The following is a 230686-nucleotide window of genomic DNA, read 5'->3' on the forward strand; positions in this document are numbered from 1 at the left end:
GTACGAGAGGACCGGGGTGGACGGACCGCTGGTGTATCAGCTGCATCGCCAGATGCATAAGGCTGGGTAGCCACGTCCGGAAGGGATAAACGCTGAAGGCATCTAAGCGTGAAGCCCCCCTCAAGATGAGATATCCCATGCGCAAGCAGTAAGACCCCTTAGAGAGTATGAGGTTAGATAGGCACAAGGTGTAAGCACGGTAACGTGTTCAGCTGATGTGTACTAATAGGTCGAGGGCTTATCCAACGATAGTTGGTATAGGAACAAGGGAAATGGATTAAGATATTCAGTGTTCGGTTTTGAAGGTACAAAAACGAAATAAAATTCATAAAATACTTATAAATGAAATCTTAAAAGACGGTCAAATGGCCGTCTTTTTTGTTTTTTTATATTTATTTTCAGGAAAACGTGCTATACTTAAAAAGGAAATTTAATCAATTTTCAATCGGTTTTATGTTAATAATTTTTTCTTTTTAAGGCGCGAGGTGAACGAATGGAATCAAAAATCCTGCTTGAAAGTGGTAATAACGAACTTGAAGTCCTTGAATTTAAAATCGATGACCATTGCTATGGTATTAACGTAGCAAAGATTAAAGAAATTATTGTATATCAGGAGGTCACACCTGTACCTAATGCTCATCCCAGCATTGAAGGTATATTTATGCCTCGTGATACAATGATCACAGCCATTGACCTGAGAAACTGTTTGCAGCGTGGTGCATCCAAGGCCGGTGGACTTTTTATTATCACAAACTTTAACAAGCTTGATATTGCGTTCCATGTGGACTCCGTTGTAGGTATACACAGAGTTTCCTGGGCAGATATCATCAAGCCCAATGCTACTATTTCAAAGGCCGAGGAAAGTATTTCCACCGGTATTATCAAGTTTGAAAATCAGCTTATCATCATTCTCGACTTTGAGAAGATTGTTTCTGATATCAATCCTAATACAGGTCTTAATATGGATGCTCTTTCAGACATCGGACCTAGACCCAGAAATGAAGTGCCGATCGTTCTCGCTGAGGACTCACAGCTTCTTAATAAGCTTATTGTAGATTCTCTCAATAAAGCGGGCTATAATAACGTAAGACACTTTGAGAATGGTAAGCTTGCATACGATTATATTAAGGCTTGCAAGGACAGAAATGAGCTTTCGAATATCAAATGTATCATTACCGATATTGAGATGCCTATTATGGATGGTCACAGACTTACAAAGCTTGTAAAGAGTGACGATGCCACCAAGGATATTCCGCTTATTATTTTCTCATCACTGGTTAATGAAGAAATGAGAAGAAAAGGCGAATCTCTTGGAGCCGACAGGCAGTTGTCCAAGCCGGAAATCGGAAATCTTGTATCTGTAATAGATGAACTTGTAAATGCTTCAAGTGCAGGCTAATACTAACTGACTGAAACTCCCTTTGTTGGCTCAGTTATGAAACACGTTTTCAGTGACTGTCTCAATGAAGGGAGATTTTTAAATTTAAGGAGCAGTGATGTGTAATGGCACAGAAGCTAAGTGAAATAATGAATAATTCCGATCTGTGTATTATCGGTATCGGAGATGAATGGAACTGGGTTAAAAGGGGAATAAGATCCGATTCCAGATATAATCAGATTTTAGAGTATTGTAGTAAAGAGGGTAATCATTGGCTTCTACCGGTCGTAGAGTATGAATACGCTTATTATAATATTAATAACAAAATTGCAGATGCTTACAGAGCGCTGAGAAAACTGGTGGGTGATAAAAAGCATTTTGTCATTAGTGACACATTTCTACAGGATGCTCTTTTGTATGGTTTTGACTATGAAAGAGCGGTATTCCCCTGCGGAAATTATATGTTTCTTCAGACCAATGATGAATCTGACGGACTTTTAAGTGCTGACAAGACTGAAGAGTTCATGGAAGTTGTAAATGCTATTCACAAGCTTATTACAGAATCCGACGGAAGGCTTGAAAATACTGCAGCTTTCGCCAAGCCCTTCAGGGATGGCAAGGAATGGCATCTCAACCAGAAGAGAAATGAGTATCGCGGCATTAAATATAACGAAGCTGCTTACAGAGACGGCTGGGATAAATACATGAAATATCTCACAGGAACCATCAATACCAACCTGCTTCTTCTGGAACTGGGTGTGGGCCTGGATTATCCTACGGTTATCAGGTGGCCCTTTGAAAAGGTTACCTTTGTAAATGAAAAAGCTCATCTGTTGAGAGTTCATGAAAAGCTCTATCATCATACTCCGGAAATTGCGGCTAGGACCGATTCAATACAAATGAATTCAGTTGACTATATTTTGCAGGAGTGTAACCCGAATGAGTGATGAAGAATATTTAGATAGTCTCCTGAACAATGTCAAATCAAATAATAATGATCCAAAATCTGCCCTTAGCAGAATGTCGGCTAAGGGTTCTTCTGCTGCAGGCGTTTCCGGATCCGACGAGGCCATGAATGACCTTGTAAATAATTCAAATGGCAATGAGGATCTGAATGAAATAGGAAATCTTTTAAACAAGCTTGATACAGGAGAATTTGTCGATAATAAGATGGCAAATCTTTTGGATAATATCGAATCTGCGGCCAAGCCCGGGATTCCTAAGTTTACTGTGGGAAATGAACCGTCACAGCTGGATGTAAGGGATCCTGAGGAAATCGCTCTGGATGAAGCTATAGCTGATGCTGAAAGAATGGATGCTGAGATACAAAGCGGAAAGTTTTCAGATCAGTCTTTTTCTGATGCCGCTGAGAGCGCACCTTCCGAGGAAAATGATATTCCTATGGAAGAAACAGTTCCTCCGGCGGCTAAACCAATTGTAGATCTGGAAGACGGTGATGATGCACTTATGGAGATGGCTCCGGAAGTTATTTTACCGGAGGATAACATCATTTCAATAAATAAAGACGGCGAATCTGATGCCGGTCAGACCCCTGAGGAAATTCTTACGGATCTTCTGGATGATATGCCGGGAGACAGCCTTTCTGATCCTGATGCAGCTATGGGGCAGGACAGTTTAAGTGATGTACTTGATAATATACAGCAGGATGAACCTTTAGCTGAGGGAGAAGGCTTGGGAGATCTTGCTTCTCTTGCTGATCTCGATATCAATGATCTTAGTCCTGAATCTCTCGAGGAGACTATGGATGCAGGAATCATTCCGGAATCTGAGCAGAGCGATATGGCTCTTACAGAAGAAATTCCCGGAGCAGATGCTATGGCAGAGGAAGCCATAACCGAAGAGGTACCGGAAGAGATGCCTCCGGAGGCACCGGATGCTCATGTAACCGAGGATCAGGTGGAAAGTCTTGATGACATTATGGCCGGAATGGCTGATCTTGGACTTGATATGGGCGAAGAAGGAAGTAGTGAAGCTCCTGCTGAGGAGATTCCTGAAGCAGCCATTGAGGAGGCTGCTATTGAAGAATCTGCAATTGAAGAATTAGCAATAGAAGAGCCTGCATCAGAGGAACCTGCTGTAGAAGAACCCAGCCTTGAGGAAGCTTTGGATTCCGAGGATATAGGATTTACCTTTGACGGTGGAAATCCCACCGATAATACGCCGGAAGGAAATGAGGAAGGCGGCGAAGGGGCAGCTGAAGGAGCTTCGGCAGAGGATGAAGAGTTTAACCTGGAATCCATGGAGATGGAGCTTAATGAGATGGATGCGGGATCTGCAAAGGCTTCTGATTCGGGTGACGGAGATGCTCTTTCCCTGGATGAAATGTCTGATGATTTTAACCTCAATGATCTTGAGGCGAGTCTTGATGATCTTCTTGGTGGTGATGAGGGAAGCGGCTCCGCTGAAGGAGAAGTAGCTGAAACAGCGGCTCCGGAAGAGGATATCAGTCAGGCTGCAGAAGAGGGCTCAGGAGATGTTTCAATGCCTGATCTGGATGCTCTTATGAACAGTCTTGCCAGTGATGAACTGGAGGACCTTGAAGCAGAGGCAAACAGAGCAGCTGAATCTGAGGGAGGCGCTGAAGAAGCCGAGATTCCCAAGGAAGAAATACTTGATGCCCTTACAGAGGACGGATTTGATGATCTTGGAGTAGAGCCTTCACTGGAAGATCTTGCTGCAATTCCTGAGAGAGCAGGGGGCACAGGATCCAATGATGGCCATGAAGAAGATAAAAAGGGTAAAAAAGGAAAGAAGGGCGGAGGACTTAAGGCACTTCTTGCAAAGCTTTTCACAGCTTTGACAAGAGAAGACGAGGAAACAGCTCCCAATGGCGAGTTGGCCAGCCTTACCGACGAAAATCAGCAGGTTTTGAACGAACTTGGTGATGAAAAGCCCAAAAAAGAGAAGAAGAAAAAAGAAAAGAAGCCAAAGAAAGAGAAACCAAAGAAGGAGCCAAAGCCAAAGAAGGAGAAGCCTCCGAAACCAAAGAAGGAGAAGAAGCCAAAGCCTCCAAAGGATCCGGATGTTCCGGAAAAGGCTATTTCTCCAAAGAAGGTTGCAATATCATTTATTTTTGCGGCGAGCCTTGGACTTCTTGTTTCTATACCGGCACTGGTACTTCCTGATAGAATCGCAGCAGAACGAGTACAGGCTGCTTTTGATCATAAGGATTATACTACCACATATATGCTGCTGTACGGCAAGGAGCTGGATGAAACTCAGACCTTGATGTATGAGCAGTCCAGAGTAATTGCCTGGGCCGAAAGATATGTAAATGCCCATGAGAATTATAATGCCATGAATATGAAGGAAGAAGCCCTGGATATGCTTCTCATGGCAATGCGGAACAAAAAGGATATTCTGGATCAGGCGGCTAAATTCAATGTTGAAATTCAGATTGAGAGTGTGTATTCTAAAATAGAATCGTTGCTTTTAGAGGAGTATGGTCTTACAGAAGAAGATGTGAAAGACATCAATTCAATCAAGAAGGACAGGAATTACACACTTAGGCTGATGGAGATTGTTGGTACTTTGGATCCCATAGGGTAAAGGCATCGATAAAATAATCAAGGGGGCCTTTTCCAGATGGTTGCAATAATCGATTATGATGCCGGTAATATCAAGAGTGTAGAAAAAGCTTTTCAATATCTTGGTGCGGACACCAGGGTTACCAGAGACCCTAAGGAGATTTTTAAGGCGGACAGAGTCGTACTTCCGGGGGTAGGTGCCTTCGGTGACGCCATGAACAAATTAAAGGAATATGATCTGATCCCTACGATCAGAGAGGTGGTTTCCAAGGAACTTCCATTTATAGGAATATGCCTGGGCCTGCAGCTTTTATTCGATTCAAGTGAGGAAGCGGATGGAGTTAGCGGCCTGGGCATTTTGCGTGGAAACTTACGTAAAATACCTGAGTCTGATACCCAGGGAAACACCTATAAGATACCTCAGATAGGATGGAATAACCTCAGTTTTCCCAATAAGGGACGACTTTTTAAAGGGATAGATGAGGGCGCATACGTATATTTTGTCCATTCCTATTATCTGAAGGCTGAGGACAGCGGAATTGTGACAGCAACTACTGATTACAATGTTCATATAGATGCTTCCGTAGAATCCGGAAATGTCTTTGCCTGTCAGTTCCATCCTGAAAAGAGCGCAGAAGTGGGAATGCAGATACTTAAGAACTTCCTTGAGGTATAAGGACAACACAGATATCGGAGAGTGCTATGCTGACTAAGAGAATTATTCCCTGCCTTGATGTAAATAACGGCAGAGTTGTAAAAGGTATAAATTTTGTTAATCTTGTGGATGCCGGTGACCCGGTGCTGGTAGGAGAAGCCTATTCCAAAGCCGGAGCCGATGAGCTTGTGTTTTTGGACATAACAGCATCCAATGAGCGCCGTGCCACGGTTGCGGATATGGTCAGAGAAGTGGCCAAAAAAGTTTTTATTCCCTTCACAGTTGGAGGCGGTATCAGAACAGTTGAGGATGTGAGAGCTATTCTGAGGGAAGGTGCCGATAAGGTGGCAATGAACTCAGCAGCTATTGAGAGACCGGAACTTATCGCTGAGGCTGCTGATAAGTTCGGAAGCCAGTGCGTAGTTCTCGCCATTGATGCTAAGAGAAGAGATGACGGAAGCGGCTGGAATATTTTCAAATTTGGTGGAAGAATAGATATGGGAATTGATGCTGTAGAGTGGGCCAAAAGGGCTGTTGATCTGGGAGCAGGAGAGATCCTTCTTACCAGCATGGACTGCGACGGCACCAAGGCAGGTTATGACCTGGAACTGACCAGGGCTATTGCGGAAGCAGTTTCTGTTCCTGTCATTGCTTCAGGTGGAGCTGGGACCTGCGAACATTTTTATGAGGCTCTTACGGAGGGAAAGGCAGATGCAGCCCTTGCGGCTTCATTGTTCCATTTTAAAGAGCTTGAAATTTCAGAGGTTAAGAAATATCTCAGGGACAAGGGTGTTCCCGTCAGATTGTGATAAATAATGAATAAGGAGATTTCAGAGAGCCGTAAGGTTTAAGAGAACATGCGGCTTTTTGATTGTAAAAAGATATGTCGATGATAACAGGCGACTGGTATGAGGCAGTGGGGGAGGAGTTCAAGAAGCCCTATTATGCCAAGCTTTATAATTTTGTAAAAGAGGAATACAGCTCACATGTGATCTATCCCCCTTCAGAGGATATTTTTAATGCGTTGCATCTTACTCCCCTTAAGAATGTAAAGGTTCTTATTCTGGGACAGGATCCTTATCATGAGCCGGGACAGGCCCACGGGCTTTCTTTTTCTGTACTTCCCGGGAAGGCAGATACTCCGCCGTCTCTTGTAAATATCTACAAGGAGCTTAATGACGATCTGGGCTGCAATATTCCCAATAACGGCTATCTTAAGAAATGGGCGGACCAGGGAGTTCTTCTTTTAAACACTGTGCTCACAGTCCGTGCCCACGCGGCCAATTCCCATAAGGGAAGAGGCTGGGAGCAGTTCACAGATGCCATAATCCAGGCAGTAAATAAAGAGGACAGACCTGTAGTTTACATGCTCTGGGGCAAGCCTGCACAGATGAAAAAGACCATGCTCAATAACCCCAAGCATCTGGTGCTGGAAGCACCTCATCCAAGTCCCTTGTCAGCCTACAGAGGATTTTTTGGCTGTAAGCACTTCAGTAAATGCAATGAGTTTCTTAAGGCAAACGGGATTGAGCCCATTGACTGGCAGATTGACGATATTTGAGACTATCTTTTTTGTTAGCATATGCAAATTGTCTCTTGCCTTCTAATGCGTTAACATGTTAAAGTATAGTATATTTTTCGTATAAATATGCATTGTCTTGGAGGATATTATGAAAAAGCCATTTGTAACTAAAGAGCAGATAGAAGAGATCGTTAAGAAATATCCCACACCCTTTCACATCTATGATGAGAAGGGAATAATCGAAAATGCGAAGGCTGTTTATGAGGCATTTTCCTGGAACAAGGGATTTAAAGAGTACTTTGCGGTTAAGGCAACTCCCAATCCGGTTCTGATGGATATCCTTAAGAACTGCGGCTGCGGTTTTGACTGCTCATCTAAGACGGAGCTTATGCTCAGCAGTGCCGTAGGAGCAGAGGGCTCTGATATCATGTTTTCATCCAACGATACACCTGCTGAAGAGTACGTTTACGCTGACAAGCTGGGTGCTATCATCAACCTTGACGACTTCACACATATTGATTTCCTTGAGAAGACCATAGGACATATTCCTGAGACTATTTCATGCAGATACAATCCCGGCGGAGTATTCAAGATGAGTAACGGCATTATGGATAACCCGGGAGATTCCAAGTACGGAATGACCAAGGATCAGCTTTTTGAGGCCTTTAAGATCCTTAAGGAAAAGGGTGCCAAGAGATTTGGAATTCATGCATTTCTTGCCAGCAATACCGTGACCAATGAGTATTATCCTACACTGGCAGGACAGCTCTTTGAACTGGCTGTGGAGCTTGAGAAGCAGACAGGGGCTGATGTTGCATTTATCAACCTTTCAGGCGGTGTTGGAATCCCTTATCAGCCGGATGCCACAGGCAATGATATAGCAGCCATCGGAGCAGGGGTTAAGGAGCAGTTTGAGAAGATTCTTGTTCCTGCCGGAATGGGTGATGTTTCTATCTTTACCGAGATGGGAAGATTCATGATGGCTCCTTATGGCGCACTTGTTACCAAGGCTATCCATGAGAAACACATTTACAAGGAATATATCGGTGTTGACGCCTGTGCGGTTAATCTTATGAGACCCGCCATGTATGGCGCTTACCATCATATTACTGTTCTTGGAAAAGAGAATGCGCCTTTAGATCATGTATATGATGTAACAGGATCTCTTTGCGAGAACAATGATAAGTTTGCGATCGAGAGAAAGCTTCCTAAGATTGACAAGGGAGATTACCTTTTTATCCATGATACAGGTGCGCATGGCTTTGCAATGGGATATAATTATAACGGCAAGCTTAAAAGTGCGGAGCTTCTTTTAAAGGAAGACGGAAGAGTGGAGATGATCAGAAGACCCGAGACTGCAAGAGATTATTTTGCAACCTTTGACTGCCTTTCTGTATCCGCCAAGCTTTCCAAAATTATGGATGAAGAGGGAGTTTGATCTCGCAGCTCCCTGTGGGGAGCATCTTGATGAAGGAAAACACCTTGAAAAAACTTATATTTGACCTGGGAGCGTTTTTTAGCTGCTTTGCCATCACTTTGATATTTGAGATTACTGTCAGGAACCCTCTGACAGTAGTCTTTTTTGTGCTTATTTTTGCTGAACTTATGAGGCTGGAGGATAGAGGCGCATTTGAGAGTATAGGTAAAAAACGGCTTATTCTTGTGGGGATTATATCTGCTATGGCGGGAATTATTGCAGATCTCACCATTGGAAGAAGGCTTATGCTGAACTTTGACAGCGGTATATTTAAGCTGCTTACGCTGGCAATACTATTTCTTGGCTGTTCCTTCCTTTTGTTCATTGGAGTTGTACATTTTTATTCCAGATGTTTTTCCGGGCGAAAAACTACACGGAAGACGGTTATAAATGAAGATGAGAAGCAAAATGCTTTACTTAATATGACAGGCCCGAAGCTCTTTGCCTTTTCGGCCATCTTATGCTTTTTATGTTATCTTCCCTATTTTCTTTATGAATTTCCCGGGATAATGACCGCGGATTCACTGGTACAGTATGAACAGATCATTGGGGTAAGACCCTGGTCCAATCATCATCCTGTGGTCCATACGTTGCTTATAAAGCTCTTTTATACAATCGGATTAGGGATAACAGGAGATGCTATAGCAGCCATCAGCTTTTATACAGTATTTCAGATGATCCTGGTTTCCCTCAGCTGCGCAGCAGTTGTATGTATGGTAGATAAGAGAAAACTTCTTGTTCTTGCATTTTATGCGCTGCTTCCCTTTAATGCGGTTTTTGCTGTGACCATTTGGAAGGACATTCCTTTTGCCTGCATAGCGACCCTGCTTTTGTGTCAGGTTGTGAGGATGACCGAGACAGATGATAAGATTAGGATTACTGACTGGATCATCTTTTCGATATTATCAATCGCTTTTTGTCTTTTCAGATCCAATGCATGGTTTGCGTTTATTGTCTGGAGTGTTTTTGTCCTGATACGATTCAGAAAACAGTGGGTGAAAGCGGCAGTGGCGGTTCTTGCTGTAATTCTTTGCGTATCGGTTATAAAAGGCCCTGTATTCGATGCTTTTAAAGTTGAGAGCCCTGATTTTACTGAGTCCTTATCGGTCCCCCTTCAGCAGGTGGCAGCTGTGCTTGTTAACGATAGGGATATTCCGGATGAGGATATGAAGCTTATTGAGGATGTCATTGATACGACGTATATTCATGAGCTCTATGCGCCTGATTTTGCCGACAACATCAAAGAACTGGTGAGAGCAGGTCACCCTGAAGTGATCGAGAATAATAAGGGCGTATATCTTGGACTGTGGCTCAGACTTTTGAAGAGATATCCCGGAGATTATATAAAAGCCTGGTTTGACCTGGTGGGAGGATATATATATCCTGATATTCCCTATAAAGTAGGAGATATGGACGGTATCATGGGTAATGACCTGGGGCTTTACTGGAAGCCTGTCATAGGCGGGAAAGCAGTTGTCAAAGCCAAGGAAATACTGATCAAGATGTCTGATTTCGTGCCTTTATACGGCATGCTGTGGTGCATCGGGGCATATTCCTGGATGCTCATGATCTGCTTTGTGCATGGAATTGTCAGGAAAAAGGAGATTCTTGGAATCGGGCTTTTGCTGCTTCTTACAGGAACGCTTCTTATAGCTTCTCCGGTGGTGGATTTCAGATATGCCTATGCAGTGATTTTCTCAAGCCCTTTGTGGCTTTCCGGGACATTTAAAGATGTGAAAAATGCGACTTGAATAAGCTAACGCGGTGTAGTATTATAACGTCAGTGTATTAAGGAGCAGGGTATGAAGCAACAGATAGACGAGTTTGTGGGATATTTGAAGAATGTAAAGAAGACCTCGGAGAACACACTTCTTTCTTATAAAAGGGATCTTGTCAGGATGGCGGGGTACATGAGTGAGAATGGAGTTACAGAGGCCGGAGACGTGACCCAGGATAAGCTTTCGGCTTATGGCGCCAGTCTTAGAGAGGAGCACTTTGCTCCATCGTCGATTATCAGGCACTATACTTCCATCAAGGCATTTTTCAGATATCTTGTGGAGAATGGCAATATTACAGATGACCCCTCTGAGATTCTTAAGGCCCCCAAGGTTGAGAAGACCGCACCCAGGATTCTTTCTACTGTTGAGATAGAGGATCTTTTGTCTCAGGATTTCAAGGATGATGCCAAGGGCAAAAGAGACCGGGCAATCCTGGAACTGTTATATGCCACAGGATTAAAGGCTTCAGAAGTAATCGGACTGAAGCTTGATAATATAGATCTCAGCATCAGCTGTCTGAGACTTAATAACGGAAATAATACAAGGCTTATACCTTACGGAAGAAAGGCGAAGGATGCACTGAGTGCATATCTTCTGGATGCAAGGACTGAGCTTTTGTGTGAGAACGAGGATGATGAGACTGTCTTTCTTAACTGCAGCGGGACCCCTATGAGCAGGCAGGGACTTTGGAAGCTGATCAAGACCTACGTCAAGAGAGCGGGTATAAGGCAGGATATAACACCTTTTTCTTTGAGACATTCCTTTGCCGTGCATCTTGTCGAGAACGGAGCTGATCTTGATTCCGTACAGGAGATGATGGGATTCACTGACAGTAACACGATTTTAAAATATTTATCCAGAAAGCATAAGAGTAAAGACCCCTTTGAATGGGCAAGAATAAGGAATTAAAAAGGAGCAATAAGACCGGATCTTATCGCTCCTATATTTATTTGCGGGTTATCAAACCAGATCAGCCATCTCCAGGAGAAGTCTCTCTGTATCGGCCCATCCAAGACAAGGATCTGTAATGGACTTGCCGTAGATGCCTTCGCCGATCTTCTGAGCGCCTTCCTCGATGTAGCTCTCAATCATAACGCCCTTAACAAGACCGCGGATGTCGCTGTCGAGCTGACGTGAATGAAGAACTTCTTTGACAATACGGATCTGTTCCTTGAACTGCTTGTTGGAGTTGTTGTGGTTGGCATCGATGATAGCAGCAGGGTTCATGATCTCTCTCTGGTTATAAAGAGCAAGGAGAAGTCTTAAATCCTCATAGTGGTAATTGGGGATGGACTGTCCGTGCTTGTTGCTGGAACCTCTGAGTACGCAGTGAGCGAGAGGATTGCCGTTGGTTCTGACCTCATAACCTCTGTAAATAAAGGAGTGAGACTGCTGAGCTGCGTAAACGGAATTGAGCATTACGCTGAAGGTTCCACTTGTGGGATTCTTCATGCCGGCAGGGGTATCGAAGCCGCTGGCTGTCATTCTGTGCTCCTGATCCTCAACGGAGCGGGCACCGATGGCAACATAGGAGAGAATGTCTGAAACATAGCCCCAGTTCTCGGGATAGAGCATCTCATCAGCAGCAGTAAGGCCGGATTCCTCAATGGCCTTGAGCTGCATATGTCTCATGGCAACAAGACCTGCGTGGAAATCGGTTTTTCCCTCAGGATCAGGCTGAGAAGTCATGCCCTTGTAGCCCTCACCGGTGGTTCTGGGCTTGTTGGTGTAGATTCTGGGAATAATGATAAGCTTATCCTTGACCTTCTCGTTGACCTTGCCAAGTCTGCATACGTAGTCGATCACAGCATCCTCATTGTCAGCAGAGCAGGGGCCTACTATAACAAGGAACTTGTCGCTCTTGCCGGTAAAAACGTCGGAAATCATTGCGTCACGAGTTTTCTTGATAGCAGCCAGTTCCTTGGTTAACGGAAACTCATCCTTGATCTCATCAGGTGTAGGGAGTTTCTGAATGTATTCAAAAGACATAAATATATTACCTCCAAATATAAGTCACTTTAACACTATAGCAAGTTGAATTGCAAAAGTAAATGCAACAATTGCACAAAATTATGCCCCTATTATATCAGCTATCTTGCGATATTGCTGTAATTTCTTCTGCTGTGAGGCCAAATAGTGCGGCTATTTTGAGATCAGCCTCGTCAGGGCTTATCGTTCCTTCTGCTACAGCCTTTGCCATTTCTGATATTTCTTCCATTACAGAAGGGGTACATATGGGGATAGGGAGCTGCTCCAATCTGTTTCTCAATACCTTCATGTTGCGGCAGGTGTGCCTGTAGAAAAAGCTTATACAGGAGGAGTTCAGAACAGCCATTATATAGTATGAGGAGTAGCCTTCCTTCTTTGGGATAATGATGTTGGCACTGTTTAATGAAAGGTATCCCGAACTGTCATGGGCTATAACGGGCTCTCTTGCTATGAAACGGTAAAAGAGTTTATCTCTGTTTCGATAGTATTTCTCGGGAGCTACCTGCTGGAAGGCATCTTCCCTGAACTGAACAAAGCAAGAGGGCTGCTTTAATACATATTTTCCGATATCTGTGCCCTTTACTATACCTTCAAGACCCGGGGCCTTACTGCTGCGAAGCAGAGAAGTGTTACTTCCTGATACGATTCCAAGGGCAAATTCTGCGTTACCTTTCAGTGTAAAGTGAGGGCAGCTTTCCATCTTTTTGATTATGCTGCTTTGCAAATCATCCGCAATCAGCTGAAAAGACAGAGGAGTAAGCCTGTTTTTTTGAGTAGTAAAGCTCTTTTGCATGATAAGTGCCTTCTTGTTTCGCTTATAAAAAGAAACACTTACAGCCCCTTCGGAATCAGATGCCGAGGTTCCCAGAATAATGCATGGACATTGCACTTTATCAAAAATCTCTCCAAGATAGACAAGGCTGCTAACCGAGCCTTTTTCCAGGATGAGTTCCCTTATACGGGTATGGGCTCCGGATTCAAGGATAGTTTCGGGAACCAGAAAGGTAACGGAGTCCGACATGGAGAGGGCCTTTTCTATGAAAAGTGAGAAGGACTCAGGCTTTCCTACGCCGGAAGCGGAGCTGTAGGCTTTTTTCAGCCTTTTGGATTCCTCCGAAGAAAAGTTCACGCCCCAGGGAGGGTTTCCGATAATATAGTTAAATCTGCGGTTTGATGACAGTGATAGATAGTCTTTGCAGATAATATTTCTGAATAAAATATCTATAGATCCGGCATCATCCAGGTGGTGGCGGATAGCAAGATTGATCCTGGCTATTGCTACGGCCAGAGAATCAATATCCACACCATAGATATTGGCAGGACTGATGCCCATGGGCAGCCTTATAAGGAAGTTACCGGTGCCGCAGGCAGGGTCGCAGATTGTGACATCATCTGCTTCCAGGTCAGCGGGAAAGGCTGTTTCACAAAGCTTATCAGCGGCGAAAAAAGGAGTGTAGTATGAGCCGGTGGCTTTTTTATCCCGAAGTCCCCTAAGAGACAGATAGAGCATTCCCAGAGTATCTTCCTGGCTGACAGGAACAAGGCTGTAAGAAAAAACAGGGTCACTTTGAAGGCTTTTGGAAAAAGAGAAAGCCTCTGTCAGTCTTTTTACAGATTCAGCTGAAATCCCTTCGGCAGAGAGAAGAGCGCAGGCGTAAAACATCAGAATATCCCTGGTTTGAGCCCTTGATCCTTCTGCTGAGTGAACTATATCCAATATTGTTTTGTAATTCGGGGATGAAGAATCTATATAAGATTTCGGAATGAAGTTTGAATCGGACAGGCTCTTGTTTCGCCTCTTTCTGAGGGTGCCTGAGGATTCGAGACCTCTTAAGTGAGTGAGGACATCACCTTCATCAAGAATAAAGGAACGTCCTTTTTTGTGAGCATTTATCTTGCCGAGCTTGATCCAGTTTTTTAGGGTGGCAGGGCATATTCCCAGAATTTCTGCGGCTTTCGTCACTGAAAGTATACGGTTATCGGTTGCCTTGTTTATTGCCACTGTATCAGTTCCTTAATCGTGAAATATGTCGGAAAGATAACCACTGCCGACAAAATATATTATCTTAAGTTCAAGTATAAAAGTAAAGAACAAAAATAGAGCTGGCATTTTGTGCAAAACTCCTAAAAACCATCGGTATTAAACAAAAATTTGTCAAAGTTGCGCAATATTTGGGAAGAATTGCAAAATATCTGTGTAGTGCTATCGGAGACAGAATACTATCATTATTCCTAGACTAATAAATGTGTTGGAGGGATTTTACACAATGGACAATTTGATTTATGCAGTATACTTTATTCTGCCTGTTCTCCTTTTGTATGGGGCTAAGGTTTCAGGCTTGAAAAAGTGGAATGAAGAGTTTCTTACTCTTGATCAGAGTAAGGCAATCCAGGGATTTCTTGCGGTTTGCATCATGCTTCACCATATAGCACAGAAGACATGTGCTTCCTGGATTCACCCCGCAACAAGAATTCAGAAGGGACTTGGTTTCTTTGTTTCTCTTGGATTTTTGTTTGTATCTGTTTTCCTCTTCTTTAACGGCTATGGTATCTATAAGAGCTTCCATGCTAAGAATAATTATCTGAAGGGCTTCATCGGTAAGAGAATTCTTCCTGTGGTTCTTGCCCTTTACACAACAACAGTTATCTTCTTTATTGCAAGACTTATTGTAGGACAGAAGATGGATGCGAAGGAGATGGTGCTTTATCTTACAAGCATTAAGCTCTGCAACCCCAATACCTGGTACGTAATCGTACTTCCTTTCTTCTACCTTGCATTTTACCTTGCATTTAAGTTCATCAAAAAAGACGGCATCGCAGTTGCTGCTGTAACAGCATTTGTTGTTGCATATATTCTTTTCGGTACAACAATCAATCACAACGATCTCTGGATCAGAGGCGAGTGGTGGTACAACTGTGTTATCCTTTTCCCTGTTGGAATCATCTTTGCAAAGTTTGAGAAGTACATAATCGCATTTTTCAAGAAGACATATGCGGTTCTTCTTCCTCTTTGCGCAGCTTCCATCTATCCTGTATGGCTCTGGTCAAGAAATATCTGCAATATGTTTGGCTACTACGGAGAGAACTGGGGAGCTCCCGACACTGTTCTCAGAAGAAGAATCAGTGTTGGTGCTGAGTCACTTATGTGCATCGATTTCGTTCTTCTTGTACTTCTTCTTGGACTTAAGATCAACATCGGCAACAAGTTCCTTAAGTTCATGAGCAAGATCACACTGGAGTTCTACCTTATCCACGGACTTTACGTTGAGCTTTGCGCTTACACCTTTGACGGTGGTGTTAAGTCACCTTTCCGTATCCACAACCTGCTTCTCTATGTTGCTGTAGTATTTGTACTTGGTGTTCCTTCAGCCTTGCTGCTTAAGAAGCTCCATTCAATAATTCTTAGAAAAGACAGCAAGAAGGTTCAGGCAAAAGCAGCCGCTTGAAAGTAAGGCGTAAATTCGCAAAATAATACTATGTAATCAAAAAATCATATTTTTATTCGTCTGAATAAAAATATGATTTTTTTGTCTCCCGACCCGGCTTATGTAGTATGATTAAAGAAGTTTATTATAAGGGGAAGAGTATGCGGGGAAGAAAGTATTACAAAAAAAGAATATTGGCTTCATTACTGCTTTTACCGCTTCTGACGGGATGTGCCGAGGCATACGCGGAGGAACCTGCGGAAGAGGTTGTATTTGAGCCTGCCAGTATAGAGGATCTTGAGTTTGAAGAGCCTGAGGAAGAGGTGCCGGAAATCCCTGAGATTGAGAAAGCCCTTCCTTCCGATGTGGGAATACATGATGAATGTCTGGCTCTTATTGAGGACATCATTGAAACGGATATCGAGTATGGCTTTACAAGTGCCCAGCTGTCAATTATCAAGGATGACAAGCTGGTATATGAGAATGCCTGGGGAAAGCTTTGCAGCTATGAAAAGGACGGCTCTGTCAAGGAGGATTCCCCCCTTGTTACCACTGATACGTTATATGATCTTGCATCAGTCAGCAAGATGTTTGGTGTGAATTATGCTCTGCAAAAGATGGCAACGGAGGGGTTGGTGGATGTCGACGCAAGGATAGTGGATGTTCTGGGGACTGAGTTTGCTGATGATACCATAGAGATTGATTATTATAAGGGCCCTGACGCTGATCTGGAGACCCAGAAGGAATGGAAGAGGAAACTGACCATAGCCGATCTTCTCAAGCACCAGGGAGGATTTCCCGCAGATCCCAGGTATTGCAATCCCCATGTGGATCAGGCTAAGCAGGAATACGACCCCACCTATGAAAATGTGCTTTTTTCCTCCTATGATGCCAACGAGGAGGCCAAGGCCCTTACCTTTAAGTCCATATGCATGACTCCGCTTATTTACGAACCCGGGTCAAAAACAGTTTATTCCGATGTGGACTATATGATTCTTGGATATATTGTTGAGAAGATTTCAGGAACCGACCTGGATACGTATATTAAAGAGAACTTCTGTGAGCCCCTGGGACTTACTCATGTGACCTACAATCCTCTGAAAAACGGTTTTACAAAAGAGGATTGTGCTGCTACAGAGCTCAACGGAAATACCCGAGACGGATACATCTATTATGACGGAGTCCGTACAGAGACCATCTGGGGAGAGGTTCATGACGAGAAGGCATATTATTGTATGGGCGGTGTATCCGGCCATGCAGGGCTGTTCTCCAACGCTACGGATATAGCAAGACTTGCCAATGTGATGCTTTCCGGAAAGATTGGCGAGAATCAGGTATTTTCACAGGAAGTAATTGACCGGTTTACCGCTGCCAAATCCGAGAATGCCAAGAACTGGGGTCTTGGCTGGTGGAGGCAGGGAGATATGCAGAGAACCAAGTATTTCGGAAACAAAGCTACATCCGAGACCTTCGGACATCAGGGCTGGACCGGAACCCTGGTGATGATCGATCCCAATGAAAAGCTTGTTATCGCAATTCTTACTAATAAGATAAATTCACCGGTGACTAATAAAAACAGCAATCCAAATAAGTTCAACGGCAACTGGTATACCACAGCCAACCTTGGCTTTGTGGCGGAGATCCTTTACATAGGCCTGAATGAAGACAGGGATGTGAAGGATGAACTGGTGGAATGTATGGAAATAATGGTGGAGGACAGCAAAGGGGCCATAAAAAAGAAAATGTCTGAAGGCCACCCTGCCAGAAAGAATCTGGCCAGCAAACAAAAGGTTTTGAATGACCTAAAGGGAGAGTGAGAGTATGAATTTCAGAAGAGCACAAAATAAGGATATTCCAAGGATCCATGAGCTTCTTGCCCAGGTGGACATGGTGCATCATCTTGGAAGGCCGGATATTTTCAAGGTTGGAAATAAATATAACGATCAGCAGCTTGAGGAGATCATAGCTGATGGCAAGAGGCCGATTTTTGTGGCTACAGGTGATAATGATGAGGTTTTGGGCTATGCTTTTTGTGTTTATAAGCAGGCTTTGAATGACAATATCCTGACCGATATCAAGACTCTTTATATCGACGATCTCTGCGTCTATGAGGATCTCAGAGGCCAGCATATAGGCAGACAGCTTTATGAATATGTTAAGTCTTTTGCCAAAGAAAATGGTTTTTATAATCTTACGTTAAATGTCTGGAGCCTTAACAAAGGTGCTCAGAAATTCTATGAATCCGTTGGCATGGTTCCCCAGAAGATCGGCATGGAGACTATTCTGTAAATGATTGATAAGATAAAAGAAAAAAAGAAGGCCAAAGAAAAGGCCAAAGAGAAGAAAAAGCCCTATGGCGGTATCAGCAATATTTCCCAATATCTTCTGGAACAGTATGGGAAAAAGGGCGTCATGATAAAGAGGGGCAAGGGCGTGGTTATGAACCAGCAGTCCATGGAGCAGATAAGCGGACGAAAAACCAGGAACTGCTCTGTGGTGGCGGTAACCAGAGTCCTTGACTATTACAGGAAGACAAAGCATATAGAAGGAATTCCTGAGGATATCAGAGAGACCTACAAAGTGGTTGAGGAGATAGCTGAGAGCTACGGATATACTGACAAAAACGGAACATTTCCGCTTTTTATCTCCGGCATAACAAAAGAAGCCTTTAAAATGTACGGCGTAAAGGCTAAATGCAAGGGAGTGTACATCTGGAGTTTTGAAAATCAGGTGGTAAAAGAGATCACAGCGGGAAGACCTGTGATCATGAATATCGCCAGAGGCTTCTACAAGGATCACACCATAGTTGTGGCGGGCTTCAGCATCTGGAAGGTGGGAGATAAGATTTATCCCATGCTTCGCGTGATAGACGGCTGGAAAAGCGGCTATCACTACATTGATTATGAAGCCTTTGCCAAGGATATTTCCCAGTCAGTGTTTGGATCCTTTAATACTATTGAGATTAAGGATTGATACAATAATAAAAGACATGACCTTTTGCTACAGGCATTAGATCATGTCTTTTTTGTTCAACCTGATTATATGGCACCAAGCTGCATGCGATAATATTTTTCGTAAAGGCCGCCCTGCTTGATAAGTTCTTTGTGGGTGCCCCGTTCCTTTATGCCGTCACCGTCAAGAACGATGATCTCGTCAGCACCAAGGATAGTGGAAAGTCGATGGGCAATGGTGATGGTGGTTCGGCCGGTGGACAGCTTATCAAGGCTCTCCTGGATGTAACGCTCACTTTCATTATCAAGAGCACTGGTGGCTTCATCCAGGATAAGGATGGGAGGGTTCTTAAGGAATACTCTGGCTATGGCAATTCGCTGTTTCTGACCTCCGGAGAGCCTTGTTCCTCGCTCGCCGACCTCGGTCTCAAAGCCCTTGGGAAGGGATTCTATGAACTCCAGAAGGTCAGCTTTTCTGGCGGCTTCGGTTATTTCTTCAAGGCTTGCGTCGGGTTTTCCATAAGCGATGTTTTCTCTGACGGTTCCGTTGAATAGATATACATCCTGCTGAACGATTCCGATGTAGGAGCGAAGGGACTTCTGTGTCACAGTGCGGATATCTGTTCCGTCTATGGTAATCTGTCCTCCGGTCACATCATAGAATCTTGGAAGAAGAGAGCAAAGGGTGGTCTTTCCGCCCCCTGAAGGTCCCACAATGGCTACAGATTTTCCTGCCTCTATATGAAGGTTTATATCACTGAGAACGGTCTCTTCCTGCTCATAGGAAAAGGATACATTTTTATAGTCGATAACACCTTTGACATCCTTTAATTCTGATGCATCGGGACGGTCGTTTATCTCAGGAATTGTCTCCATGACTTCCATGAATCTCTCAAATCCTGCCAGACCCTTCTGAAGCTGCTCGGTAAATTCCACAAGAACATTTACCGGGCCTATGAAAATATTGATGTAAAGAGCGTAGATTGCCAGGTCTTCTCCGGTGAGCTGGCCCTTGGCAATGAAAAATCCGCCCGCCACTAGGACTGTAACATACATAAGGCCGTCGAAGAGGTTATTTCCTGAAAAGAATTTAGCCATCTGACGGTAGTTGGCCTGTTTGGAATCCAGGAAAGCCAGATTACTCTTATCAAACTTGCGCTGTTCGATTTCCTCTCCGGTGAAGGACTTTACAACCCTTATTCCGCCTAAGGTGTCCTGAAGAGAGGAGTTGATACCGGCGATCTTTTTTCTGTTATCGGAGAAGGTGGCTCTCATTTTGCCGTTCTGCCTTATGGCGAATATGGCCATGCAGAAGACAACAAAGACAAGGCATAAAGTCATGGGAACATTTATGCGCATAAGGAGAATGAAGGAGCCGATGATCTTTACAACGGAGATAAAGATATTTTCCGGGCCGTGGTGGGCCAGCTCTGATATGTCGAAGAGATCGGAGATGAGCTTACTCATCATTTCTCCGGTGTTATGGGTGTCATAGTAGGAAAAAGAGAAGGCTTCAAATCTTTCGAAGAGCTCCCTTCTCATGCCTGATTCCATCCTGGCGCCCATCATATGTCCCTGATAGGTTACGTAGTATCTGCATAGGCTTCTGACGATGTACATGACTATCAAAAGAGCTGCTATTATACCCAGTCTCGAAAGGATGACAGAGGGCTCTTCCAGAAAAAGTGTGCTGCGAAGAAATCTCAAAAACTGAGGAAAGGCCAGATCAATGACTGATAAAACTGTTGCACAAAAAAGATCAAAAAGAAATACGCCCATATATGGTTTGTAATATGGAATGAATTTTTTAATAAGCTTCATGAAACACCTCGAAGTATATAGATTTGAAAACTAAAATTTATTGTACTGTATATTTATGAATAAATCACGTTAAAAATAGCTGTGCTATAATATGGATGTAAACATATTTGTTTTTATGAGGGGAAAACGTGAAAAATAAAGCTATTATCGCTGCGATCATTGCCATAATGATCGGAGTTCTTATTTTTGTTGTTATCAGATACAACACTTCTATGAAATCAGAGGATGCCGCTCCTGAACTTTCTTCGCAAGCGGAAAGTACAGAGCCTATGGCAGATATTGAAACTGGTATTTCTTCACCTGAAAGTATTCCTGATTACGATGACACTGATGACATTGTAACCAGGGAAGTTCAAAGTGTCAGCACCGTAATTCTAAATGAAGCCATAAAGATCAATGATGGAAACATCGGTGAATTCTACAGTAAAGAGAGCTATGAAGATGTAATACCGGTGGACATCAGGACTTTTTCCAAAAGTGAAATCCCTGCAAAATATGATTCCAGGGACGTTAACGGGAAAAGATATATCACAGAAATAGAGGATCAGGGATATACCAGCCTTTGTTGGTCTTATTCCGCAATTGCCTCAGTGGAAGCCGATATATTATCTCATCATAGTGATATTGATTATTCCGATCTGAATCTGTCCGAAAAACATCTTGCTTATTACAATCTGCACAAGGCGGAAGGCTCTGTTAACGGCTACATTGACAATGATTACCGCAAAATTGAAAATGCAGAAAATGAAGATGATGACTGGATATTTGATTATGACACCAACTATGTTTCTGTGGGGGGCGTTTCAAATTTTGTCATCAGCCTTCTGACTGCATGGAAGGGGCCGGTTACGGAAACGGGAGAGGATGCTTTTAAGAGTCTTTACGGTCAGAAATATATTTATGAAGATAATTATGACGAGCCCTCAGATGCTTTTAACAGTGAATATCATGTTCAGGCTGTCAGTGAGATTCTGGCTTCGGAAGAAAACAGAGACATGGTGAAGCAGATGATCATGGAACACGGAGCTGTTACAGCTTCTGTGAATGCTGACAATCAGTACTGGAGGAATCATAACAGGACTCTTTATTCTGCCTTCGGAGGAGAGCCGGTTCCCACAGCCAATCACGAAGTGGTGATCGTGGGATGGGATGATGATTACAGCGGGTCCAATTTTGTGACCAGCCCCAAGAAGGACGGAGCCTGGCTTTGCAGGAACAGCTGGGGGAATTTTTCCGGAGAAGGCGGATATTTTTATCTGTCATATTATGATGAGACCACCTGCAATAACAATGTGGCAGGATATTCGGTTGTCCTTAAGGGGGAAAAGGACTGGTATGACAACAACTATCAGCTATGCGGCTTTTTAGACAATGTGGTAAGTGCTTTGGATGATTCGCAGAATTATGTTACTGCCTACACGGAGTCTCAGAATCCCTATGCTGTATTGTATGAGGCTTCTTCAGATGAGAGCCTTATGGCTGTTGGACTGATGGGAATCGATACCTATCAGCAATATGACATCGAGATATATGTGAATCCGGAGATGACAGATGATCAATTCATAGGTTTTAATAAGCTGATGGAGCCCGAGAATACAACTAAGGTATCGGCCATAAGCGGCGGCTATCATACCTATGAATTATCAAAGCCGGTAAAGCTGAATAAAGGGGATAATTTTCTTGTACTGGTGAATCCTGCCAGCAGCGGAATACTGATCTATGAAAATACCGCAGACAATGTGGGAGATGCCAACTATGATGAGTGGAACAACCTTACCGGAAATATTCGTAACAATTATGAGGCCAGTCGTAGGAGCTATTATATAGCAGATGACGGAACAGGACTTTTGCGCCAGGATGACAAGGATTTCTTTGTTAAGGCCTATACCAATAATAACTGATGAAATTTAAAGATTCGCAACGAAAAAGAGACGTTACTAACGTCTCTTTTTCGTTTCACAAGATTTTTTGGGAGGAGGGCTGTGCAATGGGGAGTTACACAGCCCAGGTATGAAAAAAGTTTTGTTGGGGGAGTGAGAATTTTTATTCTCAATAAATATATCGGTGAGATAATTAAAAACTTAACTGTAAATCGTATATTTTTATTGCGAAATAATATACAAAAAATACTATTCTGAATTGTGCAATTATTTTACAGAACGGGTGTTTGAAATTTCAACGGTTTTGTGATATATTGTGTTTATTAAAGAGAAAGGCACAATATATATGGGAAAGAACGATAAAGAATTAGAGCAGATCAGCACAACAGATAAATTGAAGGCTCTTAAGACACTTAAGGAAGCCGGCTACAGAGTGGAATTAAACGGAAGCGGTGTTCCTACAGTTATCTGCCAGAAACCTGAGGATATCGATAAGGAGCTTAAGAATGTACGTAAGCTTCTCAAGGAGCTTCGCTACAGCGGAAGCTTTGGCGTAAGGGCAGTGAGAAAGACAGATATGATCTCAACCGAAGAGTCTGAGGAGAGAACAGAGACAGCAGAGCCTATCTCAGCATAATACAGAACATAAAAAGAAGCACCTCATCGAGGTGCTTTAATTTTTGGGAGGAGGGGTCGATCAGTGGGGAGCCGATCGACCCGGTATGAAAAAAGTTTTGTTGGGGGAGTCAGAAGTTTTGTACTTCTGATATTGTATATATTAAAGGCTAAATTTGGACAAAATATGGACGATTTATAAACAAAACATAAAGTAAGTCGAAATAATAAATAACATAGACACGATATTTAGTTTATTTTTTTTAATTTATTTTTGATTCATACGAAATATTGTATAATATTATTGTGATAATTCTATACACAACTTAGGAGAAATCAGTTCTTTTACTTATTCGGAGAGGGGCTATATGAATATGATCCCGTCAGCAACACCCATAAAAGAACCCAATATGGCCATCAGTCAAATTTCATCCGGGGATTGTGCGGCTGCCGCAGCAAGAGCGGCTACAGCCAATTTACTTTTCAGAATTGAGAGTGATACTGCTACAATTTTTCATGAGAAAGGTAGCAGAACTTATATTGTTCATAAAAATGAGATCAATTGCAATGACAATGCTTCGGAGTATTTTGTGGTCATGGAAGGCGGAATGGCGCCGGACATAAGAGAAAGAGCCCAGATCACAGTTAATGTGTCCAGGATCAAAGATCTGAGAACCCTCAGCGACAAAGTGTATATAGATACAAGATATAGGAACCTCTTTTTGCAGGGAGGCGAGGGAATAGGAACTGCCGTAAGTAATCTTCCGGATATAAAAATGGGAGAATATCTTATCGAGAATAACGCCAGGAGACTGATTTTTGATGCGGTTGCAGGCGTTGTAGACATATCCGACGGAGCGCAGCTTCTTTTGATAACCGTCAGCTGCCCCGAGGGAATGATGATAGCTGCCAAACAGCCCATGGTACAGACCGGATTTTCAGGCGGAATAACCATTATGGGAGACTACGGCGAATTGGCGAGTATCCACCAAAGAGACATCACCGAATCTATAGATGCTCAGCTCAAGAGGCAGGTGGATATTGGAGTTAAGAGTATTCTTGTAAGTCCCGGATCCTATTGTTCATCCAGTATAAAACAGCAGCTTCATGTGAGCCTTGATACTGCCATAAGATGTTACAATTTCCCGGGGTATACCATAGATGCGGCTGTGGCCGCGGGAATTGAGAATATGCTTCTTGTGGGCAATGTGGGAAAACTGGTCAAGCTGGCTGCAGGTATCATGAATACCAATTCCTATGCATCGGACGGTCGCAGAGAGATATTTGCCGCTCATACAGCACTGGTGGGAGGAACAGCCATACAGGTCAGAACCGTTATGGGGTGCATCACCTGCGACGAGATACTTTCCCTTTTGGATAACTGGGGACTTCGTGACAGAGTCATGAACAGCATTATGATGGCTATCTCAAATTGCGTCAGAGCCCGCAGCCAGGGCAAGCTTCGGTTCGGTGTGGCACTTTTTTCAGAGGAGTATGGTTTGCTGGGGCAGACAATGGATACAAAAAATGTAATTGTTAAGGTTTCACAGGAACAATTTGCATTGTCACTGAAGCTAAAATAAGGTATTCTATTGTAAGTATGTTTTTTTGCATTTAAAAAGATTTGTTAGGAGAGAATTGGGGAAATGAGTAAGATAATTTTGACCGGAGACCGTCCTACCGGCAAACTTCATGTAGGACACTATGTCGGATCGCTCAAGAGAAGGGTGGAGCTTCAGAATTCCGGTGAGTTTGATAAGATTTTTATCATGATTGCCGATGCACAGGCCCTTACAGATAACGCAGACAACCCGGAGAAGGTAAGACAGAACATCATCGAGGTTGCCCTGGACTATTTGGCTGCAGGACTTGATCCAGCCAAGTCTACACTTTTTATCCAGTCACAGATTCCGGAGCTTACAGAGCTTTCATTTTATTATATGAATCTTGTTACTGTATCCAGACTTCAGAGGAATCCTACCGTTAAGTCTGAGATTCAGATGAGAAATTTTGAGACCAGCATCCCTGTTGGTTTCTTCACTTATCCTATCAGCCAGGCGGCTGATATCACTGCATTCAAGGCTACTACCGTTCCGGTTGGAGAGGATCAGGAGCCTATGATCGAGCAGACAAGAGAAATTGTCAGAAAATTCAATTCTGTATATGGTGATACACTGGTTGAGCCTGACATCCTTTTACCTGATAATGCAGCATGTCTGCGTCTGCCCGGTACTGACGGCAAGGCCAAGATGAGTAAGTCACTGGGTAACTGCATCTACCTTTCCGAGGAGCCTGACGAGATCAAGAAGAAGGTTATGTCCATGTTTACAGATCCTAATCACCTCAGGGTCGAGGATCCCGGACAGGTTGAGGGCAATCCTGTATTTATCTATCTTGATGCTTTTGCAAAGGATGAGCACTTTGCAGAGTTTGCTCCTGATTATGCTAATCTTCAGGAGATGAAGGATCATTACTCAAGAGGCGGTCTCGGAGACGTTAAGGTCAAGAGATTCCTCAACGAGGTTATTCAGGCTGAACTTGAGCCTATCCGCAAGAGAAGAAAGGAATTCCAGAAGGATATTCCTTATGTTTACGAAGTACTTAAGAAAGGCAGCGAGGTAGCTGAGGCTGTAGCCGCACAAACTTTGGCAGATGTTAAGAATGCTATGAAGATCAACTACTTTGATGATAAAGAACTTATCGCAATGCAATCTGCAAAGTACGAGGAGATGGGTGACTGATGAAAAACATTCTGTTTGTAGCTTCTGAAGGAGTACCTTTTATCAAAACCGGTGGACTGGCTGACGTAGTTGGTTCACTTCCCAAGAACATTGATAAGAGATATTTCGATGTCCGGGTTATACTTCCGCTTTATAAATGCATCAATCAGAAAATGAAGGACAAGATGGAGTATGTAACCAACTTCTACATGGACTTTCATTGGAAGAATGAGTATGTAGGCATTTTTAAGGCCGAGGTTGATGGAATCAAGTATTATTTTATTGATAATGAGTTCTATTTCAACGGCATGAAGCCTTATGGGGATGATGTTCTTTTCGAGATAGAGAAGTATGCATACTTCTCTAAGGCAGCGCTTTCTGTACTGCCTGTGCTTGATTTCAGACCTGACATTATTCACTGCCATGACTGGCAGACAGGTCTTGTACCTGTGTATCTCAAGGAGAGATTCCAGGGAAGCGAGTTCTATCGCGGAATCAAGGCGATCATGACCATACACAATCTGAAGTTCCAGGGAAAATGGGACATCAGAGCTGTACAGGATATTACAGGACTTCCTGATTATTACTTTACACCGGACAAGCTTGGGCTTTATAAGGATGCCAACCTTCTTAAGGGCGGTATCGTATTCTCAGATGCCATTACTACTGTAAGTAAGGCCTATGCAGAAGAGATCAAAACAGAGTTTTACGGCGAGAATCTGGACGGACTTCTCAGAGCCAGAGCCCACGACCTCAGAGGTATTGTAAACGGCATTGACTATGATGAGTTCAATCCCGAGACTGATAAATATATTCCTTATCAGTACAATGCCATCAACTTCCGCAAGGAGAAGATCAAGAACAAGAGAGCTCTTCAGAAGGAGCTTGGGCTTAAGGAAGATGATAAGTGCATGATGATCGGTATTGTCTCCAGACTTACCGACCAGAAGGGATTTGACCTTATCAACTATGTTCTTGATGAACTTTGCCAGGATGCCATTCAGCTTGTTGTTCTGGGAACAGGCGAAGAGCAGTATGAGAATTCCTTCCGTCACTTTGACTGGAAGTACAATGACAAGGTTTCTGCCAATATCTATTATTCAGAGCCTATGTCACACAAGATTTATGCTGCAGCCGATGTTTTCCTGATGCCGTCACTGTTTGAGCCCTGCGGACTTTCACAGCTCATGGCCCTCAGATACGGAACTATTCCGATCGTTAGACAGACCGGCGGACTTATCGATACTGTTGAGCCTTACAACAAGTTTGAGAGCACAGGAACAGGTTTCGGTTTCCTTAATTACAACGCTCATGAGATGCTTGGTACCATCAGAGAGGCTGAGCATGTATTCTATGATCAGAAGCGCGAATGGAACAAGATGATCGACCGTGCAATGGCAGTTGATTTCTCCTGGAAGGTATCTGCTGAGAAGTATCAGGAGATGTACGACTGGCTCAGACCATAACCTATTATTTCAAATTATTTGTGGAATACTTCCTTTATGGGAGGTATTCCTTTTTTATTTGAAAAAACTCTTAAGAGTATATTAAATCTGCGGCTGTTTGTGGTTTTTGATGTGCGATAAATAGTATAGTAATATTGTGTAATTGTGTGAACGGAGGTGTGGCTATGCGAGGTTTAAACAAACATTTCAGACATAATTGTGCAAGATTATTTGCAGCAGTGCTTGTTACTATCATGGTATTTAACTGCTTGCCTTTTGCGGCGCCGGATGGGGCTGTGGCTTATGCCATGGAACTTTCAGGTTCCTACAGCCTGAATGGCACTGACTATTCAGGAACACTCAGCGACGCATTTGATGCACTTACCGCTGAGGGTACCAATACCCTTGTGCTCAAATCTGATTTCCTTGTGGACAAAAGGCTTATTCTTCCCAGGGAGTATAAGCTGGTAATAAATCTTGATGGGCATACTATCAGTGGTGACATAACTAAACGCAACGGTTTCATCACTGTTTTGGATAATGCAAGTCTGAGGATTCTTGGAAACGGCGGAAAACTCAGCAATTTTGCCGAAACAGAAGGGAACGGAGGCGTTATTTTTGCCGGGGATTACAGTAATATCGAACTGGAGAAGCTGACCATAAGTGGAAATAATGCCAAAAACGGCGGAGCAATTTATCTTGAGAATCAGACCGTTTTGAGGATGGCAGGAGTTGAACTTACCGGCAACACCAGCAGTGAAAACGGCGGTGCCATATATATCAATGGATCTCTTTCCTGCGTTGAAATGGATAACGCTGTTAAGATCGTGAGAAATATTGCCGCTAATTCCGGCGGTGCTATCTACATAGATGGAAATAACGTTGAAATCTCCGGATCCGGTGCTACGATCTCCGGGAATTATACAATCGGCGGAAATGGCAGTGGTATCTATGCCGCAGGAGATGTTGAGATCGGTAAAAGCAGCGGCATTTCCATCAGAGATCTGAAGCTTAACGACAATAAGTCCATGAACTGCGGCGGAGGAATCTGCTTAAAAACCGGCGGCTGCACACTTAACAATATCACACTTACCGGCAATTCTGCCTCCGATAAAGGCGGCGGAATATGTGACCTTGGCTACGGCGTTAAAAATGAAGCTGGCAACAGGTTTATAAATATCACAGCAACAGAAAATACAGTCAGCTCCGCAACAGGTCAGGGCGGTGGTATATATGTGGCACCTGACCGTACTCTTAATATTACCGGGAAGATCATTGTCAGCGGAAATAAGGTAAGCAAAAATGCTGACAATATTTATCTTGATGACAGCGATAAAGGCTCTCATGCATATCTGAGTATCGCAAACCTTGCAACTGATTCTGAAGTAGGTATTGTCAGAAAAGACAGCAGCTATAATCTTATAACCAATGATCCCTGTGATGCTAAACTGCGTCTTTTTACCTATGACAACAGTGGATATCACCTGGATACAGATGAAGATCCGCAAAGTGTAACCTATAAGTATCTGATGGTAAAGAGCGGTGCCCCGGATTCCGGAGCCACTGCTGTTGCCCTGGATATTACCAAGTGGAAAACCGGTACAGCGGACGCCGGATTTACTTATCTTTCCACAGATGGTGCGGAATATCCGGTTATATACGGCTATGCCTCATCGCCGGATAACAACGTCTCAAAAGATATAGTAAATAAGTATTTCTGGTCAGAGGGATACTTTATGAGTGATCCTTCTGTTTATGATGTGCATCTTTCAACTATGTCCATGAATATGGCCATGGCAGGTGGCGATTCCAACCTGTTTGAACATTCCGATTACAGATACAAGTTTGATAACATCAAGAGTCTTCTTAAAGGCATAGGTTGTACAGCAGATGATATTTACATTAATGACTGGTATATCCAGAAGCCCACAGACGACAGTATCGGTGTGGCTATTGGCAAAAGGAAGATAACTTCTCTTGCAGAGGGAAATGCTGAGTATACTCTTATACCGATTGTTGTAAGAAGTTCTAACTATGAGAGCGAGTGGGCTTCCAACATGACTATGAACGGCGCCAATACCGAAGGTGAAGAAAATGCAGAGTCTTCGGGCTTTAGGTCTGCCAGAACCCATGTCATAGAGTCCCTTGAATACTATTTGGACCATTACAATGTGAGACCTCTTTTGAAAGAAGGTAAGGTAAAATTCTGGGTTACAGGCTACTCCAGAGGAGCTGCTACAGCCAATCTGGTGGCAAAGTATCTGGTGGATAACTATGGAAACTATTCTCTTCAGTATGTCGATAATCCAAATCAGGTATTTGCATATTGTATGGCAGCGCCTCAAGGTGGTACGGATTCAGCAGAATCTGTGCTGGCAAAAGATGATGATTCAAAGGGCTATTACTGCATACACAATGTACTAAACAAGGCCGATCAGATACCACTTATGGCTCCCGGACTTATGGGATTTAAGAGATATGGTGTTGATCATTATGTTCCGGGATCTGAGAAAGGGGAAGTAACCGCCACAGTTAATAAGGCTTCTGATGAGAACGGCAGCTACGCAGTAACCACTTATAAAGACAATGAGCCCTGGAAAACGAAGACCACAGAGTACAACATGTGGCGTCCAAATATGATTGACCAACTGGCTGTAGTTAATTCAGGGGTAAAATTCAATGATAACTTCAAAGTGACGGATTTTTCCGTTTTACCTCCGAATTTAAAGCCTACCCAGGACCCTGCCCTTAGTAATGTATGCCTTGAGGACTGGTCTGAAAATTTATATACCGATTTGCAGTCTTGGGAAGTTCTTGGTGAGGGTAAAAAGCTTACCAGAGCAAATTACAGTGGCTACACCATGCGGGAGGGCACTCCCGAAGGAAGCTGGTATAATAACGGAACCACTGTTCAGAACGCACTCAGGGAGCTTATTATCCTCATGAAGTCAAAATCTTCCCAGGAAAATGAAAAGCTCATGAATGCCATAAAGAGCGTTTACAACAAGCTTGGAACCTCCGGGAATATTTTCAGCTCCAAGCCCTCAGTTCTGACTATTTATACCAAGCTGATATCCAATTATGGGTGGAAGGACCCTGCTAACCAGCAGTACTGGCTCGATCAGTTCTGGTCAATGCTCATAGATAACAGCGACGGTCAGCCCAGTATTCTGGATCCCGGAGTATTGACTCAGACTGAGCTTGCGTCCTTTAAGCAGTATTATCCCGTAATTCTTGGACTGTGCTTCAGGGTAATGCCAATCGACTACAAGAATAATGATTTTCACTATGTTGCTACGTTTGCAAATAATGCAAGCGTTATAACTCAGACACATGTGCCTGAAATAAACCTTGCATGGTTAAGAAGCTTTGATAGTTTCTATGATGCAGAGAAGGATAAATCCTATAGATTCGCAGGTGGAGAAGCTGCTCCCGCTGTACCTTCCCCTGCAAATCTGACTGACGGAAGTTCCTACAACGGAGCCCGGATTTTGAAGCTTACAGGGGATGCTGACAGTGAAATATACTACATGCTCACAAAAACAGTTGGCTCTGAGAATATTCAGTCTCCGCTAATGTTGTACAGAAGTGGTGAGGGCATTGATCTTTTTCCTTCAAAGGACGGAGATGTTCTTTACACTGTAGAGACTTATGCCCTTAGAAACTACGTTGATGTTGACGGTAAAGTGGGAATCTATAGCAGCGCATCCAAGGCTTACAGCTTTTACATAAGTGATGGAAGAACGCTCTTTGTAAAGAATAAGCCTGAAATGACAGATTATGACAGCATTTCTTATGCTGGTGGCAGTCAGGTCAGCCTTGATGCTAAGCTTACAAAAGATCAAGAGAGTAGTTATAGATTTAAAGAGTGGAAGATTGAGATAAAAGACGGTGATACATGGAGCGACTGGGATGGAATCACAACTAATGCCAGGAAAAAAGCTGTATGTACTTTCAGTATGCCTGACAGTGAACTTCGGGCAGAGGCGGTCTTTGCTCCTGTTGTGACCCTTAAAGGACTTACAGATATAGGCATCAACCTTAGTACTTTTAGTGCGGTTGCAGGAGAAAAACTTCTTTCAAAAACCGAAAGCGCACCGGTATTTACGGATGGTAACTCAGAAGTAGCTTATTCCGGCACTGTAAGGCTCAGATGGGAATCTAATGACAGTGTTGTAACTGATATGATAAAACCTGAAATGCAGTACAGGTTTATTTATGAGCTTGAGGACTGGATAAGTGCTGACGGAGCTACTGCTTACAGATTTGACAAGGCAGCTGAGAACTGGACTGTTCCAGAAGATGCCGGCTATGCAATTGAGACCACAGAAAAGGGAATCAAGGTGGTTTCAAAATGGTTCGCCGCTGTGGGAGATCAGCAGCCTTTGGAACAGAGCAGCTTTACTCTTAAGATAGATTTCCATTCTCTTGCAGATGAGATAAGCCCGGCATCTAAATCATTTACTGTAGAAAAAGGCTCAGAATTTACGCTGGATGCAGCCTCACTTTTGTACGAGGCAGTTTCCGGAGCTGCAGATGATGAAAATGCCTCCACTTATGATTTTGTTTATATGACCCAGACCGGTATCCCGGAGGAAGACAGCAAATTATTTGAGGATTATTTCTGGTTCGATATGCCGGAGAATGATGTGAATATCGACATCTACTTTGGTAAAGCCATCGAGGAGATCCATCTGCAAACAGAATATGCTCCTGAACCGAACACCGGAAATCTTCTGGAAGCCGGCATCAGCAGCTGCACGATCACTATCGGAAATATTGATTATTATTTGAGCTCGGATGATATCAAGGAAAGCTGGACACCGGACAGTGTGACAGCAAGAGGAAATACGGTTTATACCGTCACATATACCATCGACATGTCCAAACTGAAGGATTCTGAAGGCAAAGATATAAGTGGCAGCTATATCATATATGATGACAGCATGGCTTTCATTAATGAATCAGATGCTGATGAGATGAAACACTACAGCAGCCACATTATCCCCGGAGAAAATGAAGGGGAAGCCGATGAGAACGGACTGTATAACAGACTCAGTTTCAGTCATATCTTTGAGGTCACCGAGAATCCCACGGTTACCGGTATTTATAATCCTGAGGATGTAACAATTGTCTGGGACAGCGCTGTAACTGACAGAGAATTTGCGGATCTTATAGCTCCGCAGCTTCCTGCTACTGTAAATGCTATTACCGATGACAGCAGCCTTGACTGTCTATCTGTTTCATGGAATCAGATAAACACAGGCTATGATCCTTCGTCGCTGGCGGCCCAGAACATTACTGTATCCGGAACTGTTACAATACCTGAGGGCTACAGGCTTTCCGAGGATGAAGAAACAGCAGTAACGGTTAAAGTCTCTTTGGAGGGCGCTCCATATACTTCTATGGCAATTCCTTATCCCGACAGCGAAGTTATAGAATGCGACATGCCATCGGGAGAAGGCAGCATCGAAGTAGAGCTTAGCTGCGAGAGTCAGGATGCCAAGGTATATTATACACTGGACGGCTCAAGTCCCGTGGATGCAAAGGGCCGGATTTCCGAAAACGCCATCAGTTATACGGAAGGGGATAAGATCCTTATTAGCGGCAATGCTCTTGTAGACGGCAAACAGATTGTTTCCCTTAAGACTACTGCTATTAAGGATGGAATGCAAGCTGCTGAGGTCTATACTTCAGGCTATGAGTTTATTAAGCCGATGGCTGATGTCAGCCAGGATGATCTTGAGATGATCTACATGTTTGAACTGGAAAAGGGACACAAGCTTGACAGTATAGCAGCAGGCCTTTTGCCGGAGGGATGGTCCTGGGATGCAGAGATCAACGATCCTTCCAAATATCCTGCGGATAACGCTGTTCAGATCGGAGACTTTGTAGATGCGGTCATTAGCTACAATCCCGATAGCAACGTATATTCCGATACAAAACTTGTGCTCAGCATTCCTGTAGTTGCAGAGCAATATTTGATCGAGTCGGAAATAAGTAATGCTATGGCATATAAGCTTCTTGGTTCCGAGGATATACCTGAGGGAGAAGAGGATGAGTATGTCAAATATGATGACACTCATTATCTTAGTAAGAGAATTCTCAGTGCTGAATCAGGTACAGAAATTGTACTTATCTACGATAAAAAGGACGAATTCGGAAACAACCTTGAATATATCCGTATAAACACCGCTTCGGGAAAAGAAATAGTACCGTCGGCCCAGAATGTTGACTTTTCTGAGGAAATGTACAGCTGCATATTTACCATGCCTGCAGAAAATGTACAGATCGTTCCTGTTTACGCCGGCCCTGAGGAAGCAGATGTCTCAGCGGTTCTTTTGAACGGCAATATGTCGGCCAAAGAGCTGACGCTTGTAACGGGAATGAAGACAGCCCTTTATCCTTCTGTATATCCGTTTAATACATTGGACAAGATTTCTTCTGTATCCTGGAAGGTTGATAAGGCCGGCAAGGGCGTTATTTCTCTGAAAAAGGGACTGATCACTGCCAAGAAGGCAGGAGAAGCCACCGTGACCGCCAGGGTTAAGATACTTAAAAACGGCTCTGCCACAGTAACGACCCAGGATATCACCTGTAAGATACATGTGACCGCAGCTGAGGCAAAGCCGGCAAATAAGCAGGCTGACAAGCGCTACAAGCTTACACTGGCTAAAAATACCATAAAAATGGATGTGAAGGCTCAGGAAAATGCAACAATCACTGCAAAATTGTCTTCGCCTAAGAAGCCCCTTAAGCAGGAGGACCTTGAGAAGGCCATTATTGAGGCAGGTTCAACCAATGAAAGAGTTGTAAGAATCGGAGAATATGACGGAGTATGGGCAAAGAACCTGACAGGAACCCAGCTCACATCGGATATTCCGATAATTGTTGTGGAACCCGGAACTGCCTATGTTTACGTAAAAACTAAGCTTGAGGATTCATCTTCTTACAATATCAGAGTTTGCAAGGTCACTGTTACCGCCAAGGCTTCAGAAGTGGAGATAACCGGCGATTCAGCCAATAAGATGACCGGTTATACCGAGGATGAACTTAAGAAGATGAATATCTCCGTTAAGAGCACCGATCCTGTGGATAAGAATAATATCGGATTAATCGAGCTTAAGCAGGGAGAGTGCGACAGGCTGTTCACTAGCCTGACCCCGGCCAATACCACAGATATTGTAAATATGAAGTGGACGGTATCCGGAGGAGTTACGATCAAGAACGGAGTAGTTTACGCCAAGAAGGCTTCGGCGGTTAAGAAGGGAATAACTACTCCCGCAAAGGTAACACTTACCTGCGGTAAGAAGAAATACATGATCTATATAGTGGTTAAATAACACCATTTCATTGACAAGGTTTTGCGGGTAAATCATAATACTATCTGTGATTTGTTATTACAGAAAGTAGGATTTATTTACATGCCAATGGATTTAGAAGAGAAGAGTAAAAAGAAAGGGCTTCTGTATCAGGCGGGAATACTGGCTATAGCCGGAATGATCTCCCGAGTGATAGGCCTTTTGTACAGAAGCCCTCTTACCGCTGTCATCGGTGATGAAGGTAATGGCTATTATACGGCTGCTTATGCCATATATACCATTATTCTCCTTATATCTTCATATAGTATTCCTTCTGCTATGTCCAAGATCATTTCAGGCAAACTTGCGGTTAAGGAATACAGGAACGCGCACAGGATCTTTAAGTGCGCTCTTGTTTATGTTTCCATAGTCGGGGGCATAGGAAGTCTGGTTCTTTTCTTTGGGGCAGATTTTCTTGTGGCCGGCAGAAGTGCCACGGTTCTCAGGTTCTTTGCTCCCACCATATTTGTTTTCGGATTTCTTGGGGTTTTAAGAGGTTATTTTCAGGCTCACAGAACCATGGTTCCCACCTCGGTTTCACAGCTTATTGAGCAGATCCTCAACGCTATTGTCAGCATCAGTGCTGCACTTATCCTTACCGGAATAGCAGGAAATGAGGATCCATCCAAAAGGGCGGTTTACGGCGCCATCGGAAGCGCACTGGGAACAGGCTCCGGAGTAGTGATAGCTCTTTTATTCATGCTCTTTGTTTATCATGTGAACAGGAAATCTATCCATAAGAGAGTAAACAACGATACCCACGAGGATATGACTGACAAAGAGATTTTTAAGCTCATCATCCTCATTGTTACTCCCTTTCTTCTCAGCACCTTTATCTACAACTTATCCACGTCCCTGAATTATACTCTGTTCAGCAGGATTCTTTTGAATGTAAAAAATGTGGAAGAAAGCGCCATGGCTGCTCAGTACGGTATTTTTAACGGAAAAGCCATTGCCATTACCAATCTTCCCATAGCCCTGGCCAGTGCGACAGCAGCTGCCATGATCCCTGAGGTTTCAACTCTCTATGCAAAAGGAGATAAGGCAGGAGCAGGAGCTACTGTATCAAGAGTTTTAAGGGTTATACTTATGATCTCCATTCCCTGCGCAGTGGGCCTTTGCTCACTGGCAAAGCCGGTGATGATGATCCTTTTCCCTCAGAGAGCTTCTCTTGATGAGGCATCAATGCTTCTTATGATCCTGTCGGTAACGGTTATCTTTTATTCACAGTCCACTGTTACCAACGCTGTTCTTCAGGGAATCGGAAGAGTCAATGCACCTGTACTTAATGCGAGCATCGCCCTGATAATTCAGACCGTGGTTCTCAGTCTGCTTCTTTTGTACACAGACCTGGGGGATGTGGCGCTTTGTATCGTTACAATAGTTTATTCACTGATGATGTGCATTCTGAACAACGTGATAATGAGAAAGCACATTCCTGTGGCCAACGATATCAAAAAGGCCTATATTCTGCCGGTAATTTCGGCAGTTGTAATGGGAGGGGCGGCATATTTGGTGCATTTCCTTTTCTCACTTCTTTTCAGCAAGTTCATCGGCAGCGATTACTTTGTAAACCTGTTGGCAACTCTGATTGCTGTACTTATTGCAATATTTGTTTATTTCGTTGTACTTATAAAGTCGGGTGGAGCTTCGGAAGAAGATATCAGAAGATTTCCGAAGGGAGGAAGCATAGCTTCGCTTCTTAAAAAACTTAGGATCTTATAAATTATGAATGCGATTAATGGGGAAAAATCGATAGAAAAAAGTATAAGAAGGCAGTACATACTGCTGGTTGTCACTCTGATCTTTGTTATGGTTACGCTTATTCTGGGCACGCTGCTGTTCAGGTTTTACATGTCAAATTTCAAGACAAAGCAGGTAAGCAATGAATATGACAAGTACTACGTGATGATCACAGATAATTATAAGTCTGATTTCTGGCAGGCCATTTACCGTGGAGCATTGGAGGCCGCCAGGGAGGAGGGCATATTTGTCGAGCTCCTGGGACAGAATATCTCGGGGGAATACTCCTGCGAAGAGCTCATGAGAATCGCAATTGCTTCAAGAGTTGACGGAATAATCGTTTATGCCAACGAGAGCGATGAGATGACTGAGCTTATTAACGAAGCCACAGAGAAGGAAATTCCTGTTGTCACTCTCTACAACGACAATACCAGGTCCTCCAGAATGAGCTTTGTTGGTGTGGGAAGCTACAACATTGGTCGTGAATACGGCAAACAGATCAACAATATCGTCAGGGAAAAAAGAAGGGACAGCATCGAATCTGACAGAATCGGTCAGAGATCACCTCTGAAAATTGCTGTTCTTGTCAATGCAGACGCCGCGGATACAGGACAGAACATCATTATTTCCGCTATCCAGGACTGTCTGCGTCAAGTTAACATCACTGATTCAGAATATAATATTTCCACTGTAACAATAGACAATACCAATGCCTTTTCTGTGGAGGAGTCCATCAGAGATATTTTCCTTATGGAAAATGTTCCTGATGTAATTCTGTGCCTAAATGAGCTGGATACAGTCTGCGCTTATCAGGCTGTAGTTGACTTCAATAAGGTTGGAGAGGTAAATATCCTCGGATACTATGACTCGGATGCTATAGTCAATGCCGTTGACAGAGGTGTTCTCTATGCTACGGTTTCAATTGACACAAGGCAGTTGGGAGAATACTCCGTAAAAGCTCTTAACGATTATTACGAATATGGCAATACCAGCCAGTATTATTCTGCTGACATTACACTTATCAGTCAGGACAATGTGGCTGATTTTCTGAACAAGGAGGAAGGCGATGAATAAATTCCTTAACAAGCCCCTCCAGTTTAAGATAATAAGTGTCTGCGTATTCGTTAATGTCCTTATTTTTACAGTAAATCTGCTTCTGATGCTTGGGATGAATGCCATGGCTGTGGAGATGGAGAAGGTTTATGAAGGAAACAGGGCTCTTAATGAGATAGCAGAGGCAATTTCCGATGTTCAGGGATCCATGACGGACTACTTGAGTTCCAAGACCAGTGATTCCCTGGAGGAGTACTTCATAAGCGCCCAGAGACTTCAGGACAGGGCCGGTAATCTTGATAACAGAGTTACAGACCATGCCCTTACCAGGATGGAGAGAAACATCAGGAATATGACAGGAGATTATCTTGATGTTGTGAGCAGGACCATTGAATCCAAGCGCGGAAGAAATGTAGAAAAATACAGAAAGGACTATGAGGAAGCCACGCAGCTTTACGGCTTTCTTAATGAGTACTTAAGAAGTCTGAACCAGGAGCTTTTTGTCTCCAATTCAGAGAGCTACAGCATAATGGCCAGGGCCTTCAGAAGGTTTGAATTTATCAGCTTTATCGTTATGACTCTTGTTATGATCGGTAATGTTATCATTGTAACCAGCTTTGTCCGTGCCATGATGCTTCCTCTGAAAAAGCTTTCCGACTCGGCCAATGAGGTTGCAGCAGGCGACTTTGATGTGACCCTGCCGGAGGTCTCATATCAGGATGAGATCGGTATTGTTAACAATGCTTTCAGTAAGATGCTTGTTAGTATTAAACAGTATATCCAGAGGCTTACAGAGAGTATGGAAAAAGAAAGGGATATGCAGGAAAAGGAGCTCATGATGGAATCCCATCTGAAGGATGCCCAGCTTAAGTATCTGCGTGCCCAGATCAACCCCCATTTTCTTTTTAACACCCTAAATGCCGGAGCGCAGCTAGCCATGATGGAAGGAGCTGACAGGACCTATGAATATGTTCAGACCGTGGCGGACTTTTTCAGATATAATATAAAAAATCAGCAGACGGAGGTCCGGATTCGGGATGAGGTTACCCTGGTAGATAACTATATTCAGATCCTCAACGTAAGATTTTCCGGGGATATCGGCTATGAAAAGCAGGTTGATGAGAGGCTTCTTGATATGGTAATGCCGGCCATGATACTGCAGCCTATTGTTGAGAATGCAGTCAACCATGGAATAAGAGAGATGGGAAGTGAAGGAGTTATTACTCTCAGAGTCTATCGTGAAGATGATAATGTCTGCATAGGCATAGGCGATAACGGAAAGGGAATCAGTCAGGAGAATATCAGGAAGATTCTCAGCGGCAACTGGCACAATGATGAGAACAGCTATGACAACAACGGAATCGGAATGGACAATGTGATCTCAAGACTTCGTCTTTTTTCGGGAAATGAAGATGTAATAGATATAAAGAGCGCAGGACAGGGCAAGGGAGCGGAAGTTCTCATCAGGATCCCCTTCAGCCGCGCAGCACAATAAATTTTTTAGGGGTAAAACATGTACAGAGTAATGCTGGCCGATGATGAAGGTATCGTTATTGATTCAATGAAATTCATCATCGAAAAGGAATTTGGAAATCAGTGCGAAATAGAATTCGCCAAGACAGGAAGAAGTGTTATTGAGCTTGCAGAGCGCTTCAGACCTGATATTGCCGTAATCGATATTCATATGCCCGGAATCAATGGCATTGATGCCATCAGGGAAATGAAGCAGTTTTGTACCAATACGATTTTTATCGTTATGTCAGCCTATGATAAGTTTGATTATGCCAAGGAAGCCATAAAGCTTGGGGTAATGGAATATATCATGAAGCCCATGGACAGATACAAGGTTGTAAAAGTCCTGAAAAAGGCCATGGAACAGATTGATGAGGACAGGGAGAAGCGCAGCAATGAGCTGATGATCAAAGAAAAGCTTGAAACTGTGGAGCCCATCATCGAGAGCGGCCTTATCTACGACATTCTTTTGCAGGAACATTTTGAGGAGGATGTGGAGAGCTACAGAAGCATCCTTGGAATCAAAGAAAATTACGGATACATGATGGCTATCGTCTGCGGTGACTCCCAGGAGGGTAACCACATGACCAACGCTGTAGGAAGCTCGGTGAAGCTCTCAGGCAAGTATCAGGAGATACGAGAGGGGGTCAAGGACTTTTTTGCCTGCAAGGTAGGAAGTGTAATGGCCAATAAGATTGCGGTTCTTATTCCCTTTGAGAAGTCCGGGATGGAATACGGCGAGAGAACAGAACTCATAGAAAGGGCCAGAGACCTTACAAGATACCTGAGGAAAAAGACAGATATCAGCTATCGAATAGGAATTGGCGGTGTAAAGCCTCTTAAGGAGCTGGGAGACTCATACAGACAGGCACTGAATGCACTGGTGGCAACAACAGGGACTGTAGCTCATGTTGATGATCTTACCATTAGCTGCAATTATGAGGAGGACTACCCGATTCAGCTGGAGAAGCCGTTATTTGAAGCTGTATCCAAGGGCGACCTCAACGGAATGAAGGTAATAGCCGACAAATATGCGGACTGGATGTGCGCCAGGGCTGCAGACGGAGATATAATGTCTATGAGACTGAAGGTCCTGGAGTTTTCTCTTTACGCAGAGCATCTGGCTTATCAGAACGGCGGCCAGACCTACAGATATTCGGGAAGATGCGATTATCTTCCGGAGATCATGAACCTTAATACCACAGAAGAACTCAGGGACTGGTTCATGGAAAAGCTCACCGGAGCCTGCCAGAATGTTATCAGCAAGCGTGAGGAGCGCTCCAATGATATTATCAAGACTGCAAGGCTCTATATAGAGGAGAACTACAGCAAGGACATTTCTCTTGATGAAGTTTCGAGAAAGGTTAACATTTCGCCATATTACTTCAGCAAGATATTTAAGGAGGACAGCGGTCTTAACTTTATTGAATATCTCACCAACCTGAGGATCGATAAGGCTAAAAGACTTCTCTCCGACACGGATATGTCCATAAAGGAGATCTGCGTTTCCTGCGGATATACGGATCCTAACTACTTCAGCAGAAGCTTTAAGAAGAATGTAGGGGTTACACCTACCGAATTTAAGGACGGCAAGACAGTGGAGGAGTTTTAACAACAGTTGTTTTAAGTTTCAGAAGGTATCAGGGGATGAAAAAAGTTTTTGTCAGAAAAATAGCGGTACTTTTGGCGATGTGCATCATGATGGCGGGCCTTGCAGCCTGCGGTACAGAGATACAAAGCGGTCAGGGATCTTCCAAAAATGAAGATGACAAGCTGCAGATAGGCATGTGCTTTGACTCTTTTGTAATTGAGAGATGGCAAAGGGACAGGGATATTTTTGTGTCTATGGCTAAAGAACTGGGGGCTGAGGTCAATGTTCAGAACGCCAACGGTGATGTGGAGCAGCAAAAGAAACAGATCGATTACTTTATTAAAGAAGGAATGGATGTTATTGTTATCATCTCCATTGATTCCGAAGCTCTGAAGGACTCTGTCAAAAGGGCCAAGGATGCCGGGATCAAGATAATTGCCTATGACAGGCTGATTTCCAATGCCAATGTGGATCTCTACATATCCTTTGACAATGAGAAGGTTGGAGAGCTCATGGCTGAGACCATAGCAAAGGAATGCGGTGATGCCGGTAAGGTCATAAAGATCTGCGGATCACCCACTGACAGCAATGTGCATATGGTGGAAGCCGGTTTTGACAAGGTTATAACTGAAAAAGGCTATGAGATTCTTGATACATTTTATGCAGAAGGCTGGAGAGCAGAGCTGGCAAGCGACTATGTCTATAACAACATGGAGCTTATTATGGAGGCTGACGCAATAATGTGCGGTAATGATGACCTGGCCAGTAAGGTGGTTCATGCCCTATCTGAGAAGAGACTTGCCGGCAAAAAGCTGGTGGTTGGACAGGATGCTGATCTGGAAGCCTGCCAGAGAATAGTGGAGGGAACTCAGCTTTCCACGGTGTACAAGCCCATAGAAAAGCTGGCGCAGCAGGCGGCGGAATGTGCCGTGAAGCTGGCAAAGGGAGATGAACTGGATTCTGAGAATCTGTCGACATACTTTGACGGCACCTATGATGTTCCTTTTTTCAGGATTGAGCCTTCAATCGTAACGGAAAAGAATATGAATGAGATAATCATTGGTACAGGTTTTCATCTGAAAGAGGATGTTTATCTAAATGTTCCTGCCAAAATGCCCGATTAACCGATAATTATTAGACATAATAGCACAATTTTAATATATAGCAGACATGACAGCAAAAAAATGCTAGCATGTCTGTTTTTTATTGTCTGAATATTATAAAAAAATGAAGAACATCGTAAATCATTGCTAATGCTTTTATGATAATTTTATAAATGTAGAGAGCAGGACATGGTGTTCTGCAATAAAATTACAACCAAAATTTTGGGAGGTTTAATTATGAAGAAAAAACTGTTAAGCGTATTTCTTTGTGCAGCTATGGCTGCATCACTCCTCGTAGGATGCGGAAACGCAGCTTCTACAGGATCTCAGTCTGCAGGCGGTAATGCAGGCGGCGGAAGCGGCAAGGTTGGTGTTGCAATGCCTACCAAGGACCTTCAGAGATGGAACCAGGACGGTGCCAACATGGAGCAGCAGCTTAAGGCAGCCGGATATGATGTAGACCTTCAGTATGCATCAAATGATATTGCAACTCAGGTTTCACAGATTGAGAACATGATCAGCTCAGGCGCAAAGGTTCTTGTAATCGCATCTATCGATGGTGATTCCCTTGGAACAGTTCTTGCACAGGCTAAGGAGCAGGGCATTAAGGTTATCGCATATGACCGTCTTATCATGAACTCAGATGCTGTAACATATTATGCAACCTTCGATAACTACATGGTTGGAACAAAGCAGGGCGAGTATATCAGAGATCAGCTTGATCTTGATAACGCTGCAGGTCCTTTCAATCTTGAAATCTTCACAGGTGACCCCGGTGATAACAATGCAAGATTCTTCTATGGCGGTGCTATTGACGTTCTTAAGCCTTACATCGATGCCGGCAAGCTTGTAGTTCAGTCAGGACAGGTTGAGTTTGATAACGTTGCTACAGCTAACTGGTCAACAGAGAATGCTCAGTCAAGAATGGATGCTATCATTTCTGCTAACTATGCTGACGGAACCAAGATCGACGCTGTTCTTTGCTCAAACGACTCAACAGCACTCGGTGTTACAAACTCTCTTGAAGCTAACTACACAGGTGAGTGGCCTATTATCACAGGTCAGGACTGTGACGTTGCTAACGTTAAGAACATGATCGCCGGCAAGCAGTCAATGTCTATCTTCAAGGATACACGTACTCTTGCAGCTAAGACTGTAGAGATGGTTGACGCTATCATGAAGGGAACAGAGGCTCCTGTAAATGATACAAAGACCTATGATAATGGCACAGGCGTTATTCCTTCATTCCTTTGCGAGCCTGTATTTGCTGATGTTAACAACTACAAAGAGCTTCTTATTGATTCCGGTTACTACACAGAGGATCAGCTTAAGTAATCAAGTTCATACGCAGTTATTACTGCTAAACGGCTGCAGGCGGGTCTTAGCACCCGCCTCAGTCTATGAAAAAGACTAAAATCACCGAATGAAAAAAGTTAAAGTTTAGAATAATTGGGAAAAGGAGGGGTTGAATTGGCGAAGATATTACTGGAAATGAAGAATATCACCAAAACCTTCCCTGGTGTCAAAGCCTTGGATAATGTAAATCTCCAGGTTGAAGAGGGAGAAATTCATGCGCTTGTAGGAGAAAACGGAGCAGGAAAGTCCACACTTATGAACGTTCTGAGTGGTATCTATCCTTTTGGTTCCTACGAAGGCGATATTGTATATGATTCCGAAGTTTGTAAATTCAATGATATCAAGGATAGTGAAGGTAAGGGGATTGTTATTATCCACCAGGAGCTTGCGCTCATTCCCTATATGACAATTGCGGAAAACATGTTCCTCGGAAATGAGAGAGGAAGTAAATTCAGGATTAACTGGAACGAAACCTCCGGGCTTGCACGTAAGTATCTTGATATTGTAGGACTTAATGAAAGCACGGAAACACTGATCAAGGATATTGGTGTTGGTAAACAGCAGCTCGTTGAGATTGCAAAGGCTCTTTCAAAAAATGCCAGACTTCTTATTCTGGATGAGCCCACATCTTCACTTAACGAGACTGATTCAAGAGCTCTTTTGGACCTTATGCTCAAACTTAAGAAAGAGCAGGGGCTCACATCCATCATTATTTCTCATAAGCTGAATGAGGTATCCTATGTTGCCGACAAGATTACGGTAATCCGTGACGGAGCAACCATCGAAACTCTGACTAAGGGTGTGGATGATTTTTCGGAGTCACGTATCATCAAGGGCATGGTAGGAAGAGAACTTTCCGACCGATTCCCCAAGAGAGAGCCTCATATCGGCGAGGTTATGATGGAGGTAAAAAACTGGAATGTTTACCATCCTTTATATAGCGAAAGAAAGATTGTAAATAACGTAAATATTAACGTTAGAAAAGGTGAAGTTCTCGGTATTTCCGGACTTATGGGAGCAGGAAGAACAGAGCTTGCCATGAGTATCTTCGGAAAGAGCTATGGCGAGAACATCTCCGGACAGCTTTTTATAAAAGGTAAGGAAGTTCATCTTAATAACGTTCAGCAGGCCATTAAACATAAACTGGCATATGTTACCGAGGACAGAAAGGGCAACGGACTTATCCTTTCAAATCCTATCAAGATAAATACCACATTGGCTAATCTTGATGAGGTCAGCAATAAGTCAGTTATCGATAAGGACAAAGAGTACTCGGTAGCTGTTGACTATAAAGAGAAGCTTAAGACAAAATGTCCTACGGTAGAACAGAATGTAGGAAACCTCTCCGGAGGAAATCAGCAGAAAGTCCTTCTTGCAAAGTGGATGTTCGCTGATCCGGATATCCTTATTCTGGACGAGCCTACAAGAGGTATTGACGTAGGTGCAAAATATGAGATCTACTGCATCATCAACCAGCTGGTATCTGAAGGAAAATCAGTAATCATGATTTCCTCCGAGCTTCCGGAAATTCTGGGAATGTGCGACAGAATATATGTAATGAACGAAGGCAGAATGGTTGGAGAGCTGGATGGCAAAGAAGCTACCCAGGAAAAGATTATGACTTATATCTTACAATCATCCGGAAAAGGGGAGGAATAAATTATGAATAAGAATCAGGTTTTGGGTTTCCTTAAGAAAAACACCATGATAATTGTACTTTTGATAGTTCTTGGTTTCTTTGCATGGAGAACCGGGGGAGCGATCCTTCTTCCCATGAACGTAAGTAACCTTATTTCACAGAACGCATACGTATTCGTTCTTGCAACAGGTATGCTGCTCTGTATCCTGACCGGTGGTAACATCGATCTTTCAGTTGGATCTGTTGTATGTTTCGTTGGAGCGGTTGGAGCAACTCTGATGGTTAACTTAAACGTTCCCATTTGGCTTTCAATCATTATCATGATCCTCATCGGTACTGCAATCGGTGCTTTCCAGGGATTCTGGATCGCCTTTGTAAGAATTCCGCCTTTCATCGTAACTCTGGCTGGAATGCTTGCTTTCAGAGGACTTTCAAACGTAGTGCTTAACGGTCTTACAGTTTCCATCAAGGACAAGACCACATTCGTTAACCTCTTCGGCGGCGGTGCTGACTGCTACGTTCGCGATTTCTTCGGCGGATCAGACCTGAACCTTACATGTCTCTTTGGCGGTATGGTTGCAGCAGGTATCTTCGTTCTTCTTCAGGTTACAAGCCGTGTTAAGAGAGTGAAGAAAAACTATGAGGTTGAACCCTTCCTTACATTCATTGTAAAGCTGGTAGCAATTTCCGCTGTTCTTCTTATTTTTGCTTACAAGCTTTCACAGCATAAGGGTATTCCTACAGTTCTTATCTGGGTTATGGTAGTAGTTCTTGTTTATGGCTACATAACCAACAACACCACAGTAGGTCGTTATTTCTACGCAGTAGGTGGTAACGAGAAGGCAACAAAGCTTTCCGGTATCAATACCAACAAGGTTTACTTCCTTGCATACACAAACATGGGCTTCCTTGCAGCTCTTGCAGGAATGATCACCATCGCAAGACTTACATCAGCTCAGCCTACTTATGGTCAGAACTATGAGATGGACGCCATCGGATCCTGCTTCATCGGTGGAGCATCAGCTTACGGTGGAATCGGAACAGTTCCCGGAGTTATCGTAGGTGCGGTACTCATGGGTGTTATCAACCTTGGTATGTCACTGATGGGCGTAGATGCCAACATGCAGAAGGTGGTAAAGGGTGTAGTTCTTCTTGCAGCCGTTATCTTCGACGTAGTATCCAAGAGAGGCGGAAAGCTCTTTGCCAAGAACTGATCTGTTTATTTTGAAAGGATAATGCATCCCATATGCAATTCCCTTTATTGGGCCACAGATTATATCTGTGGCTCAATTTTTTGTTGCCATAAAGGCGGAAAATAGGTAAGATATTAGCCGTGACTGTTTAAGATTTCGAAGAAAGAGATTATTATGAGTATTTTAAATGTTGAGAATTTAACCCATGGCTTTGGTGACAGAGCCATTTTTGAGGATGTATCCTTCAGACTTCTTAAGGGAGAGCATATCGGCCTTGTGGGAGCCAACGGAGAAGGAAAGTCCACATTTATGAATATAATCACAGGCAAACTCATGCCTGATGCCGGCAAAATCGAGTGGTCCAAGAATGTTAAGGTTGGCTATCTTGATCAGCATGCTGTGTTAAAAGAGGGAATGACCATCAGAGACGTTCTTGCTTCAGCCTATGAGCCTCTTTATGAGATGGAGCGCAGAATGAACGAGATCTGTGATGCCATGGGAGAGGCTGACGAAGCAACCCTGGAGTCTCTTATGGAGGAGCTTGGAACCATTCAGGACCTTCTTACCAACAGAGATTTTTACCTTATCGATTCCAAGATAGAAGAGGTTTCAAGAGCCCTGGGCTTTTTGGAGCTTGGCCTTGACCGCGATGTTACAGAGCTTTCCGGAGGACAGAGAACCAAGATTCTTCTGGCTAAGCTTCTTTTGGAGAAGCCTGATATCCTTCTTCTGGACGAGCCTACCAACTATCTGGATGCAGAGCATATTGTATGGCTCACCAGATATCTTCAGGACTACGACAACGCTTTTATCCTGATTTCCCATGATATTCCTTTCCTTAACAGCGTGGTGAATATCATTTATCACATGGACGGTCAGTATCACAGTCTCGACAGATATGTTGGCGACTATGACAAGTTTATGGAAGTTTACGAGGCTAAAAAGGCTCAGAGAGAGGCTGCATACAATCGTCAGCAGCAGGAGATCGCAGAGCTCAAGGACTTCGTTGCAAGAAATAAATCCAGAGTTGCCACAAGAAATATGGCTATGTCCAGACAGAAGAAGCTGGATAACATGGATATCATTGAGAAGATTCAGGAAAAGCCAAAGCCGGAGTTTAACTTTAAGACAGCCCGCACTCCCGGAAAGATGATCTTTGAGACCAAGGATCTTGTTATCGGCTATGACAGTCCTCTTTCAACACCTCTCAATATCTCAATGGAGAGAAACTCCAAGATCGTTCTCACCGGTGCCAACGGTATCGGAAAGACAACCCTTCTTAAGAGCATTCTGGGACTTATTCCTTCTCTTGGCGGTTCTGTAGAACTTGGAGAAAATGTTGAGATCGGATATTTTGAGCAGGAGATGTCTCCTGATATTGAGACCACCTGCATGCAGGAGATCTGGAATGAATTCCCGGGCTTTTCTCAGTATGAGGTAAGATCCGCCCTTGCAAAGTGCGGCCTTACAACCAAGCATATCGAGAGTAAGTGCAAGGTTTTATCCGGAGGAGAGCAGGCTAAGGTAAGACTTTGCAAGCTTATCAACAGGGAGTCCAATGTTCTTGTTCTGGACGAGCCTACCAACCATCTTGATGTGGATGCCAAGGATGAGCTTCACAGAGCTCTTAAGGAATATAAGGGCAGTATCCTTATGGTTTGCCATGAGCCTGACTTCTATCAGGACTTCGCAACCCAGATCATGGACTGCTCAAAGTGGACCACCAGGGTATAAGGCTATCAGTCACTTATTAGCTTAAGTCCTGAAATGTCAGGAGAAATAGCCATTGAATAATTGGTATAGTACACTACAAAGCCCGGTTTAGCACCTCCGGGTTTTTTTACGTCCTTTCTTCTGAGGTAGTCTATCTCAACTTTTTCCTGATTCTTTCCTTTGGAATAAAAAGCGGCAAGAGCAGCAGCTTCCTCGAAGGCTCTGTCGGGAACTTCCTTTCCTCCGGTCAAAAGAACTACGTGGGATCCTGGGATCTTCTTGGCGTGAAACCACCAGTCACCGCCGTTGGCTGTCTTGAAGGTGAGTTCATCGTTCTGAATATTATTTTTTCCTACAAAAATATCAAAGCCATCACTGGAAAGATAGTGGAATGGCTTGGAGGTGATCTTTTCCTTGCGACCGTTCTTTCCCTGAGGGTGAGCCTTGACGTAGCCGGAGAGGGCAAGCTCCTGACGGATCTGAGCAAGGTCAGCTTCCTTCTGGGCGATATCCAGGGCTGTGGAAATGGACTCCAGCTGCTCAATGGCCTGGGCTACCTCTGCCATCTGCTCGGTGAGGGCCTCCTGGGTTCTTTTGAGCTTGGTGTATTTATCAAAATACTTCTTGGCGTTCTGACTTACGGTAAGAGTAGGATCAAGAGGAATTGTCACATCCTCACCGGTGTTGTAATCATTTACTGTAATGTTCTTATCGCCTTCCTTGGCGCTGTAGCCGTAAACGGTGAGAAGTTCACCGAAAACTCTGTACTTGTCTTTTTTCTCGGAATCCTGAAGCTGCTTGGTCTGAAGATCATACTTTCTTACATTTCTCTCAAGAGCTGTCTGGACGATCTTACGAAGGTCCACGGATTTCTGCCTGATTCTTGTAACAACATTCTTTTCAGCATAATATTGCTCAATGAGAGCGGAGATGCTGTCGAAAGGCTTGGATGAATAGCCCTGAGACTCTTCGATGTGGCTATCGTTATCATAGATAGTGAGCGGAATAGAAGCATATTCTTTGGGAGTGCCATTCTCGTAGATGATTACAGGAGAGAAGCTTCCGTCCTTTATCTGGCTTACAACATCATCGAAGGCTCTGTAGAGAGCTATTGATTCCTGAGGATCCAGGGAGAGGGCGGATTTATCGGCATCAAGTCCTGCTCGGTAGCAGATTTCCTGGGATACAACAGGTGAAAAACCTGTGTAGCAGGAATAAATTGCCTTGAAAGCGGGCATGCCCTTGCTGAGAACGCTGGAAGAGAACTCATCGGCAGTGGTGGTGAGAGGATTGAGCTTGTCCTGGGAAGGAATGAAATACTTTCTTCCGGGAAGAACCTCTCTTACTGAGCTGACAGAAGCCGGGATATGCTTGATGCTGTCGATTATCATATCCTCTTCATCGGTGAAGATGATATTGCTGTACTTGCCCATGATCTCTATAAGAAGCACCTTGTGGCGAAGATCACCCATTTCATCAAGGTGTTCAATCTCAAATCTGATGATTCTTTCAAGGCCTCCCGGCTGGGATACAGAGATGATGCGGCCGTTCTGAATGTGCTTACGAAGAAGCATGCAGAAATTGGGCGCTGTCATCGGTGAGGGCTTGTTATCATCTGTCATATAAACCAGCGGAAGAGAAGCGTCCGCTGACATAACAACTCTGGCCTGCTTGATCTGATATTTTTCAATGTTCTCATAGGAGAGCTTTACCGTAATAAGAAGCTCATCGCTTTCTGTCTGAGCAATTTTATAGATACGACCTCCTGTTAAAAGGTCCCTGAAATCTTTAGTTAAATTCGCAACTGTAATTCCGTCAAATGCCATATTCTAATTTACCTTCCGTAGTAGAAATATTGTAAATGCAGGCTTAATTGTACCATGTATCAGGGCAGCATTCAAAGTTTAAGAATATTCATACAAATTCCATATTATGTGGGAATTAAATATTCACTTTGCTTATTTTGCGGTGTACATTGAAAAAGTTGCACATTTTGATTTTTTTGCTATAAAAGTGCACGGAAATAGCAATATGTGAGTAACAGTTGCAATATATGATAGGTGCAATATGACAACAAAAAATATAATGTACTTGAATTTAATTGTGCAATTCGCATAAAAAACGGGAGGAATTAAATGGGGAAGAGTTCTAAAACGAGTGTGGGAAGCTCGAAATCTTTTGTCGTGTATATGAAACGCTACTGGCAGCTTTATGCCATGTTATTTTTACCTCTTTTATACCTGGTGGTATTTAAGTATGCACCAATGGTCTATGTACAGATCGCATTCAAGAAGTACAGTCTGGTCAAGAGTATCTGGGAGCTGCCCCTGGCAGACAACCATGGATTTGAGTTCTTTATCAAGGCATTTAAGAACAACGATTTCAAATATGCTCTTAGAAACACACTGACACTTAATTTACTGGATCTGTTCTTTGGATTCCCGGCACCAATTATTTTCGCATTGATACTTAATGAGCTGTGTTTCAAGCATTACAAGAAGGTGGTTCAGACAATAGCTTATATGCCACACTTCCTGTCATGGGTTATCATCTACAGCTTGGCACTGCAGCTTCTTGCGCCTACAGATGGTCTTGTAAACATGGTCATCAGTAAGATGGGCTTTGATCCGATTCCTTTCCTGAATGATGGAAAACACTGGATCGGAAGCTATATCGGATTTGGTATCTGGCAGAACTTCGGCTGGGGCTCCATTGTATATTTGGCAGCTATTGCCGGCATCAATCCTGAGCTGTATGAAGCTGCTTCCGTAGACGGAGCAGGAAGATTCCGCAAGATGTGGCATATCACACTTCCCGGAATCAAGCCTACCATCGTAGTGCTTCTTATCATGAGCCTTGGTAACATCTTAGGCGGTGGCTTTGATCGTCCTTTCGCATTCCAGAACAACCTGGTTATGCGTGTGGCAGACGTTATCGCAACCTTCGTGTACAGAGTCGGTATCAAGGGACTTCAGTTCTCACTTACAACCGCGGTTGGTTTGTTCCAGTCTGTAGTAGGTATTTTCTTCCTGCTGATGGCAAACTTCATCTCACGTAAGCTTGGTGAGAGAGGAATCTGGTAAGGAGGTGCGAATAAATGAAAATTAAATCTGGCGCAGATAAAGCCTGGGATATTGTATTCGTGATCTTCTGCCTTTTGATCAGTCTGATGTGCATTATTCCTATGATAAATCTTCTTGCCAAGTCCCTCAGCGGAACAGACTACCTGGTAAGAAACGAAGTATATCTTTTGCCCAAGGGGCTCAACTTTAACGCATATGCAACAGTACTTAAGGATCCCAAGTACATTAGAGCATTTATATGGACTGTTTTCCTTACAGTCGTTTGTACGATCCTTTCTCTTACAATGACAACACTGTGCGCATTCCCGCTTATTTTTGAGAACCTTCGCGGAAGAAAGGCAATCAATATCTTCATTACAATTACAATGTTTTTTAACGCAGGAACAATTCCGAACTACCTGCTTATGCAGAAGCTGAACCTTCTCAGTAACCCGCTGGTACTGATCCTTCCGGGTGTAATGAGTGTTTACAACATGATCATCATGAGAAGTTTCTTCTATGGAATACCTGACAGCTTGCGTGAGTCTGCTGAGATCGACGGAGCAACATTCTTTGAGATTCTTACAAAGATTTATATACCGCTTTCCAAGCCTGTTTTGGCTACACTGGCTCTGTTTTATGCGGTAGGAAGATGGAATGGTTATTCCGATGCACTCATGTACATGAGAGAAGCCAAGTACTATACACTGCAGCTTCTTTTGTACAACATCATCAACAACATCAACCAGGTTGAGGTTGCCACACAGGAAGGCTTCTCAACACCGGGCCTTTCAGCATCACTTAAGGCAGCCATAGTAATGTTTTCAACTATTCCTATTTTGTGCATTTATCCGTTCCTCCAGAAGTACTTCATCCACGGAGTAACAATGGGTGCGGTTAAAGAATGAGCACTTAATGAGGTGTTTTCGAATTTGTGCGAATTCTTGTTCTGGCGAGCACAACGTGCGAGATCAGAACTACCTTGAACTTAATCCTTATTGGATTAAATAAATATTAATTGACATATTAGAAGGGAGGTCAATATGAAAAACAAAGTATTATCAGTTTTACTTGCATCTGCAATGGTATTCTCTGTAGCAGCTTGCGGATCTTCACAGGGAGGATCTACAGCAACAACAGATACACCTAAGGCAGAGACACAGACAGCTACTCAGGAGACTGCTACAACTACAGAAACAGCAGCAGAGCCTGCAGCTGAGTCAACCTCAGAACTTACAGACGGTAAGTTTGCTGAGACAAGACAGATTACTGTAGAGATCTACGACAGAGGTAACGACGGTGGTTCAGATCCTGAGAACAACATGTACACAGAGTTCATCAAAAAGGGAATGCTCGAGGAGCACAACGTAGAAGTTACCTTTAAGAAGGTTCCCAGATGGACAGAGGTTGATGATATCAACAACCTTCTTGCAGCTCAGGAAGCTCCTGATATCTGCGTAACCTACAGTTATCCTACAGTACTTACCTACGCTCAGATGGGCGGCGTTATCGATCTCAGCGAGATGATCGAGACCTACAAGGCTGATACTCCAAATCTTTGGGCATGGCTCGGCGACACAAACATGCTTTGGGACAAGGATCCTAAGACCGGCACAGTTTGGGCTATTGAGGGTAAGAGAGCAGAGCAGCAGAGAATAGTTACTTTCGTTCGTAAGGACTGGCTTGATAAGCTTGGACTCCAGGTTCCTACAACAACTCAGGAATTTGAAGACATGCTTATCGCATTCAGAGACAATGCAGATACTCTTCTTGGAGCAGATGCTTCCAAGATGGTTCCTTTCTCAGCAAGCTATGATATCGGATGGAGAGCATCCAACATTATCACATCATTCATGGATCCTGCTATCACAGACAAGGAGTACTACATCAACGGATTCGATGACAGAATGGTTACACAGGCTTCAACCAAGGAAGCTGTAAGACTTCTTAACAAGTGGTACAACGCAGACCTTATGTGGAAAGACTTCGTTCTTTACGGAAGTGGCGACACAACTGAGGACGATATGATCAAGGCCGGCTATGTTGGCGCATTCCAGCACAACTGGGATTATGTATTCAGAAACGGCGAGGACAGCATCAATTCTAACCTTAAGAGAAACGTAGGCGAGGACGCTGTATTTATTCCTGTTGACTGCTTCCAGAACTCAGCCGGCAAGTATTCCAAGTGGCTCTACAGCTCAGCAGGCGACAGAAAGATCTTCTTCCCTTCAACCAATGATGAGCCTTTAGCATCACTTCTTTACCTTGACTTCATTTCAAAGCCTGAGACAATCAAGTACCTCCAGGCAGGTGATGAGGGTGTTACACACGAAGTTCTTGACAGCGGCGCTATCCAGATCATTGCTGCAACTGGCGATGCAATCCAGAACTCAGGAAAGAACATCGACTACACAATCACATGTAACGGAACATACTTCGGTGACGAGGCTCTTGCAGCTCTTTCCCTGGCATACGGCTACGCTGAGGCTGATCCTGAGCTTGTAGATCAGGCTAACAAGATCGCTATGGCAGATGGTCTTGAGCCTAAGAACGTTAACGTTGGTGAGATCACTGCAGAGGCAGGTGTTGGCGATACTCTTTCAGCTAAGAGAGATCAGATCTATGATAACGCTGTAGTAGCTTCTGAGGCTGATTTCGATTCTGTTTGGGACAGCTATGTAGCAGATTACCTTTCATCAGGCGGACAGGCTATCATCGACGAGCGTACAGAGAAGTGGACAGAGTACTTTGGCGATGCTGACATGCTTCCATAATCGCAATTGAAAATTTTGAATTAAGTCATAAAAATGGCGCGGCTCCGATTTGGAGTCGCGCCATGATTTTTTTGTTCTTATTTATCAAAGGCAGCTAGCGTATGCTTTCTCAGCGCCTTCTGTGTGGATCTTCTTGAGGTCTGCGATAACAGCATCTGTAAGTCCTGCGATCTTGTTGAGATCCTGATCCCACATCTTCTCATTTCCAAGAACAGCCTTAACAAGGTCTTCCTCGGAATCATTTCTGTGCTCGTAGAAGAACTCAAGAGCCCATCTGTCATCACTTACTGTGTAGGTATTGCCAGCAGGTCTCTTGTTAACAAGACCGGCATCTGTAAGCTCCTGAACATCATTTGAATAGAATGCAATATATGCAGCCAGTGACATTGTAAGGCAAACAGGAAGCTTGCCGTTCTTTTCAATGTACTGAAGGAATGAAGGCATATTTCTTGCTTTCCACTTACTTGTTGAGTTAAGTGAGATAGACATAAGCTCGTGGTTAACGAAAGGATTGTTGAAACGATCCTTAACAGCAGCAGCGAACTCGTTGAGGTCATTCTCGTCAAGGTGATCAACAAGAGTAGGGATAACCTCCTCGCTGAGCATCTTGTTCATGAAACCTGCAATGTTCTCGTTCTGCATGCAATCACGAACGATATCCTGGCCTGAAAGATAAGCGCCAAGTACGAAACCTGTGTGAGCTCCGTTAAGGATACGAACCTTGCGGTGCTTGTAAGGCATAACATCGGGAACAACATGTACGTTAACGCCTGCCTTCTTGAAAGGAAGTCTCTCTTCAAGCTCTGCAGGTCCTTCGATGATCCAAACACCGAAGATCTCACCTACATCGATGAGCTCGTCGTGGTAACCGTTAACTTCCTCAAGCTTCTCAACTTCCTTGGGATCACGGATTCTTCCGGGAACGATTCTGTCTACAAGAGTAGAGCAGAAGATGTTGTCATTGTTAACCCATGACTTGAAGCCATCCTCAAGCTTCCACTGATCGATATACTGGTTTACACACTTAAGAAGCTCTTTACCGTTGTTATCGATAAGCTCGCAGGAGAGAACAACAACGCCCTTCTTGCCTGCCTTATATCTTCTGTAAAGAACCTGTGTGAGCTTGCCGGGGAAGCTTGCAGCGGGAACATCCTCGAAGTTGCAAGCGGGATCATAAGCGATACCTGCTTCTGTTGTGTTGGAAGCAATGATATCAAGATCATCGCTCTCGGCGATAGCCATCATCTTATCGTAATCTGCCTGGTTGTATGGATTCAGGCAGCAATCAACTGCTGAAATAACTCTCTTTGCATCTACCTTCTGGCCGTTCTCGCTGCCACGAAGATAAAGAGTGTAGAGACCTTCCTGCTTGTTAACAAGATCTGTAAGACCCTGGGCGATAGGCTGAACAAGAGCAACCTTGCCGTTCCAGCCGGCCTTCTCATTACTGATATCAAAGAAATAATCTACGAATGCTCTCATGAAGTTTCCTTCACCAAACTGAAGAACTCTTACAGGTGCATCCTTAAGAACGTAACCTTCATAGCCTGACTTGGCCAATACATCATAATTTAATAAATCCATATAACCCTTCCTCCTAAAATGTAAACGCTTACAAAACGTTTTTGATACATCTTTTATCCAATAATGTTATAACAAATTATGTAAGCGTTTACAATACTAAATTTCTAATTTTTTTATGAATGCAAAAGAGGCCAGCATTGACCTTGAAATAGCGCTGTATTATAATGGTTTATGTAAAATTTTGCCCTAAAATAAAGGAGATTCTACTTATGGTCTGCAGTATGACTGGTTTTGGCAGAAGTGAAGTTACAGAAGGACAGCGTAAATATATTGTTGAACTTAAGTCTGTTAATAATCGTTATCTTGATATCAACATCAAGATGCCCAAGAAATTCAATTCATTTGAATCAGCAATCCGTACAGAATTAAAGAGCTATATGAAGCGTGGCAAGGTAGACGTTTTCATTAGTTACGAAGATTTTTCAGAATCAGATTCCCGAGTAAAATATAATAAGGCAATTGCAGAGGAATATTTTACATATCTCAAGCAGATGGCTGATGATTTCGGTCTTGATAATGATATCAGGATCTCAGCTCTTTCCAAATTCCCTGAAGTTTTCACCATGGAGGAAGAGGAGCTGGACGAAGAGGAAGTATGGAGCGGTCTTAGCAAGGCTATCAACGAAGCCGGCAAGCAGTTCCTTGAATCCAGAATTAAAGAAGGAGAGTTCTTATCCGCAGATCTTACACAAAAACTTGACGGAATGTATGAAAATGTGGAATATATTACAGAACGTTCGCCTGAGATCATACAGGAATATAAGACCAAGCTTCGCGAGAAGATTGCTGATCTTTTAGAGGATAAGCAGGTTGATGAGAACCGTCTTGCCATGGAAGTCACCATTTTCGCCGATAAGGTTTGCGTGGATGAGGAGCTTACAAGACTTCGCAGCCACATCCTGGCTACCAAGGACACCCTTAAGGTGGGAGATGACAAGGATGGCATCGGAAGAAAGCTTGACTTCCTTGCACAGGAGATGAACAGAGAGGCTAATACTATATTGTCCAAATCTACAGATCTTAAGATTTCCGACAGAGGAATTGCTCTTAAGACCGATATAGAAAAAGTAAGGGAGCAGATTCAGAACATTGAGTAACGAAGTATTGCAGAAGAAACATAAAGGTATTATAATCGTTGTCTCCGGTTTTTCGGGAGTAGGCAAGGGAACAATAATGAAGGAGCTCATCAAGAAGTATGACAACTACGCTCTTTCTATATCAGCCACCACAAGAGATCCCAGACCCGGGGAAGAGAACGGCAGAGAATATTTCTTTGTAAGTAATGAAGAATTTGAGAAACTTATAAGTGAAAATGGTCTTATAGAGCATGCCGGTTATGTCAATCATTATTACGGAACCCCCAGGAAATATGTGGAGGACAAGCTTGCTGAAGGAATAGATGTTATCCTTGAGATAGAAATTCAGGGTGCACTTCAGATTAAAAAGCAGTATAATGATGCGGTGCTTTTATTCGTAATGCCCCCCTCAGCAGAGGTTCTCAGAAACAGACTCTGCGGCAGAGGCACAGAGACAGAGGACGTTATCAAGGGAAGACTTGACAGAGCCAAGGAGGAATCCCAGGGTATCGAGAACTACGATTACATTGTTATAAATGATGATCTTGACAGGTGCGTGGAGCAGGTCAATGAGATTATTACATCAGCCCACATGACACCCTCAAGGAATCAGGAATTTATAGATACTATCAGAAAAGAGCTTAATGAGTTATAATCATTATAAGCGGATGTGCGGTAATACGCAGGAAAGGAATACAATATTATGATACATCCTTCATATGTGGATCTTATGAAAGTAGTTAACAAGGGAGTTGAAGAGGGTGAGGAGCCTGTAATCAGCTCAAGATACTCAGTAGTTATGGCTACTGCCAAGAGAGCCAGACAGATCATCGCAGGTGATGAGCCTATGGTAAGAGTTAAGGACAAGCAGAAGCCTCTTTCAATCGCTGTTGACGAGATGAACCAGGATATGCTCAGAATCCTTACTGATGAAGAGAGAGATGCTCTTACAACAGAAAATGCTCAGGACAGTGTTCAGGATTCAGTAGAAGAGTGATATATGAAGATTCTATTTGTGTCACTTGGTTGTGACAAAAACAGAGTAGATACCGAGGTTATGCTTGGAATGCTTGCTGACCGCGGCTACGAATTTACAGATGACGAGGATGAAGCAGAAGCAGCAGTTGTTAACACCTGCTGCTTTATCAATGATGCGAAGGAAGAGAGCATAAATACTATTTTAGAGCTCTCCGAGAGAAGAAAGGATGGGCAGCTGAAGGCACTTATTGTCACCGGTTGCCTTGCTCAGCGTTATCAGGAAGAAATTCAGACAGAGATCCCAGAGGTTGATGAGATCCTTGGTATTTCTTCCACCGACAAGATCCTGGATGCTCTTGAAGAAACCCTCCAGAGAAATAAGCTTTTTTCTCATAAGAATTATTTCGATGATATCAACAGAAAGCCTGTGGGTGGCCTAAAGAGAGTCATCACCACAGGAGGTCTTTTTAATTATCTTAAGATTGCTGAAGGCTGCGATAAACATTGCACCTATTGCATAATTCCCAAGGTAAGAGGTAATTACAGAAGTGTTCCTATGGAGCAGCTTTTGGAGGATGCAAGAAACCTTGCTGCCCAGGGAGTTACAGAGCTTCTCATTGTTGCCCAGGAGACAACTTTATACGGTACCGATCTTTATGGAGAGAAGAAACTGCCGGAGCTTTTGCACAAGCTCTGTGAGATCGATGGCTTTAGATGGATCAGGGTTCTTTACTGTTATCCGGAGGAGATCACTGAAGAACTTATTCAGACTATTAAGAATGAGCCTAAGATCTGTCATTACCTGGATATTCCTATCCAGTCAGGCTCCGACTGGGTTCTTAAGAAGATGGGAAGAAGAACCAACAACGCTGAGATCAGAGCGCTGGTACAGCATCTTCGTGAGGAGATTCCTGATATCTGCATAAGAACAACTCTTATAAGCGGATTCCCCGGAGAGACACCGGAGGACCACGACCAGACTATGGAGCTTGTTCGTGACCTTCAGTTTGACAGACTTGGAGTATTTACCTATTCACAGGAAGAAGACACTCCCGCTGCTACAATGCCGGGGCAGGTCACAGAGAGAACCAAGGTGATGCGTAGGAACAAGCTGATGAAGCTTCAGCAGAAGATTGCCTTTGAGGCTGCCGAGAAGATGGTTGGCAGGGTTGTGGATGCCGTAATAGAGGGCAGGATCATGGATTCTGAGTATGATGACGGCCTTTCCTATGTGGCAAGAACCTACAAGGATGCGCCGGATATCGACGGATATCTTTTCATCAGCGGTGTTCAGAGGGAACTGATGACAGGAGACTATGTTAAGGTCCGCATTACCGGATCTAACGAATATGACTTAATAGGGGAGATGGAAGAATGAATTTACCTAACAAATTAACCGTAGCCAGAGTAGTAATGATTCCGTTTTTTGTATTTTTTCTGTTGTTTAGTCCTGCAGACGAATCCCTGAAGGAAATTTTCAAATGGATCGCCTTGGCAATTTTCATCATTGCCAGCCTTACAGATATGCTTGATGGAAAGATCGCCAGAAAGTATAATCTCATAACGGATTTTGGTAAATTCATGGATCCTCTTGCGGATAAGCTGTTGGTGTGCAGCGCCATGATAGCTCTTATTGAGCTTGGTCGTATCCCTTCATGGATCGTTATCATCATCATCGCAAGAGAGTTTGTTATCAGCGGTTTCAGACTTATTGCCGCAGATAACGGCAGAGTAATAGCTGCCAGCTATTGGGGAAAGTTCAAGACCACCTTCCAGATGATCATGGTAATCCTTATGATCGCCAATCTGGACATTCCCGCAGTGCAGATCCTTACACAGGTCATCATGTGGATCGCGCTTGCATTAACAATTATTTCGCTTATTGATTACCTTGTAAAAAATAAGGATGTTATGAGCGGAGAGATGTGAGCGATATAAGGCATGAGCAAAATGATTTTTGTGCTTGCACATAAAATTATGTTTATGAAATATCGCGGAGTAAATTATAGTTATTGTTTTAGAAGTAAGAGAGTTTTATGAGTAAAGATTTAGAATTAAATGAATTAGAAGTAAAAAAAGAAACAAAGAAGAAAGAAGATGAAGTAAAGATCAGATATGACGAGTCCGGACTGGATGAGCGCATCATAAGAGCGGTTACAGAGATGGGCTTTGAATATATGTCGCCTATTCAGAAGGCGGCTATTCCTGTAATGATGGAGGGCAAGGACCTTATTGGTCAGGCCCAGACAGGAACCGGTAAGACAGCAGCATTCGGAATCCCGCTTCTTCAGAGTATTGATTCCGAGAACAAGCACCTTCAGGCAGTGGTGCTTTGTCCCACAAGAGAGCTTGCCATGCAGGCTGCTGACGATATCAGAGATTTTGCAAAATACATGCATGGAATCAAGGTTCTGGCCGTATACGGAGGTCAGGACATTTCAAGACAGATAAGAGCATTATCTGCCGGAGTTCAGATCGTAGTAGGAACACCGGGACGTGTTATGGACCACATGAGACGTCACACCATGAAGATGAAGGATGTCAAGGTTCTCGTTCTTGATGAAGCGGATGAGATGCTTGACATGGGCTTTAGAGAGGATATTGAGACCATTCTCCAGGGAATGCCGCAGGAGAGACAGACAGCTCTTTTCTCAGCTACAATGCCTGAGCCTATTCTTAAGATCACAAGAACCTATCAGAAGGATGCTGAGTACATCAAGATGACTCCAAGAGAGATCACTGTAGCTGCCATCGAGCAGGCTTACTACAGAGTTCCTCAGAAGATGAAGGAAGAAGTACTCTGCAGACTTATGGATTATCACAATCCTTCAAGAAGCCTTATTTTCTGCAACACCAAGAAGATGGTTGATCAGCTCACAGAGAGCCTTAAGGGCAAGGGCTATCTTGCTGACGGTCTTCACGGTGATCTTTCACAGAATCAGAGAGATACCGTAATGAATCTTTTCAGAAGCGGCAGGATCAATATTCTTATCGCTACTGATGTGGCCGCAAGAGGTATCGATGTAAGCGGCGTTGAGGCAGTATTTAACTTCGATATTCCTGAGGATATCGAGTATTATGTTCACAGAATCGGAAGAACAGGACGTGCCGGAAGAAGCGGCAGATCCTTCACTCTTGTGGGCGGCAGAGAGATGCACAAGCTTCGTGACATCGAGAGAATCTGTCATACCAGGATTGAGGAAAGAAGGGTTCCTTCAGCAAAAGAGATCACAAGAGCCAAGTCTCAGAAGATCTTTGCTGAGGTTATCGATATCATTGAGAATGATGACATCACATCCGTGCTTGAGTTTGTTAATCAGAAGGTTGAAGAGGGCGAGTACACTGCAGAACAGCTTGCAGCCGGATTCATGAAGCTCAAGATGGGTGCTGATATAGAAGATCTTGTTCTGTTCGAAAAGAGCGACAGAAGAAGACGAGACTTTAAGGACGGTTCCGGAAGAGGAAGAGACGGACGTCGTAGCTACGGCGATGGCAAGAGAAATTCCGATGGTCGCAAGGGCCGTGACGGCAAGAAAAATTCCGAAGGCCGCAAGGACCGCGATGGAAGAAGATCTGAAGAGGGCAAAGGCCGCAGAGACAGGAAGGATCGCGATACAAGATTCAAAAAGGACGGAAAGCCCGGCGATAGAAACAAGACAAAGTCCGAGGAGGTCTTTGAGAAGCCCCGCAGAAAGAAAAAGCCTGTGGAGGAGCAGAAGCCTGATAACGGTATTGATGTAAGTCTTATCGAGAGTATCAAGGCTGACAGAAAGAAGGCTGAAGGCTCCAAGAAGACTCAGGATAAAGCAAGTTCAGATTCACCAAGAAAAAACAGACATTCAGAGGGCAAAAAGTCTGAGGGGTTTGAAAATGTGGGACGTATCAATATCAAGGGCGAAGGCAAGACCAAGGCCTGGTATGTGGGTGAAGATACTGACACAATGAATGTAAGTAAGGCCGAGAAGAAGGCTATTAAAGCAGAAAATAAAAAGAGAAGTCTTGATTATCTTCAGGACGTAAGCGATCTTGTTATGGAGAGCTTCGGCAGAAGAAAGCACAAGGAGAAATAATGACCAAATCAAAGGGGAATGATTCTGGGAAACACAAACTGTATGTTTTAAGTGATCAGCTTCGTGCTAAGATTTTTAACATGGTTAGTGTGGGCGTCATAGACGAGCCTGTTAACAGGCTCTATGACGGCATCAGTATCATTGCCCTTTTACTCAATCTTTTCTGCGCGTTTGCGGTGACTTTTGAAGATATGATGGAGCGTTATGGTGCGCTCCTTCTTAGTATCGAAGCTGTCACCACATTTTTCTTTGCTGTGGACTATGTGCTGCGCCTGGTTTCATCCAAGGAGCTTTTTCCCAATGAAACAGATGGAAAAGCAGCTATCAAATATATTCTTTCATTTTCCGGAATAATAGATCTTTTATCATTTTTACCCTATTATCTTCCGGTATTTTTTCCGGCGGGAACGGCAGTTTTCAGGATGTTCAGGATTGCCAGGATCCTCCGCCTGTTCAGAATCAATTCCTATTATGATCAATTAAATGTTATCACTGAGATCCTCAGTCGCAAGAAACAGCAGCTTATGGCTTCTGTTTTTATCATTGTTATTCTGATGATGGCAGCCAGCCTTTGTATGTATAGTGTTGAGCATGACGCACAGCCGGAAGTCTTTCAGAATGCTTTTTCCGGAATCTGGTGGTCTGCCTCTACACTTCTGACTGTGGGCTACGGTGATATTTATCCGGTTACGACTCTCGGTAAGATTCTTGGAATTGTGATAGCGTTCCTGGGAGTTGGAATGGTTGCCATTCCTACAGGTATTATTTCCGCCGGATTCGTGGAACAATACCAGAGACTTAAGTCCATCGGAGATTTTGCGGAAGAGGAGAATATTCATTTTATCAGGATCAAGATCTCTGCAAATGATAGGTGGAACGGGAAAAAGATCGTGGAACTGGGGCTACCCAAGGATATCATGATAGTTGCCATTCAAAGGGAAAAGGAAACCATTATTCCCAGAGGCCAGACTGTTCTTGAAGCAGGGGACCTTATCGTAATGTGCTCTGAGAAGACCAAGGACATTCAGCCTATTGAGATAAAAGAAATAGTGATAAACCAGGGCCACTCCTGGAATGGAACTGCCATCAAAGATATTGATATTTCAAGGCAGAGCTTTATCTTTATGGTCCGCAGGAACGGAAAAGCCATGGCTCCCAGGGGGAGTCTTGTTATGAGAGCCGGAGATACAGTGCTTCTTTATGGCAAGCATGTCCACAATGAAAACGTGTGATTAAGGAAAATTCAGTAATGGAAAAATATTTTGATAATGCAACAAAACAGGAAATATTAGACAGAGCAGAACTTTTTGTCCTGGATATGGATGGGACATTTTATCTTGAAAATGATATTTTGGACGGTGCTTTGGATTTCCTTGAAAGTGTTAAAAGAGCAGGGAAGGAATACATGTTTTTTACCAATAATTCCTCCCAGTCTCCCAAGGCCTATATTGATAAGCTGGCAAGGATGAACTGCCATATCACAAGAGATATGATCATGACCTCCGGGGATGTTATGATTCGTTATCTCAACAACTTTTATAAGGGAAAGTCAGTGTATCTTCTTGGAACAGAGTCCCTTATCGAGAGCTTTGAGGAGGGCGGCATTAATCTTTTTTGGCCTGAAAAGGAAAAAGAAGGAACTAGGCCTGATATCGTAGTTGTGGGCTTTGACAAGACCCTGACTTATGAGAAGCTTACAAATGCCTGCAATTATATAAGAGAAGGGTCTGTTTTCCTGGCTACACATCTTGATATAAACTGTCCTGTGAAGGGAGGCTTTATTCCGGATTGCGGAGCCATGTGCGCTGCAATAGAGCTTTCCACCGGGGTTAAGCCTAAGTTTGTTGGAAAGCCCTTTGGAGAAACTGTTGAAATGATAGTTGATGCCACAGGCAAAAACAAGGAGAATATTGCCTTCGTTGGAGACAGAATCTACACTGATGTGGCTACGGGAGTAAATAACGGAGCAATAGGAGTGCTGGTACTTACAGGAGAGACTCTTCTTAGCGATATTCCTGCCTCCAAGGTTAAGCCTGATGTGGTTTATGAGTCCATAAAAGAGATGGGAATTCTTCTTGATAAAGCGTTGTGACTAAAATCTTGAAAAAATAATACAAAGCATTTAAAGCCATGGACACTTCTTTATATTGTTAATAAAATAGTCGTATATGAAAACAAAACTTATATCAAATGGAGGTTATTTGAGATGAAGATAGCACTTATCAATGAGAACAGTCAGGCTGCCAAGAACGAGATGATCTATGGCGCACTTAAGAAAGTTGCTGATAAGCACGGCTTTGAGGTATTCAACTACGGAATGTATTCTGCTGAGGACAAGGCTCAGCTTACATATGTACAGAACGGTATTCTGGCATGTGTACTTCTTAATTCCGGAGCAGTAGATTATGTTATCACAGGCTGCGGCACAGGTGAGGGCGCAATGCTTGCCTGCAACAGCTTCCCCGGAGTTATCTGCGGTCACGTTACAGATCCTCTTGATGCTTATACTTTTGCTCAGATCAATGACGGCAACGCTATTTCAATGAACTTTGCTCTTAAGTCAGGCTGGGGCGCAGAGCTTAACCTTGAGTATACTTTCGAGAAGCTTTTCTCTGAGGAGAGCGGACAGGGATATCCAAGAGAGAGAGCAGTTCCTGAGCAGCGCAACAAGAAGATCCTGGATGAGGTTAAAAAGGTTACTTACAACACTGATGTTGTGGACATTCTCAACAAGCTCGACAGAGACCTGGTTAAGGGAGCACTTTCAGGAGAGCACTTCCTTGAGTACTTCGATGCCAATGCCAAGGATGAGCGTATTAAAGAGGCTGTACACGAGCTTTTGAAATAATTTTTTGGTAAATAAATAATCGATGAAACGTGCGAAACATTTTTTGTGTTTCGCACGTTTTTTTCTCTTTTTCTATAGGAATTTTCATGGTATACTTTCATTTGTGCGACCTTTTTTTCGCATGGAACTATTTTGTGAATAAGGGCTTTGCCCATGTTTTTTAGAGGGATGGTTTTGAGTTTTGGGTTACAGAAATAAAAACGTTTACAGTTCTGCAAAAAGAAGAAAAAAGAAGACCTTGGATATAAGGAGAGCCGGTATAATTACAGCTGCTTCAGCTGTAGTTGTGGCTGCAGGTCTTGCCATATACAGTCATTTACCTTTTGTTAAGGTCAACAATGCAATCGCAGCAGGTAATAAATATACAGAATCAGCCAATTATGAAGCAGCTATAGAATCCTATGAGAAGGCTATCGCCATTGATCCCAAGTCAGTTGCGGCATATTCCAATCTGGCAGGGGCATATCTCAGCCTTGACAATAAAGAGGATGCTAAAAAGGCTCTTTATGAAGGCTTTCAGAATACAGACAATGAGCTTTTACTCAGAGATTATCATACTGTTATCATGAATGAAGCGGTTAGCGATATGAATTCTGCTCATACCAGCTTTGATACAGTTGACAAGCTGGTGGAGGTACTGGAAGAAAGCAGTGATAATGCGGATGCCATCGAACTTCTTGATGCTGCCTATGAGAGATGCTTTAATGACTCTTACAATGGAGATCACAACACACTTTTCAGAGCAGGCAATGACAATTTCTCCAGATACTCTGATCTCGTAAGACGTATGGCAGCTGTATATGCAGAGAGTTCTTCCGATGCACTTAAGAACGTTATTCTCAAATATGCCGTACCCAATCTTGATTCATTTACCATGAACCTTGAGGATGCTTATGCATACAGAAGTCTTCTTGAGGAGATCACAGCTTCTGTAGGCTCTTCCCAGGATATTGATTCTGTTAAAAACTGCATTTCCGACGCGGAGAATGTTCAGGGTATATTTGCTGACATTTTTGTCCAGTTGGATGTTGGAAATGTGGATGAACTCAGAGATTTTGTTGTTTCTGACGAATATATTGCTCTCAGAAACGTTTTCCTTAATAATCTTGAGACACCTCAGGAGAATACAACATATGTTTCCATCAGCAGAGAGGCTATCATTCTTAACAGAAATGAGAACGGCTTCAGCTACAGATTTTTGAACTTTGAGGAGAATCCAGAGACCAGCGGAGTCATCACATTGTGGGCGAACTTCTTTGAGGATGACGGAGTTCAGAGAAACTCAATCTCATATGAACCAGGTGCTATCAACGGAAATCTTTACCCTCATACCAAGTATTCCGTAACATATCTGCTGAGCTACATCACTTCCGGCAAATCAACCAAGGTTGCCAAGATGAATTACAGACTTGATACCACCATAACATATGAGGATGGCACCACAGACGAGACTATAGTGGGTGACTGGGGCGGTCCTAATGAGTGGATCATGGATATCGACACCATAGAATCAAGGATACGAGCTTAAAGGAACATTACATGAATCTTGAGAAATCTGAGCCCAAATGCATAATTATCTCTGCGGGACATTTCGTTCCCATGGAGATCCCCATTGGGGAAGAGGATATGGTAATTGCCTGTGATGCAGGATTTATCTATGCTGAGCAGCTTGGGATTCTGCCGGATCTCATAGTGGGTGATTTTGATTCCATGAGTGAAGCAGGCGCTTTAGCCATGAGAAGTCTTCGGGAAATCAGCGAAAGTGATCCCGACCGTATAGTAAAACTCAATGTAAAAAAAGATGATACAGATACCCTTATGGCTGTAAAGATCGCTCTTTCCAAGGGATACAGAAAATTCATGCTGTACGGAAGCCTTGGCGGTCAAAGGATGGACCACAGCATTGCCAATTTACAGACACTTTTATTTATCAAGCATAACGGCGGAACAGGGTATATAATTGAAGAAAATAGGATAGTACTGATAGCAGAGAATGAGACTGTAAGATTCCACAGGGGTAACAGCGGGATGATCTCAATTTTCTCTGTTTCAGAGGTTTCAAAAGGCGTTACTATAAGAGGACTTATGTATTCCCTGGAAGACGGGGAACTTAGGAATGATTTTCCTCTTGGGGTAAGCAATGAATTCATTATCGACGAGGAGGCAGAGATTACAGTCAGGGAAGGAACACTTCTGATCACAGCGGACATGTAACTCTGAGGGGGATATGATCTGTTTTCTTGCAAGATTCTTTGTAATAGATTATGAGCAGGTTAAGCTTCCGAAAGTCAGGCAAGGCTATGGCGTCCTTAGCGGTGTCACAGGCATTGCCTTTAATATTATTTTGTTTATTTTCAAGCTGATTGCGGGATTTGTCAGCGGTTCCATCTCCATTATGGGTGATGCGTTCAATAACTTGTCAGACGCGGCATCATCTGTGGTGACACTGGTGGGCTTCAAGCTTGCAGGTCAGGAGGCTGACGAGGAACATCCCTTCGGGCATGGTCGTATAGAGTATGTTTCGGGGCTTATTGTTTCACTTTTTATCATTATCATGGGTGTGGAGCTGATTCACAGCTCTTTTACAAGGATTCTTAATCCCGAACCTATAGAGTTCAGCCCGGCAATCGCTTTGATCCTTGTTTTTTCTATAGTTATCAAACTAATAATGTTTCAGGGAAATCTTCAGGCTGCCCGCAGGATAGACAGTGCGGCCCTTAAGAATACCGCAATAGACAGTATTTCTGATGTTTTTACAACTTCTGTGGTACTAGTTTCCGCTATTATAGCTTATAATTGGGGAGTCAGCATAGACGGTTATGTGGGTGTCCTGGTGGGACTTCTTATTATAAAAGGCGGAGTCGGAGCTGCCAGGGACACAATCAACCCACTGCTGGGAGAGCCTCCGAGCAGGGAATTTACTGATGAGATTGAGAAGCTTGTACTGGCACACGATTATATTATCGGTGTTCACGATCTCATTATTCATAACTATGGACCCAGCAGAATATTTATGTCACTTCATGTGGAAGTACCTTCCAATAAAGACATTGTGACTATCCACGATATTATCGATGATATAGAAAATGAACTTCGGACAAGATATCATTGCACAGCGGTCATTCATATGGATCCTGTTATAGAGAATGATGACGAAGTCAATGAAGTGAGACATTATGTCAAGCACGCCTTTAAGGAGCTTGATCCTGAGCTGAAGATCCATGATTTCAGGATCATCAGGACAAGAGGAAAGGGCGAGAGAATAGCTTTTGATGTGGAGGTTCCCTATCACTATAATCTTAAGGACTCCGACATTATTGATTTTATGGTAAAAAAAATTGAGAGTATCAGGCCTAATGCGGACCTTGATATTACAATAGATAAGGCTACCAAGGCCAAGGAGGAATGAAAAATGTTAAAACAGATTTCTATTTACGCTGAAAACAAGAAAGGATGCCTTCAGACCATCACAGGCATTCTTGGGGAAAACGACATCAACATCTTGGGTTCTGTAACCAATGATTCTGCTGAATACGGCATTATCCGTATGGTTGTTTCAGATCCTGACAAGTGCCTTAGTGTACTTAAGGAAAAAGAGTATATCTGCAAGACCACACCTGTACTTGCCATTGAATGTCCCGATGAAGTCGGTGCCCTTGATAAGATCCTTAAGACACTTTACGGAAGCAATATCAACGTAAACTATACATATCTTTCTTTTAACAGAGAATCAGGTCTTCCTATTATGGTTATGCATACCGATGATACCAAGCAGGTTGAGAATATTCTTATAAACAAAGGCTATAAGTGCCTTTGATTAAACCTTTTTAATAAATATAAAGGTTTTGTTAAATACTTGTCATATTAACCTTTTATTGTGTATACTATGCAAGGACGAATATAAAACGCCCTGTAATTTCGGGCTTTATAAAATGGAGGATATAAATAATGAGAGGTTCTAAACCTACACTTCTTTTGATTCTTGATGGATACGGACTTAACGCCAATCCGGAAGGTAATGCTATTGCGATGGCTAACACTCCTGTAATGGACGGACTTATGAAGGATTATCCTTTTGTTAAGGGATATGCCAGCGGACTGGCAGTAGGTCTTCCTGACGGCCAGATGGGTAACTCCGAGGTTGGTCATATGAACATGGGTGCCGGCAGAATCGTATATCAGGAACTTACAAGAATTACCAAGTCTATTGAGGATGGCGATTTCTTCACCAATGAGGGTCTTATGGCTGCCATCAACAATTGCAAAGAGAAGAATTCAGCTCTTCATATGTATGGTCTTGTTTCTGATGGTGGTGTACACAGCCACATTACACATATCTATGGACTTTTAGAGATGGCCAAGAAGAACGGACTTGATAAGGTTTACGTTCACTGCTTCCTTGACGGAAGAGATACTCCTCCGGAGAGCGGAATCGACTTCGTTCAGCAGCTTGAGGACAAGATGAAAGAGCTTGGCGTAGGTCAGATTGCTTCAATTTCAGGCCGTTACTACGCTATGGACAGAGATAACAACTACGACAGAGTAGAGTACGCATACAATGCACTTACCAAGGGTGAGGGCAACAAGGCTAACAGCGCTCACGAGTGCATGGAGCAGAGCTACAAGGATGGCAAGACAGACGAGTTCGTTATTCCTACAGTTATCATGAAGAATGGCGCACCTGTAGCCACAATCAAGGATGGAGATTCAATCATTTTCTACAACTTCCGTCCTGACAGAGCAAGAGAGATCACACATTGCTTCTGCGATGATGAGTTTGATAAGTTCAACAGAGGCAAGCGTCTTGATGTAACTTATGTTTGCTTCACAGATTATGATCCACTTATCCCTAACAAGGAGGTCGCCTTCAAGAAGGTTCTTCTTAACAACACCTTCGGTGAGTGGCTTGCAGCTAAGGGGATGAAGCAGGCAAGAATCGCTGAGACAGAGAAATATGCTCATGTAACATTCTTCTTTAACGGTGGTGTTGAGCAGCCTAACGAGGGCGAGGACAGAGTTCTGGTTAACAGCCCTAAGGATGTTCCTACCTATGACCTTAAGCCTCAGATGAGCGCTCCTGAAGTATGTGAGAAGATTCTTGATGCTATCAACTCACAGAAGTACGACGTTATCGTAGCTAACTTCGCTAACCCTGATATGGTTGGTCACACTGGTGTTATTCCTGCAGCTGTTAAGGCTATCGAGACCGTTGATGAGTGCGTAGGCAAGATCGTTGACGCCATTAAGGCAGTTAACGGAACAATGTTCATCTGCGCTGACCACGGTAATGCAGATATGATGATCGACTATGAGACAGGAGAGCCTTGGACAGCTCACACAACCAACCCTGTTCCTTTCATCCTTGTTAACTATGATCCTGCATATACCCTTAAGGAAGGCGGATGCCTTGCAGACATCATTCCTACACTTATCGAGTGCATGGGAGAAGAGCAGCCTGCAGAAATGACCGGAAAGAGTCTTCTTATCAAAAAATAATACGGGATTCTTATCGAAAATTGACTAAGAGCGTCATATATGTTATGATGATTTAGTTAGAGAATACGATAATAATCTGGGAGGTTAATTTCGTGAAAGTATTGTTAATCGTTATCGGAGTAGTATTCATGTTAGTTTGTGCTGCTTTAGTTGTTCTTGTGCTTGCACAGGAAGGCAAGAGCCAGGGACTTGGAGCAATCCAGGGAACAGTTGAGAATACATATTGGGGCAAGAACAAGGGCCGTTCAAGAGAAGGCGTTCTCAAGACAGTTACAATTGTTTTGTCATTCCTTTTCGTTATCCTTGCGATCTTACTTAATATGATGGCTTAATCATAAGCGGCAGGATAAATATGTATTTTTAAGGCACTCTTTTTACAGAGTGCCTTTTCTTTTACGAGGTAATAATGAGTAAAGGCAAACGTTTAAAACGTATGGAAGAAAGCCTTAACGGCGGAAAAATAAAGAAAAAAGACATGCTTGTGGGCACTTTCATTGGAAATGCCAGAGGCTTTGGCTTTGTACAGGTTGAGGGCCGTGAAGAGGACATCTATATTCCTGAGGAGTATGTGCATGGTGCTTTTCATTCCGATACTGTAGAAGTGGAGCTGCTTCCTGATTACGGCGGGAAAAGACAGGAAGGCAGGATCAGAAATATACTTGTAAGAGGCCTTGAAGAAGTTGTGGGAACCTACCAGGCAGAGAAGAATTTTGGCTTTGTGGTTCCTGATAATAACAAGCTTCAGGATGATATTTTTATACCCATCGAGCATCATGGCGCCGCTGTTACAGGCGATAAGGTTGTAGTTAAGCTCACCTATTATGGCAGCGCAGCTGAGAGGCGTAAGCCTGAGGGTAAAGTTCTGAGGGTTATCGGAAATATCAATGATCCCGGAGTGGACATTTTATCTATAGTTGAGAATTATGGTATTCCCAGTGAGTTTCCTGAGAAGGTCATCAATCAGGCCAACAGATGTCCTGATTTTATCAGTGAAGCTGATATGTACGGCAGAACTGATCTAAGGGATGTTCAGATGGTAACCATAGACGGAGAGGATGCCAAGGATCTGGATGATGCGGTAAGCCTTCATATTGATGAACAGGGCTTTTATCATCTGGGAGTTCATATAGCGGATGTGACCAACTATGTTCAGGAGAGTTCAGCCCTGGACAGAGAGGCTCTTAAGAGAGGCACCAGTGTTTATCTTGTGGACAGGGTTATTCCCATGCTACCCCACAGGCTTTCTAACGGTATCTGTTCCCTTAATCATGGAGAGGACAGACTGGCTCTCAGCTGCCTTATGAAGATTGATAAGAACGGCGCTGTTGTGGACCATGATATTGTGGAATCAGTTATCAATGTCAATGAAAGAATGTCTTATACCAGTGTTGCCAAGATCCTTCGTGATAAGGATGAGGAAGAGATAGAGAAGTACCGCGTTCTGGTGCCTATGTTTGAAGAAATGGCTGAGCTTTCCACGATACTTCGTAAAAAGCGTGAGGCCAAGGGTGCTATTGACTTTGACTTCGCTGAGACCAAGATCATCCTTGATCCTGAGGGTAATCCGATAGATATCGTTCCTCATGAGAGAAATGTGGCAACCAAGCTTATCGAGGACTTTATGCTGGCGGCCAATGAGACCGTGGCTGAGCATTTTTACTATATGCAGAGTCCCTTTGTATATCGTGTTCATGAGCAGCCTGATCCTGAGAAGATTGCTTCTCTGGCGGCCTTTGTGAATAATCTTGGTCATCATATCAGAACCAGGAAGGATGAGGGAGTAAGACCCAAAGAACTCCAGAAGCTCCTTAAGGGTATTGAAGGAACCAAGGAAGAAGCAGTTATCAGCAGGATGACACTTCGAAGCATGATGCAGGCTAAGTACAGCACGGAATGTACAGGACACTTCGGTCTTGCATTTGATTTTTACTGCCACTTTACATCACCTATAAGACGTTATCCTGATCTTCAGATCCACAGAATCATCAAGGATCACTTAAGGGGCAGAATGACAGAGGCCAAGGCTTCTCATTATGAAGAAATTCTGGATGAAGTGGCTAAGCACTCCTCTGAGACTGAGAGAAGAGCTGAAGAAGCTGAGAGAGAAACCGATAAACTCAAGAAGGCTCAGTATATGGAGAATCATATCGGCGAGCGCTTTGAGGGTGTTGTGTCCGGTGTAACAGCCTGGGGACTTTTTGTGGAGCTTGATAATTCCTGTGAGGGAATGGTGAGAGCTGCGGACATGAACGATGATTTTTATGTTTATGACGAGACTCATATGAAACTTGTTGGCGAGAGCACTCACAAGGAGTATACTCTTGGACAGAAGGTCTGGGTCAAGGTCACCGGAGCAGACAGGCTGACCAAATCCATTGATTTCAGGCTTATCAGCGATGAAGATTCGGATGATGAGGATGATTTTGACTATGACGGCTTTGAGGATTACAGCAGAGTTCCTGCTGCAAGAAAGGTAGCCAATGAGAGAGCCAATAAGCTCAGAAAACTCAGGGATATTGCGGCTTCTGAATCCTCAGAGGAAGAGGTAGAAGAGCCTGTAGCCAAGAATCATAAAGACAAGGCAGAAAAGGCATCCAAGGATAAGAAAACTAAGGATAAGATTTCTAAGGATAAGGCTTCAAAGGAGAGAAAATCAGGCAGCAAGAAGAAGGAAGGTCGTCTTGTTGAGTTTGAAGGCGAGATGATCGACCTCAGCGAATATGAGCCTGATTCCAAGACCGGCAAGTTCAGAAAAAAGAAGTCTTCCAAGTCCGGCGACGAAAAGAAGAGTACCCGCAAGGTGTACAAGGTTCATAAGTATAAGAAATCTGCCACCAGCAAGGCCGCCAGAAGCGCTCAGGGCAAGGGCAGAAAGAGAAAATAAAGAAGTCAGGTAACAGAAATGGCAGAAGATAAGGCAAGAAAGCTGATAGCCAATAATAAAAAGGCTTATCACGACTATTTTATCGAAGAGAAATACGAGGCTGGAATTGAGCTGTTTGGCACTGAGGTTAAGTCTATGCGCCAGGGTAAATGCAGTATCAAGGAGTCCTGGATCAGCATCGACAAGGGAGAGGCCTTTATCATGGGCATGAATATCAGTCCCTATGAAAAAGGCAATATTTTCAACAAGGATCCTTTGCGTGTTAAAAAGCTCCTTCTTCATAAGGCTGAGATCAGGAAGCTGGATCAGCAGAAGATGGTTCAGGGCTACACACTGGTTCCTCTTGAAGTATATTTCAAAAACGGCAGAGTTAAAGTGGAGATCGGTGTTGCACGTGGTAAAAAGCTCTATGACAAGCGTGCTGATATGGCCAAGAAGGACCAGCAGAGAGAGGCTCTCAGAGATTACAAGGTTAGTTTGAGATAATGAAAAACTAAACCTGAAGTATATTGAAATTTGCTCACTTAGGTTATATACTAAGTGAGCAATAAAACTTAATAAGGGTTAGTAAAGGTTTCGACAGGGATTTTGAAGCTGGAGAAGCTATCCGCAGGACGGTGCGTCAAACCTCAAATTAAAATTAAACGCTAACGATAATTTAGCATTTGCTGCCTAATGGCGGCTCGTCGACCTGAGTACACCTACATATTCAGCAATCGGCGTCAAAACTTGTAGGAAACGACATGGCTTAAGCTTTGCGGCTATGGTCGTATCATGAAGCTACTGATCTGTGTTGGTTGTTAATTTCCGGGGCAGTGAGGGAACAGGGGCTTAGAACCTCAGAATAATTAACTATGATAGTAGAAGGACAGGGGATGAATTTTTGGACGCGGGTTCGACTCCCGCCTAATCCAGCAGCGCTCAATCGCATGGTTGGGCGCTTTTTGTTTATAACGAGTCATGACTGTGTCATGTTAACTGTTAAATGGTCTTGCTAAAAGTAATAATCTGTTTTAAACTTTAATAATGCAGTTTATTAGATTAAAGTGAGAAAGTGAGCTTGTGAAGAATATGAGCGTCAGCAAAAAGAGAATTGTTGTTAAGGTAGGAACATCCACTATAACCAATGACAGTGGAAATATTGATATCAGAGCAATTGATCATTTATGCAGGGCTATAGCCGGAGTGGAGAACAAGGGTTATGATCTTGTGCTGGTTTCCTCAGGAGCCATTGCTGTGGGAGCCAACAAGATGAGACTTCCCCAGAAACCCCAGGAGATCAAGCTCAAGCAGGCTGCCGCAGCTGTGGGACAGACAGAGCTGATGCACCTGTATGACAAGCTTTTCGGAGAGTATAACAGAATGGTTGGTCAGATCCTTCTTGATAATGAGGATTTATCTGATCCTGCCAGAAGCGAGAACCTGAAAAATACCTTTGATGCGCTTTTGGAGAATCATATCATTCCAATTGTTAATGAGAACGACTCTGTAAGCCATACTGAGATCGAATCCGAGACCAAGCTCTTTTCTGATAATGATATGTTGTCTGCCTTGGTGGCGGTATTCTGCAATGCGAGTAAACTGATTATTTTCTCTGATATAGATGGACTCTATGATGGCAATCCCAACCAGGATCCCAATGCGAAGCTTATCAGTAGGGTAGAGGAGATTACAGATGAACTCAGGTCGGTGGCTTCAGGCTCCGGATCCAACAGAGGAACCGGCGGTATGATAACCAAGCTTCAGGCCGCAGAGCTTGCCACAAATCACGGCATAGATGTGCTTATAACCAATGGCAAGAATCCTGAGAAATTATATGACATCATAGAAAAGAAAAAAGTCGGAACATTATTTGTTGCCAGAAAAAACTAATCATAAAAGAAAAGGATGAATACATCGGTCTGATGTATTCATCCAATTTTTTAATTGAAAATATTTACGTCTTCTTTTTTCTCGTGATACTTATCATAGATCTGTGAGAGATAAGTCTTAACGATCTGGATATTGGCCATCTTGCGAAGGTCTGCATTGCCCATAAGTACGGCAATTTCATCTGCCAGAAGGAGCATGTTGTAGATCTTGAGCTTGAACTGATCTCTTGTGAGCTCCTCGATGTTGATTTCCATAAGAGGTGAGCCCAGCTTCATGGTAACATTCTCATCGGCGATGCCTGTCATGGCAATGTGTGTGTTGGCATCATAGTTAACGTAGATAATGAGCTTTTCCTTCTCGTGCTTCTTGAGAGTGATAGGAGTCTGGTGTGATGTCTCCATCCATTCATAAAGATCTGCCTCATCGGGGTTCATAAGGTACTTGGTAAGCTCTTCCTTATTCTTCTCGATGTACTGCATGTATTTGCTGGCGTTGGGGCCTGTGTAGGTCATCTCAACCTTGATGCCGTGCTCTGTCTTGACAAGACGGCACTTCTCGGCAACTTCTCTGATCTTTAAAGAAGTCTCTGTATTCCCGATCATCTTAAAAAGACCGGTATCTAATTCCTGTGTGAATTCCATTTTGCCTCCTTAATATAATAAACATGAAATGTTATATATCGAAAACTGTTTCAAAATCAGTTGATAGTATAGCATAAAGGGGGCAAAAATGATATACTATATTGAGTTTTGGATAGCATTTTTAAGTAAAAAATAAGTTTTGTTAACGGGGAAAACATGGCTTCAAATAGTAATAAAAGGGGTACCAAACCACGCAAAAGATCTTCATCATCAGGGAGGACTTCAAGGGCTAAGGCCGAGAGAGCAAGAATGGTGGATGAAGAATTCGATTATTCTTTAAAGAGCGAGATCATTACTATTGCGATGATCGCGCTTACTATTTTTCTGTTTTTATGCAATTTCAGAATCTGCGGCAAATTCGGCAATTTCCTAAGTGATATTTTATTCGGACTTTTTGGATTCACGGCTTATGCAGCACCGCTTGTGGCGCTGGGAGGCGTGCTTATCGGCATTGCCAATTTTGGATCCAGTGCTTCCGTCAGGAAAATAGCTTCCGGTGTTATTCTGTTCTTCTTGATAGGAATCATACTGGAACTCTTGACCGGCAGACCACAGAATGCTGAGAGCTACGATATCGCCGGTATTTACGGTGCTGCCAGAATGGCACACAACGGAGGAGGCTTTTTCTCCGGATCCCTGGCATATTTCTGTTACAAGTATCTTTCTCTGGCTGGAAGCCTTCTTCTGATTTTCCTGCTGGGTGTTGCCAGCCTTGTGGTGTTTACACAGCATTCCTTTGTGGGAGGAATCAAGAAACACGGAAGACGCATCATTGACAGAACAAGAGAAGAGGCTGATAACTACCGCGATTTTGCCCAGCGTCACAGAGAGAAGATGGAGGAGAGACGTGCTCAGATAGAAGAGGAGAGGCGCCTTGCCATCGAGCAGAAAGAGGATGAGAAGATCCTCCGCATGGAGAAGAAAGTCAGCGGAGTTATGATCGATACAGCTCTTGATAAAGAAGACAAGGAAGATTTCGAGGATGATGAGTTCGAGAAATGGGAAAAGGAAAGAGCTTCCAAGTCCTCTGATAAGACTAAGAGCGTATTTATTCCTGATGAGGAGATCCACGATGATATACACGAGATAGTGCTTAATAAGGGCATTGAAACAGATGTTGAGCCTGACGGACAGAGAGTACTTCGTACCGGGCCGGTTATTCACGGCATTGGCTATGATGACGACTACGCTGATGACACTGAGGATGATGAGACAGCAGATGAGGTCTTTGATGACTTCGAAGAGCCTCAGGAAGTACCGTCTAAGCCCCAGATCAAGGCAGTAAAGCCTGTAGCATCCCTTAAGACTGATTTTGAACAGGATATTCTTCCTGATGTTCCGATCCATGCTGAGGATATCGGTAACGGCATGAACGGAGATTATGTGATCCACGCTCAGGACCACATTTCAAGGAATCCCAATGCATCCTCCAAGATAGACGGAAGTGCACCTTCTTCCGCAACCCAGACAGCTCTTGCGGGAACCGCTGGGCCTCATACCACCAGCCCCGGAATGGAAGCGGAGATTGAGGAGCACAAGAGGAAGATTCCCAAGAAATATGTATTCCCGCCCATTTCTCTTCTCGAGAAGGGCACCAAGAATAAAAATTCTGACTCAGCAAGACAGCTCAAAGAAACAGCTCTGAAGCTCCAGGAGACCCTGAAGACCTTCGGTGTCAATGTTACAGTGACAGACATCAGTCAGGGACCTGCTGTTACAAGATTTGAACTTCAGCCTGAGGCCGGTGTCAGAGTCAACAAGATCGTGGGTCTGGCAGATGATATCAAGATGAACCTTGCAGCCAAGGATATTCGTATCGAGGCACCTATTCCCGGCAAGGCCGCCGTTGGAATCGAGGTTCCCAACAAGGAAAATACTGCAGTTGCCTTCAGAGACCTTATAGAATCACCGGAATTCAAAAACTTCGATTCAAGGCTTGCATTTGCAGTAGGCAAGGATATTGCGGGGAAGACCGTTGTTACAGATATTGCCAAGATGCCCCACCTGCTTATTGCCGGTGCCACAGGTTCCGGTAAATCTGTTTGTATCAACACTATCATCATGAGCCTTATCTACAAGGCCAAGCCTGAAGAGGTTCAGATGATCATGATTGATCCTAAGATTGTAGAGCTTTCTGTATATAACGGAATCCCTCATCTTATGATTCCTGTTGTGACAGATCCCAAGAAGGCTGCTGCAGCGCTGAACTGGGCTGTTGCCGAGATGACCAACAGATATAAGAAATTCGCAGATTGCGGCGTAAGAGATCTTAAGGGCTATAACAAGATAGCTGAGAGCAGTGATGATCCCAATATGACTGTTCTTCCTCAGATTGTTGTCATTGTTGACGAGTTGGCGGATCTTATGATGGTATCAGCCAATGAAGTTGAGGATGCTATCTGCAGACTTACCCAGCTGGCAAGAGCAGCGGGCATCCATCTTATCATTGCTACCCAGAGACCTTCAGTTGACGTTATTACAGGTCTTATTAAGGCCAATATGCCAAGCCGTGTTGCTTTTGCGGTTTCCAGCGGTGTTGATTCAAGAACAATTCTCGATATCAATGGAGCTGAGAAGCTTCTCGGTAAGGGTGATATGCTCTTTTACCCACAGGGTTATACCAAACCTGCCCGTGTACAGGGCGCTTTTGTTTCAGATAAAGAGGTTCAGGCAGTCACTGATTTCCTTAGAAATCAGAAACTTGATGTCTCCTATGGTGAGGACGTTGAAAAGCAGATCAACAGTATGCAGATCTCATCCGGATCTTCCTCCTCATCCTCTCAGGATTCAGGCTCAGAGCTTGACGAATATTTCGTTCAGGCAGCAAATATAATCATTGAAAAAGACAAGGCTTCAATCGGAATGCTTCAGAGAGTCTTCAAGATTGGCTTTAACAGAGCGGCGAGAATCATGGATCAGCTCTGTGAGGCCGGAGTCGTGGGGGACGAGGAAGGTACCAAGCCAAGGAAGATTCTTATGACTAAGGCAGAATTCGATGCTTATATGAATGGCACTGAGTCAGATGTAGTTTAAATTTTTGGGAGAGTAAAAGCGGCTTACTGGCTGCGGAAATGGAGAGACCTATGGCTGTAAAAAGTGATATCGAGATCGCTCAGGAAGCGAAAATGCTGCACATCAGAGATGTTGCCGCAAAGGTTGGAATCGTTGAGGATGACCTTGAGTATTATGGCAGGTATAAGGCCAAACTTACAGAAGAATACCTTGCTAAAGCTGAAGGCAGTAAGAAAGGCAAGCTGATTCTTGTTACTGCAATTAACCCCACTCCCGCGGGAGAAGGAAAAACTACCACCAGTATAGGACTGGGAGATGCCATGAACAGACTTGGTTATAAGACTGTTCTTGCTCTCAGAGAGCCATCTCTGGGACCTTGTTTTGGAATTAAGGGAGGTGCCTGCGGCGGCGGATATGCCCAGGTTGTTCCCATGGAAGATATCAATCTTCATTTTACAGGTGATTTTCACGCTATCACTTCAGCTACTAACTTACTGGCTGCTCTTTTGGACAATCATATCCAGCAGGGAAATGAGTTGGAAATTGATACAAGACAGGTTATCTGGAAGAGAGCTGAGGATATGAATGACAGAGCTCTCAGAAATATCGTTGTAGGTCTTGGAGCCAAGGCTGACGGTGTTCCCAGAGAGGACCATTTTGTTATTACTGTAGCAACAGAGACCATGGCTATCTTATGTCTCGCCAAGGATATGAAGGATCTCAAGGAGAGACTTGGTAAGATTATCGTAGCTTATACAAGAGACGGAAAGCCTGTTACAGCCAAGGATCTTAACGCTGTTGGAGCTATGGCGGCTCTTCTCAAGGACGCCATCAAGCCCAATCTTGTTCAGACTCTTGAGAACAACCCTGTTCTTATTCACGGCGGTCCTTTTGCCAATATTGCCCATGGCTGCAACTCAGTCAGAGCAACCAGGCTTGCCATGGGAATGGGTGACTATTGTGTTACTGAGGCCGGCTTCGGTGCAGACCTTGGTGCAGAGAAGTTCTTTGATATCAAATGCAGAATGGCAGGACTTAAGCCTGACGCAGTTGTTCTTGTGGCTACCATCAGAGCTCTTAAATATAACGGCGGTGTGCCTAAGAATGATCTTGGAACCGAGAATCTTGATGCTCTCAAGAAGGGTATCGTCAACCTTGAGAAGCACATTGAAAATATTCAGAAATACGGTGTTCCCGTTGTGGTTACACTTAACTCCTTCCTTACAGATACAGAGGCAGAAACTGAGTATGTAAGACAGTTCTGCGAAGAGAGAGACTGCAAGTTCGCACTTTCCGAAGTATGGGCTAAGGGCGGCGAAGGCGGAGAAGCCCTTGCAAAAGAGGTTATCGCAACCCTTGAGACCAAGGAGAGCCATTTTGCTCCTATCTATCCCGATGATCTTTCTCTTAAGGATAAGATCACCACAGTTGCCAAGGAGATTTATGGTGCTGACGGCGTTCAGTTCGCAGGATCAGCTATTAAGCAGTTGGCCAAGATAGAAGAGATGGGCTTTGGCAATCTTCCTGTATGTATGGCCAAGACCCAGTACTCACTTTCTGATGATCCCACACTTCTTGGAAGACCAAGAGATTATAATATTCAGGTTCGTGAGGTTTATGTTTCTGCAGGTGCAGGCTTTGTAGTTGCACTTACAGGCGCCATTATGACTATGCCCGGACTTCCGAAGACACCTGCCGCATTCGGAATTGACGTAAATGATGAAGGCAAAATAACAGGTTTGTTCTAAATGGAGGAAAAATGAGCGCACAGTTAATTGACGGAAAAGCTATTTCACAGCAGATCAAGGATGAACTTAAGGAGAAAACAGCTCTTTTAAAGGAGCAGGGTACAGAAGTAACTCTCGCTGTTATCCTGGTGGGAGAGGATCCTGCTTCACAGGTTTATGTACGCAATAAGAAAAGAGCCTGCGAATATATCGGATTTAACTCTCTTTCCTATGAACTTCCTGCTGAGACCACACAGGAAGAACTGCTTAAACTTATAGATGAACTTAATCACAAGGAAGACGTGGACGGAATTCTTGTTCAGATGCCTCTTCCAAAGCATATTGATGAAAAGACTGTCATCGATGCCATTGACCCCACCAAGGATGTGGACGGTTTCCATCCTATGAATGTAGGTGCTCTTTGCATTGGGGAGGAGGGCTTTGTTTCCTGTACTCCCGCCGGTGTTATCCAGCTTCTTAAGCGCGGATGCAAGGATCTTGATATCTCCGGAAAAGAGTGTGTCATTGTGGGAAGATCCAATATCGTAGGAAAGCCCATGGCGCTTCTTATGCTCAGAGAGAATGCAACAGTTACCGTGGCACATTCAAGAACCGCAGATCTCAAGGAGGTTTGCAAGAGAGCGGATATTCTTATAGCCGCTGTAGGTAAGGCCAAGATGATAAAGGGCGATTACATCAAAGAAGGCGCTGTTGTAATCGATGTAGGAATCAATAGAAACGAAGAAGGTAAGCTCTGCGGAGACGTGGATTTTGAAGCTGCAAAAGAGGTTGCCGGCTATATAACACCGGTTCCCGGCGGCGTAGGACCCATGACTATCGCTATGCTTATGAATAACTGCTATGAAGCTGCCATTATGCATTCTAAGAGGAAATGATATCAGATGAAATGTCCTAATTGCGGACTGGAAATCCCTGAAGGGCACATGTACTGCGACAGCTGTGGTACGGAGATTAACTTTGTCCCGGATTTCGAGCCGGAAGTTGAAAATGAAATAAATGCCACACTCTCGGGAGTTGCAGAGGAGCTTAACAAGGAAGAGCGTTTAAAGAAAGAGAAGCAGGAAAAGAAAGAAGCTTTTCTGAAGAATCTTTTGGACAAACGGGCTTACTTTTATGTGGTTATCTGCGTTGTTGTCCTTATAATTGCAGGTGTGTTCGCATATGGATTCTTTAATCAGGGATCTTCGGCGAAATATCTCAAGGCTGCTGAAAATGCCAGGAATTCAGGCAATCTTGATACAGCCATAGATTATCTGACACAGGGGAATGCTGAGAACCCAACCAATTCAGATATTATCTTCAGATTATCAGATTATTATCTTGAGAAGCAGGATGTTGAGAAAGCAGTTGGGACCTTGGAACTTATTACCAATTCAGCTCTTTTTCCTGAAGATAAGATAGTAAATGCCTACGAGAGCATCATTTCCATCTATAAGGAAAATGGCATGGCCGCTAAGATCACTGAACTCTTTGAGGGCAATGAGGATCCTCTTGTTCAGCAGCTCAAGGATAAGTATATTCCTCATTCTCCGGTAATGACTCCGGCAGGAGGCAGCTTTGACGACAGTGTGTCCATATCTGTGTTTATGAATGACGGATCCGCCAATAGGATCTATTACACCGTAAACGGACAGAATCCCGACGCCGACAGTATTCTCTATGAAAATGAGATCATTCTTGATATCGAGGGTGAATATACTATCAAGACTGTGTCTGTCAATGATTATGGCATTGCCAGTGCTGTTATCGAGAATAAATACGTTATCCAGAGAGGAAAGCCCAGAGATCCCGATATCATGGAGCCCAGCGGCGAGTACAATCAGAACACCATGATCGTTGCGGTGTGCGATGCGGGACTGACTATTTTTTATACTACTGACGGCTCCGATCCTACCATGGAAGAGGGAATACAGTATGTTTCTCCTATTACCATGCCTGTAGGCACCTCACATTTCAGGTTTGCAGCCTTTGATGCGGAGGGCAACAGCAGTGATATAGTCGACAGGGATTATCATCTTGTATATACAAGACTTGTTTCCACTGAACAGGCTGTAAATATGCTGGTAAATACTCTTGTAAGGCTTGATATTCTGCTTGATACAAGCGGCAAGGTAAGAGGTCAGGAAGGCCACAACGAGTATATTTATACATCCGACATTGAGATAGAGGGTGCCGGTGAATACTATATGGTAGTGGAGAATCATGTTTTGAATGACGGAGCTACCATTCCTACCGGACTTATCTACGCGGTAAACACCCATGACGGAACCGTAAACAGGCTTGGATATGACTCCAGCGGGAAGTATACACTGATAACTATTTCAAATAGATAAATGGGAATCTATTTGATCAGTGTTTACTATAAAAAATATAATAAGAGGGAAGAAAAAGTATGTGGAAAAAGTTAATTGCGGTCTTTTTATGCATGTGCATGCTATCTGAGGCATGCACTATTTCCGTGTCTGCATCTAACGACATGGAAGTCTTATCGGAAAGTCAGATATCTTCTGATTCCGATGTTCAGGAATCAGAATGGTCGCAGGCTTCTCTGCAAGATCAGCTCTATGATGAACAAACTGAGATTGAACCTGAAATTGAGGGAAGTGCTGATGCAATCTCAGAAGATGAGAGTTTAACAGAAAATGATGTGAATCAGCCTTCCGGAGATGGAAATTCTTCAAATGATCCTGATGGTCAGCATGAAGAAGCTCTTGTTTCAGAAGGAGATGTAGCTAACAGTGAAAAGGACGTTTACACATTATCATTTGATGCTAATACAGCTACAAATGAAGTTGTGTCTGTTCCTGATGCATTAACTGCAAAATCCGGGGAATATTTCTATATACCTGATGAGTCCCCATCTCTTTCAGGCTATACATTTTATTCCTGGAATACTGATAAGGATGAAAAAGGCTATTACTATTATCCGGGAGATGCTATAAAGGCTAATAGTGATATTACTCTTTATGCTATCTGGTTTGATAATAGTTTGATCATTGAAGATTATCAGGCGACTGATGATATGGATGATTGCTGTGATGAATCTGACGCAGAATATTTTGACGAATTTGAGGACTTAAGTCCTGCCAGAAAACAAGCTTTAAAACAGGAAGTCAATTGGGGAAATACTATAATCGATAAGCGATTAAAATTACTTATTGATAGACTTGATAATAAATACTTTAGTTATAATGAATTTGGCTGCACCAAGCATAATCAGTATATCAATGGAAAATGGAATGGAAATGGGTGTACTGATTGTACTATTAAAAGGGTTTTGCAGGCAGAATGGTTCCAAAACCTTATGGGTAAGTTGAACTGTAATAATTGTCCTAATAATCAAAGTTGTTATGCGTTTGCCAATTTTGCACAATGGTATCTCTTTAGTGAGTGTCAATCTTATGATTTGAAGACTGATAAAAGTTATATTCATGTTAATTATAATGATTTTTCTAAATACGTTAAAAGAGGGGATCGAATACTAGAATATAAAGACGGTGGTAAACATCAATATGTTGTTGTAGAAGTTAGGAAAAACGATATTGTGATACTTCATGCAAATGTTGATGAGAAAAGTGGTATTCGTTTCGGAACAAGAAAATATAATGGTAGATACGCGGAATTATACCATGCCAAAAATTATGACGAATATAACAAACCTGCTTGTAAGCATGAAGGAACTGAATATTACAGTAAGGGATATTGCAGTGAATGTGGAACTTTAATGCCAAACAGGAATAATAACCCCTCATTCAGGACGGGATATTATAGAAAAAAGATTCTTGCCAATGCGGATATGTTTTCAATTCCTGCTGAGGTTGGCAGCCATAGAATTCTGACAATTGGAACTTTGCTCCCAACAATTGAAGTGATTGGGGCTGTAGAAAATGGTGTTGGTCAGCTTTGGTATAGAGTGCGTTTTGAGAATCAGGAAGGCTATGTTCAAGCGGATAAGTTTGCTTTTGTAATTGAACTTCCCAGAACAGTAGTCGGCGGTGTTTATATGCAGAGTGCATCTATCAATCAGGGACAAAGCTGTAATGTTCTTGGTGAGCTTAGAGCAATCAACTGTAATATCAGCAAGATAAACTATTGTTTTGTTGATGCTAACGGCGCTACTCTTCAGAACGGAAGTGTAAGTGTAAATGCAAAAACTTATTCTATAAAAAGAAGTAAGGTAGATAATAATCTCGTATGCAACAGGTTATCTCCGGGAAGTTATAAAGTAAGGCTTGTTGTTTACAATGACAGTGGTAATTCATACAAATTTGAGTCCGGCACATTTACCGTTAACAGTAAAAGCAAGCCGATTACTGTAGCACAGCCTACTATAAGCGATGGTGCTATTTCTGCTTATATCGGAGGTGCCAGATATAGAATTTCACAGAATTCCGGAGGCGCAGTTTTATACTATAGTACTGATAATGGTAAAAACTATGCCCAGACAGGTGCTTCTTACGTCGATTTTGATGTAAATCAGACTTGTACAGTATATGCATACTCAAAGATTGGAAATGTTGTTTCAGGTACTGTTTCCAAGACAATTTATGTTAATAAAATTCCGGCACCGTCAATAAATGTAGATCAGAATGCGGATGGAAGCCTTATTTCCATTGGCTCTGAGAATGGCGCTGAGATTTATTACCGAATAGATAATGGCGCATTGACTCGTTACTATGGTGCATTCAGTGTAACATCCAATTGCAGCATTTCTTCTTATGCTCAGAAAAATGGATGCATAACCAGTGATGTAGCTACTCGCAGCGTAACAGTAAGTGCTCCGGAAGCTCCACGAATCTACTTAAATACAAAAAGTGATATTGCGAAGGAAGATGCTGTTTCTCTTTATTGGGGAAAAGATAATAAAGCAGGTTCCTATGAAGTCTTTGTTTATTACGAAAATGAATTATATAAGACAGAGACCTGTACAAAGAACCAGTATTCTTTCATTGCTGATAAGAGTGGAAAATACAAAATTGAAGTAAAAGCGAAGAATAAGATCGGCGAAAGTCCGGTTTCCAATTATGTTGAGGCGACAGCTCATGAGCCTCTTACTGTAAGATTTGTTGATCATGATGATACTCTGATCTCAGAACAGATCGTAAAGTATGGCCGTGATGCAGTAAGGCCAATGACCCCTCATAGAAGAGGCTATACTTTCTCAGGATGGAACGGTGGTTATACCAACGTTATAAAAGATGAGACTATAAAAGCTGAGTATGACATCAATATCTATACTGTTAAATTCTATGATATTGATGGTATGACTTTGCTTGGTACACAGAGCATAACCTTTAATGAACCCATTGATTCTGAACCGATGGAGCAGAAGGTTAACCTTGTAAATGGCGGAAGAGGATTTGCCGGTTGGAATATCTTCTACACCAAAGAAGATGACAGTGTTCAGGACCTTGAGCACGTTGATTCCGACATGAAGGTAAGAGCATCTACTGCATGGAGAAATCAGGATCTTCCTGTATTTATCGAGAATGTTGATGCTACCATAAGCTATGCAGCTGTTAGCAATGTTTTCAATGGTTACCATGTAAGCTGCAAGTTTAGTACTACTGATGTTAAAGATATTAAAGCTAAAGTTATAGTCAGCCTTCTTGCAAAGACAGAAGACGGAACCTATAAAATGGTTACTGCTAAGGCAGACAGCGTTCATTTTAATGCTGATTCCAGCTACTATACATGGAATACCGATATCACCTATGACGGTGTTAATAAAGCTGACAGAGTAGAAGTATCGCTTATGTCAATCGAAGGAACTGACAGGACCGGTGGCCTTATTGCAGAAACTAAGAGTGCAGCGATCTCTGACAGTGCATCCAAGTTTTGGAGTGAGTGGATGACCCTTGACGAGCTTAAAAAAGCAGGTCATTCAGCAAATGATGCAAACGTAGAGTCTAAGAAGCAGTACAGAGCCAGAACAAATACTAAAGTTACTGTTCAGACAAATTCTAAGACTCCTCCACAGGGATATACATTCCTCAGTGATGATTCTTACTGGACAGCATGGTCTTCCTGGAGCCCAACTGCAGTTAGCGGTTCTGCTACAAGAGAGGTTAAGACTACAACTGAAAGAGTATCCAGTGGTTATAACCAGTACAGATACGGTAAGTGGGTTTCCGGTAGTAATGCGCATTTCTGTCCTAATGAAGGAAAGAGCAGATACGGTGGAAGCTGGTCATTAAAGTATACAGACTGGAGCACAACCAGATATACAGCTGATAAGAGTGCAAATTGGGGCTATTGTTCTAATTTCTCTCATAATCATGTTGGTGGAAGAAGAGAAGGAAATAGAGATTATTGGACCCATTACACGATAAATGGCAGATCCTATTATTGGGAAGAGGCCCAGTGGATCGATACAAGCTATAATAGGACTCTTTATAGCTATAGAGATTATATTGCAAGATATACTCATTATAAGTGGAACGAAGGCCAATGGTCAGCGTGGGATGATGAAGTTCTTGCTGATAATGACTTGAATGATCGCAGCTATGAGGTTGAAAACAGAGATCTTTACAGATATGTGATCTATGATGCAAGCTCATTAGCTACTGATACAAAGGGAGTTAAGAGAACAGTAAGTGGCTCCCTCAATGAAAGTGCATTGGCTAATAAGAGTGCAAATATCATCGTTTACAAGTCCAAGAATACTGATCCTACCGAATCTCAATTAGAGTTTGTCGGATCAACGGTGCTTGGTGACAACGGAGATTATTCCTTCAGCTTTATTTCAAAAGAGGAACCGACAGCCAACACAGAAGATTTCATTGTAGCTCTTGCAGTAGAAGGAACAGACAATCTTATCAATGTAGACATGATAAGATATGACAGACCAAAGCATTCTGTAAGCTTTGAGGTTGATGGTAAGTTAATTGATAAACAGGAAGTGGCAGATGGTGAATCTGCGCAGATACCTGAGATGCCATCCAAGGAAGGCTATGTATTTACTGGATGGAACAGAAATACTACCTGCGTAGAGAATGATACAATCGCAGTTGCAAGATTCGTTCCTGAAACCAAGTGTGTTGCTTTTGTAGATTATCTGAATCAGAAGTGTACACTTGTAAGAACAAACTATGGTTCAAACCTTGTGATCCCTGAAGAGATCAGCAACCTTGAGTACGAAGGCTATGTATTCAAAGGATGGAACCTTCCTGAGGGTGAAATAACCGAAGACATTATTGTTGAAGCTAATTGGGAAGCCAAGAAATTCAAAGTTAATTTCTTCAATGATCAGGATGAGATCATTGAAACACAGGAAGTTGAAGCAGGAAAGAGCGCTACACTGCCTGATGCATTTGAGTGTTCAGATGGCCTCAAATTTATTGCATGGTCAAATGAATCAACATGGTGGAACGTTGACTCAGATATGGATGTATTCCCTATCCTTGCATATACAAACACCATTACAGCACCATCTGTTTCTGTATCTGATGCTGCAGAAAAAGAAAGATTGGTAGAATTAAAAGCTGAAGATGGAGTGACCATCTATTATACTTTGGATGGAAGTGATCCGGTTATTCCTGATACAGATGCGGAAGGTTCAGATCCTTTTGCAGGCAAACATTTAACTTCTTCCGAAGATAGTGATAACGCTACAGAATTCTGGACCGGAACAACATATAAGTATACTGAGCCACTTGACGCTGATACTTCACTTAATATCAGAGCTATTGCAGTTTCTGAGGATGGACAGGTCAGTGATATCTCAGAATTGTATTATGAATTCGAAGATGGTGAAGACGCCGTTTCCGAAGATGACATAATGGAAGTCTCAAGAAAGTACGTCAATGTTCCAAACGGTACGATCTTTAATGCTTCTGTATCTCTTGATGATATTCGAAATATCAGAAGCGCCGTATTTACCATTGCTCTTGATACTGAAGTTATGACTATGATCACTACAGACGAAGCAGAAGTAGGTATTGAAACCGGTGATGCTATTGGTGATAATGGCGAATTCTTTGTGGATTATTCAGATATTACCAAAGGAATCATTAAGGTTAAGTGGATCGGAAAAGAAAGCCTTGATACTACCGGCTGTCTGTTTAAGGTTAAATTGTATTCCGAAGGAGGAGCCGAGGATACTAATTATCCAATTACTCTGGGCTATATTCCTTTGCTTACCTTTAACGAAAATGGTGAGCCTGTATCCTTGAATGATGTACTTTCTTTAAGCATTGAAGGTAGCGGTGCAGAAGTTGAAGAGAAAGAAGATGATGTTCCTTTGGGAATAACTGTAGAGGATGTTTCCGAGCAGTTATATTCCGGAAGCGCTATTCAGCCTAAGCCTGTTATCAGAGATAATAAAAAGCTCCTTGTTGAAGGTCAGGATTATATACTTAGCTATATGAACAATGTAAGTGTATCAAGCTCTAATGATGATAATCCTCCAACAATTGTCATCAAGGGAATAGGAAATTATTCAGATACATTTACGGTAGAATTCGATATAATTCCTGCTTATATTTCAGGAATTGATGTAGAGTGCGAGGATTATGTCGTTACCGGCTACAACAAGAAGGTTCAGAAAGTAGTTCCTGTGCTTAAGTACAACGGAACTAAACTGAAGGCTAATAAGGACTTCGATGTAAGTTATCGAGATTCTTTTGGAAACGAAGTAACACCTAAAGAGGCAGGTGACTATATCATCGTTCTTACAGGTAAAGGAAACTTTGTTGGAGAAAGAACGGTAGACTTTAAGATCCATGCCGGTACCAACATCAGTAAAGCCAAGGTTGATCCTATTGCTAAGCAGGAGTATGCTGGATCTGCTATTGAGCCTGATGTAGTAGTTAAAGTAGGAAAACAGATACTCGAAAGAAATAAGGACTATACTCTTGAATATGTAAACAACATAAATGCCGGAGAAGCTTCTGTAATAATTACAGGTACCGGAAACTATTATGGCAAAGTGACTAAGAAGTTCAGCATTACCGGAATCCAAATGTCCAAGGCCTTAATAACTTACGATGGTACATACAGCTTTACAGGAAAGAACATCATGCCCAAGCCGGTTGTAAAGATCGGGGAGACAGTTCTTGAGGAAGGTGAAGACTATAAATTAAGCTATAGCAAGAATCGAGACTGTGGAACTGCTAAGTTTACTGTTGAGGGCATTGGAAAATACTATGGAAAGGTTACAAAAACCTTTAAGATAACCCCTGTAGTTATTGACCAGGATAGGATTTCCGTTGTTCTTTACGATTCAAAGGGCAATATTATGAGTTCCGATGCTGCCTTTGAATATGTAAAAGATGGAAATACACCTGCTGTTGATGTTATTGATCTTGATACCAACTATGTTCTTTCTAAGAATGTTGATTACACAATAAGCTATCAGAATAATGCCAATGTGACTAATTCTGATAAAAAAGCTATGGTAAACATCAAGGGAAAGAATAACTATAAAGGCAAATTATCAGTTGCATTTGTTATAGTTTCAAAGAGTATCAATAATACTAATATCGAATTAAGCGACAGACCTTATCAGACAAAGGTAAATGCTTATAAGTCTACACCTGTGATCAGAGATAGCAACAACAAGAAACTCGTTGCAGGTAAGGACTATGATAAGAATATTGTTTATACCTACAAGAATGATACTGTTATAAACGGCAATGTGACCAGACTGGCAGGAGCACCTGTAGAAAAGAACGATATTCTGCCTGTTGGAACTGTAGTTGAAGCAACAATCACCGGATTAGGCAATTATGCTAATTCCACAGCAACAAGAGAGTACAGGATTTCCAAATGCAATCTTAGTGTAGCGTCTGTTGCAGCTAAAAACATGACATACACAGGTAAGGAAATAACTCTTGATCCTACCAAGGATGAGCTCAGGGTAGTTGTTAAAGGTAAGAAATTAACCTACGGTACTGATTATGAAATCGTTGGATATACCAACAATATTAATAAGGGAACAGCAACCGTGACTATCAGAGGAATTGGTGCCTACGGTGGACAAAAGACCGCTGAGTTTAAGATTGGTACAAGAAAATTCCTGTGGTGGATAGTGTAATGATGAATGACTATTTATTCATTCCTCACAATTTCCAACAGTCAATTTTGTGCAAAAGTTTAGCGCTGTAATGATTTAAAGAAATAAAGATTGAATTTTTATAAGCCATCATTTAATATGAAAAAAGTATAAATATTTAGGAGGATGACTATGTTCAAGATTTTAGAGGCAAACGAGCTTACTACGAACATTTTCCAGATGATCGTTGAAGCTCCGCGTGTGGCAAGTGCGTGTTTACCCGGACAGTTCCTTATTATCCGTGTAGACGAGGATGGGGAGAGGATTCCACTTACTATTTGCGACTATGACAGGGAAAAAGGAACTGTAGAAATCGTTGTTCAGGCCATCGGCGCTGAGACTTATGAGCTGTCCAAGCTCAAGGCCGGCGATGAGATTGCAGATGTTGTTGGACCTTTGGGTAAGCCATCAGACCTCTGCGAAGAGAGCATAGAAGATCTCAAGAAAAAGAAGATCGTATTTATCGCAGGTGGTGTTGGAACAGCACCAGTATATCCTCAGGCTAAATGGCTTAAAGAGCACGGAGTTGACTGTGACGTTATCATCGGTGCCAAGACAAAGGATCTCGTAATCATGGAGGACAGATTTAAATCAGTTTGTAACCTTCATATCACAACAGACGATGGTTCCTATGGCAGAAGCGGTATGGTAACCAAGGCTCTCCAGGATCTCTGGGATGAGGGCAACAAGTATGATCACTGCGTAGCGATCGGACCTATGATCATGATGAAATTTGTATGCAAGCTTACACAGGAGCTTGGCATCCACACAATCGTTAGTATGAACCCTATAATGGTAGACGGAACCGGAATGTGCGGTGCTTGCCGTCTTACAGTTGACGGACAGGTAAAATTTGCCTGCGTAGACGGACCTGAGTTCGACGGACACAAGGTTGACTTTGATCAGGCTATGAACCGTATGAAGCTGTACAAGACAGAAGAAGGAAGACTCTATCTCAAGGCACAGGAAGGCAAGACACACCACGGCGGCTGTGGCAATTGCAATGATTAATCGGTAACGTCAATAATACTATAGAAATAGGAGATCATATAGATGGATGGATTTGTAAGAGTTCCTGTTCGTGAGCAGGATGCCAAAGTGCGTGCTACCAACTTCAAGGAAGTATGCCTTGGCTATAACAAAGAAGAAGCTGAAAACGAAGCTACAAGATGTCTCAACTGCAAGAATCCCAAGTGCGTTCAGGGATGCCCTGTATCAATCGATATTCCTGCATTCATTCAGCAGGTAAAAGAGGGTGATGTTGCAGGAGCATATCAGACAATCAGTAAGTCCAGCGCACTTCCTGCTGTTTGCGGACGTGTATGTCCTCAGGAGAGCCAGTGCGAAGGCAAGTGCGTAAGAGGAATCAAGGGCGATGCCGTTTCAATCGGTAAGCTTGAGAGATATGTTGCAGATACTGCAAGAGAAATGGGAATTGTTCCTGAGGGAGCAAAGGAGAAGAAGAACAAGAAGGTTGCCATTATCGGTTCAGGCCCTTCAGGTCTTACCGCTGCAGGAGACCTTGCAAAGATGGGATATGATGTTACTATCTTTGAGGCTCTTCATGAGGCAGGCGGAGTACTTGTTTATGGTATTCCTGAGTTCCGTCTTCCTAAGGATGCAGTTGTTAAGAAGGAAATCGAGAACGTTAAGAAGCTCGGCGTTAAGCTTGAGACAGACGTTGTTATCGGTAAGAGTGTTACAATCGATGAACTTATGGAGAAGGAAGGTTTTGAGGCTGTATTCGTAGGCTCAGGTGCCGGACTTCCCAGATTCATGAATATCCCCGGCGAGCAGGCTATGGGTGTATTCTCAGCAAATGAGTTCCTTACAAGAAGCAATCTTATGAAGGCCTTTGATGAGAATTCAAGAACTCCTATCATGAGACCCAAGAAGTGCGTAGTTGTAGGCGGCGGTAACGTAGCTATGGATGCTGCAAGAACAGCACTTCGTCTCGGAGCAGAGGTTCATGTAGTATACAGAAGAGGCGAGGAAGAGCTTCCTGCACGTAAGGAAGAAGTAGGACATGCTAAGGAAGAGGGAATCATTTTCGACCTTCTTACAAACCCTGTTGAGATCCATGAGGATGAGAACGGATGGGTTAAGAGCATTACCTGCATCAGAATGGAGCTTGGTGAGCCTGATGAGTCAGGTAGAAGAAGCCCTGTAGAGGTTCCCGGATCTGAGTTTGAGATTGAGTGTGATGCAGTAATCATGTCCCTTGGAACATCACCTAATCCTCTTATCTCCAGCACAACAGCAGGACTTGAGGTTAACAGAAGAAAGTGCATCGTTGCAGATGAAGCTACAGGCCAGACCTCCAAGAAGGGTGTCTTCGCCGGCGGTGATGCTGTAACAGGCGCTGCTACTGTTATCCTTGCTATGGGAGCAGGTAAGGCTGCTGCCAAGGGAATTGACGAATACCTTTCAAATAAGTAATTTGATTTATACATGAACAAAGAGCACATTATCTGTGGAAAACCTATGGATAATGTGCTTTTTTTAATTCCTCAGGCCTCATCTATGATATAATGATGAAGATTGACCAGGAGGAATTATGGAAAAAGAAGAACAGATAAAAGTTGCTATTACAGCGGGCATTGTAGCCCTTATTTTACTTATTTTGATTTTGTTTTTGGCCTTATCCGGAGGGAAAAAGGGCGGTGATGATAAGAAGCTTGCGGATAATATTGCAGAGTACGCTTCATTGGAACTGACCAATGCCCAGAGCTCAGCAGATATTTCATCGAGCGGTGATGCTTCGGGTGAGGCTTCAAGTACTGATGCCGGTGCATCTGCATCCACAGATAAGGCTTCCGAGGGAAAATCCTCTGTGGCATATTCGGAATATCTCCAGACAGCAAAGGGAGATGTTTCAGGCAATAGCTTCTATGCCACAACAGGTCCTCTTCTTAAGGATGTTTACAAGGTTGTTACCTTTGACCTGGAATCCCAACTCAAGGAGATGGCCACATATTGGTCAGAGGGAAATACCGAAGCAGTAAGGGATCTGGCTCATCTTGAGCGATTTGAGGCCATGAGCTATAGTCTTAAGGGAAAAACGGATTTTTACTATTACGGAGATTTAGATGCGAAGGGACTTCCAAGCGGCAAGGGCCTTGCAGTCTATGCGGATGATCAGTATTATTACGGCGACTGGTCAGAGGGCGTAAGAAGCGGCGAGGGATCATGGTTTGCTTTTTATCCTCTTTACAGCACCTATGTGGTTACAGAGCATATGTACGCCGGTTCCTGGGCCAATGATAAGCCAAACGGCCAGGGCCAGGAGCATTATGATTACAATCCCGAATATATGAATAATGATGACGTGTATCTGCAGAATGCCATCGGAGGCTTTAAGGACGGGTTGTTTGACGGTGATATGTACATTATCAACGTGGATAAGAACGGCGAATGTGACGAATGGCTGGGCAAATGCGCTTCCGGAAGTTTTCTTCGAATTGACGGAGTTGATAACGATAAAAAGGGCAATGTTCCTGTGTTGAAGATGCGTCTTAATGAAAAAACTGTCTTTTACATGTCAGAGAAAAAGAATAAAAACCTTGGAGTTAACGGTATCATAACCGGCGGAACAATCAGAAGATGAATATTACAATAATCACTGTTGGAAAAATCAAAGAAAAATACTGGAATGATGCAATCTCTGAATACTCCAAGAGGCTTTCCAGGTATTGCAAGCTCAATATCATTGAGGTGGCAGACGAGAAGACTCCGGATAATGCTCCGGCTGCCATTGAGGAGCAGATCAAGAAAAAAGAGGCAGAGAGGATCCTTAAGAATGTGGATGATCATGCCTTTGTCTGTGCCCTTGCTATTGATGGCAAGAAGTATTCCTCTGAGGGCCTATCTGATTTTATCAACAATAAGGCTATCAGTGGCGTGAGTCATATTCAGTTTATTATCGGCGGGTCTCTGGGGCTCCATGACAGCGTTCTTTCCAGGGCTGATGGCAAGATCAGCTTTTCGGATATGACTTTCCCTCATCAGATGATGAGAGTAATACTCCTGGAGCAGATCTACAGAGCTTATAAGATTATAAGTGGTGAACCATACCACAAGTAATAAAAAGTTTTACGGGGAAAAAGATTATATGAGTGAAATTACAGAGCGTAGACTTTCCTTATCCGCAGAGGATGAGAGAAATATTTTTGGGGAAAACGATAATTATATTCGAAAGATCGAAAAGAGCCTTCATGTGGAGATCATTGACAGAAACGGTGAGCTTCGCATTATCGGAGACAAGGAAGGTGCCAATAAGGCATCGGGAATTCTCAGAGAGCTGGTACAGCTTTCAAGACGCGGCTCCAGTATTGAGGAGCAGAGCGTTGATTATGCCATTTCATTGAAGGAAGATGATTCCAAGGAAGATCCTTCATACAAGAACAATGACAATATTCTGGTTGATATCGACAGAGATGTTATCTGTCATACTATCTCAGGAAAACCCATTAAGCCCAAGACCCTTGGACAGAAAAAGTATATTGATGCCATCAGAAATAAGATGATAGTTTTCGGCCTGGGCCCTGCGGGTACCGGTAAGACCTATCTTGCCATGGCTATGGCAATCACTGCTTTTCAGAGAGAAGAGGTCAGCAGGATCATTCTTACAAGACCAGCCATAGAAGCCGGAGAGAAGCTGGGCTTTTTGCCCGGAGACCTTCAGAGCAAGGTAGACCCATACCTTAGGCCTCTCTATGATGCCCTTTATCAAATCATGGGAACCGAGAACTTTATTAAGAACATGGAGAAGGGACTTATCGAGGTTGCACCCCTTGCATATATGAGAGGACGAACCCTTGATAATGCCTTTATCATCCTGGATGAGGCTCAGAATACCACTCCGGCCCAGATGAAGATGTTCCTTACCAGAATCGGTTTTGGTTCCAAGGTTATCATTACCGGTGACGCTACCCAGAAGGATCTGTCCCCTGATGTGAAGTCAGGACTTGATATAGCTCAGAGTGTACTTAAGAATATCGATGATATCGGATTCTGCACACTGACCAGTAATGATGTTGTGAGACATCCTCTGGTTCAGAAGATTGTTAAGGCCTATGAGGACTATGAAAAAAAGGCCGCCAATAAGCAAAAGACTAAGAATATCAAGAAACTGGAGCGTCATTAAGCTATGGATGGGGAGAAAAATCAGAGCATTTTAGATAAAAAGTATAAGTGGATCTATGGGGGAATGTTCTTTTTAACAGGGATACTGGTACTGATCGTATCAGCTATTCATGGAAGAAGCTATGAGATAATCCTGAGAAATACTGTCAGTGCCTTTATCATCGGCGGAACAGTGGTGTTTATGCTGGTGGATGCCATTTCAAGAGGTAAGGAGGCGTTGTCCTACGACAATTATAATTACAAGCTTCCTTTTGTTATCTGTTATCTGGCGGCCCTTATATTATCAGTGGCCTTTTCCTTTGTGCCGAATCTGTTTTGGCCCTATATGGCAATTTTCGTTATGCTTGCTCTTTTTTCTAATTCGGAAATCGGACTTATCAGCGGCACAGGGCTTCTGCTTATCTCTGTAATGCTGGAGGAGAGCGGAAGCTATGGCGAGGTTTTCATGTATTTGCTGGCAGGTGCGGTGGCAATTGCCATGTTCAGAGATCTGAAGGAGACCACGGCAATAGGGGCTCCCATGTCCATTTCACTGATGATGCAGGCTGTATTACTTATTGCCTACAATGTACTTTTTCAGAACAGAACCCTTTCCTTTAATCTTTTGGCGATTCCGGTTCTGAATCTGATGTTAAATGTAATCATCTTATTGATCTTTCTTAATATGTTTGGTGTCTATGTCATCAGAAAGACCAACGACAGATATATGGATATCAACGATCCTGAGTTTCCGCTTCTTGTAAGTCTCAAGGAAAAGGACAAGGACGAGTACTACAGAGCAATTCACACAGCATATCTTTCCGAGAGAGTTGCTCATGAGCTGGGGCTTAATTCCAGAGCGGTTAAGACCTGCGCATATTATCACAGGATTGGAATTCTTGAGGATAAGACCAAGTGGAAAGATGTGGAGCATTTATACACTGAAAATAATTTCCCTCTGGAGGCTGTTGAATACCTGCACGAGTATATCCAGCCTGAAAAAGGAAAGCCCAGGTCCAAGGAAGCTCTAACGGTGCAGCTTTGTGAGACAGTAATTGCCTCCATAATGCTTCTGATAAAAAAGAACAAAAATGCTACAATAAATTATGAGGACCTTATAGAGGGAATCTTTAAAAAGAAAACCGATGCCGGTGAACTTAAGGACTATGACGTTACCTTCAGGGAATACGAAACAATTCGCAGGATCCTGAAGAGGGAGAAACTTTATTATGATTTTTTACGTTGAAAATGAGGTAGAAGCCAAGTTTGATTTTGACATAGAAGAGGTAGCCAAGACTGTGGCTGCCAAGGTTCTGGAGGAAGAAGGCTGTGATCATGAGGTTGAAATAAGCCTTATCATCACAGATGACGAGGGCATAAGAGTCATGAACAATGAGTTCAGAGAAATCGACAAGCCCACAGATGTCCTTTCTTTTCCCAATGTCAGCTATGAAGAAGCAGGGGACTTCTCGGTCATAGACGGGGAGCAGCAGGTGGATCTGCTGAATCCTGACACGGGCAATATCATGTTTGGGGATATTGTAGTTAATGAGAACAGGGTGAGATCCCAGGCCCAGGAGTATGGACATAGCGAAAAAAGAGAATTTGCCTTCCTTATTGCTCACAGCATGCTTCATTTGTGCGGCTATGATCACATGGAACCGGATGAAGCGGCTGTCATGGAAGACAAGCAGGAGAATGTATTAAATCTTTTGGGGATTACAAGAGACTAACGAATATAGATTTTGGGAGAGTAGTGTATGAAAAGCTACACTGAGGAAAAACGCATCAGACCTGATATTCTGACATCTGTAGTACTTGGGGCAGTTATCATAATGATGATCTATAAAATAACCGGAAACAGGATCTATGGTGATCTTGGATCCGGCTTTACTGCTGCACCTTTTGCACTTTTTTATATGTTCTATGCGGGAATCGTTCTGGCTGTACAAAAGGCAGTATGGCTGATGGTCCGTATCAGAGCAAGAAGAAGCCAGTATTTAAACGCTGAGGCCAATATGAAAAGGTCCTTCAGGCTGTTTCTTTTTGTCAGTGTGGTTATAGGTATACTGTTGGCTTCCTTTAGTTTTATCCTTGCCAAGAATCTTTTTGTATCAGGAAGAGGATATCTTCAGTTTGTCATTGTTGCTGTAAGTGTGCTTCTGCTGGGAGCACAGGGTGTCTGCAGAGGTTATCTGCAGGGGCTTGGCTATACGAAGCCCATAGTCATAGCCGATATGCTATTTGCTGTGACTTCCATTATCACCGGTACTGTTGCTTCGCTTTTTATGTATTCCTACGGACTTAAGGTCAATGAGCTTTTCCATGTAAAGGAATACAGCGCTATTTATGGAGCTTACGGTTCAATGATTGGACTGCTTGTCGCATCAGTGGTTTGTCTTGTTCAGATCCTTATCAGCTATTCCATGAGAAAGATAGAAATAGCAGAGATAATTAAAAACGGGGCGCCCAGATATCTTGATAATAAAAATGATGTTTTTTCAAGCATAAGGATCATACTGTATCTGTATGTGACCCCCGCCATGATGAGCCTTGCGGGTGAGATAATCTTTATGACCATTCATAAGAAGGATGTAACAGGTACGGAGCTTCTTTTGGAATACGGAACCTTATCAGGCAAGATTTATCCTCTGATCATCATCCTTGCATTATTGTGCTGTCTGCCCTTTATAAAGACCTGGAACAGGGTAATGGCCCGCATTGAGAGAGATGAATACGAGGTTGCCAGGGACCGCCTTAAAAAACTGATAAGATATTCGTCTGTAATGTTTGTTCCTTTTTCTGTTCTTGTATTGACACTTTCCGGGACCATAAACGTGGCGGTATTCGGCAAATCAACAAGTACAACGGATTCGCTTCTTACTCTGGCCTCTCCGCTGGTTTTACTTATCTGCATTGCTGTATTTGGGTCATGGCTGATGAACCATATGGGAAAATCACTGCTCTTGGTGATCAACCTTTCGATTTGCTGGGCAGTATATATCATTGGATGCATCGTGTTTATGATGGTATTCAAGCTGGGCTTATACGGAATTTTGCTGGCAGATATTGTGACTTTTTCGATTTATGATATTATTAGTTTCTCGATGATTTTTAAGATGTTGAAGTACAGACAGGAATTTTTGAGAACTTTTCTTATTCCTCTGGCAGCATCGGCAGGCGCAGGGCTTGTGGTTTATGTGATAAACATGATATTTGTTAACCTTATAGGAGATGCACTTACTCTTATTATCTGCATTCTGGTATTCTGGATTATCTATATGCTGATTATCATTGTGCTTAAGCGCATCAAGACCTATGAGCTGAGGTATATCCCCCTTGGAAATATCTTTTCCGGAATATCCCGGAGGCTTCAGAGGGATGAATTTGAGGAATAAAATTGGGTAAAAAGATAATTGTAGTGGGCGGAGGCGCCGCCGGAATGTGCGCAGCTATCTATGCTGCCAGAAACGGTGCTGAAGTAACCATATTGGAAAAAAATGACAGACTGGGTAAAAAGCTTTCCATGACCGGAAACGGCAGGTGCAATCTTACCAATCTGGATATGAAAGAGGAATATTACAACCTTTCTGCCAGAGGCAGGATGAAGGAATGGCTGGGGATTTACGGTGTTGAAGATGTTATCAGCTTCATGAAGTCCCTGGGAGTTGTGGTAAGAAGTGAGGACGGATATATTTATCCTGCTTCCGGACAGGCCCAGACAGTTGTAAATGCTCTTACCAATGAATTGGACAGACTGGGAGTAAAGGTCATATACAATCAGCAGTTTAAGGCGGTCAACTCTTCCGAGGATGAGAGAGGACGTCTTTTGATCAAAACCTCTACAGATGAGTGTTTTGCTGACGACTGCATTATATGCTCAGGCTCTTTATCCGGAGCCAAGAGCACTTTATCCACCGGAGACGGCTATTATATCTGTTCCAAGCTTGGTATGACAATCAAAAATACTTATCCTGCGCTGGTGGGCTTTAAGGTGGATCCTGAGGAGGTTATGCCCCAGGGCGGAGTCAGATGTATGGCAGAGATAGCCTTTAGCCTTGGAAATGAGATCATAACATCGGAGTACGGCGAGCTTCAGTTCACCAAGGATGGAATCTCAGGTATTCCTGTAATGCAGGCCAGCAGAGAGATTGTGAAATTCATTGAGGAAAAGAAGCCTGTTTTTGCAATTATCAACTTCTTTCCGGATTATGATGAAGTGGATTTCACAGCCCTCAAGAATGATATGCTGAGACTTAAGGATGAAAGAACTCTGTCTGAATTCTTAAACGGCTTTGCCAACAGCAATATCAATGACATGATTCTCAGCAAAATGAAGCTAAGTCCATCCATGAGGATGAAGAATATTTCTGTCAGCATGGCAACCTGTATTCTTGACAATTACAGGAACTACAAGCTGAAGCTTTCAGAGAGCTATGGATATCAGGCATCTCAGGTAACAACAGGAGGTGTCAGCCTCGGAGATATCGGAAGCGATATGTCCTATAAGAAAATGCCCGGAGTTTATCTGGCAGGTGAGCTTCTTGATGTGGACGGAAGATGCGGCGGTTACAATCTTCAGTGGGCCTGGACCAGTGGCAGTATTGCCGGTACAGCTGCTTCAATTTAAGGATAAGTAATGATCAGAATAAATCAGATTAAAGTTTTTCATGATATAAATGCAGAAATAAGCCATGATGAGCTTAGCAGAGTTCTTAAAAAGAAAGCTGCTAAGCTTTTGCGTGTCTCTGAGAATGAAATAAAGGATTTCGAGATAATAAGACATTCCATCGATGCCAGAAAAAAGCCTGAGATCTACGATATTTTCATGGTGGATCTAAAGCTCAAGGGCGGCAATGAAGAGCAGGTTGTAAAGAAATCCAGAGATAAAAATGCTTCTGTGATCGCTGAGAAGAGATATGACTTCTGGAAGCTTGCTCTTGGAAATCAGAGTACAACCGGATTAAAGGAAAAGGCAGAAAACTCAGGGAAAAGAATCGTGGTAATAGGAGCAGGTCCCGCTGGACTATTCTGTGCCTATGAGCTTGCAAGAAACGGTTTTAAGCCTCTTTTACTTGAAAGAGGAGCCTCTGTTGAGAAGAGAATGGAACTTGTAAATAAGTTCTGGGAGACCGGAGTTCTTGATACAAGGACCAACGTCCAGTTCGGAGAAGGCGGAGCAGGCACATTTTCTGACGGAAAGCTCAATACCATGGTGAAGGATAAGGACGGAAGAGGAAGATATGCTCTTTCTGTCTTTACTGAAAACGGTGCGAATAAAAATATTATGTACGAGGCCAAGCCTCATATCGGGACAGATATTCTCTGTGATGTGGTTAAAAATATGAGAAATCGCATCACAAAGCTGGGAGGAGAGGTTAGATTTGAGACTCAGGTGACAGATATAGTCCTTGAAAAGGGCAGAGTCACTGCAGTTAAGGCAGGAGATGAACTTATTCCCGCCGATGCTGTTGTACTTGCCATCGGACACAGCGCCAGAGATACCTTCTATATGCTGAAGGACAGAGCTGTTGATATGCAGCCCAAGCCCTTTGCTGTGGGATACAGAGTTGAGCACAGGCAGAAGCTCATCAATCTTTCCCAGTACGGAGTTGAGAACCCCGGAAGCCTGGGAGCAGCTCCCTACAAGCTGGTTGCCAATGCATCTGACGGCAGAGGTGTATACTCATTTTGTATGTGCCCCGGAGGGTATGTTGTCAATGCCTCATCAGAAGAAGGCCGCCTTGCTGTTAACGGAATGAGTTATAATAAACGTGATGGTTTAAATGCCAATTCAGCCATTATCATAACAGTGGATCCCAAGGACTTTGGCTCCGAGGATGTACTTTCGGGAGTGGAGTTCCAGAGGAAACTGGAGGAAAAAGCCTATCAGCTTGGAAAAGGCAAGATTCCTGTGGAATACTATGTTGATTTCAGGGAAGCTGTGACAGGAGAAAAGGCAGCTTCCTCAGAAAGAAAAGCTGACAGAAGCTCCTATAACCTTCCTCAGATGAGGGGAGATTATGTATTTGCGAAGGTTCATGAGATCCTTCCGCAGGAGCTTAATCAGGCTTTTGTTGAAGGAATGGCTAAATTCGGGCATACTATAAAGGGCTATGACAATGATGATGCACTTATTTCAGGAGTTGAGAGCAGAACTTCTTCTCCTGTAAGAATAAACAGAGATGAAAACGGTGAATCCATTAATGTAAAGGGGCTGTACCCCTGCGGCGAAGGCGCCGGCTACGCGGGAGGAATAATGTCTGCTGCCATGGACGGAATTAAGACTGCTGAGCTTATTGCGCGAAACATGTTGAGCTGACAAAGTTGAGGGATTATGAACAAAGCAGAAATACGAAATAATATACTAGGGAGGAGAGACGCCCAGGCATCCTTCGAAATAGCAGAAAAGAGCAGGATCATTTTTGACAAACTGACTGGTCTTGAGGACTATAAGGAGGCAGAAAACCTTCTTGTCTATGCATCCATGAGATCTGAAGTCAGGACTGATGAGATCATTCTTGATGCTCTTGCTGACGGCAAAAAGGTCTTTTGTCCGAAGGTTACGGATAAAAACAACGGAAAGATGTCTTTTGTCCGCATTTTTGCCCTTGAGGATCTGAAAGAGGGTTACTATGGTATCAGAGAGCCTGAGCTGAATGATTTATCCGAGACATATTTCAGCGAAGCCGATAGGAATTCAATGAATGGGAATACACTGGCAATAGTGCCGGGAGTGGCCTTTGACAAAAATAAAAACAGAATCGGCTATAACGGTGGTTTCTACGACAGGTTTCTCTCATCCCACAAGAATGTAAAGAGTGTTGGGTTATGCTACCGTCTTCAGGTGGTGGATGATAATCTGCCGGTTGAGTCACATGATATGCCCTTAGACCGTATCATTACTGATTAAAAAAGGCTAAAACATTCTAAAATATAAAAGCAGGTGATTTCTCACCTGCTTTTTATGTGCTATTATTTCATCATAAAAAGATTGTTTTATTGATAATAGGAAAGGAATCTCCCTATGGATATAAACGATTATGTTGCTGAGGAAATAGCGAAGTATCAAGGAATTGCTTTCCCTGTAAAATCAAGCCTTATCAGAAGGTTTTTTTGGGACCAAACTGAAATGGCAGAAGATGCATCCAAATATAAAGATATCCGGCGGTTCAAATGATTTCATAGATAGAGAAATAGAATCAGCTAATGCTTCCTGGTCTGATGAAGTCATGAAAATTGTAAAGGAATTAGATGAAGAAGGGTGACATGTAAAAAATTAGGAATTTTCAAAAATTACAAAAACAATTTTGAATTCTTCATTTTTTTGTATCCTTCCTTTCCCTATAATGAGTACTGTACTCAATATTACAGTTTCCGATTTATTCGGAGACAGCATAAAGGGAAGGGAAGGGTATTTTTATGAAAAAGAAAATTATAAGTGCTCTCGCATGCATGACAGTAGCAGCTACATCACTTGTTGGCTGCACAGGTTCTTCAGCTCCTGCTGATACACCGGCTCCTGCAGAGGCGCAGACAGAGACTCCTGCTGCTGAGACCAAGACAGAGGAGACTAAGACTGAGACAACAACTTCAGGCGATAAGGTAACTCTTAGCATCTACACACAGTATGCAGATGATGATACAAAGGTTCCTTACGATTACGCTGTTGAGCAGCTTAAAGAGGCTTATCCAAATGTTGAGCTTAACCTTATTGTTCAGGCTCAGGATGATGGACAGACACTTAAGACTCTTGCAGCAACAGGTCAGCTTCCTGATATTTACCAAGCTAGTACAGATCTTATAAACACATTCCGTGAATCAAATCAGATCATGGTTCTTAATGATGTTGCACAGTCAACAGGATTCCTTGATAAGCTCTATGACGCAAATAAGGATCTTGCTTATGCAGAGGATGGCAATATCTATGCATTCCCATTCTCAGGTCAGGAATATGTACTTTGGTACTACAACAAGGCTCTCTTTGAGGAGAACGGACTTGAAGTTCCAAAGACTTATGACGATCTTTTAAACTGTATCGAAGTATTCAAGGGTAAGGGAATTACTCCTCTTGCACTTTTTGGACAGGAAGGCTGGAACACAGCTGCAGCATTTGACGTAATCGCTACAAGATATGCTACAGGCGGAATCAAGGCTCTTGATGAGGGCAGCGCTTCTGTAACAGATGAAGGATACGTTGAGGCAGCTAAGATGATGGAGAAGCTCGTTGCAGCCGGACTTTATCAGGATGATGCTACAACAACCAACTATGATCAGGCTTCTGAGAAGTTCCTTTCAGGTGAAGCAGCAATGTTCATCAACGGTCAGTGGTACATCGAGGATGCTACAAAGGCTCTTGGCGACAATGTTGACTGGATGTTCTATCCTGCAGCTGATGAGACTTCATACGAAGCTGGTAAGGCAGCATTCTCAGGCGGTGGATCAGCTTCAGGTTTTGCTGTAAATCCTGATTCAGAGAACGCAGCTCTCGCAGCAGAAGTAGCAGAGTTCATCACAGAGAAGTACTGCGAAGCTAAGGTTATGTACAGACACAATCCTCTTGTTGCACTTGATACAGGAAAAGAGCCTGACTCTGAGTATCCTGCAATGATGAAGAAGCTTTCAGACACACTTCCAACCATCACATCAACAACAAAGTTCACATGGGGACTTACCAATTCAACATTCAACGATGCAATCCAGTCTGAGTCACAGGGACTTGTTTCAGGACAGTTCACAGCAGATGAGTTTGTAGAGAATGTTGCTGATGCACAGTAATTTGTCTATATAGTTTAGTCATCGATGGAGTGGCCGGAAGCTTCCTGCCACTCCATTACCTTGAAAGATAAAAAATAATCGTTACGTTTCCACCACTAAATAGGAGAACACCATGAAAAAATACATGGGAAACAAGCTGGCAATCTTTCTTTTTATTGTGCCGGCCCTTGCAATTTTCATAGCATTTGACTTTGTTCCGATCATACAGGTATTTGCATACAGCTTCACTGATTGGAACGGACTTACGATTCCGAATTTTACAGGACTTGAGAATTACATAGAACTGTTTTCAGATAGAGTATTCTTTACATCCAACAGAAACCAGTTGATATTCGCAATAATCATCACTGTTTATCAGATGTTTTTTGCTACAGTATTTGCCATCACAATATCCGATAAAAAGATGAAGGGAAGAAAGTTTCTTAGAGTAGCGTATTTTATCCCGGTTATTCTTTCAGTAACTGTAGTTTGTCAGTTATGGGCAGCAATACTTAGCGGAGATGGACTTCTTAATAAGCTGGTTCAGCTTTTCAACAGTGATTTCAAGCAGAACTGGCTTGGTGACAGATATAAAGCCATATATGTAATTGCCTTTGTTAACGCATGGCAGTGGATGGGATATCAGTTCGCACTTATTGTGGCAGGTATCAAATCAATTCCTTCAGATTATTATGAAGCAGCACGTATTGATGGCTGTTCCAATGTTAAAGCACATACGAAGATAACAATTCCGCTTCTTGCAGAGACCTATAAGTTTTGCCTTATCATTTCACTTACAGGTGGTATCAAAGCATTTACTGAGATGAATATCCTCACAGGTGGCGGTCCCAATAAATCAACATTTACACTGACTTATATGATGTATAATGCAGCCTTTAAGAAATCCGACTATGGTTATGGTCTTGCTGCAGCATCGATCATGGTATTGGAATGTATGCTTGTTATGCTGGTGATCAATTTTATTTTCAGAGACAAGGACCAGCGCAAGGAAGAAGAGAAATCAAGGAGGAAGCGCGGTGCATAAAGAAGGTAATAAATCAATATCCCATTATGTCTTTGTGGTTTTCTGCTGGATATATGCAGCATTCTCGCTTTATCCATTGGTTTGGATGCTGTTTTATTCCTTTAAGACCAATCAGGAAATCTTTGTGACCAATCCCTTTGGTTTCCCCTGGCCGCTTCATTATGAAAACTATATTACAGCCTGGACCAAGTATGATGTTCCGCTTTATTTCCTGAACAGCTTGCTTGTTTCCGTTGGAACTGTTGCAATCACCATATTCTGTGCACTTTTGTTTTCCTATGCAACCAGCAGAATGGTGTGGAAAGGAAGAACCTTCACAAGACTGTTCCTTGGTCTTGGAATGTTTATTCCTGTTCAGGCTATCATGATTCCTGTTGTTAAGGTGGTACAGAATTTTCATCTGATGGGAACAAGATGGTCCCTGATTTTTCCTTATATTGCCATCAACCTGGCATTTTCCTGTATGGTATATTATGGCTTCTTTAAGGGAATACCCATGGAGCTTGAGGAAGCAGCCTGCATGGACGGAGCTACAATATATCAAACATTCTTCATGATAATTGAGCCCCTTGTAAGACCGGCTACAGTAACTCTTATTATTTACATATTCCTCAATGCATGGAATGAGTTCATTCTTGCAAACGTTGTTGTGGGCAGCATACCACAGCTTAAAACACTTCCTCTGGGAGTACTTTTCTTCCAGGGTGAATTTACCACCGACTGGGGCGGCATGGGCGCTACAATGGTAATTGCGTCATTCCCTGCAATCATCGTATATTCAATTTTCTCAGAGCAGGTTGAGAGTGCAATGACAATAGGTGGAGCAGTAAAAGGTTAAATTATTCTTAAATATGGAGCAGGTGTGCGCTACACCTGCTTTTTTATGATAATATTGCATCATAAAAGGGACGTTATTGCATAAATTAGACAAGGAGGTCTATTATGAATAATATTGTCGATCATGTTGCTGAGGAAATTAAAAAGTATAACGGAATTGCTTTCCCGGTAAAGTCCAGCCTTCTCAGAAGAGTTTTTGTGAAAAAACAAAAAAAGGCAAAATCTTCATCCAAACCCTGATGATGAGTTTTCAGATCCCAAAATCGGTCCAAGTCAGCGTATTATACGTGAATATGAGGAAAAATTCAGAAGAAACCAGATAAACCAAGGGCTGAGAAGAGAAGATCAGATCGAACCCATCATTGTTGAAAGAATGCATCCGGATGGCTATATGATCATCAACGGCCATCACAGATGGGCAGCCTGTGCCATGATGGATATGAAATGTAATGTAAGCATTGTCAATCTGACACAGAAAAATGATATCATTAACCTGATAGAAAACAGTACCCATGATAAAAGGGTTTCACTGGATCTTGATGAAGTGGTATTTTGCCCAAGTAAAGAAGGTTATGAGAAATCACTTGGCTTTCCTCATTCCATGTTTTTTAAGCAGAATATCAGAACGGGAATTCCTGCTCTTTTTCACTACTTAAAGATACATGGCTATGATATTTGGGTATATTCTTCAAATTATTATTCCTATGACACTATAAGCAGGCTGCTGAGGCTCTATCATGCCGATGTGGACGGTGTTGTTACGGGAACCAAGATGCTTAACAAGCGTGAAGGCAGTAGTAATATCAGAAAGGCAGTTGCAGAGAAGTATAAATTCACATTGAACATCAATGACAGCTCAGTTATAAAAATATACAGTAATTCAGATGATTTCGAGGAAAGAGAAATGAATTTGGAGGAATCAACCTGGGCAAAGGAAGTCATGGAAATAGTGAAGGAACTGGATGAAAACGAGTGATTCTGAACTGAAAATGAGGGTCTCCTTTGACCTTGATGAGGTTTTATTTGTAAGCCCCATGACCCATAAAACCGAGCCAAAGTTACATTTTCCTTTTGACAGGATATATAAGGAGAGACTGCGCCTTGGGGCTCCCGATCTTATTAGATCCTTGCAAAAGATGGGATATGAGGTATGGATCTATACATCCTCTTTCAGATCAGAAAGCTACATAACGAATCTGTTCAAGCACTATAAGGTAAAACTTGACGGTATAGTGAATGGAAATCGCCACCTCAGGGAGGTGCAGAAGGACAAAAAGGAAATCCTTCCCCAGAAAATACCCAGCAGATACAGAATTTCACTTCATGTGGACGATGAAGAGGTTATCTGTTCCTGGGGAAGGGAATACGGATTTAATACTTTTTTGCTGGAAGCCGATGACGATGAATGGAAGGACAAGATAATAGGCAGGGCGGAAGAAATTCGTAATGCCAGTAAGAAATATGAAAAGGCATAATGATCAAAACAAAAATATAGTAGATATGACTCTCCGGGATATGGAGGCATATAAGTCCGACAGAATCAGCAGCAGTAAAGAAAGAGCAAGGAACATATCCATAAAATATAAAATTGCATTCATGACTGTTTTAGTGGCGCTTATCCCAATGACGGTACTGACGGTTATGATGCTGTTTTTTTATAACAGAGCAATCATGGAACGCGGAAACAAGCACATCGAGGAAAATATCAGGATCATGGCTGACAGGATAACCTCTGTGCTTAATAATGGTGAGCTCTGTTCAAACAATCTTACTATAGAATTCAGCTCTTATTACAATGATAAGTCAATGAAGCAGGTAACCAGAGACTCAAAGGTCGCATCTTTGATGTCCCAGTCCCTGCTTATTTATCATGGCATTTCATCTATTGTTTTTATTGATACAGAGGGCCGTTTTTACAGTACTGACCCAAAGCTTCTGGACATACAGGACGAAATAGTGAACTCCGACTATGTTCAGGAATTAAAAGAGGCCAGTGGAAAGACCTATCTGCTTGATCCCACCAAGAACCTAATGAACAGGAATGACAAGGAAATAATCACCATGGGAAAGCATGGAATTAATGTTCTTACGGGCTCAACCTTTGGCTATCTTTTTATAAATATGAATAAAGATTACCTGATAGAATCTTCAGAAAGTGATATAAGCTATTATTTTTTGTATGACCCAAACGGCTTTTGCATATCGACTTCTGATGTTAAGGATCAGATATACGGCGATGAAAAACTGATAAATTCTTTGTTTTCCGAGGAACGTACCAGAATAAGGTATAAAAAAGAAAACTATCTAATTGCAAGAGGTGATATAGAACGATACCATTGGACAATTGTGGGAGTTACAAATCTAAACAGATTTAATGTGACCGGAAAAGACCTGCAGTTTATCCTTTTTACGACCTTCGGAGTTACTGCGGTTCTTCTTTTGTTGTCCATGACAGTATCTGTAAATATGATCACGAAACCGCTAAAAATGCTTCATGACGGCGCCCAACAGATAGCGGAAGGTGATATGAGCTTCAGATTCCGTTTCAAATACAAGGATGAGATAGGCAGGCTTGGAAGAATTTTTAATTATATGACTCAGAAGAATCTTGAGCTCATAAAGCAGGTGAATGACGAGGCCAAGAAAAAGAGAGAGTACGAGCTGGCTCTTATTCAGGAACAGGTAAAGCCGCATTTTTTGTATAATACTCTGGACATCATTATAATGCTTATTGAGATGAACAGGTCCAAAGAGGCGGCCAGGGTAACTCAGAAGCTTGCAAATTATTATAAGAATTCACTTTCCGGAAGCGAGGATATAGTCACAATAGAAAGGGAATCCCAGATCATCAGAGATTATCTTGATCTACAGACCATGCGCTATGGTGATAAATTTAACTATGACATTGATATAGATGAAAGCATCGATGACTGTCAGATTCCTAAGATGACGCTGCAGCCTCTGGTGGAAAATGCAATATATCACGGCATAAAAAACAAAGCGGAATGGGGTAAAATTCTTGTCTCGGGACATAAGCTTAGCTTAAACGGCAATGATATTTGCGAGCTTATAGTTCAGGATGACGGCGTTGGCATGGACGAAGAAGAGCTGACCAAGCTAAATGAGATCCTTACAGAGGATGTAAAGCATACAGAATCTGAAGATTTGGATGAAAAAGAAGCGGAGATATCCAATCATGACAGAACCAAAGGCGGCAGTCATTTTGGTCTGTACAGTGTGTCCCATAGGATAAAGCTGTATTTTGGAAATGAATACGGAGCAAGGATAGAGAGCAAAAAAGGTGAAGGTACCAAGGTTGTTATAACCCTTCCATACAAAAAATAAAAACCGGAGATTTTTTAACATGATAAAAATATTGATTGTAGATGATATGCCGATCTTTCTTGAATATTTAAGAGGCTGTATAGACTGGAAGTCTTATGGTTTTGAGATATGCTGTGAAGCCCGTGACGGAAAAGAGGCACTTCAGAAAATAGAAGAATTCTATCCGGACGTAGTGCTTACCGATATTACAATGCCCTATATAAACGGCCTTGAACTTGCGGAGCGCATTACCAAGGATTATCCTGATATTTCCGTGATACTGATCACCGGTAACAATGAGTTTGAATATGCTCGTAAGGCTGTAAAAATCGGGGTTTGCGACTATATTGTAAAGCCCTTTGAAAAAGAAGAGCTTATCCTTAGTCTTCTTAAGCTCCAGGACAATATAGGCAAGGCTGTAGAAAATACTGATGTATCCCCAAGAAGAAAGAATCGTGATGAGAGGCTGAGAGCTCTTATCTATGCAGGAACAGGAAGCAATAAAGATACGGAGATTGAAGCACTTTCTTTTTTCTATGATGCGGCAGATAAAGAAAGGGCGCAGCTTGAAATTGAGAACAAAGGACTGCTTGTAGCTCTCTTTAAGTTTGATATCACAGATGCCGGAAACGGTGCGGATTCTGTTGAGAGCCTTATGAACTGGGAGCGTCTTATCGCAAAAATGCTTGAGGATAAACTGGAAATAACAGGTAAGTTCAGGGTTTTTCATGACTATGAGAACAATATTGTTGTGATCATGAGGTTTGATGATGATAAGGAGCTGGAAAGCTTCAAGGGATATGAGTTTACGGATATAATACAGATCGTTAAGAGCCAGCTTGAAATTGACAGCGCCATAGCGCTTACCAAAGCGGCCAATATCTCATCTGTGAAGGGAGCCTATGAGAAGGCGCTAAACTTTTTAGCAGGTAAGGGATATGGCAGATTTTTTGATATAAGGAACAATCAGGAAAATGTGTCCTATACTTCTTTGGATGCCATTTTCAGACTTAACAGGGATATAGAAAGCCTTCAGGCAGATGATGCGGAGGCTGTTATAAATGAGCTATGGAGCAAGATAAAAGAGAAGAATAATGCGGGTAATACGGATGCTGCTCCGGGATTTACTGAAATGAACCTTCTTAGCAGCGCAGTCAGCATCCTTATGACGAATATCATAAGCTCAGGTTTTTCCGTGGATAAAATCTTTGGAGAGGATTTTGTACCGGAGAAATTCTTTGCTATGGCTGAAACAAGTGAGAAAATGCGTGAAAACGTTATCTTTCTCTACAAAAAGAGGATTGAGTTTGAAAAGGGAAAAAAGGACAGCAGAGAGCACGATATTGCCCAAGCTGCCAAAGAATATATAGAGGCCAACTATACCAACAGTGAACTTTCGATTTCCGATATTTCCGAAGCTCTTTGCGTAAACCAGACCTATCTTAGAAAAATGTTTAAAAGCGAGATGAATATGACTCTCACTGAGTATATTACACAGCTTCGTATGCAGGAGGCCAAGAGACTTATAACAACCACAGAGGAAAAACTTTCTTCCGTTGCTGAACAGGTGGGTTACAGTGATGTGAGCTATTTTTCCAATGTTTTCAAGAAATACTACGGCACCTCTCCGAGAAGCATGAAAGGGTAAATTTGAGCTTTGATGTTATTTTGTACAATTAAAGCCTGATAATTTGCGGCTATGACTAATGAAAAACAGGCTTCATAGATATAACCTTTAAGTATAAAAAGTATTAAGGGGGGGATATCTATGAAGCCTGAATTTTTATGTCTTTTCAAACCAAGTAAAATTAACGACAGAAATTATTATACTTTCAGCAGTTTTCGAAAACGTTATAAGTGGTACTATCCCATATTGACCGCTTCTCTTGCTCTTGTTTTTTTTATTGTTTTCCTTATCATGATTGTTTTATTGTCCGGTGGAATTTCATTACTAACTACTGGAAATTTCTTTGCTGCCCTTGATACACCTTCAGGATATGAAGGTATGGATTTTTATACTCCTGAAGGTGTGATACTTTCATTTGGTGGCATTGCCGTAATTTATCCTGCAATATTATTGGCGGCTTTGGTAACAAGGGAAAGGCCTCTTCACACTTTTATATCTTCAAGGGGAGGGTGGAACTGGCATATATTCTTCGTTGGATTGTTTGCAGCATTCCTGGCCAATGGCCTTCCTCAGATAATCCTGTGGGCAGTACAAGGCGGACTAAAGGATCTTACCTTTGGTTATACTTTTTGGGGCTTTATTTGCTTCCTGATCTTACTTCCGTTCCAATGTCTTGCTGAAGAGTACATGTTCAGGGCCTTTCTGGGACAGACCCTTGGAGCATGGTTAAAAATTCCTGCTTTGGCCATAATATTGCAGTCAATAGTCTTCACCTTACTGCATGGTTATGATATACGAGGGCAAATTACAATCTTTAACTGCGGTATTATATTCGGATTGATCGCCTGGTATACAGAGGGAATAGAAGTGGCTGTTGCTGCGCATCTGATCAACAACTTCTTTTCTTTTATGATCTGCGGGCTTGAAGGCTCAGTTGCTTCAAGTGAGGTCAGTGTTGCAGAGATGATATTCGGCATGGCTCTTGACATAGCACTTCTTGTAATTGTCATTTTTATCAATAAAAAAACAGACTGGTTCAAAGTCAAAAAACCCGAATCCGTCGAACCAAACGAAGCAGCCGGTGTTGAATATGGGGATTTTGTTAGGTATAATCAAATATAAGTGCGTTTTTGGTTTAGTTTCAAGGAGGAGCGGTATGGAATTATTAGAGATCTGCCAGAGAGCGAAAGCTTCAAAGTATAAGATTCAGAACCTGTCAACCGATCAGAAGAACAAAGCGCTTCTGGTTGTAGCTGATAAGCTTGTTGAGAATGCAGCTGATATTATTGCAGCCAACCAAAAAGACTATGAGCGCGGTGAAAAGAACGGTATGCATCAGGGAATGCTGGACCGCCTTAAACTTGATGAAAAACGTATTCAGGCCATGGCTGAGGGACTTAAGCAGGTTGCGGACCTGGAGGATCCCATCGGCACAGAGATAGAACATTTCGACAGACCCAACGGTCTTCATATAAAGAAGGTGAGAGTGCCTCTTGGAGTTATTGGTATCATCTATGAATCAAGGCCCAATGTTACGGCGGACGCCTTCAGTCTTACTTTTAAATCCGGTAATTCAGTTATATTAAAAGGCGGAAGTGATGCCATCGACAGCAATATCGCCATTACAAAAGTTATAAGAGATGCGCTTTCAGAGGAGGGCATTGATCCCGATGCTGTTCAGCTCATTGAGGATACAGACAGAAGCGTTACAACCAAGTTCATGCAGATGAATGACTACGTTGACGTTCTGATTCCAAGAGGCAGCGCTAGGCTTATCAAGGCGGTGGTTGAGAATTCAACTATTCCTGTGATCGAGACAGGAACCGGTAATTGCCACATCTATGTGGACAAGGATGCTGATTTTGAGAAGGCTATTCCCATCATAATCAATGCCAAGACCCAGAGAATCGGTGTCTGCAATGCCGCAGAGTCCCTTGTGGTTCATGAGGCGGTGAAGGATGCCTTTTTACCTCTTTTTGCAAAAGCAATGAAGGAACATAATGTTGAGGTCAGAGCTGACAAGGACAGCAAGGCTATCCTTACAGATGCTGTGGATGCCACAGAAGAGGACTTCGGAAAAGAGTATCTTGACTACATTATTTCCGTTAAGACAGTAAAAGATGTTGATGAAGCCATTGAGCACATCAACAAATATAATACAGGTCATTCTGAGTCTATCATCACTGAGAATCAGGAGACTGCTGACAAGTTCCTTAGCAGAGTGGATGCTGCCTGCGTTTATCACAATGTATCCACAAGATTTACAGATGGTTTCGAATTCGGTTTCGGGGCAGAGATCGGTATCAGCACACAGAAGCTCCATGCCAGAGGCCCTATGGGACTTAAAGAACTTACATCTTACAAGTATCAGATTTTTGGGAATGGTCAGGTAAGATAATACTTTTGGGGATTTGGGAGGTTATTTATGGCATTGACCAAAGAGGAACTTCTTGGTGCCAAGGAGCACATAATAGAGGTTTCAAGAGAACTACATGATATTGGATTGTTGGTAAGGACCTGGGGAAACATCAGCTGCAGAATAGATGCAGACCATTTTCTGATAACACCCAGCGGAATCAGATACGAGGATCTTACTCCGGATATGATCGTTGCTGTCAATATCAATGATCTTACCTATGAGAGCAAATACAAGCCCTCCAGCGAGAAGGCTGTTCATGCCGCCTGCTACAAGGTGAGAAAGGATATTAGATTCATTGTCCACACCCATCAGGTGTATGCATCCTGCGCCGGAACTCTCGGACTTAAGAAGATAGTAACTTATTCCGAGGATCAGGATCTGGTGATTCCGGTGGCACCTTATGCGCTTCCGGGAACTGAGAAGCTGGCCATGAATGTTTATCACACAGTAAAAAAGTACAATGATTCCAATGGCATAATAATGGCTAATCACGGGACCATATGTATGGGCAAGAATTCCAGGGAGGCCATCTACGAGGCAGAAAGGCTTGAGGTTGCCTGCAACAATTTCCTTATAGATGTCTGCAAGACCGACATGCACCACGGTGTTGAGGTGGGCTTTAACTCCCACAAGGAAGAGGGCATGATCATCTATGATATAGCCGATACTCCCGAGAGAGTTAAACAGATTCATCAGGAAATCTACAGAAGAAGACCGGATGTTAAATACATTATTCATAATAAATCAGAGGCTGTAATGACTGTTTCAAGAAGAGCCAGTCACATGAGGCCGCTTCTTGACGATTTTGCCCAGCTCATAGGATACAGTGTGAAGATTCCCAGCAATGAGCATGGCAAGGACGGACAGAATTATCATAATATCAAGAAAAATGTCAATGCTGTATTTTCTCTTAATGACGGAGCTTATTGTGTGGGGCCCACTGAGGATGACGCCATGGCTGTGGCCATAGTGCTTGATAAGGGATGCATAGCTTATAACGCTGTAATGAGGCATGGTGAGGGGCATTATCTTTCACTTATGGAATGTTATAAGATGAACCGCCACTACAGAAAATCTTATTCCAAGCTGGCTGATATTAAATCATCCGGTAAATAATCAATTCATTTTTTATGAGGGAAAAATATGATCAAAAGACCTGTTTCTATTGGTAAGGGAGATACCATCGGAATAACAGCTCCATCCTTTGCGCCTTCAGTGGAACCCTACAGCCTTATGTACGGAGTTGCCCTTAAAAAGCTCAGGGAGAGGGGCTATAACATTGTTGAAGGCTATACCGTTCATACAGGAGACGGAATCGGCATCAGTACAGATCCAAAGGTTTGCGCAAAAGAACTTATGGAGTTTTACCTTCGGGATGATGTGGATGCCATTATTTCCGCAGGGGGCGGTGAGCTTATGAATGAAACCATAACCCACGTGGATTTCAAGGCTCTTAAGGCCGGCAAGCCCAAGTGGTTTCTTGGTTATTCGGACAACACCAACTTCATCTTTCCACTGGTGACAATTACAGGTGTCATGGGAATATACGGCCCCTGTGTGTGCCATTATGCAAAAGAGTGGGAGAAGCCTGAGGAAGATGTTTTTGCGCTCCTTGAGGGAACTTCCAAGAGCTTTACAGGATATGAGAGATTCTGCAGACCTGCTCCCAGGACCCAGGCTCCGGAAGATGAACAGCCTAGGGATGAAAAAAGTCTTGAGGAGATCTTCAGTATTCCCTACGCTTACGATGCCGACAAGGTGCTTGCATCTTACGAGTGTGCCGGAGGAAAAGCTGTAAAGGCTGACGCATCAAAGACTCTTGGCATGAGGGGCGTAGTCCTTGGCGGTTGTCTTGATGTCCTAGCCAATCTTGTGGGAACACGTTTTGACAATATGAAAAAGTTCAATCAGGAAAATCCTGATGCTATCTGGATGCTCGAAGCCTGTGATCTTACTCCCATGAGCATAAGAAGGTCAATATGGAATCTCAGGGAAGCCGGATGGTTTGATAATGCCAGAGGATTTCTTATCGGTAGGCCTCTGACTGCCTTTGAGAGCGAGATGATGGGAGTAGATCAATATAATGCTGTTACTTCTATGCTGGAGGGATTTGGTGTGCCGATTATCCTTGATGCGGATTTCGGACATCTTGATCCGCAGCTTCCTCTCGTTATGGGAGCTGATGCAAAAGTTACAGTATGCGGTAATGATTTGAGGGTAGAGTATTTAGATGATTAAAACAATGCAGAAAGTTCTCCTGGCATTTTCGGGGGCCCTGGTCATCGGAGTTGTAATAGGACTCCTTTTTCTGGGGAAAGACAGTGAGAACGTAGATATTGCAACAACTGAAGAAACAACAATTTTCGAAGAAGTTACGGCTCTTGAGGCTTTGGATGCCGGGGCCATAGACGGAGATACATTAAGAGCGGAGCACGGCGTGGTGACTGCTGCCGAAGATTCCTCGGAAGAGCATAAAGACGTGACCGTGAATATTTCCCTCAGATCCATTCAAAAGGATCTTAAGATCAAGTTTTCCGATAATGAGACCGGAAGACTTATTGATAAAGTACCATTTACGGTTTCTGTAAAAAGCGGGGACGGCACTTCTATCTATGATGATACCGACAGGGACGGAATGATATATCTGCCTGCGGTTCCGGCAGGTGATATAACGGTTTTCATGTCTGATATCACAGAGGGAAATGTCACCTATAAGGCAGCCAAGACCCAGACAATAACTGTGGCTGAGAAGATTGAGTATGCCAAGATCGATGTCTCTGATGAGATTAAGACCGAGGATCAGGTTAATGTAGCCGAAGAGGATACCAAGGTTCAGGATGAGGACCAGACCACAGGAGGAACTCCGGAAAAAGATGAGTCCTCTGAAGACTCAGAACAGGCATCTGAGCCACAGGAATCCTATGACGAAGATATTTCAGATGATGCGGAAGATCTTATTGCACAGATCGAGGATGAGACCGCTGCTGCGGAGATAAGCAGACAGGCAGCTTCAGGCACTATTGAAAGACCTACGGAGCCGGATCAGCCCAGTAGCGAAGAAGTTGCTGCAGCCCATGCGGGAACCAAAGGCATTGATGTCTCCAAACATAACGGAAATATTGATTGGGGAGCAGTTAAAGCATCGGGAATTGATTTTGCCATTATCAGATGTGGATACAGAGGCTCCAGCTCCGGAGCACTTATTGTGGATCCTATGTACACCGCCAATATTAATGGGGCCAAGAGTGCAGGCCTTAATGTTGGAGTTTATTTCTTTTCCCAGGCTGTCAATGAAGCGGAAGCTGTGGAAGAGGCTTCTATGGTTCTTGATCTCATAAGCCCATACAGTCTCCAGTATCCTGTTTATATCGATGTTGAAAAGAGTAACGGAAGAGGAGATGCCATCAGTGCTGATGAAAGAACAGCTGTGACAAGAGCTTTCCTTTCAACCATACAGAATGCCGGTTATTCTTGCGGAGTTTATTCCAATAAGATCTGGTTTGAGAACCGTATCAATACCGGAAGCCTTCTTGATTTTCACATCTGGCTTGCCCAGTATGTGGATATCCCGACCTATACAGCAACCCGTTACGATATGTGGCAGTATACCTCTAAGGGACAGGTTACCGGTATTGGCGGAAATGTTGATATGAATGTGATCAGGTAAACTTTTACTTATTTAAAGTTTTCCGGGGTTGTGATATTATTATGATAAATGCAAGATTATTCATAAGGCTTAGGAGGCATGTTTTACAATGGCTGGAAAAGACAAGTATGTAGCTTATGTTTCAAGCTATACTTCCGGACTTGGCACCAAGTACGGAATCAGAATCTATGATGTAGACCTCAAGAACGGCAGACTTACCGAGAAACAGAAGGTAGAGATAACCAATTCATCATATATAGGCATTTCTCACGACAATAAGACTCTTTACTCCATCACCGATTCCGGGGTTGAGTCATATCATATTTTACCTGACGGAGGTCTTGAGTTCCTCAATGAAGCTTCCATCAATGGTATGAGAGGATGCTATCTTAACGAAGATCAGACTGATAACTTCCTTATCACCGCCGGATATCATGACGGCAAGGTTACCATTCTTAGGCTCAATAAGGACGGTTCCATCGGAGAGATCACCGATGAGAGATTCCACAAGGGCCTTGGCACAGCAGCCGGCAGAAACCATGTGCCTCATGTTCAGTGCATTAAGGTTTCCAAGGACAACAAGTATCTTCTTGCTGCAGACCTTGGAATGGACAGGGTTAATATTTATTCCCTTAATCATGAGACAGGCAAGATAAAAGAGGCTGATGTGATCCACTGCGATCAGGAATCATCACCAAGACATATGCAGTTCTCCAAGGATGGCAAGTTCCTCTATGTATGCCTTGAGCAGAAGTGCGGAATCGATGTATATCAGTATGAGGAGATTGACGGCGAGCCTGAGTTCAACAAGATCCAGTCAGTATCCAACTCAGATGAGTCAGATACCCTGGGCGTTGCAAGTTCAGCCCTGACCTTCTCTGAGGATTACAATTATCTCGTAAGTTCCACAGCAGGCGAGAACAATGTAGTTGTTTACAAGGTTGACAAGGAGACAGGACTTCTCACCAAGAAGATCCAGCTTCCCGTAGCGGGAGAGTATCCCAAGGATGCAGCTCTTTTCCCTGACAACAAGCATCTTGTTTCACTTAATCATGAGTCTGATTCACTTACATTCTTTACAGTGGATATGGATAAGGGAACAATGGTCATGAACGGACCTGAGCTTTCTGTTTCAAGACCTAACTGCATTGTGTTCCACAAGCTGGATAATGTAAAAGAGAAGAAATAAGTTATTTGAACAGATTATTAAAGCCATGTATCGGAAAATACCGGTACATGGCTTTTTTGCTTGATTATTTATTGTTGTAAAAGTCTTTGATGTAGTCGGCCCTACTGGACATATTTGAGATCATCAGATCAAGAAGAACAATGGCACACATTGCTTCGACCACGACAACAGCTCTTGGAACCACCACGGGATCGTGACGACCGTGGATATTGATATCAATATTCTCACCGGATTTGTTCACGGTCTGTTGGGTTCTGGCGATGCTGGGGGTGGGTTTTACGTGAGCTCTGACCACTATCTCTGAGCCGTCGCTGATGCCTCCGATGATACCGCCGCTATGGTTGGTCTTTTTGATAACCTTGCCATCTGACATTTCGAAGCTGTCGTTGCTCTGAGATCCTCGAAGAGAGGATACACTGCAGCCGTCCCCAAATTCAACGGCCTTTACAGCGCCGATACTGACAATGGCCTGGGAAAGGAGAGCATCAAGTTTGTCAAAAACAGGTTCTCCAATGCCTGCAGGTACACCATTAATCCTACATTCTATAACTCCTCCGATGGAGTCCTCCTCCTCACGACACTTGCGGATAAGTTCCATGGCTCTTTCGCTGGCTTTTACATCCGGCATTGATGTGGGAGTCCTGGTGATGGCATCCTTATCAAAAGAGGAGTAGTCGATCACCACATCTCCTATGGATCTGGTATATGCCATGACCTCAATACCCATCCGGGAGAGGAGCTTTTTGCAAAGGGCACCTGCAGCTACGCGGCCCACAGTTTCTCTTCCTGAGCTTCTTCCGCCGCCTCTGTAATCTCTGAAACCATATTTGGAGTCGAAGCCGAAATCAGCGTGTCCCGGGCGATAGTAGGTGGCAATCTCACTGTAATCGGCAGATCTCTGGGAAGTGTTGCGGATCATCAGCGCTATTGGAGTGCCTGTGGTCCTGCCTTCAAAGACCCCTGACAGGATCTCTACAAGATCGTCTTCCTTACGCTGGGTAGTAGCTTCACTGGTTCCGGGTTTTCTTCTGTCCAGCAGCTGCTGAATATCATTGTTATCCAATTCCATACCTGCCGGGAAACCGTCTATAACAACCCCAAGAGCAGGACCGTGGGATTCACCGAAGGTTGATATTCTGATATTTTTTCCGAAGCTTGAGCCTGACATAGGCACCTCTTTCCGCAAAAATCTGCATTTAATATATAAAATTTATTATAATCTACAAATCCGATAAATGAAACAGCAATGTCTGCCAACGTGCATGGTTGACACATTTTTGATATAATTTGAACAAAAAAGAATAATAAAAAAAGCATTTTTGGTGCATTTCTTCGGAAAAAATAGTGAAATTTTGCTGCATTAGAGCTATAATGTAAAGCGTAATTTTATTTTGAAAAAGTATATCCGAAATAGAGGGGATTTCTGATATGAACGCGGGGAATTTGCAGAAGAAACTTACCTATAAGCAAAAGGTGGTTTCTCGGGTTGAAAAGTTTAACAGAAAGCATAAAAAGCTTTCTTTTGTGGGGGTGACATATGCTATATCAGCAATAATTTGTTACAATGTTCTTTTTTATTTCTACAGAAATACTAAAAGGTTTACTTGTCTTGCATGCATACTGTTGTTTTTTGTTACCAGCAGCAGTTTTGCATATCCAACAATGTCTGTAGGCATCAGCTTTGCAACTCAGGTTAATACGACGGATATAGACGGAATGACATCGGAGGGAAGTATAGAGGCTGTAGATACTGCCGTTTCTGAATCTGATGTTGAGCTGGCTGCAATTGAGAATGTTGATTCATCTATCATTGAAGAGGCTTATGAGAGCGAGAATCCCGATGTGGCTGAGGCTGAACATCTGGATCCTGAGAAGCAGGTTTCTCTTGATGATATTCTCGGAGCCAGAAGAGAAAGCGACTATGAAGAGGGAGAAACTGAAGACACACCTTCAGAAGCCTCTGACACTCCTGAGTTTAGAAGTGACGATTGGAAGCTTATTCTTGTAAATAAGCAGCATCCCATTCCTGATGATTATGACTTCCATCTTGGAACTATCAGCGGCACCATGAGATGCGATGAGAGGATCATAACTCCGCTTCTTGATATGATGAAGGCTGCAAGAAAAGACGGAGTTACACTGATTATCTGTTCACCCTACAGAGATATGGACAGACAGACCATGCTCTTTAACAACAAGGTCCAGAAGTACATGGCAGGCGGAATGTCCTACATGGATGCCTTCAATCTGGCATCACAGGCTGTTACCGTTCCCGGATCTTCTGAGCATCAGATCGGTCTTGCCATTGATATTATCAGTGACGGCTATTCAAGCCTGGACGAGGGCTTTGGAAAGACAGCGGCAGGTAAGTGGCTTAAGGCCAACAGCTACAAATATGGCTTTATCCTCAGATATCCTGAGGGAAAAGAGGACATAACCAGCATAGAATTCGAACCCTGGCACTTTAGATATGTTGGGGTTGACGCAGCAACATTTATATCGGAAAATGATATCTGCCTGGAGGAATTCTGGAGTATTTACGTAAAATAATAAGAGGTTTAAATGTATAAAATATTAAAAAAGGACGGAAATGCCAAGAGGGCTGAGTTTACCACGGTTCACGGTAAGATTCAGACTCCTGTATTCATGAATGTAGCCACGGTTGCTGCCATTAAGGGCGGTGTTTCCACACAGGATCTTGAGGGGATAGGAACTCAGGTTGTCCTGTCCAATACCTATCATTTGCACTTGAGACCGGGAGACGACGTGGTCTACAGAATGGGGGGACTTCATAAGTTTATGTCCTGCAATAAACCCATTCTTACAGATTCGGGCGGATTTCAGGTCTTTTCTCTTGCCAAAACAAGAAAGATCAAGGAAGAGGGAGTTTACTTCCATTCTCATATCGATGGTCATAAGCTGTTTATGGGGCCTGAGGAGAGCATGAGAATACAGTCTCACCTTGGTTCCACCATTGCCATGGCCTTTGATGAGTGTCCCTCTGCCAAGGCTGAACACGAATATGTTCAGATGTCTGTGGACAGGACCACCAGATGGCTTAAGCGCTGCAAGGCAGAGATGGACAGACTCAATGGTCTGGAATATACGGTGAATCCCCATCAGATGCTTTTTGGAATCAATCAGGGTGCGATCTTTGATGACATCCGAATCGAGCATGCGAAGGTCATAAGTGATCTTGACCTGGACGGATATGCTGTAGGCGGTCTTGCGGTGGGAGAGTCCCATGAAGAAATGTATCATGTGCTTGAAACGGTTGTGCCTTACCTTCCGGAGAATAAGCCAACATATCTTATGGGCGTTGGAACTCCTGCCAATATCCTGGAGGCTGTGGACAGGGGAGTGGATTTCTTTGACTGTGTATATCCCAGCAGAAACGGCCGTCACGGACATCTTTATACCAACAGAGGTCATATCAATCTTCTGAATGCAAGATATGAACTGGATGACACTCCTATTGAGGAAGGCTGCAAATGTCCTGCCTGTCAGAGATACTCCAAGGGATATATCAGACATCTTCTGAAATCCGGAGAGATGCTTGGTCTGAGGCTTTGCGTTCTTCATAATCTCTATTTCTATAATCATATGATGGAAGAGATAAGAGATGCGATCGAGGCCGGTAACTACGCAGAATACAAGCGTAAGAAGCTGGAGGGTATGCAGGAATTTGATGGCAATGCTGTGGATGACGGTTATAACATTGCCAGAAATTGGCGAAAAGGCTGATGCACATTAATTTCGTCATGGAAAATTGATTAAATATTGCATACTTGAATTATCACATTATTTTTAGTATTATTTATTGGTGTATTATTAAACAAAAAGTTTTTTGGAGGATACTATGGGATTATTACTTACAGCTGATGCTGCACAGGGAGCTACAGCAGGCGGCACATTTATGATGATTGCAGTTTATGTTGTATTCATCGGATTCTTATATTTCATCATGATTCGCCCTCAGAGGAAGGAGCAGAAGCAGAAGGCTCAGGTTCTTTCAGCTCTTGCAGTAGGCGATAGCGTACGTACAACAGGCGGTTTCTTTGGAACTGTTATTGATATCGATGATGACACAGTAATCGTTGAGTTTGGTAACAACAAGAATTGCCGTATCCCTATGGCTAAGGAAGCAATCGTTGAGGTTGAGAAGCCTGAGGACGCTGTTGTAACATCTGAAGATTCTAGCGATACCAAGAAGAAGTAAGTCAAAAAAATGACTCTTATGAAAGCCTGGTTGGGGTCACCCAATCGGGCTTTTTAAAAAATATGCACATGGAGGAGCGAAAATGAGTAATATACCTTACAAGATTTATCTTGAAGAAAATGAATTACCCAAGGATTGGTACAACGTAAGGGCCGACATGAAGAAAAAGCCCGCACCTATCCTTAATCCTGCAACACTTAAGCCGGTTACAGTTGATGAGCTTTCACATATTTTTTGTCATGAGCTTGCACTTCAGGAACTGAACGATACAGATCCATACATCCCGATTCCTGATGAAATCAGGGAATTCTACAAGATGTACAGACCATCACCTCTTGTAAGAGCTTATTTCCTTGAGAAGAAGCTTGGAACTCCCGCTCATATTTATTACAAGTTTGAAGGAAACAATACTTCAGGCTCACACAAGCTCAATTCTGCTATTGCTCAGGCTTATTACGCCAAGAAACAGGGACTTAAGGGTGTTACCACAGAGACCGGTGCAGGTCAGTGGGGAACAGCTCTTTCAATGGCATGTGCATATTTTGATCTTGCTTGTCACGTATATATGGTTAAGGTTTCTTATGAACAGAAGCCTTTCAGACGTGAAGTAATGCGTACCTTTGGCGCCAGCGTTACACCTTCACCTTCTATGGATACAGAGATCGGTAGAAAGATCAACGCTGAGTTCCCGGGAACTAACGGATCCCTGGGATGCGCTATTTCAGAGGCTGTAGAGGCAGCTACCTCCAAGGAAGGTTACAGATATGTTCTTGGATCTGTTCTTTCTCAGGTACTTCTTCATCAGTCAGTTATCGGTCTTGAGACCAAGGCAGCCCTTGATAAATACGGTATCAAGGCTGACACCATCATTGGATGTGCCGGTGGCGGATCCAATCTGGGCGGTCTTATTTCTCCTTTTGTGGGCGAGATGTTAAGAGGAGAGGCAAACTACGATATTATCGCTGTTGAGCCTGCTTCCTGTCCTTCACTTACCAGAGGTAAGTATGCTTATGATTTCTGTGATACCGGTAAGGTATGTCCTCTTGCCAAGATGTATACTCTCGGAAGCGGATTTATGCCTTCAGCCAACCATGCCGGCGGACTTCGTTATCACGGCATGAGCTCAGTTGTTTCTGAGCTTTATGATCAGGGCTATCTTAAGGCAAGAGCTGTTGAACAGACCAGCGTATTCGAGGCAGCTGAGATGTTCTCCAGAGTAGAGGGAATTCTTCCTGCTCCTGAGAGCAGCCACGCCATCAGAGTTGCCATCGATGAAGCTCTCAAGTGCAAGGAGACCGGTGAAGAGAAGAACATTGTATTCGGTCTTACAGGAACCGGATATTTTGATATGGTTGCTTATCAGAAATTCAATGACGGTGATATGTCAGACTATATCCCTTCAGATGCTGAACTTGAGAAAGCACTCTCACAGCTTCCAAAGGTTGAGCAGTAAATAGTAGTGTATCAGGAGGAGAATATGAAGAAAAATATCACCTGTATCCCGGGAGACGGAATCGGTCCCGAGATTGTTACAGAAGCTAAGAAAGTATTAGATAAAGTTGCAGAAGTATTCGGTCATGAGTTTGTCTACAAGGACATTCTCATGGGCGGATGCTCTATAGATGCCTGCGGTGTGCCTCTTACAGATGAGGCCATAGCTGATGCCAAGGCTGCAGATGCTGTACTTATGGGTTCAATTGGCGGCAATACTTCCACATCACCATGGTACAAGCTTGAGCCTTCCCTCAGGCCTGAAGCAGGTCTTTTAAAGCTTAGAAAGAGCCTTAATCTATTTGCAAACTTAAGACCTGCCTATCTATATCCGCAGCTTAAGGATGCCTGCCCTCTCAAGGAAGCAACAGGAGAGAAGGGCTTTGATATGCTTATTATGCGTGAGCTCACAGGCGGACTCTACTTCGGAGACAGAAAAACCGAGGAAGTAGACGGAGAGCTTGTGGCTACCGATATTCTTGTTTACAGAGAGAGCGAGATCAGAAGGATTGCTGTTCGCGGCTTTGATGTTGCAAGAAAGCGCAGAAAGAGCGTTATCAGTGTAGACAAGGCCAACGTCCTTGATTCATCCAGACTTTGGAGAAAAGTTGTAGAGGAAGTTGCCAAGGATTATCCGGATGTTACTCTTGAGCACATGCTTGTAGATAACTGTGCTATGCAGCTTGTTAAGGACCCTTCACAGTTTGATGTGGTTCTTACCGAGAATATGTTTGGAGACATCCTTTCCGATGAGGCCAGCATGATCACAGGCTCTATCGGAATGCTTCCAAGTGCTTCTCTTAATGACACTTCCTTTGGACTCTACGAGCCCAGCCACGGAAGTGCTCCTGACATTGCGGGACAGAACATTGCCAATCCTATTGCTACTATTCTTTCCGCAGCAATGATGCTCAGATACAGCTTCAACCTTGATAAAGAAGGTGATGCGATTGAAAACGCAGTGAGAAAGGTTCTCGAAGAGGGCTATCGCACTGTGGATATTCTTCCCAAGACAGAAGAAAATAAATTTACCAGAACTGCTTGCAGTGAAATGGGAGACCTGATTGCTGAACGAATCGTTAATAGCTAAAACTGAAAAGAAGGTTTATGATTTTTTGCCCCATGAACCTGAAACAATATCGGTTACACTTTTTATCATAGGAATGACAGTTTATTATCTTTGGAGAATGTTTGCTATAACTCCGATATATGATGAACTGTATACATATTACAATTTTATCAGCAGAGGCCCATTATATGCGGCGCTTCACTGGACTATGCCGGACGATCATATAGGCTATGCTGTTATTGCTTCGCTTCTGAATCTGTTTGGGAATCCCTTTATAGGGCTTCGGGGACTTTCATTTATTTGTGCTATAACTAATCTTATTCTTGTTTATAAGATTGCCGGAAGATATTATTCCCATGGACTTCCTTTGGCGGCTACCATTCTTTATGCTTCCATGAAGATGGTGAATGACTTCAGTGTACAGGGAAGAGGTTATACTCTTTCTATTACCTGTTTTCTCGCCAGCATTTATCTTCTGGGGGATGTTTGCAGGGCCGGAGAGGATAAAAAGCCTCATTTTAAACTGCTGGGCTTTTTCATGATCCTTGGTATATATACAGTGCCGGTGAGTGTGCTGTGGGTAATTCCTACCTGTGTTGCGGCTGTTTTCTTTCTTCTTGTTAACGGAATGAGAAGCAGCACGGTATATAAGGATAGTTCCGATAATGTTTATTATAAGAAGCTCAGAGGACTTCTTGGTGTAACGATTTCATCTGTTTTGATCACGACATTTTTGTATTCTGCTTTATGGTTGTCAATCGGCTCCAATGTGCTTCTTGCAGGCGACAGATCCTTCGAAATGTATGACGGCCTTAAGACCTCGGTTCTTCTCAGAACCCCGGGAAAGGCCTGGTATACAGGGGCTGATATGATGATGTCCCAGGCTTATGTTCAGAGATTTAACGCTGAATCCTTCAGCAGGCAGTTCGGCAACTGGATATTTGATGTGCTTGAGAGAATAACCCCGGGTGTGAGCATGCTTGTTGTAATCTTTATTATCATTGGCATCACGGTTTTATTGGTGGAATGTGTAAGGCATTTTGAATATAGCAGAACAGTCATTAATCTTATTGTTATCTTTAATTTTTTGCTGGTGGGAGTGCTGCTTATAGTAAGGCATGAGCTTCCCTATGCGGAGAGTTTTTCTTTTGGCGGTGTACTGATATCGTTGTGTATCTGCGGTGTCCTTGAGAAGATCATCAATTTTGGCATACGCATACATAACAGTATTACCGGACATACCGAAGTGGAAAACCTTGCCCACAGAGAAATAGAAGTGATGGGCAAAAATGAAAAGTGGTATCATTCAATGCTGGTCTATGTGCCGGTTTTCCTGATTTTTGTATATTTTCTTTTCAGAGCCTCAAGCCCTGAGTTTAATATGCAGATGGGAGATAGGGAGAATGATCTTTTTAACTCCATGTATGTGGCAAATATAGACAGCAGAGAGAATATTGCTGCCATAGACTGCGATGAAAGATATCTTCTTAAGTTCGGATGGGATATAGATTGCCTCAATACTACCGTTACGGGGTGTGATCTTGTTATCCTGGATAAGGTTCTTCTGGAAGATGAATATGCAGGTGAAAATCATTGGAAATTCTATGTGTTTCATGATGATATCGATTGGGATTATCTTGAGACAATGCATGTAAAATATGAAAATGAAAACTTTTTGGTTTATACAAAGTAAAGGAGAGAGAATATGGCTATGAATAGCGACAGAGTTATGGAAGGCCTTCAGCAGGCCCCTCACAGAAGTTTATTTAATGCCCTTGGTTTTACCGAAGAAGAGAGAAGAAAGCCTCTTATCGGTATTGTTAGCTCATATAATGAGATCGTTCCGGGACATATGAACCTTGATAAGATCACTGAGGCTGTTAAGCTTGCCGTTGCAGAGGCAGGAGGTATGCCTGTTGTTGTTCCTGCAATCGCAGTTTGTGACGGTATTGCCATGGGACATATCGGAATGAAGTATTCACTGGTTACCAGAGATCTTATTGCTGACTCAACAGAGTGTCTTGCAAAGGCCCATGCTTTTGATGGTATGGTCTGCATTCCTAACTGCGATAAGAATGTACCCGGTCTTCTTATGGCTGCGGCTCGTGTTAATATTCCTACCGTATTTGTTTCTGGCGGTCCTATGATGGCAGGCAGAGTTGATGGTCACAAGACTTCACTTTCTTCAATGTTTGAGGCTGTAGGATCTGTATCCGCAGGCAAGATGACCAATGCAAAGCTCTGCGAATATGAAGAAAAAGCTTGTCCTACCTGTGGTTCATGTTCAGGTATGTACACAGCCAATTCCATGAACTGCCTTACAGAGACCATCGGTATGGGACTTCCCGGAAACGGAACAATCCCTGCTGTATATTCAGCCCGCATCAGACTTGCAAAGCGTGCAGGATACGCTGTTATGAATCTTATCGAGAAGAATATCAGACCAAGAGATATCATGACAAAAGAAGCATTTATGAATGCCCTTGCTCTTGATATGGCTCTCGGATGCTCTACAAATACAATGCTTCATCTTCCTGCAATTGCCCATGAGGCAGGAGTTGAGCTCAATATGGAGATTGCTAACGAAGTTTCCAGCAAAACTCCTAATCTTTGCCATCTTGCACCTGCAGGCCCTACATACATGGAGGATCTCAATGAGGCAGGCGGCGTTCTTGCTGTTATGGCAGAGCTTAATAAGAAGAACCTTATAAATACAGATCTTATTACTGTTACAGGTAAGACTATCAAGGAGAATATTGAGGGTGTTACAAATCTCAATCCTGAAGTAATCAGACCTATCGAGAATCCATATATGCAGACCGGCGGTATTGCAGTGCTTAAGGGCAACCTTGCTCCTGATACCGGAATTGTCAAGAAGTCTGCTGTTGCTCCTGAGATGATGACCCACGAAGGTCCTGCAAGAGTATTTGACTGCGAAGAGGATGCTATCGCAGCTATTCTCGGCGGCAAGATCGTTGAAGGTGACGTAGTTGTTATCAGATATGAAGGACCTAAGGGCGGCCCGGGAATGAGAGAAATGCTCAATCCTACTTCTGCCATTGCCGGAATGGGACTTGGATCAACAGTTGCGCTTATCACTGATGGAAGATTTTCCGGTGCCAGCAGAGGAGCTTCCATCGGACATGTTTCTCCTGAGGCTGCTGTGGGCGGACCTATCGCTCTTGTGGAAGAGGGAGATATCATCAGCATTGATATTCCTAACAATGCTCTCAATGTTAAAGTATCTGATGAAGAACTGGCTGCAAGAAAGGCTAAATGGCAGCCCAGAGAGCCTAAGGTTACTACCGGTTACCTTGCAAGATACAGAGAACTTGTTACCAGCGGAAACAGAGGAGCAATCCTTGAGATTCCCGGTACATCCAAATAATTATTGCCAAACGAGGAGTGTGAAAAAATGCAGCTTACTGGAGCACAGATTGTTCTTGAGTGCCTGAAGGAACAGAGTGTTGATACTGTTTTCGGTTATCCCGGCGGAACAATCCTTAATATCTACGATGAACTTTACAAACAGCAGGACAATTTCCTGCATATAAGAACTTCCCACGAGCAGGGAGCTGCTCATGCGGCTGACGGCTATGCAAGGTCCACCGGCAAGGTAGGTGTCTGCATGGCTACATCAGGCCCCGGTTCCACCAATCTGGTAACCGGTATTGCCTCAGCCTATATGGACTCAGTGCCCATGGTGGCTATCACCTGTAACGTTAACCTGCCTCTTCTTGGCAAGGACACTTTCCAGGAGGTTGATATTGCCGGCATTACAATGCCTATTACCAAGCATGGTTACATTGTCAAGGATGTTAAGGATCTTGCTGATACCCTGAGAAAGGCCTTCAAGATCGCCAAGACCGGTCGTCCGGGCCCTGTGCTTGTGGATATTACCAAGGATGTTACAGCTGCAAAATGTGACTATCACAAGGTACAGATCACTGATGAAGAGCCTGAGAAGAAATATACCCAGGATGAGATTGCCAATGCGGTTAAGATGATCAAGGCTGCCAAGAGACCCTTCATTTATGTGGGCGGCGGTGCTGTTATTTCAGGAGCTTCCAAGGAACTTAAAAAGTTTGCTGAGCTTATCGATGCTCCCGTATGCGATACTCTGATGGGTAAAGGAGCATTTGACGGAACTCACAAGCTCTATACCGGAATGATTGGCATGCATGGAACAAAGACTTCTAATTTCGGAGTTTCTGAGTGCGACCTTCTTATTACACTTGGTGCCAGATTCTCAGACAGAGTTACGGGAAATGCCAAGACCTTTGCTTCAAAGGCTAAGATTTTGCAGATAGATATCGATGCAGCAGAGATCAACAAGAATGTTCGTGTTAATTATGCCATTGTTGGAGATCTCAAACAGGTTCTTGCAGATATTAACAGTAAGCTTGATAAACTTGACCACAAGGAATGGATCGAAAAGATCAACGATTATAAGAAAAAGTTCCCGCTTTCATACGAGACTGACAAGCTTACCTGCCCTTATATCATCGAGGAACTTGATAAACTTACAAAGGGAAATGCTATTATTTCCACCGATGTAGGCCAGCACCAGATGTGGGCTGCTCAATACTATAAGTTCAAAAATCCCAGAACCTTCCTTACATCCGGCGGTTTGGGTACCATGGGCTACGGACTTGGAGCCTGCATAGGCGCACAGGTCGGTAATCCTGATAAGCTTTGCGTAAACATTGCAGGCGACGGATGCTTCAGAATGAACATGAACGAGATGGCTACTGCATCACGATACAACCTTCCGATAATTGAGATCGTCATTAACAACAACGTTCTTGGAATGGTAAGACAGTGGCAGACCCTGTTTTATTCAAAGCATTATTCTCAGACTATTTTTGAGGATAAGGTTGATTACTGCAAGGTGGCTGAGGGCTTGGGATGTGAAGCTATTCGCATTACCAAGAAATCCGAGGTGGTACCTGCCCTTAAGAAGGCTATTGCTTCCAAGAGCCCTGTGCTTCTTGATTGCATTATAGAAGAGGATGACAAGGTATTCCCGATGGTATCTCCGGGAGCATCCTTAAGTGAGACCTTCGATGCTAAAGACCTTGAGCAGAAGACCAAAGCTGATAAGTAAGTATTTGACATATATGGATGCACAGCTATATAAATAGCGGTGCATCCTATGTTGCCGTTATGGGGAGTATATGAAAAAAGGTATTAAGATATTCGGATTATTCCTGGCAATTGGCCTGGTAATACTGGCTGGCCTGTACGTTTTGCTGGGATATTATTATACTGACGGATTTCCTTGTTTTACCTGGATAAATGGAATTTATTGCACCGGTAAGACTGTGGAGGAACTCAATAAGGAACTGGTGGCCCAGTTTGAACTGCAGGACTTTACTATTAAAGCTGCAGAGGGAAAAAAGCTGGTGATAACACCTTCCGATGTTGATCTCAAGGTCGATTATACCGCATCTCTTGACAGATTCCTTGAGGAATCCAATCCCTATGCCTGGGGAATCAATGTTTTCAAAAATCTGATAATCCAATACGAACCTGATATAACTTATGACAGGGCGAAGCTCCTTGATAAGGTGGCTGCCTGGGATATTTTCGAAGAAAAGGAAATTAGGAGTGTCACCATCGTAAGGGGTGAGGGCTACGAACTGGTTAATGAACTGAATAAGGTGCCGAATAAAGAGAATATTCTCGAAGCGGTGAATCTTTCTTTTGACAGCGGGAAAAAGATACTTGATCTCACTGAAAAAGATGGCTGCTATGTGGATCTTCCCCTTTCCGAAAAAGATAAGAATACCCTTAAGATATTTGAGAAGCTTGATGATGTACAGACCTGCGGAATTACTTATTCTGTTCTGGGGACAGAGATAGCGGCGGATAAATCCGTTGTTTCCGACTGGATACTTACGGATAGAGACCTTTCTGATGCTGTTTTGGAGGAAGTGGATAAAAAAACTCCCGGTGTAGGGCTTTTTATCGCCGGAGACAGGGAGATCATCAATCTTTCGGAAGAGAGCATATTCAATGAGGACGGATTTTTGTTTGACAGCGACGGAAATCTTCTGATCAGCGAAAGAAAGATGTATGAGTTTCTTAAGAATATAGAGGATACTTACGATACCTCATGGTGCATGGAAAATTACAGAAACGGCACCGGCACTGAGATTGTTCTTCGCGATAATTCCAAGGGAAAAGGCAATCTTATTGAAATTGATGATGAGTTTGATTATCTCAAGGCTGCTTTTATGGGAAATACTCATAAAAAGCCTGTTACCAGAGACCTGGCTGTGGTGGACGGAATAATATCCTTTGACGCGGCTGAGAAGCTTGGAAATACCTATATCGAAGTGGATATGGGCAAGCAGGAGCTCCACTACTATGTGGATGGCGAGATCAATATGGAATTTCCCGTTGTTACAGGTAATATCAATAGAGGCAGAGGTACACCTGCCGGGATCTACAATGTCTACAATAAGCGCTATCACACATATTTGCGAGGTGTAGACTATGTTTCCTATGTTAATTACTGGCTTGGTGTTAACAAGGGGGTAGGCATCCATGATGCCAATTGGAGAAGCAAATTTGGTGAGGAAATTTATAAAAGGGACGGCTCCCATGGCTGCATAAACTGTCCTGAATCTCAAGTCAGTCAGTTGTGGGAAGTTGTTGATGTAGGAACGCCGGTTGTGTTGTATTATTAATATAACCATTTGTCTGTTTTCAATAGTGAGGCGTATCCATGAGACTTGTTGATACTTTTCCTACCAACAAGATAAAAGGGCTTGAATACTGTATTGGACGTATTCTGCCCTTTGGAGCAACCGTAATTGACGGCGGAGTTAATTTCAGTATTTATTCTACGGAAGCAAAGAGCTGCACTTTGCTTCTTTTCCATCATGGCGCCAAGAAGCCCTTTGTGGAAATTCCATTTCCCGAAGAGTTCAGGATCGGCGATGTCTATACCATGATGGTATTTGGTTTTAACATAGAGACCACTGAGTATGGCTATAGATTTGACGGTGAATATGCACCGGAAAAGGGACTTAGATATGATAAGACCAAAGTCCTTTTGGATCCTTACGCCAAGTCTGTTTCCGGACGTTCTGTCTGGGGAAAAACTCCTAAAGATGATGATTTTCAGCATAGAGGGCAGTTTGTCCGCGAGGACTTCGACTGGGCAGGAGATAAGCCTCTGGAGCTGCTTCAGCAGGAACTTATTATCTATGAGATGCATGTCAGGTCTTTTACAAAGCACTCATCAAGCGGCGTTAAGTACAAAGGAACTTACACCGGTATTATCGAGAAAATTCCCTATTTGAAAGAGCTGGGTATAAACTGTATCGAGCTTATGCCTATATTTGAATTTGACGAATTTGAAAACTCCAGGCAGTTTGGCGATAAAAAGCTTATGAACTACTGGGGCTATTCAACTGTGGCCTTTTTTGCTCCCAAGGCGGGATATGCTGCTTCGGCCCCTTTTGGTATGGAGGCTGATGAACTTAAGAATATGATCAAGCATCTCCATAAAAATGGAATAGAAGTGATACTTGATGTGGTGTTTAACCATACTGCAGAGGGAAATGAGAATGGGCCATATATATCCTTCAGGGGCATCGACAACAGGAACTATTACCTGCTTACTCCTGACGGATTCTATTACAATTTCAGCGGCTGCGGAAATACCATGAACTGTAATAACCCTGTGGTGAGGAATTTTATACTTGATTGCCTAAGATACTGGGTTTCTGCTTATCATGTGGACGGCTTCAGATTTGACCTGGCTTCGATTTTGTCCAGGGATGAAAATGGTAATCCAATGATGAATCCGCCGCTTTTGGAGAGTCTTGCCTATGATGCGGTTCTTGGGAAAAGTGTGCTTATTGCGGAGGCCTGGGACGCAGGAGGATTATATCAGGTGGGAAGCTTTCCTTCATACAACAGGTGGGCTGAATGGAACGGAAAATATCGCGACGCAGTGAGACGTTTTGTAAAAGGAGATGCAGATGCAGCTCCTGAGCTGTACAGGCGCATTAAGGGTTCTGATGATCTGTATGGCAAAGAAAGTCCGGTGCTTTCTGTGAACTTCATAACCTGCCATGACGGATTTACTCTTAATGACCTGGTTTCATATAATGAAAAGCACAACCTTGATAACGGCGAAAACAATATGGACGGCAGCAATGATAACTACAGCTGGAACTGCGGTGTGGAAGGAGAGAGCGATGATCCTGCAGTGAAGGAACTCAGGCTTCGCCAGATGAAGAATTTTATGACCATTCTTCTTACCAGCAGGGGAGTTCCCATGCTACTTTCAGGAGATGAGTTTGCCAATTCCCAAAAGGGCAATAACAATGCATACTGTCAGGATAATGATATTTCATACCTAAGCTGGAATGATCTGGAGACTTCAGACGACCTGCATCAATATGTCACAGCACTTATTGCCTTCAGAAAAGAGCACCCTGTCCTAATGTCCCCGGATTATGATTTCGGACCCAACGGAACCGGTTATCCGGAACTTTCATTCCACAGCCCTACCCCCTGGACTCTGGACGAAAGCGCACCCAACCTGACCTTCGCCTATCTCTACGCCGAAGATCACAAAAAATTTAACACCAAAAAGGACACCTTCATATACATTTTAGTCAATTCCTACTGGAAAAATGTAAATTTCTCCCTACCAATCATTCCTGAAAAAATGAATTGGTACATAAAATTTGATTCAAATTCCTTAAAAAATACCTCCAAAAAGCCACAAAAATATTCCTCCAAAGAATCAATTATATTACCTCCACGCTCCACAATTATCCTCATCGCTTGCTAATAATCACCACCAAACCAATCTTTTTGTCTTGTCTCTCATAATCCACTGAAGCTCAGTAAATATCTACCATTCCACGGCTAAAGTCACCGGAAATATGACCTCTGACTTTAGCCTTTTTAATTTAATAATCTTTTAATTTTACTTCCTCAAATCCTTGTACTAAAATATTAAATAACATCAATTATGGAATCACGTTCTTGACAAAATCTGTAACGAGGGTACAATGATATTAGTTTATTGATTTAAAAGTTCAACTTACTAAAGTATATATGCGCTGGCGTAGTGTGAAAAAGGCAGGATCCCGGGGATTTCAAATCTATGTTCTAAGTTGAGCGATTTTAGGGCTACGGAGATGAAACCAAAAAAATTAAATGCCCCGCATTTGATTTTTTGTTCAGGGTTCAGCGGAGTGTTTAGCACTATGAGTGAGACTTGGAACATAATTTGGAAGCACCGGGGCATGTATTTTTTACACAAGCCAATCACAAAATTTAGGAGGAGTAGTAAATTGTCACGAGTTTATAATTTTTCGGCTGGTCCGGCAGTACTTCCGGAAGAAGTTTTAAAACAGGCTGCAGCAGAGATGCTTGATTACAACGGCTGCGGTATGTCAATCAATGAGATGAGCCACAGATCCAAGACCTTCGACAGCGTTATCCAGACAGCAGAGCAGGATATAAGAGACCTTATGAATATTCCTGACAATTACAAGGTCCTCTTTTTACAGGGCGGAGCAAGCCAGCAGTTCGCTGCAGTTCCCCTCAACCTTATGAAGAACAAGAAGGCAGCATACATTATTACAGGACAGTGGGCTAAGAAGGCATATCAGGAGGCTCAGAAGTACGGTGAGGCCATTGAGGTTGCATCCAGCGCCGACAAGACTTTCTCATATATCCCGGATTGCTCAGATCTCGATATTCCTGAGGATGCTGATTACGTATATATCTGTGAGAACAATACAATCTACGGAACCAAGTTCAAGACTCTTCCCAACACCAAGGGACACATTCTTGTATCTGACGTTTCTTCATGCTTCTTATCTGAGCCTGTAGATGTTACCAAGTACGGTGTTATCTACGGCGGTGTTCAGAAGAACGTAGGACCTGCAGGTCTTGTTATCTCCATCATCAGAGAGGACCTCATCACAGATGATGTTCCTTCCTACACACCTACAATGCTGAAGTGGAAGACCCAGGCTGACAACGGATCTCTTTACAATACACCTAACTGCTGGAGCATCTATATGTGCGGCCTCGTATTCAAGTGGCTCAAGGAGCAGGGCGGCCTTACAGAGATGCAGAAGAGAAACGAGGAGAAGGCAGCTGTTCTTTACAACTACCTTGATCAGAGCAAGATGTTCAAGGGAACGGTAAGACCTGAGGACAGATCACTTATGAACGTTCCTTTCGTTACAGATTCTGAGGAGCTCAATGCCAAGTTCATCGCTGAAGCAACCAAGGCAGGCTTCGTAAGCCTTAAGGGCCACAGAACAGTTGGTGGAATGAGAGCAAGTATCTACAACGCTATGCCTATCGAGGGTGTTAAGAAGCTTGTAGACTTCATGAATGAGTTCGAGAAGAACAACTAATAATATTTGGAGGGCAGAGAGTTGTACAAGTATAAATGTTTAAATCCTATCGCAAAGATCGGTCTTAATAATTTTACAGATCAGTATCAGGCTGTTGACAGCGTTGATGAGGCTGAGGGTATTCTTGTAAGAAGTGCCAACATGCTTGAGATGGAGTTTTCCGATACACTTCTTGCTGTAGCAAGAGCCGGTGCCGGAGTTAACAATATTCCTCTTGATAAATGTGCTCAGAAGGGTATCGTTGTTTTCAATACTCCCGGAGCTAATGCCAACGGTGTAAAAGAGATGGTTCTTGCTGCAATGCTTATCGCTTCAAGAGATATCATCGGCGGAACAGAGTGGGTTAAGGCTAACGCGGGAGATCCTGATATTGCCAAGCTCACAGAGAAGTCCAAGAAGAAATTTGCAGGAACCGAGATCCTTGGTAAGAAACTCGGAATCATCGGTCTTGGAGCTATCGGTGTTAGAGTTGCCAACGCTGCAAGACAGCTTGGAATGGAAGTTTACGGATATGATCCATATCTTTCAATCGACGCTGCATGGAGACTTTCATCAGACGTTAAGCACGTTACCAATGTTGATGATATCTACTCCAAGTGCGATATCATCACTATCCACGTACCTGCGCTTGATTCAACCAAGGGTATGATCAATGCAGATGCTATTGCCAAGATGAAGAAGGGTGTTATCATCCTCAACCTTGCAAGAGACATTCTTTGCAACGAAGTTGATATTCTTGCAGGAATCAACTCCGGCAAGATCCGCAAGTATGTAACAGACTTCCCGAACCCAACTACTGCAGGTCATGACGGATGTATCGTTATCCCTCACCTTGGAGCTTCCACAGAGGAGTCTGAAGACAACTGTGCTGTTAAGGCTGTTCTTGAGCTTAAGGACTACCTTGAGAACGGAAATATCAGCAACTCTGTTAACCTTCCTAACTGTGATATGGGTGTTTGCCACGGACCTCGTCTTGCAATCATCCATAAGAATGTTGCCAACATGATCAGCCAGTTCTCTACAATGCTTGGTGATGCAGGCTACAACATCTCTGATATGACCAACAAGTCAAGAGGAGACTATGCTTATACCCTCATTGACCTTGAGGATGAGATCGAGGATGCTCTTGTAAGCAAAATGGAAAAAATCGATGATGTAATCAGAGTCAGAATCGTTAGAAAAGACGTATAAACACAGTGATTGTGCTATAATATTCGGGTAGGAGCGGCCTTTTTACAGGTTTTGTTCCTGCCCGATTATTAATTTATCTTAACGGAGGTATGAAAAAGTGGCTGATATTAAACCTTTTAAAGCTTACAGGCCTTGCAGGGAGAAGGCTTCTACCATAGCTTCATTGCCATACGACGTTTTCAACAGGCAGGAGGCCTATGCAAAGGTTCAGAAGGAGCCTGAGTCATTTCTTGCTATTGACAGGCCCGAGACTCAGTTTGAGCCTGATCATGATATGTATGCCCCCGAGGTATACAAGAAGGCCCATGATATGCTTTGGGAAAAGATTGAGAAGGGCGATTTTATTCAGGACGATAAGCCCTGTTACTATATCTATGAGCAGACTATGAACGGCAGAACTCAGACCGGAATTGTGGCCTGCGCTTCTATTGAGGACTATCTCAACGGAGTAATCAAAAAGCACGAGAATACCAGAGCTGACAAGGAAGAGGACCGTATCAAGCACGTATACAACTGCGAGGCCCAGACAGGACCTATTTTCCTTTGCTACAGACAGCACAAGCTTCTTTCCGAACTTGTGGAAAGGGTAAAAGAAGTTGATGATCCCGTTTATGATTTTGTATCAGAGGACGGCGTCAGCAACAGAGTATGGGTTATCGATGATCTGGAGGAGACTGAGACTATATGCAGGATTTTTGTGACCATAGATTCTGTTTATATTGCGGACGGACATCACAGATGCGCCTCCGCAGTCAAGGTTGGTCTTAAAAAGAGAGAAGAAAATGAAGGTAAAGTGAGAGGAAAGCTTAAGTCCGAGTATTTCCTTTCAGTTCTTTTCCCGGACAGCGATCTGATGATAATGGACTACAACAGAGTTGTTAAGGATTTGAACGGACTTACTGCCGATGAGATCCTTGATAAACTTTCTGCAAAATTTGATGTTTCGCCGGAGAATGACCAGGTTCATCCTGAAAACAAGGGGGAGTTCGGCCTGTATTTGGAAGATAAGTGGTACAAGCTCACTGCCCACAAGGATATAGTTCCTGATGATGCGGTTGAGGGTCTTGATGTATCAGTTCTTCAGAATGAGGTACTTTCTCCGATCCTTGGAATAGGAGATCCAAGAACCGACAAGAGAATTGACTTTGTCGGCGGTATTAGGGGACTTTCAGAGCTTGAGGACAGATGCCACAGGGATATGAAGCTTGCATTTTCCATGCATCCCACCTCAATATCAGAGCTTTTTGCCGTGGCCGATGCAGGAAGGCTCATGCCTCCCAAATCCACATGGTTTGAACCCAAGCTTCTTAGTGGGTTATTTATTCATGAAATTAATGGTACACTGAAATAAGTCAGAAAATACTGAAAATTTAACACTTAGGAGGGGAATTAAGTGAATAATAAACTCTACAAGATGATGAACTGGCCTGAAATTGAAGAAATAATCTATTCTGACGGCGACAATCCGCACAGAATACTGGGGGCACACAAGGTTGGTAACAGCTACCTTATCCAGGCATTTTATCCTGATGCCGAGAAGGTAAGCGTATATATTGAGAATCAGAAGAAGACTTATGAAATGGAACTGGCTGATGAAGCAGGCTTTTTTGCCACAATTGTTCCATATACCGAAAAGATAAAATATAAGCTCATTATTGTATATCCCGACGGCAGAGAGGAGAGAAAAGACGATCCTTATGCTTTCGGACCTCTTATGGACAGAGAGGATTTTATCAAGCTTGGAAGCGGTATACATTATCATGTTTTTGAAAAGCTTGGTGCTCACCCCATGAAGAGAAATGGCATTGAGGGAACATCCTTTGCTGTTTGGGCTCCTGCCGCTGCAAGAGTCAGCGTTATCGGCGATTTCAATGACTGGGACGGCAGAGTATGCCAGATGCACAGACTTGATCCTATCGGAGTATTTGAGATATTTATCCCAGGGGCAAAAGAGAATGACGGTTATCAGTTCGAGATCAAGACAAGATCCGGCCTGGTTCTTAAGAGACCCGATCCCTATGCTGTTGAGTCCAAGGGAGAGAACGGCGTAATTTCAGTGATAAAGAATGAACAGTCCATTGCCTGGGACGATGACAAATGGATGGCGGCCAGAAGGAAGTTCAATATTGATGAGAATCCGCTCTCTATCTGTGAGATTTCTCTTGAGGCCTTTGCAGGACGACATGGCAAGAAGAGCTCCATGGATGAAGTAACTGCTGATGTATTGGAATATGTTCAGAATCATGGTTTCAATGCGGTTGAGCTTATGCCTGTAATGAAGCATGTTCCGGGACATTTTTATCATATTCTTGATTTCTTTGCCCTTGATGAGAGCAGCGGAACTCAGGAAGAGTTCATGAAGTTTGTCAATACAATGCACCAGAACAATATCAGAGTAATACTTGACTGGGTTCCTACATTTTTCCCTAAGTCCTCCTGCGGACTGTCGGATTTTGACGGAAGAACTCTTTACGAATATGCTGATCCCAGAATCGGTATTCATCCCAAGTCAGGAGATCTGATCTTTGACTATGGCAGAAAGGAAGTTACCAATTTCCTTATTTCCAACGCCCTTTACTGGATCGAGAAGTTTCATATTGACGGCCTTCGTACATCTGATGTATCAAGGATCCTTTATCTTGACTATGACAGAAAGCCCGGAGAATGGATGCCTAACATCTATGGCGGCAATGAGAACCTTGAGGCACTGGAGTTCCTCAAGCATCTCAACACCATTATCCATAAGGATGAGCCCGGAGTAATGGTTATTACCAAGGAAACAGCCTGCTGGCCTATGGTTACCGACAGTGTGGATGATGGCGGCCTTGGATTTGACTATAAGTGGAACAACGGCTGGACCCATGATTTCCTGTCCTATATGCAGAATGATCCTCTTTTCAGATCCGGTCATCATGATGAAGTGACTTTCAGCCTTATCTACAGCTATACCGAGAGATTTATTCTCGCCTTTACTCATGAGAATCTTGAAAAAGGCCTGGAGGGACTCTATTATCTTATGCCCGGAGATTCATCTCAGAAGATGTCCAACCTTCGTCTGGCTCTGAGCTTTATGATGGTCCATCCCGGCAGAAAGCATCTTTATATGGAGCCTGATGCCCTTACTATTGATCAGGCTGTATTTGTTGAAAATCTGTTAAAGGCCCTCAACGGACTTTATTTCAAACATGAAGCTCTTCATCAGCTGGACAGCTCCGACAGCGGCTTTGAATGGATCAATGACCTGGCTTCCACAGAGTGCATGCTTTCATTCGTAAGAAAGAGCGACAATGACAAGGAGACTCTTCTTGTTGTAGCCAATATGGCAGGAGTTGAGAGAGATTTTGAGATCGGAGTTCCTGTTGATGGACGTTACACAGAGATCTTTAACTCTGACAATATCAGCTACGGCGGAACCGGAGTTGTGAACGAAGGACGCATGGAAGCTAAGAGAAAACAGGTTGATGGAAGGGATTATTCTATTTCCATCAGACTTGCCCCGGCTTCAATCTCAATCTTTAATTATGTTCCTTACACAGAGCAGGAGAAGAAGATCCGTGCCATCAAGGAAGAAGAAGAGATAAAGAAGGAGCAGGAGCGTCAGGAGAGACTTAAGGCTCTTCAGGAAAGAAGAGATGAAGAACAGGCCAAGCTCCTGGAGGAACTTAGACTCAAATATGAAAGAGAGCTGGCAGAGCAGGAAAAGGCCATCGAAGAAAAGTACGAAAAGATCGAGGAAGAGCGTATCTTCAGTATTGTGACCGAAGAAGCTGTAAAGAGCATAAAAAAGACTTCCGCAAAGAAGCCTGCTGCTAAGAAATCCACAGCCAAGAAGGGCACTTCCGGCAAATCCACTCCGAAAAAATAAATAAAAAACAAGGCTGTCGCGTTATGCGACAGCCTTTTGTCAAGCTGGAAAAGGGACTTGAACCCTCGACCTACTGATTACGAATCAGTTGCGCTACCGACTGCGCTATTCCAGCATAAAAAATTGTGCATGTTTCATGCACAACTTTAATTATACATACTATATCAGCCTTTTTCAAGCTTATTGAAATCCGGATATATTATAAATTAGTATACTTTCAACAATTTGTGCTATAATAAAATGTCAAAGTTTTTTGATTAAGAGAGGAAATGACGATGAAAAAATTAGAAGATTACGTAAGAACGATACCCAACTTCCCTGAGGAAGGAATCATGTTCAGGGATATCACCTCTGTTTTACAGGATCCTGACGGGTTTAAACTTGCTATAGATGAGATGCAGAATCTTGTAAAAGATTTGGATTTTGATGTTGTTCTCGGTGCAGAATCAAGAGGATTTATCTTCAGCGCACCTATAGCATACAACAGAGGCAAGGCACTCGTTCCTGTTCGTAAGAAGGGCAAGCTTCCTTGCGATACCATCGAGGTTTCATATGATCTCGAGTATGGTCAGGCTACACTTGAGATTCACAAGGATTCAATCAAGCCCGGACAGAAGGTTCTTCTTGTAGATGACCTTATGGCTACAGGCGGAACTATCGAGGCTATGATCAAGCTTGTTGAGAGACTTGGCGGAGAAGTAGCAGGAATCCTTGTACTTATGGAGCTTAAGGGTCTCAACGGAAGAGAGAGACTTAAGGACTACAGACTTGATGCAGCTATCAGCTACGAAGGGAAGTAATTTTAATGGCGCAGCAATTTGACGACGGAAAAATTGAAGCCATTGAGGAGTTTCAGAGCCCGAATGTGCTGTATGAGGGACTTATTCAGAGGGTGAGAAAATATCACCCCTCTGATGATATCTCACTTATCGAGAAGGCATACCAGCTGGCTAATGATGCTCACAAGGATCAGAGACGCAAATCGGGTGAACCATATATCATTCACCCTCTTTGTGTTGCAATAATTCTGGCCGACCTTGAGATGGATAAGGAAACTCTGGCGGCGGGGCTTCTTCATGATGTCGTTGAGGACACCATTCTTACCAAGGAAGAGATAGAGGCTTCCTTTGGTGCCGATGTTGCGCTTTTGGTTGACGGTGTTACCAAACTGACAGCTTTGCAGTTGTCTTCGGATTCACACGATAATACCAATAAAACTCAGGAACAGATCGATATGCAGGCTCAGAACCTGCGTAAGATGTTCCTTGCCATGGCAAAAGATATCCGTGTAATCCTTATCAAGCTGGCGGACAGACTTCACAATATGAGAACTCTTACTCATATGCCTCCGGAGAAACAGCAGAGGATTGCCCAGGAAACCCTCGATATTTATTCACCTATCGCATCAAGACTCGGTATCAGCAGAATCAAGGTTGAGCTTGATGACCTTTCTCTTAAATACCTTAAGCCGGACGTTTATTATGAGCTGGTTGAGAAGGTTGCTCAGCGTAAGAGCGAGAGAGAAAAATATGTAGAGGATATCTGCGAGAATGTAAGAGCATCCATCAAAGAAGCAGGTATCGTGGGCGAAGTAAACGGAAGAGTTAAGCATTTCTTTAGTATTTACAAGAAAATGCGCAATCAGAACAAGACTCTGGACCAGATTTACGATCTTTTCGCCATTAGAATTATCGTTGAAACAGTGAAGGACTGTTATGCGGCTCTGGGCGTTATCCATGAGATGTACAAGCCCATACCGGGTAGATTCAAGGATTATATCGCAATGCCCAAGCCCAACATGTACCAGTCTTTACATACAACACTGATTGGCCAGACCGGACAGCCTTTTGAGATTCAGATCAGAACCTATGACATGCATAGGGCTGCTGAATACGGTATCGCTGCTCACTGGAAGTACAAAGAGACTTCTGACGGCAAGAAGGCTGAAAATGGTGAAGAAGAGAAGCTTATCTGGCTTCGTCAGATTCTTGAATGGCAACAGGACATGTCAGATAACCAGGAGTTTATGACTCTGCTGAAGTCTGACCTTAACCTTTTCTCAGAGGATGTATATTGCTTTACTCCTACCGGTGAGGTTAAGAATCTTCCTGCAGGTTCCACACCTATTGATTTTGCCTACAGTGTACACAGTGCCGTAGGTAACAAGATGATCGGAGCCAAGGTTAACGGCAAACTTGTTCCCATTGATTACAAGATTCAGAACGGTGACCGAATTGAGATCATCACCAGCCAGAATTCCAGGGGACCCAGCAGAGACTGGCTTGCCATTGCAAGGGCTTCATCAACCAAGAACAAAATCAATCAGTGGTTCAGAAATGAATTTAAAGAAGAGAATATCTCCAAGGGCCGTGATCTTTTGATCGAATATTGCAGAAGTAAGGGAATAGACCTTTTTGCTATTTCCAAGCCGGAGATTCAGAATATTGTTATAAAGAAGTATGGCTTCCATGACTGGAATGCTGTACTGGCTGCGGTTGGACACGGCGGACTTAAGGAAGGACAGGTCATCAACAAGATGCTTGAGCTCGGAGAAAAGGAGCACAAGCGCAATATCACCGATGAAGAGGTTCTTGCTGCAGTTGCCGAATCCAATGTTACACCTCAGATCTCAGGACATGATAATGCCATTATAGTTAAGGGCGTCCATGACGTTGCGGTTCGTTTTTCCAAGTGCTGCAACCCTGTTCCCGGTGATGAGATCTGCGGATTTGTCACAAGAGGTCGTGGCGTCTCCATCCACAGAAGAGACTGCGTCAATGTTATCAAGATGCAGGAAGAGGATAAGACAAGGCTTATCGAAGCCAAGTGGCAACAGGAGACCTCCGGAGACGGCAAGTACGCCGCCACCATCAAGATATTTGCCAACAACAGATCGGGACTTCTTGCGGATGTATCAAGAACCCTTTCTGAGAAGAATATTGATATTCTTTCCATGAACACCAGAACCAGCAAGCAGGGGCTTGCCACCATGGAGACTTCCTTCCAGGTATCTTCAAGGGATCAGCTCCGTGACATCGTTGAGAAGATCAGGCAGATCGACTCTGTTATCGACATTGAAAGGACAACAGGCTGATGAGCAAAGGGAATTTACAGGTCGGTGCATTGACTCTCGGAATGGTAGGCACCAATTGCTATTTCGTTTTTGATGAAAGTAAGAGCTTTGAGGATGGAAAAAAGCATGTGATCTTTTTTGATCCTGCCGATAAGGGGGATCTTATTTATAACAAGCTTACAGAAAAGGGCTTTGTGATTGATCTTATTCTTTTAACCCATGGTCATTTTGATCATATCGGCGGCGCCGAAAAGCTTCGTGAACTTACAGGAGCCAGGATCGGAGCCCATGAGAAGGAAATGGCGATGTGTAAGGATCCTTACCTGAACCTTTCCAATGATTACGGAATGCATCTTTCCATCGTTCCTGACGATTTTTACAGGGACGGTGAAGTGATAGAGGCTGCAGGCATGAAATGCAAGGTTATTTTTACACCCGGACATACTTCCGGAGGATGCTGCTATTACTTTGAGGATGCGGGAATCCTTATCTGCGGAGATACGCTTTTTGAGGAATCCGTGGGCAGAACTGATTTCCCCACCAGCTCCACCAGCGAGCTGATCCGCTCTATTCGTGAAAAGCTGTTTGTTCTTCCCGATGATACCTATTGTTATCCGGGACATGGGGAAATGACCACCATAGGGCATGAGAGATTGTATAATCCCTTCTGCGGTGAGGAGTACTTATAAAAACTATGAGAAAAAGGTCTATGTTGAGTGCATAGGCCTTTAACTATCTTTAAATACAGGAGTAAACAGATGCAGGTTATTTATATCAGTGAAGACAAATTCCAATATGATATCCATTCACTTTTTAAGGCCTTTTATCCCACTGATACAGTTCGAATGATCATAGGAAAGCCCGGCGACAATCCGGAAAAAGAGAAGGATATATCAGAGGGTGATGAAATATCATTTGTTGAATATACAGAGAATAGTATCAAAGTAAAGGTTTCTGAGAATCTTTCAGATGAAAAGGAATTCCTTGATATCTCTAAGGGCGAGGGAAGTGTTTCCACTGACGGAAGCAAGGGAAGCCTTGATAATTCCAAGAATACACTGAAAAAGCTTCTTTATACTCTTTTATCAGAGAAAACAGGAAAAAAGCTTCCCTGGGGAAACCTTACAGGCATAAGACCCACGAGAATTGCCATGAATCTTGTGGATAAGGATAGAAGCGATGAGGAAATTGCTGATTACATGAAGTCCATGTATTTTGTCAGCGATGAGAAGATTGACCTCAGTATCAGGATAGCAAGAAGAGAGAAGGAGATTCTGAAGGATATTGATTACGAGAACGGTTACAGCCTCTATATCGGTATTCCTTTCTGCCCCACAACCTGTCTGTACTGTTCATTTACTTCTTATCCCATTGGAGCATACAAGAACATTGTAGATGATTACCTCACCTGCCTTGAAAAAGAGATAGATTACGTCGCTGAGGCTTTTGCCGGGAAGACTCTTGATACCATTTATATCGGCGGAGGAACTCCCACAACTCTTTTACCCCATCAGATAGACAGACTTCTTGGCTATGTTCATGAAAAACTTGATACATCAAAGGTCAAGGAACTCACTGTTGAGTCCGGCAGACCTGATTCCATAACAAGGGAAAAGCTGCAGGCCATGAAGAGACAGGGCTGCACCAGAATTTCCGTAAATCCTCAGACCATGAGAGATGAGACCTTAAAACTCATCGGAAGACAGCACAATGTGGCCCAGCTCATCGAGTCCTTCCATATGGCAAGAGAAGAGGGCTTTGATAATATCAATATGGATATAATCCTTGGACTTCCGGGAGAGACAGCTGATGATGTTCGCTACACAATGGATGAGATAAAGAAGCTTGATCCCGACGATCTGACAGTACATTCACTGGCGATCAAGAGGGGATCCAGACTTGCTGAGATCCTTAAGGAGAAGGAGATCAGAGGTTTCTCCGGAAAAGGAGATGTGGCTGACTTTAATAATACTGAAGAGATGATGAGAATTGCTGCATCCGGTGCTCATGATATGGGGCTGGAGCCTTATTATCTGTACAGACAGAAGAATATCAGCGGAAACTTTGAGAATACCGGCTATGCCAGAAAAGGGAAAGCAGGTATCTATAATATTCTGATAAATGAAGAAGTTCAGTCAATTGTTGCCCTTGGTGCAGGCACCGTTACCAAGAGAGTTTTCGGCTACGACGGCAGGATCGAAAGATGCGACAATGTCAAGGATGTGAAGCTTTACATGGATCAGATAGAGGATATGATCAATAGAAAGCGTGAACTATTTAACGTTTAATTAATAACGATTGAATAATTATTCGCAATTTTAGGAACTGAATTATTTTTAAAACGAAGAAATGGCTTAATCTAGCGGTTTTGCAGAAACTAATAATCATAAATACAGTACCCCTCTTTGCACTAAAACACTTCTCAAATATTGCTATTACTTGTGCACTATGCTATAATGTTGTCAAAAATATAACGATATCTATATTTAAACATTTAGAGATATCACAAGGAGGTTTATATGCTATTTCAACTGTACGGCAATAGCGGTGCAATGCAACTGATCGGTTGGGTTTTAGTATTCGTGGGACTTATTCTCATGAACGAAATCGGTCGTAGAACAAAACAGGGTGGTATTTTAGTATTTGTTATCATCCCATGTATTCTTACTGTTTATTTCATCCTCGCTCATCTTGGTATGTTCGGAGGAAAAGAAAATCCAACTGTTGCTTTCATGGATGGCTGGTTCCACTATTTCAAGCTGTACGCTGCTGATATAGGTTGCGTAGGTTTCATGATGATCAAGTACAAATGGGGCATCGGCAAGGAAAAATGGTTTGCATGGTTCCCTTGGTTCATCGTTGCAGCCAACATTCTTATCGCTGTAGTTTCCGATCTTGAGTCTGCTTTCGCAGCTCTTTCCATCACTGGCAACTTCTCAGGTGCTTGGTGGGCATCCAACGAGGGTGTATTCATCTATGGTGGATGGTGGAACATCGTTAACGCAATCGCTGGTCTTATCAATATCTTCTGTATGACAGGTTGCGTACACCTTTATTCTTCAAAGGACAAGAATCACGCCGATATGCTTTGGCCTGATATGTGCGTATGGTTCATAGTAGCTTATGATGTTTGGAACTTTGAGTACACATACCTCAACCTTCCTACACATTCATGGTACTGCGGTGTTGCACTTCTTCTTGCTCCTACATTTGCTAACGCATTCTGGAACAAGGGTGCATGGATCCAGAACCGTGCCAATACTCTTGCAATCTGGTGTATGTGGGCTCAGGTAGTACCTGCATTCCAGCTTAGCTCCAGATTCCAGGCATCTCTTCCTTCAGTTTACGGCGGAGCAACTGAGGCAGGAATTTCAACAATGGACCTTTACGAGAAGGCCATTGCTATTTATAATAATCAGCAGGGCAAGACTGCAGCCGCAGGTCAGGCAATTGCTGAGATGGGAATCACTGCAAATCCTACAGCACAGGGTGTTGTAGCTATTCTCTCCATTGCAGTTAACGTGATCTGTATTGCAGAAATAATAAAGAGATCATGCAAGCTTGGAAAGAATCCTTATGCTAACGAAGTATTCACAGATACTAAGGACTTCCAGATTGCACTCGAGCGTGCGGAGAGATAATGGATAATATCAGAGTAATTGAAGTAAAAAGAAGTATTTTTGAGAGCAACGATCAGGATGCCGATAAGCTCAGAGGAGAACTTAAGGAGAGCAAGACATTTCTTCTCAACCTTATGTCTTCACCGGGATCAGGTAAGACCACAACCCTTACCAGAACTATCGAGCTTTTGAAGGACAAGTACAGAATCGGTGTAATGGAAGCGGACATCGATTCAGATGTGGATGCAAGAACAATTGCAGCTACAGGAGTTAAGTCTATTCAGCTTCATACCGGTGGTATGTGCCATCTTGATGCCGACATGACAAGACAGGGAATTAAGGAGCTTGGCGTTGAGGATGTAGATTTTGCTATCCTTGAGAATGTTGGTAACCTTGTTTGCCCTGCTGAGTTTGACACGGGCAGCACCAAGAATGCCATGATCCTGTCAGTTCCCGAGGGACATGATAAGCCTCTTAAATACCCACTTATGTTCTCCATTTGTGACGTGGTACTCATTAACAAGATAGATGTTATGCCTTACTTTGATTTCGATCTTGAGAAATGTAAGGAGAATATCTTATTCCGTAATCCCAAGGCCAAGATCATTCCTATCTGCGCCAAGACCGGCGAAGGTATGCAGGAATGGGCTGACTGGCTTGCGGAGAATATTGAGGAAGCAATTAAGTAATTAGGTAATTATTTAAGCATGAGACATGAGAATCCGTGTGATAAACATGGGGAAGTTTATCCTTACCCTATGCTATCACGCGGATTTTTTAACGGTATTCATAATTATACATTCGGAGTAAGTGAAAAAGTATGCATGAATTAGGTGTTGTTTTTCGCATAATAGATGATCTTACGGAAGTAGGAAAAGAGAATGAGCTGGAGAAAATCCATTCAGTAACGCTCCAGCTTGGAGAAGTATCGGGCGTAGTGCCTTCTCTTTTACAGGATGCCTGGAAATGGGCCGCAGCAAGAACTGAACTTATGAAGGACTCGGAGCTTATTATCGAGACACTTCCTGCAGTTACCTTCTGCGAAGACTGTAAGACTGAATATGATACGGTGGCAAATGGCAAGATTTGCCCCAATTGTGGCAGTGAACATACGTATCTCCTTAAGGGGAACGAGTTTATGATAAAAGAAATTGCAGCCACGTAAACTTATTTTATTGAAAGGCTATGGTAGGAAGATATGGATATGAACAAATTTGATATGAATGATCTGCAGACTCCATATTCACTGGATCCCAATCGTAACAAAGAGGATCCCAGAGCCGGTATTATTCCGGATACAGTGGATATGAATGCACCTTTCCGTGAGCCTCTTGCAAGATTTGCAAAGGCTGTAACCGATAGAAAAGAAATCAAGCTGGGACTTGAAAAGATCACTAAGGAAAGCCCTGAATACTGGGGACTTTATAATCTTATAACAGATGAGCAGTGCGAGATCGCTCTTAAGATGCAGAAGCGTAAGCCCAGAACCTTTGAGGAGATTGCGGCACTTTGTCCTGAGTACTCCAAGGATGAGCTTGAAAAGCAGCTTGAGGAGATGTCCTACAACGGCGTTATCGAGTGGAACTACGAGAATGACAAACATGAGAAGCAGTGGGTGCTTCCTATGTACGTTCCCGGTTCTGCTGAATTCGGTAACATGAACCACAAGGTTCTTGAAGCTCATCCCGAAGCCGGAGCATTCTTTGAGAGAATGAGCCGTATTCCTCTTGAGGGACTTACACATATGGTTCCCATGGGCGGTGCCGGTGTCGGAATGCATGTAATTCCTGTTGAGAAGGCTATAGAGATGGAGAGCGAGTCCATCAATCTTGAGCATATTTCTCACTGGCTCGATAAATATGAAGGCAAGTATGCAGCTTCACCCTGTTCCTGCCGTAGATCCAGAAAGACCTTTGAACAGGGCTGCGCTGATGATCCCGAAGGCTGGTGTATTGCCATCGGTGATATGGCTGACTACGTTGTTGAGACCCAGAAGGACGGCCGTTATATCACCAGAGAAGAGGCTCTTGATATCTTCAAACAGGCTGAGGACAACGGTTTTGTTCACCAGATAACAAATATTGATGGACAGAATAAGATCTTCGCTATCTGTAACTGTAACGTCAATGTATGTTATGCCCTTCGTACATCACAGATGTTCAATACTCCTAATATGTCCCGTTCCGCATATGTTGCACATGTCAGCAAGGACAAGTGTGTTGCCTGCGGCGGCTGCGTCGAGGTTTGTCCTGCCGGTGCATGTACCCTTGGACAGAAGCTTTGCAAGAAGGACGGCAGCGAGGTTGTATATCCCAAGATGCCTCTTCCTACAGAGCAGAAGTGGTCCAGAGATATGTGGACTGAGGATTACCGCGATATCAACAGAATCAATACTCACAAGACAGGTACAGCTCCCTGTAAGACAGCTTGTCCTGCACATCTCCCTGTACAGGGTTATATTAAGATGGCTTCCCAGGGAAGATATGATGAAGCTCTTGCACTTATCAAGAAGTATAATCCACTTCCTGCAGTTTGCGGACATGTATGTAACCGCCGATGCGAGGATGCATGTACAAGAGGAACCATTGATCAGGCTCTTGCCATCGATGAGGTTAAGAAGTTTGTAGCTATGCGCGACCTCAATAAGGAGACAAGATATATTCCTAAGAAGGTTATCCCTAAGCTTGGCGGCGGTTTCGATGAGAAAGTTGCTATTATCGGTGCAGGTCCTGCAGGTATTTCCTGTGCTTACTACCTGGCACTTAAGGGATATAAGCCTACACTTTTCGATAAGAACAAGAAGCCCGGCGGAATGGTTACCTACGGTATTCCTTCCTTCGTAATGGAAAAGAATATCGTTGAAGCTGAGGTTGATGTTCTCAGAGAGCTTGGTGTAGACATCCGTCTCGGTGTCGAAGTAGGAAAAGATATCACTCTTAAGCAGCTCAGAGACCAGGGCTACAAGGCATTCTATATTGCTATCGGATGCCAGGGCGGCCGTGGAGTAGGAGTTCCCGGTGAGGATGCCCAGGGCGTTCTTAAGGGTGTTGATATCCTTCATGATGTTATCGATGATGAGAACTATAAGCTCAGCGGAGATACAGTTGTTATCGGTGGTGGTAACGTAGCTATCGATGTCAGCCGTACAGCACTTCGCTGCGGTTCACCCAAAATCACACAGGTTTCTCTTGAGACCCGCGATATTATGCCTGCTCTTCCTGAGGAGATTGAAATTGCTGAGTCTGAAGGAATTGAGTTCAGAGGCGGCTGGGGACCTAAGGAGATCCTTACAGATAACGGCAAGGTAAAGGGAATCGTATTTAAGAAGTGTACTCAGGTTAAGAATGCTGAGGGACGCTTTGATCCTAAGTATGATGAGAATGACACCATGGAGATTGCTTGCTCCAACGTTATTCTTTCAGTAGGACAGGCAACTATTTGGGGAGATCTTCTTAAGGATGAGAATGTTGAGTTCAGAGGTCCTGCTCCTGTTGCTGATAAGATCACATTCCAGACCACTGTTCCCGATATCTTCGTAGGTGGAGATATGTTCTATGGCCCAAGATTTGCCATTGATGCTATTGCCTGCGGTAAAGAAGGTGCTGAGTCAATCCACAGATTTGTACAGCCTCATTCTTCACTTACCATCGGACGTGATCCTAACTTCTTTATCGAGCTTGATAAGGATGATATTACAGTTAACGATTATGATCATGTTGGCCGTCAGGTTCCCGGCGATTCCAAGAAGCCCGGAGAGCTTACCTTCCGCGATACCAAGCTGGTATTTACTGAGGAACAGGTTAAGAAGGAAACTGCACGTTGCCTTGGCTGCGGTGCTTCCATCGTTGATCCTAATAAGTGCGTAGGCTGCGGACTTTGCACAACACGCTGCGAGTTTGATGCAATTCACCTTAGAAGGGATAACCCGGATGCTTCAACCATGAGAACTGCAGAAGAGAAGCTCAAATACATACTTCCTAACGGAGTTAAGCAGGCTATCAGCAGACCTTTCGTAAAGAAGACCCCAAAGGAGACTTCCTGGGATAAAGAGTAACTTTAATTAATCTGTGAAACGCTTAAATTAGTCTATAAAAATTTTAGATTAAGTTTATACAAATTTTATAAAAGCGAATCAAAGTGGCGGTAACCCAGACGGGTACTGCCACTTTATTTGATTAAAGTAAATCTCTGAGGTTGATATTTTCTTTCGCCTATAGTAAAACTTTATTCAAGGTTTTTGAGTTAGCTAAATTTTTTTCTCTTGATATTTTATTTTGACCACCTGCTCAAATGCCGGTTTACGTGATGGGAGTGAGGGATATGTTGTTATTATCAAACGGGGGATTTGTTTTAAATGTCTATACACTGTTTCTGGCAGTGATGCTTCTTCTGTTCCAGGAGAATGACAAAAAATCACGCTCAAATAAAGCATTTATCAAACTTGTGGGTATTGTTGCAGTACTTGTTGGGATTTCTGCTGTTGGTGATGCGGGAAGGCTCCTTGGAGGCCCTTTTATTTGGCTGTCCATGATCGCATCCTTTGGTGTATTCGCACTTGATCCCTTTGGATTTTTGTTTGCGCTTAAATATATTGACTGCTATACCATCTATGCTGATAAGAAAAAGAGGAATATGTTCATTGTTCCCATAAGAACTTATTCTTATATTAATCTGATGCTGGTTACTGTTTCTACATTGTTTGGCAAGGGATGGTTTTTCTATTATGAAAACGGTGTGTATCACAGAGGACCGCTTTTTATGGCAAGAGGCCTTGTCCATGTGCTCCTTTGCCTTGCTGTAATGTCATATGTACTTGTCTTCAGAAATGGGATCATCAGAAGTTATAGGCTTCCTATCATTACCTTTCCTCTGATCATTGCAGTGGGTGGATTTCTGCAGGTTGCACTTTTTAATATCAATCTGGAATATGCCGCAACAATTTTTGCCTGCATGATCCTGCTTATCTATGTACAAAGAAGGGATATTAATCTGGATTATCTCACGGGCGTTGTCAACAGGCGAGGTATAGACATGGCCATGAGAAATGCGATTTCCCAGTCTCAGGACCATGACTTCGCAGCGGTTATGATAGACGTTGACTTCTTTAAGTCCATAAATGATAAATACGGACACAAGGCGGGAGATGAAGTTCTTGAATCCATAGCGGATGTTCTTCGCGGCAGCTTTGATGATACAGATATCGTGGGACGCTTTGGCGGAGACGAGTTCTGCGTTATTACCAGGATCAATGACAAAAAAGAACTTGATAAGAGAATCGAATATGTAAAGGAATCCATAGCTGACATTGACTGGAGCAGAAAAGAGGAGATGGAATTGTCTGTCAGCGCAGGAGCTCTTGTGTATGACAAGGAAAGTGGAATGAAGGTAAAAGAGTTCATGGAATCCATTGACAGATGCATGTATGAGGAGAAGCTTTCGCACCATTTGGAGGACAGAAGAAAAGCTGTTGTATAAAACCATTGAAAATTTATTGCTTGACGAAAACTTTAAAAATGTATATTAATAAGAAAGTGAGCAAAAAAATACTAATTTTCTATATGAAGGGGCAGTTATTACGTAATGGCTACAAGTAAAACAACAAGTTCAAAGAAAAATTCACTTCTTATTGTGGAGTCACCAACCAAGGTGAAGGCTATCAAGAAGTTCCTGGGGGCAGGCTATGAGGTTGCTGCCAGTAACGGTCATGTAAGAGACCTTCCAAGAAGTCAGATGGGGGTTGACCTGGCCCACAATTATGAACCTAAATATATCACCATCAGAGGAAAGGGAGATGTTCTTGCCGAGCTTCGTAAGCAGGTCAAGAAGGCAGATAAAGTATATCTCGCAACCGACCCGGACCGCGAGGGTGAGGCTATCAGCTGGCATCTTATCACAGCTCTCAAACTGGAGCAGGCAGATGCACAGGTACAGCGTGTTACATTTAATGAGATCACCAAGAACGCAGTTAAGGAAGCTATGAAGCATCCCAGAGACATAGACATGAATCTTGTGGATGCCCAGCAGGCAAGACGTGTTCTTGACAGAATGGTGGGATACAGCATTTCACCTATACTTTGGGCCAAGATCAAAAGAGGCCTTTCCGCCGGCCGCGTTCAGTCAGTGGCACTGAGGATCATTGCTGACAGAGAAGAGGAGATTGAATCCTTTATCCCCAGCGAATACTGGACACTTGATGTTAATCTTAAGGCAGAGGGCGAGAAGAAGCCCCTTGTTGCGCATTATTACGGAGTAGGCAACGAGAAAAAGGAGATTAAAAATAAGGCTGAGCTTGATGCTATCTGCGCTGAGCTCAAGGGTGCCAAGTATGTTGTAAGTGATGTCAAGAAAGGTGAGAGAACCAAGAAGGCTCCGCTTCCTTTCACAACATCAACTCTTCAGCAGGAGGCTTCCAAGAGCCTTAACTTTTCAACTCAGAAGACCATGAGAGTTGCTCAGCAGCTCTATGAAGGAATTGAGCTGGGCAAGCAGGGTACTGTAGGTCTTATCACATACCTTCGTACCGATTCCACCAGAGTATCGGATGAGGCTGTGGCTTCAGCCAATGCATATATTACTGAGAATTTTGGACAGCAGTACTTATCAGAAGGTGCTACTGCCAAAAAGAATGAAGGAAAGATTCAGGATGCTCACGAAGCAATCCGTCCTACATATATTGAGAACACTCCTGTTATGGTTAAGGATTATCTTTCAAGAGATCAGTTCAGACTTTATCAGCTGATCTGGAGAAGATTTATGGCAAGCCGCATGGCTGCTGCCAAGTATGAGACTACTTCCGTTAAGATCGATGCCGGTAAGCACAGATTTACAGTTGCTGCATCCAAGACAGTATTTGACGGATTCCTTAATGTCTACACCGATGAGGATGATCAGATTGAGAAGAACGTTCTCATGAAGAATCTTGATACCAGCACCAAGATCAGTTTTGAGGCCTTTGACAGCGCTCAGCATTTCACACAGCCTGCGCCTCATTATACAGAGGCTTCACTGGTACATGATCTTGAGGCCCTTGGTATCGGCAGACCTAGTACATACGCACCAACAATTTCAACTATTCTTGCAAGACATTATATTACCAAGGAAAACAAGGCTATCTTCATAACTGAGCTTGGACAGGCAGTTAATAAGATGATGATGGATGCTTTCCCTCAGATCGTTGATGTTAATTTCACTTCCAATATGGAGGCTCTCCTGGACGGAATCGCTGAGGGAGACGTTAAGTGGAAGACTGTAATAGAGAATTTCTATCCGGACCTTGATAAGGCTGTCAAGGCAGCTGAGGCAGAGGTTGAGAAGATTCAGGTTCAGGATGAAGTAACCGATGAGATCTGCGAGAACTGCGGACGCAACATGGTTATCAAGTACGGACCTCACGGCAAGTTCCTTGCATGTCCCGGATTCCCTGAGTGCAAGAATACCAAGCCTTACTTTGAGAAGATCGGAGTAGAATGTCCCAAGTGCGGTAAGGACATTGTTATGAAGCGCACCAAGAAGGGCAGAATCTACTATGGATGTATCGGTAATCCCGACTGTGACTTCATGTCATGGGCAAGACCTGTTGAGAAGAAATGTCCTGATTGCGGCGGAGTAATGGCTGCTAAGGGAAACAAGCTCGTATGTCTTAACCAGGAATGCGGACATATAGAGGCAAAACCTGAGAAGAAGTCAGAAGAGTGAATATATTAAATTTTTAGATAAATTAAGCTTTTTTTCATAATTGTAGGCGCTTTAATGTTTGAAGCGCCTATTTTTTTATGCTATGATAACAATAGTGTAGTAGTTTAATTATCGGGATTTCGATAACTATGCTGCACAGGGGAAATAACAAATAAAGGAGAGATGCAATGAGTAGTGTACAACTACTGGATAAGACCCGAAAAATTGGAAAACTTCTTCATAACAGTAATTCGGGCAAAGTCGTATTCAACGATATCTGCAGAGTTTTATGCGACATATTATCCTCTAATATGTTTGTTATAAGCAAAAAAGGTAAAGTTCTGGGTATTGGTGAAAGCGCTAATGTTGAGTCCCTGAGCGATCTGCTGGTTGATAATGTAGGTTCTTTTATTGATCCTATGTTGAATGAGAGACTTTTAACTATTCTTTCCACCAAAGAGAATGTTAATCTCGAGACCCTTGGTTTTGAGGGAATCGATTTTTCCAAGTTCCAGGCGATCATCACTCCAATAGAGATTGCCGGTGAGAGACTTGGGACCTTGTTTATATACAAAACTGAGTCACCATACGACATTGATGACATTATTCTCTGCGAGTACGGAACCACAGTGGTGGGACTGGAAATGCTGAGAGCTGTTAACGAGGAAAATGCTGAGGAGAGCAGAAAGCTTGCGGTGGTTAAATCCGCAATAAGCACACTGTCATTCTCAGAGATGCAGGCTATCATACATATCTTTGAAGAACTTGACGGAATGGAAGGAGTGCTGGTTGCAAGTAAGATTGCCGATCGGGTGGGTATCACCAGAAGTGTTATCGTAAATGCCCTTAGGAAATTTGAAAGCGCCGGAGTAATCGAATCCAGATCCTCAGGTATGAAGGGCACCTACATCAAAGTAACCAACGACGTTGTATTTAACGAAATTAAAAAGCTAAAGCAAGAGATGTAAACAGCCGACAATAATATTGAAAAATAATTTATTATCAGGATGTGACATTGATGAAGGGATTTATCATTTATTTGGTAAATCCCTTTTCTTATTTTTCGATAACGTTTTAATAATACATTTTGTAGTGGGACACTTTCAAAAACACAATATAAAGTATTAATAACTTGAGTTTTTAGCTAAAAAATCTTATGATAGATATAATAAGATTAGAGTGTCCATTATTAGCTTTTTTGATTGGAGGGACTATGATTAATAGCAATGCATTTGACTATATCAATGTTCTCGACAAGGCTGCTGATGCATCCTGGACGAGAAATGAAATCATTGCCAATAACATCGCCAATGCTGATACTCCCGGCTATAAAAGACAGGACCTCAATTTTGAGGATGAGCTTGAGAGAGCCCTTGGTAATTCCAGATACAAGACCATGGACGCCAAGGTTTCTGACCTTAAGGACAAACATCTTCAGGCCAGAGTTGTTAATGACTATTCCAATTTCTCATACAGAATGGACAAGAACAACGTAGACATTGATACCGAGAATGTAACCCTTGCAGCCAACCAGATCAAATATCAGGGATTGATGGCAGGCATCAAATCTGAATTTTCCAATCTGCAGGCTGTATCTAAATCTTCATGATGATATCACCTGATAGATTAAGGAGGGCAGGCCCATGAGCATTTTTGATTCCTTTAACATTAACTCATCCGGTATGACAGCGCAGCGATTTCGTATGGATATCATTTCCGAGAATATTGCCAACGCTAACACCACAAGAACGCAGGACGGTGCCAAGTCACCCTATGTCAGGAAGGTTGTTACCTTCGCAGAAAAGGGTACACAGACACCTTTTTCCCGTATCCTGAACGAGAGACTTGACCACTATTCGGGCCGTGGTGTAAAGGTGACTCAGGTAAGAGACGATACCTGGACACAGATGAATATTGTATATGATCCGTCCCATCCTGATGCTGATGAGAACGGATATGTTACTTATCCGAATGTCAATACCGTTACCGAAATGACCAACCTCATCGATGCAAGCCGTTCCTACGAGGCCAATGCCACAGCATTCAACGCCAGCAAGAACATAGCAACCAGAGGACTGGAGCTTGGTAACTCGTAATAATATGATCTAATGCCTTTCACAAGAGGCTTAATTGGGAGAACAATTTATGGCATCACTGGATATTTCACAACTTAGAAACGTGACCTCGAGGGTTGTCAGCAATGCTGAGAAGACCAACAGTAAGGTCTACAATGTGCTTGGCAAGGAAGAGGAAGGGAATGATTCCTTCAAGTTTATCTTTGACCAGGCTGTTGAGAATATCAACACCACAAATGCATATTTATCAGATGCCGAGAATGAAGAGATAAAATGGGCCCTGGGCCAGACAGATAACACACATGATCTGTCTATTGCCCTTCAGAAAGCTCAGACAGCTCTTCAATATACCATCGCGGTCCGCGACCGCGCGCTTTCTGCATACAGAGAATTAATTCAGATGCAGATCTGAGCGATATAAGGACTGAGTAAATTCAAGGTTGTGCTCGCACAAATCGTTGAATTTATGATAGGACTGAACGGGCATGAGGAATAAAGGTATACGAGTTTATGAGCATACCGGGTTCCGAATGAATGTAGCATGGCGAGAATGCAGTGGAGCCATGCGGATATCGCGATATTATACATTAGGGGAGGGAGAATAAATGCCTGAAAGATTAAGGGCCATATGGCAAAAAATTCTCGATTGGTGGAATCAATTTACAGCCAGGCAGAAGACTTTGATAGTCGGCGCCGGGGCTGTTGTTCTGCTTACACTCATAATTCTGGTTACAGTGCTTAACCAGCCTCAATACGTTCCTTTGGTTAAGGCCAATTCCGCAAAGGAGGCCTCTGAGATCAAGGAACTTCTCGATGAAAATTCTGTCAATTACAAGATGTCAGATGACGGTATGGAATTCAGGGTTCTGAAGAAGGACCAGGGTACCACCAGTGTACTTTTGGGTGCCAATGATATTCAGGCCTATTCCTACAGTTTCGACAATGTTACCAACGGAGGCTTTTCCACAACCGAATCAGATAAGCAAAAGAAGTATGTAAGATACCTGGAGAGTACGCTGGCACAGGATTTTATTGCCAAATTCGACGCGGTCAAATCCGCTGAGGTCAAGCTCAATGTTCCTGATAATGACGGAACACTTATCGGAAACAAAGAAGAAGCTTCAGCCTGGGTCCTTCTTACTCTTGAAGATAATGCAGATTTTAACGAAGACAATGCAGCATACCTGGCAAGAGCCGTAGCTACTGCTGTTGGAAACAAAACCACCAACGGTATTACGATTCTTGATAATTCAGGAAACATGCTTTTTTCCGGAAGCGAAGACGCAACAATAGCCGGTATGGCGAGCACCCAGCTTTCTCTTAAGGCCAAGGCTGAGCAGCTTGTTAAGTCAGAGGTTAAAAAGGTACTTCTCGGAACCAAGTTATACGACAATGTTGAGGTTGCCAGCAACCTGGTTATGGACTTTTCCAATGAGAAGGTAACCCAGCATGACTATACACCTGCTGAGGGACAGACTCAGGGTGTTCTCAGTCATGAGAGCATCTATAACGCTGAGAATGTCAACGGTGTGAACGGCATCCCCGGAACTGATTCCAATCAGGATGACGAGACTACCTATGTAACACAGGATAATACCAACTCAACATCCACCGTTACAGAAGAGACCAGAGATTATCTTCCCAACGAGAAGATCACCGTTACAGAGAATAACCCCGGTGCGGTTCAGTATGATAAATCCTCTATATCCGTTACAGCCATCAATTACGTTGTTAGAAAAGAAGAGGACTACAAGGCCGCTGAAAATAACAACATGACCTGGGATGAATACAAGGTGGCCAATTCAGAGCCTGTCAAAGAAGATGTTCCCGAGGAAATGATAAATGTTGTAGCCAAGGCTACAGGTATTTCATCAGAAAATGTTGCCATGGCAGCATATACCGAATACATCTATTTCGACAGGACCGGTGCAAATATCACACTTACAGATATCCTGCAGATCGCAGTTATCCTTATTACTCTTGCACTTCTTGCCTTCATCGTTATCAGAAGTATGTGGGTATCCAAGAAGACAGAGGAAGAGCCGGAACCCGAGCCTCTTTCTGTTGAGCAGCTTCTTGAGTCACAGCCTGAAGAGGTTCTTGAGGATATCGAGATGGATACAGGATCCGAGACCAAGAGACTTATCGAGAAGTTTGTTGAAGAGAATCCTGAAGCCGCAGCGACGTTACTTCGTAACTGGCTCAACGAGGACTACGGCTAATCTTAAATTACTATGTGGGGAGTTAAACTATGGAACCAGTTGAAATGGAAGGTGGCGGCACCTCCTTAATTGCCGATTTTACTGGAACGCAAAAAGCAGCTATTCTCCTGATCGCCCTCGGGCCGGAGAAATCATCTGCCATATTCAAACACCTTAAGGATGAAGAAATCGAAGAGCTCACTCTGGAAATAGCCAATACCAGAAGCGTTACTTCTCAGATAAAAGAGGCTGTTCTTGAGGAGTTCTACGGTGTGTGCCTTGCTCAGCAGTATATTGCGGAAGGTGGTATCACCTATGCGAAAGAGCTTCTTGAAAAAGCCCTCGGTGAAGATAAGGCTCTCGACGTTATCAGTAAGCTCACCGCATCTCTGCAGGTTAAGCCTTTCGAGTTTATCCGTAAGACTGAGCCTTCACAGATACTTACCTTCATTCAGGACGAGCACCCGCAGACTATCGCTCTTATTTTGTCCTACATGTCCCCGGCACAGAGTGCCCTTATCCTTTCAGCTATCCCGCCGGACAGACAGGCAGATGTTGCCAAACGTATAGCAGCCATGGACAGAACAAGTCCGGATACCATAAAGGAAGTAGAAAAAGTGCTTGAATCTAAGCTTTCTTCTCTTGTAAACCAGGATTATACAATCGTCGGTGGTGTAGACGCTGTAGTAGAGATCCTCAATACTGTCGATCGTGCTACAGAGAAACATATCATGGAGACTCTGGAAATCGAAGAGCCGGAGCTTGCCGACGAGATCAGAAAGAAGATGTTCGTATTCGAAGACGTACTTCTTCTGGACGACAGATCAATTCAGCGTGTGCTGCGTGAAGTTGAGAACGCTGACCTTGGTCTTGCTCTTAAGGGTGCAACCGAGAACGTTCAGACAGCTATCTTCAACAACCTGTCTAAGCGTCTTGCAGCTATGATCAAGGAAGATATGGACTTCATGGGACCTGTACGTATGAAGGATGTTGAAGAAGCACAGCAGAAGATCGTTAACGTTATCAGAAAGCTTGAGGATTCCGGCGAGATCGTAATCTCCAGAGGCGGAGGTGATGAGTTAGTTGTCTAATCTTTTTAAAGGAATGTTCGTAAACTACGATAACAGTGAAGCCAGGGTTATTGACAGTAACGAGCTTGCCAATAAAAAAATTGAAGCCGCCAAGGAAGCCGAGATTCGTCGTCAGCGTGCGCAGATGGCCCAGGAAGAGGGCTATGAAGAAGGCTATGAGGGAGAGAATTTCATCCCCGGAATTGAGATGGAACAGCTTTCTCAGCTCACTGAAGACCAGAGCATGCTGGGAGATTTTTCCGAACCTCAGGAACCAACTGACAATCAGTTTGACATGGAAGCCATGCAGGCTGAGATAGACTTTAAGCTTCAGCAGGCCCAGGAACAGGCTGACATGATCATTCAGCAGGCCCATGCAGATGCGGAGCAGTTCAGACAGCAGGCCATGGAGCAGGGCCGACAGGAAGGCTATGAGGCCGGCTATCAGGAGGGTGTTGCCGCAGCAGAGGCTCTCAAGGAAGAAATCGAGAACCAGCGAGGGGACCTTGAGAAGGAATATCAACAGATAGTTGATGAGCTTGAGCCTGAGATGGTGGATGTCATAACTCAGATTTATGAGCATGTTTTCAACGTGGACCTCAGGGAAGATAAAGAGATAATACTTCATCTTCTCAAGAGCACCTTATCCAGGATAGAGCCCGGAAATAACCTTATAGTGCACGTTTCCTCCGATGATTATGACGAGATAATGGATCACAAGGATGATATAGATGCTTGTATCACCTCACCAAATACCACCATGGAGATCATCGAGGATTCGCTTCTTAAGGAAAATGAGTGCATGATAGAATCGGACAGTGGTGTATTTGATTGCAGTCTTGGCGTGGAACTGTCTGAAGTATCCAGAAAACTGAAACTCCTTTCTTTTGACAGAAAGAAGAGATAATATGCTTAATTCTTCAATTGATCTGGGAAAATACAAAAAAATGCAAAACGCCCCATTTTATCGGATGTCCGGTAAAGTGGTCAATGTAATAGGCCTGACCATAGAGTCTGCAGGCCCTTCTGCCAAGCTTGGAGATATCTGTCTTATCTATCCCAAGAAAAAGGAAGACGATTCCTATACAGACAGAGTCGTTAGACCCTCAATGGCAGAGGTTGTAGGCTTTAAGGACAACCATGTCCAGCTGATGCCCTATGAGAATATCAGCGGAATCGGCAACGGAAGTATCGTCGAGAACACTGATTCACCCCTTAGAGTGAATGTGGGAGAGGGACTTCTTGGTAAGACCCTGGATGGTCTTGGCAGGATTGACGGAACCAGTTATGGTAAGGGCGTAGCCCTTGAAGGCGGTATTGCATATTCGGTTGAGAATCAGCCCCCGGATCCCATGACCAGGGATCCTATTTCTGATGTGTTATCCCTTGGTGTCAAGGCTGTTGACGGTCTTCTCACCGTTGGAAAGGGCCAGAGAATCGGAATCTTCGCGGGTTCCGGTGTTGGTAAATCTACACTTCTCGGTATGTTTGCCAGAAATACTCAGGCCGATATAAATGTTATTGCTCTTATAGGAGAGCGTGGAAGGGAAGTTCGTGAGTTCATTGAGCGAGATCTCGGAGAAGAAGGTATGAAGAGGTCCATCGTTGTCTGCGCAACTTCCGATAAGCCCGCCCTTGAGAGACTTAAGGCTGCCAAGACGGCAACCTCCATCGCGGAGTATTTCCGTGATAAGGGAAAAGATGTACTTCTTATGATGGATTCCCTTACCCGTTTTTCCATGGCCCAGAGAGAAATCGGTCTTGCCAGTGGAGAACCGCCTGTTTCCAGGGGATATCCGCCCAGTGTTTACGCTGAGATGCCCAAGCTCCTTGAGAGAGCCGGCAGATCAAGAAGAGGTTCCATCACAGGTCTTTACACCGTCCTTGTAGACGGTGATGACATGAACGAGCCTATTACCGATACAGCCCGTGGTATTCTGGACGGACATATTGTTCTTAACCGTAAGCTTGCCCAGAAGAATCATTATCCCGCTATAGACGTGCTGGCATCCATTTCCAGATGTATGTCCGCCATTGCGGATCCTGAGCACAAAAAGGCTGCCGGCAAGCTTAAGAACGTTCTTGCCACATATAACGACGCCGAGGATCTTATCAATATCGGTGCCTACAGGGCAGGGGCCAACAAGAACATTGACTATGCTGTATCCAAGATCGAGAGAGTAAATGCGTTTCTTTGTCAGGAAACGGACGAGAAGTTTTCCTTTGAACAGATAAGGGGCATGCTTCTTGACATTTTTAATGACTGATCCAGGGTAATTGCCTATGGCAAGATTTGTTTACAGAATGCAGAGCGTTCTGAATATCAAGCAAAAGACCGAAGGCCAGATCAAAATGGAATTTGCTGAGGCTCAGGCTGAGCTGAACAGGCAGATTGATATTCTGAACGAATATGTTGATAGAAAAGAGAAGTATCTTCTTGAGGCGGAGGAGCTGAGAAATGCTGAGGTTCTCAAGCTTCAGGACATACTGGACAATCAGTATGCCACAGCCCAGATGGATTCCATGATCGTATCTCAGCTTCGCAATGTTAAAAAGGCTGAGGGCGAAGTAGAAAAAGTAAGAGTCCGCCTGGCAAGAGCCATACAGGAGAGAAAAATGCAGGAGACCTTAAGAGACAGAGCCTATGCCGAGTATCTTGAGGAAGAAAAGCAGGAAGAAGCTAAAGAGACCGATCAGAGAACCAGCTTTACATATACAAAACGACAGAGAGAAAATGCATCGGAGGAATAAATGGCTGATTTAAAATCAATGGGGCAGGCACCGGAGGATCCGAAGGCTGCCAGAGCGAAATTAAAGGCCGATAAAAAAGAATATCAGAAAAAGCTCAAGGAGCAGCGAAAAGAGCAAAAGGAAAAAGCCCAGGAATTTGCCGACAGAACCGCTGAGATCAACGGTGATAATGCAGGCGGTTTTGCAACTATTGTTTTGACTTTCCTTATCGTTCTTATATGGCTGGCAATCATGGCCCTTCTTGTTAAGCTTGATGTGGGAGGCTTCGGTTCGGATATCCTGGCACCACTTATCAGAGATGTACCGTACCTTAATCTGATCCTGCCGGATAAAACAAAGGAGCAGGCGCAGACACAGACTGAAGATATATCAGATTACAGCTCTGAGGGTTCTTCCTCCGGGATCAGTAGCATAGAGGAAGCCAATGCATATATAAAAAAGCTTGAGAAGACTCTTCAGAGTGAGATGGAACAAAACAGCAGCTATGCTTCAACAATAGAAAAGCTGGAAGCAGAGGTGGCAAGACTCGAGCCCTTCGAGAAACAACAGAAGGAATTCTATGAGGAGAGAGCAAGTTTTTACAGCAGCATTGTTTACGGAGAGGGTTCTCCTGATCCGGCTGCATTTGCCTCTTATTATGAGATGATAGATCCTGAGACTGCAGAAAAAATCTACAAGCAGATCAAAATGGATGAGCTGGACGAAGCTGCCATTGAGGCATTTGCCAAGACCTATTCGGGAATGAAGGCCAAGCAGTGTGCAACTATTTTTGATGAAATGGTGGCTGAAAATCAGATTGAGCTTGTGGCAAGGATCCTTGCGCAGATGTCTGTGGAAAACAGAGGAGATGTCCTTGCAGCCATGGAGAAGGCTAACGCAGCCAAGCTGACACAGCTTCTTGAGCCCAATGCTCTTGAGCAGAAATCCACAAAAGTAACAGGTTGATTGATCATAATATAAGTTCAATATTCGGAAGCTCCGATGAAATAGTAAAACTATTTTGGCGGAGCTTTTTAATTGTTTATTCGGTCGGTTTTAATTGTATCGTCGGCAGGATGTGAGACAGCTCTTTTTTGACTTAAACAGCATCAATATTTTCGTCTGTATTTATCTGCCATCCGGTGCCATAATACTGACTTCGGTACTTCTTGGGCGTCATGCCGGTTTCTTCTCTGAAAATCTTAATGAAGTGACTCTGGGAAGAAAAAGAGAGATAGGAAGAAATCTCAACAAGTGAAATCTGGCTGTAGCGTAGCATGTTTTTGGCCTTATCTATCTTGGATTTCCGGATATAATCGCTGACGGATATATCCATTTCACTTTTGAATATCCTTGAGATATAGCTTACTGATTTGCCGATGTGGTCTGCTATATCCTCAATGGTTATTCTGTCTTTAATATGGGTATGAATGAAACTCAGGCTGTCAGAAACCGGTTTGGAAAGGGCTTTTGTCTTTTTTAGCTTGGCCATTTTCTTGGTATAGTCCTGGATCATCTTGTTGTGAAGAAGCTCAACCTCTTTTTCTGTCTGAATATAATCAAGCTGGCTTATATAGTAGTCGCTGAGCCTGAAGGCAACCTCCATATCCATTCCGCTGTCTATGCATATCCTTGACATGATGGCAGCTGTAACTACGAAATGATACTTAAGGTTAAGAACAGGGTATTTTGACAGAACTCCGACACCATCTTTATCAAGAAAGCGATGCTGTCTGCAGTTTTCCATGATGGCATCGATGTCTCCGCCTGCAACCTGGCTGTAGAACAGCAGCTCATCATTTTGCTGCCTGTGAACAAAATCTTCATCATTTCCTAAAATTTCATTGTTTGAAAAAATTCCGTAAGCCATAATAACATCCTTTTTGTCAAAATCATGTCTAGATTGTAACATAAAATGTCAAGAATATGTTATTTTTTCACTTCATTTGATATATGTTTCGTAAATCTGATGATAGTATATTCCATGTTCGAAAGAACAAATAATTGTTGTTTTGTACAAAAGGGAGAATGGGTATGAAGAAAAGATTTTTGAAAAGGGTACTGCCTGTAGCTATGTCCTTAGCTATGGCACTTAACATGACTGCATTCACACAGTCAGTTAAGGCAGAAGAAGAGCAGTCAGGCGATGACTACAGCCTGGTATGGTCAGAGGAGTTCGATGGGGATACTTTGAACACCGAAGACTGGAATGTTGAGGAGCATGAGCCCGGATGGGTTAATGCAGAGCTCCAGAGATATACAGCTCTTGATGAAGGTAATATTGAAGTAAGTGACGGATCACTGAAGATCAAGCCTCATGTTACAGGCGGTGAGACAAAGGAAGAGACCGGTGAGGAAGAACTTCCTGTAGAGATAGTTAAGTCAGATGTTGCATTTGATTTTACAGTTGCAGCAAATAAGGCAACTAATACCGGTGCTATTCAGGTTAATTTCGGTAAGATAGATGATACAGTTGAAGGTCAGGCTCCCGGAACAGTTCTTGTTTCAGACCTTTCACTTAAGGATGTTACAGAAGGTGCTGACAATGATGCAGAGCTTCTTACAACAGACTGGTATTTCGGAGCCAATGCACCAGGCAAGGGATCAATGGAATACACTGATGACGGAATGAAGGTTACAATCGTTGAGGCCGGTGAGGCTAACTGGAATCTTCAGATGCAGCAGTCAGGTGTAGTCCTTGAGGCAGGACATACCTACAGATTTTCACTGAAGGCAGCTGCTGATGTAGACAGAAAGGTTGAGCTTTCTGTTCTTGATCCTGACAACGGATATTACTGGTATGGCGGATCAGTTGCATCTCTTACAGCTACAGATTTCGGTGGAGCTCAGGGCGGCAGCACATCAACTGACAGACAGATCACATCAGGCCGTATCACAACCCAGGGCAAGCATGATTTCACATACGGTAGATTCGAGACAAGAGCCAAGGTTCCTGTTGGAAGAGGATTCCTTCCTGCATTCTGGCTCATGGCTACCAACGAGAGCTTCTATGGACAGTGGCCAAGATGCGGTGAGATCGACATCATGGAGGTTATGGGACAGAACGTTAACAAGTCCTATCACACAATCCACTATGGATACGATTCAACAACAGGCCACAAGGAGAACCAGGGAACCAAGGTTCAGAGCGATGTCAGCTACGCTGATGACTACCACACATTTGCAGTAGAGTGGGATCCCGGTCTTATCACATGGTATGTTGACGGTGAGAAGGTTTATGAGACCAATGACTGGTATACAGGAACTGATGATGACAATCAGATCACTTATCCCGCGCCTTTCGATCAGAATTTCTATATCATTCTGAACCTTGCAGTAGGCGGAAGCTGGGTAGGATATCCTGATAACAGTGTTTATGAGACAATGAATGACCAGCAGTTCGAAGTAGACTATGTAAGAGTTTATCAGAAGTCTGCTGAGCAATATGAGAGACTTGAGAACGAAGCAAAGAGACCTGAGAAGGAAGAGAAGACCTTCAGAAATGCTGATGAGACCGGCAACTTCGTAATCAACGGAGACTTTGCAGAGGCTATCACATTTGAAGACGCTGAAGGCGACAGAGATGACAACTTCAAGCTTCACCTCGAGAGCGATGCTGAGGGTACAGAATTCGGTATTGAAGACGGTGAGATCACAATCTTCCCTGCAACTGAGGGAACTCAGAACTACAGCATCCAGCTCAAGCAGCCCGGTATCCCTATGCACAAGGGCTGGGAATATGAACTTACCTTTGATGCATATTCTACAGAGGACAGAGATATCGTAGTTGATGTAGAAGGTCCCGACAGAGGATGGATCAGATATCTCCAGGATACAAATGTTTCACTTACAACTGAGAAGACCAATTATTCACTTTCATTTACAATGAATGAAAAGAGCGATACCAACGGATGCCTTGAGTTCAACCTTGGTAAGCTCGGAACTACAGCTCCTGTAGCTATTTCCAATATCAGACTTACACATAAGTCCGGCGAAGAGGTTAAGGAAGAAAACCTCAAGACCATCAGACCTGACGGCAACTACGTATACAACGGTTCCTTCGACCAGGGCGACAAGAGACTTGGCTACTGGGAGATCACTGAGGATGATGCTCAGTATGTAACAGTTGTTAATGCCGGTGGTAAGAGAGAACTTAAGGTTACTGTTCCTGAGGGAGAGACTGTTAAGGTAGCGCAGAGCGGCCTTGCTCCTTTCGCAAGAGGACAGTATGAGATCAGCTTTGACGTAAGATCAGAGGACGGAACAGGAAGCGTAGCAGTTGATGTAGCAGGTAACAGCTATGATGCTGCTGCAACAGCAGAAAATAAGAATTTTGCAAAGAAGTTTACTGTAACTGAGGACAAGGACAGAGATGCTTCATATGTAAGCTTCACATTTGATAAGGCAGGAACATATTTCATCGATAACGTATTCCTTGCAGAGGCAGCACTTATCAAGAACGGCTCCTTCAATGCAGGCCTTGCAGGCTTCACACCTTATGTTAACGAGGCAGTTAAGGCAACTTACGTAATCGACAGCATGAATGGCAATGACAATGCATTTGCCATCACCATCGAGGATACAGTTTCTGATACAGCAGACCTTGACTGGTATGTACAGCTCAACCAGGACGGTGTAACTCTTGAACAGGGCAAGACCTACAAGCTTTCCTTCAAGGCTAAGTCCAGCATTGAGAGAAATATCAAGTATTGCATGCAGGAGTTTGAGGGCAGCTGGACTAACTACAGCAACACCGGCTCAGTAGCAATCGGAAATGAGTACAAGACATTTGAGTCTGTATTTACAATGAATTCTCCTACAGATACCAAGGCAAGATTCAACATCACAATGGGATCTGTTGACGGAATCAGAATCACACAGAAGCATGATGTTTATATCGACGACATCGTACTTGAAGAAGTTGAGAACACAGAAGAGCCTGAGGATCCACAGCCTGAAGTACCTACACCTGAAGATCCTCAGCCCGAAGATCCACAGCCTGAAGATCCTCAGCCTGAGCAGCCTGCAGGAACCCTTGTAACAAAGTGGGGCTCAACCTACTATGTAGATGCTGACGGAAACAAGCTTAAGGGCTTCTATGATATCGATGGTTCTACATACTACTTCAAGGAAAAGAACGGAAGCATGGTTAAGAGTGCTTTCATCACCACTGAAGATGGCAAGTACTATGCACTTAAGGATGGTAAGATTGCCAAGAACATGAAGGTTACCAAGTATTCATTAGACTATGTCTTTGATGCAGAAGGAAAGCTTCTCATCGGCTTCTTAACCTTTGACGGACAGACCTACTACAGTAATGAAAAGGGTGCTATCCGCAAGTCAGCATGGATCAAGGTTGGCGATGACAAGTACTACGCTAAGTCAAACGGTATCCTTGCCCGCAGCGAAACAATCAAGAAATGGGGCAAGAAATATACCTTTGATGAGAATGGTAAGCTTATAAAATAATTTTCGCATATACCCCCCCCTTCGTCACCGGGAACGGATGTAAAATCCGTACCCGGTGATTTTTTATTTATGTGGTTAAGTATGGGTGAATTAATCCGATATATGTAATGTAGAATTATGGACTGATTATGTATATAGGCTGGATATACATAAAGGCCCACGCACCTTGAAAAAGGAGGATTTTATATGACAGGTACTACTGCAAATGTAGGTAAAATAGTTGCCTACATGACAGGGGCTACCGCCAATACTCCTTCCAATAATCCGAAATCCGATTCTTCAAAAGCGGCTGCAAGCTTTGACAATATCCTGAATCAGGTATCTGATACAGTGATGCAGACCAAAGCAGCTGACAATTCGAAGGACCAGAAACCATCTAACATGGCTGAGCAGATTCATGCCGGAAAAAAGAATCCGGTTGAGAAAACTGATAAGGCTAAAGAGATAGAAAAAAAGATTTCGGAGACTGACAAAAATTCCGGTGATAAAGGAGAACTTAAGAAAATAGGCGACAACACCGGTAAGGTCAGGAAAGAAGGAAATGTTGATACAGGCAAAGAGGTAAAGGAAGGCATTGAAGAAGCTGGAGAAGAGATAGCTGGTGAGATCACAAAGCTTCTTGATATCTCAGAGGAAGAAATTCTGAACGTTATGCAGATGCTGGGACTTACTTTCGCAGATCTTTTTAACCCCGAGAACTTACAACAGCTTGTAACAACAATAGGCGGACAGGACACGGCCCTTGATATAATTACAGATTCTGATATATATACTTCACTGCAGGACCTCATGGAGGGTGCGGAAAGTATGAAGAGCGAACTTATGAATGAGTTCGATTTATCGGAAGAGGATTTCGAACAGGTTATAAAAGAACCATCCTTTAAGGAAATACTTGATTCCAAAAATGTGGTTGAAAAGCCGGTTGAGGAAGATGTGCTAGATCCCAAAACCATAGTAAAGCATGAAGTAAATGCCAATGCAGCCACAACAGAAAAGGAAATCAAAGCACCACAGTCTGAGGGATTCAAAGATGTTCAGGTAGCTGAAGAGGAAGAGAAGATAACTGTAACCACCACTGAAAAGAGCGGTTCCGATACAGGTAAGCAGAACTTCCACAGCGAATCTGAATCTGCAAATCTTTTTAACCAGATTGTAAACAACATAGCGGAAGCGGTAAATACAGAGGCTCCGGAAGCTGTTACTTATACCGACAGGGCTCAGATGGAGAATATCGTAAGGCAGATCACCGAAAAGATAACCATTGCAGCCACAGAGGATAAGACCACAATGGAACTGCAGCTCCATCCCGCATCCCTTGGAAATGTAAATATCATGCTTACCAGCTCCAAGGAAGGCATAGTAGCCAAATTCACAGCCCAGAATCAGATCGTAAAAGAGGCTGTGGAGAGCCAGATGATTCAGCTTCAGCAAAAGTTCGATGAAGCAGGCATTAAGGTAACATCAATTGAAGTAACCATCGCATCCCATGCTTTTGAACAGAACCTTCAGCAACAGCAGGGACAGAATGAAGCCCAGGAAAATGCTAAAGGAAATAAAAAAGGTCTTCGAAGGATCAACCTGGTGGACATGGGAGAGGATGAAGAGGACAATTTGTCGGAAGCAGAGCGCATAGCAGCTCAAATGATGGCAATGAACGGTAATTCAATTGACTTTAGTGCATAAACAGGATTCAGGGATAACTCGCAGGAAGGAAATTCCTTCCTGCGGGATATGAAAAAAGGTGAAAGATATGGCAGATCAAAATTCAGTTAGTGCAATTGTAAAAAACGGCGAAGTAACCAATCTTGATAACTCTACCAAGAGTAAAAATGCCACTCCTGCCGGTTATGACAAGGATTCCTTCTTGCAGATCCTTGTGGCACAGATGAAATACCAGGATCCTTTGGAACCCACATCCAATACTGAGTATATCAACCAGTATGCGACCTTTACCCAGGTTGAGCAGCTCAGCAACATGGCCAACGCCATGAGCCTTTCAAGGGCTTCCGAGATGGTAGGAAAGACCGTAAGGATCACTCAGGTAAACGGTGATACCGGCGAAGCTTCGGTTATTGAGGGCGTTGTAGATTATGTAACCTTCAGCGGAAACAAGGCATATCTCAATATCAACGGTGAGAATTATTCCATCGATGATGTTACTGAAGTGCTTGATTCTGAATATACATCAGCAGTTAAGGCTGTTGAAGACTTCCAGAAGGCTATTGATAAGCTTCCTTCCAACCTTGATGACATCAATGAGGAAGAGCACGGTCTGACCATCGACACCATGTACAACTACTACATGAATCTGATGGATGAAAAGGCCCGCAATATGATGAATCCTAACTACGTAACAGCTCTTAAGCAGTATGTAGCAAGAATTGACGAGATCAGAGGCGACGAGTACAGAAGCTTTAAGTTAGAGGATTGATACTAAGAAAAGAAGATGGATGGAGGAATGCAGAGATGACTATCAATGATCATCGCTTTATGTCCATCGGGCAGGTCCAGGATCAGATCAAGACCGGTTCTGTCACTGAGGCAGCTAAAAAGAATACCAAGCAAAATCTTCCGGTAGGTGAAAATTCTTTTGCATCTATCCTAAATAAAGTGCGGGAAACTGCCGATAATAATGGTAGCAGCGAAGGATTAAAATTTTCCAAGCATGCTGCAAACAGACTTAATGACAGAGACATCGTTCTGACCCAGGATCAGATGGACAGACTTAACCAGGGAACTATAGAAGCAGGACAAAAAGGAATCAAGGATTCTCTTATAATTGTCGACCAGCTGGCTTTTATAGTGAACGTACCTAACCACACAGTGGTTACAGCAATGGATCAGACAGAGACTAAAAATAACATATTTACGAACATAGACGGTGCAGTGATTGTTTAAAAGATTGGCCCGAAGGACCGGAAAGGCAGAAGTTCCTGCCGGTGTTAGGAAATCTTCGCTACCTGACTGACAGATGGTAGCATCTAAAGATCAAGCAATTCACGCATTCGTCCAAAATCAAACGTTACACGTTTCTATTTTGATGGAGGACACAGCCTTATGATGAGATCACTTTATTCTGGTGTAGCAGGACTTAAGACCCACCAGACTAAGATGGACGTTATCGGTAACAACATTGCCAACGTTAACACAACATCTTTCAAATCACAGTCTATTACTTTTTCAGACCTTATGTACCAGACAACACAGAACGCATCCGGCGCTACTCTTACAAAGGGTGGTGTAAATGCCCGTCAGATCGGTCTTGGTGCAAAATCAGGTGCCATCAACACCGCAATCGAATCCCAGGGAGCAACCCAGACAACAAATAACCCCTTTGACCTTATGATCACAGGTAAGGCTTTCTTCGTTGTAAATAACGGAAAAGAAAACATGTACACAAGAGACGGTTCCTTCTACATTGACGGTGCCGGCAACCTTGCAATGCAGTCAAACGGTTACTTCGTAATGGGCTGGAACGCAGTAGAAGACCCCGAGACCGGTGAGATTTCAGTTAACAAGAACGGCGAGCTCTCAAATCTTCAGATCATGAGCGCCGATAATACCACATACAGCCCTGCATCCACAACTCAGGGACTTTTCAGCGGAAACCTTGACGACAACGATAAGAATATCAATTCCGATGAAGGTAAGACTGTTACTCTTGAGTTTTACGACAACAAGGGTTATCTCTACACCGGAAAATTCAACATTAAAGATACTGAGGATCCTAACGATCACATGTTTTCAATCCAGCTGATGGACATTCTTGATTCAAACGGAACATCCATCGGAACCGACAGATTAGCAAGTGTTAAATTCGGTGAAGTTGAGACCACTGACAATGATTTACTTGCTTTCAATAAAGAAAAGTACGAAGTTGAGACAGATCAGACAGCTGAAGTAACTACAGTTTATCTTCCTTCAGGATCAGCTCTTTTTAACGAAGCATTTGTTCCTCAGACCGGACAGCTTAAGGATATCTTATCAACGGCATACAGCAAAAAGGATTATGCTGGACTTCTTGAGACCTGCTACGGAATATCTGATAAGACACTCCTTAATCCTACAACAACTGAAGAGAAGGAAAAGTTCTCTGGTATTGCTACTACATCCACCTACAGCATAGCATCAGATGGATCCATTACTATTACAAGAAACTGGAGCGACGAATATCTATATCCCAATGACAATTTCAAGTACACCCCTAATGTGAATGCTAAAGCTAAGTATTATATTCCTAACGCTGCCAATGATGCTGTAGTGTACACTGCAATACCTGAAACAACAGAACCTACATCAGCAGCAGGTCTGTCCAAGAAAACTCTTGAGAATGTATTTGTACCTAAATTACAAGCTTATGCATCAGAAGCTTACAATTATGAATTTGAAGCCGGCTCAAGCAATGATAAGATTACTTTCTATGATAAAATAGCTTTGGCTACAAAAAAGACTTTGACAAATACAACAGGTTCACAGCTTCTTGCTTATAAGGATAATTTTACGGGACTTGATGCGATGGGATTTGATGAAACAACCACTGATGGTCTTAAATATACTTTTGATGGTAAGACACTGTATGTTGAATATCTTGAACAGGGTGATGCTGTTTTGTCTAAGTCTGGTGGCGGTGATAGTTCAATCACAGATTTAAATGAAACTTCCTTTACTTTAGATGGAACGACTTATAATTACACATATAATAAAGAAAATATTACTGCTGCACTTACAGCAATCAACGGGGGAACAGCTGTAAGCGAAGACACAGAATATTCAATCAGCAGCATGACTACAGCTTTAAATACATATTCAACCAGTGCTGATATCACAACAGAACCTGCAAGACAAAACTACTATATTGCGAAGAAATTTTTGACTGATCTTAAGACGGATTATGGTACTACTGCTGAAAAGTTCAAACTTCAGAATCTATCCGGAACACCTACAGTTATCGTATCAAGAGAACGAACAGATGCTGATATAGTTAAAAATTCTTTTACACTTCCTGCTAAAGCAACTGCAACAAGCAGTGGTTATTCTCTTGGAGTTCCGAATTATATTCTTTGGAATGGAACCGCGGCTGGTGACTACGGCTACTATTTTGACAGTAATGAGGCGGAGATTGATAAGTTTGATGAAGACATGCTTTCGACTGTATTTGGTATAGATACAAATAAATACTCTGATACAAATATTAAATACACTGTTAAGGTTGATTCTCAAAAGCTTACCATTTCATATTCAAAGCCTTCTGATCCAATCAGCATTAAATCTAATGATTACTATACTGACGGAAATGCAACAGACGGATATCAGATAAAGAATAAGAACAGAACAAGCAAGTATAAAAATCTTGATGGATCAGATGCTACAATTCCGATGTCAGGAAATATTAAGGATCTTCTTTCTACAGCTAAAACCAGATATGCAGGCGTTCTTAAGGATGTTTACGGGTTATCTGACAGTGATGCAAGACAGTATGGTACAGATGGTACATATAAGATTGATCCCACTGACGGAAGCATCAGACTTTCAACAGGTTCACAGACTGTAAGACTTACATTCGATCCAGCTACAGGTAAGATCATTTCAGCCAATGGAAATACAAACAACCAGAAGGTCAGCATGTACTTCGCAGAAGATGGAGAGTTCTATGAAGGAAACGAAGCTTTCGGTTTCCAGGTTAAGAACCCTAACGATAAGGACGAGCTTGCAAGAGAAGGAACCATCGAGCTTGATTTCTCAACAGTTACCAACTACAATACCAACGGTTCAGCAACTGTTAAGGCTGTAAAGGGCGACAAGCAGTCCCTCAATACAGGACGTGCGGTAGGTGAGATGAATGGTGTTACCGTATCAACCGACGGTCAGATCTACGCAACCTATTCAAACGGACAGACCAAGCTTCTTGGCCAGATCGCATCAGCAGAATTTGCCAATGCATCAGGTCTTATGAAGGAAGGAGATAACCTCTATAAGTCAACTCTTAACTCCGGCGAGGCAACAATCCAGGATATTACCACAGACGGTGGCTACATGAGCACCGGCGTTCTGGAGATGTCAAACGTAGACCTTTCTTCACAGTTTACAGAGATGATCACAACACAGCGTGGATTCCAGGCTAACTCCAGAATCATCACCGTATCCGACACACTTCTTGAGGAACTTACAAACCTGAAGAGATAATCCAATGTTTTTCTAAATATCAAAAGAAGCTATATGTCTCGGCATATAGCTTCTTTTTTCATAGTTTTTTAATATTGCTTGCGGGCAACAATGTATAAATGTACGGTATAATGTAAATAGGGGCTTTATATATTTTAAAAGGAGAAGGGATTATGAGTAGTTTAAGAATGATAATATGGTTCTTCGAAGTGTTGATTTGGTATGGTGTTCTGTATTTTGTTCAGATACCCCTTAGAAAAAGTGAAAACTGGGTTATAAAGGTTATCGCGCTTCCTGTAAAGCTGTTTTTTATGACCCTGGTTGCTTTTTTGTTCTTTATCATAAACAGTACGATAACATATAGGTTCGGCGCTGGCTTTACAGCATTGTATGTGGCAATGGCCGGAGATATATGCGGCGGAATCATTGATTTTGTAAGACGCCTTGTTGTCAAGTACAGGGGAGGTGCTGATAAAAGTGAATCTTCATTTAATCCAATGATTCTGGTATGCATTAGTTTGGCAGCCTGTATTTTTATATTTATATATGGCGTTTCAAATTCCGGAAAGATCCATGAGGCTAAGCATGAATGGCAGTCGGATAAACTGTCAAAGACCTATACCATCGCTTTTATATCAGATATTCATGCAGGCTCATCCCAGCCCTTTGAAACCATACAGAAGCTTGTTGATGATATAAATGCAGAGAATCCTGATTTTATCCTGATTGGCGGAGATGTTACGGATGAATGGACATCCTATGAGGAGTTTGTTAAGACCTATGAGATCATGGCAGGCTTAAAAGCTCCTGCTTACATGGTCAACGGAAATCATGAAAGACAGCCAGGCGGAAAGTATATAGGTGGAAGAACCTATACCAATGAACAGCTTGGTGAAGAGATAGCAAAGGCCGGAATAACTCTTTTGTCTGATGAATTCGTTGAACTTAATGATGAAATCGTTCTTCTCGGAAGAGAAGATGAAAGCGTTTCAGAACGTTATAAATGGGAAAAGATGGAAAATCCCTATGATGAATCAAAATTCTTTATAGTTCTTGATCATCAGCCCTTTGATAAGGAGCAGCTTGCTGCTGAAATTTCGGATCTCCAGCTCTCGGGACATACCCATGCCGGTCAGCTCTGGCCTATGAAGTACATGTGCCTTCTTTCCGGCCAGCCTGCCTATGGTGAATACATCGAGCCCGGAACCAGGCTCTTTGTAACTGCCGGAACAGGCAACTGGATGATGCCTCTTAGAACGGAAGAACGTTGTGAATGGGATCTTATTACTTTAACACCGTAATTTTATTTTGTAATTTGCTATGTAATAAACAGTAAAAAGTGGTACAATGAATTTAATACCACAATATGTTGTATTATGCCTTACTATATTTTCTATTAGAGCAAATTAATTTCACCTATTTCTATAAATAGTGAAATTATACTCCGATTGTGACCAAAATGTGAACGATAATTGGAGTATTGGGGGGCGAAAAATGGTAAAATATAGTTAATAGGAAATAAAATTTCAATTTTAGTGAAATTTTTGATGGTATTGAAATTTTTCAGGGGAGAAGCGGCGATGGAAAAGCATATGCTTCTTTTGACTAAGATGGATACGCGAAAGATACTGATCAACACCAGATGTATCCAGACAATTGAATCAAATCCAGACACAGTCATAATTCTAAGCGGGGGAAGGAAACTCATAGTTAAGGAGAGCTTGGAAGAGATAGTAAAAATGATCCAGGAAGGATAACCTTGCTGGTTTATTGTGTTATCTAGGTAAATTTTCTTATGAATTGTTAGTAGTGTAAATATACTATAAGGGGGTATATTGCGTGGATATAGGTTCTTTACTTGGTATCGGATTGTGTTTCCTGTTTATGATCCTCAGTATCGTGTTCTCTGCCGGAATTGCCGGTGTTCAGTATTTCCTGGATGCTCCGTCTGCGATGATCACGTTCGGAGGAGCGTTCATGGCGGTTTTGGCTTCAAGAACCATGCCCAGTTTTATAAGTGGTCTTAAGTCCTATACGCTGATTTTTAAAATGCCTAATTTTGACACCAAGGGCACTATCAAGCAGATCATCGACCTGTCCAATACAGCCCGTAAGGAAGGACTCCTTGCGCTGGAAGAAGCGGCAGGCAATCTGGAAGATACTTTCATGAAAAAAGGCGTAGGTCTTATCGTTGACGGTACTGAACCAGAGCTCGTTAAGAGTATTCTTGAGGCTGAGATAGATGCCATGTCAGAAAGACATAAAGAGAACTATTCATTCTTTGGAGATGTTGCCGGCATGGGCCCTTCCTGGGGTATGATCGGAACCCTCCTTGGACTGGTTCTGATGCTTCAGAACATGTCAGACCCGTCCTCAATCGGACCGTCCATGGCGGTTGCCCTTATTACGACATTCTACGGTTCAGTTCTTGCCAACTGGTTCTGCTTCCCTGCAGAGAACAAGCTCAAGGCAAGAGATAACGCAGAATATATGGCAAAAAGTATTATCATCGAAGGCCTTTTGTCTATACAGGCCGGAGAAAACCCCCGTGTTACCGAAGAGAAGCTTAAATCATTCCTTTCACCTGCTGACAGAGCTGCATATGAAGCAGAGAATGGTTCGGGCGATGGAGGCGGAGAATAATGGCAAAGAAACCAGAAGAGATAAAACCGGGTTTGCCTGCGTGGCAGGGTACCTTCGGAGATCTGATGAACCTTCTGCTTTGCTTCTTCGTTTTGCTTTTCTCAATGGCCAGTATGGATGCAGCTAAGTTCGAAGAAGTTGCAGCATCCTTCAGTTCAGCCTTTGGTATTTTTTCCGGAGGTGAGATGGCTATCGGCCAGGGAGCTCTCATCGGAGACGGTGTATCTCAGCTTAACGAGCTATCCAGCTATACAACCTCAATGGGTGTGGCCCAGAGCGGTGCTGATGCTGAAGAAGAACGTGATGCTGAAGGGGATATGGATCAGAAAGAGCTTATGGAAGCCGCCGAAGAGGAACAGCTTGAAGCTTCGGCAGAGCTTGCAGAGAAGATAGAAAAAGCTTTGGAAGAAGGAGAGATAGAAGACCAGGTTTACGTAAATTACACAAGCCAATATGTACAGCTTACTATTCAGGGTTCCATATTGTTTGATTCCGGAAAAGTTGAACTGAAGGAGGAATGTTATCCGGTTGTTGATAAGGTGGGACAGATCCTTGAGACCTATGCCGGAGGAACCATTGAGATTGAAGGACATACAGATAATATCCCCATGGGAGGAAACGGTAAGTATTCCAATAATGATGAACTGAGCTCGGGAAGAGCCCTTTCGGTTTTTTATTATCTGCAGGAAAATACCAATCTGGATATGTCCAAGATCGTTCACACAGGACGTGGAGAATATGACCCCATAGCCGACAATTCAACAGACGAAGGCAGGGCCAGAAACAGACGAGTTGAAATCAAGATCTACAATCCACTTAGCGCTTCATATTGAGCAGGAGGTAAATAGCATACAATGAAAAAGAACCTTTTATCTATCATCATTTTGGCACTTTTAGTTGTTAATCTCGCAATGTCAGGTTTTATGCTCCTTAGTGTAATGTCTACGAATTCGCAGACAACCAAGCTTATTTCGGATATAGCTGCTGCTCTTGAACTTGAGGCCAGCGGCGGTGCGGGCGGCGGATTTGCCGGTTCTGCAGTTGATGTTGGGGTAGCCAATCTTGCGACCTTCGAACTTACCGGGGATGACAAGATGACCATCAACCTTAAGGCCGGTGCCGATGGCAAGACCCATTACATGGTAGTGGAAGTGGTATTTTCACTTAATACCGCCAACGCTGATTACGCAACTCTCGGATCTTCTGAGTCCATGGCTGGTAAGAAGAGTCTTATCAAGGCCAAGGTTCAGGAAGTCCTTTCATCACATACAATGGAGGAGATACAGACCAACGAATCAACCGTTAAGGACGAGATCCTTGAGGCTGTTCAGGATCTGTTCGGTTCCAACTTTATCTATGACGTAAGCTTTGCAAGTGTGCTTTATCAGTAATACATATATGAAAAAAGTTTTAAGAGAGGAGATCCATTTTGAGTGAAGTACTGTCACAAAATGAAATAGATAGTCTGCTGGCAGCACTCTCAACCGGTGAGCTTGATGTAGACCAAATGCAGGCCGCGGACGAAAAAAAGGTCAAGGATTACGACTTTAAACGTCCTGCGAAGTTCTCCAAGGAACACCTTAGAACCCTGGAAATGATCTACGAGCATTATGGCCGACTTTTGTCTACTACGTTGCCTTTGTACCTTCGAAAGAATGTATCGGTTTCCGTGGCGAACTCTGAGACTGTTACTTACTCCGAGTTCAGTAATGCGCTTTCCAACCCTGTTATTCTGGGAGTTATCAATTTCCTTCCGCTGCAGGGTACCATCATTCTTGAGTTGCAGGCAAATATAGGTTTTTCCTTTATTGACAGAATGCTTGGAGGAGAGGGAGGAACACTGGATAAACCCAGACCCTTTACCGACATTGAGATGCCCCTTATAGAAAAGCTCGTTACCATCTGCATGCAGCTGATGGTTGAGCCCTGGCAGAACGTTGTTGCCATCAATCCCGTTATGGAGAGGATCGAGACTAATCCGCAGTTTGCGCAGGTTATCTCTCCCACGGATATGATCGCTATCGTAACACTTAACATCAAGATAGGTGAAACAGAAGGACTTATGAACGTCTGTCTTCCATATTTCACCCTGGAGAGTGTTATGGATAAGCTGAATACCAAGTTCTGGTTCTCTACCATGCAGAAGAACAACGATGAGGACTACGAAGAACATCTTGAGACCATGGTCAAACATGTGGATGTTCCGGTGAAAGCCATTCTTGGTAAGTGCAATGTTTCAGTCAATGATTTTGTTCATTTGCAGGCCGGAGATATTATCAGGCTTGATAACAGAGTGAATACGGACATGCAGATCTACGTTGGGAATATTTTTAAATTTACTGCATTGCCCGGTACTGCAAAAGATAAGTATGCCGTCAAAATAACGTCGGTAGTTAGAGAGGAGGATGAGTAGAGCATGGATGGAATGTTATCCCAGGACGAAATTAATGCTTTACTGGCCGGTATGGATACATCAGGAGGTGGAGATGCATCCGGTGGCGGAGACGCCCCCGCGGAAGCAGCTGCGGCCACACCACCTTCAGCAGGGGGAATAGACGAATCACTTCTTACTGATTCTGAAAAGGATGCCATCGGAGAGGTGGCTAATATCAGCATGGGCTCTTCTGCCACAACGCTGTATTCCCTTGTTAACCAGAAAGTAAATATCACGACTCCTCAGGTAGAACTTGCAACCTGGGAGACCGTTATTAACAATTACGAGAGGCCCTGTGTATTTATTCAGATCAAATACACCGTAGGTCTCGACGGAACCAATATCCTTATTCTGAAGGAACATGACGTTATGGTCATCACCGACCTCATGATGGGCGGTGACGGAACCAATACTGAGGGTGAGATCGGAGAGCTCCAGCTGTCAGCTATTTCTGAGGCTATGAACCAGATGATGGGTGCTGCTGCCACATCACTTTCAACAATGATCAACCAGAAGGTAGACATCAGCCCTCCGCAGGCTACTCTTCTTGATATGATCAATGATGATCCTTCCGATATCGCTGAGTTCCTTACCGGAACCTTTGTAAGGATTTCCTTCAAGATGCAGGTAGGAGACCTGGTGGATTCAACTCTTATGCAGTTGTATCCTATAGACTTCGCCAAGACTCTCAAGGATACCGTTATCTCCGGTGATTCCGGCGGAGCTGCTGAGCCTGCACCTGCTCCGGCACCGGCCCCTGCGCCTGCACCCGCTCTGGAACCCGCTCCAATGCCTGCTCCGGATCCTTCAATGATGCAGGGAATGCCTCAGATGGGAATGCCACAGATGGGTATGCCTCAGATGATGCCCCAGATGGCAATGCCTCAGATGATGCCACAGATGATGAATATGAATATTCAGCCTGCCCAGTTCCAGAATTTCGCAGGTGGAACAACCATCATGGCAGGTGGTGAAAATATCGGTATCATCAAGGATGTACCTCTTGAAGTAACTGTTGAGCTTGGAAGAACAGCCAAGCCCATTGCAGATATTCTTGATTTTGCTCCGGGAACCATCATAGAGCTTGATAAGGTTGCCGGTGAGCCCGTGGACGTTCTCGTAAACGGTAAGTTCGTGGCAAAGGGAGAGGTTGTAGTAATCGAAGAAAGTTTTGGTGTACGTGTAACTGAGATCGTACAGTAAATAAAGGGAGACCGAAGATGACGGGGAGTACTTATTTACAGTTTATTTCGGTCCTGATCATATTTATCCTGGTTCTTGCGCTTTCATATTTTGTTACAAAATGGATTGCTGATTATCAAAAAGGGGCAGGCTCGGCGGGGAAAAACATCAGCGTTATAGAGACCTGCAGAATATCCCAGACCAAGTATATTCAGATAATCCGTATAGGAAGCAGATACACAGCGATAGCTGTATCAAAGGACCAGGTGACATCCTTGGGGGATGTGGCCGAAGAGGACCTTATCCTTAAGGATGAAACTCAGGAAAACATAAGCTTTAAAGAAATGCTAGAAAAAATCAAAGGCGAGAAAAAGAGTTAATGAACATTTTCAGGGGAGATGGGAATTTCAATCTAAAACATAATTTAAAGAAGGGGCTCATGGCAGCTCTTGCTTTAATCTGCATGTTTGCATTTCTTTCTTTTTCCATCCCTATAACAGCAACTGCTACAGAAAACATCATACAGGACACAACGCCTACGGATCCGACATTGGATGAAGAAGAGCATCTTACGGGATCCAAGGAGGAGAGGACCAATATCAATCCTCCCGGAGCTTCCGAGGATCCGGATGATCTCAAGGAGCTCAATATTGCCAATACGGTCACAGTAACCTATGACAACGGCAATGGCTCTCTGAACGGGGCTCTTAGGATCCTTATAACTTTAACACTGATATCACTGGCCCCAACGCTGATCGTAATGATGACTTCTTTTACAAGAGTCATTGTTGCACTGCATTTTACCAGAACTGCCATAGGAACTCAGACTTCACCGCCCAACCTGGTGCTGATAGGTATTGCGCTGTTTATGACACTTTTTATAATGCAGCCCACCCTGAAGGAAGCCTATGACACAGCGGTCATTCCCTTTGAAGATGGTCAGATGGATCAGCAGGAGTTCATTGATACGGCCATGAAGCCCTTCAGACAGTTCATGTACGGCCAGACTCAGACCAAGGACGTCAGGCTCTTCATGGAAATAGATGGTATAGAATGGGACGGCGAGCTTGACAGCATTCCAAATGTGGTTCTGGTTCCGAGCTTTATAGTCAGCGAGCTTAGAACAGCGTTTATCATCGGATTTTTGATCTATGTACCTTTTATTGTAATAGACATGGTTGTGGCGTCGGTACTTATGAGTATGGGTATGATGATGCTGCCGCCCACCACCATTTCCCTGCCTTTCAAGATCCTTCTTTTTGTCCTTGCAGACGGATGGAGTCTTGTCATCGGCAATATCGTTAAATCATTTTACTGATCATTTCAAAAAACCATTAAGGAGGGAAGACGCTTATGATCACAATTTCAGACATAAATATCATAATCAATGAAGCTCTCTATATGGTTATCAAGATGTCACTCCCTATTCTTTTGACATCAATGATCATAGGTCTGATCATTTCAATTTTTCAGACTGTTACATCGATTCAGGAGCAGACCCTTACCTTCGTGCCTAAGGTTCTTGGAGTTTTCACCATGATCATGGTACTGGGGAACTGGATGCTTACGGAACTTTCGGGATATATCACAGCCCTCTGGTCGGACTTTTCCAAATATGTCCGCTGATGATAAAGAGGGGGCATATCTATGATTGATTATTCCTTCAGTTACGGAGATCTTGAGATTTTTCTTCTGATCCTGATGAGAATTACGAGCTTTATATTTGTCTGTCCGTTTTTTGGAGGAAGGCAGACACCTAACCTTGTTAAAATAGGCTTTGGCCTTTTACTTTCAATACTTTTGTTTGGGGCAGTGCCCTTTAATCCGCCGGAGTACAGTACCATTGCCGGGTATACCGTTATTGTACTGAAGGAAGTAATGGTGGGATTTGTGATAGGCTATGCAGTTCAGCTGTGTGAGCTTATTGCCGGTTTTGCCGGTACTGTGGTGGATATGCAGATCGGTCTATCCATGGTAAGCCTTTTTGATCCCAATACCAATGAGCAGGTAACCATCACGGGAACCATCTATTCGCAGGTTCTTACCATGATGCTTTTGGTAACGGGCATGTACCAGTACATTTTGAGGGCGCTGGCGGATACCTTTACATTGGTGCCCATAAACGGTGCCATCATCAATTCCGACAGATTTCTGGAATCCCTGCTTATTTTTATGAGGGATTACATAGTGATCGGATTCAGGATCTGCCTGCCAATCTTTATCATTACATTTATTACCAACGTTGTTCTGGGTATCCTTGCCAAAGTTTCACCCCAGATGAACATGTTCTCTGTTGGTATTCAGATCAAGATCATTGTGGGACTTATGATAATGCTTATTACGGTTTCAATGCTGGATGATGCATCGAACTTTATCTTTATAAACATGAAGGAGTTAATGGAGAAATTTGTATACAGCATGCAGAGCGGCTGATAAAGACATACTTCAGCTGAGAATTGCATATAATCTCCAGTTCTTTGCTGAGGATGCCAACGGTGCTGAAAAAACAGAACAGCCCACAGCCAAAAAGCTGGATGATGCCAGAAAAGACGGACAGGTTGCCAAGAGCCAGGAGGTAGCAACGGCCTTTAGTCTTTTGGTACTATTTCTGATCCTGAGATTCGGCTATACATTTATCGGGGAAAATTTCGTTAGCATTTTTAACCGGACCTATGACAATATCCCTAACATTGCAAGGCTTTACGATGGGCATCTTCCCTGGGCATATATTACCAGCACCTTAAACGGCGCCATGATAACAATGCTGCTTATATGCGCCCCGTTTTTTATCACCGGATTTCTGATCGCTTTTTTGTGTGACATAGTTCAGGTTGGATTCAAGCCCACATCCAAGCCGCTGCAGCCCAAGCTTTCCAAGCTTAACCCTATTTCCGGTATGAAAAAGATTTTTTCAACCAGAAAGCTTTTTGAACTAGCCAAATCAATTCTGAAGCTTGTGATTATGGCGGCGGTGATCTATTCGTTTTTTACAGGAAGGACAGAGAGTCTGTTTCTTTTGTATGATATGCCACTTAAACAGGCAATCGGTCTCATGGGCAATCTTATCATCGATCTGGGACTTAGAATTGCTGCAGCTTACATGGTTATTGCTTTTGCGGACCTTATTTATCAGAGACGCAAATTTACTAAAGATATGATGATGACCAAGCAGGAGGTCAAGGATGAGTTCAAGAACTCAGAAGGAGATCCTCAGGTCAAGGCACAACAGAAGAGAAGGATGATGCAGGCATCCCAGAGACGTATGATGCAGCAGCTCCCTCAGGCCGACGTGGTCATCACCAACCCGACTCATTACGCAGTTGCCATCAAGTATGATGCCGAAGAAGCAGAGGCACCTATGGTAATTGCCAAGGGCGCAGATTATCTGGCCCAGAAGATCAAGGAAGCAGCCAGAGAAAATGGCGTGGAAATTGTTGAGAACAAGCCCCTTGCCAGAATGCTCTATGCCAACGTTGAGGTTGGAGAGCTGGTTCCGCCTGAGCTTTATAAGGCGGTAGCTGAGGTACTTGCATATGTTTATCATCTACAAGGCAAGGTTTGACATTTTTTTCTTAAATGTCATTTCTTAGAAAGGGGGACAATGGATGGATAGAAAGAGAATAGTCGATCGAATCTACGACTACGGTCTTGCTTTATATATCGTTGCAGCGGTTGTTATGCTGATCATCCCGCTCCCGGAATGGCTTTTGGATGTGCTTTTGGCTATGGACATGTCCCTTTCCTTCGTAATCATGTTCACTGCCATGTTTGCCCAGGATGTTCTGGAGATGTCGTTTTTCCCGACAATCCTGCTCTTTACCACTATTTTCAGGATTGCCCTTAACGTTTCCTCCACAAGACTTATTCTTACGGAGGGAAGCGCGGGACAGGTTATCACAGTATTCGGTTCCTTTGTAGGCGGTGGCGATCTTATCGTCGGAGCTATCGTCTATGTAATCCTTATAATCGTACAGCTCATGGTCATTAACAAAGGTTCTGAGCGTGTAGCTGAAGTATCAGCAAGATTTACTCTGGACGCTATGCCCGGTAAACAGATGGCTATCGACGCTGACCTGAATACCGGTGCCATCACCGATGTAGAGGCCAGAAAGAGGCGTGAGAAGATTCAGGAAGAGGCTAGCTTCTTCGGAGCCATGGACGGTGCTACGAAGTATGTAAAAGGAGATGCCACAGCGGGTCTTATCATCACAGCTGTCAACCTTCTTGGTGGAATTGCCATGGGTGTTTTGAGGCGTGGACAGGATATCAATTCTGCCATTGACACCTACGCTATTCTCACTATGGGTGACGGACTTGTAAGTTCAATTCCTTCCCTGATGATCTCCATGAGTACCGGTATCCTGGTTACAAAGGGATCCAAGGAAGCGGACTTTGGTCACGTGCTTATCAATCAGCTCTTTGGTATGCCCAAGACCTTGTACCTTGTTGGCGGCGTTGTTGCGGGACTTGGTATTTTTTCACCCCTGCCTACAGTGCTGTATGTTACCTTTGGCGCAGGCTTTATCCTGCTTGGAAGAGTAGCCAAGCAGACCATTGAAGAGGTCAAGACGGAAGCTGAGGTTGCAACTCCGGAAGAACAGCAGGCTGAGGAGATCAGGCAGCCTGAAAATGTCACGAGCCTTCTTCAGGTGGACCCTATCGAGCTGGAGTTTGGCTATGGAATCATTCCACTGGCTGATGTCAATCAGGGCGGTGACCTTCTTGACCGAGTAGTTATGATAAGGCGACAGGTTGCTCTGGAGCTTGGAACAGTGGTACCTATTATTCGACTGAGGGATAATATTCAGTTGAATCCTAATCAATATATCATTAAAATTAAAGGTATACAGGTAAGTGACGGTGAGATCTTGTTTGATCACTACATGGCCATGAATCCGGGACATGTGGAGGATGAGATCACAGGTATTCCCACATTCGAGCCTTCCTTCCATCTGCCGGCCATCTGGATCACGGAAGGCCAGCGTGAAAGGGCAGAGAGTCTTGGCTATACCGTAGTTGATCCTCCTTCAATCATTGCGACTCACCTTACCGAAATCATAAGAGAACACATCGCTGAGCTCATGACGAGACAGGATGTGCAGAATCTTGTTGATAATCTTAAGGAAAATAATCCTGCTCTTGTGGATGAGCTGGTACCCAAGCTTATGAGTCTTGGTGAAATTGAGAAGGTTCTTCAGAATCTGCTCAGGGAAGGCGTTTCCATCAGAGATCTTGTTACAATTTTTGAAACTCTGGCAGATTTTGCTCCTTCAACTCATGATCCGGATATCCTTACGGAGTACGTAAGACAAAGCCTCAAGCGTGCTATTTCCAGCAAATACTTTGTTGTTGGTGAGACTACATCAGTTGTGACTTTGGATCCGAAGGTTGAACAGGAAATCTTAAGCAGCGTTAAGCAGACGGAGACAGGAGCTTATCTTACTCTTGATCCGGCCAGAACGAAATCCATTCTCAATGCTGTTGGGGAACAGGTATCCAAATTGGAAGAAGCCGGCAAACAGGCTATCATTATGGCTTCTCCTATTGTGAGAATGTATTTTAAGAAGATGACAGAGGATTATTATAAAGATTTGGTTGTAATTTCCTACAACGAAGTGGAACCTAACATAGAATTACAATCAGTGGGGATGGTAACTGCATAAATGATCATTAAAAAGTATGTTGGAAAAACTGAAAGTGAGGCCACAGAAGAGGCAAAGAAAGAACTGGGACCAAACATCGTAGTCATGAATGTAAGGCCCATGAAAAAATCAGGTTTCTTAGCCTTGTTTCAGTCTCAGAAAATTGAGGTGACGGTTGCTTTAGAGGAGGAGTCCGAAAAGCCTCAGAGAATCTATTCTCCGGATAAGACTTCCAAACCTACCGGAAGAAAGCCTGTTGTTGACGATTCAGTCAGGGATACAGCCCAGACACTGGGGGCAGTGGCTTCCAATAATTATCCTTCACAATCCAAAGCGAAGGATATAATTGACGATAACAGCGCCATAGAAGAGAAACTGGACAATCTCAGCAATCTTTTGGAGAAAAATATAAAATTTAATGAAAAAGAGGAGTCCTCCGCAAAGGGCTCTGAGCATGTGAAAACAGCTCTTGAGACCCTCAGAAACCCCAAGGCAAGCGAGATTTCCGAGGAGACTCTATCCTTCATAAAACTGTTGTATAATACTCTTATAGAGAATGAAGTTGACGAAATTTACGTAAATCAGCTTACGGATGAAGTGGAAAAGATATGCAAGCCGGGAATGCCTTTTGACTTTGCACTGGCTAATGTATATCAGAAAATGGTCCTTAAATTCGGTAAATCAGAGCCCATCGAGCCTGTGGAACAGGGGCCCAGGGCAGAGATTTTCGTAGGACCTACAGGTGTTGGCAAAACTACTACGATTGCCAAGCTGGCTACAGAGCTTTCCGTTACACAGAAGAAGAAAGTAGCTCTTTTGACAGTGGACACCTACAGAATTGCCGCAGCCGAGCAGCTCCGCACTTATGCTTCCATCATAGGAATTCCCTTCAGGGTTATCTATTCCGAGGAAGAGATGAGGCAGGCTGCAGAGGATTTCAGAGATTATGACTACATCATGGTAGACACTGCTGGACATTCACTTAAGAATGAAGAACTTAAGGAAAGCGTTGAGAACTTTATCAGAGTTCTTGAGGACATGATGCAATGCGAGAATTTCCTTGTCCTTTCTGCAACTACCAAGTACAGAGACCTTATAGAGATTGCAGATGTATATTCGGAGATGGTGGCTTACAAACTCATTTTTACCAAAATGGATGAGACCGGGGCTAAGGGCAATCTCTACAATGTGAGGATGCATACGGGGGCACCCATTGCGTACATCACCAACGGACAGAACGTTCCGGACGATATCGCAGTATTTGATGCACAGCGTATTGTCAAACATCTTTTGGGTGGAAAGAATTAATTCGGGGAATATATATGGATCAGGCACAACAGCTACGTAATATCATAAAAAATCAGGGTGTGCCCCAAAGACCCCTTGCCAGAATTATCACTGTAACCAGCGGTAAGGGTGGTGTAGGAAAGTCAAATGTGGCTATAAACCTTGCGGTTCAGTTCAGAAAGATGGGAAAGAGAGTCATTATTCTTGACGCGGATTTCGGACTGGCCAATATAGAGATCATGTTCGGAACTATTCCGAAGCACAATTTATCGGATCTTATTTATCAGGGCAAGAATATTAAGGATATCATTACCTGGGGGCCTGAGGGCGTGGGCTTTATTTCCGGAGGCTCAGGCATTTCCGGCATGTACAACCTCGGCAGAGATTATCTTGTATATATTATTGTAAATCTTGCCGAGTTGGATGCAATTGCTGATATAATAATAATAGATACAGGTGCGGGTGTTTCCAATGCGGTTATGGAATTTCTTGTGGCCAGCGGAGAGATCATTCTTGTGACAACTCCTGAACCCACTTCCATTACCGACTCGTACTCACTTTTAAAGGCGCTGAATCAGTCGCCGAGATTTTCAAGGGATTTCACCAAGGTCAAGGTCGTTTCCAACAGGGTTTCCTCAGACGAGGAGGGACAGCAGCTTTTTAATAAACTCAATGCTGTTGTTGCACGATATCTGAAACTTCCACTGACCTATATGGGTGCCATACCACAGGATCAGATGCTGGCTCGCAGCGTTATGCAGCAGTCACCTGTGTCACTTCAATATCCCAATGCCAAGTCAGTTAAGGCCTTTGAGAGAATTGCAGGTGAGCTGGTTAGTCCCGGAGAAGCAACAGAGATAAAGCAGAGGGGGATGGCTGCTTTTTTCTCACACATTATTACCGGAAGGAAGCTTAGTAATGCTCAGGTTCCTGCCCCAGGCGGACCTGCAAATGTTCCAAATACAACCAATTAAAATTCTTATGAGAAAATGGAGAAACTGACAATCTATGCTGGCTGATTACATTTCACCGGGAAACAGAGTAGAACTGAAAGCTACCGGCAAAATCTGGATGGATGAAGATGCCCGAACCAAGCAGATCTTTATGAGCAAAGTCATGGACATTACCTCCGACGACAGGATAGAGGTGCTGATGCCCTTCGAAAAGGGCAAACTGGTGCTGCTGCCTGTTGATGGAGAGTACAGTTTGTGCTTTTACTCCACCAAGGGTCTCTTCCAATGCTATTCCAGAATAGTAGACCGGTACCGAAGCGACAACATGTATATTTTGGTTCTGGATCTTACCAGCGATCTGCAAAAGCTCCAACGAAGGGAGTATTACAGATTCAGCTGCGCTCTGGAACTGAAATCCAGGATGTGCTCCAAGGAAGAACTGGATGCCTATAACCGGAACATGAAATATCTTGTGGATCCGGGTTCTCTGGACAAGAGCGTCGTGGTAGACATAAGCGGCGGTGGTCTTCGTTTTGTGGCCAATTTCATGTATGAAGAAGGCAGCACCATTTATTGTGCTTACAGATTACCGGGAAATGTTAACGATAAAGAGTACGAAATGATATGCAATGTATTAAAGGTCCAGGAGCTGGAAAGCAGGCCGGGACTGTTTGAACACAGGATTCAGTACATATCAATTGATGAGACTTCCAGAGAAGATATCATTCATTTTATCTTTGAAGAAGAACGAAAAATAAGAAAGAAGCAAACTTAATTATGAAGAAAATTTTGATTATTGATGACTCTGCACTTATGAGAACTGTACTCAGTGATATTATTAATGCAGATTCAAGATTTCAGGTAGTAGATAAGGCTAAAGACGGTGTTGAAGGACTTGAACTTCTCAAGAAAAACTCTTACGACGCCGTTGTTCTCGACATTAACATGCCGAGAATGGATGGAATCACAATGCTCAAGGAGCTTCAGAAGCTCAAGATCAAAGCCAAGATCATGATGGCCAGCACCGATACCAAAGAAGGTGCCAAGGTTACCATGGATGCCCTTGATCTGGGAGCCCTGGATTTCGTTCATAAGCCGGATAGAGCTTCAGAGTGCAGGGGAGAGGACTTTGCTAAGACCTTTATTAACACTCTGGCAGCCGTAGCCGATTCCAAAGCACCTGTTTCAGTTAAGAGCTTCTCCATCGATGATGCCAAGGAAGCCAAGAAGGTGGTTGAACTTGTCAGCAAGTCAGCCAGCAAGATAACAGGTAACAGAATCGTAGCAGTGGCAAGCTCTACGGGAGGACCAAGAGCTCTTCAGTCAGTAATACCGAAACTTCCTAAAAATCTGAAGACTCCGGTTGTACTTGTTCAGCATATGCCGGAAGGCTTTACCGCATCTCTTGCAGAGAGACTTGATTCCCTTTCAGAGATCAAGGTAAAGGAGGCAGCTGAAGGAGATATCCTGCAGCCGGGTACAGTATACATCTCCAGGGGCGGCAAACACATGCATATAGTGAAAAGCGGGGGAAAGAGCACAATTCACTACATGGATGGCCCAACCAGAGAAGGCGTCAGGCCTTGTGCTAACTTCATGTATGAATCTCTCATGGAATCGGATTATGACGAGATCTGCTGTGTAGTTTTGACAGGCATGGGAGCTGACGGAACCGAAGGAATTAAAAATCTGAAGACTAAGAAAAAAGTACATGTAATCGGTCAGGAAGAGAGTACCTGCACCGTTTACGGAATGCCCAAAGCAGTTGCAACAGCCGGACTTGTTGATCAGGTTGTAAAACTCGACGACATTGCCCGGGAAATAATTATGAATGTCGGCGTGTCTTGAGGGATTTCATTACTTTTTAATTATTCTTTAACAGACTTTTCCTAAATTCCTCTATATGAAATGCCGATATTTAGTACAAAAGTATGCGATAATATATGTGTGCTTTTGTACTTTACTTTTTCTTATGGAGGTATATAGGTTATGGATGTTTCCCAGTATCTAAGTGTCTTTCTTGATGAAGCTAAGGAACACCTGCAGTCATTGAATGACAACATTATGACTTTGGAGCAGGACCCTGAAAACGAGGACTGCATTAATGAGATTTTTAGATCTGCACACTCTATGAAAGGTATGGCCGGAACCATGGGCTATACAAGAATGCAGAATTTAACTCATGATATGGAGGATGTTTTCTCCGATGTTCGTGCGGGCAAGATCAAGATCAAATCTGCAGATATCGACGTTCTTTTGCAGTGCCTTGATGCTATCCAGGGATATGTTGACAATATCACTGAGAACCAGGACGAGGGTACTGATGAACACCAGAATATCATAAAATCTCTTGCTGATATCAGAAACGGCGTAGGCGGCGGTGATGCCGCTTCTGTAGCTGCGCCTGCAGCAGAGAGTTCTGCACCGGCAGAGGGTGGAGGATCAGGGAGTCCTGCTCCCGGAGCTGACGGTACATCTGATTACAGGGCAATTCGCCTTGATTCATCTGTAAAATCCACATTGGAAGAAGCAAAGAGCCAGGGTAAGAAAATCTATGGCGTTACAGTTCATATTCAGGAATCCTGCATCCTTAAGGCTGCAAGAGGTTTCCTGGTATTCAAGGGCCTTGAAGAGATCGGCGAGATAGCTGTATCTGACCCTTCAACTCAGGATATTGAGGACGAAAAGTTTGAATTTTCTTTCTCCCTTATCCTTATTACCGATGAGGCAAAAGAGAAGGTTGAAGAGATTGTAAAGGCTGTTTCTGAGGTTGAAGGCTGTGATATCGGTGACTTCGATCCCAGCGGAGCAAAATCTGCAGAAGAAAAGGATGAGGCTCCTGCACCTGCAGCAGCTGCAGCTCCGGCTCCCGCAGCATCTGCTCCTGCACCTGCGGCAGCTCCCGCAGCAAATACACCTGCACCTGCAGCCGGCGGTGGCGGCGGAGCAGGCGGCAAGAAGCCTGTGGGCAAGCCTGTTGTTAACAGAACAGTCCGTGTGGATATTGAGAAGCTGGATGTTCTCATGAACCTTGTATCCGAGCTTATCATTGCCAAGAACTCACTTATTTCCGCAGCAAACACATCCGGTGTAAGTAACGGAAATGTTAATGAACAGATAGAGTATCTTGAGAGCGTAACCACCAACCTTCATGAATCAGTCATGAAAGTTCGAATGGTTCCTATCGAGAGCGTGCTTCAGAAATTCCCTCGTATGATCAGAGACCTTAATAAGACTCTGAACAAGAAGATGGAACTGACCATGACCGGTGAAGAGACTGAAATGGACCGTACCGTGGTTGATGAGATCGGTGATCCTCTGATGCACCTTATCAGAAACAGTGCCGACCATGGTATCGAGTCAGCAGAGCTTCGTGCACAGCGAGGCAAGCCCGAAGTAGGACAGATCTTCCTGCATGCTTATCAGGACGGTAACAGCGTTGTTATCGAGGTTGGTGATGACGGTAACGGTATCGACGCAGAGGCTGTTAAGAACAAAGCTATTGAAAAGGGTGTTGTATCCCCTGAGCAGGCAGCACTTCTTACAGAGAAACAGTGCGTAGAGCTGTTGTTCCATCCCGGATTCTCAACTGCCAAAGTAGTATCCGAAATTTCCGGTCGAGGCGTTGGTCTTGACGTTGTTAAATCAAAAGTAGAATCATTGTCCGGTGAAGTAACCGTAAAGACAAAGCTTGGTGAAGGTTCAACCTGGGTTATCAGACTTCCTCTTACCCTTGCTATTATCCAGGCTCTCATGGTTGTTATCGGCAATGAGAAATATGCGATTCCTCTGGATTCAATTCAGAGTATTGAGGATATCAATCCCGCAGATCTTAAGCTTGTTGAGAACAAAGAGGTTATCAACCTCCGTGGAAGCGTTCTTCCTCTCATCAGACTTAATGAGGTGCTTGACACTGAGTCCACAAGATCACCTGATGAGGACATGGTTGTTGTTATCGCAAGAAAAGGCGATCAGCTGGCAGGCCTTGTTATTGATGAACTTATGGGACAGCAGGAAATCGTTATCAAGCCTCTTGGCAAGTATACAAATAAGTGCAAACTTATCAGCGGCGCTACAATTCTCGGTGATGGCGAGATTGCTCTTATTCTTGATACCAATTCAATTTTCTGATGAAACCTTTTGATACATTTTTAGAAACAGGGAAAAGGAGAAATCGTTATGAATGAACTTAGAGATACCACTGATGTAGGAGAACTTATTCAGTATATCGTAATAAAGATCGATGAAGAACAATACGGTATCAATATCAAATTTATTGATAATATCGTTAGAATGCAGCAGATCACCCGTGTTCCCAAGGTAGATGATTACCTTAAGGGAGTTATCAATATCCGAGGCGAGATCGTTCCCGTTATGAGTGTGCGCATGAAGATGGGCCTTGCTGAGGAAGAGATCACAGGAAAATCCAGAATCATCATTTTGAAGACTTCTGAAGGGGATCTTGTTGGTATTATCGTAGACCAGGTTAACCAGGTTCTTACTCTTGGTGCCAACAATATTGAGAAGGTTCGCTATGATGACAAGAAGAATAAATCATCAGCTACTTTTGTCAGCGGCGTAGGCCACTATGACGGAGGACTTGTATCTATTCTTGATCTTGATGCTGTAGTAGCAGAAAAGGATGCAAAAGAGAAGGCAGCAAACGCAAGCTGATCGGAGGTATGAAACATGGGTGAAATGAGTCTGGACAGTTTATCCAGCCAGTACTTTGATGTACTGAAGGAGCTGGGTAATATTGGTGCCGGTAATGCTACAACAGCCCTTGCACAGATGATCGGAACAAAGGTTGATATGTCTGTGCCTCAGGTAAGACTCCTTGATTTCAAGGATGTCGGAGATCTGATGGGCGGTGCTGAGAAAATAATGGCAGGTATTTACCTTGCTGTTGAAGGAGATATTGACGGAAGTATTATGTTCCTTTTGGGAAAGCAGGCTGCAAGACATCTTGTAGACAAGCTTATGGGAACAGGAAGTAAGCCTGAAGATGCTGATTTTGACGAAGTTGAGATGTCAGCACTTAAGGAAGTCGGTAATATTATTACCGGTTCTTACCTTAATTCACTTTCTATGATGACCAACCTTAAACTTGTTCCGTCTATTCCTTATGTGGCCATTGATATGGCTGCGGCTATCCTGTCTGTACCGGCTATCCAGTTCGGTATGATGGGCGATAAGATTCTTCTTATCGAGACACAATTTTTTGATGAACTAAAGCTCTCCGGTTACTTTATCCTGTTACCTGATGTGGATGGCTATACAAAGATTCTCTCTTCACTGGGAATGGGAGATATTTCGATTTAACGAAGGGGCATTTTATGAGTCAAATAATTAAGGTTGGAATGGCCGATCTGAATATTTGCGTAAGCCCTGACGGAATAACTACGCTGGGCCTCGGCTCCTGCGTGGGAATAGCCATAAGGGATCCTGTAACCAAGATTGGCGGATTGGCACATGTAATGTTGCCTGACTCCACTGAGATAAAGAACAATTCCAATATTCCTAAGTTTGCTGACACCGGTATTGAAGAGCTGGTAAAACAGATCGTTGCTAAAGGGGCCTCCAGATCCAGGCTTGTTGCCAAGATTGCAGGGGGCGCCCAGATGTTTGCATTCCAGTCCAACAATAACACTATGCGTGTGGGCGATAGAAATGTTGCGGCTTCTTTGAAAAAACTTAAGGAGCTTAATATCCCTGTTCTTGCTCAGGATACAGGTGATTCGTATGGAAGAACGGTCATTTTTTATCCGGAAAACGGTAATTATGTAATTAGGGCTGTAGGAAAGCCTGAGAAGACTATATGAGTACGGATATTGAAAACTCTGAAAAAAATGAAAATCTTGAGAAGTTTGATAACATTGAAGCTATCAAACAGATCAATACCAAACTGATCACACCACTGATAGTGCTTTCAGCTACGTCGGTCATCGCGATTTTTACGTACTTTAAGCGCTATCCGGTGGGGGATTGGTTTATTATTGTTTTCGCATCTGTTGTCATTTTTCTTATTATTGGCTCCATTACAGAGAAAATGATAACCAGATTTTTGGAAATCAATTATGAAAAGGCCATGGCTGAAAAGGCGGAAGCAGAGCGTATTGCTGAGGAAGCAAGGGCTGCCATGGAAGCTGAAGCGGGAGACGGTACCCAGGTTTCTGAAAACCAGGATTTCCCGGCAGATAATATATTCTAAGAATTTGGGGTTATGACGCATGGATGAAGCGGGAAAGAATAAATTATGGGAAGATTACCATAAGAATAAGTCCCAGGAACTGAGAGAGCAGCTCATTTTGGAGTATGCTCCTTTAGTCAAGCTGGTTGCCGGAAGACTCAGCATGTACCTCGGATTTAACGTGGAATATGATGACCTTGTGGGCTATGGCATATTTGGTCTTATCGATGCCATCGACAAGTTCGATCTTATGAAGGACGTTAAGTTTGAGACCTATGCAAGCCTTCGTATTAGAGGCGCCATTCTTGACCAGATAAGGAAAATGGACTGGATTCCCAGAACCATAAGGCAGAGACAGAAAAAGATCGATGCCGCCATCAGGGAAATCGAAAGAGACAAGGGACATGTGGCTACAGATGCTGAAATCGCCGCAAAGATGGAGATTTCAGAGGATGAATACGCCAACTGGCAGAGCCAGATGAAAGTCACCGGTGTTGTTTCTTTGAATGAATTCATGGATCAGGGAGCTGATATTCCTGAGGATGCCAATAACAGAAGTGCAGGTTTTGTAAAACCTGAGGAAGCCATTGAAAAAGAAGAGCTCAAAAAAATGCTGGCACAATCCCTTGAGCTTTTAACTGATAAAGAAAAGAAGGTTATTCTTTTGTACTATTATGAGGAGCTTACACTTAAGGAAATAAGTGAAGTACTGGAGGTTTCTGAATCCAGAGTATCCCAACTTCATACAAAAGCTCTTCACAAAATGCGAGAAAAACTAGGAGCTTATCTTGGAATACTGACTAACTCCAGATAAATAACAAAGGGGTAAAGCTATGAACGGTTATTTTCAGCTTGTGATCACTCCAAAAGGTACAGGAATAAGGGTTTATGCTCCCACAGACGGAGATGAACCCTTACATGTTAATGATGTAAGAGATTATTTAGAAGATCGCAAAATTCAATATGATACTGTTGTTGTAAATGATGCTGTGACAAAAGCGGACGGAGAGGTTGTTATCTTAACCGAAGCGCAGATCCTGCCGGAGCGCGAAGGTGTAAAATTTGACGTTTCCAAGGACCGTATGACTGTCACGGCCTTTTTTTATCCTCCATCAGAGGGCGCAGAGCTCATGGAGGAAAAAGAGGTTCTGGGAAGCCTTGCCTACAGAAAGATCACCTATGGCATTCAGACAGAGGCAATCCATGACTTTTTTGTCAACAGGCATTATTGTAAAGAGATAGTTGTAGCCCAGGGTAAGCCGGTAAAAGAAGGTAAAAACGGCTATGTGGAGCTGCATTTTAACAAGAGTCTAAGGCCCAGGCCCACACTTCGCGAAGATGGAAGTGTCGACTACTTTAATCTCAATATCATCAATAACGTCGAAGAGGGACAGCTCCTTGCCACCTATCATCCGGAGGTTCCCGGAGAACCCGGAACCAATGTTTATGGCGAAACAATAAAGGCTGCGGTAGTAAAACCATCCATGATCAAATTCGGTAAGAATACGACGCTTTCTGAGGATAAGCTGACGCTGACCGCTGCAAAATCAGGGCATGTCACTGTAAAAGACGGAAAAGTAACCGTTTCTGATGTGCTTGTAGTTGAAAATGTTGACGTTTCAACAGGAAATATTGATTATGAGGGAAGCGTTGAGGTGAAAGGCGTTGTGGCTTCCAATTTTTCCGTAAAAGCAGGCAGTAACGTGCTTGTAAAAGGTATAGTGGAAGGTGCCACCATTGAGGCCGGAAATGACGTTATCCTGGAGTGCGGAGCCAAAGCCGGAGGAAATATCAAAGCCGGAGGAAATATAATCTCTAAATTCATAGAAAATGCCAACGTAACAGCCAAGGGCGGTATCACAAGCGAATGTATCCTTCATTCAACGGTTATTTCCGGAACAGAGATAAATGTTACTGGAAAAAGAGGATTTATTGCCGGCGGAAAGGTTATAGCCGCTGACAGGATCGAAGCCAAGATCCTGGGTTCGGAAATGGGTACCAATACAGTTGTTGAAGTTGGCGCGGATCCTCAGGTGAAGCTTCGTCTTAAGGAAATACAGAAATCCATGGCTGAAGCCGGAAAGCAGATAGAATCCATGAAGCCTACTATCGACGGATTTGCCAAGCTTCTGAAAGCGGGAGCCAAGCTCACTCCTGATCAGATAGCCAATGTAAAGAAGCTCATGGAACTGGATAAGATGCTTAAGGCAAAAATGCAGACAGAAAGTGACGAATATGCTGAACTGATGGAGAAACTGTCAGAGCAGAAGGAGGCAATGGTTCTTGTGGAAAGCATTGCTTATCCTGGACTTACGGTCAATATCGGGGAACTTTCAATGATCGTTAAGAAGCCTGTTCAGCATAGCAGATTTGTTGTTGATAAAGGGGATGTACGTTTGGCGCCTTTTTGATATAATGAAGGTGACAAAAGCTTGATTTATGTGTATGGGGATGCGCTAAACTTTTGTCATATCAGGTATGAACGGCAATGAGAGGAGGTAGTCATGTCTATTAATAGAATTGACTTCGGTGTAATTGCTGCCTCGAGTGAAGTGTCCACTATCAAGGCTGCAGAGGATGCAAGACCGCTTATCAATCAGCAGAATTTTCAGGCACAGTTCAATGAAGAAGTTGACAATCAGAGGAATCAGGTTAATCAGAAGGATGACGTTGGCCAGGGGGAGCTCCATTCCGATGCTCAGGAAAAGGGAAGCAACGAATACATGGGCGACGGTGGCCAGAATCGCAGAGGTTCCAGAGGCGAAGATAAGAACGCAATTTTAGAGAAACAGCTCTCTGTAGAAAAAATGGAGAAGATTTCCAGCGGAATGCTGGATCGCCACGGAAAACCTGTTGATCTTAGTATTTCATCCGGATTTGATTTAAAGATTTAAATTAACTATAATATAATTAATTAACTGTGTTTGTTGGGATATTGGGCGGAGATATGATAAGCATTACTGAGATTGTTCTTATTGTCGCTGGTTTTGCGGCAATTATAATTGGCTATATTCTTCCTGCGGGTAAGGACCTGGATGAAGAAGATAAGCTGCTCATGGAGAGGGAGATCCGTGAGCTTGTTCGTCGTGAAGTAGAAGACCAGAAAGAAACCATAGAAAACATGGTTGATGATACGGTTGACAACTCACTTGACAGAACAGAACGTGCCATGGAGCGCATTTCTAATGAAAAAATGTCTGCAATCGGGGAATATTCCGATACTGTCATAAATGATATCCACAAAAATCATGATGAAGTAATGTTTATGTACGATATGCTTAATGATAAGCATAAGAATCTCACCTCAGTAGTCACTGAGGTTACTAAGCGTGCCGATGAAGCCAAGCAGGCTGTTCTTGATGCTGAAGCCACAGCCAGAGATGCAAGGCAGGAGGCTGACGCTTTCAGAGCAGCAAGAGAAGAAAATGTAAGAGCGATTTTCCTTGATACCGAGGAAGACAAACTCAGCGGTATCCATATTCCATATAAAGAAAAACCTGAATCAGGTCTTCAGAGACTTGCCAAGGCCCAGACCATGGCTATGGAACAGGCACCTGTTCCCGGACCGGAACCTATTTCAGCACCTGCTGATGTTCCTACAAGTATTCCTGCTTCTACAGAGCCGGCGGCAAGAGTGGCAAGACCCGAAACCAAGCCTGTTCCCGCAGCTATTGAGAGCGGCTACGTTGATGAGAGTAATCTTAAGGAGCTTAAGGAGCTCAGTCAGATAAGAGCGGAGGTTATTTCAGCGGAGAAAGCCAGCAATCTTCATGTTATTGGCAATACCTCCATGGAGGTTGTCACACCTCAGCAGTCCAAGGTTGTTTCCATCAATGATGCAGCCAGGATCCCGGCCAGAAGGGACAATCCCGACAAGAATATGCAGGAGCTTACCGCCAATGATCCTATTTCACAGAACAGACAGATCATTGAGATGCATAAAGCCGGTAAGTCCAATATGGTCATTGCCAGAGAGCTTGGTCTTGGAATAGGCGAGGTCAAACTTGTAATAGATCTTTCAAATAAACACAGAAAGGTAAAGTAATTAAATGAAACTCAAGTATTACCTTCGCGGAATGGGTATAGGAATTATCCTGACTGCGATTGTTATGGGCTTCGCGCTTGGGGGCAGGAAAAAGACCATCAGTGATGCTGAAGTTATCGAAAGAGCCAAAGCACTGGGAATGGTTGAAGCTTCAAGCGGTGTTCTTTCTCAATATGCAGAAGGAGGAGAACAGAACGATGAAAATAATACGACTACATCCGATACGTCACTGGATCAAACAGGAGAAGAAGTATCTGAAGAAGTCAACCAAGGGATCTCTTCGACAGATCAATCAGTTTCGGACCTTTTTGAAAAAACGCCGGAAGGAGAGAATCAGGAGGGAGAAGATAGCGAATCTGTTGGCCAGACTGATGAACAAACAGTCGAAACAATAAATGACAGTGCTACAGCAACATCAGCTACTCCTGAGACTGCTTCAGACAATACTGATTCTACCGAGGAAGTAGCATCTGCCGATCAGGACAATACAGAAGAGACAGGTAATGCTGATATATCAGAGATAACAGAAAATGATACACCGGTATCCACCGGCACTTTCAGAACCAGCGAAACCAAAACCATCAATATCCCTGGCGGACTTAGCAGCGATTCAGTTGCAGCCATTCTTTATAAAGAAGGTCTGGTTGATAATGCCACCAATTTTAATCGCTATCTGATAGAGCGCAACATGGACAGATACATCAGAAGCGGCACCAAGACTATTCCTGCCGGAGCTGATTACGAGCAGATCGCCAATATCATATGTAAATCTTAAAAGCGACTTTTCTATATAATATGTTGAAAGGTCGCTTTTATAATCTAAAAAATCCCCTTGAAATATAATAAACTCTATGCTATAGTAAAAAAGCTGTGGACTTATGGGATTATTATGCCCTGAGGAAACGGCGGAAACAAATAAACACGTGCGTTCAGACTCATTCCGGTGTCGGGATAACCGATCAGTTTGAGGGTCTTGCAATCAGGATGACGCGCCGGGTTGCTTAAAAAGGCTGCGAGGGCACGGAAGATCAAACCAAATGGAGGTAATATCATGAGCGTTGTATCAATGAAACAGTTACTTGAGGCAGGTGTACACTTCGGACACCAGACAAGAAGATGGAACCCTAAAATGGCTCCTTACATCTTCACAGAGAGAAACGGAATCCACATCATCGACCTTCAGAAGTCAGTTGTTAAGGTTGACGAGGCTTACAAGGCAGTATTCGAGATTGCACAGCAGGGTGGAACAATCCTTTTCGTTGGAACAAAGAAGCAGGCTCAGGACGCAGTTAAGACTGAGGCAGAGCGTTGCGGAATGTACTATGTAAATGAGAGATGGCTTGGCGGTATGCTTACAAACTTCAAGACCATCCAGTCAAGAATCGCAAGAATGAAGACTATCGAGAAGATGCAGGAAGACGGAACATTCGATGTTCTTCCTAAGAAGGAAGTAGCTCAGCTTAAGAAGGAGCTTTCTAAGCTTCAGGCTAACCTTGGCGGAATCAGAGATATGAAGAGAATCCCTGACGCTATCTTCGTAGTAGACCCTAAGAAAGAAAGAATCTGCATCCAGGAAGCAGAGTCTCTTGGAATCACACTTATCGGTATCGGCGATACAAACTGTGATCCTGAAGAGCTTGATTTCATCATCCCTGGTAACGATGATGCTATCAGAGCAGTAAAGCTTATCGTTGGTAAGATGGCTGACGCTGTTATCGAGGCTAATCAGGGTGCTGAGGCTGATACAGCAGCTGGCTATGTTGCAGCTGACGCTGAGACAGAGGCTTCTGATATCGAGGAAGTTGTAGCAGCTGAGTAATCAGATTTTGCGAAAATAATATAAAACATAATGATGCCGGAACAGACTGTCCGGCATCAAGAATATATGGAGGAAAAATAAATGGCTATCACAGCAGCAATGGTTAAAGAGTTACGTGAGTCTACCGGCGCAGGTATGATGGAGTGCAAAAAGGCTCTTACAGAGACTAACGGAGATATGGATGCAGCAGTTGAATACCTTAGAAAGAACGGTATCATGAAGGCTGAGAAGAAGGCTAGCAGAATCGCAGCTGAGGGTCTTACAAGAGTTGCTGTTAAGGATGACAAGACTGCAGCAGTTGTTGAGGTTAACTCAGAGACTGACTTTGTTGCTCAGAACGACAAGTTCCAGGCATTCGTAGAGGCAGTTGCTACTCAGGCTGTTAATTCTGATTCAGCTGATCTTGAGTCATTCATGGCTGAGAAGTGGAACCTTGACGAGTCTAAGTCTGTAAATGATGCTCTTGTAGAGATCACAGCAGTTATCTCTGAGAAGCTTTCAATCAGACGTTTCGAGAAGGTTGTTGCTTCTAACGGTATCGTAGTTCCTTACGTACACGGCGGCGGCAAGATCTCTGTTATCGTAGAGGCTGAGACAGACGTAGTTAACGATGCAGTTAAGGAAGCTGTAAAGAACGTTGCTATGCAGGTTGCAGCTCTTAATCCTAAGTATGTTGCTACTGAGGAAGTATCTCAGGAGTACAGAGATCATGAGAAGGAGATCCTTCTTGCTCAGGCTATGAAGGAGAACGAGGAGCTTCCTGAAGGAAAGAGAAAACCTCAGGAGATCATCGAGAAGATGCTTATCGGTCGTCTTAACAAGGAGCTTAAGGAAATCTGCCTTAACGAGCAGGTTTACGTAAAGGCTGAGGACGGAAAGCAGACTGTTGGCCAGTACGTAGCACAGGTTGCTAAGGCTAACAACGCTAACTTCAAGATCAAGAGATTCGTTCGTTTCGAGACCGGTGAGGGTATCGAGAAGAAGAACGAGAACTTCGCTGAGGAAGTTGCTAAGCAGGCAGCTGGCCTTAACTAATCTCTGATATATATTTGAAACTTATGAGAATCGGATTTTCGTTATCACGAAAGTCCGGTTCTTTTTTTACTTGTCCGGAGTAACTGGAATACTGAATTTCGTTAGTATATAAGCGGATTTTGTGTGTTTAAATTTGTATTGAAATGACATATAATTGTAAAGTATGTTTGCGTATGAAATTGAAAAGGTTGGGTGACCAATATTGAATCAGAAAGTTACAATCAAAGGTACTAAGTCTGGAATTATTCTTGTCCTGGATCCGGAATATTCATTTGAACAATTAGAGGATGATATAGCCAAGAAGTTTAAGGAAGCTGCTTCTTTTTTCGGCAAGAGCAGCATGGGACTTATCATTCGCGGAAGAAAATTAAGTGATGATGAGCAGGATGCTGTTGTAGATATTATCGAGAACAATTCAGATCTTACCATTTCCTGCATTATCAATGAAGAGGATGAGATTGATAAATATATTGTAGAAGCCATGGCCAAAAGAACTGCCGGAAAATCAGATGAACAGGCAGGAGAGGATGACAGCGATCTTGTACAGATTGATCCATCCAATGCAAGGATATTTAAGGGGAACCTCAGATCAGGCCAGGATATTTCATGTAAGGAGAGTGTAGTTGTACTGGGAGATGTTAAGCCCGGTGCCAGCGTCACATCCTACGGCAGCATTTATATTCTTGGTGAACTTAGAGGTAATGCATTTGCGGGAGCTGGCGGAGACAGAGACTGCGTTGTAATGGCATTGAAACTCAGCCCTTTGCAGGTCAGAATCGCAGATGCAATTGCTATTTCACCGGATGCCGAGAAGGGCCCCAAGCTCAGACTTCGCCGCAAAAAGCTTATGAGCAGCGAGGAAGAGCCTGAAGTAGCTTATATAGAAAACGGTCACATCATTAAGACCGCTTACGGACATCAGTTTTTAAGATCTTTTTATAAGATTTAAGATTTAAGATTATAATTTGGAGGAAAAATATGGGAGAAGTTATTGTAATCACATCCGGAAAGGGCGGAGTTGGTAAGACAACAACCACTGCCAATCTGGGCACAGGACTTGCGAAACTCAACAAAAAGGTTGTCCTTATTGATACAGATATAGGACTTAGAAACCTGGACGTAGTAATGGGACTGGAGAACAGAATCGTCTATACTCTTGTAGACGTTATCGAGAAAAACTGCAAGCTTAAGCAGGCACTTATCAGGGATAAGAAGTATGAATCACTTTTCCTTTTACCTGCAGCTCAGACAAGGGACAAGACTGCTGTTACTCCTGAACAGATGAAGGAGCTTACAAGTGAGCTCAAGAAAGAATTCGACTATATTCTTCTTGACTGCCCCGCAGGTATTGAGCAGGGCTTTAAGAATGCCATCGCAGGCGCTGATAGAGCACTGGTTGTTACTACACCTGAGGTTTCAGCTGTTCGTGATGCGGACAGAATCATCGGCCTTCTTGAGGCTAATGAGATCAAGAAAACACATCTCATTGTAAACAGACTGCGCCCTGATATGGTTAAAAGAGGAGATATGATGTCTGCAGAGGATGTTATCGATATCCTTGCTGTTGATCTCATTGGCCAGGTTCCTGATGATGAGAACATTGTTGTTGCAACTAATAATGGTGAGCCTCTTGTGGGTGATAACTCACTTGCAGGTCAGGCTTATATGAACATCTGCAGACGTGTTATCGGAGAATCCATTCCTTTTCTTGATCTTGAAGCCAGAAAAGGTCTGTTTTCCTGGTTCAGGAAGAAATAAGGGAGGACTTTGTGATGAAATTATCTGATTTTTTCAAAAAGAAATCTTCAAGTGATATTGCCAAAGACCGCCTTAAGCTTGTTCTTGTCTCTGACAGAGCATCCTGTTCTCCTGAGATAATGCAGAAAATCAGAAGCGATATCATAGAAGTTTTATCAAAATATGCTGAGATTGATATGGATGGCATAGATATCAACATCACCCAGATGGATAGTGAAGATAACGGTGGCAAATCTGCACCTGCTCTTTACGCCAATATCCCTATCAAGAATATTAATCACAATATTAAGTAATTATTTACTGAAAATAATTCAATATAAGACTCCAAAGACTATACAAAAAGTAATAATGTGTGATAATATTAAATAGCATAAAATCTTTTTATATGGGAGTTTTTTGTTATGAGTAGTGAAGATGAGAAGTATGAGAAATTAAAACTGGGCAATCAGCTCTGTTTTCCGCTGTATGCCTGCGCCAAAGAGATTATCAGAAAGTATAAGCCATATCTTGATAAGATCGATCTGACTTATACCCAGTACATCACTATGATGGTTCTTTGGGAAATGAAGACAGTCAATGTAAAGACACTTGGGGAATGCCTTTATCTTGACTCCGGTACTCTGACACCGGTTCTTAAAAAGCTGGAATCAAAGGGCTATATCACAAGGGTTCGCTCAAGTGAGGACGAACGAAATCTTGTGGTTACCATCACAGATGAAGGCGAAAATTTAAAAGATATGGCTATTGATATTCCTTCCGAGATGGGGGCATGTGTCAACCTCGGAAAAGAAGAGGGAAAGATGCTATATGATCTTTTATACAAGATTATTGGAAATATTAGATAAACTTTTCAATTAGCATACATTATTTATTGATTTTTTCCTTTATTAGAAATATAATAACGATTGGCTTAATGTGCGTTTTTAAGGTTTTTAAGAATTTTGAAACGCACATTATTTTTGGAGGTTTTTATGAGTTCTCACACCCATAATCATCACCATGATCCTGAAAGCATGAAAGCCATTGTCAACAGACTATCCAAGGCTATCGGACACCTTGAATCTGTTAAAAAAATGGTAGAAGATGACAGGGATTGTACTGAAGTTCTCATACAGCTGGCAGCTGTGAGAAGTGCTATCAACAACACCGGTAAGGCAATCCTTAAAGAGCACATCAGTCATTGTATTGTCCATGCGGTCCAGGATGGAGATGAACAAGCGATCATTGAACTTAATGACGCCATCGACAAATTTATGAAAAATTCATAACAAAGAGGTTATGAAAACTTATGTGAAAGGGGCGAAAACACCTTGGCTATCCCAATTCTTAATGTAGTTTATTTCTTAATTTTATTTCCTTTCTTAATGGCAATAATAATTGGATTACTCAAATACGCTTCTCCATTCAGAAGCGCTGTGATCATGCTTGGCGGCTTTACAATTATGGCTGCTGCCATTTATGTTGCCGTTAACGTACTTATGTCCGGTGATACTTCACAGTTTATGTATTTGGAGGATGCAGAGATTCCGAATCATTTCATAATGGCCGGCGAAGTATTTCTTATGTGTCTTGTATGCTTTTTAAGTATCAAGTACAAAAAGTATTATGCGATTCTTATTTCACTTGTTGGTACAATTCCTGTGCTCTGGATGGACCTTTCAGGTAATGCGGTAGAGGGCAGCACTCATCTGAGAATCGATACATTTGCTGCAGTTATGTATCTTATCGTTGGTATTGTAGGTATTCTTATCTGTATCTATGCCAGCGGTTACATGAAGGATTATCATCATCATCACACAGATGTTGTTGACAGATCCAATTATTTCCTTGCTCTTATGTTTGTATTCTTAGGAGCTATGTTTGGTCTTATTTCTTCTGACAATCTCGGATGGATCTATTTCTTCTGGGAGATCACAAGCGTATGTTCATTCCTTATGATCGGTTATACAAGAACAGAAGAGGCTGTAAACAATTCTTTCAGAGCTTTATGGATGAACCTTTTAGGCGGTGTTGGTTTTGCAGCAGGTCTTATGTACACCAACATGTACCTTAATATGTCCAATCTCAGCGAGATTACAGCAGCAGGAGCTTCAGAAGTAATTATTATTCCTGTTACTTTATTTGCATTTGCTGCGCTTACAAAGAGCGCTCAGTTCCCATTCTCAAGATGGCTCCTCGGTGCCATGGTTGCACCTACACCATCCAGTGCGCTTCTTCACTCAGCTACCATGGTTAAGATCGGTGTATATATGCTGATCAGACTTTCACCTGTTATGCAGGGAACCCTTACAGGCGTTATGATCACTGTCATCGGTGGCTTCACATTCTTTGCTGCATCACTTCTTGCTATTACAGTTAGTGACGGTAAGAAAGTTCTTGCTTATTCAACAATTTCAAACCTTGGTCTTATTACAGCCTGCGCAGGCACAGGTACACAGGAAGGTGTATGGGCAGCGGTTATGCTTGTTCTTTTCCATGCTGTATCCAAGTCTCTGCTGTTCCAGACTGTAGGTGATATCGAGAACTGTATGCACAGCCGTGATATTGAGGATATGCACGGTCTTATCATCAAGCTTCCAAGACTTGCATTTATCATGATCATCGGTATCTGCGGTATGTTCATGGCTCCTTTCGGAATGCTGGTATCCAAGTGGGCTGCTCTTAAGTCCTTCGTTGAGTCAGGTTCCGTATGGCTGGTTCTTTTCCTGGTATTCGGTTCAGGAAGCACACTTTTCTACTGGGCAAAATGGCTTGGCAAGATCTGTGCTGTTATCCACCAGTCCTTCGAGCTTGAGGATATCACACCAAGAAGTGAGATGGTTTCAATTATTCCTCTTACAACAATGATCGTAATTATGTGTTTTGCATTCCCATGGATGTCAGGTAACATGGTTCAGCCTATCCTCAGTGAGGCATTTGAGGGCACCATCGAAAATGTTATCGGTGGCAGCGATGTTATCATCATGATGATAATGGTAGCTATGGTATTCATGATTCCTATCGGATCAAGAATATTGTCCATCGGTAAGAATTCAAAGATGACCATGTCTTATGTAGCGGGCGTAAATGCCGGTGATGACAGACATTATATCGATTCATTCGGTAAGGAGAGAGCACTTTACATGTCCAATTGGTACATGGAAGATTACTTTGGTGAGAAGAAGCTTCTCTGGCCTTCTATCATAGTTGCCGCTGTGCTGGTTGCTGTAATGCTTATCGTTGTGGTTGGAGGTAATATCTAATGACAGTTACAATTATAGTAAAAGCTATACTTTATATTATCTTAGCACCATTGATCGGCGGTACTTTGTCAGGACTTGACAGAGTATTTTCCGCAAGAATGCAGGGAAGACAGGGCCCACCTCTGTTCCAGCCTTTCTATGATGTGTTCAAGCTTCTTAACAAGCAGACCACCGTTGTTAACAGCATTCAGGTTCTGTTTGTTACCGGCTACCTTATTATGACAGTATTTACCGGCGCACTTTTCTTTGCTGGCGGAGATATGCTTCTTGTATTCTTCGCTTTGTCAATGTCAGAAGTGCTGATGGTTATGGCAGCTTTTTCAACAAACGGCCCTTACAGTATCATGGGTGCACAGCGTGAGCTTTGCCAGATGATGTGTTATGAGCCTATGACACTGCTTGTTGCCATTGGTTTCTACTATGCCAACGGAAGTTTCATGGTAAACGACCTTATCCAGGCTGAGAAACCTGCTATTATGTACATTCCCGGATTTTTCATCGGCTTCGTATTTATCCTTATCATCAAGCTGAGAAAATCTCCATTTGATCTTGCTACATCACACCACATGCATCAGGAGATGGTTAAGGGTCTTACAACAGACCTTTCCGGTGGAAACCTTGCTCTGGTTGAGCTTGCTGAGTGGTATGACCTGGTGCTTATGATGGGTATTGTCGGAATGTTCTTTATTACTGCAAACCCTATCAGCAGATTGTGGGCTATCATTGCTGTTTCATGTGTATTCTTCCTTGAAACACTTATTGACAATCTGTTCCCTCGTGTTAAGTACATTACCATGCTCAAGGTAACATGGACTGTAATACTTGTTTTCGCAGGAACAAATCTGCTGATTCTTAATGTTTTGAAATAAGATGGGAAGGGATGAAGATCAATGAAAATTTCTAAATCACCATGGGTGTTACATTATGATGGTTCCAGCTGTAATGGCTGTGATATAGAAGTACTTGCCACAATGACTCCTCTTTATGATGTGGAGCGTTTTGGTATTATTAATACCGGTAATCCTAAGCATGCTGACGTACTGCTTCTTACAGGTGGCGTAAACGCCCAGACAGCTCCTGTTATCAGACAGCTTTATAACATGATGCCTGATCCCAAGGTAGTTGTTGCCTGCGGTATCTGTGCATGTGACGGCGGTATCTTCAAGGAGTGCTACAACATTCTGGGAGGAGCTGATAAGGTTGTTCCCGTTGATGTTTATGTTCCGGGCTGTGCTGTAAGACCTGAGGCACTTATCGAAGGCGTTGTTAAGGCAGTCGGCATTCTCGAAGAGAAGAAGAAGAAACTTAAAGAGTCTATGAAGGCCGGATATTGCACTGTTGACTACAGCAAGATCGCTATTCATATGACTGCTGATGACTATGATCCTACCAACCAGTATGATGCTGTTCTTACTGAGGAAGCTCTCAGACAGCAGGCAGAAGAGAAGATCAAGGCTACTGCAAAGCCAGCTCCCAAGCCGGCTCCCGCAGCTGCTCCCAAGGCTCCTGTCGCAGCACCTGCTGCCGATAACACTAAGAAAGGAGAAAACGCATAATGAATACAGAATTTATCAGTGTTAATCCTGAAAGCGTTATCGATGAGACTCAGAAACTTAAATTCCAGGGCTACCACATCATGCAGGTTTGCGCCACAAGAATTCCTGAGGCTTATGAGATCATCTATTCTTTCGGCAAGGATCTTGAGATGAAGCATTTCAAGGTAACTCTTCCCGAGGATAAAGAGATTTCCAGCATTACCAGCATCTATCCCTGTGCTTTCATATATGAGAACGAAATGCATGATCTTTTCGGAGTACAGGTTAAGATGATCAATATTGATTTCGAAGGTAAGCTCTATCGTACAGCGATTGAGACACCATTTAAGTAATTGGAGGAACCAAAAATGTCTACAAGAAGTGTAATTCCATTTGGACCCCAGCATCCGGTTCTTCCGGAACCAATTCATTTAGACCTTGTTATGGAGGATGAGAAGGTTGTAGAAGCTATCCCTTCCATTGGTTTCATCCACAGAGGTCTTGAGAAGCTGGTTGATAAAAAAGATTTTAACGAGATGGTTTATGTTGCAGAGCGTATCTGCGGTATCTGTTCTCTTGGCCATGGCCTTGGTTATTCAGAGGCTGTTGAGCACATCATGGATATTGAAGTACCTGCTCGTGCAAGATACCTTAGAACAATTTGGTCTGAGCTTTCCAGAGTTCACTCACATCTTCTTTGGCTTGGCCTTCTGGCTGATGCTTTCGGATTTGAGTCTCTTTATATGGAGAGCTGGAGACTCAGAGAGGATGCCCTTGATATGTTTGAGGCTTCCACTGGCGGCCGTGTAATCTTCTCAGCTATGAAGATCGGCGGTGTAAGAAGAGATGTTTCTGATGAGATGCTCAGAGATTTTGCAGAGCGTATCAACAAGATGGAAGAGGAGCTTAAGGTTATTTCCAAGCCTTTCCTCAATGATATGGCTGTTCAGACAAGACTTAGAGGTGTAGGCGTTCTTACAGCACAGCAGGCTGATGAGCTTGGCTGCTGCGGACCTTTCCTCAGAGCCAGCGGAATTGCCCGTGATATCCGTAGCACAGCTTACTGCGCATACGGTGATGTTGACTTCGAGCCAATCATCAGCAATGACGGTGATTCTTATGCAAGAACAGAGTGCCGTATCAAGGAGATCTTCCAGGCATTTGATATTATCAGACAGTGTATTGCCAAGATTCCCGGTGGCGATATCGATGTTCCTGTTAAGGGCATGCCTAACGGTGAATACTTTATGCGTCTTGAGCAGCCCAGAGGAGAAGCTCATTACTATGTTAAGGCTAATGGTACTAAGTTCATAGACAGAATGAGAGTCCGCACCCCCACCTTTGCAAACCTTTCAGGTCTTGTGGAGACACTTAAGGGCTGTGATCTGGCAGATGTTCCGATCCTTGTTCTTACCATTGATCCTTGTATCAGTTGTACAGAAAGATAATTTGCCGGAAAGACTACACGTTAAGGAGATAAGTTATGTCTATTGTTAGTTTTAAGAATACAATTCTTCATAATCTTGTATCAAAGCCTAAGACCAGAAAGGTGGAGAAAGAGTTTCCTGTAGGTACAAGAGGACATGTTGAGAACGATATGGATCTCTGCGTACTTTGCGGACTTTGCTCTATTAAGTGCCCTACACATGCCATCAGCATTGATAAGGCTGAAAAAACCTGGTCTATCAATCCTATGAGCTGTATACAGTGCAGATGCTGCGTAGATAACTGCCCTAAGAAGTCACTTTCTATGGGAGTCAGATTCCAGGAGCCCGGAACTGAGAAGATCACCAAGACCTTCAAGCAGTCCGAGAAGGCTATTGCAGCTCAGGAAGCACTTATGAAGGCAGCTAAAGAGCGTGCAGCAGCCGCTGCCGCAGCTAAGGCAGCCCAGGCAGCCGCAGCAGGTAATGCCCAGGCAGCTCCTGCAGCAAATGCCCAGGCAGCTCCCGCAGCTAGTGCTCCTGCTCAGAAACCTGCAGAGGAACCTAAGGCTTGATTTTCTTTGATTAAGACAAGTTCAGATTATGACAATAATGATTAGAGTTAAAGGGGCGGTACAAGGTGTTGGTTTCCGCCCCTTTATAGCTGAATTGGCAACAAAATACGGAATCAGGGGTCAGGTTAAGAACATCGGAGCAGCTGTTGATATTCTTGCAATCGGGGATGAGGACATTTTGCACTCTTTTACTGATAGTATAAAAAACGAATATCCTGCAGGTGCTTTTATTTTGGATGTGGATATATCTGATGTCACGGCCCTCAAGGAAGATGATTTCAAGGATTTTACTATTGTTCAAAGCAATTCTGTAAGTCTTAAGGATGAACTTCCTGTTTTTCTTCCTGATATAGGCATTTGCGATGACTGTATGAGGGAAATGCTTGATATAAATGACAGAAGATACCGCTATCCTCTGATCAGCTGTGCGGTCTGCGGCCCTAGAATAAGCATACTGAATAAACTTCCCTATGATCGTGATACCACCACAATGATCGATTTTGAAATGTGTCCTTCCTGCAGGAAGGAATACACCTTGGGAAGACGCCGTCATGCCCAGACTATATCCTGCCATGATTGCGGCCCTCAAATGATATTTTCAACAGGTGATGACAGCTATGAAAGGAAATCAGCTGTTGATGAAGCCATAAATGCGCTTTCCAAGAATATGATAATAGGTCTTAAGGGAATTTCCGGCTATCAGCTTGTATGTCTTCCTTCAGATGTGGCTGCAAGGAATCTGCGAGATCTAAAAGGCCGCGAAAAGAAACCTTTTGCTATCATGTTCTCAGATATCGATAAGATATCCGAATACTGTTATGTTAATGAAAAAGAAAAGGAGCTTCTTGTTTCTTCTGCAAGACCAATAGTTCTTTTACAAAAGAAGAAAGATTTTCCTGAGTCGGTCTGCAGGGATAGCAGATATATTGGAGCTTTCCTGCCTTCGTCAGGGATTCACAGACTTTTGTGCGATGTGTTGGGACCGCTTATCGTTACCAGCGCCAACAGATCCGATGAACCCATGATATATTCGGACGAAGACTTTTTTGATACATTTTTAAACGAAAATAATGAACAACGTGCTTACGGAGTTCTTTACCATAAAAGAAAGATAAATATTGCGCAGGATGATTCTGTCATGTTTGTTATCAGAACATCAAAAGGCTATTATCCTGCTTTTATACGAAGAGCCAGGGGATTCTTCCCATTGCCGGTAATGATCGGGGGCAAAAACAATAATTCCAGTGACGTATCTGTTCTTGCCATGGGAGCAGATCTGAAGAATACCTTCGCCTTTGGCAAAAAGGACAGAGTAATCCTTTCTCAGCATCTTGGTGATATGGCTGATATGGGAGTGTTTGATGAGTATAGGGAGCTTATACCATATTACAGATCCATATTTGAGTTCTCTTTTGACAAGGTGATATGTGATAAGCATCCCGGTTATTATTCATCGAATTATGCCCGTAAGCTCATAAAAGAACAGGGTATTGATGAATCAGGTCTTATTGCCGTTCAGCATCATCATGCACATATTCTGTCGGTTATGGCTGAGAATTCTCTTGATAGCTGTATTGGCATTGCATTTGACGGAACAGGTTTCGGAGACGACGGAAATATCTGGGGCGGTGAATATTTTTACTGTAATAAAGCTCAGGTTAAGCGCTATGGCCATATGTCATATGTGAAGTTATCCGGTGGCGACATGGCTCCAAAGAAAGCTGATATGATCCGTGATTGTTACAGAATAGCTGCCGGAATAAAAGAAGATAAGGTTCCGGAGATCATCAAGGCTGCTCTCAATAATGATATAAATACCTTTACCACATCCAGCGTGGGCAGGCTTTTCGACGCTGTTTCATCCCTGCTTGGAATATGCGATTACAATTCCTATGAGAGTGAATGTGCCGGCCTTCTTGAAAAAGAGGCCTGGAGATATACAGGTATTGACAGACCGGAATTTGAGCTTAAAGTATATAGGGATGATAATGGTAACATTCTCACAGATCAGGCTGTCTTATTCAGACAGATCGAAGAATGTGTCGACCAGGGAAAATATAATACTGTTTTATGCGCTTACGCATTTCATGTGGCCATTACAACAGCCATCAAGAATGTTTGTGATATCATAAGCGCGGAAACGGGAGAGAAGAAGGTATGTTTATCGGGAGGAGTTTTTCTTAACCGCCTTCTTTTAACTAAGACTATCAATTTACTCAGCATCAGCGGATATGAGGTATACTGGAATCAACAGGTTCCGGCTTCTGATGCAGGGATTTCACTGGGACAGGCCTATTATGGGCTTATGTCTTTTGAAGATTAGAAAGGATTTTTATGTGTGTTGCAATTCCGGGAACAGTTATAAAACTTGATGGAACCAAGGCTACAGTTGATTTTGCGGGAAATATTGTAAATGCTGAGGCCGGCCTTGTTAATGTCAAGGTAGGTGATAAGGTTTTGGTTCATGCAGGCTGTATCATTCAGACTATGGATGAAAAGCTGGCAAATGAGATGGAAGAACTCTTTAACGAGATAGAAGGGCTTACAATCTGATGCAGACTCTTGAAGAAATAGTTAAGGCTTTAAAAGAATATGACGGGGACGAAGTTCGGATCATGGAGGTTTGCGGAACTCATACAGCAGCGATTTCTGAAAATGGAATTCCTGCCATGCTTTCTCCCAAGATCAAGCTGATTTCCGGCCCCGGTTGTCCTGTTTGCGTGACGGTTACCGCTGTGATCGACAAACTTGTTGAGCTGTCCATGAGGGAGGACACCATAGTACTGACCTTTGGAGATCTCATAAGGGTTAAGGGAACAGATAAGTCCCTTGCAGATGCAAAGGCTGACGGAGCCCATGTGAGAATGGTTTATTCCCCTATGGAATCCATTAAACTGGCGGAGGAAGATCCCGCTCATACCTATGTTTTTGCTGCCATAGGTTTTGAAACCACAACTCCTGTATATGCTATGCTTCTGGAACAGGCAGATAAAAAGAATCTTAAGAATTTAAAGCTCCTTACAAGTCTTAAGACAATGCCCGAAGTAATCAGATGGGTTGTAAAAAACGGCGGCGGAATAGATGGCTTTATTGCTCCGGGACACGTGGCTGCTGTAACAGGAAGCGGTATTTTTGAGGAACTGTCCAAGGAGCTTGGTATTCCCTTTGTAGTATCCGGATTTGAGGGAGCGCAGCTTCTTATGACTATTTATGCTCTTGTTTCCATGAAGGGCAAAACAGGCATGAAGAATCTCTATAAAGATGTTGTAACCTATGAAGGCAATCTTAAGGCTAAAGAGGCTGTTGAGAAATTTTTTGAACCTTCCGATTCATCCTGGCGCGGTATGGGAACCATCCCGGGGTCAGGTATGACCTTGAAGAAAGAGTATCTGCAGTTTGATGCGGGAAGTATCGGACTTGATACTGACAATATGCCTGCAGGCTGTCAGTGCGCCAATGTTCTTGTGGGAAAGCTTAGACCCTATGAATGTCCGCTTTTCGGTAAGGTATGCACACCTGATAATGCCCATGGCGCCTGCATGGTTTCCACAGAGGGAAGCTGCTATAATTACTTTGTTTCAGGCAGAAAATAAGTATTTGGAGATTTAGGATATATGAAGATCACAATGGCTCACGGAAGCGGCGGTGAATCCACTTCCAAATTGATAAAAGAGGTATTTGCCAAACATTTTCGTAATGAGATATTGGAAAAACTTGAGGATTCTGCTGTGGTTCAGGGAGCAGGAAAGCTTGCTGTTACCACTGATTCTTTTGTTGTTACACCTATCATTTTTCCCGGAGGAGATATCGGAAGACTTGCTGTATGCGGCACTGTTAACGATCTTCTGATGAGCGGCGCAAGGCCTAAATACATAACCTGCGGATGCATCCTGGAAGAAGGACTGGATATAGATATACTGGACAAGGTCATAGCTTCTTTTGCTGAAACATGCAAGGAAGCCGATGTTATGGTAGTGACCGGTGATACCAAAGTTATTGAGAACAAGGGCGGCGAACCCGGGCTTATTATCAATACATCAGGCGTTGGTTTTATTGATGATGACCTGGCTGTTCCGGGACCTTTTAATCTTGAAGATGGTGACAAGATCATTATTTCAGGTAATCTTGGAGATCATCACGCAGCTATTCTTGGCAAAAGAATGGGAATTGACAGCAGTATCCTGTCGGATGCAGCTCCTCTTAAGGAGATGGTATTTGGTCTTCTTGACGCGGGAATCAGGGTTCATGCCATGAGAGATGTGACAAGAGGCGGTCTTGGCACAGTTTTGAATGAATTCAGCGAGAGCTCAAAATGCAGTATCGAGCTTGAGGAACAGCTTTTGCCTGTATCAGATTCTGTAAAGAATTTCTGTGGTATGCTGGGCCTGGATCCTCTTTATATGGGCAATGAAGGAAAAATGGTTCTTTCAGTTGCTTCTGATGAAGCAGAAAAGGCGGTTTCCATCATTCGAAGCGCGAAATACGGCGAAAATGCATGTATCATCGGGCAGGTTCATAAACAGGACAGCTCATCCGATAATAATAATGTGACACTTCGTACTAAGATAGGCGGAAAACGCATAATTGGTCTTATGTACGGAGAAGGTCTTCCAAGAATTTGTTAAATGTTGTAAAATAAAGCTTGTCTTTTGAGATATTTTTGTTTTTTGAAAGGGATTTTAATGGAATTCAGAAGGATAAACAAGGATACTGTTACATGTATTATAACTGAAGATGATATGGACGAGCAGGGAATCAAGCTCGAGGATCTGTTTGAGAAAAAGAAGGAAGCAATGGAATTTCTTCATGATGTCATGAGGAAGGCTGAGGAAGAGGTTGATTATAAGCCTACAGGTTCATTTATGCCGATGCAGATAACGGTTCTTCCCGATCATTCAATTTCTCTTACTCTTTCTGAGAATGCGTCAGCTTCTTTTGGCGAGATTCTCAAGAATCTTACTGATAAGGCAGGAATCAAGATTCCTAAAAATGTACTTGAGGACATCGGAGATGCTGCCAATGACGAGCGCATTAACAGACTTAATGAGTATTTGAAGAGCCTTAAGCAGCTCACCAATTCTGTTAAGGATATTATGGAAGAGAGTGGAATCGCTGAGAATCCTGACAAGGTTCTTTTGAACAAGGGTGAGACCGTTGAGAACAATATGAACAAGGCCTCCAAGATCAGCAGCGGATTTAAGAAGGATCAGGCTGCACTTTCTGAGGAAGAGAAGGCCAAAAGGGATCAGAACAGGCTTAAATTCCACGAATATGTATTCAGATTTGAGGACATTCATACAGTTATCAAGTTCTGTGCCAAGGCCCCTAAGGATCTGAATATATCCAGCTCACTTTACAAAAATGAGAAGGATGGAAGATACTATCTTGATCTCAACAGAGAGAATGAGGATCCCAAGGCATTTGCTTCACTGTTCACAATGGCCTATGAATTTGCTCATTTCCAGGCTACCAACAGGAATGTTATCGCTCATATGAAGGAAAGCTACGAGCTTATTATTGCAGAGGATGCAATCGGTAAGCTTTCACAGGCAGTATGAAACCTGTGATTCAGTGTTTTTCTGTATTGAGATACTATTAAATAAATATTATAATTAAACGGTTAGGAAGCTGTCCTAACCGTTTTTATATATGGATTTATGAAAGGTTGTCTGATGCGACTGAATCAATATATTGCTTCCTGCGGAGTTTGTTCCCGAAGAGAGGCTGATAAATTAATACAGGCCGGAAGAGTCACTGTTAACGGCTCCGAGGCTGTTCCCGGAGTTCAGATCTCGGATAAGGATACTGTTACTGTGGACGGCAAAGAAATAAAGCCCTCCAAAACCAGTGTTGTTCTTGCTTATTACAAACCGGTGGGAGTTACCTGTACCGAAAAGGATCAGCATGCTGATAAGACAGTTATCGAGGACCTTGGTTATGGCAGGCGAGTTACCTATGCCGGCAGGCTTGATAAGGACTCTGAGGGGCTTCTTCTCATGACTGATGACGGCAAGCTTATAGAAGCTATGATGAAGGGCTCTAAAAAGCACGAAAAGGAATATGAAGTTACCGTTGATAAGGCTGTTAACGGTGATTTTCTGAATAAAATGTCTCAGGGAGTCTATCTTAAGGAACTGGACAGGACCACAAGAGGCTGCAAGGTTAAAAGAACAGGCAAGTGCTCTTTTAACATAATACTCACACAGGGGCTTAACAGGCAGATCAGGCGAATGTGCAAGGCCCTGGGCTATGAGGTCAAAAAGCTAAAAAGAATCCGTGTTATGACGGTCAGACTTGAAGATTACAAGCTTAGTCCCGGTAAATACACTGAGCTTTCTGAGGAAGAAAAAAGTAAGCTGTACTCAGCAGCTGGATTAAAGTTGGGAGATTGATATTTTGGCTACTATTAAAGAAATCAAAAAAGAATATGATGAGCTTGTAAAAACCATCAAGCATCATATGGATCTGTATTATAACCAGGATGCACCTGAGATTTCAGATTATGAATATGATCAGCTCATGCAGAGGCTTAAGGCCATAGAGAAGGATAATCCATCCTTTGTAACTGAGGATTCCCCTTCAAAAATTATCGGCGGAACTGCCAAGAGAGAAGCCGGTGTTAAGATAACACATAACGTTCCTATGCTTTCTATCGAGGACGTATTTAATAAAGAGGATGTAAAGGCTTTTGTTAACAAGGTTCATGCGGTTCATCCCGGAGCTCTTTTTTCCGTTGAGCAGAAGATAGACGGCCTTAGCTTATCCCTTAGATACAATAAGGGAGATGACGGCAAGATGCATCTTATCATGGCGGAAACAAGAGGAGATGGACTTATCGGTGAAGATGTAACAGCCAATGCCCTTGTTATTCCTGATATACAGCAGACTCTGGAGCTTCCCTATGATTATCTGGAGCTTCGAGGGGAAGTATATATGTCCCATGAGGCTTTTGAGAGATTTAACGAGACCCAGGAGAAGCTTGGCAAAAAGATCGCAGCCAATCCCAGAAACCTTGCAGCCGGAACTCTCAGACAGCTTGACCCGGAGATAACAAGATCAAGAGGTCTTAAGATGTTTGTGTTTAATATCCAGGACGGTCCTGCAGAGCTTAGGGCTTCACATTGCAATGGCCTTGATGAACTGGAAAAAGCCGGAGTTAAGACCGTTTATCACAGACTTTGCAAGAATGCGGACGAAATCTGCGACGCCATTGATGAAATCGGCAATATGCGAGAGAATCTTGAATTTGACCTGGACGGAGCCGTAATCAAGGTTGACAATATTCTCTGGAGAGAGGATTTTCCTGCCGGATCCAAGTATTCAGCAGGCCATATAGCATATAAGTATCCACCGGAAGAGCGAATTGTTGTGATGGATGAGATCCTGGTGGATGTGGGAAGAACCGGTAAGCTTACCTTCACCGGAAGTTTCCACGACAGGGAGACCGGTAAGGCTGCAAGACTTTGCGGCACCAGCGTTTCCAGAGCAACACTTCATAATCAGGACTACATTACTCAGATGCAGATTGGCATCGGTGGAGAATACAAGCTTTTTAAGAGCGGCGAGATCATTCCAAAGCTCAACGGATGCGTCAAGGCTCCTGAGGTGGTATATACTACACCTTCTGTTTGCCCTGTCTGCGGCGGACATCTGGTTAGGGAAGAGGATACTGCGGACATCAGATGCATCAATCCCACATGTCCAGCACAGGTAAGGAGAACCATTGCTTATTTCACCAGCCGTGATGCCATGAATATTATGGGACTTGGTGATACACTTGTTGACGCCCTTGTTTCTGAGGGGTATCTTAAAGATTATTCAGATATATATAAGCTTGGACAGCATCGCGATGAGCTTATTGAAAAGGGTATAATCGGTAAAGAAAAAAATACCGATAAACTATTGGGAGAAATCGAAAAATCAAAGGAAAATGATCCTGTAAGGCTTCTTACAGCCCTTGCTATTCGCAATGTCGGCAAATCCACCGCAAGGGAGATCATGAAACATTTTGACAATCTTATGGATCTTACCAAAGTTACAGTGGATGGATTTTTGCAGATTCCTGATATTGGCGAGACAACAGCCAATGATTTATACGAATTTTTCCATGAAAAGTCCAATCTTCGCATTCTTGAGACTATGCAGAACCTTGGCCTTAACATGACTATGGAAAAGGATGAAGATGCTTCTGACAAGCTTTCCGGCATGACAATTGTTGTTACCGGAACTCTTCCTACACTGGGAAGAAAAGAGGCGGAAGAGCTGATAGTTAAAAACGGCGGCAAGGCTTCAGGAAGTGTTTCAAAGAAAACAAGTCTTGTTCTAGCGGGAGAAGCCGCAGGAAGCAAGCTTACCAAGGCCCAGGAACTGGGAATCAGGATAATAGATGAAACAGAGTTTCTTGAGCTTATAAAATAATCACAAGGAGATATATTACAAATGCCTATTAAGATACAAAATGACCTGCCTGCAAGAGAAATACTCGAGCGCGAGAATATATTTGTGGTGGATGAAAACAGGGCTATGCATCAGGATATCAGATCCCTGCAGATCTGCATTCTCAATCTGATGCCCCTTAAGGAGGACACTGAACTTCAGCTCCTTAGATCCATGTCAAATACTCCGCTGCAGATGGATGTATCTTTTATGCAGATGAGTTCACATCATTCATCAAATACATCACCTAACCATCTGAACAGATTTTATAATACTTTTGATGAGCTTAAGGATAATACCTATGACGGAATGATAATTACCGGTGCTCCTGTAGAGCAGATGGATTTCGAGCAGGTAGACTACTGGGATGAGCTTTGCAGAGTCTTTGAATGGACCAAGACTAATGTCACATCCACTTTTCATATCTGCTGGGGTGCCCAGGCCGGAATATATTATCATTACGGAATAAATAAGCAGCCGCTGGATGAGAAGCTTTTCGGCATTTTCCAGCACAGGGTTATGAACAGGAAGGTTCCTCTTGTAAGAGGTTTTGATGATGTTTTCATGATGCCTCATTCAAGACATACGGCAACACCTGCCGATGCCATTCATGCCTGCGAGGATCTTGTGGTTCTGGCGGAATCAGATATTGCAGGAGTATTCCTTTGCATGAATAAGTCTGGAAGCCAGATCTTCGTTATGGGACATGCGGAATACGACAGACTCACCCTTGATTCAGAATACAAGAGAGATCTTGGTAAGGGCCTTGATATTCATATCCCGGAGAACTATTATCCGGATAATGATCCTGACAGAAAGCCTGATCTTCTCTGGAGAGGCCATGCCAATAATCTTTATTCCAACTGGCTCAACTATTACGTATATCAGAATACCCCTTACAAGTGGGGACAGATCCTTGATGAGGATAAGAGAAAACTTGCGGCTAAGACACTGACAAAGAAGATCTGAGAAAGATTGAGGTACACAATGGGAGATAAACTGCGAAATATATACACTCAGTTTCCCGGTGGGAAATATAAGGTTCTCACTCTTAGCTATGACGACGGCAAAATAGAAGACAGAAGACTTGTTGAAATACTCAACAGATATGGTCTCAAGGCTACTTTCAATGTTAATTCAGGCCTTATAGATCAGCATTTTAAGGAGTATTACAAGGAAAGAATTCCCATGTCTGAATATAAAGAGCTGTATAAGGGGCATGAAGTTGCTGTTCACACTGTTACTCATCCCACGATAGCAAGAAGCCCCAAGGAGCAGATGGTTCGTCAGATCATAGAGGACAGAAGTGCTCTGGAGAAAGTCATGGGCTATACTGTAAGGGGCAGCGCTTATCCCAACGGCTCCTACAGCGATGAGGTGGTGGATGCTCTTAAGGCCTGCGGCATAAGGTATGCAAGGACTGTCAGATCCACCGGGGATTTTAGCATGCCGGAGCATTATCTCAGATGGCATCCTACATGTCATCATGATTATCAGGGACTTGAGGATCTGAAAAAGCAGTTCGTTTCTCTTTCTAAATCTCAATATATGTATATGTTTTATCTTTGGGGGCACAGTTATGAATTTGAAGTAAACAATAACTGGAATGTCATCGAAGATTTTGCCAAGGATATGGGCGGCAGAGGAGATATCTGGTATGCCACCAATATCGAGATTGTTGATTATCTGGACGCTGCAGGCAGAATGCAGGTGTCCGTCAATGGGGATTTTGCCTATAATCCCAGCGCTGTCAGCGTTTTCCTTGAGGTGGATAAGAAAACTATCGAATGTAAGCCGGGAGTCACCACAGAGTTGTAATTTTCTTTAAAATAAGTTAAAATATATATGTTAAGTCGTTAACTTTTTTAAAAGGAGACTCACTTATGCCACTTGATATGGAAAATGAAGAGGTTGAAGAAAAGACAACGGAATTAAAGAAAAAACCTACTAAGAAGACAAAAGAAATGCTTGAAGAAAATGCCAAGCAGATAGAGGAATTGAAGCAGGAGCAGGCTCGTCTTTCAGAAGATCTGTCAAACCTGGATAAGGAAGATGCGGATCTTGGTGATAAATCTGCTCTGAAGCTCAAGGTAAAGCATAAGAAGTTTGGAGAGGGTGAGATCGTCACACAGGACGGTAAGTATATAGAAGTTAAGTTTGCGGATGTCGTTAAGAAGTTCGTTCTTCCGGGATGCATTGCCGATAAGTTCCTGGAAGTGGACGACGAGGCTGTGTTCGATTACTATGTAAAGAGTAACGAGATCCACAAAAAGCGCATGGCTACAGAGCTTAAGATCAAATCCGCTGAATTCGCTGTTCAGCGTCATCAGGATGCTATTGAAAAGCTCAATGCCAAACTCAAATAACTTCATAATTTTTATTCAAAAAACTGGCCGACTGCTATTTGCAGCCGGCCTTTTTATTATATTGCTTCTTTTATTGTATCAACGTTCTTCTGTGCGGTAGAGAGCATTAGCTTAATACGATTGAGCTGGTTAACCTCAGATGCACCCGGATCATAATCTATAGCTACAATGTTGCAGCCGGGATACATATGACGCATCTGCTTGATAACACCTTTTCCTACAACGTGATTTGGAAGACAACCGAAAGGCTGTGTACAAACGATGTTACTTGCACCTTCCTTGATAAGTTCTACCATCTCACCTGTAAGGAACCATCCTTCACCGGTCTGATTTCCGATGGAAACGATAGGCTCAGCATACTCTACAAGTTTGTAGATGCTTGTTGGAGGATCAAAGTGCTCACTCTTTTCAAAGGCCTTGGTTGCGCCGCTTCTAAGCTTTTCAATAGCCCAGATGGCAGCCTTCATAAGAGTAGCGGTCTTGGCGCTTGTTCCCAGCTCTTTTGCCTTATAAATCTGGTTGTAGAAGCAATAGAGCATGAAGTCTATAAGATCGGGAACTACGGCCTCGGCGCCTTCTGCCTCAAGAAGTTCTACCAGATGGTTATTGGCAGCGGGAGCGAATTTTACAAGGATTTCTCCGACAACTCCGACTCTGGGCTTGATCTCATCTGTGATTTCGATCTTATCAAAGTCCTCGATGATCTCTTTGCAAAGCTTCTGGAACTTGAAGAAACTCATATGCTTGGCTGTAACGAATTCCTTTACAGGACCCATCCATTTCTCATGGCAGGCATCTACAGAACCCTTAACCTTCTCGTAAGGTCTCATGCGGTATACGCATCTCATGAATACATCACCGAAGATAGCTCCGTAAGCAGCTCTTTCAAGCATCTCAAAGTTGATATGGAATCCGGGGTTACTCTCAAGCTTGGAAAGGTTAAGAGAAACAACAGGAATCTGCTCCATGCCGGCTTTCTTAAGTGCTCTTCTGATGAATCCCACATAGTTGGTAGCACGGCATCCGCCTCCGGTCTGGGACATGATGACAGCGGTGCGATTAAGATCATATTTGCCTGAAAGAAGCTCATCCATGATCTGACCAACAACCCAGAGGGAAGGATAGCATGCATCATTATTTACGTACTTAAGTCCCATGTCGATGGCATGTCTGTTGTCATTCTGCATTACTACAAAATTGTAACCGCAGGCTGCAAAGGCGGGCTCTAAAATATCAAAGTGAATAGGAGACATCTGAGGGCAGAGAAGAGTGTAGTTCTTTCTCATATCCTCTGTGAAAAGTACTCTGTTATTGGCACTGGAATTGATATGTCTCACTTTGTTCTTCTGTTTACGAACTCTGATGGCTGCAAGAAGAGAACGAACTCGAATTCTTGCGCTGCCAAGATTATTAACTTCGTCGATCTTAAGGCAGGTATAGATCTTGTCGGAGCCAGAAAGGATATCATTGACCTGATCTGTGGTTACAGCATCAAGACCGCAGCCGAAGGAGTTAAGCTGGATGAGATCCAGATCTTCTCTGGTTCTTACAAAGCTTGCAGCGGCATAAAGTCTTGAGTGATACATCCACTGGTCTGATACTATAAGAGGTCTCTCAGGATTTCCAAGGTGTGAAACGGAATCCTCTGTAAGGACTGCAACACCGTAGGAACAGATCATGTCAGGGATACCGTGGTTGATCTCGGGATCCACGTGATAAGGTCTTCCTGCAAGGACGATACCGTGTCTGCCATTTTCCTCCATCCATTTAAGGGTTTCTTCACCCTTGTCGCGAATATCCTGTCTTGCCTTAGCCATTTCATCCCAGCCGTCTTTAGCTGCCTTGATGACCTGATCCGCAGGGATTTCTGCGAACTCTTTTACCAAAGCCTTGGTAGCTGTGTCGAGACTTGTGAAGGCCATGAAAGGATTGCGAAGCTTGGCCTTGCCGTCAGTGATCGACTCAACATTGTTCTTAATATTCTCAGAATATGATGTAACAATAGGGCAGTTATAATGGTTGGTTGCACCTTCTACCTCTTCGCGCTCATAGAAAAGACCGGGATAGAAGATAAAATCAACATTCTGTCTGATAAGCCATTCCACATGTCCGTGTGAGATCTTGGCAGGATAGCACTCAGATTCACTGGGAATGGATTCGATTCCGAGCTCATAGATCTGATGAGTTGATCTGGGTGAAAGCACAACTCTGTATCCGAGTTTTGTAAAGAAGGTAAACCAGAAAGGATAGTTCTCGTAGAAATTAAGAACTCTTGGTATACCAACTGTACCTCTGTAGGCCTTATCGGCGGAAAGAGGCTCATAACCGAATATTCTCTTATACTTATAATCAAAGAGGTTAGGGATATTGTCGGCATTCTTAACCTTACCGATACCTCTTTCACATCTGTTTCCTGAAATGTGCTGACGACCACCGGTGAATTTGTTAACTGTGAGTCTGCAGTGGTTGGTGCAGCCCTGGCAGGTTGTCATGCTGGTTGTATACTCAAGGGCATTGATCTGGTCAATGGAGAGCATTGTTGTCTTGTAATCATCGGTTTCGCTGAATCTGTCTCTTGCAATGAGAGCAGCACCGAAAGCGCCCATGATTCCTGCGATGTCAGGACGGATTGCCTCAGCTCCGGAGATGATCTCGAAGGCTCTGAGAACCGCATCATTGTAGAAAGTACCACCCTGAACAACTATGTGCTCACCAAGATCTTTGGCATCTGATACCTTGATAACCTTAAAGAGAGCGTTTTTGATTACTGAATAAGCAAGTCCTGAAGAAATATCAGCCACATCGGCGCCTTCCTTCTGGGCCTGTTTTACTCTTGAATTCATAAATACTGTACATCTTGTGCCAAGATCCACAGGGGACTTAGCATAGAGAGCAACCTTGGCAAAGTCCTGTACAGAGTAGTCCAAAGACTTGGCAAAGGTTTCTATAAAGGAACCGCATCCTGAAGAGCAGGCTTCGTTGAGCTGAACAGAGTCAACAGAGCCGTTCTTAATATGGATACATTTCATGTCCTGGCCGCCGATATCAAGGATGCAGTCAACCTCAGGGTCAAAGAATGCTGCTGCATTGTAGTGGGCGATGGTCTCAACTTCTCCGTCATCAAGCACAAGAGCTGACTTAAGAAGGGCTTCGCCGTAACCGGTTGAGCAGGCTCTGGCAATTCTGACTCCTTCGGGCATCAGCTTATAAATCTCCTGAATAGAAGAGATAGCAGTCTTTAAAGGGCTTCCGTTGTTGCTTGAATAGAAGGAGTAGAGAAGATCACCGTCTTCACTGATAAGAGCGCACTTTGTAGTGGTGGAACCGGCGTCTATTCCAAGGAAAGCATTGCCCTTGTAGTCATCAAGCTTTTTGGTCTTGACCTTGTACTGGGACTGTCTTGTCTTGAAATTGTTATAATCATCCTCATTTACAAAAAGAGGATCAAGTCTTGAAACCTCAGCATCCATCACGATTTTGTGAGAGAGCTTGCCGATCATCTCATCCATGCTGTAGCTGGTTTCTTCCTTGGCGTTAAGGGCAGAACCGATAGCTGCAAAAAGATGAGAGTTGTCGGTGTCAATTGTGTGCTCCTCATCGAGATTGAGAGTTCTGATAAATGCAGCCTTGAGCTGATCAAGGAAGTGGAGAGGACCACCAAGGAAAGCAATATGTCCTCTGATAGGCTTACCGCAGGCAAGACCTGAAATAGTCTGATTAACAACAGCCTGGAAAATTGATGCTGCCAGATCTTCCTTGGTGGCACCTTCATTGATAAGGGGCTGAATATCAGACTTGGCAAATACACCGCAGCGAGCGGCGATGGTATATAAAGAATTATAATTTTTGGCATACTCATTAAGACCGGATGCATCAGTCTGCAAAAGAGCTGCCATCTGATCTATAAATGAACCTGTACCACCGGCACAGATACCGTTCATACGCTGTTCAACATTGCCGCCTTCAAAATAGATTATCTTGGCATCTTCTCCACCAAGCTCGATGGCAACGTCAGTTTTGGGAGCCAGAACTTTAAGAGAAGTAGAAACTGCGATAACCTCCTGAACAAAAGGCACTTCAAGGTGCTTGGCCAATGTCAGTCCGCCGGAACCTGTTATTACAGGGTGCAGAATAATATTGCCTGAAACCTTGCCGGCTTCCTGTAAAAGCTCTGCCAGAGTCTCCTGAATGTTGGCAAAATGTCTTTTGTAGTCGGAAAAAACAATGTTTCTGTTGCTGTCAAGAAGCGCAATTTTGACAGTTGTTGATCCGATATCAATACCTAATGTGTAATCCTTTGAAATCATATTAAACCTCATATTTAAGTTTAACCTTATAATAAGAAATAATAAGGTCAAAAATGACAATCTATATGATTATAATGCAGGGAACATTAAAAATCAATGAACATAAATTGCACAAAATCTAAAATGTGGTATGATGGGAAGGTAAAGTTTTGTGAGGGGAAAATTTAAAATGTTGAAAAAGTTTAGGTATTATTTTTCTATAATACTTTTGTGTGTGGCCTTTTGCACTGATTTTTTCGCACTGTCCGTAGATGCTGCACCTGAAAATGTGCCCAAGACTGTTAAGGTTGGATACTATCAGAATGAAGTATTTGAAGATGGTGCTTACGAAGGGGCTGTAAAAAAGGGCTATGCCTATGAATATTATCGTAAGTTGGCTGAATATACCGGATGGAATTATGAATATGTCTATGGGGATTTCGTAACTATTTACAATATGCTTCTTGCAGGAGAAGTGGATCTGGTTGCAGGTCTTGCCTATACCCATGATCGTTCTTCTCTTATTTATTATCCAGCAAGGCCCATGGGCTTTGAGAACTATTTCCTGGTAAAACATGATGACGATGAATCCATAACCCTAGATTCAAGGACTCTTACCGGAAGAACAATAGGTGTTCTCAATTCTGCTATTGTAGATATTATTAAGGGCTTTCTGGATGACAAAAAGATCAATGCCAAGATCATTGCTTACAATGATTATGAGAGGCTTCTATCTGCTTTTGACAGAAAAGAAGTGGATGTTATCGCTGCAGAAGCTGACGGAATCTATGACAGGCATCATGCGGAAGTTCTTTATTCTTTCGGTGAAAATGATTACTATCTCTGTGTAAATAAGAACAGACCGGATCTTTTGAGAAAGCTAAACGAAGCACAGAATCAGCTTTATGCTGATAATCCTGATTATATCGGCAGCCTTCGTAACAAGTACTATTCATCAACGCTGACCAGTAGAGCATTTAATAAATCAGAGGTTGAATGGCTTGCCAATAACAAGAGGATCATCATTGGATATCTGAATGATTATCTTCCTTACAGCGATACTGATGAAAACGGGAAACCTACCGGAATTATTGCAGATATTTTTCCTTATCTTTTCAAGCAACTGGGTATCAACTCATTGAGTTTTGTGTATAAATCCTACAACAGCTATGGTGAGATGATCAGTGCTATCGGTAACGGGGAGATTGATGTTGCTTTTCCTGTGGGCGGCGGACTTTTTTACTCCGAAGAGGATGGAATCCTGATAACTGAGCCTGTTATATCGGCAGTGACGGATCTTGTTTATAATGAAAAACGTCCGGATGATGGTTCCATAGAGTTTGCTGTTAACGAAAAGAATAAGCTTCAGTATTATTACATCAAAAATAATTATCCAAATTCAACGGTCAAAGAGTATCAGACTCTTACGGACTGCCTTAAAGCTGTTTCCGACGGAGAAGTTTCTTATACAACTCTTAACGGATTAAGGACCAGTTCTGTAATTAAGAGCTTTGATAATGAAGACCTTTCCTTCATTCAGCTCAGTTACAAGGATGACAGTTGTTTCGGAGTAAAAATCGGTAATAACGGTCTGCTTATGCTGCTTAACCGCGGAATAAATGTTATTGGACAGGACTATGCCCAGAACATGGTTTTCAGGTATAATCAGAGCCTTAATACAATAACACTTAAGGATATCATCAAAAAATACTATTGGGTTATTTACATCCTTGTTTTTGCCATTGCCTTTAGTATCATGCTTGGACTTATCAGAGACATAAGACTTAGCAAAAAAAGGATCGCAGAAAAAGAAAAGCTCCAGATAGAACTGGAAAAGGCCAACCATCAGAAATTTGTATTTGTGAATAAAATGGCCAACTATATGAGTGATCCTCTGAGAGGCCTTTCTGAACTTATTGATGTTGCCAAGAGAACAAAGGATTCCGATAAAATCAAAGATTATCTTGATGGCATGGATTCCTATACCAATGAACTTGGCGCAGTTATCAATAATATCCTCAATATGAGCAGACTTGAAAGTGGTCAGATTCAGATTGAGGATAAGATAGCATCACCTGTTTTCAAGGGGAAGAGGCTTCTTATAGTAGAAGATTCAATACAGAACAAGATGGTTACCGGCAAGATCCTCAAGAAATTCGGTTTTGAGATTCAATGCGCCAACGACGGAGAAGATGCCTTTGAGAAGCTGGAAGCAGCGCCCGGAGGATACTTTGATGCAATAATTATGGATACGGAGCATTGTAAAAAAGCTGATTTCGAGGCTATTGACAAGATTAGACATCTTTATAATGATGAGAAGGCCAATATTCCTATTGTTGCCATAACATCAGTAAATGCAGATGAAAACAGCGAAACCTTTGGTGATATTCATACACCTTTTTATTTCTCGAAGCCCTATGATATAAAAGAAATGGTTTCGGTTTTTGCCAGAATTTTTAAGTAATACGAGGTAATGAGATGAACAGTTTTATGAATAAACTTGAGAGGAATTTCGGCAGATATGCCATTCCCAATCTTACAATGTACATTATCGGGCTCTATGTTATCGGCTATGTATTAGAGCTGGTTTCCATCAGATACAACATGATCCCGCTTCTTACGCTGAATCCAATACTGATATTTAAGGGACAGATATGGCGTCTTGTATCCTGGGTTCTTATTCCGCCTACGGGGGTCAGTATTCTAACTATTATTACACTGATCTTTTATTATTTTGTAGGTAATAACATGGAGAGGACCATGGGAACCTTCAGATACAATGTCTTTGTATTTGGAGGAATGATCCTTATGATTATCGGTGCATTTCTTGCTTATGGAACCTTTCTTCTTGTTGATCCGGAGAATGCAGCTCAGATTGTTACTGATTATGCCAGTGTTTTCAGCACTTATTATCTGCAGCAGATGGTATTTCTCGCTTTTGCTATTTGTTATCCTGAAGTTCAGATTCTTTTGATGTTTATTATTCCAATCAAGGTAAAATGGCTTGGAATAGCTTATGGTGTAATTTTGTTATATTCATGTTTGCAAGGACTTATGGTAGGAAATTTCTGCGTATTCTTTGCAATCGGATCGCAGCTCCTTAATCTGTTCCTCTTTTATGTGCAGACCGGAAGATTATCCAGGTTCAAACCCAAGGATGTTAAGAGAAGACATGATTTCAGCAGAAATGTGAAGATGGCCCCCAGAGGAATTACAAGACATAAATGCGCAGTTTGCGGCAGAACAGAAGAGACCAATCCGGAACTGGAATTCAGATTCTGTTCAAAATGTAACGGCAACTATGAATATTGCCAGGAGCACCTTTTTACACACCAGCATATAAAATAAACAATCGGAGAATTTGAGAGATAATGGGAAATATTAATAATAAAGAGGCTGAGTTTGCGGCTATTTTAAAGCAGGTCACAAGAACAGCAAGAGAGAATAAGAACTTTATCACCAAGGACCAGGTCAATACCGCTTTTTCTGAGCTTGACCTTGACGAAAAGCAGATGGAGATGGTTTACGATTACCTTAAGAACCATAACATCGGTGTTGATGAACAGGCTGTTTTTACAGATGAGAATCTCACAGAGGAAGAGACCAACTATCTCAATGACTATCTCGAGAGTTTAAAAGATCTCCCAAAGCTGACTGATGGCGAACTCGAAGCTATTTCCATGTCAGCTATAGCAGGAGATAAGAATGCTCAGTCCAGGCTTATTGAGAATTATCTCCCTCTTGTGGTTGATGTTGCCCGTATGTATTCTGAACAGGGCGTTTTTCTTGAGGATCTTATCGGAGAGGGCAATTTTGCCCTGACCAAGGGTGTTACCATGCTTGATGCTGTGGGCGAACCTGCAGAAGTTGAGAGCTTTCTTTATAAAATGATGCTGGATGCCATGGAGAATCTGATCGAGGACAATCTTGCCGCTGATGCAGGAAGCCAGAAGGTTCTTGAGCTTGTAAATGAAGTTGCCGATAAGGCCAGAGAACTTGCAGAGGACTTAAGACGTAAGGTAACTGTGGCAGAGCTTATGGAGGAGACAGGCTGGGATGAGGATAAGATCCGTACAGCCATTAAGTTCAGCGCAGATAATATCGAAGATCTTGACAGCGGAGAGAAAAAAGACTGATCTATGAATAATATTGTTAACGAAGACGATTTTAAATACTACATGCAGGATATAGAAAGATATTATTTCGGAGCCAGATACAATTATCTGGAACTTCTGGATAATGAAATGGTTCCGTTTAAGTTTAAGACTATTATTTCCAAATATATGAAAGATGAAGTTGATCTTGATACTACCTTAGAGAGTCATTTTTATTATCTCACAGATGATACCTTTGACTATGAGATACTTAAACAGCTAAAGAGCAGAGTAAGAGTATCTCAGTATAAGGATCCTTTCAAAAAAGAGAAGGGATTTAAAGAGAAGATCTACACCATCCAGGAATTGGTCAGGATCCCTGTGGAACACAAAGAAGAGTACGGGATCATTATAAGAGAACTTATTGTTTCAAAGCTGGCGCTTTTTGCTTTTTCAATCTAAAAAAGCAATAAAAAAACTACCTGACATAAATCAGGTAGTTTCTTTTTGTTTTGATTAAGCTCTTTCGACTTTGTTAGATCTAAGGCAGCTTGTGCAAACGTGTAATCTCTGAGTTGATCCGTTAACTTTAACAGCAACGTGCTGAACGTTTGACTTCCAAACTCTGTTAGATCTTCTATGGGAATGGCTTACGTTGTTACCGAAATGAACGCCCTTGCCACAAATATCACATTTAGCCATTTTGACACCTCCTTATAAGCCATGTAATCTGTTTCTTACAGCAAAATTATTGCAGATTTATCCGCAACATTGATATCTTAGCAGAAAAGGATTTGGATTGCAAGTAAAATCTGCAAAAAATATAGTTTATTTTTTATAAAACTGCTATTATAATACTATATGTATGCGAAAAAGGCAGTATATTATCGCACATTTTAAGGAGGACAAATATGAAGGCTTCTCTAATGAACACTCACATGGGAAATATTTCTATTGATAATGAAGTCATTGCCCAGTATGCCGGTGCGGTTGCTATGGAGTGCTTTGGAATCGTAGGTATGGCCAATGTAAATGTCAAGGACGGACTTGTCAGCCTGCTTAAACTTGATTCCATGACAAGAGGAATTAATGTAACTTTGGATGACGATAACAAGCTGAAGCTTGATTTCCATGTTATCGTTGCTTATGGCGTAAGTATTTCAGCTGTTTCAAACAACCTTATTGATACGGTTAAATATAAAGTAGAGGAATTTACCGGGCTTGAAATCGAGAAGATCAATATCTACATCGAAGGCGTCCGCGTGATAGACTGATTTGGAGGAAGATAGTTTTGAGTAATAATAGTATTGACGCTAAGATGATGGCCAAGATGTTCTTGACCGGTGCCAAGAATCTTGAGGCCAAAAAAGAGTGGATCAACGAGCTTAACGTGTTCCCTGTTCCTGACGGAGATACCGGAACCAATATGACAATGACCATCATGTCAGCAGCCAAAGAAGTTAGCAATCTTGGTGATAACGCAGACATGCAGGCTATTTGTAAGGCCATTTCTTCAGGGTCCCTCAGAGGCGCAAGAGGTAACTCAGGCGTTATTCTTTCACAGCTTCTCAGAGGATTTACCAAGATTGTAAAAGAGCACGATCAGCTTAATGTTACAATTCTTTCGGAGGCTTTTGACAAGGCTGTTGAGACTGCTTATAAGGCTGTTATGAAGCCCAAGGAAGGTACAATCCTTACAGTAGCCAAGGGCACTGCAGAGAAGGCCCATGAGCTTTCAGTAGAAGGCTGTGATGATGTTGAGCGTTTCTGCGAAGAAGTTATTAAATATGCAGATGAAGTTCTTGCCAAGACTCCTGATATGCTTCCTGTACTTAAGCAGGCCGGCGTTGTAGATTCAGGCGGACAGGGACTTGTTCAGGTACTTAAGGG

185 protein-coding genes, 1 tRNA gene, 1 rRNA gene and 1 other RNA gene (1 of these 188 cut by a window edge) are annotated in these 230686 nt (G+C 43.1%); 177 read left to right on the forward strand and 11 right to left on the reverse strand.

All coding sequences use genetic code 11. The features are described from left to right. The 10 genes from T359_RS0100005 to T359_RS0100050 form a co-directional block, all read left to right on the forward strand. A 23S ribosomal RNA gene (locus tag T359_RS0100005) occupies window positions 1–246 on the forward strand; the annotation flags it as partial. 247 nt (window positions 247–493) lie between these two features. Next, window positions 494–1399, forward strand: coding sequence for a chemotaxis protein (locus T359_RS0100010; RefSeq protein ID WP_026515681.1), 906 nt, complete (start codon window positions 494–496; stop codon window positions 1397–1399). A 104-nt stretch (window positions 1400–1503) separates the two neighbouring features. Further along, window positions 1504–2325 carry a hypothetical protein gene (locus T359_RS21165; protein WP_051544819.1) on the forward strand — a complete coding sequence of 274 codons (822 nt, stop codon included), beginning with the start codon at window positions 1504–1506 and terminating at the stop codon, window positions 2323–2325. Beyond that, entirely contained in the window at window positions 2318–4948 is a 2631-nt protein-coding gene (locus T359_RS0100020) for a hypothetical protein (protein WP_026515682.1), read from the forward strand. Before T359_RS21165 ends, T359_RS0100020 begins: the two co-directional genes overlap by 8 nt. 36 nt (window positions 4949–4984) lie before the next feature. Next, the gene (gene hisH, locus T359_RS0100025) at window positions 4985–5602 is read left to right on the forward strand and encodes an imidazole glycerol phosphate synthase subunit HisH (protein ID WP_026515683.1); all 618 of its coding nucleotides are present in this window, start codon (window positions 4985–4987) and stop codon (window positions 5600–5602) included. Between the two features lie 26 nt (window positions 5603–5628). Further along, entirely contained in the window at window positions 5629–6390 is a 762-nt protein-coding gene (gene hisF, locus T359_RS0100030; RefSeq protein WP_026515684.1) for an imidazole glycerol phosphate synthase subunit HisF, read from the forward strand. 74 nt (window positions 6391–6464) lie between these two features. Beyond that, a complete protein-coding gene (locus T359_RS0100035; RefSeq protein WP_026515685.1) occupies window positions 6465–7142 on the forward strand; it encodes a uracil-DNA glycosylase in 678 nt (225 codons plus the stop codon). A gap of 106 nt (window positions 7143–7248) precedes the next feature. After that, window positions 7249–8541 (forward strand): diaminopimelate decarboxylase, encoded by a 1293-nt coding sequence (locus tag T359_RS0100040; RefSeq protein ID WP_026515686.1) that lies wholly within the window; start codon window positions 7249–7251, stop codon window positions 8539–8541. A gap of 29 nt (window positions 8542–8570) precedes the next feature. Further along, window positions 8571–10331: a DUF6020 family protein gene (locus T359_RS0100045; RefSeq protein WP_026515687.1), complete on the forward strand. Its 1761-nt coding sequence runs from the start codon at window positions 8571–8573 to the stop codon at window positions 10329–10331. A 51-nt stretch (window positions 10332–10382) separates the two neighbouring features. Beyond that, window positions 10383–11267: a tyrosine-type recombinase/integrase gene (locus T359_RS0100050; RefSeq protein ID WP_026515688.1), complete on the forward strand. Its 885-nt coding sequence runs from the start codon at window positions 10383–10385 to the stop codon at window positions 11265–11267. A gap of 51 nt (window positions 11268–11318) precedes the next feature. Here the strand turns inward: T359_RS0100050 and T359_RS0100055 are convergent, their stop codons facing one another. Both T359_RS0100055 and T359_RS0100060 read right to left on the reverse strand, forming a co-directional pair. After that, window positions 11319–12347, reverse strand: a complete 1029-nt coding sequence (locus tag T359_RS0100055) for a 3-deoxy-7-phosphoheptulonate synthase (protein WP_026515689.1) — start codon at window positions 12345–12347, stop codon at window positions 11319–11321. 97 nt (window positions 12348–12444) lie between these two features. Then, the gene (locus tag T359_RS0100060; RefSeq protein WP_026515690.1) at window positions 12445–14349 is read right to left on the reverse strand and encodes a TaqI-like C-terminal specificity domain-containing protein; all 1905 of its coding nucleotides are present in this window, start codon (window positions 14347–14349) and stop codon (window positions 12445–12447) included. Window positions 14350–14614: 265 nt separating this feature from the next. Between T359_RS0100060 and T359_RS0100065 the strand changes: the two genes are divergently transcribed. From T359_RS0100065 to T359_RS21170, 4 genes are all read left to right on the forward strand, one after another. Then, a complete protein-coding gene (locus T359_RS0100065) occupies window positions 14615–15793 on the forward strand; it encodes an acyltransferase family protein (protein WP_026515691.1) in 1179 nt (392 codons plus the stop codon). Window positions 15794–15933: 140 nt separating this feature from the next. Next, window positions 15934–17589 (forward strand): penicillin binding protein PBP4B, encoded by a 1656-nt coding sequence (pbp4b, locus tag T359_RS18780; protein WP_051544820.1) that lies wholly within the window; start codon window positions 15934–15936, stop codon window positions 17587–17589. A 4-nt stretch (window positions 17590–17593) separates the two neighbouring features. Then, window positions 17594–18061: a GNAT family N-acetyltransferase gene (locus tag T359_RS0100075; RefSeq protein WP_026515692.1), complete on the forward strand. Its 468-nt coding sequence runs from the start codon at window positions 17594–17596 to the stop codon at window positions 18059–18061. Then, window positions 18062–18745 carry a C39 family peptidase gene (locus T359_RS21170; RefSeq protein WP_051544821.1) on the forward strand — a complete coding sequence of 228 codons (684 nt, stop codon included), beginning with the start codon at window positions 18062–18064 and terminating at the stop codon, window positions 18743–18745. A 65-nt stretch (window positions 18746–18810) separates the two neighbouring features. On the opposite strand, the gene T359_RS0100085 is transcribed toward T359_RS21170, so the two are convergent. After that, window positions 18811–20544 (reverse strand): ABC transporter ATP-binding protein, encoded by a 1734-nt coding sequence (locus T359_RS0100085; protein ID WP_026515693.1) that lies wholly within the window; start codon window positions 20542–20544, stop codon window positions 18811–18813. Between the two features lie 128 nt (window positions 20545–20672). On the opposite strand from T359_RS0100085, the gene T359_RS0100090 reads away from it, so the two are divergent. The 15 genes from T359_RS0100090 to T359_RS0100165 all read left to right on the forward strand — a co-directional run bounded on the left by T359_RS0100090 (window position 20673) and on the right by T359_RS0100165 (window position 47489). Beyond that, window positions 20673–22445 (forward strand): C1 family peptidase, encoded by a 1773-nt coding sequence (locus tag T359_RS0100090; RefSeq protein ID WP_026515694.1) that lies wholly within the window; start codon window positions 20673–20675, stop codon window positions 22443–22445. 325 nt (window positions 22446–22770) lie between these two features. Further along, a complete protein-coding gene (locus tag T359_RS0100100) occupies window positions 22771–23061 on the forward strand; it encodes a hypothetical protein (RefSeq protein ID WP_026515695.1) in 291 nt (96 codons plus the stop codon). 346 nt (window positions 23062–23407) lie between these two features. Then, on the forward strand, window positions 23408–24622 hold the full coding sequence (locus T359_RS0100105; RefSeq protein WP_026515696.1) for a cobalt-precorrin-5B (C(1))-methyltransferase: 1215 nt from the start codon (window positions 23408–23410) through the stop codon (window positions 24620–24622). 63 nt (window positions 24623–24685) lie between these two features. Further along, entirely contained in the window at window positions 24686–25780 is a 1095-nt protein-coding gene (trpS, locus tag T359_RS0100110; protein ID WP_026515697.1) for a tryptophan--tRNA ligase, read from the forward strand. Further along, on the forward strand, window positions 25780–27225 hold the full coding sequence (gene glgA, locus T359_RS0100115) for a glycogen synthase GlgA (protein ID WP_026515698.1): 1446 nt from the start codon (window positions 25780–25782) through the stop codon (window positions 27223–27225). Before trpS ends, glgA begins: the two co-directional genes overlap by 1 nt. Window positions 27226–27389: 164 nt before the next feature. Continuing rightward, entirely contained in the window at window positions 27390–34547 is a 7158-nt protein-coding gene (locus tag T359_RS0100120; RefSeq protein WP_026515699.1) for a lipase family protein, read from the forward strand. Window positions 34548–34628: 81 nt separating this feature from the next. Further along, window positions 34629–36290: a putative polysaccharide biosynthesis protein gene (locus tag T359_RS0100125; RefSeq protein WP_026515700.1), complete on the forward strand. Its 1662-nt coding sequence runs from the start codon at window positions 34629–34631 to the stop codon at window positions 36288–36290. 3 nt (window positions 36291–36293) lie between these two features. After that, window positions 36294–37382 (forward strand): substrate-binding domain-containing protein, encoded by a 1089-nt coding sequence (locus T359_RS0100130; RefSeq protein ID WP_026515701.1) that lies wholly within the window; start codon window positions 36294–36296, stop codon window positions 37380–37382. Next, window positions 37375–38856 carry a sensor histidine kinase gene (locus T359_RS0100135; RefSeq protein ID WP_026515702.1) on the forward strand — a complete coding sequence of 494 codons (1482 nt, stop codon included), beginning with the start codon at window positions 37375–37377 and terminating at the stop codon, window positions 38854–38856. The genes T359_RS0100130 and T359_RS0100135 overlap by 8 nt, the downstream gene beginning before the upstream one ends. Window positions 38857–38874: 18 nt before the next feature. Further along, window positions 38875–40485: a response regulator transcription factor gene (locus tag T359_RS0100140; protein ID WP_026515703.1), complete on the forward strand. Its 1611-nt coding sequence runs from the start codon at window positions 38875–38877 to the stop codon at window positions 40483–40485. A 35-nt stretch (window positions 40486–40520) separates the two neighbouring features. Continuing rightward, the gene (locus T359_RS0100145; protein ID WP_026515704.1) at window positions 40521–41588 is read left to right on the forward strand and encodes a sugar ABC transporter substrate-binding protein; all 1068 of its coding nucleotides are present in this window, start codon (window positions 40521–40523) and stop codon (window positions 41586–41588) included. Window positions 41589–41804: 216 nt separating this feature from the next. Beyond that, a complete protein-coding gene (gene chvE / locus T359_RS0100150; RefSeq protein WP_026515705.1) occupies window positions 41805–42902 on the forward strand; it encodes a multiple monosaccharide ABC transporter substrate-binding protein in 1098 nt (365 codons plus the stop codon). Between the two features lie 135 nt (window positions 42903–43037). Further along, entirely contained in the window at window positions 43038–44582 is a 1545-nt protein-coding gene (gene mmsA, locus T359_RS0100155; RefSeq protein ID WP_026515706.1) for a multiple monosaccharide ABC transporter ATP-binding protein, read from the forward strand. A 3-nt stretch (window positions 44583–44585) separates the two neighbouring features. Further along, on the forward strand, window positions 44586–45776 hold the full coding sequence (gene mmsB, locus T359_RS0100160; protein WP_026515707.1) for a multiple monosaccharide ABC transporter permease: 1191 nt from the start codon (window positions 44586–44588) through the stop codon (window positions 45774–45776). 153 nt (window positions 45777–45929) lie between these two features. Further along, the gene (locus tag T359_RS0100165) at window positions 45930–47489 is read left to right on the forward strand and encodes an ABC-F family ATP-binding cassette domain-containing protein (RefSeq protein ID WP_026515708.1); all 1560 of its coding nucleotides are present in this window, start codon (window positions 45930–45932) and stop codon (window positions 47487–47489) included. A gap of 5 nt (window positions 47490–47494) precedes the next feature. Here the strand turns inward: T359_RS0100165 and T359_RS0100170 are convergent, their stop codons facing one another. Further along, window positions 47495–49294: an Rqc2 family fibronectin-binding protein gene (locus T359_RS0100170; RefSeq protein WP_026515709.1), complete on the reverse strand. Its 1800-nt coding sequence runs from the start codon at window positions 49292–49294 to the stop codon at window positions 47495–47497. Between the two features lie 309 nt (window positions 49295–49603). Here T359_RS0100170 and T359_RS0100175 point away from each other — a divergent pair, with 309 nt between their 5' ends. The 3 genes from T359_RS0100175 to T359_RS0100185 all read left to right on the forward strand — a co-directional run bounded on the left by T359_RS0100175 (window position 49604) and on the right by T359_RS0100185 (window position 53304). Further along, window positions 49604–50551, forward strand: a complete 948-nt coding sequence (locus tag T359_RS0100175; RefSeq protein WP_026515710.1) for an ABC transporter permease — start codon at window positions 49604–49606, stop codon at window positions 50549–50551. A gap of 14 nt (window positions 50552–50565) precedes the next feature. Next, complete coding sequence (locus T359_RS0100180) at window positions 50566–51438, forward strand: carbohydrate ABC transporter permease (RefSeq protein ID WP_026515711.1); 873 nt, start codon at window positions 50566–50568, stop codon at window positions 51436–51438. Window positions 51439–51573: 135 nt separating this feature from the next. Then, the gene (locus tag T359_RS0100185) at window positions 51574–53304 is read left to right on the forward strand and encodes a sugar ABC transporter substrate-binding protein (protein ID WP_026515712.1); all 1731 of its coding nucleotides are present in this window, start codon (window positions 51574–51576) and stop codon (window positions 53302–53304) included. 84 nt (window positions 53305–53388) lie between these two features. Here T359_RS0100185 and T359_RS0100190 read toward each other — a convergent pair whose 3' ends face one another. Continuing rightward, window positions 53389–54888 (reverse strand): tagaturonate reductase, encoded by a 1500-nt coding sequence (locus T359_RS0100190; protein ID WP_026515713.1) that lies wholly within the window; start codon window positions 54886–54888, stop codon window positions 53389–53391. Window positions 54889–55097: 209 nt separating this feature from the next. Here T359_RS0100190 and T359_RS0100195 point away from each other — a divergent pair, with 209 nt between their 5' ends. From T359_RS0100195 to proB, 19 genes are all read left to right on the forward strand, one after another. Beyond that, entirely contained in the window at window positions 55098–55985 is an 888-nt protein-coding gene (locus T359_RS0100195) for a YicC/YloC family endoribonuclease (protein ID WP_026515714.1), read from the forward strand. Beyond that, window positions 55978–56619, forward strand: coding sequence for a guanylate kinase (gene gmk / locus T359_RS0100200; protein ID WP_026515715.1), 642 nt, complete (start codon window positions 55978–55980; stop codon window positions 56617–56619). Before T359_RS0100195 ends, gmk begins: the two co-directional genes overlap by 8 nt. A gap of 48 nt (window positions 56620–56667) precedes the next feature. Then, window positions 56668–56961 (forward strand): DNA-directed RNA polymerase subunit omega, encoded by a 294-nt coding sequence (rpoZ, locus tag T359_RS0100205; protein ID WP_026515716.1) that lies wholly within the window; start codon window positions 56668–56670, stop codon window positions 56959–56961. Window positions 56962–56964: 3 nt separating this feature from the next. Continuing rightward, the gene (gene rimO / locus T359_RS0100210; protein ID WP_026515717.1) at window positions 56965–58320 is read left to right on the forward strand and encodes a 30S ribosomal protein S12 methylthiotransferase RimO; all 1356 of its coding nucleotides are present in this window, start codon (window positions 56965–56967) and stop codon (window positions 58318–58320) included. Beyond that, complete coding sequence (gene pgsA, locus T359_RS0100215; protein WP_026515718.1) at window positions 58317–58871, forward strand: CDP-diacylglycerol--glycerol-3-phosphate 3-phosphatidyltransferase; 555 nt, start codon at window positions 58317–58319, stop codon at window positions 58869–58871. Before rimO ends, pgsA begins: the two co-directional genes overlap by 4 nt. 107 nt (window positions 58872–58978) lie before the next feature. Beyond that, window positions 58979–61012, forward strand: a complete 2034-nt coding sequence (locus tag T359_RS21175; protein ID WP_081795273.1) for a DEAD/DEAH box helicase — start codon at window positions 58979–58981, stop codon at window positions 61010–61012. Next, entirely contained in the window at window positions 61012–62244 is a 1233-nt protein-coding gene (locus tag T359_RS23315) for an ion transporter (protein WP_081795274.1), read from the forward strand. Before T359_RS21175 ends, T359_RS23315 begins: the two co-directional genes overlap by 1 nt. A 17-nt stretch (window positions 62245–62261) precedes the next feature. Then, entirely contained in the window at window positions 62262–63104 is an 843-nt protein-coding gene (locus T359_RS0100230) for an HAD-IIA family hydrolase (protein ID WP_035783407.1), read from the forward strand. Between the two features lie 114 nt (window positions 63105–63218). Beyond that, window positions 63219–63860, forward strand: a complete 642-nt coding sequence (locus T359_RS0100235) for an RpiB/LacA/LacB family sugar-phosphate isomerase (RefSeq protein WP_026515721.1) — start codon at window positions 63219–63221, stop codon at window positions 63858–63860. A 181-nt stretch (window positions 63861–64041) separates the two neighbouring features. After that, window positions 64042–65388 (forward strand): tetratricopeptide repeat protein, encoded by a 1347-nt coding sequence (locus T359_RS0100240; protein WP_026515722.1) that lies wholly within the window; start codon window positions 64042–64044, stop codon window positions 65386–65388. Between the two features lie 11 nt (window positions 65389–65399). Continuing rightward, the gene (locus T359_RS18795; RefSeq protein ID WP_051544822.1) at window positions 65400–66074 is read left to right on the forward strand and encodes a thiamine diphosphokinase; all 675 of its coding nucleotides are present in this window, start codon (window positions 65400–65402) and stop codon (window positions 66072–66074) included. A gap of 13 nt (window positions 66075–66087) precedes the next feature. Continuing rightward, entirely contained in the window at window positions 66088–67269 is a 1182-nt protein-coding gene (locus T359_RS18800; protein ID WP_035783409.1) for a cation diffusion facilitator family transporter, read from the forward strand. A 3-nt stretch (window positions 67270–67272) separates the two neighbouring features. After that, window positions 67273–67677 carry an amino acid-binding protein gene (locus tag T359_RS0100255; protein WP_026515723.1) on the forward strand — a complete coding sequence of 135 codons (405 nt, stop codon included), beginning with the start codon at window positions 67273–67275 and terminating at the stop codon, window positions 67675–67677. Between the two features lie 131 nt (window positions 67678–67808). Continuing rightward, a complete protein-coding gene (gene gpmI / locus T359_RS0100260) occupies window positions 67809–69356 on the forward strand; it encodes a 2,3-bisphosphoglycerate-independent phosphoglycerate mutase (RefSeq protein ID WP_026515724.1) in 1548 nt (515 codons plus the stop codon). 92 nt (window positions 69357–69448) lie between these two features. Next, the gene (gene secG, locus T359_RS0100265; protein ID WP_026515725.1) at window positions 69449–69688 is read left to right on the forward strand and encodes a preprotein translocase subunit SecG; all 240 of its coding nucleotides are present in this window, start codon (window positions 69449–69451) and stop codon (window positions 69686–69688) included. 74 nt (window positions 69689–69762) lie between these two features. Continuing rightward, window positions 69763–72240 carry a ribonuclease R gene (rnr, locus tag T359_RS18805; RefSeq protein WP_035783411.1) on the forward strand — a complete coding sequence of 826 codons (2478 nt, stop codon included), beginning with the start codon at window positions 69763–69765 and terminating at the stop codon, window positions 72238–72240. Between the two features lie 18 nt (window positions 72241–72258). Further along, a complete protein-coding gene (smpB, locus tag T359_RS0100275) occupies window positions 72259–72726 on the forward strand; it encodes an SsrA-binding protein SmpB (protein WP_026515726.1) in 468 nt (155 codons plus the stop codon). 75 nt (window positions 72727–72801) lie between these two features. Beyond that, window positions 72802–73157: a transfer-messenger RNA gene (gene ssrA, locus T359_RS21990) on the forward strand. A gap of 154 nt (window positions 73158–73311) precedes the next feature. Further along, the gene (gene proB, locus T359_RS0100280; protein WP_026515727.1) at window positions 73312–74112 is read left to right on the forward strand and encodes a glutamate 5-kinase; all 801 of its coding nucleotides are present in this window, start codon (window positions 73312–73314) and stop codon (window positions 74110–74112) included. A gap of 50 nt (window positions 74113–74162) precedes the next feature. Here the strand turns inward: proB and T359_RS0100285 are convergent, their stop codons facing one another. Then, window positions 74163–74753: a hypothetical protein gene (locus tag T359_RS0100285; RefSeq protein ID WP_026515728.1), complete on the reverse strand. Its 591-nt coding sequence runs from the start codon at window positions 74751–74753 to the stop codon at window positions 74163–74165. Between the two features lie 156 nt (window positions 74754–74909). On the opposite strand from T359_RS0100285, the gene T359_RS0100290 reads away from it, so the two are divergent. The 31 genes from T359_RS0100290 to T359_RS0100440 all read left to right on the forward strand — a co-directional run bounded on the left by T359_RS0100290 (window position 74910) and on the right by T359_RS0100440 (window position 117535). Beyond that, a complete protein-coding gene (locus tag T359_RS0100290) occupies window positions 74910–77786 on the forward strand; it encodes an FtsK/SpoIIIE family DNA translocase (protein WP_026515729.1) in 2877 nt (958 codons plus the stop codon). 50 nt (window positions 77787–77836) lie between these two features. Then, complete coding sequence (locus T359_RS0100295; RefSeq protein ID WP_026515730.1) at window positions 77837–79513, forward strand: formate--tetrahydrofolate ligase; 1677 nt, start codon at window positions 77837–77839, stop codon at window positions 79511–79513. Window positions 79514–79524: 11 nt separating this feature from the next. Continuing rightward, window positions 79525–80388 carry a bifunctional methylenetetrahydrofolate dehydrogenase/methenyltetrahydrofolate cyclohydrolase FolD gene (folD, locus tag T359_RS0100300; protein ID WP_026515731.1) on the forward strand — a complete coding sequence of 288 codons (864 nt, stop codon included), beginning with the start codon at window positions 79525–79527 and terminating at the stop codon, window positions 80386–80388. A 6-nt stretch (window positions 80389–80394) separates the two neighbouring features. Continuing rightward, the gene (locus T359_RS0100305) at window positions 80395–81846 is read left to right on the forward strand and encodes a chitobiase/beta-hexosaminidase C-terminal domain-containing protein (protein WP_026515732.1); all 1452 of its coding nucleotides are present in this window, start codon (window positions 80395–80397) and stop codon (window positions 81844–81846) included. 59 nt (window positions 81847–81905) lie between these two features. After that, on the forward strand, window positions 81906–89549 hold the full coding sequence (locus T359_RS0100310; RefSeq protein ID WP_081795276.1) for an InlB B-repeat-containing protein: 7644 nt from the start codon (window positions 81906–81908) through the stop codon (window positions 89547–89549). 150 nt (window positions 89550–89699) lie between these two features. Beyond that, entirely contained in the window at window positions 89700–90578 is an 879-nt protein-coding gene (locus tag T359_RS0100315; RefSeq protein ID WP_026515734.1) for a sulfide/dihydroorotate dehydrogenase-like FAD/NAD-binding protein, read from the forward strand. A 42-nt stretch (window positions 90579–90620) separates the two neighbouring features. Beyond that, window positions 90621–92006, forward strand: a complete 1386-nt coding sequence (gltA, locus tag T359_RS0100320; protein ID WP_026515735.1) for an NADPH-dependent glutamate synthase — start codon at window positions 90621–90623, stop codon at window positions 92004–92006. Window positions 92007–92124: 118 nt separating this feature from the next. Beyond that, complete coding sequence (locus tag T359_RS0100325; protein WP_026515736.1) at window positions 92125–93174, forward strand: hypothetical protein; 1050 nt, start codon at window positions 92125–92127, stop codon at window positions 93172–93174. Continuing rightward, on the forward strand, window positions 93171–93650 hold the full coding sequence (gene rlmH, locus T359_RS0100330) for a 23S rRNA (pseudouridine(1915)-N(3))-methyltransferase RlmH (RefSeq protein ID WP_026515737.1): 480 nt from the start codon (window positions 93171–93173) through the stop codon (window positions 93648–93650). The genes T359_RS0100325 and rlmH overlap by 4 nt, the downstream gene beginning before the upstream one ends. Before the next feature lie 28 nt (window positions 93651–93678). Then, window positions 93679–94713 (forward strand): PhoH family protein, encoded by a 1035-nt coding sequence (locus tag T359_RS0100335; protein WP_026515738.1) that lies wholly within the window; start codon window positions 93679–93681, stop codon window positions 94711–94713. A gap of 3 nt (window positions 94714–94716) precedes the next feature. Continuing rightward, complete coding sequence (locus T359_RS0100340; RefSeq protein WP_026515739.1) at window positions 94717–95937, forward strand: hypothetical protein; 1221 nt, start codon at window positions 94717–94719, stop codon at window positions 95935–95937. Beyond that, on the forward strand, window positions 95921–96424 hold the full coding sequence (ybeY, locus tag T359_RS0100345) for an rRNA maturation RNase YbeY (protein ID WP_026515740.1): 504 nt from the start codon (window positions 95921–95923) through the stop codon (window positions 96422–96424). Before T359_RS0100340 ends, ybeY begins: the two co-directional genes overlap by 17 nt. A gap of 27 nt (window positions 96425–96451) precedes the next feature. After that, window positions 96452–98089, forward strand: coding sequence for a polysaccharide biosynthesis C-terminal domain-containing protein (locus tag T359_RS0100350; protein WP_026515741.1), 1638 nt, complete (start codon window positions 96452–96454; stop codon window positions 98087–98089). 2 nt (window positions 98090–98091) lie between these two features. Next, window positions 98092–99321 (forward strand): aminoacetone oxidase family FAD-binding enzyme, encoded by a 1230-nt coding sequence (locus T359_RS0100355; protein ID WP_026515742.1) that lies wholly within the window; start codon window positions 98092–98094, stop codon window positions 99319–99321. A gap of 9 nt (window positions 99322–99330) precedes the next feature. Beyond that, window positions 99331–101013, forward strand: a complete 1683-nt coding sequence (locus T359_RS0100360; RefSeq protein WP_026515743.1) for an NAD(P)/FAD-dependent oxidoreductase — start codon at window positions 99331–99333, stop codon at window positions 101011–101013. A gap of 15 nt (window positions 101014–101028) precedes the next feature. Beyond that, window positions 101029–101604: a 5-formyltetrahydrofolate cyclo-ligase gene (locus tag T359_RS0100365; RefSeq protein ID WP_035783414.1), complete on the forward strand. Its 576-nt coding sequence runs from the start codon at window positions 101029–101031 to the stop codon at window positions 101602–101604. Window positions 101605–101718: 114 nt separating this feature from the next. Further along, window positions 101719–101871, forward strand: coding sequence for a hypothetical protein (locus tag T359_RS22335; protein WP_155839946.1), 153 nt, complete (start codon window positions 101719–101721; stop codon window positions 101869–101871). Between the two features lie 242 nt (window positions 101872–102113). Further along, window positions 102114–103469 carry an ABC transporter substrate-binding protein gene (locus tag T359_RS0100375; protein WP_026515745.1) on the forward strand — a complete coding sequence of 452 codons (1356 nt, stop codon included), beginning with the start codon at window positions 102114–102116 and terminating at the stop codon, window positions 103467–103469. 112 nt (window positions 103470–103581) lie between these two features. Further along, complete coding sequence (locus T359_RS0100380; RefSeq protein WP_026515746.1) at window positions 103582–104493, forward strand: carbohydrate ABC transporter permease; 912 nt, start codon at window positions 103582–103584, stop codon at window positions 104491–104493. Then, window positions 104486–105331, forward strand: coding sequence for a carbohydrate ABC transporter permease (locus T359_RS0100385; protein ID WP_051544823.1), 846 nt, complete (start codon window positions 104486–104488; stop codon window positions 105329–105331). Before T359_RS0100380 ends, T359_RS0100385 begins: the two co-directional genes overlap by 8 nt. Before the next feature lie 104 nt (window positions 105332–105435). Continuing rightward, complete coding sequence (locus T359_RS23170; protein WP_256374467.1) at window positions 105436–105570, forward strand: hypothetical protein; 135 nt, start codon at window positions 105436–105438, stop codon at window positions 105568–105570. Between the two features lie 151 nt (window positions 105571–105721). Continuing rightward, window positions 105722–106306, forward strand: coding sequence for a hypothetical protein (locus T359_RS0100395; RefSeq protein ID WP_442856197.1), 585 nt, complete (start codon window positions 105722–105724; stop codon window positions 106304–106306). After that, window positions 106293–106805, forward strand: coding sequence for a hypothetical protein (locus T359_RS0100400; RefSeq protein WP_026515749.1), 513 nt, complete (start codon window positions 106293–106295; stop codon window positions 106803–106805). The genes T359_RS0100395 and T359_RS0100400 overlap by 14 nt, the downstream gene beginning before the upstream one ends. Continuing rightward, window positions 106777–108675 (forward strand): cache domain-containing sensor histidine kinase, encoded by a 1899-nt coding sequence (locus T359_RS21180; RefSeq protein WP_026515750.1) that lies wholly within the window; start codon window positions 106777–106779, stop codon window positions 108673–108675. The genes T359_RS0100400 and T359_RS21180 overlap by 29 nt, the downstream gene beginning before the upstream one ends. A gap of 19 nt (window positions 108676–108694) precedes the next feature. Further along, window positions 108695–110302: a response regulator transcription factor gene (locus T359_RS0100410; protein WP_051544824.1), complete on the forward strand. Its 1608-nt coding sequence runs from the start codon at window positions 108695–108697 to the stop codon at window positions 110300–110302. A gap of 120 nt (window positions 110303–110422) precedes the next feature. Further along, window positions 110423–111403, forward strand: coding sequence for a CPBP family intramembrane glutamic endopeptidase (locus tag T359_RS0100415; RefSeq protein WP_026515752.1), 981 nt, complete (start codon window positions 110423–110425; stop codon window positions 111401–111403). After that, a complete protein-coding gene (locus T359_RS0100420) occupies window positions 111372–112679 on the forward strand; it encodes a glutamate-5-semialdehyde dehydrogenase (RefSeq protein WP_081795278.1) in 1308 nt (435 codons plus the stop codon). Before T359_RS0100415 ends, T359_RS0100420 begins: the two co-directional genes overlap by 32 nt. A gap of 27 nt (window positions 112680–112706) precedes the next feature. Next, on the forward strand, window positions 112707–113816 hold the full coding sequence (locus T359_RS21185; protein ID WP_051544825.1) for a class II aldolase/adducin family protein: 1110 nt from the start codon (window positions 112707–112709) through the stop codon (window positions 113814–113816). A 27-nt stretch (window positions 113817–113843) separates the two neighbouring features. Further along, entirely contained in the window at window positions 113844–114938 is a 1095-nt protein-coding gene (locus T359_RS0100430) for a S66 family peptidase (protein WP_051544826.1), read from the forward strand. After that, window positions 114931–116367 carry a glycoside hydrolase family 25 protein gene (locus T359_RS21190; RefSeq protein WP_051544827.1) on the forward strand — a complete coding sequence of 479 codons (1437 nt, stop codon included), beginning with the start codon at window positions 114931–114933 and terminating at the stop codon, window positions 116365–116367. Before T359_RS0100430 ends, T359_RS21190 begins: the two co-directional genes overlap by 8 nt. 88 nt (window positions 116368–116455) lie before the next feature. Further along, window positions 116456–117535: a lactonase family protein gene (locus tag T359_RS0100440; RefSeq protein ID WP_026515755.1), complete on the forward strand. Its 1080-nt coding sequence runs from the start codon at window positions 116456–116458 to the stop codon at window positions 117533–117535. 64 nt (window positions 117536–117599) lie between these two features. Here T359_RS0100440 and aroC read toward each other — a convergent pair whose 3' ends face one another. Further along, the gene (aroC, locus tag T359_RS0100445; protein ID WP_026515756.1) at window positions 117600–118703 is read right to left on the reverse strand and encodes a chorismate synthase; all 1104 of its coding nucleotides are present in this window, start codon (window positions 118701–118703) and stop codon (window positions 117600–117602) included. Window positions 118704–118963: 260 nt separating this feature from the next. Here aroC and T359_RS21195 point away from each other — a divergent pair, with 260 nt between their 5' ends. The 14 genes from T359_RS21195 to glgB all read left to right on the forward strand — a co-directional run bounded on the left by T359_RS21195 (window position 118964) and on the right by glgB (window position 139776). Next, entirely contained in the window at window positions 118964–120085 is a 1122-nt protein-coding gene (locus T359_RS21195) for a M15 family metallopeptidase (RefSeq protein ID WP_051544828.1), read from the forward strand. Between the two features lie 12 nt (window positions 120086–120097). Continuing rightward, window positions 120098–121279 (forward strand): tRNA guanosine(34) transglycosylase Tgt, encoded by a 1182-nt coding sequence (tgt, locus tag T359_RS0100455; protein ID WP_026515757.1) that lies wholly within the window; start codon window positions 120098–120100, stop codon window positions 121277–121279. A 115-nt stretch (window positions 121280–121394) separates the two neighbouring features. Further along, window positions 121395–121754, forward strand: coding sequence for a preprotein translocase subunit YajC (gene yajC / locus T359_RS0100460; protein ID WP_026515758.1), 360 nt, complete (start codon window positions 121395–121397; stop codon window positions 121752–121754). Between the two features lie 82 nt (window positions 121755–121836). Further along, window positions 121837–123207 carry a TrpB-like pyridoxal phosphate-dependent enzyme gene (locus T359_RS0100465; protein WP_026515759.1) on the forward strand — a complete coding sequence of 457 codons (1371 nt, stop codon included), beginning with the start codon at window positions 121837–121839 and terminating at the stop codon, window positions 123205–123207. 24 nt (window positions 123208–123231) lie between these two features. Then, a complete protein-coding gene (leuB, locus tag T359_RS0100470; RefSeq protein ID WP_026515760.1) occupies window positions 123232–124335 on the forward strand; it encodes a 3-isopropylmalate dehydrogenase in 1104 nt (367 codons plus the stop codon). After that, entirely contained in the window at window positions 124310–126007 is a 1698-nt protein-coding gene (locus T359_RS0100475) for a glycosyltransferase family 39 protein (RefSeq protein ID WP_026515761.1), read from the forward strand. The genes leuB and T359_RS0100475 overlap by 26 nt, the downstream gene beginning before the upstream one ends. An 18-nt stretch (window positions 126008–126025) precedes the next feature. Next, entirely contained in the window at window positions 126026–127702 is a 1677-nt protein-coding gene (gene ilvD, locus T359_RS0100480) for a dihydroxy-acid dehydratase (RefSeq protein ID WP_026515762.1), read from the forward strand. A 27-nt stretch (window positions 127703–127729) separates the two neighbouring features. After that, complete coding sequence (gene ilvB, locus T359_RS0100485) at window positions 127730–129421, forward strand: biosynthetic-type acetolactate synthase large subunit (protein WP_026515763.1); 1692 nt, start codon at window positions 127730–127732, stop codon at window positions 129419–129421. Window positions 129422–129491: 70 nt separating this feature from the next. Next, window positions 129492–131009 (forward strand): L,D-transpeptidase, encoded by a 1518-nt coding sequence (locus T359_RS0100490; protein ID WP_026515764.1) that lies wholly within the window; start codon window positions 129492–129494, stop codon window positions 131007–131009. A gap of 38 nt (window positions 131010–131047) precedes the next feature. Beyond that, window positions 131048–133132: a glycogen debranching protein GlgX gene (gene glgX, locus T359_RS0100495; protein WP_026515765.1), complete on the forward strand. Its 2085-nt coding sequence runs from the start codon at window positions 131048–131050 to the stop codon at window positions 133130–133132. A gap of 508 nt (window positions 133133–133640) precedes the next feature. Further along, the gene (serC, locus tag T359_RS0100500) at window positions 133641–134720 is read left to right on the forward strand and encodes a 3-phosphoserine/phosphohydroxythreonine transaminase (protein ID WP_022778439.1); all 1080 of its coding nucleotides are present in this window, start codon (window positions 133641–133643) and stop codon (window positions 134718–134720) included. Between the two features lie 21 nt (window positions 134721–134741). Further along, a complete protein-coding gene (locus tag T359_RS0100505; protein ID WP_026515766.1) occupies window positions 134742–135911 on the forward strand; it encodes a phosphoglycerate dehydrogenase in 1170 nt (389 codons plus the stop codon). Between the two features lie 97 nt (window positions 135912–136008). Then, window positions 136009–137262 carry a DUF1015 domain-containing protein gene (locus tag T359_RS0100510; RefSeq protein WP_026515767.1) on the forward strand — a complete coding sequence of 418 codons (1254 nt, stop codon included), beginning with the start codon at window positions 136009–136011 and terminating at the stop codon, window positions 137260–137262. A gap of 42 nt (window positions 137263–137304) precedes the next feature. Continuing rightward, complete coding sequence (glgB, locus tag T359_RS18830; protein ID WP_051544829.1) at window positions 137305–139776, forward strand: 1,4-alpha-glucan branching protein GlgB; 2472 nt, start codon at window positions 137305–137307, stop codon at window positions 139774–139776. Window positions 139777–139818: 42 nt separating this feature from the next. Here glgB and T359_RS0100520 read toward each other — a convergent pair. Continuing rightward, window positions 139819–139891: transfer RNA gene (locus T359_RS0100520), tRNA-Thr, on the reverse strand. A 160-nt stretch (window positions 139892–140051) separates the two neighbouring features. On the opposite strand from T359_RS0100520, the gene T359_RS0100525 reads away from it, so the two are divergent. From T359_RS0100525 to T359_RS18840, 20 genes are all read left to right on the forward strand, one after another. Next, on the forward strand, window positions 140052–140576 hold the full coding sequence (locus T359_RS0100525) for an adenine phosphoribosyltransferase (RefSeq protein WP_026515768.1): 525 nt from the start codon (window positions 140052–140054) through the stop codon (window positions 140574–140576). Between the two features lie 5 nt (window positions 140577–140581). Then, window positions 140582–142870 (forward strand): RelA/SpoT family protein, encoded by a 2289-nt coding sequence (locus tag T359_RS18835; RefSeq protein WP_035783417.1) that lies wholly within the window; start codon window positions 140582–140584, stop codon window positions 142868–142870. After that, window positions 142870–143538: an MBL fold metallo-hydrolase gene (locus T359_RS0100535; protein ID WP_026515769.1), complete on the forward strand. Its 669-nt coding sequence runs from the start codon at window positions 142870–142872 to the stop codon at window positions 143536–143538. Before T359_RS18835 ends, T359_RS0100535 begins: the two co-directional genes overlap by 1 nt. A 69-nt stretch (window positions 143539–143607) precedes the next feature. Then, window positions 143608–145137: a coproporphyrinogen dehydrogenase HemZ gene (hemZ, locus tag T359_RS0100540; protein WP_026515770.1), complete on the forward strand. Its 1530-nt coding sequence runs from the start codon at window positions 143608–143610 to the stop codon at window positions 145135–145137. A 231-nt stretch (window positions 145138–145368) separates the two neighbouring features. Continuing rightward, the gene (locus T359_RS0100545) at window positions 145369–146490 is read left to right on the forward strand and encodes a DUF5692 family protein (protein ID WP_026515771.1); all 1122 of its coding nucleotides are present in this window, start codon (window positions 145369–145371) and stop codon (window positions 146488–146490) included. Then, a complete protein-coding gene (gene hypB / locus T359_RS0100550) occupies window positions 146490–147158 on the forward strand; it encodes a hydrogenase nickel incorporation protein HypB (protein WP_026515772.1) in 669 nt (222 codons plus the stop codon). The genes T359_RS0100545 and hypB overlap by 1 nt, the downstream gene beginning before the upstream one ends. A 131-nt stretch (window positions 147159–147289) precedes the next feature. After that, window positions 147290–147634: a hydrogenase maturation nickel metallochaperone HypA gene (locus T359_RS0100555; protein ID WP_026515773.1), complete on the forward strand. Its 345-nt coding sequence runs from the start codon at window positions 147290–147292 to the stop codon at window positions 147632–147634. A gap of 141 nt (window positions 147635–147775) precedes the next feature. Then, window positions 147776–150523, forward strand: coding sequence for an FAD-dependent oxidoreductase (locus tag T359_RS0100560; protein WP_035783604.1), 2748 nt, complete (start codon window positions 147776–147778; stop codon window positions 150521–150523). Between the two features lie 266 nt (window positions 150524–150789). Further along, window positions 150790–151944, forward strand: a complete 1155-nt coding sequence (locus tag T359_RS0100565) for a GGDEF domain-containing protein (RefSeq protein ID WP_026515775.1) — start codon at window positions 150790–150792, stop codon at window positions 151942–151944. 105 nt (window positions 151945–152049) lie between these two features. Beyond that, complete coding sequence (gene topA, locus T359_RS0100570) at window positions 152050–154164, forward strand: type I DNA topoisomerase (RefSeq protein WP_051544830.1); 2115 nt, start codon at window positions 152050–152052, stop codon at window positions 154162–154164. A 167-nt stretch (window positions 154165–154331) separates the two neighbouring features. Beyond that, entirely contained in the window at window positions 154332–155111 is a 780-nt protein-coding gene (gene codY / locus T359_RS0100575; protein ID WP_026515777.1) for a GTP-sensing pleiotropic transcriptional regulator CodY, read from the forward strand. Between the two features lie 245 nt (window positions 155112–155356). After that, window positions 155357–155752, forward strand: a complete 396-nt coding sequence (gene flgB / locus T359_RS0100580; protein WP_026515778.1) for a flagellar basal body rod protein FlgB — start codon at window positions 155357–155359, stop codon at window positions 155750–155752. Window positions 155753–155786: 34 nt separating this feature from the next. After that, window positions 155787–156239, forward strand: coding sequence for a flagellar basal body rod protein FlgC (flgC, locus tag T359_RS0100585; protein ID WP_026515779.1), 453 nt, complete (start codon window positions 155787–155789; stop codon window positions 156237–156239). A gap of 49 nt (window positions 156240–156288) precedes the next feature. After that, on the forward strand, window positions 156289–156630 hold the full coding sequence (gene fliE / locus T359_RS0100590) for a flagellar hook-basal body complex protein FliE (protein WP_051544831.1): 342 nt from the start codon (window positions 156289–156291) through the stop codon (window positions 156628–156630). 193 nt (window positions 156631–156823) lie between these two features. Beyond that, entirely contained in the window at window positions 156824–158440 is a 1617-nt protein-coding gene (gene fliF / locus T359_RS0100595; protein ID WP_026515781.1) for a flagellar basal-body MS-ring/collar protein FliF, read from the forward strand. A gap of 29 nt (window positions 158441–158469) precedes the next feature. Beyond that, window positions 158470–159510: a flagellar motor switch protein FliG gene (gene fliG, locus T359_RS0100600; RefSeq protein ID WP_242839017.1), complete on the forward strand. Its 1041-nt coding sequence runs from the start codon at window positions 158470–158472 to the stop codon at window positions 159508–159510. After that, window positions 159503–160396: a FliH/SctL family protein gene (locus T359_RS0100605; protein ID WP_026515783.1), complete on the forward strand. Its 894-nt coding sequence runs from the start codon at window positions 159503–159505 to the stop codon at window positions 160394–160396. The genes fliG and T359_RS0100605 overlap by 8 nt, the downstream gene beginning before the upstream one ends. 1 nt (window position 160397) lies before the next feature. Next, window positions 160398–161756 carry a flagellar protein export ATPase FliI gene (fliI, locus tag T359_RS0100610; protein ID WP_026515784.1) on the forward strand — a complete coding sequence of 453 codons (1359 nt, stop codon included), beginning with the start codon at window positions 160398–160400 and terminating at the stop codon, window positions 161754–161756. A gap of 16 nt (window positions 161757–161772) precedes the next feature. After that, complete coding sequence (gene fliJ, locus T359_RS0100615) at window positions 161773–162240, forward strand: flagellar export protein FliJ (protein ID WP_026515785.1); 468 nt, start codon at window positions 161773–161775, stop codon at window positions 162238–162240. Then, window positions 162241–163185, forward strand: a complete 945-nt coding sequence (locus T359_RS18840) for a hypothetical protein (protein WP_051544832.1) — start codon at window positions 162241–162243, stop codon at window positions 163183–163185. It abuts the gene before it with no gap. Window positions 163186–163318: 133 nt separating this feature from the next. Here the strand turns inward: T359_RS18840 and T359_RS0100625 are convergent, their stop codons facing one another. Next, on the reverse strand, window positions 163319–164089 hold the full coding sequence (locus T359_RS0100625; protein ID WP_026515786.1) for a helix-turn-helix transcriptional regulator: 771 nt from the start codon (window positions 164087–164089) through the stop codon (window positions 163319–163321). Between the two features lie 164 nt (window positions 164090–164253). On the opposite strand from T359_RS0100625, the gene T359_RS21200 reads away from it, so the two are divergent. The 55 genes from T359_RS21200 to T359_RS0100905 all read left to right on the forward strand — a co-directional run bounded on the left by T359_RS21200 (window position 164254) and on the right by T359_RS0100905 (window position 220416). Next, on the forward strand, window positions 164254–167688 hold the full coding sequence (locus T359_RS21200) for a carbohydrate binding domain-containing protein (RefSeq protein WP_051544833.1): 3435 nt from the start codon (window positions 164254–164256) through the stop codon (window positions 167686–167688). 186 nt (window positions 167689–167874) lie between these two features. Then, complete coding sequence (locus T359_RS0100635) at window positions 167875–169371, forward strand: flagellar hook-length control protein FliK (protein ID WP_026515787.1); 1497 nt, start codon at window positions 167875–167877, stop codon at window positions 169369–169371. 67 nt (window positions 169372–169438) lie between these two features. Next, window positions 169439–170119 carry a flagellar hook capping FlgD N-terminal domain-containing protein gene (locus T359_RS21205; protein ID WP_051544834.1) on the forward strand — a complete coding sequence of 227 codons (681 nt, stop codon included), beginning with the start codon at window positions 169439–169441 and terminating at the stop codon, window positions 170117–170119. Between the two features lie 35 nt (window positions 170120–170154). After that, a complete protein-coding gene (locus tag T359_RS0100645) occupies window positions 170155–170586 on the forward strand; it encodes a TIGR02530 family flagellar biosynthesis protein (protein WP_026515788.1) in 432 nt (143 codons plus the stop codon). Between the two features lie 159 nt (window positions 170587–170745). Further along, on the forward strand, window positions 170746–173871 hold the full coding sequence (locus T359_RS22935; RefSeq protein WP_051544835.1) for a flagellar hook-basal body complex protein: 3126 nt from the start codon (window positions 170746–170748) through the stop codon (window positions 173869–173871). 152 nt (window positions 173872–174023) lie between these two features. Continuing rightward, on the forward strand, window positions 174024–175151 hold the full coding sequence (locus tag T359_RS0100660) for a metallophosphoesterase (protein ID WP_081795284.1): 1128 nt from the start codon (window positions 174024–174026) through the stop codon (window positions 175149–175151). Between the two features lie 279 nt (window positions 175152–175430). Then, a complete protein-coding gene (locus T359_RS18865) occupies window positions 175431–175607 on the forward strand; it encodes a flagellar FlbD family protein (RefSeq protein ID WP_197027038.1) in 177 nt (58 codons plus the stop codon). 82 nt (window positions 175608–175689) lie between these two features. Continuing rightward, complete coding sequence (locus tag T359_RS0100670) at window positions 175690–176493, forward strand: motility protein A (RefSeq protein ID WP_026515790.1); 804 nt, start codon at window positions 175690–175692, stop codon at window positions 176491–176493. After that, window positions 176493–177326, forward strand: coding sequence for an OmpA/MotB family protein (locus tag T359_RS0100675; protein ID WP_026515791.1), 834 nt, complete (start codon window positions 176493–176495; stop codon window positions 177324–177326). The genes T359_RS0100670 and T359_RS0100675 overlap by 1 nt, the downstream gene beginning before the upstream one ends. 21 nt (window positions 177327–177347) lie before the next feature. After that, window positions 177348–177884 (forward strand): flagellar basal body-associated FliL family protein, encoded by a 537-nt coding sequence (locus tag T359_RS0100680; protein ID WP_026515792.1) that lies wholly within the window; start codon window positions 177348–177350, stop codon window positions 177882–177884. Window positions 177885–177922: 38 nt separating this feature from the next. After that, a complete protein-coding gene (gene fliM, locus T359_RS0100685) occupies window positions 177923–178906 on the forward strand; it encodes a flagellar motor switch protein FliM (RefSeq protein WP_026515793.1) in 984 nt (327 codons plus the stop codon). Window positions 178907–178909: 3 nt separating this feature from the next. Continuing rightward, on the forward strand, window positions 178910–180130 hold the full coding sequence (fliY, locus tag T359_RS0100690; protein WP_026515794.1) for a flagellar motor switch phosphatase FliY: 1221 nt from the start codon (window positions 178910–178912) through the stop codon (window positions 180128–180130). Window positions 180131–180147: 17 nt separating this feature from the next. Beyond that, window positions 180148–180489, forward strand: coding sequence for a flagellar biosynthetic protein FliO (locus T359_RS0100695; RefSeq protein ID WP_026515795.1), 342 nt, complete (start codon window positions 180148–180150; stop codon window positions 180487–180489). 59 nt (window positions 180490–180548) lie between these two features. After that, window positions 180549–181427, forward strand: coding sequence for a flagellar type III secretion system pore protein FliP (gene fliP, locus T359_RS0100700; protein ID WP_081795286.1), 879 nt, complete (start codon window positions 180549–180551; stop codon window positions 181425–181427). 35 nt (window positions 181428–181462) lie between these two features. Further along, window positions 181463–181735, forward strand: a complete 273-nt coding sequence (locus T359_RS0100705) for a flagellar biosynthetic protein FliQ (RefSeq protein WP_026515797.1) — start codon at window positions 181463–181465, stop codon at window positions 181733–181735. Window positions 181736–181756: 21 nt separating this feature from the next. Continuing rightward, on the forward strand, window positions 181757–182542 hold the full coding sequence (locus tag T359_RS0100710; RefSeq protein WP_026515798.1) for a flagellar biosynthetic protein FliR: 786 nt from the start codon (window positions 181757–181759) through the stop codon (window positions 182540–182542). Next, window positions 182517–183671 (forward strand): flagellar biosynthesis protein FlhB, encoded by a 1155-nt coding sequence (gene flhB / locus T359_RS0100715; protein WP_051544836.1) that lies wholly within the window; start codon window positions 182517–182519, stop codon window positions 183669–183671. The genes T359_RS0100710 and flhB overlap by 26 nt, the downstream gene beginning before the upstream one ends. A gap of 43 nt (window positions 183672–183714) precedes the next feature. Beyond that, window positions 183715–185772, forward strand: a complete 2058-nt coding sequence (flhA, locus tag T359_RS0100720; RefSeq protein ID WP_026515800.1) for a flagellar biosynthesis protein FlhA — start codon at window positions 183715–183717, stop codon at window positions 185770–185772. Next, on the forward strand, window positions 185773–187059 hold the full coding sequence (gene flhF, locus T359_RS0100725; RefSeq protein WP_026515801.1) for a flagellar biosynthesis protein FlhF: 1287 nt from the start codon (window positions 185773–185775) through the stop codon (window positions 187057–187059). Between the two features lie 14 nt (window positions 187060–187073). After that, a complete protein-coding gene (locus T359_RS18870) occupies window positions 187074–188012 on the forward strand; it encodes a MinD/ParA family protein (protein WP_051544837.1) in 939 nt (312 codons plus the stop codon). Window positions 188013–188046: 34 nt separating this feature from the next. Next, window positions 188047–188766, forward strand: coding sequence for a flagellar brake protein (locus T359_RS0100735; protein WP_026515802.1), 720 nt, complete (start codon window positions 188047–188049; stop codon window positions 188764–188766). A gap of 2 nt (window positions 188767–188768) precedes the next feature. Then, entirely contained in the window at window positions 188769–189839 is a 1071-nt protein-coding gene (locus T359_RS0100740; protein WP_081795288.1) for a protein-glutamate methylesterase/protein-glutamine glutaminase, read from the forward strand. 141 nt (window positions 189840–189980) lie between these two features. Then, window positions 189981–192122: a chemotaxis protein CheA gene (locus T359_RS0100745; protein ID WP_026515804.1), complete on the forward strand. Its 2142-nt coding sequence runs from the start codon at window positions 189981–189983 to the stop codon at window positions 192120–192122. Between the two features lie 48 nt (window positions 192123–192170). Next, window positions 192171–192665, forward strand: coding sequence for a chemotaxis protein CheW (locus tag T359_RS0100750; protein ID WP_026515805.1), 495 nt, complete (start codon window positions 192171–192173; stop codon window positions 192663–192665). A 15-nt stretch (window positions 192666–192680) separates the two neighbouring features. Then, window positions 192681–193313, forward strand: coding sequence for a chemotaxis protein CheC (locus tag T359_RS0100755; RefSeq protein ID WP_026515806.1), 633 nt, complete (start codon window positions 192681–192683; stop codon window positions 193311–193313). 14 nt (window positions 193314–193327) lie between these two features. Beyond that, on the forward strand, window positions 193328–193813 hold the full coding sequence (locus T359_RS0100760; RefSeq protein ID WP_026515807.1) for a chemotaxis protein CheD: 486 nt from the start codon (window positions 193328–193330) through the stop codon (window positions 193811–193813). After that, a complete protein-coding gene (locus T359_RS0100765; protein WP_026515808.1) occupies window positions 193810–194202 on the forward strand; it encodes a hypothetical protein in 393 nt (130 codons plus the stop codon). Before T359_RS0100760 ends, T359_RS0100765 begins: the two co-directional genes overlap by 4 nt. Window positions 194203–194221: 19 nt before the next feature. Then, a complete protein-coding gene (locus T359_RS0100770) occupies window positions 194222–194995 on the forward strand; it encodes a FliA/WhiG family RNA polymerase sigma factor (RefSeq protein ID WP_026515809.1) in 774 nt (257 codons plus the stop codon). 19 nt (window positions 194996–195014) lie between these two features. Next, window positions 195015–196592 (forward strand): DUF342 domain-containing protein, encoded by a 1578-nt coding sequence (locus T359_RS0100775; protein ID WP_026515810.1) that lies wholly within the window; start codon window positions 195015–195017, stop codon window positions 196590–196592. Between the two features lie 93 nt (window positions 196593–196685). Further along, window positions 196686–197075 (forward strand): hypothetical protein, encoded by a 390-nt coding sequence (locus T359_RS0100780; RefSeq protein WP_026515811.1) that lies wholly within the window; start codon window positions 196686–196688, stop codon window positions 197073–197075. A 53-nt stretch (window positions 197076–197128) separates the two neighbouring features. Further along, complete coding sequence (locus T359_RS0100785; RefSeq protein ID WP_026515812.1) at window positions 197129–198226, forward strand: DUF6115 domain-containing protein; 1098 nt, start codon at window positions 197129–197131, stop codon at window positions 198224–198226. A gap of 4 nt (window positions 198227–198230) precedes the next feature. After that, a complete protein-coding gene (locus T359_RS0100790) occupies window positions 198231–199001 on the forward strand; it encodes a hypothetical protein (protein WP_026515813.1) in 771 nt (256 codons plus the stop codon). Window positions 199002–199277: 276 nt separating this feature from the next. Next, window positions 199278–200045, forward strand: a complete 768-nt coding sequence (rpsB, locus tag T359_RS0100795) for a 30S ribosomal protein S2 (protein WP_026515814.1) — start codon at window positions 199278–199280, stop codon at window positions 200043–200045. A gap of 81 nt (window positions 200046–200126) precedes the next feature. Further along, window positions 200127–201080: a translation elongation factor Ts gene (tsf, locus tag T359_RS0100800; RefSeq protein ID WP_026515815.1), complete on the forward strand. Its 954-nt coding sequence runs from the start codon at window positions 200127–200129 to the stop codon at window positions 201078–201080. Between the two features lie 202 nt (window positions 201081–201282). After that, a complete protein-coding gene (gene minC / locus T359_RS18875) occupies window positions 201283–202029 on the forward strand; it encodes a septum site-determining protein MinC (protein WP_051544838.1) in 747 nt (248 codons plus the stop codon). Between the two features lie 29 nt (window positions 202030–202058). Beyond that, the gene (gene minD, locus T359_RS0100810) at window positions 202059–202838 is read left to right on the forward strand and encodes a septum site-determining protein MinD (RefSeq protein ID WP_026515816.1); all 780 of its coding nucleotides are present in this window, start codon (window positions 202059–202061) and stop codon (window positions 202836–202838) included. A 14-nt stretch (window positions 202839–202852) separates the two neighbouring features. Continuing rightward, on the forward strand, window positions 202853–203131 hold the full coding sequence (gene minE / locus T359_RS0100815; RefSeq protein WP_026515817.1) for a cell division topological specificity factor MinE: 279 nt from the start codon (window positions 202853–202855) through the stop codon (window positions 203129–203131). A gap of 108 nt (window positions 203132–203239) precedes the next feature. Further along, a complete protein-coding gene (locus tag T359_RS0100820; RefSeq protein WP_026515818.1) occupies window positions 203240–203683 on the forward strand; it encodes a MarR family winged helix-turn-helix transcriptional regulator in 444 nt (147 codons plus the stop codon). A 126-nt stretch (window positions 203684–203809) separates the two neighbouring features. After that, window positions 203810–204106, forward strand: a complete 297-nt coding sequence (locus T359_RS0100825; protein WP_026515819.1) for a metal-sensing transcriptional repressor — start codon at window positions 203810–203812, stop codon at window positions 204104–204106. 174 nt (window positions 204107–204280) lie between these two features. Then, on the forward strand, window positions 204281–206080 hold the full coding sequence (locus T359_RS0100830; RefSeq protein WP_242839018.1) for an NADH-quinone oxidoreductase subunit 5 family protein: 1800 nt from the start codon (window positions 204281–204283) through the stop codon (window positions 206078–206080). Then, on the forward strand, window positions 206080–206949 hold the full coding sequence (locus tag T359_RS0100835; protein ID WP_026515821.1) for a complex I subunit 1 family protein: 870 nt from the start codon (window positions 206080–206082) through the stop codon (window positions 206947–206949). Before T359_RS0100830 ends, T359_RS0100835 begins: the two co-directional genes overlap by 1 nt. A gap of 21 nt (window positions 206950–206970) precedes the next feature. After that, window positions 206971–207636, forward strand: coding sequence for an NADH-quinone oxidoreductase subunit B family protein (locus T359_RS23240; protein WP_026515822.1), 666 nt, complete (start codon window positions 206971–206973; stop codon window positions 207634–207636). After that, complete coding sequence (locus T359_RS0100845) at window positions 207636–207968, forward strand: NADH-quinone oxidoreductase subunit C (RefSeq protein WP_026515823.1); 333 nt, start codon at window positions 207636–207638, stop codon at window positions 207966–207968. Before T359_RS23240 ends, T359_RS0100845 begins: the two co-directional genes overlap by 1 nt. A gap of 15 nt (window positions 207969–207983) precedes the next feature. Continuing rightward, window positions 207984–209063 carry a hydrogenase large subunit gene (locus T359_RS0100850; RefSeq protein ID WP_026515824.1) on the forward strand — a complete coding sequence of 360 codons (1080 nt, stop codon included), beginning with the start codon at window positions 207984–207986 and terminating at the stop codon, window positions 209061–209063. 35 nt (window positions 209064–209098) lie between these two features. Further along, window positions 209099–209614, forward strand: coding sequence for a 4Fe-4S binding protein (locus T359_RS0100855; protein ID WP_035783424.1), 516 nt, complete (start codon window positions 209099–209101; stop codon window positions 209612–209614). Between the two features lie 28 nt (window positions 209615–209642). Next, window positions 209643–211937, forward strand: coding sequence for a carbamoyltransferase HypF (gene hypF / locus T359_RS0100860; RefSeq protein WP_035783426.1), 2295 nt, complete (start codon window positions 209643–209645; stop codon window positions 211935–211937). Window positions 211938–211948: 11 nt separating this feature from the next. Then, entirely contained in the window at window positions 211949–212167 is a 219-nt protein-coding gene (locus tag T359_RS0100865; RefSeq protein WP_026515827.1) for a HypC/HybG/HupF family hydrogenase formation chaperone, read from the forward strand. Continuing rightward, window positions 212167–213207 carry a hydrogenase formation protein HypD gene (gene hypD / locus T359_RS0100870; RefSeq protein WP_026515828.1) on the forward strand — a complete coding sequence of 347 codons (1041 nt, stop codon included), beginning with the start codon at window positions 212167–212169 and terminating at the stop codon, window positions 213205–213207. The genes T359_RS0100865 and hypD overlap by 1 nt, the downstream gene beginning before the upstream one ends. Window positions 213208–213228: 21 nt before the next feature. Further along, the gene (gene hypE / locus T359_RS0100875; RefSeq protein ID WP_026515829.1) at window positions 213229–214239 is read left to right on the forward strand and encodes a hydrogenase expression/formation protein HypE; all 1011 of its coding nucleotides are present in this window, start codon (window positions 213229–213231) and stop codon (window positions 214237–214239) included. 57 nt (window positions 214240–214296) lie between these two features. Then, window positions 214297–215172 (forward strand): adaptor protein MecA, encoded by an 876-nt coding sequence (locus tag T359_RS0100880; RefSeq protein WP_026515830.1) that lies wholly within the window; start codon window positions 214297–214299, stop codon window positions 215170–215172. Window positions 215173–215286: 114 nt separating this feature from the next. Continuing rightward, window positions 215287–216006, forward strand: a complete 720-nt coding sequence (locus T359_RS0100885) for a pseudouridine synthase (RefSeq protein WP_197027039.1) — start codon at window positions 215287–215289, stop codon at window positions 216004–216006. Window position 216007: 1 nt separating this feature from the next. Further along, on the forward strand, window positions 216008–218032 hold the full coding sequence (ligA, locus tag T359_RS0100890) for an NAD-dependent DNA ligase LigA (RefSeq protein ID WP_197027060.1): 2025 nt from the start codon (window positions 216008–216010) through the stop codon (window positions 218030–218032). 21 nt (window positions 218033–218053) lie between these two features. Continuing rightward, a complete protein-coding gene (metA, locus tag T359_RS0100895; protein WP_026515833.1) occupies window positions 218054–219019 on the forward strand; it encodes a homoserine O-acetyltransferase MetA in 966 nt (321 codons plus the stop codon). A gap of 18 nt (window positions 219020–219037) precedes the next feature. Further along, window positions 219038–219868, forward strand: coding sequence for a polysaccharide deacetylase family protein (locus tag T359_RS0100900; protein WP_035783432.1), 831 nt, complete (start codon window positions 219038–219040; stop codon window positions 219866–219868). 65 nt (window positions 219869–219933) lie between these two features. Continuing rightward, entirely contained in the window at window positions 219934–220416 is a 483-nt protein-coding gene (locus T359_RS0100905) for a hypothetical protein (protein WP_026515835.1), read from the forward strand. Between the two features lie 56 nt (window positions 220417–220472). On the opposite strand, the gene T359_RS0100910 is transcribed toward T359_RS0100905, so the two are convergent. Next, the gene (locus tag T359_RS0100910) at window positions 220473–224723 is read right to left on the reverse strand and encodes a 2-hydroxyacyl-CoA dehydratase (RefSeq protein ID WP_026515836.1); all 4251 of its coding nucleotides are present in this window, start codon (window positions 224721–224723) and stop codon (window positions 220473–220475) included. Window positions 224724–224892: 169 nt separating this feature from the next. On the opposite strand from T359_RS0100910, the gene T359_RS0100915 reads away from it, so the two are divergent. The 4 genes from T359_RS0100915 to T359_RS0100930 are packed head-to-tail and all read left to right on the forward strand — an operon-like array spanning window position 224893 to window position 229258. Continuing rightward, a complete protein-coding gene (locus T359_RS0100915; RefSeq protein WP_026515837.1) occupies window positions 224893–227166 on the forward strand; it encodes a transporter substrate-binding domain-containing protein in 2274 nt (757 codons plus the stop codon). Between the two features lie 14 nt (window positions 227167–227180). Then, entirely contained in the window at window positions 227181–228050 is an 870-nt protein-coding gene (locus T359_RS0100920) for a hypothetical protein (protein ID WP_026515838.1), read from the forward strand. Window positions 228051–228073: 23 nt separating this feature from the next. Next, on the forward strand, window positions 228074–228838 hold the full coding sequence (locus T359_RS0100925) for an RNA polymerase sigma factor region1.1 domain-containing protein (protein ID WP_035783434.1): 765 nt from the start codon (window positions 228074–228076) through the stop codon (window positions 228836–228838). A 3-nt stretch (window positions 228839–228841) separates the two neighbouring features. Then, window positions 228842–229258 carry a hypothetical protein gene (locus T359_RS0100930; protein WP_026515840.1) on the forward strand — a complete coding sequence of 139 codons (417 nt, stop codon included), beginning with the start codon at window positions 228842–228844 and terminating at the stop codon, window positions 229256–229258. 54 nt (window positions 229259–229312) lie between these two features. Here the strand turns inward: T359_RS0100930 and rpmB are convergent, their stop codons facing one another. Continuing rightward, window positions 229313–229498: a 50S ribosomal protein L28 gene (gene rpmB / locus T359_RS22005; protein WP_081795292.1), complete on the reverse strand. Its 186-nt coding sequence runs from the start codon at window positions 229496–229498 to the stop codon at window positions 229313–229315. Between the two features lie 209 nt (window positions 229499–229707). Here rpmB and T359_RS0100935 point away from each other — a divergent pair, with 209 nt between their 5' ends. Together T359_RS0100935 and T359_RS0100940 are read left to right on the forward strand one after the other, a co-directional pair. Beyond that, entirely contained in the window at window positions 229708–230070 is a 363-nt protein-coding gene (locus tag T359_RS0100935) for an Asp23/Gls24 family envelope stress response protein (protein WP_026515841.1), read from the forward strand. A gap of 17 nt (window positions 230071–230087) precedes the next feature. Continuing rightward, window positions 230088–230686, forward strand: the 5' portion of a protein-coding gene (locus T359_RS0100940; protein WP_026515842.1) for a DAK2 domain-containing protein. Its footprint extends 1180 nt past the window's final position; the window shows 599 of its 1779 coding nt (coding positions 1–599); it begins with the start codon at window positions 230088–230090; its stop codon lies beyond the right edge, outside the window.

This window comes from Butyrivibrio sp. MC2021 (assembly GCF_000621605.1).
Classification (GTDB): Bacteria; Bacillota; Clostridia; order Lachnospirales; family Lachnospiraceae; genus Butyrivibrio.

Bases quoted from the DNA above. Each gene is read 5' to 3' on its own strand.
- T359_RS0100010 (WP_026515681.1), top strand. From the start codon at position 494: ATGGAATCAAAAATCCTGCTTGAAAGTGGTAATAACGAACTTGAAGTC.
- T359_RS21165 (WP_051544819.1), top strand. From the start codon at position 1,504: ATGGCACAGAAGCTAAGTGAAATAATGAATAATTCCGATCTGTGTATT.
- T359_RS0100020 (WP_026515682.1), top strand. From the start codon at position 2,318: ATGAGTGATGAAGAATATTTAGATAGTCTCCTGAACAATGTCAAATCA.
- hisH (WP_026515683.1), top strand. From the start codon at position 4,985: ATGGTTGCAATAATCGATTATGATGCCGGTAATATCAAGAGTGTAGAA.
- hisF (WP_026515684.1), top strand. From the start codon at position 5,629: ATGCTGACTAAGAGAATTATTCCCTGCCTTGATGTAAATAACGGCAGA.
- T359_RS0100035 (WP_026515685.1), top strand. From the start codon at position 6,465: ATGTCGATGATAACAGGCGACTGGTATGAGGCAGTGGGGGAGGAGTTC.
- T359_RS0100045 (WP_026515687.1), top strand. From the start codon at position 8,571: ATGAAGGAAAACACCTTGAAAAAACTTATATTTGACCTGGGAGCGTTT.
- T359_RS0100050 (WP_026515688.1), top strand. From the start codon at position 10,383: ATGAAGCAACAGATAGACGAGTTTGTGGGATATTTGAAGAATGTAAAG.
- T359_RS0100055 (WP_026515689.1), bottom strand. From the start codon at position 12,347: ATGTCTTTTGAATACATTCAGAAACTCCCTACACCTGATGAGATCAAG.
- T359_RS0100065 (WP_026515691.1), top strand. From the start codon at position 14,615: ATGGACAATTTGATTTATGCAGTATACTTTATTCTGCCTGTTCTCCTT.
- pbp4b (WP_051544820.1), top strand. From the start codon at position 15,934: ATGCGGGGAAGAAAGTATTACAAAAAAAGAATATTGGCTTCATTACTG.
- T359_RS0100075 (WP_026515692.1), top strand. From the start codon at position 17,594: ATGAATTTCAGAAGAGCACAAAATAAGGATATTCCAAGGATCCATGAG.
- T359_RS21170 (WP_051544821.1), top strand. From the start codon at position 18,062: ATGATTGATAAGATAAAAGAAAAAAAGAAGGCCAAAGAAAAGGCCAAA.
- T359_RS0100085 (WP_026515693.1), bottom strand. From the start codon at position 20,544: ATGAAGCTTATTAAAAAATTCATTCCATATTACAAACCATATATGGGC.
- T359_RS0100100 (WP_026515695.1), top strand. From the start codon at position 22,771: ATGGGAAAGAACGATAAAGAATTAGAGCAGATCAGCACAACAGATAAA.
- T359_RS0100105 (WP_026515696.1), top strand. From the start codon at position 23,408: ATGAATATGATCCCGTCAGCAACACCCATAAAAGAACCCAATATGGCC.
- trpS (WP_026515697.1), top strand. From the start codon at position 24,686: ATGAGTAAGATAATTTTGACCGGAGACCGTCCTACCGGCAAACTTCAT.
- glgA (WP_026515698.1), top strand. From the start codon at position 25,780: ATGAAAAACATTCTGTTTGTAGCTTCTGAAGGAGTACCTTTTATCAAA.
- T359_RS0100120 (WP_026515699.1), top strand. From the start codon at position 27,390: ATGCGAGGTTTAAACAAACATTTCAGACATAATTGTGCAAGATTATTT.
- T359_RS0100125 (WP_026515700.1), top strand. From the start codon at position 34,629: ATGCCAATGGATTTAGAAGAGAAGAGTAAAAAGAAAGGGCTTCTGTAT.
- T359_RS0100130 (WP_026515701.1), top strand. From the start codon at position 36,294: ATGAATGCGATTAATGGGGAAAAATCGATAGAAAAAAGTATAAGAAGG.
- T359_RS0100135 (WP_026515702.1), top strand. From the start codon at position 37,375: ATGAATAAATTCCTTAACAAGCCCCTCCAGTTTAAGATAATAAGTGTC.
- T359_RS0100140 (WP_026515703.1), top strand. From the start codon at position 38,875: ATGTACAGAGTAATGCTGGCCGATGATGAAGGTATCGTTATTGATTCA.
- T359_RS0100145 (WP_026515704.1), top strand. From the start codon at position 40,521: ATGAAAAAAGTTTTTGTCAGAAAAATAGCGGTACTTTTGGCGATGTGC.
- chvE (WP_026515705.1), top strand. From the start codon at position 41,805: ATGAAGAAAAAACTGTTAAGCGTATTTCTTTGTGCAGCTATGGCTGCA.
- mmsB (WP_026515707.1), top strand. From the start codon at position 44,586: ATGAATAAGAATCAGGTTTTGGGTTTCCTTAAGAAAAACACCATGATA.
- T359_RS0100165 (WP_026515708.1), top strand. From the start codon at position 45,930: ATGAGTATTTTAAATGTTGAGAATTTAACCCATGGCTTTGGTGACAGA.
- T359_RS0100170 (WP_026515709.1), bottom strand. From the start codon at position 49,294: ATGGCATTTGACGGAATTACAGTTGCGAATTTAACTAAAGATTTCAGG.
- T359_RS0100175 (WP_026515710.1), top strand. From the start codon at position 49,604: ATGGGGAAGAGTTCTAAAACGAGTGTGGGAAGCTCGAAATCTTTTGTC.
- T359_RS0100180 (WP_026515711.1), top strand. From the start codon at position 50,566: ATGAAAATTAAATCTGGCGCAGATAAAGCCTGGGATATTGTATTCGTG.
- T359_RS0100185 (WP_026515712.1), top strand. From the start codon at position 51,574: ATGAAAAACAAAGTATTATCAGTTTTACTTGCATCTGCAATGGTATTC.
- T359_RS0100190 (WP_026515713.1), bottom strand. From the start codon at position 54,888: ATGGATTTATTAAATTATGATGTATTGGCCAAGTCAGGCTATGAAGGT.
- T359_RS0100195 (WP_026515714.1), top strand. From the start codon at position 55,098: ATGGTCTGCAGTATGACTGGTTTTGGCAGAAGTGAAGTTACAGAAGGA.
- rpoZ (WP_026515716.1), top strand. From the start codon at position 56,668: ATGATACATCCTTCATATGTGGATCTTATGAAAGTAGTTAACAAGGGA.
- rimO (WP_026515717.1), top strand. From the start codon at position 56,965: ATGAAGATTCTATTTGTGTCACTTGGTTGTGACAAAAACAGAGTAGAT.
- pgsA (WP_026515718.1), top strand. From the start codon at position 58,317: ATGAATTTACCTAACAAATTAACCGTAGCCAGAGTAGTAATGATTCCG.
- T359_RS21175 (WP_081795273.1), top strand. From the start codon at position 58,979: ATGAGTAAAGATTTAGAATTAAATGAATTAGAAGTAAAAAAAGAAACA.
- T359_RS23315 (WP_081795274.1), top strand. From the start codon at position 61,012: ATGACCAAATCAAAGGGGAATGATTCTGGGAAACACAAACTGTATGTT.
- T359_RS0100230 (WP_035783407.1), top strand. From the start codon at position 62,262: ATGGAAAAATATTTTGATAATGCAACAAAACAGGAAATATTAGACAGA.
- T359_RS0100235 (WP_026515721.1), top strand. From the start codon at position 63,219: ATGAAGATAGCACTTATCAATGAGAACAGTCAGGCTGCCAAGAACGAG.
- T359_RS18795 (WP_051544822.1), top strand. From the start codon at position 65,400: ATGAATCTTGAGAAATCTGAGCCCAAATGCATAATTATCTCTGCGGGA.
- T359_RS18800 (WP_035783409.1), top strand. From the start codon at position 66,088: ATGATCTGTTTTCTTGCAAGATTCTTTGTAATAGATTATGAGCAGGTT.
- T359_RS0100255 (WP_026515723.1), top strand. From the start codon at position 67,273: ATGTTAAAACAGATTTCTATTTACGCTGAAAACAAGAAAGGATGCCTT.
- gpmI (WP_026515724.1), top strand. From the start codon at position 67,809: ATGAGAGGTTCTAAACCTACACTTCTTTTGATTCTTGATGGATACGGA.
- rnr (WP_035783411.1), top strand. From the start codon at position 69,763: ATGAGTAAAGGCAAACGTTTAAAACGTATGGAAGAAAGCCTTAACGGC.
- smpB (WP_026515726.1), top strand. From the start codon at position 72,259: ATGGCAGAAGATAAGGCAAGAAAGCTGATAGCCAATAATAAAAAGGCT.
- proB (WP_026515727.1), top strand. From the start codon at position 73,312: ATGAGCGTCAGCAAAAAGAGAATTGTTGTTAAGGTAGGAACATCCACT.
- T359_RS0100285 (WP_026515728.1), bottom strand. From the start codon at position 74,753: ATGGAATTCACACAGGAATTAGATACCGGTCTTTTTAAGATGATCGGG.
- T359_RS0100290 (WP_026515729.1), top strand. From the start codon at position 74,910: ATGGCTTCAAATAGTAATAAAAGGGGTACCAAACCACGCAAAAGATCT.
- T359_RS0100295 (WP_026515730.1), top strand. From the start codon at position 77,837: ATGGCTGTAAAAAGTGATATCGAGATCGCTCAGGAAGCGAAAATGCTG.
- folD (WP_026515731.1), top strand. From the start codon at position 79,525: ATGAGCGCACAGTTAATTGACGGAAAAGCTATTTCACAGCAGATCAAG.
- T359_RS0100305 (WP_026515732.1), top strand. From the start codon at position 80,395: ATGAAATGTCCTAATTGCGGACTGGAAATCCCTGAAGGGCACATGTAC.
- T359_RS0100310 (WP_081795276.1), top strand. From the start codon at position 81,906: ATGTGGAAAAAGTTAATTGCGGTCTTTTTATGCATGTGCATGCTATCT.
- T359_RS0100315 (WP_026515734.1), top strand. From the start codon at position 89,700: ATGTTCAAGATTTTAGAGGCAAACGAGCTTACTACGAACATTTTCCAG.
- gltA (WP_026515735.1), top strand. From the start codon at position 90,621: ATGGATGGATTTGTAAGAGTTCCTGTTCGTGAGCAGGATGCCAAAGTG.
- T359_RS0100325 (WP_026515736.1), top strand. From the start codon at position 92,125: ATGGAAAAAGAAGAACAGATAAAAGTTGCTATTACAGCGGGCATTGTA.
- rlmH (WP_026515737.1), top strand. From the start codon at position 93,171: ATGAATATTACAATAATCACTGTTGGAAAAATCAAAGAAAAATACTGG.
- T359_RS0100335 (WP_026515738.1), top strand. From the start codon at position 93,679: ATGAGTGAAATTACAGAGCGTAGACTTTCCTTATCCGCAGAGGATGAG.
- T359_RS0100340 (WP_026515739.1), top strand. From the start codon at position 94,717: ATGGATGGGGAGAAAAATCAGAGCATTTTAGATAAAAAGTATAAGTGG.
- ybeY (WP_026515740.1), top strand. From the start codon at position 95,921: ATGATTTTTTACGTTGAAAATGAGGTAGAAGCCAAGTTTGATTTTGAC.
- T359_RS0100350 (WP_026515741.1), top strand. From the start codon at position 96,452: ATGAAAAGCTACACTGAGGAAAAACGCATCAGACCTGATATTCTGACA.
- T359_RS0100360 (WP_026515743.1), top strand. From the start codon at position 99,331: ATGATCAGAATAAATCAGATTAAAGTTTTTCATGATATAAATGCAGAA.
- T359_RS0100365 (WP_035783414.1), top strand. From the start codon at position 101,029: ATGAACAAAGCAGAAATACGAAATAATATACTAGGGAGGAGAGACGCC.
- T359_RS22335 (WP_155839946.1), top strand. From the start codon at position 101,719: ATGGATATAAACGATTATGTTGCTGAGGAAATAGCGAAGTATCAAGGA.
- T359_RS0100375 (WP_026515745.1), top strand. From the start codon at position 102,114: ATGAAAAAGAAAATTATAAGTGCTCTCGCATGCATGACAGTAGCAGCT.
- T359_RS0100380 (WP_026515746.1), top strand. From the start codon at position 103,582: ATGAAAAAATACATGGGAAACAAGCTGGCAATCTTTCTTTTTATTGTG.
- T359_RS23170 (WP_256374467.1), top strand. From the start codon at position 105,436: ATGAATAATATTGTCGATCATGTTGCTGAGGAAATTAAAAAGTATAAC.
- T359_RS0100395 (WP_442856197.1), top strand. From the start codon at position 105,722: ATGATCATCAACGGCCATCACAGATGGGCAGCCTGTGCCATGATGGAT.
- T359_RS0100400 (WP_026515749.1), top strand. From the start codon at position 106,293: ATGAAAACGAGTGATTCTGAACTGAAAATGAGGGTCTCCTTTGACCTT.
- T359_RS21180 (WP_026515750.1), top strand. From the start codon at position 106,777: ATGCCAGTAAGAAATATGAAAAGGCATAATGATCAAAACAAAAATATA.
- T359_RS0100410 (WP_051544824.1), top strand. From the start codon at position 108,695: ATGATAAAAATATTGATTGTAGATGATATGCCGATCTTTCTTGAATAT.
- T359_RS0100415 (WP_026515752.1), top strand. From the start codon at position 110,423: ATGAAGCCTGAATTTTTATGTCTTTTCAAACCAAGTAAAATTAACGAC.
- T359_RS0100420 (WP_081795278.1), top strand. From the start codon at position 111,372: ATGGGGATTTTGTTAGGTATAATCAAATATAAGTGCGTTTTTGGTTTA.
- T359_RS21185 (WP_051544825.1), top strand. From the start codon at position 112,707: ATGGCATTGACCAAAGAGGAACTTCTTGGTGCCAAGGAGCACATAATA.
- T359_RS0100430 (WP_051544826.1), top strand. From the start codon at position 113,844: ATGATCAAAAGACCTGTTTCTATTGGTAAGGGAGATACCATCGGAATA.
- T359_RS21190 (WP_051544827.1), top strand. From the start codon at position 114,931: ATGATTAAAACAATGCAGAAAGTTCTCCTGGCATTTTCGGGGGCCCTG.
- T359_RS0100440 (WP_026515755.1), top strand. From the start codon at position 116,456: ATGGCTGGAAAAGACAAGTATGTAGCTTATGTTTCAAGCTATACTTCC.
- aroC (WP_026515756.1), bottom strand. From the start codon at position 118,703: ATGTCAGGCTCAAGCTTCGGAAAAAATATCAGAATATCAACCTTCGGT.
- T359_RS21195 (WP_051544828.1), top strand. From the start codon at position 118,964: ATGAACGCGGGGAATTTGCAGAAGAAACTTACCTATAAGCAAAAGGTG.
- tgt (WP_026515757.1), top strand. From the start codon at position 120,098: ATGTATAAAATATTAAAAAAGGACGGAAATGCCAAGAGGGCTGAGTTT.
- yajC (WP_026515758.1), top strand. From the start codon at position 121,395: ATGGGATTATTACTTACAGCTGATGCTGCACAGGGAGCTACAGCAGGC.
- T359_RS0100465 (WP_026515759.1), top strand. From the start codon at position 121,837: ATGAGTAATATACCTTACAAGATTTATCTTGAAGAAAATGAATTACCC.
- leuB (WP_026515760.1), top strand. From the start codon at position 123,232: ATGAAGAAAAATATCACCTGTATCCCGGGAGACGGAATCGGTCCCGAG.
- ilvD (WP_026515762.1), top strand. From the start codon at position 126,026: ATGAATAGCGACAGAGTTATGGAAGGCCTTCAGCAGGCCCCTCACAGA.
- ilvB (WP_026515763.1), top strand. From the start codon at position 127,730: ATGCAGCTTACTGGAGCACAGATTGTTCTTGAGTGCCTGAAGGAACAG.
- T359_RS0100490 (WP_026515764.1), top strand. From the start codon at position 129,492: ATGAAAAAAGGTATTAAGATATTCGGATTATTCCTGGCAATTGGCCTG.
- glgX (WP_026515765.1), top strand. From the start codon at position 131,048: ATGAGACTTGTTGATACTTTTCCTACCAACAAGATAAAAGGGCTTGAA.
- T359_RS0100525 (WP_026515768.1), top strand. From the start codon at position 140,052: ATGAAAAAATTAGAAGATTACGTAAGAACGATACCCAACTTCCCTGAG.
- T359_RS18835 (WP_035783417.1), top strand. From the start codon at position 140,582: ATGGCGCAGCAATTTGACGACGGAAAAATTGAAGCCATTGAGGAGTTT.
- T359_RS0100535 (WP_026515769.1), top strand. From the start codon at position 142,870: ATGAGCAAAGGGAATTTACAGGTCGGTGCATTGACTCTCGGAATGGTA.
- hemZ (WP_026515770.1), top strand. From the start codon at position 143,608: ATGCAGGTTATTTATATCAGTGAAGACAAATTCCAATATGATATCCAT.
- T359_RS0100545 (WP_026515771.1), top strand. From the start codon at position 145,369: ATGCTATTTCAACTGTACGGCAATAGCGGTGCAATGCAACTGATCGGT.
- hypB (WP_026515772.1), top strand. From the start codon at position 146,490: ATGGATAATATCAGAGTAATTGAAGTAAAAAGAAGTATTTTTGAGAGC.
- T359_RS0100555 (WP_026515773.1), top strand. From the start codon at position 147,290: ATGCATGAATTAGGTGTTGTTTTTCGCATAATAGATGATCTTACGGAA.
- T359_RS0100560 (WP_035783604.1), top strand. From the start codon at position 147,776: ATGAATGCACCTTTCCGTGAGCCTCTTGCAAGATTTGCAAAGGCTGTA.
- T359_RS0100565 (WP_026515775.1), top strand. From the start codon at position 150,790: ATGTTGTTATTATCAAACGGGGGATTTGTTTTAAATGTCTATACACTG.
- topA (WP_051544830.1), top strand. From the start codon at position 152,050: ATGGCTACAAGTAAAACAACAAGTTCAAAGAAAAATTCACTTCTTATT.
- codY (WP_026515777.1), top strand. From the start codon at position 154,332: ATGAGTAGTGTACAACTACTGGATAAGACCCGAAAAATTGGAAAACTT.
- flgB (WP_026515778.1), top strand. From the start codon at position 155,357: ATGATTAATAGCAATGCATTTGACTATATCAATGTTCTCGACAAGGCT.
- flgC (WP_026515779.1), top strand. From the start codon at position 155,787: ATGAGCATTTTTGATTCCTTTAACATTAACTCATCCGGTATGACAGCG.
- fliE (WP_051544831.1), top strand. From the start codon at position 156,289: ATGGCATCACTGGATATTTCACAACTTAGAAACGTGACCTCGAGGGTT.
- fliF (WP_026515781.1), top strand. From the start codon at position 156,824: ATGCCTGAAAGATTAAGGGCCATATGGCAAAAAATTCTCGATTGGTGG.
- fliG (WP_242839017.1), top strand. From the start codon at position 158,470: ATGGAACCAGTTGAAATGGAAGGTGGCGGCACCTCCTTAATTGCCGAT.
- fliI (WP_026515784.1), top strand. From the start codon at position 160,398: ATGCTTAATTCTTCAATTGATCTGGGAAAATACAAAAAAATGCAAAAC.
- fliJ (WP_026515785.1), top strand. From the start codon at position 161,773: ATGGCAAGATTTGTTTACAGAATGCAGAGCGTTCTGAATATCAAGCAA.
- T359_RS18840 (WP_051544832.1), top strand. From the start codon at position 162,241: ATGGCTGATTTAAAATCAATGGGGCAGGCACCGGAGGATCCGAAGGCT.
- T359_RS0100625 (WP_026515786.1), bottom strand. From the start codon at position 164,089: ATGGCTTACGGAATTTTTTCAAACAATGAAATTTTAGGAAATGATGAA.
- T359_RS21200 (WP_051544833.1), top strand. From the start codon at position 164,254: ATGAAGAAAAGATTTTTGAAAAGGGTACTGCCTGTAGCTATGTCCTTA.
- T359_RS0100635 (WP_026515787.1), top strand. From the start codon at position 167,875: ATGACAGGTACTACTGCAAATGTAGGTAAAATAGTTGCCTACATGACA.
- T359_RS21205 (WP_051544834.1), top strand. From the start codon at position 169,439: ATGGCAGATCAAAATTCAGTTAGTGCAATTGTAAAAAACGGCGAAGTA.
- T359_RS0100645 (WP_026515788.1), top strand. From the start codon at position 170,155: ATGACTATCAATGATCATCGCTTTATGTCCATCGGGCAGGTCCAGGAT.
- T359_RS22935 (WP_051544835.1), top strand. From the start codon at position 170,746: ATGATGAGATCACTTTATTCTGGTGTAGCAGGACTTAAGACCCACCAG.
- T359_RS0100660 (WP_081795284.1), top strand. From the start codon at position 174,024: ATGAGTAGTTTAAGAATGATAATATGGTTCTTCGAAGTGTTGATTTGG.
- T359_RS18865 (WP_197027038.1), top strand. From the start codon at position 175,431: ATGGAAAAGCATATGCTTCTTTTGACTAAGATGGATACGCGAAAGATA.
- T359_RS0100675 (WP_026515791.1), top strand. From the start codon at position 176,493: ATGGCAAAGAAACCAGAAGAGATAAAACCGGGTTTGCCTGCGTGGCAG.
- T359_RS0100680 (WP_026515792.1), top strand. From the start codon at position 177,348: ATGAAAAAGAACCTTTTATCTATCATCATTTTGGCACTTTTAGTTGTT.
- fliY (WP_026515794.1), top strand. From the start codon at position 178,910: ATGGATGGAATGTTATCCCAGGACGAAATTAATGCTTTACTGGCCGGT.
- T359_RS0100695 (WP_026515795.1), top strand. From the start codon at position 180,148: ATGACGGGGAGTACTTATTTACAGTTTATTTCGGTCCTGATCATATTT.
- fliP (WP_081795286.1), top strand. From the start codon at position 180,549: ATGGCAGCTCTTGCTTTAATCTGCATGTTTGCATTTCTTTCTTTTTCC.
- T359_RS0100705 (WP_026515797.1), top strand. From the start codon at position 181,463: ATGATCACAATTTCAGACATAAATATCATAATCAATGAAGCTCTCTAT.
- T359_RS0100710 (WP_026515798.1), top strand. From the start codon at position 181,757: ATGATTGATTATTCCTTCAGTTACGGAGATCTTGAGATTTTTCTTCTG.
- flhA (WP_026515800.1), top strand. From the start codon at position 183,715: ATGGATAGAAAGAGAATAGTCGATCGAATCTACGACTACGGTCTTGCT.
- flhF (WP_026515801.1), top strand. From the start codon at position 185,773: ATGATCATTAAAAAGTATGTTGGAAAAACTGAAAGTGAGGCCACAGAA.
- T359_RS18870 (WP_051544837.1), top strand. From the start codon at position 187,074: ATGGATCAGGCACAACAGCTACGTAATATCATAAAAAATCAGGGTGTG.
- T359_RS0100735 (WP_026515802.1), top strand. From the start codon at position 188,047: ATGCTGGCTGATTACATTTCACCGGGAAACAGAGTAGAACTGAAAGCT.
- T359_RS0100740 (WP_081795288.1), top strand. From the start codon at position 188,769: ATGAAGAAAATTTTGATTATTGATGACTCTGCACTTATGAGAACTGTA.
- T359_RS0100745 (WP_026515804.1), top strand. From the start codon at position 189,981: ATGGATGTTTCCCAGTATCTAAGTGTCTTTCTTGATGAAGCTAAGGAA.
- T359_RS0100750 (WP_026515805.1), top strand. From the start codon at position 192,171: ATGAATGAACTTAGAGATACCACTGATGTAGGAGAACTTATTCAGTAT.
- T359_RS0100755 (WP_026515806.1), top strand. From the start codon at position 192,681: ATGGGTGAAATGAGTCTGGACAGTTTATCCAGCCAGTACTTTGATGTA.
- T359_RS0100760 (WP_026515807.1), top strand. From the start codon at position 193,328: ATGAGTCAAATAATTAAGGTTGGAATGGCCGATCTGAATATTTGCGTA.
- T359_RS0100765 (WP_026515808.1), top strand. From the start codon at position 193,810: ATGAGTACGGATATTGAAAACTCTGAAAAAAATGAAAATCTTGAGAAG.
- T359_RS0100770 (WP_026515809.1), top strand. From the start codon at position 194,222: ATGGATGAAGCGGGAAAGAATAAATTATGGGAAGATTACCATAAGAAT.
- T359_RS0100775 (WP_026515810.1), top strand. From the start codon at position 195,015: ATGAACGGTTATTTTCAGCTTGTGATCACTCCAAAAGGTACAGGAATA.
- T359_RS0100780 (WP_026515811.1), top strand. From the start codon at position 196,686: ATGTCTATTAATAGAATTGACTTCGGTGTAATTGCTGCCTCGAGTGAA.
- T359_RS0100785 (WP_026515812.1), top strand. From the start codon at position 197,129: ATGATAAGCATTACTGAGATTGTTCTTATTGTCGCTGGTTTTGCGGCA.
- T359_RS0100790 (WP_026515813.1), top strand. From the start codon at position 198,231: ATGAAACTCAAGTATTACCTTCGCGGAATGGGTATAGGAATTATCCTG.
- rpsB (WP_026515814.1), top strand. From the start codon at position 199,278: ATGAGCGTTGTATCAATGAAACAGTTACTTGAGGCAGGTGTACACTTC.
- tsf (WP_026515815.1), top strand. From the start codon at position 200,127: ATGGCTATCACAGCAGCAATGGTTAAAGAGTTACGTGAGTCTACCGGC.
- minD (WP_026515816.1), top strand. From the start codon at position 202,059: ATGGGAGAAGTTATTGTAATCACATCCGGAAAGGGCGGAGTTGGTAAG.
- minE (WP_026515817.1), top strand. From the start codon at position 202,853: ATGAAATTATCTGATTTTTTCAAAAAGAAATCTTCAAGTGATATTGCC.
- T359_RS0100820 (WP_026515818.1), top strand. From the start codon at position 203,240: ATGAGTAGTGAAGATGAGAAGTATGAGAAATTAAAACTGGGCAATCAG.
- T359_RS0100825 (WP_026515819.1), top strand. From the start codon at position 203,810: ATGAGTTCTCACACCCATAATCATCACCATGATCCTGAAAGCATGAAA.
- T359_RS0100830 (WP_242839018.1), top strand. From the start codon at position 204,281: ATGGCTGCTGCCATTTATGTTGCCGTTAACGTACTTATGTCCGGTGAT.
- T359_RS0100835 (WP_026515821.1), top strand. From the start codon at position 206,080: ATGACAGTTACAATTATAGTAAAAGCTATACTTTATATTATCTTAGCA.
- T359_RS23240 (WP_026515822.1), top strand. From the start codon at position 206,971: ATGAAAATTTCTAAATCACCATGGGTGTTACATTATGATGGTTCCAGC.
- T359_RS0100845 (WP_026515823.1), top strand. From the start codon at position 207,636: ATGAATACAGAATTTATCAGTGTTAATCCTGAAAGCGTTATCGATGAG.
- T359_RS0100850 (WP_026515824.1), top strand. From the start codon at position 207,984: ATGTCTACAAGAAGTGTAATTCCATTTGGACCCCAGCATCCGGTTCTT.
- T359_RS0100855 (WP_035783424.1), top strand. From the start codon at position 209,099: ATGTCTATTGTTAGTTTTAAGAATACAATTCTTCATAATCTTGTATCA.
- hypF (WP_035783426.1), top strand. From the start codon at position 209,643: ATGACAATAATGATTAGAGTTAAAGGGGCGGTACAAGGTGTTGGTTTC.
- T359_RS0100865 (WP_026515827.1), top strand. From the start codon at position 211,949: ATGTGTGTTGCAATTCCGGGAACAGTTATAAAACTTGATGGAACCAAG.
- hypD (WP_026515828.1), top strand. From the start codon at position 212,167: ATGCAGACTCTTGAAGAAATAGTTAAGGCTTTAAAAGAATATGACGGG.
- hypE (WP_026515829.1), top strand. From the start codon at position 213,229: ATGAAGATCACAATGGCTCACGGAAGCGGCGGTGAATCCACTTCCAAA.
- T359_RS0100880 (WP_026515830.1), top strand. From the start codon at position 214,297: ATGGAATTCAGAAGGATAAACAAGGATACTGTTACATGTATTATAACT.
- T359_RS0100885 (WP_197027039.1), top strand. From the start codon at position 215,287: ATGCGACTGAATCAATATATTGCTTCCTGCGGAGTTTGTTCCCGAAGA.
- metA (WP_026515833.1), top strand. From the start codon at position 218,054: ATGCCTATTAAGATACAAAATGACCTGCCTGCAAGAGAAATACTCGAG.
- T359_RS0100900 (WP_035783432.1), top strand. From the start codon at position 219,038: ATGGGAGATAAACTGCGAAATATATACACTCAGTTTCCCGGTGGGAAA.
- T359_RS0100905 (WP_026515835.1), top strand. From the start codon at position 219,934: ATGCCACTTGATATGGAAAATGAAGAGGTTGAAGAAAAGACAACGGAA.
- T359_RS0100910 (WP_026515836.1), bottom strand. From the start codon at position 224,723: ATGATTTCAAAGGATTACACATTAGGTATTGATATCGGATCAACAACT.
- T359_RS0100915 (WP_026515837.1), top strand. From the start codon at position 224,893: ATGTTGAAAAAGTTTAGGTATTATTTTTCTATAATACTTTTGTGTGTG.
- T359_RS0100920 (WP_026515838.1), top strand. From the start codon at position 227,181: ATGAACAGTTTTATGAATAAACTTGAGAGGAATTTCGGCAGATATGCC.
- T359_RS0100925 (WP_035783434.1), top strand. From the start codon at position 228,074: ATGGGAAATATTAATAATAAAGAGGCTGAGTTTGCGGCTATTTTAAAG.
- T359_RS0100930 (WP_026515840.1), top strand. From the start codon at position 228,842: ATGAATAATATTGTTAACGAAGACGATTTTAAATACTACATGCAGGAT.
- rpmB (WP_081795292.1), bottom strand. From the start codon at position 229,498: ATGGCTAAATGTGATATTTGTGGCAAGGGCGTTCATTTCGGTAACAAC.
- T359_RS0100935 (WP_026515841.1), top strand. From the start codon at position 229,708: ATGAAGGCTTCTCTAATGAACACTCACATGGGAAATATTTCTATTGAT.